Raw genomic sequence first — 230,686 nt, forward strand, 5'->3', positions numbered from 1 at the left:
TTTAGAGCCTCTCTTTGCTCAATCTCTGCCAGTGTGGTCTCGTCATATTGATTTAGCTAATGTGCAACTTACCGATTCTGTTACTCAACTGAGCCAGCAATTTGGTGATCTTGTCACGCAGCTTTCACAAGCACTCTCCTTCTCGCAAGGTTCAACCTTAAAAGATGAGCGTAATTTAATGAGCGAAATTGAGCGTTGTCGAGCGATGCTTTCTAAAGCGGTTGATGAGCTTAGAGAAAGCCAAAAGACAAGAGAGCATATGCTTGATGAAATGCGCAGCCTTGATCAATACACAGTCGATTTAAAAAAAATGGCAACCGATGTGGTGGGCATTGCTGAAAAAACCAACTTATTAGCACTTAATGCTGCCATTGAGTCAGCCAGAGCAGGAGAGGCCGGTCGAGGTTTTGCAGTGGTGGCCGATGAAGTGCGTAACCTTTCACAGCGTTCAAGGGAGATCGCTAGCAGCATGACGGAGAAAGTGAACGTTGTCAGTGATGCGATTAATACTACATTTAAGACGGCTGAAATGGCTATTGCGGCTGAGAGTGAACAAATGGAACAAACCGAGCAGCGTATCGATTATGTCATTAACCACTTCCAAGATATGGCACAAACCTTACAGCAACAGTCTGAGCGGTTAAAAGAAGATGCATTTTCGGTGAAGGAAACAATCAGTAGTGTGATTGTGAAATTGCAATTTCAAGACCGAGTAAGCCAAATATTAGAGCAAATCAGCACCAATCTCAAAGAACTCAGTGACTCATTAGAGCTGCTCAAACAAGACAGCAATCATGCGATCGCAGGCGAATTATCCCCGCAAAAATGGCTGGAAAAAATGACCAAGAACTACACCATGATAGAACAACATGAAAGCCACAAAGGCAAGGTTACTGAGGTGAAAAGCAAGGTGACTAGCACGGACATTACTTTCTTTTGAGAACCGTAAATGAATAAATGAGGAACTCTGTGATGAACAAAACGGTACTTGTTGTAGATGATTCGGCTTCAATTCGGCAGGTTGTGAGTATGACCTTAAAAGGAGCAGGCTATCAGACGATCGAAGCTCATGATGGTAAAGATGCACTATCCAAATTGGCCGGGAATCGTGTTCATTTGGTCATCAGCGACGTAAATATGCCGAATATGGATGGCATTACCTTACTTAAAGAGCTGAAGCAAAGGCCAGACACAAAATTTACGCCGGTGATTATGCTCACAACTGAATCTGAGGCATCGAAGAAAGAACAGGGTCGTGCTGCGGGTGCGAAAGCTTGGGTTGTAAAACCCTTTGCACCTGAACAGATGCTTGCCGCCGTAGCAAAACTGATCCAAGCCTAAGGGGGGATTATGCTGACTCCACACCAAACCGATGAGCAATTAATGTTAAAAATTGACGGTGAACTGACGATTTATGAGGCTCGAAATTTGTTTGAGCAGCTGACCCCTTTTGTGTCTCATAGCGAGAAGATCGCCATTGAACTTTCCCAAGTCACAGCTCTGGACAGCAGTTGCGTACAAGTATTGATGGCATTTAAAAAAGCAAGAATAGAACAGGGATGTGAACTGATTCATCACAGTGAAGTCGTGGTGGATGTGCTGGGTAAACTGGGGCTAGTGGGATGGTTTCATGACCCTATCGTTCTTTCGAGTTCACAATAAGACAGAGTGACAAGCTAATGACGAAGCCCCAGGGAGATACTATGGACGAAATGATGGCTGCGGCGCTCCAAACTTATTTTAATGAGAGTAGGGAGTTGCTTGAAGGGATGGAATCTGACCTTCTTGAACTGGATAGCGGGAATCTTGATGGCTTAAATGAGCGATTAAACGCAATTTTCCGAGCAGCGCATACTGTAAAAGGCTCTGCAGGGATATTTAACTTAAATGAGATCGTTCGCTTTACTCATAAAGTAGAAAGCTTGCTTGATTTATTGCGCTCAGAACAACTTAAGTTGCATGAAAAGCATATTTCCTTGTTGCTTGAGTGCCGCGATCACATGGTGAGCTTGATTGATGATGCTCAAACGGGGCAAGAGTCATCAGAAGATGACGTTACCGGACAGCGCTTAGGGGCCCGATTGTCTGAGTTTTTAGGTCAATCTGAGCCAGAAAGTCATTCACCAGCCACGGAATCTGAACCTGATCACACCGCGCTCGACAATTTCTGCTGGCATATCTCTTTAACTTTTCCGCTTCATGCATTCCAAGATGGTATGGATCCACTCTCTTTTCTTTCTTATTTAACTACGCTGGGAGAGGTTATTTATATCGAGGCTGTCGACCGAAAATTACCTGATTGGCACAACTTTGATCCGGAATGTTGTTATTTGGGTTTTGAACTGCGTTTCTATTCGCCGGCGTCTAAACAACAAATCGAAGACGTGTTTGAATTCATTCGTGAAGAAGGTGACGTTCGCATTTTTCCACCCAGTGCCAAAGTGGGTGACTTCATTGATCACATTCAATCAATGCCCGATGAAAATTATAGAATTGGCGAAATATTAGTTCGTTGTGGCGCGCTCACTGAGACTGAATTGAAGCGTGCATTGCAGCAACAAAGTGAGCGACGAGAAGCGAATTCGGACGCGATACCCATAGGCGAAATTATCACTCAGGCTGATGCTCAATTAGCACCCGTACTCAATGCGGCAGTCGATAAACAAAGTAAAGCCCGAGAGGCGCTAACCAAAGAGCAAAAAAGCTTGCGAGTGGATGCTGAAAAGTTAGATACCTTAATTAATTTAGTCGGGGAATTGGTCACCGCAGGTGCCGGCAGTGCATTACAGGCGGAGCTAATTGGCGAAAATGTAATGATTGAATCTGTTGCACGGCTTAATGGCCTTCTCGAAGAAGTCAGAGACGCGGCACTACAGCTTAGAATGGTGGCTATCGGTGCGACATTTGCCCGTTTTCAACGCGTTGTTCGTGATATGGCGAAGGAGCTAAACAAAAGTATTCATCTCACGATTACCGGTGCGGATACCGAATTAGATAAATCAGTGATTGAAAAAATTGGCGATCCTTTGATGCATTTAGTGCGCAATGCGATTGACCACGGCATTGAAACAGAGGAAGAGCGTGTCGCAAATGGTAAACCTTCTCACGGCACCATCACGCTCAATGCTTACCATGACTCAGGCAATATAGTGATCGATGTGAGCGATGACGGAAAAGGGCTCAACAGCGAAAAATTGCGCGCAAAAGCGATTGAAAAAGGGCTACTTGATGAAAACCAACTCGTGAGCGATGACGAGATTTTTCAGCTCATTTTTGAGCCCGGCTTTTCAACGGCCCAGCAGGTTTCCAATATTTCAGGACGCGGTGTCGGTATGGACGTAGTGAAGCGAAATATTACTGATTTGCGAGGTCGAGTAGAGATTCACAGCCTACTTAATCGAGGAACAACTATCCGCATTGTATTGCCGCTCACACTCGCGATCATTGATGGTTTCCTAATTGAAGTGAGTAGCGAAACCTTCGTTGTGCCATTGGATGCCGTTCAAGAATGCGTCGAACTTGATGACCAGTGGCTCAAAGATGGCCAAGGCAAACCTTATATTAATCTCAGGGGACAAGTGCTGCCTTTAATTGATTTAAGAGTGCAATTTAACCTCACTGCGCGTCGCTCAAAACGCCAAAATGTGGTGGTGGTCAGTAGTGCGGGGCAAAGTGCTGGTTTGATCGTGGATAATTTGTTGGGGGAATTACAAACCGTAATTAAGCCACTTGGGCCGATTTTTTCACGGGTTAAAGGAATCAGCGGTTCGACTATTTTGGGCAGCGGGGATATTGCTCTTATCTTAGATATCGCCAGTTTATCGCAACATATTATGAAGGAAGAGTCGAAGCATCGCTTATTGGCAATGCACTAACTTGGCTCAATTACATCGTCAGAAAGGAATAGGCTATGTTTAAAAATATTTCAGTTAAATTCAAACTAAGTATGCTAGTTGGCATCTTAAGTTTGTTACTCATTGTAGTCGGATCACTAGGGCTTTATGGCATGCAAAAAACACTGCATGGGCTAGAAACGGTCTACTATGACCGAACCGTACCAGCACTGTCTATCGGTGACATTAAATCTCGTCTTCTGAGCAATCGTATAGCGCTGGCTTTCTCACAACTGTACCCAGAAGCGGATATTATTCGTGCCCAAATCGAGACCGTCGAGAATCATCTCAAAGTAATCGATGAAAAATGGAGCAAATACAAATTAACTAACTTAACTAAAGAGGAAGCTGAGTTAGCCAAACAGTTTGAAGAACAGAACAAAGCCTTTGTTGAGCAAGCTCTACAGCCCACCATTGATGCTTTGCGACGTTTAGACATTGATGAAGCGACTCGCCTTGCGGTTGATAAAGTGCGCCCACTCTATGCACCCGTTGAAAAAACAGTAAATGCATTAATTCAGCTGCAATCGAATGAAGCGCAGAATGTTTATAACCATGAGGTTGAGCTTTATGACAACCTACAAATGATAGCCATTGGATCAATTATATTGGGGCTACTGTTTGGTATTGGATTTGCGGTTACCTTGATCCGCGGGATCTGTAATCCTTTAGAGCAAGCAGTGTCGCTGGCTAACCGACTCGCTGTGGGTGATTTAACAGGTAAAATTGAAGCGACGTCAGGCGATGAATTGGGTCGCTTGCTTGAAGCCATGCAAAAAATGGTGGCCAAGTTGTCAGACATCGTAGGTGAAGTGAATAGCTCAAGTAATGCATTGGCTTCGGCATCCGAAGAAGTTTCAGCTACCGCTCAGAACTTAAGTCAAGGTGCGAGCGAACAAGCGGCCAGTGTTGAACAGACTACCTCGTCGGTAGAGCAGATGTCAGCCTCAATCGCGCAAAACACTGAAAATGCGAAAGTGACCGATAGCATGGCAGGCAAAGCGGCTAAAGAAGCGAAAGAAGGTGGAGAAGCGGTAGCTAAAACTGTGTTAGCGATGAAATCGATAGCTGAGAAAATTGGTATTATTGATGATATTGCTTATCAAACTAACTTACTTGCGCTCAACGCCGCAATCGAAGCTGCTAGAGCTGGCGAGCATGGTAAAGGTTTTGCAGTGGTGGCTGCCGAAGTCCGAAAATTGGCAGAGCGCAGTCAGGTTGCTTCTCAAGAAATTGGTGAGGTCGCTAAAAATAGCGTTGGTTTAGCGGAACAAGCCGGAAAACTGCTGGATGAAATGGTGCCTTCTATTCAAAGAACATCCGATTTAGTACAAGAGATCAACGCAGCTTCAATGGAACAAGCAACCGGAGCAACACAAATTAACCAAGCGATGGAACAGCTCAACAGTATCACGCAACAAAGTGCTTCCGCATCAGAAGAGCTTGCGTCGACCTCTGAAGAGATGAGCAGCCAAGCACAGCAGCTCCAGCAACTAATGACCTTCTTCAAAACAGAAAATAATCGCCGTGAAGCAGCAAATAAATCTTCAGTTCACCACGAGCAGCAACGCCCTAAACAGAAGAAAGATGTTGAGTTTGTCTCTATGGACGATGAACCTGAGTATGTGCGCTTTTAGTGGCTGGAGGTGAATGTGGCTAATCTTATCCCGGTTGAGGCTAACTCGATGATATTGGCTAAGTCCAATACAGAATTAGCACAAGATCAACAGTACTTAACATTTCAGCTCAATGGTGAAATGTACGCCTTTGCGATTTTGCATGTTAAGGAAATATTAGAGTATGGCAAAGTAACTCAGGTGCCAATGATGCCTGACTACATTCAAGGCATTATTAACTTACGTGGTGAAGTGGTACCTGTCGTCAACCTAGCTCGGCGTTTTTATCTTAAACCGCAAGAAGTGAATAAAAAGACTTGTGTTGTCATTATCGAAGTGACGAATGAAGAACAGCGTCAAGACCTAGGTGTTATGGTTGACAGTGTTTCTGAAGTCATTGAAATATCAAGTAAGTTTATGAGACCTGCCCCTAACTTTGGTACCAAGATCCGTACCGAATTTATTTGTGGTATGGCTCAATTCGATGAAGAGTTTGTCATTATTTTAGCGGAGGATAAAGTCCTATCTGTTGAAGAGCTGGCCATGATGGAACAGGTCAAAGAGCAGAATGAACTTGCAAGTTAAGCACAAATCTCAGCAACTTGGGAATTCAGCCATGGAGCAAATGTCCATCATCAGTGATGCGGACTTTGAGTTGTATCGTGGCTGGATATATCAATCTGCAGGTATTGCACTAACACCCAGTAAGAAAGCGTTGGTGGTTGGGCGTTTAAGCGGGCGCTTAAGAGAGCTCGGTATAAGTTCATATCGGGAGTATTTTGAGTATTTGACGAAATTTAGCGATCAGCAAGTACGCAAACTTGAACAGCAACGAGCCATCAATTTGCTGACCACCAATGAAACGTACTTTTTCAGAGAAGAGGCCCATTTTGCTTACATCCAGCACCATCTCTTCACTGTATGGGGGAAAAAACAGATCCGTTGCTGGAGCGCAGCAAGCTCGACAGGTGAAGAGGCTTATTCTCTTGCAATGTTATTAGACAGCCGTTACCAAGGAGAATGGCAAATAGTTGGTACCGATATCAATAGTCAAGTGTTGCAAATTGCATCACAAGGTATTTATCCGATGCTACGCCATGAACATATACCGAAAGCCTATCTCAAAACGTATTGCCGAAAAGGCATTGATACCAAGCATGACACATTGAAAATCGTTAATTCATTAAGGAAAAAAGTGAAATTCGGATTAGCGAACTTACAAAATCAGTTGGATGAACTTGGTCACTTTGATCTTATTTTTTTACGTAATGTTATGATTTATTTTGATCAAAATACCAAACAAAGAGTCATCAGTAACGTTACGAACCGATTAAAAAGTGGCGGTATTTTATTAATAGGCCACTCTGAAACATTAAACGGACTCAACTGCGATGACTTGCAATTACTGCAGCCGTCTATCTATCAAAAACGAGGGATTCGTGATTAATGGCGAACGAATTTTTACCTAAAACAGAGGCTCTGAACTTGATGCCTGGCGAGATATTCTTTGGTCATCACAGAGGTTGGATTCATACGCTGCTGGGTTCGTGCGTTGCCATTACGTTATGGCATCCAAAAACGCAGTTAGTGGGTATGTGCCATTATCTGTTGAGCCAGCGATCCGCCCTAGGTGAAGAGGCCAAACAACCTGAAGGCTATTATGCTAGCGATGTTGTGGCGTATTTTTCCCTTCAGTGCCGACGACATCAAATCAATCCTAAGGAATGTGTTGTTAAAGTATTTGGAGGTAGCGCTATGTTTGCAGGTCACTACAGCAAAGTCGCTTCGATAAATGTTGCACAACAAAATGTGCGACTGGGTATGCAGTTACTGAAAGAGCACGGTTTTCAAGTAAGCCGCAATGATGTGGGTGGAAAGCGTTATCGTAAAGTATTTTTTGATGTCCAAAATGGTGATGTTTGGGTTCAATATGGGCGATCTTCTGCAAGAGAGGTAGCTTATTAATCAGCCAATGAGTGTCGACTTATAGAGGCATTACATGAAAAAAATAAAAGTATTAATCGTGGATGACTCCGCGGTTGTTCGGCAAGTGATCAGCGCTTTGTTGAGTAATGAACCTGATATTGAAGTGCTTACTCCTGCTTCTGATCCCATATTCGCTCAAAAAAAAATGGCTGTTCAATGGCCAGATGTGATTATCTTAGATGTAGAAATGCCTCGTATGGATGGAATTACGTTTCTCAAGCAACTGATGGCGGAGCATCCGACGCCAGTCATCATTTGTTCTACACTGACGGAACGTGGCGCGGAAGTGACTATGCAAGCATTGCAAGCGGGTGCGTTGACGATTATCACTAAACCCAAAGCAGGGTTGAAAGATTTTCTACAAGAAAGTCGGCAGGAAATGTTAAGTGCGGTGCGTGCCGCTGCACAAGCAAAGCTAGAAAATATTGTTAAACCCAAACCTCATGTACTCAAGAAAGTACAGCAAACAATGCCGAATCCGAATCACCCGACATTAACATTGAAAACCACACAAAAAGTGGTCGTGATCGGCACATCTACAGGTGGGACACAGGCTTTAGAAGCAATCTTAACAGCATTGCCAGCAGTCTCTCCGGGGATTGTTATCGTGCAACATATGCCCGAAAAATTTACCGCGATGTTTGCTGACCGGCTCAATGGGCTTTGTCAAATAGAGGTCAGGGAAGCAAAGAATGGCGATCGAGTTCTTCCGGGGTTGGCATTGATCGCTCCAGGTGGCCGTCACATGCAACTGAATCGAAGTGGTGCACATTATCAAGTCGAAATCAAAGATGGCCCCGCAGTTAACAGGCATAAACCATCAGTCGATGTACTTTTTCGCTCAGCGGCAAAACATGTAGGCCCTAACGCTGTCGGTTTTATTTTGACGGGAATGGGAGATGATGGCGCACGAGGTTTGCATGAGTTGAAAGAAAGCGGTGCCTATACAGTTGCACAAGATGAAGCAAGTTGCATCGTTTTTGGTATGCCTAAAGAGGCAATCGAACGTGGTGGTGCTTGTTCGGTGCTACCACTCAATCAAATAGCGCAGGAAATATTGCAACGAGCTTCATCTAGGCACTTATAGATTAGATCTTCATTTATTTTTAGTTGAAACCGACTTGTTGAGGTGCTCCCAACAAGTCGTAGTAGTTACTTTTTTAAGCCAATTTGAGATTCGATGGCTTCGGTTTCTATTTCAGGGTGTTCGGCGAGCTTTTCTGAAGCCCATTGATTGATATGCTTCAAAATAGCCGACACGGCATGTTTTTTTGTTGCTTGCTCATTTTCTGCCACATCTAACGCTTGTTTAGGCTTTAAGCCAGTAGCATCTTCTGCGATATGAAGCCAATCAGGATGCCAGTAGTAAGGTTGACCAGAAGGGGTCATCCAGCCATGAACACCGTTTGTTTCACCATTGTACTGCAAATTATCTACATCATTTTCTTTCATATAAGTTCTCGCCATGGATCGATCTAAATACGTGGTTAATGTAACTCGGTTGCATAGCACAATAGAGTGAACATGATCATGAAATTGAACTAAATGTAACAAAGGGAGATGAAATTGAGGTGATTTTGATCTCATGTTTATTTGAAATTCACTCTATTGTTATTGAGAGTGAACACTGATTGTTGGGGAAATAAAAAAACCACCGAGTTTAACGTCGGTGGTTTTCACAAAAATCGTGTTTGATTTTTAGAAGTTTGCAGAGCGTGGTGTACGTGGGAAAGGAATCACATCACGCACGTTGCCCATACCAGTCACGTAGGATACTAAGCGCTCAAAGCCAAGGCCGAAACCCGCGTGTGGTACAGTACCGTAACGACGTAAGTCGCGATACCAACTCATGTGCTCAGGATCAATGCCCATTTCAATCATACGTGCATCAAGTACATCTAGACGCTCTTCACGTTGAGATCCACCGATGATTTCACCAATACCTGGGGCAAGAACATCCATTGCAGCGACAGTTTTACCATCGTCGTTTAGACGCATGTAAAATGCTTTGATGTCTTTAGGGTAGTTCTTGACGATTACAGGTGCTTTGAAGTGCTCTTCAGCCAGGAAGCGCTCGTGTTCAGAAGAAAGATCAATGCCCCATTCAACATCAAATTCAAACTTACGACCTGAATCGATTAGGATCTTCACAGCATCGGTATAGTCTACTTGCGCAAAATCTGAATTAACGAACTGCTCAAGACGAGTAATTGCCTCTTTGTCGATACGCGAAGCAAAAAACTCAAGGTCATCACGACGTTCTTCAAGAACGGCTTTGAAGACATACTTCAGCATATCTTCAGCCAGTTTCGCGACATCGTTTAGATCAGCAAACGCGACTTCTGGCTCGACCATCCAAAATTCTGCAAGGTGGCGGCTCGTGTTTGAATTTTCAGCACGGAACGTTGGGCCAAAAGTGTATACTTTGCTTAATGCACAAGCATACGCTTCGGCATTTAACTGTCCTGAAACTGTAAGAAATGTCTCTTTGCCGAAGAAGTCTTCATTGAAATCGACATTGCCTTGCTCAGTACGAGGAAGGTTAGCGAAATCCAGCGTTGAAACACGGAACATCTCACCCGCACCTTCTGCATCAGAAGCGGTAATCAGCGGCGCTGACATCCAGAAATAACCTTGCTCGTGGTAAAAGCGGTGGATGGCTTGAGAAAGGGAGTTGCGTACACGAGCCACTGCGCCAATCACGTTGGTACGTGGGCGAAGATGCGCCACTTCACGAAGATATTCAATTGAATGGCGAGTTTTTGCCATTGGGTAGGTTTCAGCATCTTCAACCCAGCCAACAACCTTCACCTCAGTTGCTGCAAGTTCAAATGCTTGACCAGAAGCAGGGGACTCAACAATCTTACCTGTTACTTCGACAGAGCAGCCAGTAGTGAGCTTTAGCACTTCGTCATTGTAATTATTCAGATTATTAGGGACCACGGCCTGAATCGGGTCGAAACAAGAGCCGTCATAAATGGCAAGAAAAGAGATTCCAGCTTTGGAATCACGACGAGAACGAATCCAGCCTCGGACAGTCACTTCACTGTCAACGGCTAGCTTACCGCTCAATACGTCTGTTACAGGCGCGTAAGTCATGTTTGATATAGTCTCCATTGAGGTAAAAATTCAACCCAATGTTCAAAGGTATTCTCACTATATAAAGTGGACAAAAAACAAGCGAAACATTGGGTTGCTTATTACTTTTTAATTCAATGGCACATATTACCTGTCAATTCGTTCGCATCAACCTTTATTGTCGATTCGTGGCTGAATTCTTAGCAGAAAGCGTAAATTGATTCATCAATGTTTCTAAGCGCTGCGATAGCTGTTTTAAATTGACGCTGATTTCTCGGGTTTGCGTTGCCGATTGAGACGTATCATCAGCATGTCGAGTAATGACTTCAATCTTCCCTTGAATTTCTTGGCTGACTTGTGTGGTCGTTCGTGTTTGATCTTGAATATTGTTTGCATGATCAAGCACCTGCTGCATCTCTTGTACTGCATTACTCATTGCGGAAGATAAAACTTCGACTTCATTTGAACGTTGATGCGCATGTGAGCAGACCAAATCAACTGAGGCGAGCGATGTTTCACTGTCACGTTGGAATTGAGCGATGATTTTCTCAATGTTTCCAGTCGCTTCTGCCGTTCGTGAGGCGAGTTTTCGCACTTCATCGGCCACGACCGCAAAGCCTCTTCCTTGTTCACCCGCTCGTGCTGCTTCAATCGCCGCGTTTAAAGCCAGCAAATTAGTTTGTTCGGCGATACTTTTAATCGTTTCAAGAATGGAGGAAACCAGCCCTGTCTGATTATTAAGTTCAGAAATTTTATCTTTCACGGACTCGATATCGCTTACCAAACCTTTGATATCTGCGCTAGCTGTATGTGCTTGCTGTGCACTTTGTTGAGCGACGTTAGCGGTATGTTTGATAAGCTTTGATGCATCAACCGTAGCTTGATTAACCGTCTGTTGTTGAGATTGCATCTCTTCAATATTGAGCTGGACGTCAGAGGTTTCACGCTGCTGATTTTTTGCCGCTTGGTTGGTTGTTTGTGCTACGTCTGTTAGCTGGTTTGCTGAATCGGCAAGCGAATGAGAGGTCTCTTGCACTTTTGCCAAACTGTCCGAAACCGTATCCATTAAAGAGTTGATGGAGACCGCGAGTTGTCCGAGTTCATCTTTTTTGGTGCTGATAAGTCGTTTTGATAAATCTTTGCTCTTACTGATTTCACACATGAATCGTGACGTATGCTGGATAGGGCGAACAATCATCTTGCGGATCAAAAAAAGCGTGATCATAAATCCGATAAAGGCAATGGAAGCCATAATAATAACGGCAATGACAGTGTGAGTACTGATCATTTGGTTTACATGGCTCAGGTTATATTCAAGACGAATAGCTCCTAAAACGGTTCCTTCTTCCGCCATATGACAAGATACGCAGTTTGTGCCTCGGTAATCTAGGCTTGATTTCATCGGTAAGGCGACGACCAATCCTTTCCCCCAGGAAGCATTGAATGGTTCAATGACGGTTTCCCCGGCCAGTGCGCGTTTATCTATCTCGTCCATTGGCTGTTGATGTTCTTTTCCAGGACCATAAAGTTTACTGACTGCCTCTGATCGTAATACTCGCACCTGTTCAATACCATCTTGCGCGAGTGCCTTTTGGCGTAAGGTCTCTTTCTGAGCCATGGTACCAGTCAACATCATCATATTGAGGCTATCAAAGTAGTTACTCGCTTTATCGTGTAACTGCTCGCTCAACACCGAATTGAGCAGGTCACGTTGTTGTATATATTGATAGCTCGTTGACACCGTTAATACAAAAGCAAAAACGGTGATGAGCGTAAGTAGCAATTTAGACGTAATTGTTGAGTTCATGATAATTTTATTATTATTGAGAGGGTGACAGTGTAAATATAGCGTTAATATGCACTAGTGCAAAAGTTGTAGTCTTTGGAGTGTGACCCTATACATACTATAGGTTTAACAAATGTGATGTGGCACGTCATGATTCCCTATTAATGCTTAAAATATCACTCAAAGGCGTGGGATTTTCCGTTGTATCACAGTGATAAATTGTACGGTTTCATCTGTCTTGCAATGCAAACAAAGCTGCCTAGAAACTTGTTTCGTGAGTCTATATTCCTTAGTATTGCCTCTCTTTTAAAAGCTTGAGAACCAAGATGAAAACAGAATTATACAAAGAGTTTATGTTTGAAGCCGCGCATCGTTTACCTCATGTACCTGCAGGGCATAAGTGCGGCCGTTTACATGGGCACTCTTTTTTAGTTCGTCTGTATGTAGAAGGTGAGGTCGATCCTCATACTGGTTGGGTGATTGATTTTTCTGAAATTAAAGCGATATTTAAACCTATTTATGATCGTTTAGATCACTATTACTTGAATGACATTGAAGGGTTAGAGAACCCAACCAGTGAAGTGCTTGCGAAATGGATTTGGCAACAATTAAAGCCAAGCTTACCACTGCTCAGCAAAGTTGAAATTAAAGAAACCTGCACGGCGGGTTGTATTTATAAAGGCTAATACCAGTAGACAATTCCGAACAACAAACAATAAATAACAAGTAGATAGGCACTACTATCGCGCCTATCTACTTACCCAATATAAAGAGCCTAATGACCCCAAATTTGGCTTACATATTCAGGATGATCGATATAGGGATTTCGGTTACCTTGAAATTGATAAACGGCGTCATTGCGCTGGCGTTCTTTAGCACTCACAGGATCTTCTTGGTGCCAACGCTTTAGCATCGCCAGAGCCCAAGCTTCAAAAACCACCGTGCTAGTACCATCAAGTATGGCATCAGCGTTGTCAGTATTTCCTTGCCAGCTGCCGATACGGTTCTCGTAGCGGGTTGCCATGTAAAAATAGGCGCGCGCTAGATCACCTTTAAATTCATCAATAGGCTCAAATACGGTGCCATTATAACCTAGCGTATTGCTTGCACTGCCAAGTTTTGAACCATTACTTGAGGTATAAGTGATATGACCAACTTCGCCAAATGGCCAGTTACTGCGTTTTGCATTAACAAAACCATCAGTGGCAAACAAGTGGTGACCGTCGGAATTCATTGGCTCAACGCTGCCCCCAAACCAACTTTTAGGAAATGAGTGTTCCCTATTGTAACAATCGCCTTCTCGTCGATACTGACCACACTGATCGCTGACTTTAGTAAAACTAACACTGTCGTTGTTGTCAGGTTTCTCAGAATAGATATCTAACATTGAACCGTCATTCTCATAGTAGTTATCTATGTCTGCATTTTGTAATAGTGTCCAAATTGCGGAATAACCGCGGCTATTATGATTCTTTATGATGTTGTATAAGGCCGTTTTTAGTTCAAAACCTGTTTTTCCTATCGCGGCTTGATAATAGTCATGGTTAGCGGGAGGTGTTGATTCACCAAGTAATAAGCTGTTTGATTGGTTGTATTGAAATTCTCCACCAGAGGCCAGTATTTCCGAGCCTTTGGCTAAGGAATAAAGACCATTGCCAGAGCCACAGCAAATACCATCACCATAACTGTCATGGATGGTGAATTGATATTCACCATCCGATAAGCATATTTCTTGGCTATAAGATGTGGAGTCTGAGTAATTATTACCCGCATAAATAACCTGTGAGAGGCTGTTTTTTATTTCCCAACTTGTTTCAGAAGCATATTGATCGGTGGTTAAATTCAGAGTCAGGTTGTGAGCGCGACATGTCACATGGCTTGATGGTTGCTCAGCGTTACTATTTTCTGTCTGCGCACTGGTAAGGGGAGAGCAAAGCAGTGCCAGTAGGGTAAGGTATGAAATTTTCGTTGTCATAATTTTCTCATTGGATAGTTAAATCGCAACTAAGATAACCATTTGCTCAGTCAATAAATTAAACCTATACCGCATTTTAATTTGTTATGTATGTGATGTTTCATTATTTATGCAGGAGATCTCACGTTCAGAAGGCTGTGCAAAAAGGTGTTCATAAAAACCTACGCAGTCTGCATATATACAATCTCTTTTCTTACCGCGACTGACACGCTGCCGTTTAGTCAATATCTGTGCGATAAAATTGCCAAAAAAGTTGATCGCTTAATCCTCTCAATGCTCATGAACAATCGTAATCATTCTCTTTCGGTGTGCGTGTTATATTCTTAAGTATCATTGTTTCTGATTGATTTTAATAAAATTATTTATTGTTTGTATGCATTTTTGTTGCACACTTTTTCGCGTGAATTCTCACTTTCAAGACGTCAACCTCATTGGGTTGGAACCCTTATCTCGTTACGGACATAGTGATTCTATCGAAATGAAATTAGGTAACTAATAATGAATCGGTAACCCAGTTGTCTATATCCGGAATCGATTGTTGCTTAACCAGCGCAGATTTCGTGGGTTGCTGCTGCTGAAATTCAGGCACGTCACTATAAACTAAAATGAGCAATCCAATGATGAATAAGAAACCATTAACGCTTCTGGTAGCAGGGCTACTGGGAAGCGCACCCGTTTGGGCGCAAAATGAGCTCACCTTGATCCAGATCGGGGAAAAAATCGTCGAGCGGTTAGAATCGATTAAAGCGACCGCCGAACGTGGAGAAGGGGTGTTTGAACGCAACGGTGAGCGTTGGATCCACTATAAAGGCTTCGATTATCGGCTTAGTTACAAAAATGATCTGCAATTCCCCTTTATACCTTATCAAAGTGGCGATGATACGCCTTATCGCAATGTGATCGATTTTGTCGATCAGAGTTGGGAATTCATGGTGTACGACGGCGGTTTTTATCTGATGAGCCGCGAATTTGGTGTTTACCAACCGGACGATCAAGGCTGTTTTGTCGAATACATTCCTGCGGCACACGGGTCTAAGCGCGCCGATGGTAGCTACATCAGGCAACGTGATGTCATCTATCGTACCGAAACCTCTGATTGTGGTGCGTTAGTGAAGCCAGAGATTAGCTCGTTAACCGTTTCGAGCCTGTCTGATGTCGGTGTGTCATTTGACTGGCTTGGGCAAAACGAAACGGACTCAGTGACACTCACGGTCACCAACCTCAGTGATCACAGTGATGTTCGACGTTATGACCATGTTTCTGCGGGTTTCTTTGTGGGTGGGCTTAAGCCAGAAACCCAGTATGAAATAGCCCTCAGTTCTTGCAATCAAGTCGATTGCGCTGAGCCGAAAGTGGTGCGCTTCACGACTCAGGAAGCTCGAGTTGGCTTTGCTGATGAGATCCCAACCCCGAACCATTTGCAAGGCAGTTTAGAAGGCGGGTTGAGCATCACGCAAACCCATACTTCGGTTGCGCCCAAGGGCAATGAGCTGACTGGGCAAGGCCATTTCGATGCGATCATGAACCGTGAAGCTTTACTGCTGTTTACGCCGCAGCAAGGTGAGGAGATTAACCAAGTCCGCGCCGAAGTGTTTCTCGATGGCGAATTAGTGCAAACCACCTTGATGCTGCCGCCAAGTTCTCTGGCCGCGTCGGATCAGCCAGAGAATGGTCGCATGAAAGTGGTGTTTTCTCATCATGCATGGTCGCTGCCCCTGCAATGGGATTGGATGAAGCCGGGACTATCTCTGCGTCTTACTGACAACTTAGGTCGTGAGGGTGTGCTCAGCCAAGGTGAAATCCAGTTTGGCGGTGCGCCTGAGTTGGTGATCCAGAACATTGATATCGGCATGTTAATGCCACCGCGGGATCGCAACACCATGATCCAAAACTTGCCTACGCTTGCGGCGGATTATTTCCAGAAAATTCCTGCCTCTAAACTGGTGATGGCCGATTATACCCCTGCGCACTTTCCAGTCGTGACCATGCCAAACGGTGTGGTGTATACCGACAAGAGCGCAAGTACGGGCGGTTGGCACAGCGGTGATATGCGTGAAGCGATCGGTAAAGCGTTGGTATCTACAGGTGTCAACAACGCCAACGTCGGCATTGTGAGTAGTGCGGGTTATTCGCAGCAATACAACCGCCGCTACAACCACATTACCGCACACACCAACGTCGGGGTGTATACCAAAGAAGGTACAGATTTAGCTCAAGTTGTGGTTCATGGCGGCAGTGGTGGCGGCGGCATCGTGACACTGGAAGCGACGACCGGTAACGAGTGGTCTCATGAGCTTGGGCATAACTATGGTTTAGGTCACTGGCCGTACATGGCCTCAATTCACGATCTGGAGTCCGGCTGGGGGTGGGATGCGTTCCACCAACGCTTTATTGGTAACCTGCACTGGAAAGGCGATGTCTACACCCAACAGCAAGGTGACGATATTGTACCGCCGTTTAAAGATGCTTTCCGTTTCCTGCGTGATGCGCAAAATGGCGGTGAACAAGAGTACGTGGGCACCATCAGCCGCTTTACCTTGGAGCATCCGGCTCAGTCGCGCAAAGCACAGCGTTGGATGAACAACGGCTTCAACCTAGATAGCCACAGTCCAAGCGGTTATGTGCAGTGGGATCAGAGTACCCAACGTTATAAAGCGGTAGAAACCGATACACCGAAACCGCAGCAAGTGGGTGTGCCAGTAGTGACCTTATTGGGGATTTACGATCCGCAGAATGAGAACCCTAGCCAAATCTATCCTCTGGTTTACTCAAATTATGGCAACCTGTTTGAGCTGCCACAGCCAGAGCAAGGCGAGTATCAGCTAGAAGGTTGGCAAGCGGCCGAGCACTTGACGCAGGCACAGCTCGATAGCGATATTTGGCAAACATTGCGCATGGATGGTGAGCAGCAACGGTTGTGTAAGTTTACTTTCCAAGCAGCCAATGGCGATCGCGCTCAGTTTGTTGGTGGAGTTGAAGCCAGTACTGACCGCTGTTCACCTGGACGCGATATGAAGTGGAATATCAATATGAACATGACTTCTGCGCCAGGCGATTATGAGCTGCTCTCTAAGTATGGTAGTGGCGCGGTGACGTACACGCCGACGGCCGATGTTGGTGAAGTCAACCTATGCACACTCAATAAGTCAGGACAGGATCACGATGGTGCCGGATTTGTTGTCGGTAACCAATGTGAACAGATCGCAGGGGTGATGCATAAAAATGGTCAAACGTGGCGATATGTGCTCCGTGGCAATGAGGTGTTGCGTCCAACCTATCAGGCTCAGGGCCAGTGCCAATTAGATGTTGAGTTTGCTGGCGGCGTGCGTGAGCAAGTGCAATTGAGTGCCTCTCGTCATGCTGGTAATGAAAGTAACAAGTTCCACGTTAACTTATCGATGGAGCGTGGGGTTCCCACGCAAGTGAGCCTGCACTGTTCTAACCTCGAGGGTGAGACGGAGTTGACTCGAATGACGCCAGATCAAAATCCGCCGCTGGATAAGCTCAAAGGTCCAATCATCATCGGTCAGGAATACGGTTACAGCCAAGTGGTCGATATGACGAAAACCTTCGCCCAGAACCAGACCTTGCTGAACACGGATTTTGCGACCATCGCTGAGTTTGATGCCTTTGTGGCCGAACACTATGGACGCGGCGTGCTCAACAATGGTGTGACGAAAGCGGAGCGCCGTGCAGGGGCGTTGTATGTTTACCCGAATCCAGAAACGGGCACGCGCGACTACTTTGTGATGCGCACGCTTGAAGCTGGGGCGTTCCCGACCGACCAAACCAGTGATCAAGGTTGGAAATACCTTGGCTCGGCAGATGACCACATTAACTTTGCTTTCAACCCAATCAAGCTCAACAGAGCCGAGGGTGTGAGCGTTGAAGCACGTGTGCAAAGCTACTTTGGTGTATCTCGCTTGCTGACATGGGATGAGCGTACCTCAACCACTTGGGATAATGAGCAAAATGCGGTGTTTGTTGGGCAAATCGATGGTGAAAACCATTACTTTATCCAAAAGCGTCCGGGCGAAGGGGAGGCATTCCCAACGCGCGGAGCGTCAAACCAAGATTGGATTTGGCTAGGCAGTGACTCTTCTATTCAAGAGTATCTTACTGAGCTCAATCGCGATCTGGCCAGCTTTGAACGGATGCTATTGGAATGGTATCAACAAGATGCGATGGGCGTGTGGGGCAGTGATGGTCAGCGTGGCAACGTGAACGATATTTATCAATATGCGTTTAGAGGTGGCTACCACTACTACCGCTTGAAAGTGACGAAGTATGGTTATTTCCCTTACCCAACCGATCCCAATCCAACTAATGGACACTGGGAATATCTCGGCCAGTTTTAAGTTTCTCACTGGATCGTGAGGTAAAGTCATAAAATGCGCCACTCGCTGTTAAGCGAGTGGCGTTAAGTTTTAATGAACGAGGTTTTTAAATAGATAGGTGTTCGTTAGCAAACGACTTTAATCGCTAAACCACCTTGGGACGTTTCACGATATTTGGCGTTCATATCTTTACCTGTCTCAAGCATAGTTTCGATCACTTTATCAAGCGAAACACGAGGTGCCGATGAGCGGCGTAGCGCCATCCGCGTTGCGTTGATCGCTTTCACGGCAGCAATACCATTGCGCTCGATACAAGGCACTTGTACTTGTCCCGCGACAGGGTCACAGGTTAAGCCCAAGTTATGCTCCATCGCAATTTCAGCGGCCATGCAAACTTGTTCAGGGCTTCCACCCATCAGTTCTGCAAGGCCCGCTGCTGCCATCGAACAGGCAACACCTACTTCACCTTGACAACCCACTTCCGCACCAGAAATAGAAGCGTTACGCTTGTAAAGCCCACCGATAGCTCCAGAGGCGGCAAAGTAACGGATATAGTCTTTTTCAGTAACGGTCTGAATGAATTTATCGTAATAGGCTAACACTGCAGGAATAATACCGCATGCGCCATTAGTCGGTGCTGTCACCACACGCCCACCCGCGGCATTTTCTTCGTTCACTGCAAAAGCGTACATGTTTACCCAGTCAACGACCGCCATTGGATCGTTAGTGGTTTTTTCTGAGGTCATTAACTGTTGACGAAGTGCTGCTGCTCGGCGTGGAACACGAAGAGGCCCTGGTAAGATACCTTCAGTATTCATACCGCGATCCATACATTCGCGCATGGTTTTCCAAATATTGGCAAAGTAAGTACGAACTTCTTCATCAGAATGCAGTGCTTTTTCGTTAGCCATAACCAGCGTACTGATGGAAAGACCACTCTCTTTGCATTGGTTCATCATCTCGTCAGCGCTAGTGAAGACATAAGGAACTTTAATTGGGTTCTCTTTTTCTTTACCAAAGTTCTCTTCGTCAACGATAAAACCACCGCCGATAGAGTAGTAGGTTTTTGAGTAAACGACTTCATCATCGATCCACGCGTGGATCTGCATGCCGTTTTCGTGCAAGGACAAATTCGTTTTGTGGAAATTCATTCCACCTTCTTTAGGAAACGATACGGTATGACAGTGCATACCAACGGGAAGACGCTCGGTTTCTTCAACGCGTGCGATAAAGCCTGGAATAGCATCGATATCCACTTTCTCAGGGGTATTACCAGCAAGACCCATGATGATAGCGATATCTGTGTGGTGACCTTTCCCTGTCAGTGATAATGAACCATAAACGTCCACGGTGATTTTAGTGATGTCGCGCAATTTTCCCATTGAACGTAAATCATCAATAAACTCTTTACCCGCTTTCATTGGTCCCACTGTGTGTGAGCTTGAAGGACCAACACCGATTTTATAGATATCAAATACACTAATCATATCGATTACCTCAAAAGTAAGCCCCCCTAGCTAAGAGGGAGGCTCATTATTATAGTTATGTTCTGTATGCAGTATTCATGACGGTAGATATAACCACCAGATTAAAGAGCGCCGTAGATTACAGAAGTAATAGCAGCAAGACCACAGATAGTTGTGAAAATCTGTACTGGTGCTGAAGTCTTGAACTTCGCCATTGCAGGAACCTTGTGCATTGCAAATACGGGCAGTAGGAACAAGATACCAGCAATCATAGGTGCGCCCATGGTTTCAATCATGCCTAGAATGCTTGGGTTTACAATCGCTACAATCCAAGTAGTCAACACGATGAAGAGCAGTGACATTTTTTCAATCTTGCTTACTGAGCTATTTGAGCGAGATTTAATTAAACCTACCAAACCTTCATGAGCACCTAAGAAGTGACCGAAGTAGCTAGAGGTGATCGCTGCAAAGGCAACAAGAGGACCCATGTAAGAGATGATTGGTGATTCATGGATGTTTGCTAGGTAAGAAAGCACAGAAATGTTTTGCTCTTTTGCTAACGCGAGTTGCTCTGGCGACAGAGATAGCACAACAGAAAACACGAAGAACATCACAAAACCTATTAGCATCATGGCCGCGCCACCAGTGATCATGTCGGTTTTCTTAACCGCGTTGTCACCGTATTGTAGGCGTTGTTCTTTAGAGAACTGGCTGATGATTGGGCTGTGGTTGAAAGAAAACACGATGATAGGAATAGCAAGCCAAACGATGGTTGGCATCGCAGACCAATCAGGTGCGACTTCCATCATTGAAGTGTTCCAATCTGGGATAAGGTAGAAAGAAAGAGCTAATAAAATGAAAACCAGCGGATACACCATGGCAGACGTCGCTTTTAGCATCAGTTCTTTACCAAAGATTACGCCAGCTGTCATGGCAGCAATTAGTGCGCCAGAAAGTAGCCAACGAGGAATCGATTCCATGCCAACTTGGTTAACAAGGAAGGAATCAACGGTGTTTGTGATACCAACGCCGTAGATAAGAACGATAGGATAGATGGCGAAAAAGTATGCGAACGTAATAAGGTTTGCGCCAGTTTTACCAAAATGCTCTTCTACTGTGTCAGTAATATCAGAATCAACATTTTTTGAAGAAAGAACAAAGCGAGCTAAGCCTTTGTGTGCGAACCAAGTCATTGGCGCCGCAATTAGGGCTAACATTACTAATGGCCAAAAACCACCCGCACCAGCTTTAATTGGAAGGAAAAGTACACCGGCACCAACGGCTGTACCAAAAAGTGAAAGACACCAAGTGAAATCTTTATAAGTCCACTTGCTAGACGATTGTACGGCAGATGCCGACGAAGTTGTTGTGTTCATATTGTATTGCTCATTTTTGGGAACAGGAAATAAGTCGAGCGCATTTTGCATAATTTTCTCATTCGAAAACTAGATCTAAATCATGTAACGTTCTGGCTTATTGAATGATATGTCAAAAACCCATTTTTGATCACGAAAATGGCGTGCTACATGTGAGTAATGTTAATGATTTGGATTAGAAAAGGGCTCTTCTCCGCTTAGGTGAGCTTGATATTTGGGTAAAAAGTTGAGTGTGTATCGGGAACCGATGTTTGTCTGATCTTCAATTTGAAATAGTCTGTATCTCTCACCCCTCTTGCCCTTCGTCTGAGTAAGCCAATCGAGACATTACCTGCTTCTACCCGAGCGTTAGTCAGTTTGTATTTTCCGTAGTTACAAATACCCACTTTTCTTTCCAATAAAGCATCGGCAAAATTAATTAAGGAAAGTATTCTGGTCGATTTGGCAAGACGACACCAAGCTTCTAGAGCTGCCACCATTGTTTCGTAATCGGGTTCATCCCATATGGCTTGTAGCTGCTCTTTGAGCATGTAAACAACGCACAAAGTCTTGTTGCTCTCAAGTAAGTCATCAAGTCTGTCAGACTGTCTATCATCCAATTTGTGAGCGTTTTTCAGTAGGAGGAAGAGCGTTCCTTTCAACATTTTTTTTTCGTCGTGAGAGCCATTTCTAAAAGCTTTTGCTCTCTCTTTTTTGATTAAGATGCAGTAGTTCTGCATGACATGAAATCGGTCAAAAACAATATCAGCATTGGGAAGCATTTTCCTGACCGCCGACTGGTAAGACTGGCCCATATCCATTGATACTGCTTTGATTCCTGATTTGGTTTCTTCTGATAGTTGCTCAAAGAAGGAGATCAGAACTTCTGCTTTTCGGCCATGTTCAACCCAAATTAAATGCCCAGAGACGAGGTCATAAACAACCGTCATATAATCGTGTCTCTTGGCTCTGGCAACTTCATCGACGCCAATATGAACCAAGTTATTCAGTTTCTCGGGGTCTAATGCTGGTAAGCTTGAACGCAAGTATTCCCTATCGATATTTTTTACTGTTTCCCAACGGATTCCTAAATGTTGAGAGACGGCATGTATGCTCATATGGCGACATAACCCACTGATGAACTTGCAAAAGCGAGCGGTATAACGACCACCTTTAGCCACATATTCAGTCTCTTCGATCAACCGTCGTCCTTCTTTGTCTCTAGTTTTAGCCAGCTCAACCTCAATCGTACAAGGTCGCCCACTCACAGGTAAATCTTGAAGACGTCTTTTAACGTAGTGATCGACGGTGCAGGAAGTCCCTGATATTGGCTCTTTGACTTTATACCTACGATCTCGACGACAGCGAACGAGTACGCCTTGGGACATTTCTTCTATTGAACAAGATTCAACACACTGGCCTTTAAAGCTAAATAACGAGGAAGACAAAGACGACAAAATAGACTACTGACTTATTTTTAAAATAAGCATTATAAATCATGTGATTATGATGAATGAGCCTGTGCATACAGACTCATGAAAGCGGAGAAGAGCCGTAAAAGTTATCAATATAATGCTTCGGTTAACATTTATTCATGCCAAACGTTTGCTTTTGGGAGGGATAAGGAAAAATAATCATCCGTGTTATTTAAACTTATGGTTGAATAGTTTGAATATTAATGAGGTTGAATAACTTGTTTTTGCAAAACATGAATGATCTGCGCTGTCATCCCCCAAATAAAATGATGTTGATAAGGGATGGCGAAAACGCGATGTCGTTGATTTTTTACTTGAAATAATTCGCTATAGAGTTTGTTCCGATCAAACAGATGGTGGGCGGGAACTTCAAATATTTCGTCCACTTCATTGGTATCAATAATGGCCTTGTAATTGGGGTTGATAAAAGCAAGAAAGGGCGTCACTACAAATTTACTGACGGTAACCAATTCAGGCAGTTGCCCAAAAATAGTGATGTCGTTTGCTAGAATTCCAATTTCTTCTCTTACTTCACGAAGCGCAGTGATCTGCAGCGAGCCATCGACTTCCTCATATTTCCCGCCAGGAAAACTGATTTGTCCCGGATGATGTTTAAGGTGCGCAGCTCTTTTGGTTAATACCACATTTAAACCATTCTGCCGCTCAACAAAACCAATTAACACTGAAGCCTTGCGTAAGGTTTGAGGAGCAAGGTGTGCCACACGACGGATAGATTCTTCATGATAAGGCACAGGTTGTTGCAACTGAAAGCGCTGGATAAGCCGATCTTTTGTCAAGGGGGTCGCAGTCTGTACGCTGTTTCTCTTCATTTTCGTTACCTACTCGAATTTTGCGTCTATCTCTTTTTAGCCTAGTTCAATAAACCTTGGAAAGGTTAACGAGAATGATCAAGCACAGGTAAAATTCGGCTCAGTTTATCCAGTGTCTCCTGATATTCAAGCTCACACTGACTATCGGCAACAATACCGCCACCAGCCCAAACGTGCAGTTGTTGCTTCTCTGCCACCAAAGTTCGGATAGCAATACTGCTGTCCATTGTCCCGTGGCGGCTAATATAGCCGATGCTGCCACAGTAAGCGCTACGGCGGTTAGGCTCTAACTCCTCAATAATTTCCATTGCACGTACTTTTGGTGCGCCAGTAATTGAGCCTCCGGGGAAGCTGGCTCTTAATAGATCGGCCGCGCAATAGGCGGAATCAAGTTCTGCGCGAATGGTACTCACAAGGTGATGCACAGCAGGAAAACTTTCAATATCGAACAGCTTAGGCACATGTACAGACCCCGGTTTTGCCACACGGCCAACATCGTTTCGTAATAGGTCAACAATCATCAAGTTTTCTGCTTGATCTTTTTCTGCGCAAGCAAGGTCTGCCGCGTTAGCGGCGTCAATGCTGGGGTTATCGCTTCTTGGTCGGGTGCCTTTTATCGGCTTAGTTTCGATGATGTTGTGTTTGACCTGCATAAAACGCTCGGGAGAGACGCTCAAAATCGCTGACTTCTCTAAGCGAATAAAAGCCGAAAATGGTGCGCAATTAAACGCTTCCAGTTTTTGATAAGCTTGCCATTCACTGCCTTCGTAGTCGGCTTTAAAGCGCTGTGCGAGATTGATTTGATAACAATCACCACTGAGCAAATAGTGCTGGATTTGCTCAAATTTCCGTTGGTAGCTTTCTTTACTCATGTTGGATAGCCAATCAGAGCGTAATACAAAATCGTCGTTGTTTTTGGGGTTCTGAGTGTTGAGCCATTGCCATGCTTCATCAATATGATTGCCTACTATGTAGGCTGATTGGTGCAAATGATCAATCACTACCGCCCATTGATAGAGGCCAATCGCCATATCAGGTGTGGATAGATCGTGCTCAGCGAGCGTTGGAATTCGTTCTATCTGCCGCCCTAAGTCATAAGCAAAATAACCGAGAGCACCGCCCACGAAAGGAAGGTCCATATCGCTTTGAACATCGGGCAAATACTGCTGCTGCAACTGTTTGAGCAGTTGGAATGGGTCTAACTGAGAATCATAACGAGACTGCGGTTCGCATACCGTCGTTTTATCCCCTTGTGTCACTAAGGTGACCAGTGGTTCAGCGACTAAAATATCAAAACGGCTATCGATATGCGTCTTAGAGGCGGAGCGCAACAGCATAGCCCACGGGCAGTCTTCGATTTTAGAAAACAATTGGTGAGCGAGATCGACATGGTAAGTCAGTGCGTTAACTTGGATATGATTGAATTCGTTGTTGTTCATTTGCGTAATTTGTGACAAAGAGACCGATCACTGCATGGCGTGTTGAGTAAAGCAAGAGTATCATAAAATGCAAATTAAAAGCTGCTACTTGATTGAATCACATCAATAAGTTGATTTTTTGCTGAGAAGCTTACCGCTTATTGAATGAGGAACACGCAACAGTCAAGGGAAGCATAACAATAACGAGGCACGCAATGACGGTAATTCGCAAGCAGGATGTGATCAGCAGTGTCGCTGACGCTCTTCAATATATCTCTTACTACCACCCTCTGGATTTCATTCAAGCGCTAGAAAAGGCTTATCATCGAGAAGAGAGTCAAGCTGCGAAAGATGCGATCGCACAAATTCTCATTAACTCGCGCATGTCAGCAGAAGGGCATCGACCCATTTGCCAAGATACCGGCATCGTAACCTGTTTTGTCAACATTGGTATGAATGTGCAATGGGAGTCTGATCTCACGGTGCAAGAAATGATTGATGAAGGAGTTCGTCAAGCGTACACCAATCCAGATAACCCATTGCGCGCTTCTATATTAATGGATCCTGCTGGTAAGCGTATTAATACTAAAGACAATACGCCTGCTGTCGTTCATATCAATATGGTGCAAGGAAATAAAGTCGACATTCAAATCGCAGCCAAAGGCGGCGGCAGTGAGAACAAAACCAAGATGGTAATGCTCAATCCTTCCGATGACATTGCTGAATGGGTAGAAAAAACCGTACCCTTGATGGGGGCGGGTTGGTGTCCTCCGGGTATGCTCGGCATTGGTATTGGCGGCACCGCGGAAAAGGCGGCTGTGCTTGCTAAAGAATCATTGATGGAGCATATCGATATTCAAGAACTGATTGATCGTGGTCCACAAAATGCGGAAGAAGAACTGCGGTTAGATATTTTTAACCGCGTGAACCGTTTAGGCATTGGTGCGCAAGGGCTTGGTGGCTTAACCACCGTTGTGGATGTAAAAATCAAAACAGCGCCGACTCACGCCGCGTCTAAACCTGTTTGTATGATCCCTAACTGCGCGGCGACCCGCCATGTTCACTTTACGCTAGACGGCACGGGCCCTGCTGAACTTACACCACCAAAGCTAGAAGATTGGCCACAAATTGTGTGGGACGCAGGAGCAAGCGCGCGCCGCGTCAACCTTGATGCGGTCACTAAAGAAGAGGTTCAAGAGTGGAAAACCGGTGAAACACTGCTTCTTTCCGGTAAGATTTTAACGGGCCGCGATGCCGCACATAAACGACTCCAAGCAATGTTGCAAAATGGCGAAGGGCTGCCTAAAGGCGTCGATCTTAAAGGTAAATTTATCTATTACGTTGGCCCCGTTGATGCGGTGGGTGATGAAGTTGTTGGTCCAGCAGGCCCGACCACATCGACACGTATGGACAAATTTACCGACATGATGCTTGATGAAACGGGCATTATGGGGATGATAGGCAAAGCAGAGCGTGGACCTGCGACGGTGGAGTCAATCAAAAACCACAAAGCGGTCTACTTGATGGCGGTGGGTGGCGCGGCTTACTTAGTGGCGAAAGCGATTAAGAAAGCACGCGTGGTGGCATTCGAAGATTTAGGTATGGAAGCCATTTATGAATTCGAAGTTGAAGACATGCCAGTCACGGTTGCGGTGGACTCGCGTGGCGCGAATGCTCACCAAATAGGCCCAGACACATGGAAAGTGAAGATTGCCGAAGCTCAAAAGAAAGCTTAATCTGATCTCATCGCGTTCTCACGATAACTGCAGCTTAGGCTGCAGTTATCGTCTATAAATCAGTAGATAATTGAAATGCTCATTTGCAAAACTAGGAGGGTAGATGCCTCGTTTTATTAAAATATTACAAATTATTATCGCTATTGTGGTTGGGGTTTTCCTCGGCTATGACCTTATTCTACATGGCATCAGCATCTTCGATGATAAGTACGTCACAATCACCTGCGTGTTATGGGTGATGCTTGAGGCTGCATTGTTTGTGATTTATAAATTAATAGAAGATGATTGAGCCGATGTGAGCAGCTCAACACAGAACAGCGATTTTTTTGGCCAAAAAAGCCTAAGCCTCTGATTCTTGTCAGGGGCTTTTTGTTCATCTCTGATTAAGGTGAATACACATAAAGTAGCGTCATCAAATGAAGTGGAGTGAGTGAATGAAGCACATTCGTCGAGAAATGACTGATTTAATTAACCGTGGATTAGATTCGCACGTTCGAATTGCTGTCACGGGGTTATCGCGAGCGGGGAAAACGGCTTTTATTACCTCCTTAGTGAACCAATTACTGCACACCTCTACCCATGATAATTTACCGCTATTTTCCGCAACGCGTGACCGACGCATTGTGGGTGCAAAACGTGTCCCTCAAACTAACTTAATGGTTCCACGCTTTGCTTACGATGAAGCGATGTCACAGTTACACAGCGAACCGCCACATTGGCCTGTGCCCACTCGTGACGTCAGCGAAATTCGCCTAGCGATCAAATACAAACCTAAAAAGCGCAGTAAAAAATTATTTGGTCACACGGCCACACTTTATCTCGATATTATCGACTATCCGGGTGAATGGCTGTTGGATCTGCCTCTGCTCGAAATGACCTATGAACAGTGGTCAGAACAGCAGTTTTCAGCGCTAAGTGGACTGCGTTCCTCATTAGCCGAGCCGTGGCTTGAGGGGTTAGCTAAACTTGATGTAACGCATGATACCAATGAGCAAAAGCTTGCTTCACTGTCGATGCTGTTTACGGAGTATTTGCACGCGTGTAAAAATGCTGGTTTACATTGGGTGCAACCGGGGCGTTTTGTGTTGCCGGGAGAGCTAGAAGGTGCGCCTGTTCTGCAATTTTTCCCATGCCGTAATCCGTACGGTGAAGACAAGCCGGCTCCCAATAGTAATTACAGCATGTTAAAAGCACGCTATGAAGAATACCAAAACAAGGTTGTGAAAGCTTTTTACAAAAATTATTTTGCCACGTTTGATCGGCAGATTGTGTTAGTCGATTGCTTATCTCCACTCAATGATGGCTACGGCTCCTTTTTGGATATGCGTCGTGCGCTTGAGCAGATTATGCATAGCTTTCGTTATGGTCGTAATGGCTTACTCAAGCGTCTGTTTGCACCCAAGATAGACAAAGTGCTGTTTGCCGCAACCAAAGCGGATCATGTCACCCCTGAACAACACCCGCATTTGGTGTCGTTACTGCAGCAGATGGTTCATCCTGCTTGGCAAAGCGCCGCCTATGAGAATATTGAGATGAGTTGCATCAGTATGGCATCGATACAGGCCACACAAGCGGGTTTTATTGATAGCGGTGAGCGCACCATTCCAGCCTTACAAGGTGTGACTCTCGATGGCGAAACCTTGACCATTTTTCCCGGCGATGTGCCGAAAAAGTTACCTAACAAAGAGTATTGGCATCATCAAGGGTTTGAATTCACCAGTTTTAAACCAAGAGCATTTAGCTGTGATGAACCTTGCCCTCATATCCGTTTAGATAAAGCGTTGGAATATTTAATTGGAGATAAGCTGAAATGAGTGATTTAAAAACCAAGCAAATCTTTAATCAAAAATTAGAACCACAACAGAAGAGTACGCCAGAGCTTACGGCTCAACAGCAGTTTCAAAATAATGAAGCCTTCATTCCAATGCCGATCAGCAATGAAGAGAGTGCTGCGGAAAAAGAGTTGGAGCAAATCATTCGTCCACCACAAGGTCGGAAATGGCGAGCTGCGGCATTAGTTATAAGCTTTGCAGGTTTAATCGGTTGGCAAGCTATCGATTCAGTTATCACGGCGATTCAATCAGCGGACTGGTTAGCATTGGGCTGGGCGGGATTTATTGCTGGTTTGGCATCGTTAGGCTTAAGTACCTTAATCAAAGAGCTGTGGAAGTTACGAGCACTTCGCCATCATTTTAGTATTCAAGAGCAAAGCGAACAGCTTATGCAAACCGACAGCGTTGGTCATGGGCTCGCGTTCTGCCAAGCTCTAGCTAAACAAAGTGGCATAAAAACCGAAAGCCCAGCCTATGATCGTTGGTTAAACAGCGTTAATGCTTCACACAGCGATGCTGAAATACTCGATATGTACGATGCTATGGTGGTGAGTGAACAAGATAAACAAGCAACCAAAATCGTCTCACAATATTCAACAGAAGCGGCAGCACTAGTGGCAATTAGCCCTTTAGCCATCGCAGATATGTTGTTAGTGGCATGGCGTAATTTTACTATGATTGATCAACTGGCAAAACTGTATGGAGTGCCATTGGGTTACTGGTCTCGTCTCTCTTTATTTAAGTCAGTATTGGTTAATATGGCAGCGGCAGGTGCCAGCGAACTCGCCATCGACGCCAGTATGGATCTCCTTTCTATGGATTTAGCCGGAAAAGTATCCGCGCGGGCAGGGCAAGGTTTAGGGGTGGGAATATTGACCGCTCGTCTTGGTTTGAAAGCCATGGCACTGCTCAGGCCGATGACATGGCAGCCAGACAGAAAAGTAAAATTAGGGGCGATTCGCAAACAGATCGTCGCAAGAATTGCCGCGCTTACGGTGAAATAAGCAACATTTATCAAATAATATGCCCGAATGTGAACCTCAAAACATGAGATAACTTGACGCCATACAAGGCTTGATAGAAACTACTGTCAACTTTTCCTGACACTTTTTATTAGGATTTTTAAGTGCGTCTTGAAGTCTCTTGTGAAGATAGACTCGGCTTAACCCGAGAACTGCTCGATATTCTTGCATCGAGAAACATTGATTTGCGTGGGATTGAAATCGATGTCATCGGCATTATTTACCTCAACTGCCCTGACATTGATTTTGAAACATTCAGTGAATTGATGGCTGAAATTCGCCGAATTTCTGGCGTAAAAGATGTTCGGAAAATTCAATTCATGCCCATGGAGCGGCATAACACCGAGTTAATTTCATTACTCAACAACGTGCCTGATGCGGTGCTGGCGATTGATCTGAAAGGGTTTGTTGATATGGCAAACTATTCAGCACTATCGCTGTTTAATAAAACAGAGAAAGAGGTGATAGGGCAGCCCATTTCTGCATTATTACCTTTCTTTAACCTATCACGCTGGCTTGAAGGCAACAAAGCACGACAACGTGAGGAGATCGTGCACGATGGTCTCGATTATCTGATGGAGATGATGCCTGTTTATATTACGGGTGAGTCGAAAGAATCCACCTTGGCAAGTACCATGATGATGATTCATTCTAAAAGCCCTAGCGGCGTCGTCGATGATGCTTTGCCTTTACACAATAACCTTGGTTTTGAACATTTTGTCGGAGTGTCTAACCGCCATAAAGCGCTCATTAGCCAAGCTAAGAAGCTGTCAATGCTTGATCAACCTTTGCTTATAGAAGGCGAAACCGGAACGGGTAAAGAGATGTTGGCCAAGGCTTGTCATAATCGCTCTCACCGTGCCTCCTTTCCTTTCTTAGTTCTGAGTTGTGCTTCAATGCCGGATGATGTTGCGGAAACGGAGTTGTTTGGTCATGCGCCAGGGTCATTTAATCATCAACAAGGCCATAAAGGTATTTTTGAACAGGCGAATGGCGGCACCGTTTTTCTTGATGAAATCGGGGAGATGAGCCCTCATTTACAAATTAAACTACTGCGCTTCTTGCAAGATGGTACATTCCGCCGCGTTGGTGAGGAGCATGAAGTTCATGTTAATGTTCGTGTGATTGCCTCGACGCGTCACAAGTTGGCAGATTTAGCCGAATCAGGCGCATTTCGTGAAGATCTTTTTTATCGTCTGAATGTGTTAACTCTCCGTATTCCTACTTTGCGTGAGCGGTCTAACGACATTCAGCCATTGCTTGAACTGTTCGTGGCGAAACACATTAAGAAAATGGGTATGGCCAAACCACTACTAGCGGAAGATTTGGCGGATCAGCTCTCTCATTACCAATGGCCAGGCAACGTACGGCAGTTGGACAACATGGTGCTCAGGGCGCTAACGGAGATGTCTGATAATCAGTTAACAGTGGATCTCTTCCATCTGCCGCAGCTTGAAACCGTTCATACTGGCAATACCCATGTCAATCTTGATGGCTCATTAGATGACATTATGAAAGAGTATGAATCTCAAATTTTGGAACGTTTATATCAGTCTTTCCCTTCAAGCCGTAAGTTGGCTAAGCGTTTAAACGTATCACACACCTCTATCGCCAATAAGCTACGCGACTACGGAATTAGGAAAAATTGATGCAGTCATGCAGCACCTTGTCCCAAGTGTATGAAGTGGACAATGATATTTTAGTGCGAACCGCAAAACTTGAAGATGCGGAGATGATCGCCGCCTATTTTACGAGTAATCGTGAACATTTACGGCCTTGGGAACCTAAGCGAGAAGCGGCGTTTTTTGAGGCTCACGGGTGGGCACAGCGGCTGATTAAACTTGGTGAGCTGCATAAAATGCAATTAGGCTATTATTTGCTCATCATCGATATTAACAGTGGTGACATGCTTGGCACCATTTCGTTTAGTAACCTCTCACGCTTTCCATTTTATGCTTGTAATCTCGGCTATTCGTTAGCGAAGAATGCACAAGGTAAAGGCATCATGGGCCGTGCATTAAAAATGGCGTGCCACTACATGTTTAAGGTACAAAACCTACACCGTATCATGGCTGGTTATATGCCAATCAACAAACGCAGTGAAGCGGTGTTGATGAAAATGGGCTTTCAGGCCGAAGGTTACGCTAAAAATTATTTGCTCATTGATGGCCAATGGGAAGATCACAACCTAACAGCATTGATTAATGCTGATTGGCGCCCAAGCTAATGGGTTATCGTTTTAAAAGTAAAGCGGCTATATTCACAAGTCAGCTAAAACATTAAGGAAATTCAATGTCGTATCTGCCTTTGGATCAATACCAAAGAAAATGGATTTTCACTCACCAATCAATGCCAGTTCCTGAGCAAGATCTGGTGCATATTAAACCCATGTCTCAAGCCAGAGCGGCTCAGTTTTGGCTGGAAAATATCAGTGCTCAAAGCCCAGATTCAGAGAGGTTAAGTTCTCAAGATTGGCCTCGTAAAGCAGGCAGTTGGATCAATGAAATCAGTTGGATGAAAGAATGGGAAAGTGACGATGAATCATTACCCGTTGATATTTTGGCCCATATTGATTGGCAAAATGACGTGACCGTTTATTTTTGTTATGAAAAGTACAATATTATCGAAACCCAATGGTCGGTATTTAAAAAATACTGGAAAAATTTCTTATTTTACGATGATGGGCCAATTTTATTGGGGCGTCGCCGTGCTCAAGCGTTATGGTTTGGTTCAAATGGCAAAGTCAAATTGGGTAATAGAAAGTAACGAATAAACGAATAAACGAATAAACGAATAAAACGCAGCTTAGGCTGCTTTTTATTCGATCTACAGTACTCGAAAGTTATTTAATTGATACAAACTTTGTAACATCGCGCTACCCATTCTTTCCTATACTGATCATAAGAGATGTTCGGGAGGGCGCATGGACGATAAAATTCTCCAATCTGTTGTTGAAATTACGGGGCAGAAAAATGCGGTGTCATTGGGTTATTGTGTCATCAGCGCTCTAGTCGAGATGTTGCCTCTGAAATCGGCCTGCTTAGAACATTACATTGGACCTCATTCCTATGTCATTGCAAAAGCTACTATCTGTAGCCGTATACCTGGAAAATTTGAAATTAACTGGGAATATGAGGGCGAGACGGTTCCAAGCTATGGACATAACCATTCTGATATCGAGCCCAAAATAGAAGATTTAGGTACAAACGGATACCATTGCATTTACCCTATTGCGATCAACGATAGTTTTTCTGCTAGGTTGTCTCTGATTCTAAAAGTTCCGCCCAAACAATATCAAATGCTCATTGAAGGCTTTGTTAAAATTTACCAAAATTACGTTTTATTATTGCATGAAAATGAGCGTGACAAGCTGACAGGGTTGTTGAATCGAAGGACGTTAGAGGATAGGTTGCGCCTTAGCTTTGATGTGCTTCCTGAAACGACGACAGTAGGTTCAGTGATGCCTTGGGTTGCCATCATTGATCTCGACCATTTTAAACGGATCAATGATAATTTTGGCCATCTGATTGGCGATGAAGTTTTGCTCTTGGTGGCTCAGCAAATGCAGAATTTTTTTCTTAATCAAGAACAACTGTTTCGGTTTGGTGGAGAAGAGTTCGTCATTATTTTTCCTGCCAGTGAGTATGAGGTCGTGCTAAACAGAACCGAGAGGTTTAGACAGCACATCGAGCAGTTTCGTTTTCCTCAGGTTCAACATATCACGCTTAGCATTGGTATCTGCTCTATCTCGCCAAGAGAATATCTCTCAACGATTTTAGATAGAGCAGACAAAGCACTCTACTTCGCCAAAAACCACGGCCGCAATCAAGTACAATGTTATGAAGACTTGTTGCGTAGCGGTGTATTCATTGAAAACAAAGAGGGGGGACAGTAGTGCCGAACTATTTTGAACTGTTCACCTTATTTCTTCGCCGATAGCGTGCTACCCATTGAGGCAGTGATGATCATCATAATGGCGATCCATTGCGTTAAGCTTAATTGTTCTTGAAGAATAATTAATCCAGCTAATGCGGCGATGGCGGGCTCTAAGCTCATTAACACACTAAAGTGTTGTGTAGACAAACGCTTTAAAGCCGACATTTCTAGGCAATAAGGTACCGCGCTTGAAAGAATCGCGACAGATAACGCCATAGGCAGTATTGACCACGTAAAAATAGACGCCTCTGATAATACAACGCCGATTGGAAACGCAAACAGGGCCGCAATTGTCATCCCTATCGCAACGGTTGCGCCTCCAGAACCGACACTCCCCGCCCTTTGACCAAACCATATGTAGGCTGCCCAGCATCCGCCAGCCGCTAAAGCCAGTGCAACGCCAATCGGATCAAGTGAATCGACACCCGTTAGATCGGGCAATAAAAAAACAATGCCCAGAATAGCAAGCGCAACCCAAATCAGATCTTTTTTGCGTTTAGATGAGAGAAATGCAATGAGTAATGGCCCAGAAAACTCCAACGCAACCCCAATGCCAAGAGGAATTCGTTCAATAGCAAAATAGAACATCAGTTGCATTCCACCTAGGCTTGCTCCGTAAATGATCATTGAGCGCCATTGTGAAAGAGAAAGTCGTAACTGCCATGGGCGAAAAATCATTAACAGTATTAATGCAGAGAGACCAACGCGCAGTGCAATTGTTCCACCTGGACCAACAATAGGAAATAGCTGCTTGGCTAGTGACGCGCCAGATTGAATGGTGGTCATGGCCAAGAGTAGAGTTAACACAGCCAAGAATATAGGGGATTTAATCGGTCGCATGCGCATCCATATGAAATAAAAGGAACGGGCCGATTATGCCTGAAAAATAAAGGGGTTAATAGGAACAACGAGCGGTGAATTAAAAGGGGATACCGTGAGTGCAAAACACTCACGGACCAAAAGATAAATTAAGTGGGCTTGGCTTAGTGGATGTAGAAACGAGGGTTTGCCGTTCCCCAAATCGTATACAGTTCAGGGAATATGAGCTCTGCATTTTCTTCCAGCTCACTGACAGTGATTCGGCCTTGCTTTTGCGCGCCAAACAAGGTGACTTCCTGATTAGGAAGGACGCCTTTCACATCGGTTACGTCAACCAATGTGGTGTTCATTGAAGTTACTCCAACCACCTTTGCTCGTTGACCGTTAATCAATACGTCACTGCGATTGCCCATTTTTCTTGGGTAACCATCTGAATAGCCAACAGGCAGATTTGCCAAAACACTCTCTTTGGTTACGCGGTATGTACTGTCATAGCCAACAGTGCTTCCTTTAGGAAGATGATGCAATGACGCAATACGTGTTTTGAATGAGACGATTGACGGATATTCCGGGTTAGTTGGTAAGTCGCCATATAGGACGCCGCCAGGACGTACCATATCAAGTTGTGCTTCCGGTACATTGAGAGCAGTGTAGGAGTTGGCAACATGCAAAATCAGTTCATCGCGTTTTAGGTTTGCTTGCTGAATCAACCAAGCTGAATTGGTATTAAAACTGGCCAACTTACTGCGGATTTCGTCTGGATTGTAATTGGGGAAATGCGTCATTATCCCAACAATTTGTATGCCACTTTGAGTAGCAATCGTAATCGATTCTTGTTTTCCTGCATCGGTTGACATATCGATACCATTGCGTCCCATACCGCCATCATTTAATGCCAAATGTACTCTTATCGTTTTACCTTTTTGCTGGCTTAGCTGAGCGAGTTGCTCAGCTTGTATTTTACTACCGATTAGCTCTTCGATATCGAACTCGACACTTTGTGCGATTTCATCAATGCTCGCAGAGCGAACACGCATCAACTGGCCTTTAAACCCGCTCTCACGTACGGCTCTAGCCTCTGCATTACTGGTAATTGCGATACAAGGGATCCCTTGCGCGAGAATAGTTGGCATTAAACCGCGAATACCGTTGCCGTAAGCATCAGCCTTCATCACGGCGCAAATTTTAGTTTGGCTGTTGATGTGGCTCTTAAACTGCTCAATATTTTGTTTGAATTGGCCAAGATCGATCTCAAGCCAAGTATTGGATTGCTGAATTTCTTGTATAGAAGGCTCACTGACGTTAAGGCTTAAAGGTGCAGAAGTCGCTGAAAAAGAGGGTAAAGCCATGGCAATTGACAGTGTAAGAAAAGAGGCTTTGAAATTCATTCTATCTCCTAAGTAAGTAAAAACAAGAAAGCCCCGTTAGGGGCTGACTCTATTTTAGTTAAGTTTGAAACGCCCCATTGCGTCTTGCAATGTGACCGATAATTGACTGAGTTCGTGGCAAGCTTGCGCCGTTTGTTCTGAACCCTGCGCGACTTCTTGTGAAGCCGTATGGATATTTTCAATGTTGCGGCTTAGTTCATCGGCAACGGAATCTTGTTCACTACAAGCACTGGCGATTTGTGTTCCCATATCCGCAATTTGAGCTACTGAGTTTTCAATTGAAACCATCAATTGCTGCGAGTGGGTTCCTTGAACGACGCAAGAGTCAATGCTGACGCGCGAACGTTCGGTTGCTTCTTTTGCTTCGCCTGCCATGGTTTGTAATTTTTCGATAATGGTTGTGATTTCGCCAGTTGAAGCTTGAGTTCTTCCCGCAAGGGTGCGCACTTCATCGGCAACAACAGCAAAGCCTCGGCCAGATTCACCAGCGCGGGCTGCTTCAATCGCAGCGTTCAGTGCCAATAGGTTTGTTTGCTCAGCGATGTTACGAATAACGTCAAGTACCACGTTAATTTGTGTGGATTGTTGTTCTAAATTTGCAACGGTTTCGCCAGCCTGACCAATAATTGTAGCCACTTGTTGAATGGAGCTCACCATCGCGGCATTGTCTGTCGCACCCTCTTTCGCTTTAGTGTTGGCACTACTTGCTTGTGATGCTGAGTCTTCCGTGTTGCGTGCTACATCGGCCACTGCGGCTTTCATTTGCGTCATCGCTGTTGCGACTTGTGTGATCTGATATTGCTGCTCTTTCATACCTTGAGCTGAGATATTGGAGATTTGACTCATCTCTTCCACAGCACTGCTCAGTTGTGTTACAGCGGAGATGATCTCTTCGATCAGTTGACGTAAATTGTTCTGCATCTTTTGTGAGGCATCGGCAAGTTCACCTAATTCGTCATTGCCAATAGCATTACGATCGATCTGTTTTGCTAAGTTACCTTCTGCAATCGCGTTTGCTTGGTCAACAACTAATCGTAAAGGTCCACAAATTATGCGAGTCAAGAAGAGGGTGATAATGACCATGACGACGATAATGGAAACATTACTGATACTTGATGAAGTGTTCAGTGTGTCAACTGCTTTAAGAATATAGCTTTTGTTGCCATCCATTGCTTTTTGCAAGATGCCAATCAGCGTTTTTATGTCGGCTTCAATATGACGAAAATTATCGAGAGATTGGTTTAGCAGTTTATGCGCACTATTTTTGTCATTGTTCGCTAAAGCCTGATTAAACTGAGTCATGATCGTTGTGTAACTATCCCAATTAGCCATCAAACTCTTGAATGTTTGCTCCTCTTCTCCTGGCCAAACACTTTTTCCATACTGTTTTAAACCTGCATCAACCTCTTGTTGTAATTGACGGCTAGTCACTAGGCGTTGTTTCACTTCGTTTATATCATCGGTGAGCAAGGAAGCAAACTGCGTACGACGCCAATAGGAGAGTTTATCTCCCATTGAATCTACGTGTTGTAGTGCAGGCAGTGTATCGTCGGCAAAATTCACCAACTGACTTTTGACTTCTTGGAGTTCGCTATATAAAAACCAAGCGAAGAGGATGTTGATTAAAGCGATGAGGCTAAATGAGCCTGCAATTTTCTGTCTGATGGATAGATTTTTTAAAAACATGAATGAGTTACCTTTGATTGTTTTTGTCAAAAGTCGCTTAAGCGAACAACATCCATTTACCGACAATGTGATCTACATCCTAATTGGTCGCGGATATTATCATGTTATCTATAAATTGACGATACCTATACTATTAAAGTAGCAGATGTTTGATTGTGCAAAGATAAAACGATTGATTAATTTTAATGATGTGAGGGTGGTTGATTATTGGTTTAACACCTAAGAGTGGTGAGAGGATTTGCAAGCGACCCCTCATTCTGAGTATTTGCCTTAGTGGTAATCGTTGTTCATTGATCTAACACCAAACTTTTTGCTGAGTAACTGTAACATAATGGCAACGTTGTTCGAGATTCAAGTACACCTCTAATTATCGTTTCTATGAGTACTCAGGAAGAGTTTATATGGTGCGTCCTTACTTAAAATTTATCATCCCTGTTTTAGTTCCATTACTTATTTTATTGTTGCCTATGACCGCTTTCCCTTTTGAAGGGATGACCGTAATACAGCAGCGAGTGATTGCCATCTTTTTGCTCGCCGCTCTTTGTTGGGTATTTGAACCGATCCCAATCTATGCCACATCGGTAGTCGTGATCGTGTTAGAGCTCCTAATGGTATCGGATAAAGGTATCTGGTTTATGAGGCTTGCTGAGGGAGAAGCTCATTTTGGTGGCTTGCTAAAACATACTGATATCATGGCGACGTTTGCCAGCCCAATTATTATGTTGTTTTTGGGTGGCTTTTTCTTAGCCATGGCCGCCACTAAGTATCGCTTGGATGTCAACCTTGCACGAGTGCTGCTCAAACCATTTGGCCAGAATCCCAAGTATGTCATGTTAGGCTTGATGTTAATTACTGGCATCTTCTCGATGTTTATGTCCAATACCGCAACAACAGCGATGATGCTTTCCATCTTAACGCCAGTCATCGCAGTGTTTGGTCCAAAAGATCCAGGGCGAATTGCTTTTGCTTTGTGTATTCCGGTCGCCGCTAATATTGGCGGTATAGGTACGTCAATAGGTACTCCTCCCAATGCGATCGCATTGAAATATCTGGTTGGTGAAAATTTAATTACCTTTGGTGAATGGATGGCCTTTGGGGTGCCGTTTGTGATCATAATGATGGCACTCGCTTGGGTATTGATTAGCGCCATGTTTAAAGCAGAGCAACAAAAAATTGAATTGACCATTAAAGGTAAATTTTTAAAAACACCAAAAGCCATTATTGTGTATGTTACCTTTGCTCTGACCATTCTTCTTTGGTTGATGGGCTCAACCCATGGTATGAACTCTTATACTGTTGCACTGATACCTGTGGCTGTCTTTTCTCTTACTGGCATCATCAACAAAGAAGATCTAAAGAAAATTTCTTGGGATGTGTTGTGGTTAGTGTCTGGTGGTATTGCGCTAGGACTTGCATTAGACAAAACGGGGTTAGCGCAACTAGTGGTGAACAGCATTCCTTTTGCACAGTATTCACCTTACGTTGCTTAGTATCAAGTTTGAAGTGCGACACTTTCTACAGATGCGCATGAATATACTCCGTTGGTGTTCTATACCCAAGCCTTTTGCGTGGGCGTGTATTTAATTTATATGCAATTTCATTACACAGCTTCTGTGTCACGTGTGACATGGAGGTTCGTTTTGGTAAGTATTGTCGTATCAAACCATTGGTGTTTTCATTAGTGCCTCGTTCCCATGAATGGTATGGATTTGCAAAGTAAAACAGGCAGTTATGATGTTTTTCTAGTTGTGCATAACCATGAAATTCAGTGCCGTTATCTGATGTTATCGTTTTAAAAGGTAAGTCAGAGCGGGTCATGATTTTGCTCATTCTTACGTTGAGTGACTCGCTTGTTCTATCGTCCATTTGACCGATAAAAGTGTAGCCAGTCATTCTGTCGACTAAAGTGACGATACAGTGCTTGGTTCCGCGACCCACGACGGTATCAATTTCCCAGTGGCCAGGCTCTTTTCGATGCTCAGCGTCTGCAGGTCTTTCGGCAATATGACGCTTATTTGCCAGCCGTCCTCGACTGTCTTTTGAGTTGTACCTTTTACGCCTTTTCTTGGTGGATTGGCGTAGGTGTTTCCATAACGTTCCACCGAGAGTTTTATCGTTCCAAACGCGCTGATAAATGAGCTCGTGGCTCATTGTTGGATAGCCTCTCATTCTTAGGTATCCGACGATTTGGTCAGGGCTCCAATCCAGTCGTAGCAATGCTTCAGGTAGTCTGAAGTCAAGTTCGGTATAGCGTTTATTTCGCCGTGAACGACTAAGCCGGTTGCGCGCCATTTGCTGTGCTCGCTCTGGTTGATAAGAGTATCTATCGAAGAACTTGTTGTAACGACAATTACGTTCAATTTCTCGATAGATAGTGGCTTTGTGACGCCCCAGTTGTTTAGCTATTTTTGCGGTACTGATCCCTTGCTTTCTGAGCGCAGAAATCATATACCTTTCAATCTCAGTGAGGTGTGTGTATTTCATGTTTTTTACTTCTTGGCGGGAGCAAACTTCATGATTATCGCACCTTACTGTTTTTATGTTCAGAGGTGTCGCACTTCGTACTTGAATCCAAGTTGTTTTATTTGGTGCGGCATTTTTGTGTCTCATTATGGCCAATTTTATGTCACATACCGCCACCGCGAACTTATTAATGCCGATTATGGCCGCGCTTGGTGCTTCAATGACTTCGCTTACTCCATTAGGTGGAGAAATCACGTTGATTCTCGTGGTTACCTTTGCTGCATCACTTGGTATGTCATTACCTATCAGTACACCACCTAATGCGTTGGCGCATGCTACCGGGCACGTTCAAAGTAACCAAATGGCTAAAGTAGGGGTTGTCCTCGGTGTGATTGGGGTGCTGCTCAGTTTTGTCATGGTTTGGTTACTTCATGCGGTTGGTCATATCGGTTAGGTAGCATTATGTCGGATAAAAGACTTGTTGCACTCATTGATCGTTATTTCCGCCATCCTGAACGGATGGTGAAACTGCCTTCGGGAAGTATTGTCATTGAGCAAGAAGGTTATAATGATCGACTCTATTTCGTATGGTCGGGAGAATTGAATGGCTATTACAACGAAAAAGGCGATAAACCGATAAAAGTTTTTTCAGCCGGTGCAGGTGCTTTTATTGGCGTACACAGTTTTTTTTCTGGTGAATGGATAGCTTCTTCAACAGTGGTGGCTGAATCTACGGTAGAGCTTGCCTGGATCGACCGAACTACGGCCGTCTTAGAAGAAGATCAATATGGACCTTTAACCGCCCAGTTTACCCCCGTTATTGTGAATGAATTATCCCGCCGTCAACGACGTGCAACTCAAGAATCTGTGGCAAAAGAAAAAGCATTAGAAAGGTTATATTCGGCTGAGCAAATGACGACCTTGGGCCAGTTAGCGGCGGGCATTGCCCATGAATTGAACAATGCCATCGGGGTAGTGAGTAGCAAATCTGAGCGATTAGAAGTACTGTTTATGGAGCTGCTCGAAGAGGTTCATCCTGAAGCGAGCCTATTTTTCGATTTTGGCTTGATGTATGGTCAGAAAGTATCGTCAAACGAAGCTAGAAGGCGAGGTGCTCTTTTCGAAAAGCAATACGCCCTGCCTAAAAATGTGGCAAGAGATTTAGCAAAAGCGGTTCCAGAAGACTACTTATCTTCGCACTGGCTGAAAAATCCACATTTAGCTATCCGTTATTGGCAAATGGGCCGTGACTTGCATGATTTACGTTTGGCCTCTAAACATACTGTTGGCATTGTTAAATCAGTAAAACAACTGGGCCGAACTGAAATTACTCAAGATGAAGAGTTCGATATTAACGATACGATCAATCGAGCATTGTCACTATTACAGAGTGATTTACGACGTGTCAGTGTCCGTATTAGGCCTGCTGCATTACCCTTATTTAAAGGATCTCAGACAGAGCTGGTACAAATTTGGGTAAACATCATCAAAAATGCCTGTGATGCGATGGCTAACATAGCAGAGCCAATGATAGAGATACAAACCAAATTAAGTAAACAACGTATATTGGTAACCATTGCTAATAACGGTCCTGAAATTAACGAAGCCACTAGACGGAAAATATTCCAACCAAGCTTCACCACCAAAAAAGGAGGGTTGTCGTTTGGTTTGGGACTAGGGTTATCAATAGTGAAACGCATTGTTTCTGGGTATGGTGGGAATGTCGTACTCAAAAGTGACAATGAAAGAACAATATTTAGAATTAAATTACCCACGGAGAGCGATTATGGAGAAGCTTAATATCATTTGTGTCGATGATCAAAGGGAAGTATTAAGTGCGATACTGCAAGATCTTCAACCACTCACTTCTTGGTTGAATATTGAAGATTGTGAATCGGCTTATGAAGTATTGGATCTAATGGATGAGTTTGACGAACAAGGTGAGCATATTGCGCTACTGATGTCAGATCATGTGATGCCAGGAAAGACAGGAGTCGAATTATTAACCGAGGTCGCAGCAGATTCCAGATTTAAGAAAACAAAGAAAATTCTGTTAACAGGGCAAGCAACACACACAGATACGATCAATGCGATTAACACTGCAGGTGTAAATAGGTATTTTGAGAAACCGTGGAATGCAAAAGAGCTGGTAGATTGTGTTCGCACTTTAGTGACAGAATTCATCTTTGAAGTAGGTCTAGATTATAAAGACTATCACAACGAATTAGATCAGAAAATAGTACTAGCAAAACTGAGATAAGTGAATAATGCCCAAATAACTTTAACGGCGGCTATTAAAGTGTTTGGGTATTAATCGATGATATTAAAATGGCCAATAAGCTTGTCATCAGCATTCAATATTTGTCCTTGAGAAGATTCTTCATCATAAATAAAATTGAGATGAAGAGTGTCTAAATTGCAATTTATCTGACTTAATATATGACGTGTCAATATGTCACTATTAAGTTGATGAATAGTCGCATTCCAAGAGCAATGTTTAATATTAAAATGAATATTCATAGTGAGCGTAATTTTTGTGTTGCTTTAGATTTAGCAAACCAAAAACGCTTTCTACCAGTTGTACGAGACATAGTAGATCTCCTTTGTAAAAATGAAAATATTACATAGATAGAAATAGGATTGTCAAAACGGTTTATGCAAAAATGGCTGAATGTTCGAACGGGATAAGCAGAGGGAACGGAGCAGAAGTTTGAGCGATAACGTTGATAACTATAATTTATAATCTAGGTAAAAATAAGAGCGCTGGCGTGGTGCCAACGCTCACACATTCATGCGAAATTATTCAGCACGTACGTTAGCAGCTTGAGGACCTTTAGCACCTTGTTCTACAACAAAAGATACTTTTTGGCCTTCTGCTAAAGTTTTGAAACCTTCAGAAGCGATAGCGCGGAAGTGTACGAATACATCTGGACCGCCGTTGCTTTGAGAAATGAAACCAAAACCTTTAGTTTCGTTGAACCATTTTACAGTGCCAGTAGTAGTGTTAGACATGTTATGTCCCTTATAAAAATAAAAAATTTTAAAATACAGGTGTTGCTTTGAGACGAATTATTTAAATGAGACCATGAAACTAGAGGACACTTTGAATTGAATCTGAAAGGGAACTTTGGCTTACTTGTTACATTAATAACCCTGTTCAACAGAGCGGACACATAATCGCATGGTCCTCAATCAAAGTAAAGCATTTATTTTAAAATAATTGAGCATTAGGAATCTGAGCAGGTTATTCGTGATTTTTGTTACTTTTCAAACCATTTTTAGTCAACATTATCAGTGATAAGGCTCTGCCTATCTTTGGGGTTTTTGTCTTTTATTTTTAATATCAATCAGTTATGTTTCATGTGTTTTTAATTTCTATAATTTGTGTGGCTATTTATTTTCTATTTTATCAATTTATAGGAAAGGTGACATAGGTCACGCCTGTTCCTTGTCTAAATTGACTACTGTCAAGTTGACATCCCTCTTTGGGGGTATGATTTCCTTATGGAATACGATGCGCATCACATAAATGCAACGTGTTCTGTCAAAACCACATCCGTTGAGATTTGTGAGGAATAATGAATATTAAAAAAAGAATGATAGTGGGAGTTCTTGCTATTGGGGTGCTGCTCGGTTGGTTAAGCCTTGGAGGGACTCATGTCATCTTAGAAAAAACGTCGAGTACGGAATTTTGTCTCTCTTGTCATACTATGCAAGCACCCTTTCAGGAGTATCAAGGCTCGGTACACTTCAGCAATGCCAAAGGCATCCGTGCAGAATGTGCTGATTGCCATATCCCCACTGATACTATGGATTATTTAGTCACTAAAATCAGGGCGTCCAAAGATATCTATCATGAGTTCATTACCAAGAAGATCAGCACACCTGAAAAGTATGAAGCGCATCGAGCCGAGATGGCTGAAACTGTCTGGGCGCAATTAAAAGCGAACGATTCTGCGACCTGTCGTTCATGTCACAGTGAAGATGCGATGGAGATTTACGACCAAACGGCGCAAGCACAAAAAATGCATCAGTACGGTATCGACAATAATCAAACCTGTATTGATTGCCATAAAGGTGTGGCGCACATGCTTCCTGAAGTCAAAATGGACAGCCAAGCATTAGCCCATTTGGTCGAAGAGGCAAAGTTAACCCCTGTGGGCACTTCTATTGTTTATGCGATGCAATCTACGCCCATTTCTGATTTCGGAACGATCAATCCAGCGACGCCGCTGAAAGTATTGAATGAAAGCGATGGCAAGCGCACCGTTGAATTGAGTGGTTATCAGATGCAAGGTGCAGAACAAGTCTTGTATATGGGTGAAGGTAAGCGTGCTGTGATTGCTATGTTAACTGAAGCAGGGCAAAAAGCATTGAGCGTAAAAGAGTATAACGAAGATGCCTACGGAAATCAGTGGCGTCAAGTAACACTTGCCGGGGACATCGACATGCCAGTGTTGAGTAAAATGGATTCGCTTTGGGCATACGCTGAGCAATTGGACAATGTTTACTGTTCAACATGTCATGCCAAAATTCCGAGTAACCATTTTACGGTTAACGCGTGGCCTTCTGTGGCAAAAAGTATGGGGGACCGTACCTCTATTTCCGCAGAGGATCTAGAAATCCTCACGAAATATTTCCAATACAATGCGAAAGATGTTGTTGCCCAATAAAAAATGAAATAAGGATTCAGTGATGACTACTCTCACACGTCGAAGTTTTCTAAAAAGCGCTGGTGCAACTGCAGGTGCGGTCGCTATTTTTTCGGTTAAACCCATGCCAGTTCTCGCTTCCGCACCGCGAGGAGCTGGTGTACTGACTGCTGGGCGTTGGGGCGCTATGCTGGTTGAAGTTAAGGATGGGAAAATTATTTCCTCCAAGAATGCATTGCCGCAAACCGTACCCAATAGTCTACAAACCTCAGCGCCAGATCAAGTGCATACTCAAGCTCGGGTCAAATACCCGATGGTGCGTAAAGGTTTTCTAGCCAATCCCCATATGCCAGATGGTAAACGAGGAGACGATGAGTTCGTCCGCGTTAGTTGGGAAAAAGCGCTGCAATTAATCCATCAACAGCATGCTCGTATTCGCACTGCCTATGGAGCCGAGTCAATTTTTGCGGGCTCTTACGGCTGGCGATCCAGTGGGATTTTACATAAAGCCCAAACCCTACTGCAACGCTATATGAGTATGGCGGGAGGCTATTCGGGTCATTTAGGTGATTATTCTACGGGTGCGGCACAGGTCATCATGCCTTACGTTGTAGGCTCGATAGAAGTGTATGAACAACAAACAACTTACCCTGTTGTGCTTGAAAGTAGTGATGTTGTGGTACTTTGGGGGCTCAACCCTATTAATACACTGAAAATAGCATGGAGCAGTACCGACGGCGCGGGGCTTGAGTTCTTTAATCAACTCAAACATTCTAAAAAAACCATTATCGCTATCGATCCTATGCGTTCGGAAACCATCGAATTTTTTGGTGAAAACGCTCAGTGGATTGCACCGCATCCTGGTACTGACGTTGCGATGATGTTGGGGATCGCCCACTCATTAGTTGAAAAGGGCCAACATAACCTCGAATTTTTGAATAAATACACTGCTGGTTACGACAAATTTGAAGCTTATCTGCTAGGTCATTCTGATGGTACGCCAAAGACAGCACAATGGGCTGAGGCAATTTGTGGCGTTCCTGCCAAACAACTAGAGCTATTGGCTGATATTTTTAGCCAAAATAGAACTATGATCATGGCTGGTTGGGGAATCCAACGTCAGCAATATGGTGAACAAAAACACTGGATGCTTGTCACTCTGGCTGCAATGCTAGGGCAGATCGGTTTACCCGGTGGTGGGTTTGGTTTTTCATATCACTACTCCAATGGCGGTAACCCAACGCGGACTGCGGGTGTTTTACCTGCTATATCAGCGGCTATTGATGGTGGTTCATCTGCGGGTAATGATTGGGCCGTTTCTGGAGCAGTAAATAGTTTTCCTGTGGCTCGTATTGTTGAAGCGTTGGAAAACCCATCCGGTCAATATCAACACAACGGGCATGAGAAAACATTTCCTAACATCAAAATGATCTGGTGGGCGGGCGGTGCAAACTTTACTCATCACCAAGATACCAACCGTTTGATTAAAGCGTGGCAAAAGCCGGAACTCATCGTTATCTCTGAGCCTTATTGGACTGCGGCCGCAAAACACGCTGATATTGTACTGCCCATCACGACGTCATTTGAGCGTAATGATCTCACCATGACAGGGGATTATAGCAATCAACATTTAGTGCCGATGAAACAAGCAATTGAGCCTCAATTTGAAGCGCGAAATGATTTTGATGTATTTGCTGATATGGCGGAGCTGTTAAAACCGGGCGGACGTGCAGTGTATACGGAAAATAAATCCGAAATGGAATGGTTGGCTGGTTTCTATAAAGGAGCTCAAGCTATCGGTCGCCAGAATCGGATTGCAATGCCTAACTTCAGCTATTTTTGGAAACAAAATCAGCTCATTGAGATGAAATGGAACGAAGCGAACGCGAAGTTTGTGCGTTATTCCTCTTTCAGAGAGGATCCTATCCTGAACCCTCTTGGTACACCAAGTGGCAAGATTGAGATCTTCTCCAAAACCATCGAAGGCTCCAAATATAGCGATTGCCCGCCACATCCTATGTGGATGCCGCCAACGGAGTGGGTAGGGAATGCTCAAGCCGATGAACTGCAATTGATGACATCACATGCGGCTCATCGTCTCCATAGCCAGTTAAACTATGCGGCACTACGCGAGCAATATGCGATAGCAAACCGTGAACCGATCTGGATTCATCCAGAAGATGCAAAAGTTCGAGGGATCAAAGATGGCGATCTTGTCCGTGCTTATAATCAACGTGGTCAAGTCTTAGTTGGCGCGCTGATCACGGATGGAATTAAGCAAGGTTCGGTCTGTATTCATGAAGGGGCATGGCCTGATTTTGATAAACCTCATGGTTTATGTAAAAACGGAGGATGCAACGTACTGACCGCTGACATACCTACTTCAAGGTTAGCCAATGGCTGTGCTGGTAACTCTTCAATTGTGAAAATAGAGAAATATGCAGGAGAGCCACTTCCTCTAACCGCATTCACTCCGCCCAAAGGCGCGTAAAAGCAAAAAGGCCACTAGATGAGAGTGGCCTTTACTTTTTAATCAGAGAGTCGTAGTCAGTGAGTAATATCAGCTCGCCGCGATTTTGTTTGTTCTACGAGGTCTATTTTGTCCAGCCGATCCGCTTCTCGTGGGTTGGTTTGCACTTGGTTTGTTGCTGTTTGAACGAGTGGAATTGGCCGCTTTCGGCTTTCTGTCATTAGTTTTGGTATTCGCGCTTATGCTGTGACCTTTTGCTACATCACCAGAGCGCTGTCCGTCATTATGTTCTGGTTTGTTCTTTTTCGGCTTTTTCGCTTTAATCGGTTGTAGCGAAGGAGATGCCGGTAATTTGTTCACTGGCGCAAAGCCTTCAAACTCAATTCGTTCCAGTAAATTTTGGGTAAGGCGCTCAATGGCAAACATGTCTTTTGCTTCATCGGCGCAGACCAAAGAGATCGCATTTCCTTCAGCGCCTGCGCGGCCTGTACGGCCAATTCGGTGAACATAATCTTCAGGGACGTTAGGCAATTCAAAGTTTACCACTTGTGGTAATTGGTCAATATCAATGCCGCGAGCGGCAATATCCGTTGCTACTAAAATGCGGATCTCACCACTTTTAAAATTGGCCAATGCCTTAGTACGTGCGCCTTGACTTTTGTTGCCATGAATAGCGGCGGCGCTGATGCCACTGCCTTCAAGTTGTGCGGTTAAGCGATTCGCGCCGTGTTTAGTTCGTGTAAATACCAACGCTTGTTGCCAATTATTTTCTTTGATTAGTTGAATCAATAGTGCTGGTTTTTTCGCTTTATCTACAGGATGTACCCACTGTTTGACGGTTTTGGCGGTACTATTGCGTGGCGTAACCGAAATCTCGACTGGGTTGTTAACTAACCCTTTCGCAAGTTGGCGAATTTCATCAGAGAAAGTGGCCGAAAAGAGTAGGTTTTGACGTTTTGCTGGCAGCAGTGCAAGGATCTTTTTAATGTCACGAATGAAGCCCATGTCTAACATGCGATCCGCTTCGTCTAAGGCCAAAATTTCTAATTGGTTAAATTTAATCGCATTTTGGTTGTATAAATCCAGCAGTCGACCCGGTGTCGCGACCAAAATATCTACCCCACGACGCATTTTCATCATCTGTGGGTTAACTTTCACACCGCCGAAAATAACTTCAGAGCGTAGTGGAAGGTTTTGCCCGTAAGTTGCCACGTTGTCGGCAACTTGCGCGGCTAATTCACGTGTCGGCGTCAGAATTAATGCACGCACTTGGTTGGGGCCTACTTTTGGGCCTTTAACTAATAGATCCAAAATGGGCAGGGTAAATCCTGCGGTTTTTCCGGTACCTGTCTGGGCCGCTGCCATTACATCTTTGCCTTCAAGAACGGCTGGAATAGCTTGCGCCTGAATTGGCGATGGTGTTTCGTAACCTTGAGAAGCAACGGCTTTCAGGATGGCATGGGATAAACCCAGAGAGGCAAAACTCATTAAAATGTCTCGATATGTAAATAAGGAAGTGATCCGCATCACGTTGCGGAAAGGCGCAAGCATACAGTAGTCACAGCAAAAGTGCTACGGAATGTCTCTGTTTGCCACTTGTCAGTAACAAATAGTGCGTATTTTCTTCCGAGAACATTAGAATTATTAATTTTAATGTAACCGGTTACATTTTTCCGATAATCGTTTATGATGTCACGCAAAGTAGCAAAGCGATGATGTATTTCTATACAACCTGTCCACATGGCATGAAATAGCATATTAGATCGACATAAGGGTACATTGAGTCAGCAAATGAAGACGAGGTAGATGACGATGGCAACGAATGGTTTTCCAAAAGATTTTTTATGGGGTGGGGCTGTAGCAGCACATCAAGTTGAAGGTGGATGGAACCAAGGTGGAAAAGGAGTCAGCATTGTCGATGTGCTCTCAAAAGGAGCGCATGAAGTACCTAGGGTGATGACCTCAGGTGTGGATGCAAATTATTTCTATCCTAATCATGAAGCCGTTGATTTTTATAGTCATTACAAAGGTGACATTGCACTTTTTGCTGAGATGGGTTTTAAATGTTTTAGAACCTCAATTGCTTGGACTCGTATTTTTCCACAAGGTGACGAAGTCTCGCCCAATGAAGCAGGGCTACAATTTTATGATGATCTTTTTGATGAATTGCTGAAATACGGCATTGAGCCAGTTATTACGCTTTCGCATTTTGAGATGCCATTCCACCTTGTACAACAATACGGGGGATGGGCAAATCGCAAGCTTGTGGATTTCTTCGTTAACTTTAGTCAAGTGGTGATGGAGCGTTATAAACAGAAAGTGAAATACTGGATTACCTTCAATGAGATCAATAACCAGCGAAATTGGGAATTCCCACTGTTTGGCTACTGTAACTCAGGGGTGATCTTCACTGAACATGACAACCCAGAGCAGGTGATGTACCAAGTTATGCATCACCAATTTATTGCCAGTGCTTTAGTGGTCGATCTTGGTCATAAGATCAACCCTCAATTTCAAATGGGTAGCATGATTCATATGATGCCGCTTTATCCCGCGTCGTGTCGTCCAGAAGATATGATCCGCTCTCAAGAAATGATGAGAGAGAAGTACTTGTTCAGCGATGTGCAAGTTCGTGGCTATTACCCAAGCTATATTTGGTGTGAATGGGAGCGAAAATCGATAACCGTTGATATGCTCGATGGCGATGAAGCGATACTGCGTAAGGGTTGTGCCGACTACCTTGCGATCAGCTATTACATGACGAATATTGTCTCTGATGATCGCAACGCTGAAGGCGAAACAACCAGTTTATTCAAACAAAGTCGCTTAAACCCTTATCTCACCGCGTCTGATTGGGGATGGCAAATTGACCCGGTAGGGCTTCGCTACGCGCTTTCTGAACTGTATGAACGCTACCAGAAACCGATTTTTATTGTCGAAAATGGTTTTGGGGCGATCGATGAAGTCGATGAGCAAGGCCAAGTGCAAGATGATTATCGGATTGAGTATTTACAAGCACATATACGAGAAGTGAAGAAGGCCATTGCTATAGACGGCGTTGATGTCATGGGCTACACCCCTTGGGGCTGCATCGATTGTGTGTCGTTCACCACTGGTGAATATAAAAAACGTTACGGTTTCATCTATGTAGACAAACACGATGATGGTTCTGGTTCAATGGCTCGCAGTAAAAAGAAAAGCTTTTACTGGTATCAGTCTGTGATCAAAACCAATGGCGAACAATTATAAACGTAGAATAACAATAATAATTGTTGATTGAGAACGTTCATCCAGCTTAGGAAATTAGGTAAACTCCCTCGGCTTCCAAGAGTCGGGGGTTTTTATTAGGAGTCACCATGGCGACAATCAATGACGTTTGTAAAGCTGCGGGCGTGTCTAAAGCCACCGTATCGCGCGTACTCAATCAAACTGGCCAAGTAAAAGCAAGTACGCGAGAAGCCGTTTTACAAGCCATGTCCACCTTGGGTTATCAACCTAATGTGTTGGCGCAAGCATTAGCCACAAACAGTGCAAATGCGATTGGGCTGATACTTCCTCAGTTTCAAGGGAGTTATTTTGGCAGCTTATTGCATCAAGCAGCACAAGGTGCCGAGCAAGCACGTAAGACCTTACTTGTCATGGACAGTCACGATAATGCGACAGGCGAATTAGCAGCAGTGCGCTCATTGCTCACTCAGCGTTGTGACGCCATCATGCTTTACAGCCGCCATTTGTCGAATCATGAGCTGGCATCATTGCAATCTGATGTTTCAGTGCCACTGATTGTACTCAATCGAACCTTGGAAGAAGTCGGTTTGCATAGTTTTGGTTTTGAGCAGCATCAAGCCGCTTCTTTAGCGATTAATCACTTGCTTGAACTTGACCATCGCCGCATTGCTTGCATCACTAGCCCTTTGGACAGTGATACAGGACAACAGCGATTTGCTGCTTATCAGTCAGGCTTGCAGCAGGCTGGTATTGAGCTCAATCACACGCTCGTTGTTGAAGGTGATAATTCTATGCTGGCGGGTTATGCCGCGGTTCAACGGTTATTAGAACAACAGAGTGAGTTCAGCGCTATTTTTGCCTGTAACGATGATATGGCACTAGGAGCAATGCGCGCACTTTACGAACGTGCCATTTTGGTACCCAATCAGGTCTCTGTGATGGGGATTGATGATGAGCCTGCGGCTGCGTATTCGGTGCCCAATCTCTCAACAATATCGCTTCCTATTGAGCAACTGACGAAGGATGCAGTAGCCTTGGCCCTACAATTGGCTGAAGGGAAGGGCTCGGATGATGCCAAGATACATCGCTATCTAGGTAAGCTGGTGCTTCGAGAATCAACGTGCGCACCCGCAGATTAATGACTCATTGAAATAATGAGCATTTATTTTAATTAACTGTATAAATCCACAGTTAATTGCTTGACATTATGTCACTCTTTACTAAGCTGTATGTATGTACAGTGAAGTTGGAGGTGAAATATGTTGTGGGAAACGCTAGAACGAGTTAACCGCCTTCGCCAAGAAGCGTTAGCCAACCCAGACTTTGTCCAATCCGCGCAAGACCATGAAGAGACATTGAAGCAGGTCGAGCAATACTTTGAACCAACGAAACGACGCAAGGCAGCAAAACGTGCAAAAACCCTTGCAGATATTTATCAACAGACTGAATTTGGTGAAAATCCATCTGGTGTTCAACATTAGTCAGTGTTTGACATGAGCCAATGTTGAACATGCATTAGTAAAAATGGTTTAGCTTGCAAAGAGCTGCTTGATGCGCAGCTCTTTTTCGTTTCCTTCCTTAAGGCTGAGCGTTTGTCTTTATTCGGCTCAGTTCATTCAGCCAGTTGATAAATAGTACAGTTTAAGTGAGATTTATCGTCTGATCTAAAGGCGATTGTCCGCATTTGGTTGGGGAGCAAAAAGAAGCTGGAGTCAGAAAATTGTAGTACGTTTTCATGTTCTAGGTGAACGTAAAGTGCAGGTCGGTCAGTGGTCAAACAGAGACTGCCCGCACGATATTCACACAATATGCGGGCCGATTTTAAGGGCAAGCGTTTGGGTACATCCGGCAGCCAAAAATTATCCCGCTGGCCATCTGTACTGACAAAGTAGATCGCTCCTTTTTCTGGTGTGAAATCCTTTATTGTGTGTTGCCACACGATTTGGTTACTCTCTTGGGGCAGTCGTTCATTGATTGACCAATGCTTTCGCAATTCTCCTTCCCATCCAAACCAATATATGTCACCCACAAGGTATTGCTCACCGGGCGCATCATTAATGGCTCTCAGTGATAGGTGTTTCTCATCTTCAGAAAAACAGGCCAAAAGCGGGTTATAAAACCGTTTGGCGTGATAATGTAATTGCTTCCAGCGTCCAGAATACTCAATGCTTGACCAAGACGCGACGGGCCAGTTGTCATTGAGTTGCCAATATAATATGCCACGGCAAATCGGTGAGGTTGCCCGCCACGCTTCGACAGCCGTTTTAATTGCCATGGCTTGCTGAACTTGGCTCAAATAAAGCATCTGCTGGAAGCCATTCGGGAAACGGAAATAGCGAGTAAACATTTCGGTGATGATGCTATTACCACGACCATTCTTTTGGTGATGTTCAAAATGAGGCGCACTGATATTCCAGTCGCTTCCTGGGATAATCTGCTTCACTTCACTAAATGAAGGCCAAGACTGATAACCGAATTCTGAACAAAATCGTGGGGATATTGAATGGTAAGCGTCAAAGGATTTACCTGAATGCCACACATCCCAAAAATGCATGTCACCTTTATTATCATCATGCCAAGCGTCACCAAAATCTAATTCACCATTGCAAGGTGAGCTTGCCCAAAAACGGCGACTTGGATCTTGTTCATTGACGAGGATTTCTAAAAAACGATTGAGTCGGTCGTAATTGACTAGGTATTTTTCACGGTTTTCTCGAGATTCTGGATACCAAGTTAATGAACCAATCACCTCATTATCACCACACCAAATGGCAAGGCAAGCATGGTGCTTCAAACGTTGTATTTGTTGTGTGACTTCTTGCTTTACCTCTTCTAAGAAACTCGGTGTTGAAGGGTATTGTGCGCAGGAAAACATCAGATCTTGCCAGACTAATAATCCGAGTTGGTCGCAAAGTTGATAAAAATGATCGTGTTCATAATCACCTCCTCCCCACACACGAATCATATTCATGTGAGCTTCTTGTGCGGCTCGTAACAGCTGTTGATAACGGGAAAAATTGACTTTGCTTGGCATGGCGTCCATTGGTATCCAATTCGCGCCCTTCACTGATATCGAGACCTCATTCACGATAAAGGTCATTTCACTGCCGATGGAATCTTGCTCAGTGCGCAACGTGAGACGTCTTAAGCCAACTTGGCGATTGATCTGCTGCTGTGCCATGGCAATAGACAGTGTGTATAAATAAGGGTCACCGTAACCGTTTGGCCACCAGAGATGCGGATGGTGGACATCAATATCCACACTGCTTTGGTTGCAAAAAGCCTCACTATCGATCGTAATAGTTTGATCGCCAAAAGTAAGTGTGATGGGTGTGGAGAGCGATTCGCTATGCCGTATTCTTACGTGCAGCGTAACGTGTGTTAAAGCATGCCAAACTTGTTCAATATCCACACCCAGCAGTGAATATTCTTGTACCGTTTTTAATTGCATTGGTGCAAAAATACCACAAACAGCAAGGCATATACCCCAATCCCAACCACTGTGGCATTGAGGTTTTCGCACTGTGTTCATGTGAGGAAGTTGATTATTCCCTTGCGCCCACGGAATGGGAAAGGGCAGCTCATCGGCTCTTTGCTTGGCTACCGAAGCGGCAGGTTCAAATCGCCATTCAAAATGATTTACACCAATTTGCAGATAAGGGCGAATATTAACGGTATAGGTTTGAAAAGCATTATGGCACTGTAAAACCTTCTGTCCGTTGATCCATAGATCAGCAAACGTATCGACCTTATTCAGCTCCAGTAAGTGGTTTGGGCACTGAAGGTCTGCCGCATTTAAAGTGATCGCTTTTGTTAATACCCAATGACATAAACCAGCCCACTGAACCTGAGATTCATTGGATGCATAATAGGGATGAGGGATCAAACCCGCTTGCAGTAATGCATGATACTGGTCGCCGGGCAGTGTCATCGTGATTTGGATATCGGGATACTCGGGTGAGCTCAATCGCCATTCACCGTTTAAATCAAACATAAATCCACCTCAAAAAATACGATTTATAAGGGCTAAATGAGCTGATTTAACCATGCACTATGAAATAAAAATGTGCATGGGTGGCAGGCTCAAAAGTTGTGCGAAGTTTTTAGATTAAGTTGCGAAGCAGTCAATAATTATGATTTTCTTGACTTTAATTTGACGTCACTAAGCTTGACGAGCGGCTTGTTTTAACTTGTTTTGTCTTGGCACATCTTGAAACAATTTGTTGTGAAAGTGTCCGCTTGTGGCGGTTTATATAAAGAATCATTTTGGAAATGGTGCTGAAAGGTGTATAAATGCCGCATTCAAACAGAGAGAGAAAATATGATGAAAATCGACAAGCTAGAAAATAAAAACCGCCGTATCCGTAAGAAACTGTTTTTAGGTGAATTTGCGATCCTCGGTTTTGAAGTTAGCTGTACAACGTCTATCAAAGACTTTGAACAATACGATCTCTTCGTTGATGAGTTTATTGATTACGTTGATAACATCGGTCTTTGTTTCGGTGGTGGTGGATTAGAGATCTTTGACGGCTTTGTGTGCGCAGCCGATCGCTACCGTTCAGCAACAGAAGAAGATAAAGCGTTGGTTGTAAAATGGTTAGAAAATCGTGCTGAAGTGAGCAAAGTTGTTGCTGGTGAATTAGTGGATGCCAATTACGCTTAATTGCTCTTCTATTCTACGTTATTCAGCCAGTGCTTTTCATTTGCGATGTCTGACAAAAAAGCCTGAGTGAAACCACTCAGGCTTTTTTATTACGCTAAATTTTATTACGTTAAAAATCAGCATGTTTAACAAAGTAAGGATTGTTGAATTTATTGGCGTGACCAACAATTGAAACCACTAAACGGTTCCATAGCGCTTTATCAAAAGGTTCTTTAGGAATGGCAGGATAAAGTGTTTCGACCTCTTCTCTGGCAAAGGCCATAAACTCTTTCTTTTTCCTCTTGTTATACTCTTGGGCGACATTATTGTAGTTGTGGATCCACTCTTTCTTAAAGCGAAGCAAGGCGGGCTCGGCTTTTTCTAAAGGTAGTCGAGAGAGATAAACGCGCTTATACGAGATTTTGCGATCAATCATCGTTCGCATACTGGTTTGAATGTAGGTACCGTGCTGCGTAATGGAAATATCGCTCTCATCAAACAGATTCACACACCAGCCCTTAGGCCAAAAGTCAGCCTGTTTATACTGATTATTTCTAGCGGTTAATACTTGATGAAGCACTAAATCAGAAGTGCCTTTAAAGGTTTGCTGCCATGTGGCTATGCGAATTTGCAATGAACCAGGCAAGCGATAGACATTGGTAAACTTATCTTCGTTCATGACTTCTACAGTAATTGGTTGAATAAAATACAATTTTTGAATGCCATTTGAGTGCAGGGAATGCACCTCAAAGACGAAAGCCAAACGACGTGTCGATTATTTTATGACACATAAAATTATGTGCAGAGTACTCAGCTAATGATTTCAATTATAAGTATAAAAAGTGAGCGAGGTGGATTTTACAAGGTTTGCATTAAAATGCGAGCTTAAGTTGGCGTTAAATCTAATAATGAACAGCGATTATTTGCCTTATCTTGCAAAATTTGACTTTCTAGGTAGAGATAACTCGTTGTATTGCCTAGTCTAGCTAATAGAACTTCACAACTCGAGACCAATCATGGAGATCAAGTACCAGCAGTGGCAGCATAAGCTATACATGAAAGTGCTCAAATTGGCCGCAGCGATTCTGCCCATCTCCAAGCCAACCTTGTTTATTGGTAAAGAATCGCTCAAGCAACTCTGTTATTCGGTTTCTTTGATGGGTATTGAACGCGTGCTTGTCGTAACAGACCAAGGCATTGAAAAGCTTGGTTATGTAAAAAAACTGACCTTTGAGTTTGAGCGCGTTGGTGTCAGTTGTGTGGTGTTTAACCATGTATTGCCTGATCCTACTTATGATCAAGTTGAAGCCGGCCTCCATCAGTATCGATTGGAGAAGTGCCAAGGCGTTGTCGCTATTGGTGGCGGCTCTTCAATCGATTGTGCAAAAGTGATCGCCGCTTGTGCTACTAACCGCAAGTCGATCAAACGTTTAGTGGGGTTGTTAAAAGTATGGAAAACACCTGCGCCGCTGTTTGTGATCCCAACCACGGCAGGAACGGGCTCTGAAGTGACCGTCATTGCGGTGGTTTCTGACCCTCAAACTCAGCAAAAAACACCGATTACTGACCCGAAACTTGTGCCACTTATTGCAGCGTTAGATCCGATGCTGATGATGGCCTTGCCTACTCATATTACTGCGCAAACGGGGTTGGATGCACTCACGCATGCAGTGGAAGCCTTTATATCGCGTAATGCTACGCCAGAGACTGATCGCTATGCCATCGCTGCGGTTAAACTGATCCACGATAACTTGGAAAAAGCGGCGTTCTTTGGCCAAAATTTGACGGCGAGACAAAACATGGCACTGGCCTCTTATTACGCTGGACTTGCTTTTACCAAAGCCAGTTTAGGGTATACACATGCCATCGCCCATGCTGTTGGGGCGAAATACCATTTCCCGCATGGCTTAGCGAATGCGGTTGTGTTGCCACATGTATTGGAATACTCCAAAGAGGCGGCGAAAGATAAGCTGGCTAAACTGGCTGACGTACTCAAAATAACCGATCCACATTTGACCGATTCAATGAAAGCGGACGCCTTCATTGGGTATGTGAAAGAGCTCAATCACACACTGCATATACCTACACAGTTACAGGGGCTCATGCCAGAGCATATTCCAGAATTGGCCAAACAAGCTTTTCGTGAAGCGTTTTGGAATTATCCTGCGCCAAAATACATGCAGCAAACGGATTGTGAAGCGATTTTTAGGAAATTGTAATCTACATTCAGCGTTATCTTTGACCGCTCTCGTCATCATAGCAACGAGAGTGGTCAAATTAGGTCGATTCATTTTTTAAGCAGTATCAACCCACTTGGCAGAGTATCACCGAAGACACGTTTGGATTCTGTGTCAGACAGGTCATGCACTTCATTAACTAAAGTAAACCAAGTTTCTGGAACCTTACTCTGCTTTATCTTGGCTAAAACGAGCTGACGAACATCATCGCTAATATCAAAAAGACGATCTCCTGTCTTGCGACACATCATTACCGCGGCAAAGGCAATCATCGGTTCTTTTTGCCAGTTTTGATCAAGCAACTTCGGTAACCATTGTTCCACTTGCGCTCTTGGGATGACTGAATGTTGACTACCATACAGTAGCGTCCGAGAGGCTAACCGCCCAAGGGCCCACCAGTGTGCTTGTTCACATTGAGTTTGATTAATCGCTTTGTTCAAAAACCACGTGGCAAGTAAGACTTTATCTTCCACTTCTAGATGTTCCAGCGAAGCGGCAAGCCGCACCATGGCTTCGTACCCTTTGTCGTGCGCTTCTTGAGCTGATTTTGGATTTTTGATTGCGCTAGGGTGAAGATACTTAGCGATATCCGCTAGAATCGTTTCTTGTTGCTCCTGCCTCAGTCCGCCAGCAATACGCCGCCAAAATACCCACCAATCGCTCCAGCCTTGATGATTTTGGAATTGAATACCTTGTTGATACAGATTCCACATCTGTTCCATACGCCAAGGATCAGTTGGGTCGCCAAATCCTGGTCGCAGGGCAAATCCAGCCAGACGCAACCAGTTTTTCTCGTGTTGCTCTGAGCGACGTCGACGTTTACGACCTTGAGAAAATGCATCAAAGAGCGGTCGTAGCGTGGTGAAATCCCATTCATCACGTGGCCCTAAAAGCTTATCTAAATCTTTGCCAAGCGTTTTTATGGCTTGGTTATCAGAGGCTTTTTTATTGCCACTATAAAGGTGTGTGATGAGCGAAATCGCCTCTGACAAGCGAGGATGACGTTGGATTTCACTGTCTGACTCACTGTGCTTGCGAACTTCAAACTCAAGTTGCCATCGGTTTTTTTCGTCCTCAACACTGACACATTCAATCTTGAGCGTGCCGACTTCAGTTAATTGACAAGCCAGTTGAACTTCCACTCGTTGCTTTTGGTTAGCATGCAATAGAGCAGCATCATTTCCTTTTAACGCCGTTATATAAGGAGGCAGTGGCGTAAAAAGCTCATGTTCAACAGCCAATAACAGACCATTTTGAACGCGGCGATCAGCAAACATATCATGGGTTGAGGTCAGGATGTTGAAGCGTACTGGTTCACCTAACGTCAGTGAAAATCGACGGCTGGTTAAGCGTATCTCTTGTCCTTCTTCGGTGCCTTTAGCCAAGACACACAGAGCATGTCCCGCACTGTTTTTTTCAGGCAGGTGTAAAAAATAAGAGCGTGCCGATCCACCGCCGATTTTAAGCTGTGCACCTTGGCGAGCTTTACCATACGCGACAGCACCGAGTGCGACTGCCCAATCAGGGTGAGGATTATCAAGCAGGGTGATCGGTGAACCGCGCCAATCGGTCAACAATTGAGTGATGCGCTTTGTGATAAGCTCACTATTAAATACGCCGCCATTAAGTAGTAATCCAACTGGAATGGCCGTTGCGTTTGACTCTTGCTTGAGCGCAAGGCGAGAAACGGCTTGGTGTTCAGCTAAAAATTCAGCAATGTGTTTACTCACGGCAGGGTCGGCTGCGTAGGGCAAACCGAATTCCACTACTGCACTGCGGCGTTTATTTGGACGTTCTTGTACCGAGCAAAGTGGGAAAAAGCCTTCCAGTGCAATGTCATGCACCTCTTGTTTCGTCAGGGAAATGCTTTTTGCTGCGCCTAATAGCTTTGAACCACTGCCAAGGAGCGTAATTTTTAGCTGCTCTGGGGCTTGGTTTGATAAGAATTGCTCTTTGACTTGGCGAGTTTGCTGAATTAGTTTGCTCAAACTGGTGGCGGTTAATTTTTTCGAACCGTCAAAGCGTTGCTCAGCTAGATGAGCTAATGCTAAATCAAGGTTGTCACCTCCGAGCATTAAGTGCTCGCCCACGCCAATTCGGTCAAGAGAAAGTTGGCTGTCTGCGCTGTGTTTCGCTTCAATTAAACTGAGGTCTGTCGTACCACCGCCCACATCACAAACCAAGATCAAAGGGAGTGATTGCAGTTGCTGTGAGGCACAATGGCGGTGACGTGCGTACCAGTCATAGCAAACGGCTTGTGGCTCTTCAAGTAGTACAATTGAGCTTAAGCCAGCCAGTGTTGCAGCTTCGATGGTGAGCTTACGAGCCGTTTCATCAAATGACGCCGGTACGGTGATAATGACATTTTGATCTTCAAGTCGATGACTTGGATGACGGTAATTCCATGCTTGCCGGATGTGATTGAGATAACTGGCGCTGGCAATCACAGGGGAAACTTTCGCCACATCGTGAGCGCCTGCCCACGGTAAGATGGCTTGCTTGCGATCAACCCCTTGGTGGGAGAGCCAACTTTTCGCGCTGGATACTTGTCGCCCTTCTACTTTTGCACCTAAATCTCTTGCCCATTGGCCAATAATTACTTCTTTGCTATCGCCCATAACCGGTTCAATTTGCCAAGGGAGCGATAGGGCATCAGGTGCGATCTGTCCGTCGGCAGGGTGATAACGAAATGACGGAAGGAGTGGTTTTCGAACCACTTCACCGGGGCCAATCAATTGGTCGACCTCAAAAAGATGCACGGGTGAGTCTTCTAACGATTCGGTGATTTCACAAAATGCCACCACAGTATTGGTGGTGCCTAAATCGATACCGACGAGAAAGCGAGGAGAAGACATGGAGGCTCCTGAATTTCAAAAACGGCATCCGAAGATGCCGTGTGGGGATTATTGAGTGACTTGAGGATCTTCACGCACATCGAACTCAACGTGCCATGTTTGGCCGTTGTCGGTCGCAATGGCTTCTAAGTGAAGTGTCCCGAGCTCTGTGATCGTTGAGGCTAAGTGAACCGGAACGACTTCGCCTTGTCGACGTCCTTCAGAAACAGGTAAGGTGACGTGGATCTCGGGCAGCTCTACAAGTTCTTCTGGAGCCCAATAATCTAAGTGCATGCCAGCTTCGTCATCGCGGCGTATTGTTGAACCAAAGAATTGAAAATGTACAGGCTCACCAATGACTAATCCAAACTCTTGGCTTGGTACGCGGACACTGCTTCCTTCTTCCATGCCAAATGGAGCGACGCACAAGGCTTCCATCGGCGGTGTGATCCCCGGAATGGCAGGCATAGCACTTTCAATACCGACGTAATAACTCGAGGCAATGCCACCGCGAATACGCACACCTTGTCCACGACGAACTGCGCCGTAATACGCTGCGCCACATGCGACAGCTAAATCAAGGTCTAAGCCTGTTAAGCGCTTCATCTGTGGTGCTCCCACAGTGCTCAACCAAGCATTAATAGTGCTGAGAAGACGGTTTGCTAATAAATCGGATTTTAACACGCCACCGTTTAGTAAGATGGCGGTCGGTTTGATAAAATCCATCTCCGGAGCTTCGCCCATACCGGGCATGCCAGCAAATGGGTTATCATTCAGAGCGGATTTTTCTAGAGCGGATATGTCGCCACCCATTGCATGGGCTTGTTTTGTCAAGAACGCGGCGATATGGCGGGTAATTCCAGCGTCTTGCGCGTAGGGAAGGCCCATTTGCGTTAATGCGCCACGTGCTTTTTGTATGGGATGATCAGTGATATTCACTTGTGGGAAAAAACCATCGACCAAGGTTTGTTGCACTTCTTGTTGAGTCAATTCGGTTTTAAGCGTTGTACCGAGCAGTTTTGAACCGCGACTTGGTACCACAATCGGTACGGAATGTAGGGCACTGTCATTAAGAAGCGCCTCTTTGGCATCTCGGCAAGCGTGCGTCATCGCTTGTACTTGCCAAGGGGCTAATTCTTTACCTTCTTGCGCCAATTTCATTTTTAAACGGTAAGCAAGGGCAAGGTCCATGTTGTCGCCGCCGAGCAAAATGTGCTCACCAACCGCAATCCGATTGAGCGTTAAGTTACCAGCGTCTTCAGTCACTTCCACTAAGGATAAATCAGTGGTTCCCCCACCAATATCAACCACGAGAACAATGTCACCCACCTTGACTTCATCGCGCCACGCATCGTGGCTATTATCTATCCAACTGTATAAAGCCGCTTGTGGCTCTTCAAGCAGCGTTAATTGCTCAAAACCAACGTTGCGTGCTGCTTCAGCGGTTAAATCTCGGGCGGCTGGATCAAATGAAGCGGGTACTGTTAACGTGACATCTTGTGTGGCTAAGGGGAAGTCAGGGTGAGCGTGATCCCAAGCGCTTTTTAAATGCTCTAGATAATACTCAGTGGCTTTTAATGGAGAGATCTTTTCCACTTCATCGCTGCTACCCACGGGTAAAAATGCATCACGTCGATTGACGCCACCATGACATAGCCATGATTTGGCACTGGCGACTAAACGAATCGGTGTCTTACTGCCAAGGTTGCGCGCAATGGCTCCGACTAAGGCTTTTGGCTCGGCCGACCAAGGCAAAACGCGTGCGGCAGGGCTCATCTCATGTTCATGAGGCTGGTATAAAAACGAGCCTAATTGATGACGGCTTTCAACCGTACCGGGCGCGGTAAGTTGAGGGATGCTCATTACTGAAACGCGAGCGTTTTCATCCTGTGTATCAACATAAGAGAGCACGCAATGTGTTGTGCCTAAGTCAATACCAATACTAAATTTTGGCGCTGTCTGTTCCATTACAATTCAACCTCGGCAGGTGCGATGATTGAAGCATCATACTGTTCAGCCAATTTAGGCAAAGTGATAGCTGTTGCTTTCCAGCCTTTATGGACTAAGGTGCCATTAAAGGGTGCTGAACCCGTCACATTACCCGTTAAGCGAACTTCTTGCGGGTTGAAACCGGCTTCAATGGTAATTCGGCTCTCTTCATCTTCGCCGCGAATAGGCGTGAGCTGAATGTAATCTTGTAGGACTTTTTTACCACCGGCGTGGATCACGCGCGCCGCAGCTCCAACTTCCTCATCTGAAAAAGCGGTGACATCTTCATTTAAGAAGTCAATCAGACGAGCTTCTTGCTGCATTAACGACAAAAGTTGTAGGGCGGAATCGGTTGGCGCTGTCGCTAATTTAGATTCGACTTCAACTACGCGCTCAATCACTTTTTCTACTTCTACGATTTTTCGACTTCAACAATCGTTTCAACCAGCTTTTCGACTTCGACAATTTTCTCGACAGGTTTTTCAACAACTTTCTCAACGACTTTTGATTTGCGTGATACCGCAATGAGAAGTAGCAAAAGGCTTGATGCACTGAGCCCAGCATGCAGCATATCAAAGGTGGTAGGGATCATATTTAAATCGAAGTTCATCACAATTCTCTTTACACAATGAAGTAGGCGTGGGAATTCTCGTGAGCCTACGGTGAATAGACTTAAAAATAGGGGCGCAGCTTACCATATTCAAGGCGAATACAGGATAGAAAGTCCGCATCATCACGTTTAAGCTAAAGCGATTGCTTGCGTTTTGAGCAGTATCAATCATTAATTCTCTATTCTGGTTCAACTTTAAGATTAATTGGTTAATAAATTGGTGACTGGCTATTGATTTACCTACTTTTATAAGAGTAATTTGAGTCCTGAGTCCTGAGTCCTGAGTCCTGAGTCCTGAGCCACGGAGAGGCTGTTATGTTAGAGAGCGACAAAAAGGTGATCTACCCTTTATGTATTTCAATTATTACCTTAATGATGACAGCGTCAGTCATCTCATTACTCTACATTAATCAAAAGAATCATATTGTCATGTTGTTTGATAGCCACGCTGAACATCAAGCAAGCATATTAGACACGTTGGTTGGAAATGATGTCAGTTTTATTGGTTCGGCTGCCAATTTTTTGCATGCTACCGAGGGGGGTAATGTGCAAGGATTTGACGTTTTTGCCCATGGGGTTATGTCAACATCCTACAGCCTTATCGGTTTGCAATGGTTAGCGAAAGTAACGAAAGATGATGCTGACGAATTTGTAACATTAATGAGGGATCGTTTGCCTCAATTTGAGTTATTTACAGTACCTAAAGCGGGTCAAAAGGTGATTGGATTTTCTGAAGAGAATGAACAACCCGTTTATGTTCTGAGTGATATTTATCCTCAAACCAAAAGTAACCTTGAATTGCTCGGTTTCTATTCGCTACGCCCTCGCTTTCAAAGAATTGCTGCACATATTGAGAGTACGGGGCTACCTGCTATATCCGATAAGGTCCGCCTATTGCAAGATGGCATAGAAGCACACCACAAAAAGGATGGACTATTGGTATATCATCCCGTTTTCAACTACAACAAACAGGAAATGATTGGTGTGGTAGTGGGTGTTATTCGACTCTCTACTTATTTTGATGGATTGGTGAGCCGCACGGCATCCGATCATCGATTGTATATGAAAGTAACCGATCTCGGATTTGATGCCGAAGATGATCCGATTCTATTCCAAAGCCCAGATTGGGATTCAATCAAAGGCATAGAAATAGAGAAACGCTTATCTCTGCCTAACCGTGATTGGAAAATTGATTTTAAGTTCTCAGAACCAATAGCGAGCAACATACAGTGGATTTTAGTAGCGCTCAGCGTCGGTGGTTTAATTATTTCGATCTTGTTAGGTTATGTTGTCTATTTGTTGATGAGAGAAAAACTTCATCTTAGCGAGATGCTAGAAGAACGTACTGAAGAACTGCGCTTTTTAGCGGACCACGATAGTTTGACTGGGTTGTATAACCGACGTGCATTCGGACGTTTACTGCAAGAGAACGTCTTACAGAAAAAAGCTTTTTCGTTGGTAATGTTCGATGTCGATGATTTTAAACTGATTAATGACAACCATAGCCACATTGCAGGCGATGAGATGCTAATACATATCACAACGGTTATTTCACGTCATATGGGAAATAATGATGTTTTAGCTCGGTTAGGTGGGGACGAATTTTGCATTATTTGTGAATTGTCAGAACTTCAACCTTTGCAGTGTTATTTAGAAACGTTACGAGCGGCTGTTGAATCAACTGGATATGAGTTCATGGATGAGGTGCTGTATTGCACGCTCAGTATTGGGGCGGCGATCAATCATACTTATGATCAAGAGTCTTTATTACATTTGGCAGACAGCAAGTTATACGAAAGCAAAGAAAATGGTCGCAACCGAGTTTCAATCGCCCAATAACTGTCCGAACGAAAGGGCGAGAGTCGAGTTTTTGAGAGGAGTCGAGTAAGATAACGTTCTTTGACTACTTATATCTAAAGGATACGCCTGAACAATGAACTATAACCGAGTTGTCTGCTTCGATTTAGAAATGTGCTGCTGGAATGAAAATGGGGTTGGGACAACGGGTGAAATCATTGAAGTGGGTTTAGCTGAAATTGATGTGCAGTTGGGCACGATTGTGAAGCGTGCTCAATATTATGTCAGGCCAGAGCAAGACGAAATTTCGCTGTTTTGTAGTGAGTTAACCGGGATAACTCCGCGTAAAATTGAAAAACAGGGGCGACCACTCGCGGGTGTCATTCAATCAATGGTCAAGAACTTTGGCGGCCCAAACAAGATTTATGTTTCGTGGGGGCGTGATGACCAAATTTTAGCTAAAGAGTGTGAGCAGAAGGGGATCGTTATGCCTTTTAGCGAGTTCATCAACCTAGCAACGCTCTACCGTATTCAGCAGAGAATGAAAGAAAAACGTATTGGTCACCGCGCCGCACAAGAAGTGCAAGGTATTGAGTGGGAAGGGCGACAGCACTCCGCTTATGTTGATGCCTACAACCTTGCGAAATTGGCGTTAACGATGTTGTAATCCGCTCTATTTTTGAGCGGAAAGTTTAGCGCGGATAAATTCACTGTGGTCGACATACAATAATTCTGCCGCTTTGCGGATCACCGCCTCTTCGAGTGGGTCTATCTCACCGTCCGCGTGCGCCACTTGCCACATCGCCTTGATAAGTTCATATCGCGTATCTTGCGAGAGCTCGCGTAATTGTGAAGTGAAATCATACAATGAAGCTGACTGTTTGACGCTTTGTTCTGCCCGAATGAGCAGTTCCGTGGTTTCTGTATCATCTAACGCTAATAGTCGTTTAACTAATTGAAACTTAGCGTCATTTTCTCGTGTGTCAATTTGATGATCGGCTCCTGCCACTTCTCTGAGCAAACAAGCAATCGCTAGGTTGGGGTTAGTGTTGGAGCGCTGGCCTAAATATTCTCCGTCCAAGAGTTGCTTGAATAGCGATGTAATGGCATTAAACATAAAAAAACCTACTGAAAATTTCGAGTCATTATTGTTTAAATAGTGGCGTATTGAGCAAAACACAAGTCAGAATAAAGTGAGATTCTAAATATCACGAGATTCATCTTCATCGTTTTCGTGATAAAAATCATTCGGATCTTGAGGAACGCTAGGGTCTTCTAGTATTTCAATGACTTCTGAACTTGAGTATTCATGCCCCATCAGGAAAAGCGCTAACATGGCATCGGCTTTGGATTTATTGTCCGCTTTTTCTAGCAAAATTTCTTCAAAGCGTCGTCGTATCATGGCAATCTCATGTTCAACAAAACCGCGACCTTCTTCCTCTCCTTCACCTTCTTCGGGCGCATTATCAAACTCCAGAAACAGAAAATGGCCGTCCAATTGTGTGTCAATAAGACGTTCAGGCAACCAAGCCTCACCCATCACCAATTCTGGATCGGTGTTATCGGGTAGTGAATCGAGTATGTGTTTCAGTTCAGATGCTTTCACAGTTTTATCGTTTCAGTGATCATGTCGCTATTGTAGCGGCGATTTTCTTATAAACATAAGAAATCCTGATCCGATTGCCCAATTTTAAATCGCTTAATCATACGAACGATGGCAAAACATACCGGAATCGAGGAGGAAGCGAATAAATGCTCGCCGTTTGTGAAAGGATAACTGATTGCAGGTGCGTTGATTATGCTACAATCCGCTCAGTTTTATGTAATGAAATGAATAGGAAATGCTTTGACCTCGTCACAGCCCAATCAACACAAGTCAATGAACGCTAGCAGCAACAGTGCGGCATCTCTGCGCAATGCATTGAAAGAATGCATGATGCGTGATCGTTTTCGTCTGAGTAAACGCATCTCTGGTGCGAGCAAAATAAAAAATGAGCAAGCCAAACATGCCGTTTTTGATCAAATTGCGCTCGATATTGCTCAGTCAATGATGGTGGCGCAGCAGCGTTTCAACAACCGCGTTACCATCGACTACCCTGATTTATTGCCCGTAAGCCAAAAACGCGATGATATCGCCAAAGCGATTGCTGAAAACCAAGTGGTAATTGTGGCGGGTGAAACAGGGTCAGGCAAAACGACTCAGTTACCCAAAATTTGCGCAGAACTTGGGCGCGGTAAATATGGCCTGATTGGCCATACGCAACCACGTCGCCTTGCTGCGCGTTCGGTCGCGAGCCGAATAGCGCAAGAGATGGAAACAGAACTGGGTGGCTTTGTTGGCTATAAAGTTCGTTTTAACGATCAAATTTCCGAGCAGACTCAGATCAAATTGATGACTGACGGGATATTGTTGGCCGAAATCCAGCATGATCGTTTTCTCAATCAGTACGACACCATCATTATCGATGAAGCGCATGAGCGCAGCTTAAATATCGATTTTATCTTAGGTTATTTGAAAGAACTGCTGCCGCGTCGTCCGGATCTCAAAGTCATCATTACTTCGGCCACCATCGATCCTGAACGCTTCTCTAACCATTTTAGTGGCGCGCCTATCATTGAAGTGTCGGGTCGTACTTATCCGGTCGATACGCGTTATCGACCACTGCTTGGTGAAGAGGAAGCAGACCGCGATCAACTTGAAGGTATTTTTGAAGCCGTCGATGAACTCTGTGCTGAAGGGCTTGGCGATATTCTGATCTTCATGAATGGTGAACGAGAAATTCGTGATACGGCCGATGCGCTCAGTAAACGTAACTTACGTGATACTGAAATTGTGCCGCTTTATGCACGATTATCCGCCGGAGAGCAGAATAAAATCTTTCAGCCCCATATAGGGCGGCGCATTGTTTTAGCCACCAACGTGGCAGAAACATCCCTTACCGTTCCGGGTATCAAATATGTCATTGACCCAGGTACGGCGCGTATCAGCCGTTATAGCTACCGCACCAAAGTCCAACGTTTGCCGATTGAACCAATTTCTCAAGCGAGTGCAAATCAGCGTAAAGGACGTTGTGGCCGTGTTGAAGAAGGGATCTGCATACGCCTCTATTCCGAAGAGGATTTTCTTTCACGCCCAGAATTTACCGATCCGGAAATACTGCGTACCAACTTAGCCTCGGTTATTTTACAAATGACCGCACTTGGGCTGGGTGATATTGAAGCATTCCCGTTTGTGGAAGCGCCGGATAAACGCAACATTCAAGATGGTGTGCGTTTGCTTGAAGAGCTTGGTGCGATTGTTCCTGATACCAATAAAAATGGTCACGACAGCAAAAAGCAGTTGACGGATATGGGGCGCAAATTAGCACGCTTGCCGATTGATCCCCGTTTGGCGCGTATGGTGCTCGAAGCGCCAAAGCTTGGCTGCGTAAAAGAGCTGATGGTGATTGCCGCTGCACTTTCGATTCAAGACCCACGTGAACGCCCATCAGATAAGCAACAAGCCTCAGATGAGAAACATCGCCGATTTTTTGATGAAGAGTCCGATTTCCTGAGCCTAGTGAATTTGTGGAACCACATTCAAACTGAGCAAAAAGCGTTAAGCAGCAGCCAATTTCGTAAGCAGTGCAAACAAGATTACCTCAATTATTTGCGGGTACGCGAATGGCAGGATGTCTACTTCCAAATTCACCAATCGATGCGTGAAATGGATTACAAATTGAACGACGAACCGGGCAATTACCAAAGTATCCACAGTGCAATTTTGGTGGGTTTACTGTCGCACATCGGTATCAAAGACCAAGAGAAAAATGAATACCAAGGGGCTCGTAACGCCCGCTTTAATATCTTTCCCGCTTCTGGTCTGTTTAAAAAGCAGCCCAAGTGGGTGATGGTCGCCGAATTGGTGGAAACCTCTAAACTGTGGGGGCGTATTGCAGCTAAAATCCAGCCTGAATGGGTGGAACCGCTGGCACAGCATTTGATCAAGCGTAGCTACAGCGAACCGCATTGGTCAAAAAAACAAGCCGCCGTCATGGCCTATGAAAAAGTGATGTTATATGGCATTCCTATTGTGCCTAAACGTTTGATTAACTACAGCACCATTGACGAGCCATTGTGTCGTGAGATTTTCATTCGCAGTGCATTAGTTGAAGGTGATTGGGAAACCAAACACGCATTTTTCAAGCAAAATCGTCGCTTATTACTTGAAGTCGAGGAGCTTGAGCATAAATCTCGCCGCCGCGATATTTTGATTGATGATGAACAGCTTTTCGAGTTCTACGATCAGCGAGTCGCAACGGATGTGGTCTCTGGGCGTCATTTTGATGCGTGGTGGCGAAAAGTCAGCAAAGCCACCCCAGATCTACTCAACTTTGAAAAAGAGATGCTATTTAAAGGTGATGCTAGCCACATCACTGATTTAGATTATCCCAACTTTTGGCATCAAAACGGTATTAAGCTGAAGCTCAGCTATCAATTTGAACCTGGCGTGGATAGTGACGGTGTCACGGTGCATTTACCATTGCCGATCCTAAATCAAATTGAGCCGACAGGGTTTGATTGGCAGATCCCCGGGTTACGTCATGAATTGGTTGTCAGCCTCATCAAGTCTTTGCCTAAAACACTGCGCAAAAACTTTGTACCGGCACCTAACTATGCGGATGCGTTTTTAGCTCGTGTCACACCGATGGAATTGCCTTTATTGGATGCGATGGAAAAAGAGTTAAGACGCATGACGGGCGTCGAGGTGAAGCGTGAAGATTGGAAGTTAGAGCAAGTTCCGGATCATTTAAAAATCACTTTTCGCGCGGTGGATCATAAAAATCGCAAACTCAACGAGCATAAAGATTTATATCAGCTGAAAGAGAGTTTGAAAGAGAAAGTACAAGAAACACTCTCTCAAGTGGCAGACGATGATATTGAACAGCAAGGTCTGCATACGTGGAGCTTTGGTGAATTACCGAAAGTGTACCAACAAAAGCGCGGCGGTTTCGAGGTTAAAGCCTATCCAGCGTTAGTAGATAGTAAAGAGAGTGTTGAAATTAAGCTTTTTGAGACCGAGCAAGAACAACTCAATGCAATGAAAGCAGGGCAAAGGCGTCTGATTTTGCTGAACGTTCCTTCACCGATTAAATATCTGCACACCAATTTACCGAACAAATCAAAATTGGGGCTCTACTTTAACCCGTATGGCAAAGTACTGGACCTGATTGATGACTGTATTGCTTGTGGGATTGATAAGTTAATTGAGCAGCAAGGCGGTTTAGTGTGGGAGCCGGAGCAGTTTGAGGCACTGAAAGAGTTTGTGCGCGCTGAATTGGGCGATACTGTGGTCGATATCGCCCAACAAGTGGAGACGATCCTTACCACGGCATTCAACATTAATAAAAAGCTGAAAGGGAAAATCGATTTTACGATGGCTTTTGCGTTATCGGATATCAAAGCGCAGATCGAAGGTTTGATCTTTAAAGGCTTTGCCACCGAATGCGGCTGGAAGCGTTTGCCGGATATTCTGCGTTACATGCGCGCGATTGAACGTCGGATGGAGAAGTTACCCATTGATCCAAATAAGGATCGTTTGCACATGTTGAAAATTGAAGCGGTAACTAATGATTACAAAGCGCTACTAAACAAGATACCTCGTGGTGCAGAAGTACCTGAAAATGTTAAAGAGATCCGTTGGATGATTGAAGAGCTTCGCGTGAGTTTATTTGCTCAGCAACTTGGCACTCCTTATCCAGTTTCAGATAAACGTATAAAAAATGCGATTGATGCTTGTTAGGTATAAGATTTGCATCTAACCAACAGTTCACTATAATTTGACGCTATGTGGCAATCGGTCGCCGTTTTGAGGCCACTGCCAAATTAAATAAAGAAGGTTCATCATGAAAAAGACTTTAATCGCACTGGCGCTGATCAGTACATCTTCAATGGCGTTTGCTGACTCTTGGATTTATGGCGGCGCATCGGTAGGTCAATCGGATTTGAATGGTAAAAGCGGTACTTCGTACAACATTCATGCCGGTACTGGTATTCTTCCTCTGATTGGCCTCGAAGCGGGTTACACCGACCATGGCAAATTTGAAGTCAGTGCCACGAATGAAATCGCGGCCTCTTCTGTTTATTTTGCGGTAAAGCCAAGCATTGATTTTGGCCCTCTGCATGTGTATGCCAAAGGTGGTTTGCATTCTTGGGATAAAAAATTAAACAGCAATAAAATAGATGATGGTTTTGACATCATGTACGGTGTAGGCGCTGAATACTTCCTGATGGGGCCCATTTCAGTTGGTGCAAGTTACATGAATTACACTCTGGGCGATGACGATATTGGTACGGTTTCATTCAACGCGACCTTCCACTTTCTTTAATCTAGTCACTCAACTGCTTTCAACCACTTCTTGCTCGTTAGTAGCAAGAAGTGGTTTTTTATTTGAGCAGTATGGTGTGGTGTTGTACATTCTCAAGTACGCCAGTAACTGAAAGCAAAGCGCGACCAGTGATTGATGATGTAGTCAATAAATGCCTGAGTTCGCTCAGGAAGAAAACGTCTCTGAGGGTGCAGCAAATAAACATCCGCTCCTTCAATCTGCCAATTAGGCAATAATGGCACTAATCGTTTCTCCTCTAACTCCTTATCAATTAATCCTTTAGGTAACCTTGCAATACCCATATTCATGAATGTGGCTTGTAAAATCGTATCAATTTCCTCAGAGCTAATACGTGCCTGAGGGATAAATTGAAAACGTTCTTTGCTTTGCTGATGTTCAAATATCCACGCTTGTTTGGTATTTAAAGTGAGTAGTGGCAGAGAAAGTAATTGCTCTGGATGTTTTAGCAGCAAAGAGGCCGAGTAGTCAGGACTTGTGCACAACACGGAAGGGTTATTAGCTAGTTTGCGCGCAACCCAATCGGATTGCGGTTGTGGACCAAAACGTAGCGCTATATCAAGGTCGTGCTGGGTATGATAATCCAGCCCTGCACCGACTTGAATACGAATGTTGACTTTAGGATGTTGCTGACAAAATTCCAGTGCTAATGGACTTAGCTGATGCCGAATGGGTAGGATTGGCGCGTTAATGACGATCTCGCCTCTAAACTCTTGTTTGGCTTTTAAAGCTTGTGCTTGTTTATCTTCTATTTGGCTAAATAGGTTGGCATAGGTTTCAAACAAATGCTCGCCTTCTTTCGTTAGTACCACTTCTTTACTGTTTCTGATCAGTAGAATGCTGCCAATATCTTGTTCCAACTACTGAATTCTGCGGCTCAAAGTGCTGGTGGACAAGGCTTTTTGTTTTGCTGCCAGCGTAAAATTGCCACATTTCACTACCGTTAAAAAGAGTGATAAATCATCAAGTTTCATCATTAATCCCATTTATGCAATAAGCCATCCCATTCTATCCTATTTTAGGATGTGCACTATTACGTTATCGTGTCGGTCGCGCATTCTAATCAAGTTCATATGAGGGGCACATGCCTACCGATTCAACTTATTCGGCTAATCCGAAAATTATTTTTGCCAGCGTTGCTTTAGTCATCGCTTTAGGCTCGCTTGAAAAAAGCATCGTTACCACACCATTGGCTCTTATTGGGCAAGATCTCTCGGCAGGACAAGCATTAACATGGGTGATTACTGCTTATCTATTAGCATCGACCGCTGTATTGCCCGTCTACGGTAAACTGAGCGACTTGTTCGGACGAGTTCGGATGCTAAATGTCAGTATCGTGATCTTTATGTTGGGTTCCGCGCTGTGTACCTTTGCTTTTGATCTACCCAGTTTAATTGGTGCCCGTGTGATTCAAGGGATTGGCGGTGGAGGCTTAATAGCTCTGGCATTTACCGTTATCGCCGATTCAATTCCTGCGCGCGAAGTGGGCAAGTACCAAGGTTATATTTCAGCGGTTTATGCGGTGTCCAGTATTGCAGGGCCACTGCTTGGCGGCTATTTTGCTGACTACCTCAGTTGGCGGTGGGTATTCGGTATTAATTTACCGTTAGGGTTGGTGGCACTTTACATGGTTAACCGCTATTTGAAGCATCTCAATAAACGCAGAGATAGTCGCTTTGATTGGGTGGGAGCAGCGTTACTCATGAGTGCGACGACTTTGCTGCTGTTATTACTTTCTTCACATTCATTTATCCCTACTGGCTGGGGTGCGTTTGCATTACTGGCGTGTTTAGTTGCTTTGGTGGTTGTTGAACGCAGAGTGAGTGATCCTATTTTACCGGCGCGTTTAGCACGTCTTCCGAATTATCTGACCGCGATTGTTCTTATTATGGGGTCGCAAATGCTGATGTTTGCGCTTTTGGTTTATTTGCCGCTGCAGTTTCAGTGGCAAAAAGGACTCACTCCGTCAGAAAGCGGTGCGATTATGGTGATCTTCATGGTCTGCATTACCTCTGGCGCTTATGTGGGTGGGAAGCTCATCGCGAAGTTTGGTCGTTATAAGATGTTAGTGATCGTCGGTTTTGCTTTAGCTATGGCTGCATTGTGGCAAGTTCATTACGATATGTGGGTGAAATTTGCATTGGGTTTTGCGGGTATAGGTATTGGTTTAACCTTACCGGCCTTAGGCGTTGTTGTACAAAGTGTCTTACCCGCACGTGATCGCGGCATTGGCATGTCACTGTTTAATTTTGGACGAGAACTCGGCGGAGCACTCGGTGTGGCGTTCTGTTCCGCGCTCTTTTATCTGAGAGTGCCGAGCGAAGTCATGGTTGCGGAACACGGTGCCGAACAGGCCGGCGTTTCCACTCAAGTATTATCACAAGGTTTTAGCTTGGTTTATATTGGCATGAGCGTACTAGCATTACTGGCGATGTTACTGACAGTATGGCGCTTGCGTAAAGATGCATTGATGAAAAGTTCATCATGAATTCCTGCGTGTTATTGAGCGTTAACTAAGTGTAAAAAAAGCAGCGATTTAAGCTGCTTTTTAAGTTTGGCGCTAAAGGTATCTATGCTTTAGGTGGACTTGGAAATATTGAGCGTTAAGCACATCCCCAGTCGCTTGTTTCACCAATTCATCGGTTGTTAATAAGCTACCTTTTTGCCAAATATTATCGGCAAGCCAAGTAAATATTGGTGATAAATCGCCACTGCGAATGGTGGCATCAACATCCACCGTTTTCTTCATCGCTGCCATAAACTGGGCAGCGTACATCGCACCAAGTGTATAACTTGGGAAATATCCGAAAGCGCCATCTGTCCAGTGGATGTCTTGCATACAGCCGTTTTGGTTATTTCCTTGGGTAGAAAGGCCGAGGTAAGCCTGCATTTTGTGATCCCATAGCTCAGGCACATCGGTATGTTTGATATGACCATTGATCAAATCACGTTCAATTTCATAACGTAAAATGACATGCGCTGGATAAGTCAACTCGTCGGCATCGACACGAATAAAACCTTTTTCAGCGCGAGTGTAGATCTTCTGGAAATTCGCTTGTGCAAATACTTTATCTTCACTACCTGAAAAATAGCGGGCGGCTAGGATGGCTAAGTGCTCAATAAAGGGTTCACTGCGCCCCATCTGCATTTCAAAAAAGAGCGATTGAGATTCATGAATACCCATCGAACGCGCTTCTCCTGCTGGTGTACCTGCAAGATGTTTAGGCAAGCCTTGCTCATAACGTGCGTGGCCGGTTTCATGGACAATGCCCATTAGAGACTGAATAAACTCCGACTCATTATAACGAGTGGTGATCCGAACATCGGTTGGAACACCGCCGCAAAAAGGGTGAACGCTTTCATCAAGGCGACCGTGTTTAAAATCAAACTGAAGCAGTTTCATGACTTCTAAGCCTAGCGCCTTTTGCTTTTCAGCAGGGTAATGGCCAGTTGGCATGATGATCTCTTCGGCGCGTTGCTTCTCTATGACTTGATCGATTAACGTTGGCAGCCAAGTTTTAACATCGCTGAAAACAGCGTCCAATGATTGAGTGGTTGTACCCGGTTCGTAAAGATCGAGCATCGCATCATAAGGCGTTAAACCTGTAGCATCAGCGCGGATCTGCGCTTCTTGCTGTGAGAGTGTGACCACCTCAGCCCAGTTTTTCTCAAAACCGACCCAATCATTGTTTTTGCGTTGGGTACGCCAAGCATGTTCACACTTTGAACCAGCAAGAGATTTCGCTTGCACCAAAGCTTCAGGCAGTACGTTTGCCTGCTGCCAGTGGCGTTTGAGTTCACGCAGAGTTGCTTTTTGCTCATCGTCCAATGGCTCATTTTGTGCTTTATCAAACCATTCAGCCAATTGAGGTTGAGTATGTAAACTATGAATATGAACGGACAATTGCGCCATCGCTTCTGATCGCGCTTGAGCGCCGCCAGCGGGCATTACTGCGGCTTGATCCCAGCCACAAATAGCCGCTAAATGATTGAAATGTGAAATTTTCTTAGAATGTTGAACTAATTGATTGAATGCATCCATGGAATTAGCCTTCCGTGACGTAAAAGAGGAGTTAGTGTAGCAACCATTAAGTGTCTAACCAAGGCCATCCAAATCAATCAAGGTGAAAGAGCGTGACCCAAACCGACAAAGCTGAGGGGATTTCATTATTTTATTATCCAGTGAAAACTGTTAAAGACTTTATAAAAGAGCTCAGGTATAAAAAGGCAAACGATGACATTTATTTTATACAAGGACGGGTATGTATATCCAAAACGTTGAAGCCTTTCTGATCGCAATTACTATATTAACGCTAACTCCAGGGCTAGATACGGCGCTGGTGATTCGTAACACATCACGAGCAGGGTTCACTGACGGCAGCATAACAAGTTTGGGTATTTGCATGGGGCTGTTTGTGCATGCGACCTTTTCCGCCGTCGGTATTTCGGCGATTTTGGCACAATCGGCCGAGCTGTTTCATGTGGTTAAAATGATCGGTGCGGCGTATTTAATTTGGCTGGGACTATCCAGCTTAAAAGCGTTGCTGAAAAATAGCCAAGGTATGCAGGTTACGGCCATTTCACACAGTGAATTTACACTGAAGCGCTCATTGCGTGAAGGCTTTCTTTCCAATGTATTAAACCCTAAAACGGCGGTATTTTATCTCGCATTTTTGCCGCAATTTATTAACCCAGAATATTCTCCGTTGTTGCAATCGCTTTTGATGGCCGCCATTCATTTTGTTATCGCTATGTGTTGGCAGTGCGGTTTAGCGGGTGCATTGAGCTTTGCAAAAAACTTACTCAAGAATGCGTCGTTTATGAAATGGATGGAAGGGACAACAGGTGTTGTGCTCGTTGCGCTTGGGGTGAAATTGCTACTAAAAGATGAAGCGGCTTAAGAAGTTGCTCTTTAGTCACCTAAAGTTGCCGATAAGCACTGCCACATGCTTATCGGCTGGCAAACGATTAATGTTGGGTTTGAGCATCACGCGTAAAAGGTGCTGACTGTTTTTCAAAAAACAGCTTGGTCTCTTCAAGCACAATATGACGTAATGCGATTAATCCGATCAGATTAGGGATAGCCATTAAACCGTTAACGATATCAGCAATAATCCAAATCATATCAAGGTGCAAGAATGCACCTGATGCTACCAAACCGATAAAAATCAGCTTATAAGGCATTACTGCTTTGGTGCCAAACAAAAACACCACGCAGCGCTCACCGTAATAGTTCCAGCCTAAAATCGTCGTAAAAGCAAAAAACATCAAACCAATGGAGACCATCATCGGGCCCAAGGTTTGCGCATTTAAGCCTACGGCAAATGCATAGGTTGTCATAGCGGCACCAGAAAAATCACTTTGCCATGCGCCAGTTAAGATCAGCGCAAGCCCGGTCATGGTGCAAATAATGATGGTGTCAAAGAAAGTACCAGTCATTGAAATCAACCCTTGTTTTACGCAAGAGTCAGTTTTCGCTGCCGCCGCGGCCATTGGCGCGCTGCCAAGACCAGATTCATTAGAAAATACACCGCGCGCAATCCCTGATTGAATCGCTAGCATGATGCTCGCTCCTAAGAAACCACCAGTAGCGGCTGTGGAAGTGAAGGCAGAAGTAATAACTAAACTGATGGCCGTGAGTAATTGATCGCTGTTGCTGATGATCACACTCAAACACGCAAGGATGTAAAAAAGGGCCATGGCAGGTACCACTTTCCCAGCCACTTTAGCAATTGATTGAATACCACCGACCGTGACAAATGCGACTAACAGCGTTAGAACCACTGCTGATATTTCGCGTGACACACCAAAAGAGATTTCAGTAGCATCTAAAATCGCGTTGACTTGTGGGAATGTACCAATGCCGAAACAAGCGACGCCGATGGCAAATAGGGCGAATAAAACCGCCAAAGTTCGCGAGCCCACGCCATATTGCAGGTAATACATCGGGCCACCAACCATTTGGCCTTTGTCATCCACTTGACGATACTTTACTGCCAGTAAACATTCAGCGTATTTGGTCGCCATACCAAACAGCGCGGCTAACCACATCCAAAATAGCGCGCCCGGCCCACCGAGCTTAATCGCTGTCGCTACGCCAACGATATTACCGGTTCCAATCGTCGCGGAAAGTGCGGTACATAAGGCGGCAAAGCTTGATACATCGCCTTGTTTACCGGCGTCTTTGTCTTTACTAAACACCATCTTAAGTGCGGTAGGTAAATGTCGAAATTGGATAAGACCGAGACGAAACGTAAAATAGATGCCTGTACCGACCAATAAAATTAAAAGTGGTGGTCCCCAGACAAAGTTGTCTATAGATTCAAGAATAGATTGCAGGTTGTTCATTAGTTCCCCTTAATAAAACGACAGTTAAGGAGAAGAGGGAAAGGGCAGTAATCTGAAAAGATCCCACAAAAAGATCACAGCAGGCCAGTGGTGAAGAAACCACACCTATTTATGATTGTAACTTTCCACTCCTCTGTCCTTTTGCCTGAGAGTTTCACCCCAAATAGGGTTTGCTCCTTCGGCGACCGATTAAACGGTTCTCTCCAGAGGTTCCTCCAACTACAGTCCTCGCCAGCTCTCATAAGAGAGAGCATTAGCACCTGAAAGATTTACTTCTTCGGCGAGCCTGTTTACTCATACTTTGAATAAACTAAGGCTACTCTCCTGCAGTCTTCATCGGAACTGATGATAAGTGCGCTTACCATCAAGGCGAGATATGTTACATAAAGCGTTTTTCAAGACAAGAAAAATTGTGCTTTTGATCTCAATTTGCTGCCGTTTGGTGGTTTGTTAACCATTTATAGACGTAAACGTAGGATGAGGGGTGAAAACTTTACGCTTGTTGTCGATTGTTCTACTTTTTTCTGACTTATCGCGTGTTATAAATGATATACACTACGTGAGAGGATAGGCTAATGACACGACTCATCACCATTATTTTATTGATCGCCATTGCTTTTATTTTTATTCGTTATCGTACCAACGAAAAGTTGCAAAAAGGTGTGGTGGTTTCTTTACTCACTGCTTTTGTCATTTATGCTGCCTCAATTGTGATTACTGAATTAACTCGCTGAGATAGATAGGAGCGAAAGAGTGAACAAACAGACGGACATTGATGCACAAGACGATGTCGTAGTGATTGAAGAACGAGACAAACGCACCTACGTCTACATCGCGTTAGCAGGGGTGTTGGGGTTAGCATTAGGTGGCTTAATCGGTTCAAGTATCACCACGAATAACTGGCAAAAAACATACCATCAGCTAGAAGAAAAATATGAACAGCTCACCCAAGATAAAAGCCAATTAGCTGAAAAAGTGCAATTAAAAGTCGCCAGTGTCGACGCTGAAGTAGCAAATAAACTTCAACAAGCATTAGAAGAGCAACAAAAGCAGTATCAGCAAGAGCTGGATCAAGCGCAAAGCCAATACCAAGCATTAATGGCAGAAAATAAAGCGCTGCAAGCGAAACTCAATACACAGGAAAATGCACTAGCGCAAGTTGAGAACAAAAATTCTAAATTAAATCGGCAAGCCGATATGCAGGCAACGATTTTTGAACGTTCACGCGAACTGTTCCAACGTGAATTGAAAATTAAGCAAGAGTTAGAAGCGCTGCAAAAAGAGAAAGAAACTTTAGTACCGAAGCTCAAAACGCTCAAAACCGATTGTGATGTCTACCTAGAAGGTAAGTCGTGGGATGCAAAATCAGACGCATGTGATAAGCAAGATGAAGCGAATTCAAGAATTAGCCAAATCGATCAGATGATCCAAGTTCACCGCATGGATTTAGAACAAATCAAAGCGTTAACGGAAAATATAGGCTTATAATTTATATAAATCCCACCAATGTGTCTTTAGCAGGCCTCGCGAAAATGAGGCCTGCTCTATCATCAGACTTACTAAGCTCAACACGCTATTTAAGCTCAACACGCTATTTTTAACTTCATGATTCAACTGTTTTGACCTAATACTTTGTTCATGTCTGTGGGCGTATAGAAATAGTATGTGCCTAATATCTTACTGGTTATTGTTTTGTCATTGAAGGTAACCTTCTCTCTTCAGGGCTAATGTAGATAAATTGTTACGCCGTGATATTTATCTTACTGATCGAGTGTTGGTGGTGAATTTATGATTAACGGATTACCCTGATTAAAAACTATTAATATTCAATGATATAATTTCAATCATCCCACGTAAAAACCACGTATTTTTTATCCTGCTGCTCATTAATAACTCTATGTAACAATTTCATTACATCTGCATCGTTTATTCATTGCCAAACCATTTTTAGTCATAGAGTTCATTTTTGCTGAAAATTACGCCATGTTCGCAATACTCAACACAAGCGTTAACAAAAAAGGAGCGCGAGATGACCTCAACATTTAACCCATTGGGAACAGACGGTTTTGAATTTGTGGAGTACACCGCGGCTGATCCCGCTGGAATCGCGCAGTTAAAAGAGCTGTTTACTTCTCTTGGCTTTGCTGAGATAGCCAAGCACCGCTCAAAAGAGGCGTGGTTATATCGTCAAGGGGATATTAATTTTATCGTTAACTCTCAACCCCATAGCCAAGCTGCAGCGTTTGCCAAAGTGCATGGACCTTCAGTGTGTGGGATGGCGTTTCGCGTTCATGATGCATCTGTCGCCATGCAGCATGTGCAGGCAAATGGCGGGCGAGAATACAAAACACAAATTGGCCCAATGGAACTGAGTATTCCTGCGATTTATGGAATTGGTGATAGCTTGCTCTATTTTGTCGATCGTTATGGTAGCCAGAGCATTTATGATGTGGATTTCAAGTTCTATGCCGATGCTAATCAACGAATGACCGACGCCAATGTTGGCTTGTTCGAAATTGACCACTTAACGCATAACGTTAAACAAGGTCATATGAACGTTTGGTCTGGCTTTTATGAGCGGATTGGTAACTTCCGTGAAATTCGCTATTTTGATATTGAAGGGAAGCTAACTGGGTTAGTTAGCCGTGCAATGACAGCGCCTTGCGGCAAAATTCGCATCCCAATCAATGAATCGTCTGACGATAAATCACAAATAGAAGAGTTTATTCGTGAATACAATGGTGAGGGGATCCAACACATCGCTTTATCAACTGATGATATCTACCAGACGGTACGTACTCTGCGCGAGCGAGGGATGGATTTCATGCCGACACCGGATACTTACTACGAAAAAGTCAGTGATCGAGTTGAAGGGCATCAAGAAGATGTTGATCAGTTAAAAGCGCTGCGGATCCTGATTGATGGCGCACCGATGAAAGATGGAATTTTGCTGCAAATATTTACTCAAACCGTCATTGGCCCAGTCTTTTTTGAGATCATTCAACGCAAAGGCAATGAAGGGTTCGGGGAAGGTAATTTCAAAGCGTTATTTGAGTCGATTGAAGAAGATCAAATTCGACGAGGAGTACTCAGCGATGCATAAATGGATCACATTTCCTCATCGAGAAGGGGTATGTTCAAACCAAGCTCATGCCGACTTCCCGCAAGAGGCCATCTATGAAAGAGAAGCAGGACGCAGTGGCTTTTTTGGCCCTGCGGCCCATTTCCATCACCAACATGCACCGACTGGGTGGAGTGAATGGCAAGGTGAGTTAAGGCCGAGAGCCTTTAATTTTAATTTGATCGAGCAAGCCAAACAAAGTTCACCGTGGAGCGTGCCGCATCTATTGCATAATGCACAATGTAAAGTCCGAGTATGGAAGCTGGCTCAAGCGATGGATCATTTAGTGCGTAACGCCGATGGGGATGAGCTGCTTTTCATTCATCAAGGAAGCGCTGATTTTTATTGCGATTACGGACACTTGAGCGTTTCACAAGGGGATTATGTGTTGATCCCGCGCTCAACCAATTGGCGGCTTGAGCCAAGTGAGCCGATGTTCATTCTAATGATAGAGAATACGGATGCGGCGTATGCTTTGCCAGAAAAAGGGCTAGTAGGGAACCACGCCATATTCGATCCTGCGGTTTTGCAAGTCCCGTCGATTAATCCAGAGTTTAAAGCGCAGTATTCAGAAAAGACCACCCAAGTTCATTTAAAACGCCATGAGAAAATCAGCGTCATTACTTATCCATTTAACCCATTGGATGCAGTAGGTTGGCACGGTGATCTTTCCGTGGTGAAACTCAACTGGCGAGACATTCGGCCGTTGATGTCGCACCGTTATCATTTGCCGCCCTCCGCTCACACAACCTTTGTTGGTCAAGGTTTTGTGGTCTGCACCTTTGTGCCTCGGCCGATAGAGAGTGACCCCGGCGCTTTAAAGGTTCCGTTTTATCATAACAATGATGATTACGATGAAGTGCTCTTCTACCATGCGGGTGATTTCTTTAGCCGCGATAATATTGAAGCTGGCATGGTCACTTTTCATCCTGCCGGGTTTACCCATGGCCCACATCCGAAAGCGTTCCAAACTGGGCAAGAGTATAAGAAAAAATTTACCGATGAAGTGGCAGTGATGATTGATACGCGGCATGCATTACACTTTAGTGAGGCGGCGCAGCAGGTTGAAAATCAACAGTACGTCTACAGTTGGAAGAGCGAATAAACGAATAAGAATAAGGAAGTGACATGAAGTTAGCTACGCTAAAAAACGGCACAAGAGATGGTTTATTGGTCGTGGTCAGCCATGACTTATCAAAATGCGTTGCTGTGCCTGAGATTGCCGAGCATTTACAGCAAGCCTTAGACCGTTGGCAGGAAACCGCACCGATGCTCAGCGAAATTTACACGGCTCTGAATGAAGGCGAATTGCTGCAAGAGATGCAGTTTGATCAAACCTTGTGTCATTCGCCGCTGCCTAGAGCGTATCAATGGGCCGACGGTTCTGCTTACGTCAACCATGTCGAGTTAGTACGAAAAGCACGAGGTGCGGAGATCCCTGAAAGCTTCTGGAGTGATCCGTTAATGTATCAAGGTGGTTCGGATGCTTTTCTTGGACCGCGTGATGATATTCAAATGCAAGATGAAGCATGGGGAATTGATTTTGAAGCCGAAGTGGCCGTGATCACTGATGATGTCAGAATGGGTGCAACCCCAAGTGAAGCGGCGCAAGCGATTCGATTGGTGATGTTGGTTAACGATGTATCGCTGCGTGGTTTGATCCCTCAAGAGCTTGCTAAAGGATTTGGTTTTTTTCAATCCAAACCGTCTTCAGCATTCTCTCCTGTCGCTGTGACACCCGATGAACTAGGCTGCCATTGGGACGGCGGAAAACTCAACCTTCCATTGCTATCAACCTATAACAATAAACCATTTGGTTGCCCCAATGCTGGCGTGGACATGACGTTTGAATTCCCACAGTTAATTGCTCACGCAGCAAAAACGCGCCCCTTGTGCGCGGGCACTATTATTGGCTCTGGCACGGTTTCTAATAAACAGGGAACCGATTTTGGCAGTGCGATTGCTGAAGGAGGTATCGGTTATTCATGCATTGCAGAAGTGCGGATGATTGAAACCATTCGGGACGGTAAACCAAGCACCGAATTTATGAAGTTTGGTGACAGGATAACGTTAGAAATGCGTGATGATAAAGGGAACAGCCTGTTTGGTCTAATCGATCAACGCGTGGTGAAAGGGTCATGAGTGGCCTCAAGTTATATGGGTATTGGCGCTCTTCAGCCGCTTACCGAGTACGAATCGCACTTCACCTCAAGGCGCTCGATTACCAGTCGATTGCTATCCATTTAGTTAAGGAGGGCGGAGTGCAACATTCCGCCGAGTTTAGCGCTCTCAACCCGAGTGAGTTAATTCCGGTACTGGAAGATAACGGGCATTGCATTACTCAGTCGTTAACCATCATCGAATATTTGGATGACCAGTATCCCCAAGTCCGTTTGGTTCCGCTATCAGGTAAAGAGAAATATCAGGTTAAAGCACTGGCGCAAGACATTGCTATTGATATTCATCCACTGAACAATCTACGAGTTTTACAATATTTAACGCGTGAACTGGACGTGGATGAAAGTCAAAAAGGAGACTGGTATCGGCATTGGATAGCTATCGGTTTTCATGCTTTGGAAAAGAAATTGGCGACAGTATCAGGGGAGTACTGTGTTGGTGATCAATTGAGCTTAGTGGATGTTTGTTTAGTACCACAAGTGTATAACGCAGAGCGCTTTAATCTTGATATGGCGCAGTTTCCGATCATCAAACGAATCACTGCTGAGCTTCGTGCTCATCCGGCGTTTATTGCCGCTGCACCTGAAAACCAGCCCGATGCTGAGAGTTAATCGATTAGCCAGCCTTGCGGCTGGCTTTTCTTTACGCTGTTTATTGAGCATTCGCCACTAAACTTGCATTGCTGTAATTGTTGTATCCATGCAGCAAAATAGAATAGCGGCCCGGTTGAGCATTGGAGAACTGACACGTTTCATTATTGCCACTGCGATAAGGACGGCAGTCGTATTGCTGTAGATCGGCATCAGTTTGATACTTAACGTATAAATCGGCATCGCCGCTTCCCCCTGACAATACAATACTCAAGTTGCCCGCTTCCTGCAGTTCGAATTGATACCAGGTTTTGCTATTTCTGCTGGCCGATAAACCGTCCACAGGTACGCCATTTTTCAGTTGATTGCTCGGTGTAGGCGGTGTTGAGGCGTTACCCATTTCAACCACATAAGCCAATCCAAGTTTAGTAAATTTCACCGCATGAAATCCTGTTGGGTCGGAATTTTGCAGAGTGTCTTGCGGGCTATGAATATTAGGGTTGTAATCATTAAATTTGGATTCAAAAGGCATCGCAGCTGGGTAACCAACCGCATGCCAAGAGGCATGATCAGAGCAGGCATAGCCACAGGTATCAAATCCATAGGTTAATGACGGTAAATATTCATCCAATAGTTGTGTCAAATACTGGGTAAAATTACTGTCGGTGTAATCGCTCATAAACACAATATCTTCGCGTGAACCTTGGTAGTTAGTCATGTCTAACTGCATCACAGACATTACTTTTTTACCTTCGGCTTTAAAACGATTGGCTAAGTCTTGTGAACCTCTAAGGCCCACTTCTTCAGCAGCGTAAGCCATGAAAGCGATGCTGCGTTTAGGACGAAAATTTTGCTCAGACAACAAACGGATGATTTCTGTCACGCCCGCGATACCTGATGCATCGTCGTCCGCACCCGGCGCAATACTGCTTTCGTTGGTTCGAGAACCAAGTGTCGAGTCTAAATGCCCGCCAATCACCACCCATTCGTCAGGTTTTTCAGAGCCTGTAATTGTGAGCATTACCGATTTCTGGTTGTAGCCTGAATGTGTGATTTGTTCTACTTTGCTTGCGGGCAGTGATGCAGAGAGTGAGCGCCAATGATCTGCAATCCAATTCGATGCTTGAGCACCAGTCGAGGTGGAATAAAAGCGATTTTTAAACTGGGTTAAGGTGGTGATGGTACTGGTGATTTGTTGCGCTGATACTGATGGCAACCAAGCGTTAACGGTGGTTTGCTGAGTGATCTCCGGTGCACTGAAAGCGTTTAGATTCAGAGGCATTGCGCTGACACTCATCGCACTTTGTGCAGAAGGGTGCACCATATAACCACCACATCGCTGATGATTTTCGTGCATTTCATGTGAAAGCGTCGCCAACTCGCTTACTGGTACTTGCCCAACCCATACTGATGTTTGATTAACAATGTTTTCCGGTAATAGGCTTTGGGCTCCAGAGCGAAGAGCCGTTTGCGTCGCGTCACCACCAATGGAAATCCACACCTTTTCTTCTGCATAAGCGGTACTGAAACAGCCTGCTAGCGCAATCGCCAATAACGTTTGTTTCTGATTCATTCTCTCCTCCCTTGAGTATTATTATCAACATGACGTTGACCATAAACCCTAGGCCAAAAATAGGAATAATGAGAACAATTCGTTTTATATTCAGTTGTTCATAACGGTTGTCACTAAACTATCAATAAGGTATTTCATCGACTGAAAAAAAGAAAAAAGCCAGCGAAAACTTCAGCTGGCTTAAAGGTTTTAACGCTGTACCCATACTGGATAAGTGAAGAAAATAAGGTGGGAAAAATTAAAGAGAAAGTGGAAGAGTACGGCCGTCCATAAGCGCCCGCTTAGATGATAGATCGCGCCGTAGCCAATACCAGCTAATGTGGCAAATAGCGCCAAAGTCACGCCGCCAGAAAAATGCGCAAGACCAAATAGGGTGCTAGCGAGCGCAATACCGAGCCATAGACCGAATTTTTCACTAACGGCTTTTTGTAAATAGCCCCGGAAAAATGCTTCTTCCACCACACAGGTTAAAAGCAAATTATTGAGAGCAAAGAGCCACCACCAAGTCGGTAAAGATAACTCGGGCTTAATCGCGCCAAGCGCCCATGCGACAAAAAGCAAAGCAAAAAGAGGAATCGACACTTTACCGATCGCGGCCCAACGAATGGTTTGATGGTTGCCAAGGAGTGGCGGCCAAGCGAGTAGCAAAGCAAAAAATATCATAGGTTTATCTAGGTTTAAGTAGAGACGAAAGGGGGCACTATTTGCACCAGCCACCACATTATCCAGCACTTTAGGGTTATTAAAACCAGGAATAGCATGCAGCAGCAGTGCAATTGCCCATAATAGCAACGCACCATGAGCAAACCATTTCCAGCGGCCTTTCAGTTGTGGAATGTAATAAGCACCACATAATCCAATGGCGACATACAGTAGGGCCATTAACGATAATCGGTCTGTGAACCATCCGCCCACTAACGACAGTGCTAGCAAGGCGAATGCTGGACGTAACTGCTTTTGAAAACTGAAGATAACGGCAAAAAGCAGCGGGATCCAAATCCATAACGATGAGTCAAGTATCATAGAGAGTACCTTAGGAAATCATCCATATTATGAGTGATGACAGAGTGGAAGAGTGGCGCATTATGAAGAATCATTCTCAATAAAGAGATTCTACCAGTCAGCTAAACGCTTGCAGGCTTACAAAAAGCACTGTGGATCGTCACTAAAAATGGCGTCAACCGAGTTGAGATGTTTGAACTTTTTCGGATTATTCACCGTGTAGCACCAAATTTGGTAACCCGCTTGATGTAACTCGGCAATGTGTTTTGCACTGATCCATTGATAGTTAAGGTTACAGCCAAAGGCGTCAATTTCGGCTAACACTTGCTTATCTTTACGCGTTAATCGCTCGCTCAACACCGCCAATTTATAACCCGGACAATGCTGATAAAGCTCGCGCATGATAGCGTGGTTAAAACTGGAGAGAACAATCTGTTCATTCGGTAATCCACATTGATCCAGTTGCGCTTTAAGCTGAGCAGCGACTTGAGCAACATCGTGTTTATCCACTTTGACTTCAATGTTTAAACCAAGGCTGTGCTGCTTTGCGAGTGTCAGCAACGTCTCTAATGTCATGATGGGTTCGCCTGCAAATTGAGGATCAAACCAACCGCCAAAGTCGAACTGTTGTAATTGCTCAAGCGTGTAAGAATCAATGCGCCCTTTGCCATTACTGCAACGATCAATGGTGTGATCGTGGCAAACAACCAATATATGATCTTGAGTCGGTTGCACATCCACTTCAACCCACTTTAGGCCTAAATCAATAGCGGCTTGCACACTCACTTGCGTATTTTCAGGGTAATGGCCGGCCACTCCGCGGTGGCCAATAATCATAGGCTTCATAGCGTTATCTCTACACAATTAAAACCGGCTCAGCATAGCGCGTGCCTTCTATTTTGTCTTCAAATTGATGGAATTGATGGAATTGATGGAATTGATGGAAATGAGAGACGACGCGCTTTGGACATCACTTTCGCTAATGCTATGCTTATCCAACATCAGGCAGGAGGTCTGATCTGTCAAGTAGGGATAACGGTGAAGCTACATACGATCAAAGGCTATATTCAGAATATGTATCTGGCTGAATATCCAGAACGATTATTATTGCTAGACGGTGCAAGTCGAGCAGACATACCTACGTTGCAGCACTTCATTGAGAATGAACTGAACCGTCCTTTTTCCCATCTGCATACCGTTGTGGTAACTCACATGCATCCAGATCACGCTGGGGCAGCTCATCAATTGCGTGCATTAACGGGTTGTAAAATCATCTCTGCCAATAAAGATCATGATTGGTATCGTGGTTTGGACGGATTTTGTATGCATCTAGCCGATCTTGCGCTTGCGCGTTTGATGGCGAATCGCCTAGGCCGCCCGCGGCAGAATTTATGGTATCCACGTGTCTTAAAGCCTGACATTAAGCTCAACGATGGCGACACTATTCCTCATTTTAACGAATGGCAAATCTTAGAAACTCCAGGGCATACCGACCGAGATTTGTCTGTCTACCATGCACAGCAAGGCATTGTGTATGTTGCCGATTTAATGGTTGAAGTGAAAAAGCAGTTGATTGCCCCTTTTCCTATTTTCCATCCCAATCAATATCGCCAGTCACTTGAACGGATCTTCAAGCTCAACCCAGAAACACTGCTTCTTGCACACGGCAAAGAGGGGCGTTTGAGCGAAAAAACCTACCAACACCTGCTAAATACCGCACCTATACGGCCCATCACACATTGGCGAGTGGTCAAAATAAAAGTCAAAAGTTTAATGAAGTCTGTTTGGCAATTTGGGGTCAGTAAAGGTAAATAAAGGGTAGGTGGCTTTAAAACTCATCAACAAAGAGTGTTCGCCGCATACTGTGGTTGTTTGCACCGGAAAAAATCGTTACAATGCGATCCTTGATGATAATGAGAGCTTTTATCAACAAGGTGATAACACTTCGTTGAAGGTAATGAATAACGTCTATGAATCTTTTAAAAATCAGCTTGTCCTTGGTGGCGACTACCAGTTTGTTCGCAGTAAATGCTTCTACACTCAGTGACGCGAATGCCATCCAAAATAAAACCAATTCGGCTTCAGTCGCCAGCCAACAGAACATCAATCACAGTTCTCAATCAGCGTTGCTGATGCAAGCTGATATCGATCAGTTAAAAGAAGAAGTGAAAAATCTCACTATTTATCGTAATCACTTGGCATCGCTGGTGGAAAACCAGAATCAGGAAGCGCAAAGTTTATCGTCACAAATTGATGAGATAAAACTGACTCGCCAAGGCATCGTTCCTTTGATGTATCAGATGATCGACGGGCTACGTACCCTAATCGAAAACGACAAACCATTAAAGCGCGAAACGCGTTTAGAGCGTTTAGAAAAGCTGGAATCGATGATGGTGCGATCGGATGTCAGCGATGCTGAAAAATACCGCCGTATTCTTGAAGCGTACCAAATCGAAATTGATTACGGGACTAAACTGGGTGTTTATCAAGGCGCAGTGGTGCTCAATGAAAACAAAACCATTGAAGCTGATATTTTATACGTTGGCCGTTTATCGCTGGTGGCTCGTAGCTTAAATGGCAAACAGTATTGGAGCTGGAGCCAAAACTCGCACCAGTGGACCGATGTCGATAGTGGGCTATATGCCGATTTAGATACCGCTTTCAAAATGGCCAACAATTTAATTACACCAAACTTAATGACGATTCCTGTTTCACTTGAGTTAGTAGAGGAGCAAAGCAAATGAAGATGGTTTTCTCTCTCTCATCACTCTGTTTAACACTATTGGCTTTCAACAGCTTTGCTTCTACGGAATTAGTCAGCAACGCCAAAGTGGAAAACAAACAGCAGCAGCAGCACAATATCGAACGCGAAGCGGGTTTTAAACAAACCGAACAGCAGCTACGCCGCGCCAAAGCAGAGCTAGAAGCTCAGCGCCAAGATTTACAAGCGCAAGCGGATAAGCTAAGCACGCAATTCAGTAATAATGAAAACCGACTAGCACGTTTAGAAGAGCAGCTTCGCTTAGAAACAGGAAGCCTTGGAGAGCTGTTTGGTGTGGTACGCCAAAATGCCAAAGCATTAAGCAGTGAATTGGAATCTTCCATCACTGCGGTTGATCGCCATCAGTATACATCGCGGGTACAAGAAATTGTCGCCGCAAAATCTTTACCCTCGATGCCGCAGCTGACGGGGTTATGGCACAGCTATGTTGAACAGATCATCGCCAGTGGTGAGCTAAGCCGCGTTCAGATCGCATTTATCAATGGTGACGGTGTCACGCAAAGTGTGGCCGCTTATCGTATTGGAACCTTTGGTTTGGTGACAGAGCAAGGTTATGTCAAATGGAACGGGGATAAACAAGCCTCCACCGCTTATTTGAAACAACCGGACAATGGACCGATTTTCTCTGGCCTAAATACGGGAGAAATCGAAAGCTTGGTGGTCGATCCTTCGCGTGGCATCATGCTTGAACAGCTAGCCCTTACGCCAACGTTAGCCGAACGGCTACAAATGGGTGGTGCGGTCGGGAACATCATTTTGGTACTGCTTGGTATTGGTTTAATCATTGCTTTCTATCGCGGCTTCGCATTGGTGATGACTCACCACAAGATCAAAGCGCAGCTTAGAGATGTACAGAAAATTGGTAATAACCCATTGGGGCGTGTACTCAGCGTCTATAACAAAGAGCAAAATCGCAGCGTAGAAGCGTTGGAGCTGCGCTTGCTGGAAGCGGTGGTCGATGAACAAGCGCATTTGGAAAAAGGTTTATCGATGCTGAAGTTATTAGCCGCGATTGCACCGATGCTTGGGTTGTTAGGTACGGTGACCGGCATGATTGAAACCTTCCAAGTGATCACACAATTTGGTAATGGTGATCCGAAAGTGATGGCAGGTGGTATTTCAATGGCCTTGGTGACTACCGTGCTGGGTTTAGTCTCTGCGATTCCACTGTTACTGGCTCACAATATCTTAAGCTCTCAAGCCGAAAATATTCGCTCTATTTTAGAAAAACAGGGGATTGGCCTCGTTGCTGCGCAAGCAGAACAAGAATGCCAAGCTTCAATGAGGAATGCGGCGTAATGAACAGCGTATTGCCAAGCGCACTGCTCAGCAATGACTGGCTAACAACCTTGCAGCAGTTTATGCAGCAAGGGGGTATCGTCTTATGGTGGCTAGCTGGGGTGGTGGCGCTTTATTGGTTGTTGATCATCGAACGCGTACTGTTTGTGGTGTTGAGCTTTCCTAAATATCGAAAAGGGTGGTTAGAACAATGGCATCAACGCACGGAACATCATTCATGGTATGCCCATGCGATTCGCGAAGGTTGGCTTGGTGAAGCACAGCAGATGCTGCGCCACAACCTTAACATGATCAAACTGCTCGTCACACTTTGCCCAATGTTAGGGCTGCTCGGCACAGTCACCGGAATGATCTCTGTGTTTGATGTGATGGCAAATCAAGGCAGTAGCGATCCTAAATTGATGGCATCTGGCATTTCATTGGCCACATTACCGACAATGGCCGGAATGGTCGCGGCCCTTGCGGGCATGTTTGTGCATGCTCGTCTTGCAAAAAAGTGTCATCTACTTGAATTAAAATTAGAAAAATCGTTAAGGAGTTTGCGATGAGATTAGGCAGACGCCAACCAAGAAATGATGAAGCGCAGATAGACTTAACATCGATGCTCGACATCGTCTTTATCATGCTGATTTTTTTCATTGTCACCAGCTCATTTGTTCGTGAATCAGGTGTTGAGGTTAACCGTCCTCAAGCTTCTCACGCGGTGAGCCAGAAAGATGCGGGTATTTTTGTCGCTATCAATGCATCCAATGATATTTACATCGACAAACGCTTGATTGATGTTGAACGTGTAGAGGCCACCCTAGAACATCTGCTACTCGAACAACCAGATGCGGCGTTAGTGATTCAAGCGGATGAACATGCTTATAACGGTACGGTTGTTAAAGTGATGGATGCGGCCAAAGGGGCCGGAGTGAAAAATATCGCATTGGCGGCGGAGAAGCGTTAATGGGACGTTTACTGCTTGCTTTGCCAATTGCAGGAGCGATTTCGCTGGCGCTGTTCAGTTTTATGGCGTGGATGGTGGATAACGGTAACCAACACGCTGTAAAACCAACTCAAGCACTGCGATTTAACATGGTGATGATGGAACAAGAACACGATTTACAGCGTCGCCAACGTAGCGTTCCGGAACCTTTAAAGTTGCCTGAGCCGCCACCGCAAGCACAAGTGACACAGTCACAAACTACCGCTACGGCCGCTACATCACTCACTAGTTTACCAGCTTTGGGTTTGGATACAGCGCTTAATGGGGTGGCGATTAGCGCACCAACCTTTGGTAATTTTGGCTCAAACCAGCAGGCAATGCCGTTATATCGTGTCGAGCCGCTTTATCCAAGCCGAGCTCTAAAGCGAGGCGTAGAAGGTTTCGTTACATTAAGCTTTACCATTGATACAACAGGAAAAGCCGTCGACATCAATGTCGTCGATGCCAATCCTAAACGTATGTTTGAGCGTGAAGCGATGCAAGCGCTGAAAAAATGGAAGTATCAACCTCAGATTGTTGACGGCAAAGCCATTGAGCAGCCGGGACAAACCGTGACTGTGGAGTTTAAAATCGCCAAATGATGAAACGTATGTTGATTGGCTTATCACTTGTTATCGGCTCGCTCTCTTTAAATGCGAGCGAATTAAGTGCGACAACAGTCCTGAAAGTGCAAAAAGCACAGCAATTTGCATTAGAAGAGAACCTCACTCAAGCCATTGAGGTACTGAGCAGTGTTGAAACGTCACGTCTTTACGATAAAGCATTTGTTGCCCGGATGCTTGGTGTGTTTTATTGGCAAAGTGGTCAGCCCAAAGCGGCAGTCAAACAGATCAAGTACGCTGTAGAGAGTGGAGAGCTGCAAGATGAGCAGGCATGGACCACCGAACGTATGTTGGCTGATCTGTATGTCAATGAACAACAATTTGAAAAGGCGTTACCGCACTACTACCAATTATTGAAATCCGTTCCTCCTTCACAGAAAGTAGACGATCTGTGGTTGCGTATCGCACAAACCCACTACCAAATTGCACAATGGAAAAAAGTGCTGCATGCGTTGGATAAATACCAAACCGTGACACCACTCAATACTAAAAACCCACTGTCACTTAAATTAGGTGCGCAGCTTCAGCTAGAACAATGGAGGGCGGCCATTCCAACTTTAGAAAAACTGATCATGCTGGAGCCTGACCAAGCCAGTTGGTGGCGACAGTTGGTCGGTTTACATCTGCGTTTAGATCAGCGTCGTCAAGCATTAAACAGTCTAGCGTTAGCCAAATTACAAGGTGTGGAATTAACCGATAAGGATAAACACTTGCTCGCGCAGTTGTATGCGCAAAATGGCATTCCAGAACGTGCGGCGCAAGTTCTGCAAACATTATCTGATGCTGATCAAGACTTAACTTTACTGAAAGAGCAAGCCACTTACTGGCAGCAAGCCAAAGAATGGCAATCCGCGATCAGAACATGGACAAAAGCAGCTGAACAGGATGAGCAATACTATTGGCAAGTGGCGCTGCTGTACAACCAGCAAGGGCAATTTAAAGAAGCGTTACAGGCGTTGGATAAAGTCACCACGCGCGAGAAAAAAGCCGATGTCGCGTTAGCGCGAGTTCATGCGCTGTACAAACTCAATCAACTCGATAATGCTCTATACCAAGCCAAGCAAGCTGAAAACCTAAACCCATCAAGCCATGCCAAAGGATGGATCAAATTCCTTTCTCGTTTACAAAAAGTTCAGCAAGCGCAAACTGCTAATATCTGATCATAGCGCCTCATCTGCCCGATGATGAGGCGTCTGACCTTTTACGATTTTTGAATCGTCATTATCAAGACTGACATTTGTTCGGTTTTGCCTATCTTAGTGATAAAGAGAACCTATTATTGTCTTTCTGATTTTTTCCGTACCATAACGTTTAACGATGAAGTACAGAGAGAGAATCATGATGAAAGCGTTAGTGGTTGAAGGTGGTGCGATGCGCGGCATTTTTGCCAGTGGAGTCTTGGATAGTTTTTTACAACATCAGCATAACCCATTTGATTTTGTATTAGGTGTTTCAGCTGGAGCTTCAAACTTAATCAGCTACCTTGCGAAGCAACCGAGACGCAGTTATCACGTTGTAACTCAGCTTGCCACCGACCGTCTTTTTTTTAACCCAATTCGCTTTATTAAGGGGGGAAATCTCGTCGATGTGCGTTGGCTAATCGATGAGTCCAACCGACGTTATCCGATTGATGAAGACAAACTGTTTAACTCAGTCCCTTTCTTTGCCGTTGCAACCAATATCGAAACGGGTAAAGCCGATTATTATCGAGTGACTCAAGAAAACTTGAGTACGGCCATTGAGGCCACATCCGCGCTACCGATAGTTTATAAGCATACGCCTTGTTTCCATGGTGGTTGCTACACTGATGGAGGGGTTGCTGACTCGATCCCTGTTAAAGAAGCGTATCGCCGTGGAGCACGAGATATTACGGTTGTTTTATCACATCCACTTAGCTATATCATGTCGCCCCCTAAAAGTAAGTGGATGATGAAAAAACTCTTTTCACGCCATCCAAATATGGCTAAATCAATGCTATTTCGTGCGAAACATTACAACCAATCACTTGAATTTATTCGCAATCCACCTTCTGATGCCATCATCCGAGTAATCGCGCCACCTGAAGGGTTTCCCGTTAAGAGATTGACGATGAAGTTACCGTTGCTCAACATAGGCTATGACATGGGCTTAAAAGCCGGGCAAAATCATTTGGAGTGGCTTGAATACACACGTGCAGCCTAAAAACGCTTAGGTTTAAAATGCTGATAAAACACTATCTACATGTCGTAACTGTCTATGTAATAAGCTGTTTTTTAGAGATGATTGAGTATGAATTTCATCGCAATTTATCTTGTTTATGGTTTTCATATGAGTGGCACGTGCTAAGTATGTACCACATTTTGATTGATCGAGCCTGATGGCATGCAACTGAAACTATCGCTACTCTCCATCGCTTTATTGAACACAATTCCTGTCACTGCAACGGAAAACTTTCAGATGTTTATTCCGGTCACAGCAGCCAATAGTTACCAACATGGCATTGATGTTGCTGAGTACTGGAAAAGTGAAAAACTGGATGGAATTCGCGCCGTCTGGAATGGACAATATCTTCATACGCGTAATGGTAATAAGATAAATGCGCCTGCTTGGTTTACTGCATCATTACCTAATAAAGCATTAGAAGGAGAGCTTTGGGCTGGACGAGGTCAATTTCATCACGTTCAACAAACGGTATTGGATACCATACCAACCGATGAAGCGTGGCAAAGCATCCGCTTTATGCTGTTTGATATGCCCGAAGCGATCGGTGACTACCAAAAGCGATACCGCAATCTCATCCACTTATACTCACTCATGAATGCTCCGCACATTACCTATATTGAACATTCACCAATTCACTCAGAAAAAGAGCTGCTTGGGTATTTAGACAACGTAAGTGATGGGCAGGGTGAAGGGGTGATGCTGCGAAAAATTAATGCCCATTACCAAGCCGGCCGCAGTAACGATTTACTTAAGCTTAAAAAACACCAAGATGCTGAAGCTACGGTCATTGGTTATAAACTGGGTTCTGGCAAATATCAAGGTATGATGGGATCAGTGCTAGTGCGCTTAGAAAACGGTGTTGAGTTCTATATCGGCAGCGGTTTTTCTGATGAGATCAGAAATAATCCGCCAAAGATCGGATCCATTATTACTTTTCGTTTTAATGATCTCACTGCAGAAGGGAAACCAAGATTTGCACGTTTTATGAGAGAAAGGCCAGCAATATAAATAAGGCCAGACAATGTCTGACCTTATTATTTCATCGCAACGCCTTTTCGCCACGTTGAAATTCAGAGAATCAAGCTGTTATTTCGATGCAAAATCGAGTTGCACGCTATCGGCTTGTTGATGCATCCAGTGTAAGCGGATACCCAGCATTAAAGCAGCAGAAGATAAGCCAACGATAAATCCTATCCAGAACCCACTGGCACCCATAGGTTCGACAATGAAATCTGTCATTGCTAATACATAGCCCGTTGGCAAGCCAATCATCCAATAAGCGATAAAGGTACGATTAAAAATAGCCGTCATGTCTTTATAACCACGTAGCGCTCCTGCTGCAACGACTTGAATCGCATCCATACATTGATAAATAGCCGCAAAAATAAGCAACTGCATCGCCATGGCTACAACGGCTTGGTTTTCCGTATAAAGCAAAGCCACATATTCACGAAATAGGACCGTTAACGTCGCCGTGATAATTGCAGTAGATAAACCGACTAACAAGCCAACCTGTGAAGCGATGGTTGCCCCTTCAATATTTTTTTCGCCCAGCTTATGGCCAACACGGATGCTCACTGCCGCGCCGATACTCATCGGTAACATAAAAATTAATGATGAGAAATTCAAAGCGACTTGGTGAGCCGCCACCACCAATGAACCGAGTGGAGCGACCAACAATGCGACCACAGCAAATAGAGTAACTTCAAAAAATATCGCTGCCGCCACAGGAAAACCAAGCTTGAATAAGCGAATTTGCGCTTTCAATTGTGGTTTATGGAATTCACCAAAGATATTAATGTGCGCCATGCGTTTAGAAGTGACGACATAAAACAGCAGCATAAAAAACATCAACCAATAGACAATTGCCGTCGCCACACCACAACCTACACCGCCTAGCTCTGGTGCGCCAAATTTTCCGTATACGAAAATCCAGTTAAGTGGAATGTTAACTAATAAGCCCGCGAAACCAATCACCATAGCGGGTTTAGTCAGTGAGATACCATCCGTGAAACTGCGCAATGCTTGAAATAGTAAATAAGAAGGTACGGCAAACATCACGGCGTACATGTACCCGTTAGTTTTTTCAGCCATCAACGGCTCAATATCCATCCACCCCAAAATCCATTGAGTTTGAAAAAGAACACCAATAATGGGAATAGAGACAAACAACGCTAGCGCTGCGCCTTGCTGTATTTCAAAAGGAATTTTCTTTTGCCGCCCTGATCCGTTGAGTTGCGCTACCACAGGAACCAACGCCATTAACAACCCAACACCAAACAGAATCGAAGGTAGCCAAATACTCGCCGCGATCGATACCGCAGCCATATCAATCGCACTCACACCACCAGCCATGACAGTATCTACAAAGCCCATTCCAGTTTGAGCAATAGAGGCAATCAACACAGGTGTTGCCAATTTGATTAAATTTGAAGCTTCTTGTTTATAACGATGCACAAATATCTCCAGAGGAAGGACAAGCAAAAATCGCGACCAATAATCAACTTATCGCGTAGGCATGGATGATAAAGAAATGTCACACTAAGCTCCATGAAAAACTGATGAAATTACCTAATGTTTATTGGGAAGGTTGCTCGTCGCGCTGTATGTGGTGAAATCTATTTTAGATAAAGCTTGATTAGGCTAGATAGGAGGGCTTGGCGTGTTGCACGTAACCATTAAGAAGAGCGCTTGCCAAGCGCTCACTTTTTAAAAGATTTGTTCATCATCGGCATCAACAAACAACTCTATTTTGTCTAAACGTTCATCGACCATCATATTGAGATGAATCGCATGGCAACAGGCGGGGCAATCGTCATAAAACTCTTGGCTACCATTTGATGCATCTAGGGTGATCCTAATGGAATGACCGCAGTGAGGGCAGTTGACCATTCTTTCCGTATAATTTTTCATATCTCTTTCCTTACATCCTTGGAGATACCTTAATACTAAGTCGCTAAGTTCCTTTAAGCGGCAAATTAAGTTCAAATTTTGAATTGGCCCATAAAACAACAAAAGAGCCATTTATTAAGGCTCATTTGTTGTCTATACAGCTCGGTTGTTTACACCGTTAAAAGGAGAGGATTTTCTTGATCAAACTTTCCGCTTCGACCAAATAGTGGCCACCAAATTGATTGTAGTGATTGAGGACATGATAGAGGTTATAAATATTCTTACGTTCCACATAGTCCAAACTCAAAGGTAAGATACTCTCATAGCCTTGGTAAAACTCAGGTTGAAAACCTTCAAATAATTCTGTCATTGCGATATCGCATTCACGATCACCCCAATAACAGGCAGGATCGTAGCAAATTGGACCAAATACCGAGTTTGCCACATTCCCATGCCACAAATCTCCATGCAGCAGAGATGGGCGAGGGCTATGGTTAGCTAAGCGAGATTGGACAACGTCGACCAACTCGCTGATATTGAACAACTCAATTCCTTTTTCACGCAACAATTGCAATTGCCAGCCGATACGTTGTTCCGCAAAAAAACGACCCCATTTTTTGTCCCACGGATTTGGCTGCAAAGTGGAACCAATATAATTTTCTGCATCAAACCCATACTCTTTTTGTTCTCCCCATTGATGCAGTTTGGCCAGTTGTACACCGAACTCATAGCTGTTCGTCGCGTTATCTAGGGGTTTGGTTGGTAGATAGTTTAAAACAATGAACGCATGATTTTTACTGGTTCCAATCATCACTAGCTCGGGAACCTGTACTGTTGACGTTTCACGAAGCGAACGTAGGTTTTCACCCTCAATCTCAAACTTAGCTAAGAAGTCTCGTGTGTTTACTTTAACAAAATAGCGTTGCTCACCATCGCTGATCATGTAGCAATCACTAATGTCACCACCGCTGACTTTTTCTTTTTCAACAGGGTTAAATTCAAACATGAGCGTATCGGATAACTGCTGAATGAGAGTTTGCCACATAACGACCTCTGCCTTGATTTACTTAATAATTCGTAGTTTAGGTCATGGTTACGAATATTTCAGAAGTGCGTGACACATAATTTGGCCACTTTCCTTTTGAGGGAGCACCAATGCTCATAAATGTGATTAAGTGCAAGAATTTGCAGATGCGAATACAGAAATAGTATTAAAAATAACGCTATATTTTTCATAAGTTGATCTTGCTTAGGTGCTAGTAACCCAATTTATAGGATGCCGTATCCTACTTTGGGGAAAATAAATGCTCGTGAAATAGATGCTTATCAAGAAATCGCGGGAAATTTGAACGTCTAAACTATCAAATCTGTGAAAATGGGCTGACATGGCTTAGTATTATTGAAGGTACAGTGATTACTAGCAATTTAGCGGTAAAGCGGAGAATTAAAGTGGTTGTAGAAACCGATGGTTATTTGGCTCTGATAGAGCATCTCTCTTTTAATATGGATGTGTTCACATCAGGCGGAGATATTGGCGCTGAAAGTGTAGAAGATGTTGTGACCGACATGGTTTCAAGCAACATCATGGCTATTTTTGAACAAAACCCTGAGCTACATTCCAGTGTTCGATTCCAGTTGCTCAAAGAAGCCGATTCTGTAGTGGAAGATCTTGGTGAAGTATTGGCGGGTGTTTGGAGTAAACCTGCGACCAACGAACAGATCCTTTTTCTTGATGAATACATCGCCTTAGTGAAGAATCTGTTCGATACTGCCGTTGCGAAGTACGACTAATTGAAGTATGACTAATCAGAGTTAGGCGGGCTTATAATCCGCCTAAATTGCCAGAATTTAGAAGCCCAATAGGGGTTATCGATTCTTGAGATCATCACACCTTTAGACGTAGAGGCATGCATGAATTTTTTGTCTCCTAGATAGACTCCAACATGATTGCTCGTCCTTGATGTTTTAAAAAAGACCAAATCCCCGCGCTGCGCATTTTGATAATTTACCTCAAACCCCGTTTGACTCTGTGAGCGTGTGGTTCGTGGTAGAGGGATCTGCCATACATCTTTAAACGCTATTTGCACAAATGCTGAGCAGTCGACTCCGTTCAACGTTTCACCACCTAATCGGTACGGCACTCCTTGCCAGCGCTGAAAAACCGTGCCTAATCCATCGTCTTTATCTTGAACAATTGACAGAATCTCTTCTTGAGTAACATAAGTAGGGCCAAAATTGGACGAAATAGGCGATCCTACGCAACCCGTTAGCACACTAGTTATTGATAATGCGAAGAGTATTGGACTTTTAATCATTTATCATCCCAATGAAATGTAACTGAAACATTTTTGAAATATTGCATTCCTACTATGGTTGAGCCTTAACACATTCTCTAATCACTTAGTTGCATTTATCATGAATTCCTCAATAAATAATCGACATTCACTGTCGTTGATTCAAACCATCAGTGCCATTTTCATCACGATGACGTTACTGGTGGTCCTTTTATCCATCACCAGTTTAAAAAGCATCGATAAGGTAGGGCTACAGTTTTCTGGATTGTCTGAACAAACACTACCTTTGGCATTAAATAATGCAAGGTTGACGCAAAATATATTAGAACAAGTACAATCTCTCGGAGATGGCATTCGCACAACGGAATCGGCAGAATTAGAAGCGGTAAACCAGCAATTAAGCCACTTAAACCAGCAAACGGACCAACTTACTGACCAGCTTTTCTCCATCGCTACTCGTATCGGTAACGCGATTACTCAAGATCATCAAGTGTCGTTACGCAGCAAAAGTGCGGCTTTTCAGCAGCTCACCTATTCTATTTTATCAACGCAGGCCTCTTTGCTTGAACAGCAGAATGCTATCGATAACGCCGCCACCGCGTTTCGTTACGGATTAAGCTCCATTGGACCGGAGATGAACCGGATCAGTTCATTTCTCGCATTAGATAACCCGGAATCGATGGATGCGGCTAACCGCTTTATTGCCAGTGCAAGTTCGATGGAAAGTACCTTCTTACTGTTAATGATGCAAAGCGATCCTGAACAGGCCAAAGTGCAATTTAAGGAAATCCGTAATCGCATGGCAGGAATTGAGCTAGCCTTTGATGATTTCAAAGAGTGGCATCCTGATGTTATGGAGTTTGCAAGCCTGACGGCACCTTATGAAATGGTTAAAGCGGGTTTTGTTGAGCATGGCATTTTAGCACTGATCTTAAATAAAATTGAGCAAGCACAGCAGCAGCGACAAGAAATGGCACAAGCTGCGCAGCTAGCCAAAGACACGGTAGCACTGCTAAATACGATTTCTGCCACCGCAAGTGAGTTGATCAAACATAGTGAGAACGTGGTTCATGACGCAATGCTAATGGTTAAGCAAGTACAATATACTGGCGGCATTATTCTGGTCGCTTTGGTTTTACTTGCATGGCTAGGGTTACGCCACTGGCTAAAGCTGGGGCTGAATAACTTATTGGCCAAGCTTGCATTATTAACTCAACACGATTTTTCTCAACCCGCTCGCTTGATTGGCCCGAGTGAATTTAAAGAAGTTGCTCTACAACTAAACCAAGTTATTGAATCAACAAAATATTCAATTTCTACCGTAACGCGCAATTGTGAAGTGCTCTACCAAAATGCCGAAACCAGTCACGATGCAGCCGATAAATCCAACCGCAGTTTAGCCGCACAAAATGATTCGTTGGTTAACATGGTTTCCACAGTGAGTGAGTTGGAATCGGCGATTCGGAATATCGCGCTTGTGACCAGTGAATCTTATGAAGAATCAGTGGCTGCCAGCCAGTTTTCTACGCAAGGGGTGAAAGTTGTGGAACAAAACCGTGTTCGCTTGGAATCTCTTGAAAATACACTGCATTTAAACGATGAAGCAATGCACGAGCTTGACCAGCGCGTGAAGAAAATTCGCGAGATGGTGGATATGATCAGCGGTATTGCTGACAGCACCAACTTACTGGCGTTGAACGCCGCGATTGAAGCAGCAAGAGCTGGCGAACAAGGGCGTGGTTTTGCGGTTGTAGCCGATGAAGTACGCAAATTAGCCAGCGATACATCACAGCAAACCACCAATATCCGGGACATGATGAATGAACTCACCAATGCAACGCAGCGCTCTCGTCAAGCGGTATCGGATTCGCGGCAAGAGATGAGTAATGCGCTGCAATCGAGTCAAGAAGTCAAAACAACATTTGAGCAGATAGAAAAAGCAGTGGAACAGATTCGTGCTCGAGTTGAGCAGATAAGCGTTGCAACAGAAGAACAAGAACGAGCGACGGCCGATGTAAGTCAATCTATCAGCCAAGTTTCATCGCAAGGCGAGCAAACCAAATTACAGCTTGAAGCCATGGTCGAAAGTTCAGAGCAGGTGGCTGAAGTTGCGGGTGAACAGCAGGCTATGTTGCATAAATATACGCTCAACTAGCTTATCCAGTGCGAATTTCTGTATTTTCATGACGTTGTCACTTTTTTCTAAATGGTTGGGTAAGCATTTTATCCAACCACTGCTCACGCTTCTCTCGAAAGAGTGGTAGGCCGATAATGACCTGCTTATGGCCCAATTCTGGCTGCGCACGATAAGTACGAAATAGCCGATCCCAACATGACAAGAAAAAACCAAAATTGGAGTGAGTTTCTCGCACAATGACTGAATGATGTACCCGATGCATGTCAGGTGTCACCACCAACCAGCGAAGCCAACGGTCCATTTTCAACGGTAATTTTGCGTTACTGTGGTTAAACATCGCGCTCGCATTGAGCACAACCTCAAATATCAATACCGCGAATGGGCTGACACCCAAAATGATCACGCAAGTGATTTTGATCCACAAAGAGAGGATCATCTCAAGTGGGTGAAAGCGCGAGCCAGTGGTCACATCAATATCTTGGTCAGCGTGGTGCATGCGATGTAAACGCCATAACCAAGGAGAGAAGTGAAAAAGCACATGCTGGGCGTAAATCACGCCATCAAGAATAATAACTGACAGTGTAATTTCAGCCACTTGTGGTAAATCCACCCAATTAAAAAGGCCAACCGAGTCTTGCTGCGCCCAATAAGCCGCTTCAATGGCTAACACTGGCATCAATAGCGATAAGCACACACTATTTAAACCAACCAAACCTAAATTATTCAGCCAGCGAGTGGCTTTACTTTGGGTGAGTGTTTTACGTGGGCAAGACCATTCCCACAGCGCACAAAGCATAAATACAGCGAAAAATACGCTCAAACGGATCAATTCAGGGTTCAGGTTCATGCTTAATGGCTCATATTCAATGGTCTTGTACTAGGAATCTGCTTGTACTGTAAGTACAATCGGCAGCACTTTCCAGCTTGCCGCCCTGATTTATGAGAATCCACGCATTTAACCATTTGTTCCAACATCGCTTAGCGTTATCGACCAAACCTTTTCAAGCTCGTGGTGCGAAAGTTGAACGTTGCGCCTATTGTCAGGTCGCCACGCAATACTGCTTATGCAGCCATCAACCGGATATGGATACGGATATCGCAGTATTACTGCTGGTTTCTGCAAATGAAGTATTTAAACCCAGTAATACTGGTCGACTAATTGCCGATGTGATTAAAGAAACTTACGTTTATCAGTGGAATCGCACCGAACCTCACGCGGAAATGCTAGCACTATTGAATAATCCCGCTTATCAACCAGTCGTCACTTTTCCCGAAGAGCATGTGGATGAAAAGCCTCGAGTAATGCAAAGCCCTCCCAGCGTGCACGATAAACGCAAACCACTGTTGATATTGCTTGATGGAAGCTGGCGCGAGGCAAGACGAATGTTTCGCAAATCACCTTATTTGGATGCGCTTCCGGTGATGTCTATCGCACCTAAAAGCGTATCGCAATATATGATGCGTAAATCTGATAATGAGCAGCATTTATCAACGGCTGAAGTGGCGTCATTGGTATTGGCTGAAGTGGGTGAGCATCAAGCCTCTCTGCTATTAAGCCAATGGTTTGAAGTGTTTCGGGAAAGTTACTTACTGAGTAAAACCCGCCTAAAACATGATTTGAGCAGGCCAGTCTTGAAACGTTTCATCGACCAGCAGCAAAGCGAGACGTGACTCTAAAGTTGATCGATTTGGTGATGAGTAATTGTTCAATCGAACCTATAGACCAGATAAATTGGTACTTGGTCACGGATTGTAGGCTGAGCTCTGTGGATAATGCCCAAAGTTTTATTTTTAGCTCATTGATGAGCAAATTTTAGGAGAGATTGCATGTACTACGGCTTTGATGTCGGTGGCACTAAAATTGAGTTTGGTGCGTTTAATGAGAAGTTAGAACGCGTAGCAACGGAGCGCGTTCCTACCCCAACAAACGACTACAATCTGCTAGTTGAAACCATTGCGCAGTTGGTGAGTAAATATGACGCGCAATTGGGTGTGGAAGGTAAAATAGGCCTTGGCCTACCAGGTATGGAAGATGCTGATGATGCTACGGTATTAACCGTCAACGTTCCTGCTGCAAAAGGCAAACCATTGCGTGCTGATTTAGAAGCAAAAATTGGCCGCAGCGTGAAGATTGAAAACGATGCAAACTGCTTTGCGCTTTCTGAAGCATGGGACGATGAGCTGAAAAATGAGCCTTCGGTTATGGGCCTAATTCTCGGCACAGGTTTTGGTGGCGGCCTTATCTATGAAGGGAAAGTATTCTCTGGTCGTAACCACGTAGCAGGGGAGTTTGGTCATATGCGTCTGCCTCTTGATGCATGGTTACATCTTGGCGATAACGCGCCGATGCTCGGCTGTGGTTGTGGCAAGAAAGGATGCTTAGACAGTTATCTCTCTGGCCGCGGTTTTGAGCTATTGTACGAGCACTATTATAGCGAGCACAAAAAAGCGATTGATATCATTCACGCCAATGAAGCAGGTGAAGCGAAAGCCGTTGAGCATGTTGAGCGCTTTATGGAACTACTTGCCATCTGTTTTGCCAACATTTTCACAGCCAATGACCCACACGTTGTTGCACTCGGTGGCGGTTTATCAAACTTTGAATTGATCTACCAAGAGATGCCTAAACGCGTACCGAAATACCTGCTTTCTGTCGCGAAATGTCCGAAGATCATCAAAGCAAAACATGGTGATTCAGGCGGCGTACGTGGTGCGGCTTTCCTTAATATCAAATCATAAAATCAAACAAAAAGGGCCTATAATCAAACGGGCCCTTTTTTATATCAGTCAAAAGTTAACTTTTTAACCTGATTAACCTAAGTTCTGGTTATTGAGTGTTAGCGCCTTTTTTACCCACACCTACGTTTTCTTTTTGTTGCAGTGTTAACTTGCTAAAGCCTAACTTTTTAAAGTGGTTATCGCGGTAATTGCGTACCGCTTTTGCGTCAGAAATCATTTCCAGCTGCTGTTCCATTTTTAAAAAATCAGTAATATCAATACCTTCCGCTTCGGCTACTGCTTCTTGAATGTTGTGATGCTTTTCGTAAGAAAAAGTCAGCGTTTTATCTTCATTTTTGTAAGTGTACAAAATGGTGCGAGCCATGATCATCTCTCTAAAATCGTCATTCCCAATCTCGGGAAAATAAAAAAAGGTTGATCGCTTACTATCAACCAATTGAAAATGGGGGCGTTGGCAGCGCTGAAACATGACTAACCAACATGTAATGAGCTAGATTTTGCCTTTAAGTGGGATAATTGTCACGCTTTCACCACCGAAATAGCGCAGGATATTTCATTTACAACGCTGTACATATTCAATCACAAACGCCGCGATTGCATCGAGATTATTGATGTCCATTTGTGGTAAAGCACTTTTCACAACTTCATCCGCGGCGATAGCGATGATATTTTCATCATTTGGATATAGCCAAGGTTTACCCACTTCAGCACGGTGCAATTCAATTTTTGGAAAGGCGAGGTTTTTACACCCTTCAACTAAAATTACGTCGAGTTTATCGCAATCAAAGCGAGACAAAAGATATTCGAAATCGGGTTCGGCTTCTGGCGTCTCAGTCATCATGGCATGACGATAGCGCGATGCAACTAACATCTGGCTTGCCCCCGCTTTACGCAGCCGATGGCTATCTTTACCTGGTTTATCAATATCAAAATCGTGGTGCGCGTGCTTAAGTACGCCTAATGTTAGGCCTGCTGCCCTTAACTTGGGCAATAAGGCTTCAAGCAGGGTCGTTTTTCCTGTGCCAGAGTAGGCCGCAAAACCAAGTAAAGGGCATGAAGGCGCTTGATATTTCATGATGTCAAAGTTCCAAATTGTGCCAGATCTTGAGGCGTGTTGAGGTTCAAAAAGCAGTTTGGCGAGTCGCTAAAGTCAACGTAATCTGTGTGGCATTCTTGATAAAAACGGGTGATTTTTCTCTCGCCACGTTCTAAAAATGCAGTCAGTGTTGGCTGCACACGTTGGTGAATAAGGGTGAATACGGGTTGAGCGAAGTGACCATCATGGGCGACTAAAATATCATGCGAGTCTTGAACAGCATGGCAAAAACGCGCAACAAGATCGTCATTGATCAACGGGCAATCGCAAGGGACAAATCCAACCCAATCGGTTTGTGCATGGGTTAACCCTGCCTGAATTCCAGCGAGTGGCCCGGGATAATCAGCCATGGTATCGGAAATGACAGGCGCAAACTGACGATACTGTGCATGGTTACGATTAGCGTTAATCGTCAGGTTAGTAGATTGCGGCTTAAGCTTATTCATGACATGTTGAATCAAAGGTTGGCCATTGAGTTCAATCAGCCCTTTGTCTTGTCCACCCATACGGCTGGCTTGCCCACCCGCTAAAATAACCCAACTTGTTTGTGTGGGAAGTAACATGAAATGTCTCTTAATTGTGCGATGAGAAGAGCGCCGTACAGACAAGTTAAACTCATTGATTGAGCATCACTCGCCCATTTTTAGTGGCGACAAACCAAGGTAAGGATGATAACGCAACTCATGCCTTGGTGCTAACTGGCTGATGATTATAACCAATCTCACTTGTGCGGGTGGATCTTTTTCATTGCTCTCGTTAAGTTGTTCATTGCTCTCACTAAGACACAAACGCCTCCATTCGTTTGGAGGCGTTTGGTCAAGCTAGGCAGTATTAAGCATCTTCAGGTAGTAGGAATAACCCAACGGGGTTGATCGTCAGGTAAGGGTGATCAGCGTAACTGGGGTCAAATTGTGACGAGTTGAGTTGCAGTAACAGCTCTTTGTTGTGCCATTTAACCAACACTTCATACATCGACCCCATGTAAGCAATACTGGTAATTTGACACTGTTGGCAGGCATCACCGTCCGCGCAGAGCAAAATAGCTTCTGGTCGAACACCAATTTGATAATTTCCCGCAGGCAAAGCCGTGACACTGTCATCATTAGCGGGGATCTTATAGCCATTGATGATCAAATATTCACCATCATATTGACCCTCAAAAATATTGGCTTCGCCCATGAAGTTGGCCATGAACATCGAGGTTGGGTGCTTATACAGTTGAGTTGGTGACCCCTGCTGCATGATGTCGCCATCTTTCATCACAATCACAGTATCAGAAACGGCAAAGGCCTCAGCCTGATCGTGCGTCACATACAAAGAGGTGATATTAAAACGCTGTTGCAACTCTCGAATAGTTTCACGCATGCTGCGTCTTAAATTGGCGTCCAAGTTACTGAGCGGTTCATCGAATAGCAATACCTTAGGCTTAAGCACCAACGCGCGAGCGAGCGCTACTCGCTGTTGCTGACCTCCTGAAATTTGGTCAACGTAACGTTCCCCAAAGCCTTCTAAATCAACCAATTTCAAGGCTTCATCCACTCGCTGTTTCACTTCATCTTTACTCAAGCCAATCATTCTTAGGCCATAACCTACGTTGTCATGTAAGGAAAGGTGAGGAAACAGAGCGTAAGATTGAAACACCATGCAGATGTCACGTTGCTGGATGGAGGTACTCGTGACATCTTCACCATCAATAAAAATTTGGCCGCTGGTTGGTTTTTCGAGCCCTGCGACCAAACGCAGCACGGTCGTTTTTCCACATCCTGAAGGGCCGAGCAGTGTTACAAGGCTGCCTTTTTTGATTTCTAAATCCAAATTACCAATGACGGTTTTATCGCCAAAACGCTTGCAGACATTCTTTAAAACAACAAAGTTTTCATTTTCCATGGTGATATCTCCAATGGTTATTCTTGGTTATTGGCTTTAGAACGAGAAACACGTGCCTCGCCAACGATAAAATCAAAAATTAAAATAATAGCCAACATCACAACAATCAAAATCGAGCCATATGCGATCGCAACGCCATACTCACCATCTTCTACACGATTCAGGATGTAAGACGTTGCCACCCGTGTTTCTGGTGTCACCAAGAAAATAATGGCGCTGACGGTCGTCATTGCTCGAACAAAGCTGTAAATCAGTGTTGAGAGAATTGCTGGTCGTAATAACGGCAACAGAATATGAGTAATGGTTTTAAAGGAGTTAGCCCGCAAACTAAGTGACGCTTCATCGAGCGATTTATCAAGTTGGCCTAGCCCTGCAATACCTGCGCGAATACCTACTGGCACGTTACGCATCACCATGGAAATCACAACAATGGCCGCGGTACCGGTGAGGTAAATAGGCGCATCATTAAATGCAAGAATGTAAGATACCCCCGCAACCGTGCCCGGAACGGCGAAACAAAGCATGGTTGCAAACTCAATCACTTTCTTACCGTAAAATTGCTGACGAACAACGATATACGCAATCAACAGACCAAAGAAGGCGGTCAATGGCGCTGCAACGCCAGCATAAATCATCGTCGTGATGAGTGATGGCCAAGCACCTTCACTCATTCCCATGCCAAACAGATGAATATAGTTTTTAAGCGTTAAACTGTAATCTACACCCCAGTTCACGGTGAAGCTGCCGAAGATGATGCTGCCATAAAGCAAGATGTTAAATGCCATCCAAAAATAGAGCAGTGCCGAAACCGTATGTTTAAGTAAGGTAGGCAGCGCTTGCACATCGCCACGATATGATTTGCCGGAAATGGTGACGTATGAACGCTTTCCTATCCACAGATATTGGACAACAAAGATCGCCAACGAAAATAGCAACAAGACGGCCCCAAGTGTGCTGGCGGAAGCGTAATCTAATTGAGCTCCTGCGATGTAGAAGTAAATCTGAGTGGCTAACACATCGAAACTGCCCCCAAGTACAAGCGGGTTACTGAAGTCGGCCAGTGATTGGACAAAGATGATTAAGAAACTGTTGGCCAAAGCAGGCTTGAGCAATGGCATGACAATTTTAAAAAAAGTTTGATAACGATTAGCACGCAGCGTGTAGGACGCCTCTTCCAATGATGGATGTAGGGATTTCATCGCGCCATCTAAAATCATGAATGACATAGGAGCAAAGGCGAGCACTTGTGCCATCCAAATGCCTGTAAAACCATACAGCCAGTTTGTCTGTTGTAACCCAAACCAATCCACCATGAGTTCGGTGATATAACCGGAGCGCCCAAGCATTAAAGTCACCCCAAGCCCAACGACAAAAGGGGGAGTCACAATGGGAAGAATAGAAAAAATTCGCGCAATGAAAGCGGAGCGAGTGGCAATGCGTGTGGTATAGATAGCAAAGATCAAACCAAAGAAAGTGGCACCTATACCCACAGATACGCCAAGCAGTACGGAGTTCCAAACAATTTGTATGATCTGCGCTCGGCTCAAAATTTCAATGAATTGCCACGCAACAAAGTTCCCCATTTCATCTTGGAACATCGGTACAAAGATGGCGATACTCGGAAAGATAATAAAAATCGTGATCAAGAGAACAATCGAGATCAGAGCACCAATCACGAAGCTGTCACCGCCCAAAAACTCAAGACGAGCCAATGCCAATGTCATGACAGCACTTAAGGCAATAAATAGTGCAATGGTTGAATAACCTAAACCTTGCTGGGTATACCAAGAGCTGACCAACACGAAAAACATGCATGCCGCTGAATAACCGATATCAAAATAGTGACGGTGTTTGGCGTACTTATTACCTGCATAGCAAGGGCGAATGAGAAGTACACCCGGAAGCGCAAACCATAACCAAGAAATATTGGCACGGCTCCAACCCATAGCGGCATAAAACTCTTGCGATGTTGAATCAAACACTCCGTAATCAAGTGCAAAAGAGGGCAACAGCACAAACGCACACAATAACGTCAGGATCCAATAAAAAATCGGGTCCCTATGCGAGGTTTTTAGCGGCCGATGTGGTGCAGTGCCTGCTGTAAATTCATTCATTTTTCTGTACCAAAGTTATTTGTAGCCACACGGTGATAAGCCTGGTATTGGCTTTATAAAAAGGGCAGTAGGCACTGCCCATCGAGGCTAAGACAAGGGAATGCGTTGGCTATTCGCCCATTTTTACAACATTAACCCACTTATTAATCAATCGCTTACGTTCATCAGAGGATCCATAGGTATCCATGTCATAATCGATCAAGGTTAACTTTTTAGGGTCGAGGGCGTTGGGGGATTGTTCCGCTTGAGTGTTAGTTAAAATTTGGAAAGATTGACCTTCTTTCCATGCCAGCTCTTGTCCTTCTTTTGACATGACCCAGTCAACAAACCGTTTCGCGTTATCAAGGTTACGCGACCCTTTGATAATGCTCACACCACCAATTTCATAACCTGTACCTTCACAAGGCGAAATCAGCTCCAGCGGTGCTCCTTTCGATTGTTCGAGTGAGTAGTCATGCAAAAAACCAATACCAATCGCAATTTCACCACGCGCTGAGTTACGTGAAGGGGTAACACCTGATTTGGTGTATTGAGAGACGTTTTTGTCGAGTGCTTTGAAATAATCAAAGGCTTTATCTTCATCCCAAAGTTGAATGAAGGTGGCTAATGCGGTATAGGCAGTCCCCGAACTTTGTGGGTCAGAGATTTGAATCTCTCCTTTGTATTCAGGTTTGGTTAAATCATTCCAGCAGCGCGGGATCGGTAATCCTTTTTCAGCCAAACGTTGAGTATTCACCCCAAAACCTAAAATACCCATATAAACGGCCGAAGAGTAGTTCCCTTTGCGTTTCGCTGGATCTTTAAATCCATCCATAATGAATTCAAGCTGCGGGGATTGGTAAGCGTGTAAGAGATCCATTTCACCCGCCTGTGATTGAGGATCCAACGTGCCGCCATACCAAACATCCGCGCGTGGGTTCTTCTTCTCTGCTTCGATTTTGGCCAGCGTGCTGCCAGAGCCATTGCGAACAAAAGAGGTTTTTACGTCATATTTATCAGAAAATGCTTTAGTCGCTGTCTCGCACATGGCGTTAGTGGCACTGCAATAAACCACGAGTCGGCCTTCAGCAAATGCTTGAGGCGCGGCAAGCGAAGCACCGAGAATGCAGGTAGCAAGTACACTGCGAGGTAATCTATCTTTCATGTCTGTTTCCTCTTGTTATTTTCATTACTTAACGTAGACGTAGGGCAGCGTTAAGTTTCATCACATTCCTGTGATTTCGTTTTTGCTGCATGACACAGCGAAATCAGAAAACAACGTGAGGAAAGGTTATGACATAGTGACGGCATTCCCTGCACGCTGCTGCGCTTTTAAAAAGGGCAAAATCAGTAATCCAATCAGTGCGGCTGAGAGGGTAATGACACTGAAAAATCCTTCCCAACTAAATTGTTCAATAATGACAGCCAATGGGTAACTGGCTAACGCTGCACCAAGATAGCCAAATAAGCCGACAAAACCGGTCGCGGTTCCAGCCGCATCCTTGTGCGAACATTCAGCGGCGGCCATTCCTATCATCATTTGCGGACCAAAAATAAAAAATCCGATGGAAAAGAAGCAGCCCGACAACACCACAAAGTTGTCAATCGGTGTTAGCCATAACGCGGCCACTGAAATGAAAATGCCTAGCGCAAAAATCAAGTTCATCGGCGCTCGATTGCCTTTAAAAAATTTGTCCGAGCCCCAACCACCAAATAGCGATCCTAAGAATCCTCCGACTTCAAACATTGATACGGCAGCGTTGGCCGAAAAAAGCTCATAACCATGCCGTTCAGTGAGGTATAAATTACCCCAATCATTTAGCGCGATACGCACCACATACACCAGTAGATAGGAGCTACATAACAGCCAAATGTACTTATTCCCTAGCACGTAACGACTTAAAATTTGGCGAAATGGCAGCCCTTTACCTTCAGACTCATGGCGCTTTTCTAATTCATCGTTACGCCACTCACCCACTGGGGGTAACCCTAACGTTGTGGGCTTATCTTGCATGCGAAAGCAGAGCACTAAACCAACGATGATCGCCAAGCAACCCGGTGCAATAAATCCGTACCGCCAACCAAAAGTCACAGCGATAAAACCAATGCTGATCGGAATGAGCGCGCCACTTAAATTGTGGCAAGTGTTCCAGATAGACCACCAAAACCCACGTTCAGATCGGGAATACCAAGTGGTGAGCAATTTAGCGCACGGCGGCCATCCCCAACCTTGGAAAAAAGCGTTCAATGTCCAAAGCACGGTAAATGCGGCTAGGGAAGAGCTCAAACCAAACAGCACATTAACTACGCCCGTTGCAACCAGCCCCAAACCCATGAAGTAACTCGGTTTTGATTGGTCGCTGACCATGCCAGAAACAAACTTTGACAAACCGTAGGTCATGTAAAAGAGCGTACCAAGCAGACCAACATCGGAATGTTCAAGCCCGAGATCAGTGAGCATCGCAGGCATGGCAAAATTGAGACTTTTGCGTGTGAAATAAAACACCCCATAGCCGACGTACATCGATAACATTAAATGCAAGCGCCAGTAACGATAGGTTGCATCAATGTCCTGTGGTTCTATAGGTGCTGATGTCGGTTTTGAAATCAGAAAACCCAGCATGCTTTGTTTCTCCCTAGTGCTAAGAGATGGTATCGGAGTGATTCACCAAATGAATGAGACAAAGTTATAAGTGACTAGGAAATTTTCCTAGTTTGTTGATATTGTGAGCGGTTTTGTGGGCAAGTTAACAGTTATGCGCGTCCCAAGTGGTATTTGGCTACGCTGCGATTCAATTAAAAATGTGCCACCCAGTGCGCTGACGCGTTCTTCGATGCCGAGTAAGCCTTGGCCTTTGCTGCGCCAATTGGAAGCTAAACTAATGCCATTATCACGCAGCTCGACACTGAACATGTCACCGGGAACAAGGCTTAATTGCACGGCTGATGCTTGTGCATGTTTGCACACGTTATTAAGCAGCTCTTGAATAATTCGATACAGTGTAACGGCCGTAATGTCATCTAAACGCTCTGCAAAAATTCCGAAATTCAGACGAAAATCGACGTGTCGTTCCGCAAATTTCATTTCACTTGCAAGCTGCCGAATTGCACTCTCAAGCCCCAATTCATCAAGCGCATGAGGGCGAAGCTCGGTTAATAATTGACGTGTCGATGAGTGAATTCGTAGCGCGAGCGTGTTGATCGTCTCAGCGATGTTGGTTTGTTTTTCATTTTGTGCCAAGCGACTAGCGAGCATGGATTGGATCTGTATCGCGGTGATATTTTGGCCAATTTCATCATGCAGTTCGCGTGCAACTGATTTTCGGATTTGCTCTTCAACCTTGACTAATTGCCGAGCCAGTTGCTGTTTGTTCGCGAGTTCAATTGCCAGCTTTTGGTTAATTTTAGCTAAGCGTTGCGCCAAGAAATATTGACGGCTAATCGCGATACCAAGCCCTAAACCAACAAAAGCCTGCGTCGCTATAAAACTTTGTAGTTCAATATCGGATTCAAATGAACCTGTCATTTGCCGTGCCGTAGCAAGCAAAATACTGTTCATTAGACTAGCCAATACGCCGCCTTGCCAACCGTATTTATAAGCCATAAAAATATTGGGAAGCAGGAAAATGAGCAGGGCGATCGGTTTGAGCTGCTCTAGCAAGGTTAACTCCGCGATCAATCCGCCACTAAAAAAAAGCAAACACCACAGCAACGCAGAGGGGCGAAGTGTTACGTCTTGATGAATAAGATCGGGTGACAGTGGTCTCCAGATCTGCTGATGTAGATAATCGTACAGGAGAAATAAGAACGGAGTGAGCAGTATACCGCCGGTCAGAGCTGAAACGGTCGCTTGTGCCACGTAATGCAGTTCGAGGTTGAGCGGTTTGACCAACAGCAAAACCGAGCTTCCACATAAGATGCCGTAAACGACCGTCAACCCGGTAAGCGCCAACAGTTTTTTCCAATAAACGTGTAGTGATGTCCAGAGAGATTGAAAGGCAATCGCCAGCCAATAAGCGATCAATGCAAACAGCAGTAATAGATATTCATGAGCTGCGATAGCCAACACATGCCCGAGCAACACCACTATAGCCATTTCGCATAAAGTGATCCCAAGCCAAAAACGACGTGGTGCAAGAGCGAGTGTGGCCAGCTTTAAGCCTGTGGGCAAAAACAGACCAGCCAGCAATAAATCAGGAGTTAAGTAGCGGCTGATGTTCCATAAACAAAACCAACCAATTGAATACAAAACGCATGCAAATGCATAGCTAAAGCCAGAGGAGAGAGACAACCGAGGTAAAGCTTCAGAAAATCGATGATGAAAATGCATAGTCGCTTCTATAACGTCTCGTTAACCAACAGTTGGTGAGTAATAGCAAAGCGGATGAGATCCACATTGTTGGTAAGCCCTAGTTTGCTTAAAATATTTGCCCGATGCACGTGAATCGTTTTGTGGCTAATTGATAAATCGTAACCAATCTCTTTAACGTCTTTGCCTAAAATCAGGTGATCAAACACCTCTCTTTCGCGTTTAGTTAACCCTTCAAGGACAGATGGCGTACCTGAAGCATTGCTTAGGTTAATTAAGGCATCGGCACACAAATAGCGATCACCATTAGCCACGGTACGAATGGCACTCACTAACTCTCCAGGCCCACAACGTTTTGATAAATAACCACAAGCGCCAGCTTCTAGCGCTTTACTGACAAAGGACGCTGAATCATAAATAGAGAGAATGATGGCTTTAAAGTCCGGCTAAGCGCGGCGCAGTTTCTCTAACAACACAAGCCCACTTTCGTCGGGCATTGAAATGTCGATAACTGCCACATCGATAGAAGCGTTCACCAGCGCACGAAATGCTTCGCGCGCGCTACCATACTCACTGTGGACATGAATGTCTGGTTCAACCGATAACAGTTGTGCAAAACCAGAGCGAACCATGAGGTGGTCATCCACCAAAGCAACTGAAATCATACGGGTATCCTATAGGTTTGCAGTGATAGTCGCAGATGTATCAATAAGTATCAAAAACCAGCGCAGGGGATGTGATTGCTCTCTCGAAACTTATGATCAGTGGCAGGTAGGCATTAAATGAGCGAGTTACTCGCACTACGAGGGCAGTGAAACAAAAACATCGCTTGCAGTTCGAGCCTTGAACAAGTAACGTTGCGCAGTTTTTTATACAATTCACATTTATTAAGGTACTGGTTTTGATCTCCACCGCGAATATCACTCAACAATTTGGCGCAAAGCCTCTGTTTGAAAACATTTCCGTTAAGTTTGGCGAAGGTAATCGCTATGGCCTGATTGGCGCTAACGGTTGTGGTAAGTCAACATTTATGAAGATTCTAAGCGGAGAGCTTGAACCTTCGAGTGGTAACGTTAGCTATGATCCTAACGAACGCATGGCGAAACTGAATCAGGATCAATTCGCTTACGAAGAGTTCACGGTTATTGACACGGTAATCATGGGCCACAAAGAGTTGTGGAAAGTTAAACAAGAACGTGACCGTATCTATTCTCTGCCTGAAATGACCGAAGAAGATGGCATGAAGGTTGCGGATCTCGAAACTGAATTCGCGGAAATGGACGGCTACATGGCCGAGTCTAAAGCCGGTGAATTGTTGCTTGCGGTGGGCATTCCTCTTGAACAGCACTTTGGTTTGATGAGCGAAGTGGCACCAGGTTGGAAACTGCGTGTGCTACTGGCGCAAGTTTTGTTTGCTGAACCACACATCATGCTGCTTGACGAACCAACCAACAACTTGGATATGGATACCATTCGCTGGCTAGAAGATACACTAAACCAACGTAACTGCACCATGATCATCATCTCGCACGACCGTCACTTCTTAAACAGCGTATGTACACATATGGCTGACTTGGATTATGGTGAACTACGTCTTTACGCGGGTAACTATGACGAGTACATGACAGCGGCATCGCAAGCGCGTGCTCGTCTGCTCTCTGATAATGCCAAGAAGAAAGCACAGATTGCTGAACTGCAAACTTTCGTTGCACGCTTTTCTGCGAACGCATCTAAAGCGAAGCAAGCGACGTCACGAGCTAAGCAGATTGACAAGATCCAATTGGACGAAGTTAAAGCGTCTAGCCGCCAAAACCCTTTCATTCGTTTTGAACAATCGAAAGAGTTGTTCCGCAACGCGTTAGAAGTTGAAAACCTTAGCCAAGGTTTTGAAAACGATCTATTCAGTAACTTCAACGCCATTTTTGAAGTAGGCGAACGCGTAGCGATCATTGGTGAAAACGGCGTCGGTAAAACAACACTGCTTAACACCTTAGCAGGTGTACTTGAGCCTCGTAGCGGCAGCTATAAATGGTCTGAAAACGCAAATATTGGTTACTACGCTCAAGATCACGCGCACGATTTTGCCGAAGATATGAACCTGTTTGACTGGATGAGCCAATGGCGTCAAGAAGGGGATGACGAGCAAGTGATCCGCAGCTTCTTAGGGCGCATGTTGTTTGGCCAAGATGACATCAAGAAATCCGTTAAGGTCATCTCTGGTGGTGAACAAGGTCGTATGTTGCTTGGTAAACTAATGATGCATAAGCCAAACATGCTGTTGATGGATGAGCCAACCAACCACATGGACATGGAATCGATCGAATCACTCAACACGGCTTTGGAGAACTACAAAGGGACTCTGTTCTTCGTATCTCACGACCGCGTATTTGTGGACTCACTGGCAACGCGCATCATTGAAATCCGTGATAACAAACTGACCGATTTCAAAGGCACTTATTCTGAATTCTTGAAATCTCGTGGCGTAAACTAATCCACAGTTTACTCTTAAGAAAAGGCTTCCTGCGGGAGGCCTTTTTAATGCCTGCAATCTGGAACGAGCCAAAAAATAGAGTGCATTAAAATGGAGCGCACGTTCCAATTTGGTGCGCTTTTTATGAATACGTTTATTCTTCTATCATGCAACAACTCCCTTGATATTTATATAATTCACTCTATTTCAATAAGTTATTTGATATTGAAAAGTTATTGATTCATTTGTTTATTTTGGAATGTATTTTGCTTTAAGGCTGTTCAATACCAATAACTCACTATATTGGTGAGAAAATAATCAAGTAGCACAGGATTGGTGCACAACATTTCAATGGAGAATCACTAAGATGGCTCAAACCGTAAGTCAGGTTCAAGGTGCCGTACAAGCCCTGACTCAAAGTTCTGATACGCTATTTTTGCTGCTCGGAGCAATCATGGTGTTTTTAATGCACGCCGGATTTGCCTTTCTTGAGGTGGGGACTGTGCGTAAAAAGAACCAAGTGAACGCGCTGGTAAAAATTCTCGCCGATTTCGGTATTTCTACGATCGCCTATTTTTTTATCGGTTACTGGATAGCCTACGGCGCTCATTTCTTTGCTGATGCACAAACCCTTGCCCAAGGGAACGGCTATCATCTAGTTAAGTTCTTTTTTCTATTGACGTTTGCCGCCGCTATTCCTGCTATCGTTTCTGGAGGCATTGCCGAGCGCGCTCGGTTTTACCCCATTCTCATTGCTACTTTTTTCACCGTTGGGTTTGTTTATCCGCTGTTTGAGGGAATGATTTGGAATGGCAATTATGGCGTGCAAAGCTGGTTTGAAGCTCAATTCGGTGCTGCTTTTCACGATTTCGCTGGTTCGGTGGTCGTGCATGCGGTCGGCGGATGGATTGCACTCATCGCTGTCATGTTTCTAGGAATGCGTAAGGGAAGAGTACGTGCAGGAAAGCACACCAACTTTGCTCCATCCAACATTCCGTTCCTAGCACTGGGCGCGTGGATCCTTTGTGTGGGCTGGTTTGGTTTTAACGTCATGTCAGCGCAAACATTAAATGGAATTAGTGGATTAGTCGCGATGAACTCTTTAATGGCCATGACTGGTGGTATTTTAGCAGCGTTAATTGTCGGAAAAAATGACCCTGGCTTTATCCACAATGGTCCTCTAGCGGGATTAGTCGCGGTGTGTGCAGGATCGGACTTGATGCACCCACTGGGTGCCTTAGTGACGGGAGTGGTAGCGGGTGCTTTATTTGTTTGGTTGTTCACTCAACTACAAAACCGAACGAGAATAGACGATGTATTAGGTGTATGGCCATTACATGGTGTTTGTGGTGCATGGGGCGGGATTGCCGCTGGTATTTTTGGCCAATCATCACTCGGCGGCCTAGGTGGTGTCAGCCTCGCCGTTCAACTACTAGGAACCTTATTGGGTATTTCAGTGGCAGTATTAGGTGCCGCAATCGTTTATGGCTCTCTCAATGTATTGACTGGATTGCGTTTATCTGAAGAAGACGAATTTAACGGCGCGGATTTGGCTATTCATAAAATCTCCGCCATTAACGAAGATTGATTACATATAGACCGAAGTCGCGGGGTACTTCGGTCTATTTCATAGCTCGGTTTATGTCACAGAAAATAAGCAATCAATGGCCATTTTATACTATGGTCTAACCCTCAAAACTACTGTTGTTATTGCATCGGTGCTAAGCTAGCAAAAAAGCGTGCAATAAGGACATAGTATGAATTTCCCTTACAAGAATATCGTGATCCTCACGGGGGCAGGCATTTCAGCGGAATCAGGCATCAAAACATTTCGTGCTCAAGATGGGTTATGGGAAAACCATAAAATAGAGGATGTCGCGACCCCTGAAGGTTTCGCACGTGATCCCGATCTCGTACAGGATTTCTATAATCAGCGTCGTCGAAAACTCCAATCTGAATCAATACAACCTAATGCCGCCCACATCGCGCTTGGTAAATTAGAGCAAGAGCTAGAGGGAAACGTAACGATTATTACGCAGAATATCGATAACCTTCATGAGCGGGGGGGTAGCAAACAGGTGATTCATATGCACGGTGAGCTGCTTAAAGCACGCTGCAGCGTTTCTAACCAAGTAATAGAGCATAAAGACGACATTCTGAGCGGAGAGCTTTGTCATTGCTGTCAAATTCCAGCTCAAATGCGACCTCATATTGTTTGGTTTGGCGAAATGCCACTGCGCATGGGCGATATTTATTCAGCACTCGAGACGGCTGATCTTTTTATCTCTATCGGTACATCGGGCGTTGTTTATCCTGCTGCAGGCTTTGTTCATGATGCCAGAATGCATGGTGCGCACACCATTGAGATCAACTTAGAACCGAGTGCCGTTGAAAGTGAGTTTGAGGAAAAACGCTACGGTAAAGCCAGTATTGAAGTTCCGCGGTTAGTGGAAGAGATATTAGGGTTAGAAATGCCAAAAAAGAAACACGCCTAGAGTAGGCGTGTTATCTAAATATTGAATATGATCAATTATTTACTTTGAGCTTCTGGAAGTATTCGTCGTACAACACATTCGCTTCTCCCACCTCATCTTGCCAAAACCCGCTGTCCATAACAGATTGTGGAGGGAAGATATTAGGATCATTGGCGAAAGATTTGGGTAACAGTGAATAGGCTGTTTTAACGGGAGTTGGGTAACCAATTTCTAATGCGATTTTTGCTGCATTCTCAGGGCGCAATAAGAAATCAATCATCTTATGAGCCGCATCAACGTTTTTGGCCCCGGCCGGAATGGATATGCTATCCATCCAGAAAATCGCGCCTTTTTCTGGCCAAATAATGTCAATTGAAGCGCCTTCTTGGCGGGCCATATACGCCGAGCCATTCCATAACATACCTAAAGAAACTTCACCCGCTAAAAAAGGGTTTGCGGGAAAGTCGGAGTTGAACACTAACACGTTTGGAATCAGTTTTTTAAGCTCTTCATAGGCCGCTTTAATTTCGTCAGGATCCATCGTATTAGGTGAGTAACCAAGCTTACTCAGTGCAATATGGAACACCTCACGAGCATCGTCCATCATCATCAACTGACCTTCCCATTTGGCATCCCATAAGTCGCCCCAGTTTTTGATCAGTGATTTATCAAGCATATCGGTATTAATACCAATCCCCGTGGCGCCCCAGATATAAGGGATAGAAAATTTGTTGTTTGGGTCGAACGATTTATTGAGATAGTTAGAATCAAGATCAGCAAAATGAGAAAGCTTAGCGTGGTCAATCTCCTGCAACATGCCTTCTTTACGCATTTTAGAAACAAAGTAGGTGGATGGCACGACAAGATCGTAGCCGGAACCTTGAGTTTTTAACTTGGCATACATGCTTTCATTAGACTCATAGGTTGAGTAAATGACTTTAATTCCTGTCTCTTTGGTGAAATCTTCGAGAACGTCGTGGGGGATATATTCAGACCAGTTGTAAAAATAAAGCTCTTGATCTGCAGCCATTGCAGGCGTAGTGAATAGAGTTGCTGCGCAAATAGCGCCAGCATACAGTGTGCTTTTCATTACGTTTCCATTTTAGTCGGTGCCAAAGCTTAACTAGGCAAGGGTGCGTGATACGAAAGTGCAAAGTATACCAGTTTTAACGAAAATAGGCAGCTAGTGCTGCCTATTTCATACTTTTTGCGGAATTATTGACCCGCTTTTAACTTCATAAAGTAATCTTCATACTGCACAGTTTTTTCACCAACGGCAGATTGCCATTCAACACGATCTAAATCATCTTGAGATGGGAAAAGAGCAGGGCTGTCTTTAAATTTCTCATTAGACGCTTTCACGCCGGTTAAATAACCCGTGTCGCGAGAAATTTGTTCTGCAATTTCTGGACGTAGCAAGAAGTCGATCATCTTATGTGCGGCTTCTACGTTTTTGGCACCAGAACTGATAGCAAAGTTGTCAACCCAACCGATACCGCCTTCTTTAGGGAAAACAAGCTTAATTGGCAAGCCTTCTTTTTGCGCCGCTGCAGCAGAGCCATTCCACAGCATACCTAAGCCAACTTCACCAGAGAGGTAAGGAGCGGCAGGGTTATCTGAGTTAAATACCAATACATTAGGCATTAGTTTTTGCAGCTCAGCGTAGGCCTCATCAATTTGCTTTTCATCCGTAGTGTTACCTGAGTAACCTAACTTACGAAGGGCAATGTGGAATACCTCACGAGTATCATCCATCAACATTAGCTGGCCTTTCAACTCTGGGTTCCATAGGTCACCCCAGCTTTGGAAATCATTGGGATCATACATATCGGTATTAACCGCAAGCCCAGTGATAGCAACCACGTGTGGAATTGAATAATCATTATTTGGATCGTAAGGTTTATTCAAATAGTTGTTATCAAGGTTTTTAAAGTTGCTTAATTTAGACTTATCAATCTTTTGTAACATACCTTCATCGCGCATTTTAGAAACGAAGTAGGTGGATGGAACAACAAGATCATAACCTTGGTTGTGAGTTTTTAGCTTTGCATACAGGGTTTCATTCGATTCATAAGTTGAATAAATGACCTTGATGCCGGTCTCTTTCGTAAACTGCTCTAGAAGACCACTGTTAATGTATGGCCCCCAGTTCATGAATACTAGTTCCTTGTTTTCATCCGCTGTTACTGCTCCAGAGAACAAAGAAAGCGCACATGCACTACCAGCTAATAGAGTAGCCCATTTTTTCATTGACGTTAGCTCCAAACCAAACGTTGCCTATTTTTAGGCGTTAGATAGAAAAACAGAATGACGATTTGTCATTCTGTTTCGCGTAATGTATTACAAGATGTCGATTCTACTTCACTTTTTCCCTTGCTAACAACTGTGATGTGATTACTAGAGCCAATGAGACAACTAACATCACGGTCGCCAGAGCGTTAACTTCTGGGGAAATGCCAACTTTAACCATAGAATAAATCTTCAATGGTAAAATCTCGTAAGTAGGGCCGGTTACAAAAGAGCTAATGATCACATCATCTAATGACAGTGTGAAACTCAGCAACCAACCAGCCGCAACTGCCGGTTTCGCTAATGGCAAAATGATTTTGGTCAAAATCACCCATTCGCCAGCACCGAGATCTTTGGCAGCTTCGAGCATCTTTACATCAAATCCGTTGAGGCGACTGTAAACAGTCACAACAACGAAAGGTAAGCAGAATGTAATGTGTGCAATCAACAAAGTAAGAAAACCTAGCTGAGCACCTAACACTAAGAATAGCGCAAGTAGCGAAATTGCCATGACAATATCTGGGGACATCATTACAACAAACAACATACCATTAACTGCACGTTTACCTTTAAATTGATAACGAAAAAGAGCTACAGCAGTTAAACTGCCAATCAGCGTCGCTGCTGTTGCTGAAAAAACCGCTACATTCAGCGAGTGCCATGCGGCCTGAACTAAGCTGTCGTTTGCAACTAAAGCGTGGTACCACTTGGTAGTGAAACCGCCCCATTTAATACCAAATTTGTTGTCATTAAATGAGTTTACAATCAGCACTATGATCGGTAGGTATAGAAATACATACACTAAACTCATAAAGCTAAATCTAACTGTTTTGCCCATTAGTCTAGCTCCACTTTCTTATTCAATAACTTACCAGCACGATAGTATGCATAAAGCATTACAGCCATCGCCAGAGTCAAGGCAATGCTGGTCGCGGCGCCAAATGGCCAATCACGAGCATTCAATACTTGGCTCTTAATCACGTTACCAATCAGCAGGTTTTTCGCGCCACCGAGTAAGTCAGCAATATAGAACATACCTAATGCTGGCAGTAACACCAACAAGCAGCCCCCGATGATACCCGGCATGGTCAATGGCAATACTACCTTCAGCAAAGTTTGAAGCTTATTTGCCCCTAGATCTCGCGCGGCTTCAATGTAGGTATCGTCCAATTTTTCAATAGCAGAATAGAGCGGAAGAATCATAAAAGGCAGCAAGATGTAAACCAAGCCAATCATTACCGCTGTCTCGGTGTACATAATACGCAGTGGTTTGTCTATGATGTCTAAAGCCATTAAAGCTTGGTTTAGGATGCCTTGCGTACCCAGCACTATTTTTAATCCGTAGGTACGGATAAGAGAGTTCGTCCAAAAAGGAACAATCACCAAAAACAGCATAATTGGACGCCATTTTTGTGGCATTTTTGCGACAATGTAAGCAAATGGATAACCAATAACCAAGCAGAGAAGGGTAGCCACAATTGCCATATAGAAAGAGTGCATGAGCACTTTGGCGTAAAGTGGATCCAATAAGCGTGTATAGTTATCAAGCGTGAAGGTCATTTCAATTAAGTTGGCTTCATCGCGAGTCAAAAAGCTAGTACCAATGATCATAACGTTAGGGATTAGCACAAACAGCACTAACCACCCAACAATCAATGTGATAATAGCATTTTGAAGATTAAGCTTCTTGCTCATCATCGAGTACTACCTCCCAGCTTTCAACCCAAGTGATAGCGACTTTCTGGCCGAGAGAATGGTCCACATCAGGATCATCTTCGTTAAAGAATTCGCTAACCGTCACGCGCATGCCTGATTCTTCCAATTCGACTACAGATTCTAGAGTCATGCCTTTGTAGGTACGTTCTGTCACGTGTCCAACAATGCCTTTTTCTTCTGACTCTTTAATCTCTTCGATGCGAAGATCTTCAGGACGCAGCAAAACTTGTAGTTTGTGTCCGGGTTGTACATTTTGATCGTGATAAACCACCGCTTCAACACCTTCGATATGTGCACGAATACGCTTATCGTCAATTCGTTCGATCGTTTCAGCATTAAATACGTTGATCTCACCGATGAAGCGAGCAACAAATAGGTTTTTAGGGTCTTCGTAAATTTCACGTGGAGAGCCATCTTGCTCAATTTTCCCTTCACGCATAACAATAATGCGATCCGACATTGATAAGGCTTCTTCTTGATCGTGCGTAACGAAGATAAAGGTGATCCCAAGCTGACGTTGAAGCTGCTTAAGCTCCATTTGCATCTGCTTACGCAGTTTATAGTCAAGCGCGGATAAAGATTCGTCTAGCAACAGAACCTTAGGTTTATTAACAACGGCACGCGCGATAGCGATACGTTGTTGTTGACCACCAGAAAGTTGACTTGGTTTACGCTGGGCCATCGCGTCGAGGCGTACCATCCGCAGTGCTTCCATCACACGGGGTTCAATGTCCGCCGTTGGCACTTTTTGCATACGCAAACCAAACGCGACATTTTCAAATACTGTCATATGTGGGAAAAGTGCATAGCTTTGAAAGACGGTGTTAACGTGTCTCTGTTCAGCAGGAACTTTTGTAACATCTTGATTATCAAGAGTAATTGAACCTTGATCTGCGGTTTCAAAACCTGCAATCATTCTTAGTACTGTTGTTTTACCACAGCCAGAAGGACCAAGTATCGTTAAGAATTCGCCATGATTAACATCAAGGTTTAGGTTGCCAATGATTTCCTTACCATCGAAACTTTTACTGATACCAGAAAGACGAACTACTGGTTTTCCTACTGATTTTTTTACGTTCAACGTCTGTTTTTCTCCCACCTTGGTCTATAGGGATGCCTATCTTACGACCTGTCGCTATACACAATTGAGGCGCGCATCATAATCACCAAAAGAGTGAATTCAAAGCGTTTTCTTATATTGATACAGAAAAAGTTTTGTAGGTAGCAGTAAAGATTGATTACCATACAGAACTAACTAACTGTTCAATGCTTTCAAGTGGTTAATTATCAACCAAACACATAATAATGCAAGATCAGTTTAGGCTTCTGATTTTGGACTAGAGTGTATTGCAGTATAATGACAATAACTTTGTGACCCAAATACAGGCAACTTGCTTTTCCGTTGCCTAGGACATTTTATGAATAATGATATTGAAAAAGATTTCAATTTAGGCGGTAGTGTAGAGCATGCGCTCAAGGGAGATTACGAGCTAAAAGTCAACGCCGTGCTCAAAGAGGCATGGGATTGCACGATCAAGCAATTTATCTCCTTTTCTCCTTCCATCGTGATTCTTTTATTTGTGCAGCTTGCGATCTTCTATATTGCTTTAAAATTGCAACTGGGTGATCCATCACTAATCTTGGATGCGTTAGAAACACCAGAAGCTTTCACAGGCAATATTGTACAAGCTATTTTTGTGGCTAATTTTAGCTATGAGGTCGTTAGTGCACCTATTTATGCTGGCGTGAGCTTAATGGCGATGAGTCATGTCGCTGGGTTAAGAACACAGCCAAGACATATAGGTAAGGGATTACAGTTCACCATCCCAGTGATTTTAGCAACGCTATTCAGCTTATTACTGCAAGGTGTAGCAGGAATGATTTTCCCATTGCTATCAATGTATTTGAGTATTGCGTTTAGCCAATCCATCTTATTGATCTGCGAAAAACGGGTTCCACCTATGCAATCACTGCTATTATCATTACGCGCAGTAAATAAAAAAATCGTTCCTATTGCCGTGATTTATTCCGTGATCATGCTAATGTTCGTTGCCGCCGCGCTCTTTTATGGGATAGGTTTCATTTTTGTATTACCTTTCTTCTTCCATGCTAAAGGGATTATTTATCGTAATATGTTCGGCATCAAACTAAAGATCATAGCGACTAATCAATCCGACAATAATCCAAATTCTCAGGTGTTCAATGCGTAAAATAATCTTACTTACCGCCATCTTGCTCGTGGTTGTGAGTTGCAGCGTTTATTACGTCAAGCAAACCTCAACCGAGACGACTTATAAAAGCGACATTCCATCTTTACAAGGTGCTAGAGCTGTTGGAAAAGCGCCTGACTTCTCAGCCATCAATGATGTGAATGAGAAAAAGCATGCTTTTTTTTCTTTCTTAAAACCAGGTATCGCGTGGGAAAATAGACGTGTTTTGCAAGAGCGTGAGATATTAGAGAGGATTGCACAGCATCATTTAAGCAATCAGATAGCCAAAAGTGACTATAGTGAGGCGCAAAAACTCTCTAAGCGATATGAAGTACCGATTCCTGCAGAAGGCATCACTAGCGCATGGCTAGAAAACATGCTGCATCGAGTTGACGTTTTACCCGAAGCGTTAGTCTTGACCCAGGCAGCGAATGAATCGGCTTGGGGAACCTCTCGCTTTGCAACTGAAGGAAACAACTATTTCGGTCAATGGTGTTACAGTGTAGGGTGTGGGTTGGTACCTTTGCAACGAGTGGAAGGTATGACTCACGAAGTGGCGAGTTTTGGTTCTGTTCAAGAGTCAATCCACGGTTACTTCATGAATGTTAACCGCAACTCCGCTTATCATGATTTACGAGAGATTCGTTTTCGATTAAGAAAAAATAATGCCGATTTATTGAGTGCCGACAGTGCCATGGAGATGACCAATGGCTTACTGAAATACTCAGAGCGCGGAGAAGCTTATGTGCAAGATCTTCAATCTATGATGCGTCACAATCAGCCTTTCTGGACAGAATAATAATGAAAAAAAGAACACTTACCTTATTACTGACAACGCTATGCCTTGCTAACGCATTTCCCGTTAACGCTCAAGAGTATATGTTTACATACTCCAAGTTGTTTTCAGCAATGAAAAATAACGTGAAAGAAGAGTACCCCAATGTCAAAGTCGCTTATTATTTCCTTAATGCCAATACCAAGCAGCTCTGCCCAATAGAGAAGGCTTGGATGGAAAAAGAGAAGCACTATGAAGCGTTGAAAGTCAGTAGCAACCACGAGCTACTACTTCCTTTAGACGATCATTTACGGCAAGCGAATCCGTTAGTGTTTGTCGATACTCCTGAAGATATGCGTTGTGACTTTTCGACTGTTGTTATGGCAAAAGAGCAGTTCAAAGGGGAAATATCTTACCAACAGGTCGCCATCTTATTACCCCAGATGCAAAAATTACTGGAAGAGCTCGGCGGGATGTTTGCGAGTTGGTTCACACCCGATGTTTCTGGTGTCACACTCGAATTTGCCAATAATTTGAATTCGCTCATTCAGTTGAGTAACGGCGAAACCATTAACATAGAAGATGGCAAAGCCCAAGTGGAGCTCAGTCAGCTGGGTGAAGGTGGATCGATGCAGTTGCCACAAGAAACGGTTCGCGTGTTACCTTATCTTCCCAAAGCGAAACATTAGACATGTTGGGCTAATATCAATAGGGCTGCATTCGCAGCCCGTACTCGTTTTATCTTTGTAGGAATATCAAAGATTGGTGACATCCAACTTCAAACTAGGATCAAACTCCATCACGCTATCCTCATCTTCGAGCGCTAGGATTGGCATCTCTTCTTTATCAAAACCAATGTCGCCGCCATTAATAACGCCTGAATCACGGTTAATCGACTTAAAGTCAAACAACTTGAAATCAGCCAAATGGCTAGGCACTACATTTTGCATTGCACTAAACATGGTCTCGATGCGCCCAGGGAACTGTTTATCCCAGCCATTTAGCATTTGCTTAATGTTTTGACGTTGCATGTTTGGCTGAGAGCCACATAGATTACATGGAATAATCGGATACTCTCGCATGTTCGCATATTTGATAATGTCTTTTTCACGACAGTAGGCTAGAGGGCGAATTACCACATGTTCACCGTTATCAGACACAAGTTTAGGTGGCATTCCTTTGATCTTTCCACCATAAAACATGTTCAAAAATAGCGTTTCTAGAATGTCGTCACGGTGATGGCCTAACGCAATTTTCGTCGCACCGAGTTCTTTGGCTGTACGGTACAAAATACCGCGGCGTAAGCGTGAACAAAGTGAGCAGGTGGTTTTCCCTTCAGGGATCTTATCTTGAACAATAGAATACGTGTCTTCTTCGACAATTTTATATTCAACGCCTAGTTGCTCTAAGTACTGCGGCAGAATGTGTTCAGGAAATCCGGGCTGTTTTTGATCAAGATTCACGGCAATAAGCTCAAAGCTAACAGGGGCACTTTTCTGAAGGCTCATTAGAATATCCAGCATGGTAAAGCTATCTTTACCGCCAGAAAGACATACCATAATACGGTCGCCATCTTCAATCATATTAAAGTCAGCAATGGCTTGACCCGTATTACGACGGATACGCTTCTGAAGTTTATTGAAATTATATTGTTGAGCTTTGGTGCGCTCTTGAATTTGCTCAGTCATCAGTGTCTGGTCTTTAATCTTTAAAACAAAATAGAGTGTAAGCGCGTCATAAACCCCGCATTCTAATCACCTAGCCCGAATAATAAGATCAAACCTCCAACCCAAAGGAGATTTGAAATGGCCAAACGACGCACTAACCAAGAATGGCGAACCCTGTTCGAACACTATGAATCCAGCCAACTATCACAACGATTATTCTGTGAACGTAACGGACTGAGCCTCTCCACTTTTTACGCTAAGCGCCAACAGTTAAAGCACATCGAAAAACCGAACACGGTTGGCTTTGTTAAAGCAGAAGTCGTTGAAAAGACCACAAAGTATCAAGCCACTCACGTTGTCGTTGCCAATATGACGCTGCTCGTCAATGATGTTGAACTGAGCATCCCACAAGGCACGCCAGCGACCTATCTCGCAGAGCTTATCGGTGCGCTGTCATGAAACGTATGCTCAGTGCTCCCGAAATCTATCTCTATCGCGAAAGCGTCGATTTTAGAAAGTCCATCAACGGCCTCGCTGCGATTATCGAAAATGACACCGACTTGCCCTTGGGCAGCGGCGCACTGTTCCTGTTCACCAACAAACAGCGCGACAAAATCAAAGTGCTGTACTGGGATAAAACAGGCTTTGCTCTTTGGTACAAGCGCCTTGAAAAAGCCAAGTACAAGTGGCCATCAAAAGAGCAAAATGAGGTGTTTACCCTAACTCAATTCGAGCTTGACAGACTGCTTTCTGGCTTCACGATTATCGGCCATAAACCCGTTAGAATAAACGATTTTACAATGACTTAAGCGATAATATAGCCATATCCACCAAGCATTAACGGCATGATTTTAGTATAATCAATGCCATGAAAAAGACGCCAAATATCAACTCAGAAAGCCAAGATGTTGCCGAGCTACAAGCGATGGTGAAAGCGCTGTTGGCGTCAGAAACCCAATTGAAACAAGAGCGTCAATCGCTGCTTGAACAGCTCAAACTTGCCTTCGACCGTCAGTTCGCTAAACGCTCGGAGGCGTTAAAGCCTTACGATGAATCTCAAGGTGATCTCTTCAACGAAGCGGAGTGTGAGGCCGCTAAGGAAGAAGAGGTTGAAGTTGTCACAACGACCATCACAAAGAAGAAACGTGGTAAACGCAAACCACTGCCAAAGACCTTGCCTCGTGAAGTTATCGAACTCGATTTAAACGACGATGAAAAGCAGTGCACTTGCTGTCAACATAACCTGCATAAAATCGGTGAAGACCGTAGCGAGAAACTTGAGTTCACGCCAGCGGTACTAAAAGTGTTGGAATATGTTCGTCCTAAATATGCTTGCCGCCAATGCGAGCAAACAGAAGACAAAAACCACGTCGTTCAAAAGCCAGCGCCGCAAAGCATTATCCCGAAGAGCTTCGCCACAGAAAGCTTGTTGGCCAATATCATCCTCGGCAAATATCAATACGCGATGCCACTTTACCGCCAAGAATCCCTGTTTACCCAGTCGGGTATCGAACTCTCACGAACCACCATGGCAAGGTGGATTATCCAAGTCAGTGAGAAGTTCGCTCCACTTTACGCGGCCTTAAAAACGCACCTACTTGAGCAAGTGGTGATTCAGGCGGATGAAACGCCGCTCAATGTCCTCAAAGAAGATAAACAGTGTTATATGTGGCTTTACTGCTCGGGCGCAGACTCGCCTGAAGCCGCCCTCCCTAATGTGAGAAATATCGTCTTGTACGACTATCAAAACAGTCGAGCTAGGGCGTGCCCTGTTGCCTTCTTGGGGGATTACAGTGGTTATCTACAAACCGATGGCTATGGTGTTTATGATGGGCTTCATCTCGTCACCAATGTCGGTTGCTTGGCGCATGCTCGGCGCAAGTTCATGGAGGCGAAAAAGCTGCAAGGCAAAGGCAAGTCAGGCAAAGCGGATAGTGCATTGGCTAAAATCCAGAAACTCTATGGAATAGAATCACGCTTAAAAGGTGCCTGTGCCGAAAAACGGAAAGCAGAGCGCCAAGAGCATGCTAAGCCGATACTGGATGAGCTTTATGAATGGATGACAACTCAGAAAGTGCTTGAGTCTAGCCCGCTGGGTAAAGCGATAAAATACACGCTCGGTCAGTGGCCGAAGCTGAGCCGCTATATCGATGACGGTCACTTATCGATAGACAATAATCGTGCTGAACGCGCAATAAAACCGCTGGTTATAGGCAGAAAGAACTGGCTCTTCTCGACCAATCCCAATGGAGCTGAAGCGAGCGCGATGCTTTACAGTATCGTCGAGACAGCGAAAGCCAACGGCCTTATCCTTTACGACTACATGGTTAAGTGCATGAAAGAGCTAGCGAAATCTGAGCCTGATATCGATGCACTCCTGCCTTGGAACTTCCAACACTAACAATATCGCCCCGTGGGATCATGGGGCGGATACAGTGCAAGCAAGTTATCCAGTGTTTGAAAAACGTATCCAACAATCAAATGAGAAAAAGCGTAAGGAACGAGCACGAAACAACGTGTTATTTCACGCAAGGTTCTAGACATTGTGATCGTAAAGTCTATTTGAAATATCCCGAATTCAATTCTCAACTTTCTAACTTGCGCGCATCTCAAGCTAGGGGAACAACTCAATATGACCGAGTTATTGATGTTATGTCAGACCCGCGTTTGATTAATTTCGCTCGCAATCTTGCACGTTTTGAAGCTGGTGCTCATCGTCGTTATCTTGATGCAATGGGTATCCCTAAAAATTTATATCAAGCAATTAAATATCAGCACGATTACGAAAAAGACGGTAAATCACTAATTAAAGACATATGGCTAAAAGCATTTTCACCATTACTTCACGCTCTTGAGGGTCAAAGAATGAATATATTTAACGATGATGAAGTTCATAATAAACTCAAACAAATTTATTTTACAACGACTCCAAAGGGTAATATTACTTATTCTAGAGCTGATAGAGTATTTCGTTTTTATCGTTCTTTGATTTCTGATGGTTATGAATCCGTTAAACAATCCTATTCTGCAACTCGCAGTTTTTATAATCATCTTAATGAACTCTTAGCGGCTGGTTTTAGTAAAACACAAATTCAAAACTTACAAGGGCAGGGCAAAGATAATGTAATTCCTCTCTTGCAAGTAATTAACGTTGATTTTGATAATCAGCGTCCTGATTGGTATGTCGAGCCTCAAGTCGGCGAATTAAGTAGAAAGTATGGTTTTGATACTGCGAATGTAATTAGACTAATAGCGTAAGGATAAATAGACATGATTAAGAATGATTTAATTATTGAGATATTCAAAGAAAATGAATCTTTAGATATTCGTGAGGGTGAAAAAAATGGCAAGCCTTGGAAGCAAATTTCACAAATCGGTTATGCTCATTTGGGCGGTAAATTCCCACTTGAATGCAAGGTAAAAATTCAAGATGGTCAACCTGCTTATGTTGCAGGTAAATATCGTTTGTCTGTTAATTCTTTTACGGTCGGTCGCTATGGTGATATTGAAATTGGCCGTGAAATGATTCTTTTACCTTTGGATTAGTCATGTCTAACTGCGTAATACAATACAACGGCTATTTAATGCTTGCCCCAAGTGGGTTTGATTGTACTTACGTCATATTAACGCCTAGTGAGTTGGAACAATTACAAAGCAATTCACTGGGTTCGTTAACTATCGACTCTCAATTATATACGGACGTAACAGGTTATTTATTATTGTCCTTTGTGTCCGGTCATATTTTGGGTCGTATTTTAAAAGGCCTCGGTCGAGGTTAATCATTAACTTAGTAAAGAGAGTAAATACTATGAAATTTATCAACGTCATGAAAAAACACGCTGCAACTATCACAACTGGTGTTACTGCTGCGGTAGCTTCTGCAAGTTCATTCGCTGTTACTGTTCCAGAGTCTATCGAAGCGGCTGTTACTTCTGGCCAGTCAAACTACAGCCTTGTTGTTGTTGGCTTAATTACAATGGCTGCCGTTGGCTTTGGTCTGCGCATGATTGTAGGTGCAATGAAATAACATGTTAGAACTCGTTTCGGACGTCATCACTGTTCTTATTGCTTTGTCTACTGGTGGGGCGTTCGTTTACGGGGTCTACACTGGTATCAACGCCTCCTGATTGGGGGCGTTTTTTCTTACTTCTGGGGGGTTACATGCGTAGCGCAATCAATACCGCTCTTTTCATTCTCTTCTTACTGCTCGCGTTCCTGACCTCCTTTGCGTCTCATGCTGCCGTTTGCCCAATTGGAAATACTCCGTCTTTAAAATGGCCGCTTGGCACTGCTCGTATTGCTTCCGCTTGTGTTGATGGTTGTAGAGCTGAGGAGGGTATCGAGGGGCAAAATACTTGGACCTGTTCTGATGAACTTCAATATTGTACGGGCTATTTTGTGACAACTGGTGATACCTGTACTGGCTCTGATGATACTAATGGCACTTGTGACGCTAACGGTACTTGTACTGACAACGGCGGCTCTAATCCTGACCCTACAGACCCTCATTATAATGACGTTATACAGGCTCAACTTGAAGTCATGCCCGGTGTTATCTCCGGTCTTGATTCATCATCCGCACAATTAGCAAAGGCTTTACGAATTGGTGCTTATATGAATGCCGAGGTGGCTAAATCCACTCATATAATTTCACCTTTACTTGCTGACTTAATTGAAGTTAATCGTGGTCAATCAAATATACTTTCCAATATGGCTAATAATCCAACTCCTAATTATTCTGAATCTTTGGATTCTATTTTAACCACGCTTCATAGTATTAATAATTCTAGCAACTCTGGCTCTGGTGGTCTCCCCGAACAACAATTCAATAGTTTTATGGGTTCGATTAGTGGCTTGAATCGTTCTATTTATTCTGCTGCGGATGGCACTAACACCACTTTAAATGGAATAAAGGATGTTGTTCGCCCTCTGGATTGGAAATTAGACGAAACCAACAGGCAGTTATATGATGTTAATAACAATATAGGTTCGGGTGTTGGAGTTCTTCTTGAACATGGTTTAACTAATACGGCTAGCATTGTTGACGCTATTAAATCCAGTAGCGGTACTGGCGGCGGTGATAGCTCCTCCGTTGTCGAAGCTCTCAATGCTCAAACTGGTGAGATTAAAGGCAGTCTAGACGCTCTATCTGATGCACTTTCTACTGGCTCTTATGTTAGTCGTGAGTTCAAAGGAAAGGTCGATTTTGATACTGTTGGCCTTTATAAGCCTGATTTGCTTGATTCCGTTCTTGCTGATACTGAAGAGTTAAAACGGCAATATGAGCAACAAATTGATGAGTTTAAAAAGATATTTAGCTTTGATGTGTCGCAATTAAACGGCGGTCAATATAAAGAGCATTCACTAGATTTTGTATTACCCAATGGCAAACAATTAAATTTAAAGTCCGGCGTATTACCTGCTTTTATTGACCAAGCTAATTTAATTGCTGCTGTAATCTTGTTTATTGCATCAGTTATTGCAGTCAAAGCAATTTTAGGGAGTCGAAAATAATGGAGTCATTATTATTAATCGTTCAGTCAATCGGTGATTTCTTTCAGACTATCATTGATTTCTTTTTGAATATTCCAGATTATTTTGACCAATTGACCGTTTATATCAATGCTTCTTATGTTTATTTAAAGTTGAAATTTATGGTTTATTCTTTGTCCGTTTCATATAAAACAGCTTCATATCTATTAAATGAGATTGGATTCACTCAAATCATCATATTAACGTTTAATGCTTTGCCTGATGAATTACGCTTTTATGCGTTCTTATTTAAAATACCGCAAGCGATAAATATCATATTTACAGGCTTTACCACTGCGTTTGTTATTTCGGTATCGAGGTTTTAACGATGGCTATCACGATTAGAACGGGTGCTAATGGCTCTTATAAGTCCGCTTATGCTGCTTACTTTGTTATTTTTGAAGCACTAAAGGCGGGGCGCGTTGTTGTCACGAACATTGAAGGGATGCAACCACTTGATGCTATTCAGAAGCGTCTTGATATAGAGTTTCCGTCTACTACTCGCCTTATTCGTATCTTCTCAAGGGATGCGGAAGGGATTGAACTCTGGCAACACTTTTTCTGCTGGTGTCCGCTTGGGGCACTGATTGTTATTGATGAGTGTCAGGACATTTTCTCTAAAAACATTGGATTTAGGAGGCGTTGTTGCCTAAATCAGTTGAACCTTTTCCAAATCCTGTGATCTGATCCTTTGAGAGGATTGGAACGGTGGTGACATGGGTAAAGCGAAAAAGAAGATAACTAACTGGGCGGAGTACAATAAGGCTTTGTGCAAACGTGGTTTGGTTACATTCTGGATAGATGACTCAGCCATTGATGCATGGCAATGCAAAACCCACCATGGTAAGCGTGGTAGAGGATTCCAGTACTCTGATACAGCGATTGAAACTGCTTTGATGATTAAGGGCATCTTCTCTCTGCCATTGCGTGCACTTCAAGGCTTTATCGACTCGATTTTCGAGCTATTGGATGTTCCGCTGACATCTCCTGACTACACCTGTATCAGTAAACGTTCAAAGACAGTTCAAGTCAAATATCGCAATAAATCTAGAGGGGCTATTCGCCATATTGCCATTGACTCGACTGGCCTCAAAGTCTTTGGTGAGGGTGAATGGAAAGTGAAAAAGCATGGTGCAGAAAAGCGCAGAACATGGCGTAAGCTGCACTTAGCTGTTGATGTAGACACTCACGAAGCGATAAGTGCGGAAGTCAGCCTTGTCAATGTGGGCGATAGTGAAGTACTACCTACGTTGCTCAACCCGCTACGCAGAAAGGTCACAGCCGTATCTGCCGATGGAGCATATGACACCAAAAATTGCCATGATACTCTGAAAAAGAAGGGTTGTATCCCGCTGATACCGCCTCGAAAGAATGCAGCACTTTGGGAAGATGGCCATCCCAGAAACGGAGCAGTAACAGCTCTGAAAAATGGGTCAATACCGAAATGGAAAGCCGAGTCTGGTTATCACTATCGCTCAATATCTGAGACGGCAATGTCCCGATATAAAGGACTGACTAGCGGTACATTGAGTATGAGATGTTATAACGCTCAAGTGGGCGAAATCATGGCGAATGTCAAAGCCATAAACAAAGTCATAGGACTAGGAATGCCTGTCAGAAACTGACAGCTAGTCATATATGGCGTCGTTGATTTTCAAGCTGATTTGATCAACAACGCCGATTTAGGATGGATAAAGTATTTTATCGTCCTTTGTCTGAATTCTTGCCAAAACTTCCCAAGGATTACGAATCGTTTTTTTACTCTCGCTATACGCCTGCTGATATGACTAATTTAGACCCGTCTGAGACTGACGACCGAGGTCGAGCAGAATATGACGACCAAGGCCGCATAATCTACCCATTTTCTTTTAATGAGGGTTTCCAGCGTCATAGAAAATATAACTGGGATATTGAGTTGTTATCGCCTGATTGGGGTCAAATTGATTCAGCAATCCGCGCACCGGCTGAGCAATGTTTTTTCCATAAAGGCCGTGACCAATTCTTTTGGGCAAAGCGCAAGCCTTACATCTATAAGCACGCTAAAAACACATCAACGCCAGTGATACCAAAGGGCAAAGACCCTGATCTTACCAAGAAAAAAATTCCGCTTGATGCGTTCTTGCTTTACAAGTCAACAGCGACGGGTATTGCTCGTGCTTCTGGCGCTCTCAATGTGTTAGCGAAAAATCCAGCACTCATTGCGGTTTTTCTAATTATAATTTTAGGCATAGGATACTTAACGTATGGTTTATCCCGTCTGGTTTTTGGTTCTTCTTCGGAGATTCAGGACACGCAAGCGAACTCGACTCAATCTAGCGTTTCTCAATCGCCCAGTGTCAGCAATAAAGCGGATTCTTCGTCTAATTCTTCTGTATCTGATGGTGGGAATAGCAATACGGCTGCTGGTCGTACCGATAGTCCATCTGGTTCTGGGCGTTTAGATGGTCTTCGCTCGATGCTCGGCCTATATGATATTCAAAACTTGTACTACACGGGCCATACCACAAAAAAAGGGCCAAATGGTTTCAAGTTCTTTATTACGCTCGAGGCCAAAACACCCGAGGGAACGTATTATTTTGATGATACGTTTCTCGCGGCCAACGATATCAAATATGCTCACTATGATGATTGCTTGCTCAAGCTGACAAAAGACAACATGAATCTAAACGTATTTTGCAAACCGCGCGCACTGGATGCGCCAGTTCCTGAGCGAGCAGAGGTCAAGCTCAATTCTATTTTTTAAAGTGCGTATTATGGTTGTGAATTATGTTGAGGGTTTGCCTTTGGCCTGAGAGCCGTCAAGGGTGGGCGAAAGACTTGGCAATATCCGGTCAGTGCAACGCTGGCCGTGATGACTAGGATAGAGAATCGCTTTACCATCGAAGCCCGTAATATAATTTGCATAATGCGCACTCATTTGCGCTCATAAGCGCCCTCACAGCACTTAACGCGAGATATGAACAAGCCCCGCAGGGATAAGCAAAGCACGCAGTGCAAGCGCAGCACCAAGCCGCACGACTTGGTTTTTTATTTCCTCGCATCCCATCGGCGCGGTTAGCATTCCCCAGCACTTGACCATAAAAAACATCCTCATCCTACCAAGCCGCTTTTGAGCTTTGCGAGTGTCGAGCATAGCTCTCTAAACGGTCGATAATTCGCCCAATGCCGACGGACGCACGACGACGAAGACTGAGGAGGAGGAGGAAGGAGAAAGCAGGGCGAGTACACTATCTTTAATAGAATAGTGTACTCTTGTGCCAATATGGTATTTCTCTTTTAAATTTCCTTTTTTATCAATCTCTTAATGATTCGCAAAATCTTCAAAATTTATATTTGTGATAACAGTTGCGTTAACAATATCCGCGTGATAAATTGCTTGTGTTAACAAATGGTATCACAAAGGGGGCTTTATGCCGAAAAAAAACGAGGATAGCACTGATAATCCATGGGCTTTTTCATCTCGAGTTTCTAAAATATCTGAGCTTAAGAGTAAGAACTATCCAAGTACGTTGGATGATAGATTGGTTGTAAGGTCTAATAGTGAGTTAAAGGAGGCTTTTGAAGAACTTTGTAAGGTTTCTGGTCATAAGCCATCAAGCGCTATTCGCTTAATGATGCTTAAGAGCATCAGAGATTGGAATTTGACCGTTTAACTTTTAGTTGTCTAGGTGTGCTGTAACACACCTAGACATATGAAAAACCCAAGTCTTTAATTAATTAGGAATATTCATATGGAAAGTATCGTAAATACAGAAACACATGGCAACTCATTGTATGCGCCCCATGATCCCACGGGGCGTTTTAATTTGAATGTGAGAAGTTCCAGGGAAGCAGTGAGTTGATATCAGGCTCAGACTTTGCCAGCTCTTTCATACATTTGACCATGTAATCGTAGAGTATCAGTCCGTTCGCTTTCGCCGTCTCGATGATGCTATACAGCAAAGCACTCGCATCAGCACCAAGCGGATTCGTCGAGAATAACCAATTTTTTCTGCCAATGACCAGCGATTTGATTGCGCGTTCCGCTCGGTTGTTGTCGATAGATAAATGCCCATCTTCAACATAGCGTATCAGCTTAGGCCACTGACCCAAGGTGTACTTGATGGCTTTACCAAGAGGACTCGATTCGATGACTTTCTGCGTGGTTAACCAGTCATAGAAGTCATCCAACATCGGTTTAGCCTGCGCTTGTCTTTCTGCCCAACGCTCTTCGACCGAAGCCAGTTTTAATCGAGATTCAAGTGCGTACAACTTTTGGATTTTGGCTAACGCCACATCCGCTTTACCTGTTTTACCTTTGCCCTGAAGCTTCTTCGCTTCCATGAACTTACGACGTGCATGAGCGAAGCAACCGACATTGGTGACGTTGGTTAATCCATCATAAGCCGCGTAACCATCACTTTGCAGATAGCCTGAGTAATCACCCAAGAAGTTCACGGGGCACACTCTCGCGCGACTGTTTTGATAGTCGAACAAGACGATATTTTTCATGTCAGGGAGTTTAGCTTCAGGGGAGTCGGCTCCCGAGCAGTACAACCACATATAACATTGCTTGTCTTCCTTGAGCACATTGAGCGGCGTTTCATCGGCCTGAACCACCACTTGTTCGAGTAAGTGAGTCTTCAGTGCCTGATAAAGCGGTTTGAACTTTTCACTAACCTGGATTACCCACCTGGCCATGGTCGTTCTCGATAACTCGATACCTGATTGGGTGAACAAGGTTTCCTGACGATACAGCGGAAGCGCATACTGATATTTGCCTAAAATAATGTTGGCAAGCAGACTTTCGGTAGCGAAGCTTTTGGGGATGATACTTATCGGTGCGGGTTGTTGGTGAATGTGGCTTTTTTCAGCCTCTTGTTCACACTGACGACAGGCGTATTTCGGGCGAACATATTCCAACACTTTTAGGACGGCGGGCGTGAACTCAAGCTTTTCACTGCGGTCTTCGCCGATTTTATGCAAAATGTGTTGGCAGCATGAGCACTGTTTGTCGTGCTCATCTAGGTCAAGCTCGATAATTTCACGTGGCAAGTCTTTAGGAAGCGGTTGACGTTTACCACGACGTTTGATTGTCGTCGTGGTGATAACCTCATCTTCCGATTTCGCCGCTTCACATTCCGCCTCATTAAAGAGGTCACCCTGTGCTTCGTTATACGGCTTTAACGCTTCCGAGCGTTTGGCGAATTGACGGTCAAGGGCCAGTTTAAACTGCTCAATTAAGGATTGGCGCTCTTGTTGCCACTCTTTTTTCTCCGACATCAACGCTTTCACCATAGCTTGAAGCTCGGCGATGTCTTGGCTTTCTGGGTTAATATCGGGCGTCTTTTTCATGGCATTGATTATACTAAAAACACCACGTCAAGGCTTGGTATAACTCACTTTTATCGGGTTCAACTCATTGTAAAGTTGTCTATTTTTATCGGTTTATGGCCGATTATCGTGAAGCCAGATAACAGTCTGTCTAGGTCAAATTGAGTCAGGGTGTAGACCTGCTTTTTCTCTTGAGTGGGCCATTTGAATTTGGCTTTTTCGAGCCGTTTGTACCACAGAGCGAAGCCCGTTTTATCCCAGTACAAGACTTTGACTTTATCGCGTTGTTTATTGGTAAACAGGAACAGCGCACCGCTTCCGAGCGGTAAATCGGTTTCAGATTCAATAATCGCCGCCAGACCATTAATGGACTTTCTAAAATCCACGAACTCCCGATACAGGTAAACATTAGGGGCACTCAGCATTCTCTTCATGACAGTGCTCCGATTAACTCTGCCAGATACGAGGCAGGTGTTCCCTGGGGGATGCTGAGTTCAACGTCATTAATCAATAGTGTCATGTTGGCAATCGGTGTTTGAGTCATCTGGTAGCGTGTCGTTTTTTCAACGACTTCAGCTTTAACGAATCCACTGCTCTTAGGTTGCTCTATGAACTTTAGTTGCTGTCGCTTGGCATGGAAGGTTGAAAGGCTCAGCCCATTTTGTTCACAGAACACGCGTTGAGACAGATGACTGGATTCGTATTGATCGAATAGGGTATGCCATTCTTGATGAGAGAGTCTTTTTGCCATTTCAAATCTCCTTGAGGTTGGAGATTTGATCTTATGGCGTGCCGAGATTGATTAGAATGTGGGGTTTATGACGCGCTTACAACTCATTTACTTCACTAGCTGAGTCTAATCATGAGAAAATATCATGCGAAATTTTGCTTCATCAAGCCTCGATACAATATCTGCACAAGCTAAGTAGGGATCTCATGGAACTTAATTCTTTTCTTGATGCTGGCGTTAATCTTTCTGATTCTGTTATAACTCAACTTAAGGACCATAGAATGGGTTTAATTGAAAAGCTGGAGTTCTCCTTGTCGTCATTGCCTTATGTTGCTCAGACGCTCTCTGTGGAGCTTTAAACCATGCTTAAGTGCGCATTATGTATATTATGTTAAATTATAAATGATCATATTTTAATGTACGAATATTTCCTTCCTCTTTTTCTATCTATCCTCATGACATTAAACATAATCAGCATTTACCATAAAATACCTAATAACTAGTCTGATAATCGAAGATTTCATTCTAGTTATTATTTATGCTGATCAATCCAAGAACCAGATTGGGTTCATGTTTTATTTTTGTAAGAGTTTATATCGAGGATCTTTTTCCAATTATCTTGAAAGTTATAGGTTTATTGGGTGAATTTGGTTGGATTATCCAGTGGTCGGAATGTTGAATAAGTGTTCCATTTGTATGTATTTCTAGTTCAGGAATTCGTGGCCCAATTATGTATTGATTTGGGTTTTTATCATCTTTAATCACTATAATTTCCTGTTCATTTACAAATACAGAACAATTTGGCGTTGGAGTGCAGCTCGTCATGTCGACGTTTTGATAAGAAAAAGTCCTCCAGAAAAAAGCGACCAAAAGAATGAGTAATGCGATTAGTATTTGAGCAAACCTGTGTTTTGTAAGCTTTTCTGAAGCCATGATGCTTCCTTCCTCGTGTAACAAACTTCAAAGTTTTGAAATAAAAGGCCAAATCCTGAACAACTGTAAGGTTACTACTCTGTCATTGAATTGTTAATTGCAGTATAGTTGACGGTTGAAAATGCCACTTTTTTTTAAAGTCAGCAATAGATAGTAACGTTATGATAAAGCAGTATTTCTATTGTGGATTTGGGGGGCATTACGACATGTGTCGTGTTGGAAGTAAAGTGTAGTTAATTAGAAATTGGAAGCATGCAAATGAGCCAAGAAAAGCAGCTTGAACAAAACTACAACTATACAGTTGTTCGGCAATTTACCTTAGTGACTATTCTCTGGGGTATTGTTGGTATGGCTGTAGGTGTTTTGATTGCCGCTCAATTAGTTTGGCCACAGCTAAACTTTGATACGCCGTGGTTGACGTACAGTCGCTTACGTCCTCTGCATACTAATGCGGTTATTTTTGCGTTTGGTACAAGTGCCCTCTTTGCAACATCTTATTATGTTGTTCAGCGTACTTGTCAAACTCGTCTATTTGGTGGTCCTCTTGTGCCCTTCACTTTTTGGGGATGGCAAGCCATTATTTTATCTGCAGCAATAACTTTACCTTTGGGTTATACCTCCGGTAAAGAATACGCGGAATTAGAATGGCCAATTGATATCGCCATTGCTCTTGTATGGGTATCTTATGCGATAGTGTTTTTTGGAACACTCGTCAAACGTAAGACGGCACATATCTATGTGGCAAACTGGTTCTTCGGAGCTTTTATCCTTACTGTTGCTGTATTACATATTGTAAATAGCATGGCAATCCCTGTTTCTATGGGTAAATCGTATTCAGTTTACGCTGGGGCGGTGGATGCTATGGTTCAGTGGTGGTACGGTCATAATGCGGTGGGTTTCCTGCTTACTGCCGGCTTCCTTGGTATGATGTATTACTTTGTACCAAAACAAGCTGAACGCCCTGTTTATTCATACCGTTTATCGATTGTTCACTTTTGGGCTTTGATCTCTCTTTACATTTGGGCAGGTCCGCACCATTTACACTACACTGCTCTGCCTGACTGGACTCAGTCACTTGGCATGGTGATGTCGTTAGTGTTGTTTGCTCCTTCATGGGGCGGGATGATCAACGGGATCATGACGTTATCTGGTGCTTGGCATAAACTGCGCTATGACCCAATCTTACGATTCCTCATCGTTTCATTGTCATTCTACGGAATGTCTACGTTTGAAGGACCAATGATGTCGATTAAGACAGTTAACGCACTGTCACACTACACCGACTGGACCATTGGTCACGTGCATTCTGGAGCTCTAGGCTGGGTGGCAATGGTGTCGATTGGTTCGGTATACCATTTAATTCCTCGCCTATTTAACCAAGAGCGTATGTACTCTGTTGGTCTGATCAATGCTCACTTCTGGTTAGCGACTATTGGTACGGTGCTCTACATCGTTGCGATGTGGATTTCAGGTGTTATGCAGGGCTTGATGTGGCGTGCTGTTAACTCTGACGGTACGTTAACGTACAGTTTTGTTGAGTCTGTCCAAGCCTCTTACCCATTCTATACCGTTCGATTCATTGGTGGATTTATCTTCTTAGCAGGTATGTTCCTGATGGCTTACAACACGTATAAAACGGTTTTTGCACCAGATAATAGCTTAAAAGCTATTCCTCAACCGGCATAAGGAGATGAAAGAATGAGTTCTAATAATCGCCATGAAATCATCGAACGTAATGTCGGTTTACTGGCTATTTTCATTATTTTTGCCATCAGTTGGGGAGCCTTGGTTGAAATCACGCCATTGATTTTCCAAAAGCAAACTACTGAGCCTGTTGAAAATCTTAAGCCCTACACTGCGCTGCAACTTGAAGGCCGTGATATCTATATTCGCGAAGGTTGTAACGTTTGCCATAGCCAAATGATTCGCCCATTCCGTTCCGAAACGGAGCGTTATGGTCATTATTCGGTGGCTGGTGAAAGTGTTTGGGAGCATCCATTTGTGTGGGGTTCGAAGCGGACTGGGCCTGATTTGGCTCGTGTTGGTGGTCGTTATTCTGATGAATGGCATCGAGTTCACTTGACTAATCCTCGCGAACTGGTTCCTGAATCAAACATGCCCGGTTTTCCTTGGCTAGCAAAAAATGTGTTGGACGGCAAGCTTACGCAAAGCAAACTTGAATTATTCCGTAATCAGTTTGGTGTGCCGTATACCGATGAACAAATCGCGAATGCAGCAAAAGATGTCGAAGGGAAATCAGAAATGGATGCAATCATTTCTTATCTTCAATCTCTTGGTCACGCAATGAAGTAAGGGGTAGTTATGGATATCGGTACTATTCACAGTATTTGGACCATAGTGCTGTTCGTCTGTTTTATAGGCGTAGTGTGGTGGGCCTATGGCAAAAACCGTAAAGCTCGTTTCGATGAAGCGGCTAACCTCATTTTTGCCGATGAACAGCCCAAATCCTCTAAGGAACAAGGAGTGACTAAACAATGACGACATTTTGGAGTCTATGGGTCATCATCATTACGGTGGGAACTTTGCTGGGCTGTGCGATTCTGCTCGTTTGGTGTTTAAAAGACAAAATGGGAGTGGAAGAAGGCTCGGATATGGGCCATGAATACGATGGTATTCGTGAGCTCAACAACCCTCTGCCTAAATGGTGGACCTATCTTTTTATTAGTACGTTTATTTTTGCCGCTATCTATCTGACCCTCTATCCTGGGTTAGGTAGTTTTAAAGGTGTACTTGGTTGGCAAAGTTCAGATCAAACCATTCGCTCTCTTGATGAGTCCAAAGCCTCGATTGCAAATGCGCAAAACAATAAAGTGTTAGTACAGTATGCAAAAGAGTTAGATGACGCAAACACCTACTTTGGTGAAGCATTTAAACGCTTAGCTTATACTGGCGGCGGTTCGGATTTACGCCCTATTCCTGAAATTGCAGCAGATTCTGATGCATTGAAGGTTGGTCAGCGTTTATTCTTACAAAACTGCTCTCAGTGTCATGGTTCTGACGCTCGTGGTCAAAAAGGCTTTCCGAATCTAACCGATAATGCTTGGTTATATGGTGGTGAACCAGAAGCGATTGTGACCACTATCCGACATGGTCGTATTGGACAAATGCCAGCTTGGAAAGATGTCCTCGGTGAGCAAGGTGTGAAGGAAGTGGTGAGTTATACCCTAAGCCTTTCTGGGCGTTCTGTGAACGTTCGAGAAGCGGAAGCAGGTAAAGCTCGCTTCGTCGTTTGCGCCGCTTGTCATGGTACGGATGGTAAAGGTAACCCTGCGTTTGGAGCACCTGATCTTACTGATAACGATTGGTTATTTGGTGACTCAAGAGCCGATGTTACTCAAACGGTCATGCATGGCCGATCAGGTGTTATGCCTGCTTGGAATGACATTCTCGGTGAAGATAAAGTTCAACTGGTTGCTGCTTACGTGTGGAGTTTAAGCAATACAGAGAACTAATTGCACAACAAAGGCAGCTCTTTATTAGGGCTGTCTTTCTTCTCTTTTTAATAAGCCTTCTTTATTTTGTTGTTGAGAACTTTTTTATGGTAACTCCTTGGTATAAACAATTCTGGCCGTGGTTTCTGATCATCTTACCGTTAACTGTGGTGATATGGACGATTGCAACGGTTATCGTCTTTTCTCAGAATTCAGTGTCATTGGTGACAGAGGATTACTACAAAAAAGGCAAAGGCATTAATATTGACCTATCAAAAATTAACGAAGCGAAAGCATTAAAGCTCAGCTCGGAAGTCTACTCTGAGGGTAATGATATTATCTTCAAATTTAATAAAGGTGAGCTTGAACACTACCCCGCGATTAAAATGATGTTTGCTCATCGGACACTGCCAGACCGTGATTTCACACAACTTGTCGCATCGGATGCACAAGGTATATATCGCATTACCCTGCCTGCCCCGTTACAAGGCCCTTGGTTCATCGAACTCACTCCTCACAATGAGGAGTGGTTAATCCAAGGTCGAGTAACGTTTCCAATGCCAACTTCTACTCAATTAATGAATTAAACTATGTGCAAAGCGTGTTACCACTGTGGTGAAGATGTACCAGCCAACACGGATTATAAAGTTGATATTCTAGGTGAAAGCAGAGATATGTGTTGTCCCGGTTGTGAAACCGTGGCTAAAACCATTGTAGAGAGTGGCCTAGTATCTTATTACCAATACCGAACGACCACTGCAGATAAAGTGGAGCTTGTGCCAGAGCAGCTCAAAGCACTCATTCATTATGATAATGACGATGTACAAGCAGAGTTCGTTCGTAACGACAACGAAACGTCCGAAGTAACGTTATCGTTAGAAGGTGTTTCCTGTGCGGCTTGTGCTTGGTTAATTGAAAAACAACTCTCTCATAAAAATGGGGTAATTTCGATAAGGGTCAATACCACTACCAACCGTGCTTTACTCAGTTGGGATAAGACACAAACACGACTCAGTGAATTACTCTCCACTATTCATAAATTAGGTTATAAGGCTGCCCCTTTTGAAGCAGACGCACATGAGGCAGCCTACCATCAATCAATGAAGCAATATCTTTATCGCTTGGGTATTGCAGGTCTAGCCACCATGCAAGTGATGATGCTTGCTGTGGCGCTCTATCTTGAGGTCTTCGGTGATCTTGATTCTGAGTTTCGCAATTATTTTCGTTGGGTTAGCTTGATCTTTGCAACCCCCGTACTTTTATACTCTGCCCTTCCCTTTTACCTCAATGCTTGGCGAAGCATTAGAGGCAGAACATTAGGTATGGATGTCCCTGTTTCTATTGCTCTTATTTTTGCGTACGTTGCTAGTCTGATAGCGACAGTGACTGAACAAGGCGAAGTCTTTTTTGAATCCATTTCAATGTTTACCTTTTTCTTACTGGTTGGACGATTTTTAGAGATGCGAGCGCGTAGAAAAGCCGCGGCGGCTAGCGGAAATTTACTGAAATTGATCCCTGCGGTTGCAACCACGTTGGATGGCCGTCAAGTGCCTGTAAAAACGCTGGCTCTTGGTGATAGAATTCGCGTGTTGCCTGGAGAACACGTCCCTGCTGATGGTCGAGTGTTGAATGGGCGTATTCATATTAATGAATCAATGTTGACCGGTGAATCAGTACCAGTTGTCAAAACAGTCGGTGATGCTGTTTTTGCTGGTACATTAAATGGCGATGAGTCTTTCGAGTTGGAAGTCACTGCATCTAAAGCGGATTCCGTTATTTCCAATATTGTTAGACTGCAAGATGAAGCTCAAATGTCTAAGCCTAAGATTGCAGAAATTGCTGATATTGTCGCGAGATATTTTGTGGCTGTAATTTTGATTATTGCAGCAGCCACTTGGTTTTATTGGCACCAGACAAAACCTGAAGATGCATTTTGGATCATGTTAGCGGTCTTGGTGGCAACCTGCCCGTGCGCGCTTTCTCTTGCCACCCCCACAGCCATCACTTGCGCTACATCACGAATGGGTGACTTTGGTATTTTATTGAGAAAAAACCATGTCTTTGAAACACTTTGCAAAGTTAACCATTTGATTATTGATAAAACGGGAACGTTGACCCGTGGTGATATCGAAATTAGTGACGTTGAGTTGCATGGTGATATAGACGAAAACCATTGTTTGGCGCTAGCCGCTGCTTTGGAGCATCATGCCAATCACCCCATTGCCAGAGCGTTTGCGCAATATCGTAATGACGAGTTTCGTGTTGAGCATGTGCAGAATATGATTGGGTCTGGTATTCAAGGTAAATATTTAGGCGGCGATGTTCGTATCGGCAGCGCCGAATTTGTTTTGAACGACATCAGTGACGATCGAGCAAATCGTATTTATCTGTCGCTCAACGGGCAACACATTGCGACCTTCACGTACCGCGATCCTATCCGTAGTGAAGCGAAACAATTTATCGATCGTTTTCATCAGGAAGGAATTAAGATCACGCTATTAACGGGGGATTCTCAAGTTAATGCCCAAAGTGTGGCCGCTGAAATGGATATCGATATTGTCGTATCGAATGCCAAACCAGAAGATAAACTGAGTTACTTAAAGTCGTTACCAGATGATGATATCACCATGATGATTGGCGATGGCATTAATGATGCGCCAACGCTTGCTGGTGCGCACTTATCAGTCGCTATGGGTGGTGGAACCGATGTCGCAAAAGCATCCGCTGATATGGTTTTACTTGGTGATAAACTCGACAGATTATTGGAAGCCAGAAGCTTAGCGTTAAAAGCTCGCAAAATCATTCGGGAAAATTTAGCGTGGTCACTTGGATACAATATTATTGTTTTGCCACTCGCCGTTGCGGGGCTGGTTGCTCCTTACATTGCCGTTGTGGGCATGTCGGCGAGTTCGATTATTGTGGTATCTAATTCTCTTCGACTACTCAAAAAGAGGGATAAGTAGATGGAAAGTCTTTATATATTGATCCCCATAGCGATCGTTTTGGTTACGATCGCCGTCATCATCTTTTTATGGGCAGTAAAGAGCGAACAGTTTGAAGATTTAGAACGCCAAGGACACAATATTTTGTTTGATGAAGATGAACTTACCTCATCAAAAGAAGAGAAAAAATGACCGCAGATTGGATTGGTACTTTCTTTATCGGTTTACTTGGAGCTGGCCACTGTATGGGAATGTGTGGCGGAATTGCTTCTCTTTTGACCTTAGGTGAAAAACGCAGTGATCGACTCCCAATACTGCTTGTTTTTTACAACCTTGGGCGTATTGCCAGCTATATGCTGTTTGGCGGTTTATTAGGAGGCCTCGCCGCCTCGCTATCCGAATTCTCTACACTTAATCATGCGTTGATTTGGTTGAGGCTCATTGCGGCAGGCCTAATGATTGTACTTGGATTATATGTTGGGCGTTGGTGGTTTGGTCTGTTGAAGCTGGAGAAGGTTGGGCAAAAAATCTGGAGTTTTATTTCGCCTTTTGGGCAATCATTGCTCCCGCTTAGGAAAACGTGGTTCGCTCTCCCTTTTGGGTTTATCTGGGGATGGTTACCTTGTGGGCTAGTTTACTCGGTACTGACTTGGTCTGTGGTGTCCGGTAGTGCACTGTCTGGCGCTCTGGTTATGGCCTCTTTTGGTTTGGGAACCTTACCTGCGATGCTTCTTGTTGGTTACGGAGCGACCCGTTTGAAGAACATTCAACAATCATTCATATTTCGTCATTTTGCTGCGATTTTTATCATACTCTATGGTCTATACACGGGTTATGGAGCAGTGAGTATTTTATCATCTACGTGGTAGCTGTCTGATTTATGGCATCTTTTTTCGCTATCCTTTAGGGGTAATGGGTGCTAAAATATTGATGTACATCAAAAAGTGAAAGGTTGTTATGATTTCTGATAAGCCAGCGGCAAAGCGCATTCAATCTGGTGGTTGTGCAATTCACTGTCAAGATTGCAGCATTAGCCAGCTTTGTATTCCTTTTACACTCAATGAATCTGAACTTGATCAACTTGATCAAATTATTGAGCGTAAAAAACCTATCCAAAAGGGCCAAGAGCTATTTAAAGCTGGTGACGACCTTAAGTCTCTCTACGCTATTCGCTCAGGTACAATTAAAAGTTATACCATTACTGAGCAAGGTGATGAACAAATCACTGCGTTTCATTTAGCGGGTGATTTAGTTGGTTTTGACGCGATCACTGATGATTCTCATCCTAGCTTTGCTCAGGCTCTAGAAACATCAATGGTATGTGAAATACCCTACGAAATTCTTGATGATCTTTCGGGTAAAATGCCTAAGTTACGTCAGCAAATTATGCGCTTGATGAGTAATGAAATTAAGGGCGACCAAGAGATGATTCTTCTGCTATCTAAAAAGAATGCAGAAGAAAGATTAGCGGCTTTTCTTTATAACTTGTCGACTCGTTTCTCTCAGCGCGGCTTTAGCCCTAGAGAGTTTCGTCTGACAATGACTCGTGGTGATATCGGTAACTACCTTGGTCTCACTGTTGAAACGATCAGTCGTCTACTCGGCCGTTTTCAGAAATCTGAAATCCTTAGCGTTAAAGGCAAATACATCACAATCCTTGACCATGACCAACTGATGGAACTGGCAGGCGTATCTAAAGAAACTAAGTAACTTCAATGAGGTAGCTCTTAAATGAGCTACGTCATACTTCTGTTAAAAACTCTCTTTTTTTCTAAAATTCTCGCTGGTTATGAGCTAAAGTAACTCTAACGCCCTCCTCCATAATTAAGGAGTCGATATGAGTATTTATAGCAAGATTCTGGTGGTTGCTGACATCAACCACGATGAACAACCCGCCCTTGCCAGAGCCATACAGTTAGCGCAGCAAAGCACGTCTTCTAGCCACATTACATTTTTTCTATCTATTTATGATTTCTCTTATGACATGACGTCGATGCTCTCTGTTGATGAACGTGATGCTATGCGACGTGGTGTTATCCATCAGCGCGAGCAATGGATGAGGAAAGTAGCTGAACCGTATATTGATAGTTCGATCCAATTTGAAGTAAAAGTGGTGTGGCATAACCGCCCTTATGAAGCGATTATTGCTGAGATATTTTACGGAGAACATGACATTCTGATCAAAGGGACGCGCAAGCATGATGTCCTGGAATCCGTTATTTTTACACCGACAGATTGGCACTTATTGCGTAAATGCCCAACTCCAGTGCTATTGGTTAAAAATTCAGATTGGCCACAGAATGCGAATATAATCGCTTCGGTACATGTGGGATCAGAAAATCCGGCTCATGTTGATTTAAATGATTGCATGGTTGAACAACTAAAAAGCCTCACCACTCGTTTAGGTGCGACGCCTTATCTGGTGAATTCATACCCTATTACGCCAGCGAATATTACCATTGAGCTGCCCGAGTTTGATCCAATGACCTACACTGATGCTGTTCGTGGTCACCATTTGATGGCAATGAAAGCATTGCGACAAAAGCATGGTATAGATGAATCTCAAACACTTGTAGAACAAGGCTTGCCTGAAGACGTCATTCCTCAAGCAGCTGAAAAGCTCAATGCGGCGATGGTTATTCTTGGTACGACGGGGCGTACAGGGTTATCGGCAGTATTTATTGGCAATACGGCAGAACAAGTCATTGATAAAATTAACTGTGATGTTTTAGCATTAAAGCCGCATGGCTACGTGAGCCCTTTAGATCCTAAAACCTCTATTTAAAATGGCCCGATCTATCATCGATCCCCCTTGTCATAGACGAGGGGGATTTTTTATCTTCCTTACTTGTTAGATCTGGCATCTGCGCTATTTATCCGTATCATACGCACTCTATTGTATCCGCCCCATGATCCCACGGGGCGATATTGTTAGTGTTGGAAGTTCCAAGGCAGGAGTGCATCGATATCAGGCTCAGATTTCGCTAGCTCTTTCATGCACTTAACCATGTAGTCGTAAAGGATAAGGCCGTTGGCTTTCGCTGTCTCGACGATACTGTAAAGCATCGCGCTCGCTTCAGCTCCATTGGGATTGGTCGAGAAGAGCCAGTTCTTTCTGCCTATAACCAGCGGTTTTATTGCGCGTTCAGCACGATTATTGTCTATCGATAAGTGACCGTCATCGATATAGCGGCTCAGCTTCGGCCACTGACCGAGCGTGTATTTTATCGCTTTACCCAGCGGGCTAGACTCAAGCACTTTCTGAGTTGTCATCCATTCATAAAGCTCATCCAGTATCGGCTTAGCATGCTCTTGGCGCTCTGCTTTCCGTTTTTCGGCACAGGCACCTTTTAAGCGTGATTCTATTCCATAGAGTTTCTGGATTTTAGCCAATGCACTATCCGCTTTGCCTGACTTGCCTTTGCCTTGCAGCTTTTTCGCCTCCATGAACTTGCGCCGAGCATGCGCCAAGCAACCGACATTGGTGACGAGATGAAGCCCATCATAAACACCATAGCCATCGGTTTGTAGATAACCACTGTAATCCCCCAAGAAGGCAACAGGGCACGCCCTAGCTCGACTGTTTTGATAGTCGTACAAGACGATATTTCTCACATTAGGGAGGGCGGCTTCAGGCGAGTCTGCGCCCGAGCAGTAAAGCCACATATAACACTGTTTATCTTCTTTGAGGACATTGAGCGGCGTTTCATCCGCCTGAATCACCACTTGCTCAAGTAGGTGCGTTTTTAAGGCCGCGTAAAGTGGAGCGAACTTCTCACTGACTTGGATAATCCACCTTGCCATGGTGGTTCGTGAGAGTTCGATACCCGACTGGGTAAACAGGGATTCTTGGCGGTAAAGTGGCATCGCGTATTGATATTTGCCGAGGATGATATTGGCCAACAAGCTTTCTGTGGCGAAGCTCTTCGGGATAATGCTTTGCGGCGCTGGCTTTTGAACGACGTGGTTTTTGTCTTCTGTTTGCTCGCATTGGCGGCAAGCATATTTAGGACGAACATATTCCAACACTTTTAGTACCGCTGGCGTGAACTCAAGTTTCTCGCTACGGTCTTCACCGATTTTATGCAGGTTATGTTGACAGCAAGTGCACTGCTTTTCATCGTCGTTTAAATCGAGTTCGATAACTTCACGAGGCAAGGTCTTTGGCAGTGGTTTGCGTTTACCACGTTTCTTCTTTGTGATGGTCGTTGTGACAACTTCAACCTCTTCTTCCTTAGCGGCCTCACACTCCGCTTCGTTGAAGAGATCACCTTGAGATTCATCGTAAGGCTTTAACGCCTCCGAGCGTTTAGCGAACTGACGGTCGAAGGCAAGTTTGAGCTGTTCAAGCAGCGATTGACGCTCTTGTTTCAATTGGGTTTCTGACGCCAACAGCGCTTTCACCATCGCTTGTAGCTCGGCAACATCTTGGCTTTCTGAGTTGATATTTGGCGTCTTTTTCATGGCATTGATTATACTAAAATCATGCCGTTAATGCTTGGTGGATATGGCTATATTATCGCTTAAGTCATTGTAAAATCGTTTATTCTAACGGGTTTATGGCCGATAATCGTGAAGCCAGAAAGCAGTCTGTCAAGCTCGAATTGAGTTAGGGTAAACACCTCATTTTGCTCTTTTGATGGCCACTTGTACTTGGCTTTTTCAAGGCGCTTGTACCAAAGAGCAAAGCCTGTTTTATCCCAGTACAGCACTTTGATTTTGTCGCGCTGTTTGTTGGTGAACAGGAACAGTGCGCCGCTGCCCAAGGGCAAGTCGGTGTCATTTTCGATAATCGCAGCGAGGCCGTTGATGGACTTTCTAAAATCGACGCTTTCGCGATAGAGATAGATTTCGGGAGCACTGAGCATACGTTTCATGACAGCGCACCGATAAGCTCTGCGAGATAGGTCGCTGGCGTGCCTTGTGGGATGCTCAGTTCAACATCATTGACGAGCAGCGTCATATTGGCAACGACAACGTGAGTGGCTTGATACTTTGTGGTCTTTTCAACGACTTCTGCTTTAACAAAGCCAACCGTGTTCGGTTTTTCGATGTGCTTTAACTGTTGGCGCTTAGCGTAAAAAGTGGAGAGGCTCAGTCCGTTACGTTCACAGAATAATCGTTGTGATAGTTGGCTGGATTCATAGTGTTCGAACAGGGTTCGCCATTCTTGGTTAGTGCGTCGTTTGGCCATTTCAAATCTCCTTTGGGTTGGAGGTTTGATCTTATTATTCGGGCTAGGTGATTAGAATGCGGGGTTTATGACGCGCTTACCTTGCACTGAAGTTCGTTATTAAGTCGAGCTGAATAAGTTGCATCAATCGTATCAAGCGTTGCATTGGCAGTATCGAGCATATCGAAAACGTCAGGATAAACATTGACGAGAGCAGCAAGCATTTCATCAGCACCCAAGGCGATAGAAGTAGAGCCGAAAACGTTATGGCCTTGAATGATTTTGGCAGGTGAGCATTTCAACTCAATACAAGGTGAGCGAAAAACAGTGCCTTGAAAAATTTTAAGAGCCATACCAGTAAAGCTGGTCTCCAAAGATTCGTAAGGATGACGTAAGTCTGCTACTTCATATTTGTTATCAAGTGCACCACCCTTATAGTGAACTTGCTTTGCTTCAAGAGTAATTCCACGCCTAGAACATTCCATGATGTCAACAAACTCCACACATTCACCAGTTTTTGACATGCGAGTGTTAGTGACAAATTCACGCTTAAAAGGAACAGAGATTTTAAGTCTATCTATCATGGTAACAATGTCACAAGTGATTTTAATGACGCACTTATACTATGTCACATGTGACATATTAAGAAAGGATACAAATAACATTGTGACTTAACTACAATGTTGCAATATCAATCACAAAATGAGTAATGAAATGCCGACAGTAAGAATTGACGACAAAAGATGGAGAGAGCTGGAAAAAAAAAGCAGTGGACATAACGATAAAAAAGACAAAACCAGTATCTGTCCCTGAAGTGCTAAAAGCGCTTATTGATAAAAGCCTCAAAGAGCTTAAAGAAGAAGATGTTAAGTAAAAATAGGAGGTGAAGTAATGCCATATTGGCACAAGAGTACACTATTAAAGATAGTGTACTCGCCCTGCTTTCTCCTTCCTCCTCCTCCTCAGTCTTCGTCGTCGTGCGTCCGTCGGCATTGGGCGAAATCCGACACTGTCTGATATGAATAAAGGTACACCTTATAGAGTATAAGAAGGCAGCTGACGCGCTTCGCTTGTCGACTCATTCCTCAGTCTTCGTCGTGCGTCCGTCGGCATTGGGAGAAATCCGACACTGTCTGATATGAAGCATGATAACCACCACCTTACAGTATAAGAAGGCAGCTGACGCGCTTCGCTTGTCGACTCATTTTCTCTCTACACGCCAGCGTATAGCAGAGAAAATCGAGCTCAGACTTTATCTATTGAGGGTCTGGTATAACGTAATTTTAAACCCCACTCACAAACATTTTCTTGTTATGGGAACTTGGCTATCCGAAGCATAAGATATTGATATAACAACAGCAATTGACGTTAGTTCACATCACTATTAAAAAATGCTTATGATTATTTTGAAAAAAAGAAACCCTCGTACAAAAGCACTAGGGTTTGCATATAGAACCAACTAAGGAGGTAAACATGACTGGCTTGTTAACGGCGCTATTCCAGTTGCTCACAACAATCATTAAAGCATTCTTCATGTAATGCAATTAAAGCCCAGTCTGGAACACTGGGCTTTTTAACAAATCCACCTATAGGTGTTTATCATGATATTAGAATTAAGGCTTAAAAGTAAATTGCGTATTATGCGAATTATATTACGGGCTTCGATGGTAAAGCGATTCTCTATCCTAGTCACCACGGCCAGTACCTACTGGCCGGATATGGCCAAGTCTTTCGCCCACCCTTGACGGCTCTCAGTCCTGCGGCAGACCCTCAACATAATTCATAACCATAATGCGCACTCTGATTTGTTAACCATAATAGCAATTGAAACCATACATCCAAATTTTCATTTCACAGTGAAATCACACCTTACTCATAACTCTGCTGCATTGATTTGTATCCGTATGTATTTCGTAAGCGCGTCATAAACCCCACATTCTAATCAATCTCGGCACGCCATAAGATCAAATCTCCAACCTCAAGGAGATTTGAAATGGCAAAAAGACTCTCTCATCAAGAATGGCATACCCTATTCGATCAATACGAATCCAGTCATCTGTCTCAACGCGTGTTCTGTGAACAAAATGGGCTGAGCCTTTCAACCTTCCATGCCAAGCGACAGCAACTAAAGTTCATAGAGCAACCTAAGAGCAGTGGATTCGTTAAAGCTGAAGTCGTTGAAAAAACGACACGCTACCAGATGACTCAAACACCGATTGCCAACATGACACTATTGATTAATGACGTTGAACTCAGCATCCCCCAGGGAACACCTGCCTCGTATCTGGCAGAGTTAATCGGAGCACTGTCATGAAGAGAATGCTGAGTGCCCCTAATGTTTACCTGTATCGGGAGTTCGTGGATTTTAGAAAGTCCATTAATGGTCTGGCGGCGATTATTGAATCTGAAACCGATTTACCGCTCGGAAGCGGTGCGCTGTTCCTGTTTACCAATAAACAACGCGATAAAGTCAAAGTCTTGTACTGGGATAAAACGGGCTTCGCTCTGTGGTATAAACGGTTGGAAAAAGCCAAATTCAAATGGCCCACTCAAGAGAAAAAGCAGGTATACACCCTGACTCAATTTGACCTAGACAGACTGTTATCTGGCTTCACGATAATCGGCCATAAACCGATAAAAATAGACAACTTTACAATGAGTTGAACCCGATAAAAGTGAGTTATACCAAGCCTTGACGTGGTGTTTTTAATATAATCAATGCCATGAAAAAGACGCCCGATATTAACCCAGAAAGCCAAGACATCGCCGAGCTTCAAGCTATGGTGAAAGCGTTGATGTCGGAGAAAAAAGAGTGGCAACAAGAGCGCCAATCCTTAATTGAGCAGTTTAAACTGGCCCTTGACCGTCAATTCGCCAAACGCTCGGAAGCGTTAAAGCCGTATAACGAAGCACAGGGTGACCTCTTTAATGAGGCGGAATGTGAAGCGGCGAAATCGGAAGATGAGGTTATCACCACGACGACAATCAAACGTCGTGGTAAACGTCAACCGCTTCCTAAAGACTTGCCACGTGAAATTATCGAGCTTGACCTAGATGAGCACGACAAACAGTGCTCATGCTGCCAACACATTTTGCATAAAATCGGCGAAGACCGCAGTGAAAAGCTTGAGTTCACGCCCGCCGTCCTAAAAGTGTTGGAATATGTTCGCCCGAAATACGCCTGTCGTCAGTGTGAACAAGAGGCTGAAAAAAGCCACATTCACCAACAACCCGCACCGATAAGTATCATCCCCAAAAGCTTCGCTACCGAAAGTCTGCTTGCCAACATTATTTTAGGCAAATATCAGTATGCGCTTCCGCTGTATCGTCAGGAAACCTTGTTCACCCAATCAGGTATCGAGTTATCGAGAACGACCATGGCCAGGTGGGTAATCCAGGTTAGTGAAAAGTTCAAACCGCTTTATCAGGCACTGAAGACTCACTTACTCGAACAAGTGGTGGTTCAGGCCGATGAAACGCCGCTCAATGTGCTCAAGGAAGACAAGCAATGTTATATGTGGTTGTACTGCTCGGGAGCCGACTCCCCTGAAGCTAAACTCCCTGACATGAAAAATATCGTCTTGTTCGACTATCAAAACAGTCGCGCGAGAGTGTGCCCCGTGAACTTCTTGGGTGATTACTCAGGCTATCTGCAAAGTGATGGTTACGCGGCTTATGATGGATTAACCAACGTCACCAATGTCGGTTGCTTCGCTCATGCACGTCGTAAGTTCATGGAAGCGAAGAAGCTTCAGGGCAAAGGTAAAACAGGTAAAGCGGATGTGGCGTTAGCCAAAATCCAAAAGTTGTACGCACTTGAATCTCGATTAAAACTGGCTTCGGTCGAAGAGCGTTGGGCAGAAAGACAAGCGCAGGCTAAACCGATGTTGGATGACATCTATGACTGGTTAACCACGCAGAAAGTCATCGAATCGAGTCCTCTTGGTAAAGCCATCAAGTACACCTTGGGTCAGTGGCCTAAGCTGATACGCTATGTTGAAGATGGGCATTTATCTATCGACAACAACCGAGCGGAACGCGCAATCAAATCGCTGGTCATTGGCAGAAAAAATTGGTTATTCTCGACGAATCCGCTTGGTGCTGATGCGAGTGCTTTGCTGTATAGCATCATCGAGACGGCGAAAGCGAACGGACTGATACTCTACGATTACATGGTCAAATGTATGAAAGAGCTGGCAAAGTCTGAGCCTGATATCAACTCACTGCTTCCCTGGAACTTCTCACATTCAAATTAAAACGCCCCGTGGGATCATGGGGCGCATACTGTATTTCTCTGGAACTTTATATTTAAATTTTTTGCCTATCTTGATTTTAGATTTTGCTTTCGCGCAGATTTGGTAATCACCGTTTGTCCCAACGCCTACAATTTCTGCATAACTTTGAACATGCTTCATTTCGATCATCACGTCACAATATCCATCAAGCTTAGATCTATATTTTTTAAGAGCTTTAAGCGTTTGCTGTTTTATTGATTGCGCGACAGGATTATTTTCTGAATCGTCGGCATAACCCTTTGAACAGAAAACTACTATCACTAACGAAATGATAACTACACAGATTTTTTTCATCGTCGAGAACCTTTACAGAGACTTCCATCATGATATCAGCGAGTTATAAATGGACGATGTGTAAAGTTAATCGTTTCGACGATGTTCTTTTTTTAATGAAAACAATCTGTAACTTAAGAATGGCAGACTCAATGTGACTTCTTGGTTCGTTGCTCTTTTGTATGAAATCCCTGATGAGGAAAAACATTGCGAATACGCTGTTGAATTTTTTTAGGTACGTCTTTAGAAAAAACCAACTTAACACCCGTTCTCTGCTGGTAAACTTTTAGTTCGCCGCTCAAGTCTGTCTTTTCAGCAATCTCAGTCACATTATGTTTAAAACTTGGAGGGAAATGACCTTTAACTTGTGCTACGACACCATCTTTGAATTTAACTCTCAATATAGGCCGATCAACAGCGACTAACCAAAAGATAACTGCAGCAGCAGCCAGAATGACATACAACATTTTTATCTCCTTTCTTATTCAGACAGTAATTTACTTAAATCTTCTTTTAAACTTGAGACGGTTCTACTCGCTTTTTCGCTACGAGATGCTTCACTTAACAGGTATTCAATCGCGTCAGACAAAGTGCAACCAAGCTCATTGGCTCGATATGATAGTTTTTCCCACACTCGATAATCGAGATCGATAGATTTCTTTCTGGTGTGTAGTTGCTCGGCATTAAAGTGGCGTTTGCGTTTGGCTCTAATTGCTTGCTTGAGTTTATTACTCAGTTCAAGTGACATGTGCTGATCAATCCACCCAAGAACCAGATTGGGTTCATGCTCTATTTTTTTTAACTGTTCAATTGCAGCTAGAGCTTCACTTTTGTCTACATAACGAGTGATTGTTTCGCCATCCTTCCACTTATTAATTAAGTATTGCCACTTCCAACCCGATTCCAAATTTTCAAGCTGTTGATATTTCATAACGTAAAATCCATGCCAAGTTAGGGTGACAGCGTAACCCACCATCGTTCAGAGTTCAATTTTTGGATTCAAAAAAGCGAACAAGATCAAGCATAATAATGGAGCTGTTAGACATTGCTATTTTTCTATATAATCTGGCTTCTTTTAATAAACACTAGATTTCAATGACTCAAAATATTTGGCGTTCAGTCACACCTCAGTATGATCAATTCCACTCGCAACTAGCTCAGTACCCTAGTCTATCTCCGGTAACATTACTCGACACACAGCCCAGACTAGCAACCGCTATTCAGCAGTTTGTTCAATTGAAAGGTTTTACACGAGTGATGTTGATCAACGCGCCAGATAACTCAATCTATCGTCAATTAGTCAGTCAAAAACTTCAAGTAATAAAGCCAAACTCGCACGTTATTTGTACAGAGTCCCTCGATATGGGGACTATCTTTGGCCAATACCGCGCTGAAAATGGGCTTATCACCAGCGAAATTCCTGGTTTATTGGATAAAGCCAATGGTGGTTATCTTCTGATCTCCGCTAATATGCTGTTGGCTAATCCTAAAATGTGGCCATTATTAAAAGCGGCAGTATTAGGCGAATATGTAAGCCCCATTAATTGTGATGCTAAATCACCACACCCCTCACCAATCTCTAAAAGATATGAGGTCAAACTGATCATTTTAGGTGATAGAAACCAGTTAGCCGATGTCGACTATTTGGATGCAGACGTCCGCTCAAGCTTTTGTTTCTACACCGAATTAGAGTTGGACCTGAAAATTGATGAACAATCGATATTGACCTACCTCGCTTATTTACGTTGGATATCTGAAGAATACCAACTCCCTACACTGACTGAAGATGCCATTCCTGCTCTTATGACCGCAGGTGCCCGTTTCACGGAAGATCAACATTACACACCGTTATGTGTAATATGGCACAGAACACTTATAGAAGAAGCGGCCTTAGAGTCAAATCAGTATCCGATTACTAAATCTCATATCGAAAGTGCCTTAGACAAACGCTATTATCGAGAGTCTTATCTGCAGCAACGAGCACTCGACGATATACTTGATGGACAAGTCATTATCGAAACTCAAGGCGAACAAGTCGGCCAAGTCAATGGATTAACGGTGATCGATGTTGCTGGCCATCCTCTTTCCTATGGTGAACCAGCTCGTATCTCATGCGTTGTGCACTTTGGTGACGGTGATATTACCGATGTCGAACGCAAAGCCGAGCTCGGTGGTAATTTGCATGCAAAAGGCATGATGATAATGCAAGCCTTTGTAAGCAGCTCAATGAATCTTGACGCACCGCTTCCCTATTCGGCCTCGGTTGTCTTCGAACAATCATACAGCGAAGTGGATGGCGACAGTGCATCACTAGCCGAGTTATGTTCTTTAGTAAGCGCTTTATCTGAACATCCCATTAACCAACAAATCGCTGTGACAGGTGCGGTTGATCAATTCGGGCGAGTTCAAGCTGTTGGCGGGCTAAACGAAAAAATTGAAGGCTTTTACCATGTGTGTAAGCATCAGGGATTCACGGGTGGACAAGGCGTCATTCTACCAAGAACAAATCTAAAACATCTTGCGCTTCATAAAGATGTAGTCAATAGCATTAAAAATGATGAATTTCATATTTGGCCAGTCGCTACAGTTGATGAAGCCGTACCGATCCTTATGGGTGCGTCATTCAGAGGCGATGACGAAGAAAGCATCATTAATAAAATTGCTCAACGTATTGAAAACTTTGAAAGGCATGACCAATCACACAGTATTGCAGAGCGCATTAAAAACTGGTTTGTGTAGCACTGATCGGAGTTGTTTAGCGTACACGTGTTCCCTAATATGCACCCTATCAAAAATTGGAGTAACTGATAATGCAGAATAAACGAGATTCATATAATCGTGAAGACTTACTAGCCTCTAGCCAAGGCGAGCTTTTTGGGCCTGGCTACCCTCAATTGCCAGCGCCAAATATGTTGATGATGGACCGCATCAACAAAATGTCAGAAACCGAGGGCGAGTATGGTAAAGGCCTTATTCTTGCTGAGTTAGATATTACTCCTGATCTATGGTTCTTCGATTGCCATTTCCCTGGCGATCCTGTAATGCCTGGCTGTTTAGGTTTAGATGCGATGTGGCAATTGGTTGGTTTCTTCCTTGGCTGGGTTGGTGGCAAAGGAAAAGGCCGGGCATTAGGTGTTGGTGAAGTTAAGTTCACAGGTCAGATCCTACCAACAGCAAAAAAAGTAACTTACGAAATCACGATGAAACGGGTTGTTAACCGTAAACTTGTAATGGGCCTAGCTGATGGTCGCGTTCTTGTCGATGGCAAAGAGATTTACGTTGCAAAGGACTTAAAAGTAGGTCTTTTCCAAGATACTTCTGCTTTTTAATGACGTTAAACTATTCATAAGCGACTCATAGAGTCGCTTTTTCTCATCAAAACACTTAGTTATAGTGCTTTAGTGTGACTTGAATACTAAAAAGCCCCTTCCGGGGCTTAAATCCTTTTGCATGTATGTGGGAGTTTATTTGTAGAGACCAGCTTGTTTGTCATCTCTGGCATCGCGCCAACCACCTAGCCAATATGAACGAGCGTCCGTTTGTTGATAAGGGCAAGCCTCTACGGAACGTCCGTTTAAGCCAGCTTTATACCCATGAGACTGTGCTCTTTCAAGGCGATCACGCTTTTGTCTCTTCATCATAGTGTAGTCCTCATACAGTAACTTGTGTCTTACATACAACTATTAAATCTACATGGCATATCTGTTACACCACAATTAAGAATTGCTCAAAAATTCGACTTTCTCAAGTTACAAAAAAGGCGCAGATTCTAAATTGTGAACTTGCGCCATTCTTTACACTATTTAATTATTTTCTGCGGAACCTAAAGAGAGCAAGTAGTGTCAGAGTAATCCACCCCATACTACCGCCTTTACGTTCAACGGGTGGAAGTGCCGTGCTACGGATTTCAATATCGCTAGCCGCCGCGGCAGCAATCGGGATCAGTTTAATCGCGACAACGCTTTCACCTCCAGAAGTACAGTATGAGTTATGGGAGAAATCGTCATAGCCACCAGTACATTTAAATGCACTTGCTGCAATCACACCATCATCGTTGATATCTGAGGCTTCAAAAATACGGAACTGGTTATTATGTTGTGAGTAAGCCCCACCGTTGGTTAGATCATCTAGCCACCAACCTTGGTTCTGGAATAATGCCATTCTTGCTGCATTACTCCCTGTACCGTTGAAAGGATAGATAAAGCCACGATGACGACGTTGTTTGCCTCCATCTTCACGACCTTTTTCTGCATCGATTTGACCGACAATTTCATTGAAATTGTTGATCGCTTTCGCTTCACCGCCAGCACCAGTAAAGAAAATTCCACCTGATAGATAGTTAGCTACAGGTGTTCCGCTATTAGCATCTGCCACGAAAATACGGTTTGCTGCTGCGCCGCTTTCAGGTTTATCGCCTTTGCGTTTTGTTTCACCGATCACGATTAAATGGTTATTAATATCTGTCGCTAATGAGTTGGAGTAAATCACATCTCCATCCACTTTCAGTTCTGTACCAGTAATAACCTTACTACTCCACATATCATGCTTAGGGGTTGTTACGTCGTAACTTGCATTAGGATAGAATACTGTTGCTTGCATTCTAAACACATTATCATCGCGATAGGTATTAAAACCAGCCATAACCGGCTTGTTAGCGTAACTGCCAGATGTAGGAATAGCAGCGCCTCTTACACTTGCTTGTGCAGAGTATCCGCTACGGTTTGCTTCAACATCACCGACCCACCCTGTTACGCGGTAACCCGTCGATGTAGATGCTGTATCCCACATATAAGCTTGCGTTGCAAATGCAAAATTTTGACACTGACGAGTTAACTGTGGATCGAGACCATCACTCACACAAGTGTTAACATCGCCATTGTAGTCTTTGTTATCATCATCACCGTTACCTGTTAAATAAGGGCTAACTGATGCACTACCAACCACGAAATTATGGGTACCATCATTGAATACATCATAAGCGAACGTCCGACCCATTTTTTCAACAATTTTATTATTTGTGTCTTTGACAATTGTGGTGTCTGTTGGTGGATTTAAAATATTGCCATTATAAAAACCACGTTGACGGTAGCCTAGAGCGTAATTACTCCCAGACTGTGTGTAACCGCTGCTCGTAATACCAAAAGCATAAGTACCGTCTAACCCAGTTAAAACGGTATTCTGAGTATTTGCAATAGAGCCAAAAGTCAAAACAACTTGCGATGAATTAACAAAGGCCGCTGCATTTTGTAGATAACTACCATTATCCCAAGCATCACGCTCACGTTTCAAACCGCCAGTTTCAACATTGTTGTACTCAAAACCATGCCATTGCTTATCAGCCCATGCCTCACAAGTAGAATAACCGAGTTCGTTAGAGCAATAGTTTTTGAGATCATCAATATCCTGATAAACAAAACGATTATCCATTTTGAATGGCACTTCATCATGATAGGAAATGCCATCAGAGCCATTGAGCGTATCGCCACCAAACGCAAAAGTATTACAGCTATTTCCGGCCGTAAAACATCCAAGAGGATTTGCTGAAAGGTTATCTTTTTGTATTGCTCTTCCATAATATTCATTAGCGACTAAGTTACCGGGTGTCACTTCTACAATTTGGTAAAGTGCAGCATGAGCTTGAGTGGCAGCCAAAATACTGGCTGCTATTACGGTGATTTTAAATGTTTTACTACTCATTAATAATCTCTAACTTTCCTGTTGCATTGCTTCGAGCTCTTCCCAGCGCTCGAAAGCAATTTCAAGCTCCTGCTCTTTCGCAATTAACTTATCTAAAACGGGCTGTGTTTTGTCTGCTGATTGCATGAAAAACTCAGGATCGTTCACTTGCTGTTGAAGCATTTCAATATCATTCTCAAGTTGCTCTAACATTGCGGGCAACTCATCCATTTCTCGCTGCAGTTTATAAGATAACTTTTTAGGTTTTGTCTTAATTGGCGCTGTTTTGAGAGTTTCCTCAACCACTTTTTCTTTATTGCTGACATTTTCAGCAACTCGTGACTGCAAAACTTGAGCTCTTTGTTGCTGAGCATCGTGATAGCCTCCAACAAATTCTTCAATTTTGCCATCACCTTCAAAAATCCAACTCGTTGTTACAGTATTATCAACAAATTGACGATCGTGGCTGACAAGCAGCAACGTGCCTTGGTAGTTGGCAAGCAAATCTTCTAAAAGTTCCAAAGTTTCGATATCTAAATCGTTGGTTGGTTCATCTAAAATCAATAAATTATTCGGTTTGAGGAAAATACGAGCAAGCAACAGTCTGTTTTTCTCACCACCAGATAGCGCTTTTACTGGCGTTCTCGCACGTTTAGGGGCAAACAAAAAATCTTGTAAGTAGCTTAATGCGTGCCGTGGGCGCCCAGCCACCATCACTTCTTGTTTTCCGTCAGCTAAGTTGTCAATTACCGACTTCTCAGGATCGAGGATCTCACGGTACTGATCAAAATAAGCAACTTCAAGTTTGGTACCGCAATGTAATTTGCCACTCTGAGGTTGTAAATCACCCAACAGCAGTTTCAGCAGCGTACTTTTACCGCATCCGTTAGGGCCAATAAGTGCAATGCGATCACCACGCATGATATTGAAACTGAAGTTCGAGACAATGTTTTTGCCATCAATGCTATAGCTAATATCCTTCGCTTCGAAGACAATTTTTCCTGAACGCGCAGCGTCATCGATTTGCAAGTTTGCTTTGCCCTGTACCTCACGGCGATCATTACGCTCTTCTCTTAGCTTCTTGAGTGCTCTTACACGCCCTTCGTTACGAGTACGACGCGCTTTGATGCCTTGGCGAATCCAAACTTCTTCTTGGGCCAATTTCTTATCAAACTCGGCATTTTGCATCTCTTCTACGCGCAAGGCTTCTTCCTTGGCGACAAGGTACTGATCATAATCACCAGGAAACGAGCTGAGTTTACCACGGTCAAGATCAACAATGCGCGTCGCCATTGAGTGGATGAACGTCCGGTCATGCGATACAAAGATGATCGAGCCTCTAAAATCTTTCAAAAAGCCTTCGAGCCATTCGATGGTGGTTACATCAAGGTGGTTAGTCGGTTCATCAAGCAGAAGGACATCAGGATCACACACTAGTGCTCTTGCAAGAGCCGCTTTACGCTGCCATCCACCGGATAAATCCGTTAGTTTGGTGTGGCCATCCAGTTTCAACGCCGCCAGAACATTTTGGATACGTTCTTCAAAACGCCATGCCCCTGTATGCTCTAGCTGCTCTTGAATACGAGATAACTTATTGATATTACTTTCACTTGGATCGATAACGATGAGATCTAAAAGATCTTGATAGATCTTTAGATACTCACCAACTTCCGCTAATCCACCAGCAACATAATCAAAAACGGTGCCAGCTTCATCTCTAGGCGGATCTTGTTCTAATCGAGAAACAACAACATCTTGTTCTATCTGCATTTTTCCGTCGTCCATGATGATTTCTCTCGCAAGAACTTTCATCATAGTCGACTTGCCTGCACCGTTTCGGCCGACGAGACAAACTCGTTCATTTTCTTGTAATGCGAAATCTGCATGATCGAGTAATGGGTGGTCACCAAATGCTAATTGACCGTTATGGATGGTAATTAATGCCATTATTTTCTAACCAATGAAGTAATGTTTGTTGGTCAAAGGGCCAGCTCAGTTCGGATTCTTGGTATTTAAGAACCGGAATAGTGACCCCGTAACGAGAGAAGAGCGCATCATCAAATGCAATATCAACAAGTTGTACTTGTTCAGCAATGTTTGCCTGCTGAACAAGCTGAAATGCCATCTCACAGAGATGGCATCCTTCAGTACTGTAAAGCGTGAACAACTTCATTCCCTATTCACTGCATGCATGGGAAATCGTCCAGCAGTTATGGATCTGCTTATTGCGTTCAAAATCCAGTGGTAATGTTTGTGCTGAAATGTTTTGAGCAGCTAAACCAAGCTCAGCTAGCGCTTCTAAATCCATTTTAAAATGTCGTTTATTGTTTGAAAACACAATCGTACCTTCTGGACGTAGGATACGTTTTAAATTTTCCATCAACTTAATATGATCGCGTTGCACATCAAATGTGTGTTCCATACGTTTGGAATTTGAGAATGTCGGCGGATCGATAAATATCAAATCAAATTGTTCTTTTGCAGTCTCTAGCCATTGCACACAGTCGGCTTGTTCAAAGCGATGCTGGTGTCCAACTTGACCGTTGAGCTTTAAGTTGTCTTTAGCCCATTCTAAATAGGTTTTAGACATATCAACCGTCATGGTTGATTTTGCTCCACCGCAAGCGGCATGAACGGTTGCAGAGCCGGTGTAAGCAAATAGATTGAGGAAATCTTTACCCTTTGCCATTTGCCCTAAGCGACGACGCGTCAATTTATGATCAAGGAATAAACCCGTATCGAGATAATCATGTAAATTGACAATCAGTTTAACGCCATACTCGTTCACTTCCATTGTCTCAGAAATTTGCCCTAATTTTTGATATTGAGAGCGCCCTTTCTGTTTTTCACGAACTTTGAGTACTACTTTATTTGCTTCTGTTCCGGTGACTTGAATCGCGGCACGAATGATATCTGTTAAACGGCGTTTAGCCTTTTCTTCTGGAATATCTTTAGGTGCGGCGTATTCTTGGATCACGAGGTGGTCGAGATAAACATCGATCGCAACATTGTATTCAGGCAAATCAGCGTCATAAATACGATAGCAATCGAGTGATTCACGTTTCGCCCACTTACCAATTTTCGCAATATTTTTCTTTAAACGATTCGAAAAATCAGGAGCAATCACCGATTCTTGAGAAATAGACGCTCCCAGCTCTACCGTGCGCAATGAAATTGAGTAGTTCTTTTGGTGACAAGGTAACGCACCGTTATTTAACTTAAACTGCTTTTCAGCGCGCATACGCAAACAACTGAGTAATTCGTCAGAGCTTGAGAAAATCGACGCTTGGCAACCGCCAAATTCAGCCTTTAATTGCCCACCAAATGCCGTGTATAAAGCAATCAAACCAGGATGTGTACCTAAACGTTCACCATAGGGTGGATTACAGATAACTACACCATCCTCAAACCCTTCAGGACGTTTGATCAGTGCCGCATCACCTAGCTGGAAGGTAATCAGTTCTTCAACCCCTGCGCGGCGAGCGTTATCTTTCGCGGTTTGCAGCACTCGTGCATCGTTATCAAAACCAAAGAACTTACAGTCAACTTTCTTGACACCACGTCTTGCTTGAACATTGGCCTCTGATTTTATTTGCGCCCATAGTTCTGCATCAAAATCCTCTAAAGCTTCGAAACTCCACTTTGGACGCTTGAGACTAGGGGCCATACCAGCAGCCATCATGGCCGCCTCAATGAGCAAAGTGCCAGAACCACACATTGGGTCGAGCAGTGGCTTCGTTTCACTCCATCCACTACGCAAAATAATAGCCGCTGCTAATGTTTCACGAAGTGGTGCTCGCCCCGCTTCGGTACGGTAACCGCGCTGATGTAAACCACCGCCCACCATATCAATCCCTAAAATGGCTTTATCTTTATGCAAGCGTACATGGACACGAAGATCTGCATGATCTTTATCGATCGAAGGGCGCGGTAAGTTCTTTTTGGTGAAACAGTCGACAACCGCATCCTTTACTTTCATCGCGCCGTACTGACTGTTGCGGATTTCGTTATTTGTGCCGTTGAAGTCGACAACAAACTTTTTCGAACTATGAAAATGATTAACCCAGTTCACTGAACTTGCTGACAAGTAAAGATCCATATCATTTTGGCAGGTAAATTCAGAGAGGACGCGAACAAATCTTGATGCTAGACGGCTCCACAAACAACAGCGATAAATCTGCTCTTTCGACGCTTTAAATTTTACCCCGGCCTGCACGGGTTTTGCGTCCGTAATCCCTAATTGGGTTAGTTCTTCAACTAATAGGTTCTCAAGACCGTTTGAGGTAACCGCTAGATATTGATTCATACTGCTCTTTTACTGATAAAAATGACCACGCATTATACCTGACAATACCACGCTTGAGTAAAACAAAGTGCCTCTTTCACCTTCTCAACCATTCAATTGCTTAACTACTCGCCAATTTTACAAATAGACAAGCTTCGAGCATTGCAAAAACATCTCACTAGATATAGCAAGGCCTACGGGATAAGTGAGTATTTATTCACTGCATAATTGGACTATACCAGATTGATTTTTGTAGTGTAAATTAATTACAAATGAGCTAAAAATGGGAATATGTCGGCCATTTCTAGCAATGTAGACACTGTTTATAACGTCACTTTTGAAGAAAAAAACATCAGAATCCTGAACAAATCTCACATTTAAGATCGAATTCAGACGGATAGGATTGAGTTGGGGAAAAGCTCTAGGCAAAAAAAATCGGCTATTAAGCCGATGGGAAATGAAACAAAGGAACGAAACGTTGTGCTATTAGGGAAAAGTTAACTCACAAGAGCAACGTGCTCTTCGAGCAAAATATGATTGGCGCAAGCCATACGGTCATGCATAACCTTAATGACCTGTCCGAATTCCAGCTGTTTGGAACCATTCAGTATGAACGCATCCAAATCGACTAAGGCGCAAAGACTAGCGCAGTCCCCTACCTCAAGTACGATGAAATAACCTTGGCTGTAGCCGTTGACCAACCGAACAATGTCACCTTCACTCGGTTCAAAACCGTAGCCTTGATGATCAAAAAACCAACTTTTAGGCTGGACAGGTTTATGAAAACGCTTAGCGGCAACACAATAGAGTGCTAATTCGGCTTGTCTTGGCTCACTTAAACCTAAATAGGCAATTTGCTCTTTGTAGGTTTGGAAAGCACTCGCATCATCGACTGAAAAATGATTCTCAGCAAAAGCACAATCGACGAGCAGATTACGGTAAAGATTGGTCTTAAAAACCATCTCATCACCAAGGTACAACATCAGGCAGCTTTCGCTATCTGAATAATACCAACTCCATTTGTCACTTGGTTTAAGCATCGTTCCACTCTCTAATTTTAATGAATTATCAAACTATTAGGTAAAACGCTTAATTACCTTTGCCAGCTAGTGAATGTAATTTTAAGAACAGAAATATAAAAAAAAAGAGGAAATGAATAACTCATTCCCTCTTACTTTGACCCAGTCACTTTTTATTTTTCTGAGTAAATACCTTTAAATCGCAATTATTTACAGGTTCTTGACAATATCTCTCACTAAGCCTGGGCCGTGGTAAATGAATCCTGAATAGACTTGTACTAGTTTCGCGCCCGCCAACATTTTTTCTTTTGCAGCGATACAAGAATCAATACCACCCACTCCAATAATGGGCAGCTTATCACCCAACTCTTGGTACAAGCACTTAATCACTTCAGTACTTCTTGATTGAACAGGACGGCCACTTAACCCACCCGCTTCATTCGCGAATTTCATACCTTCCACCAGCGACCGATCCAATGTGGTATTAGTCGCGATAACGCCATCAATATTATGCTTGAGTAACGATTGGCAAATTTGTTTAAGTTCGTCATCAGAAAGATCGGGAGCGATCTTTAATGTTAGCGGAACGTATTTATTATGCAGCTTAGCCAATTCAGATTGCTTCGCTTTCAGTACGGCAAGCAAATCATCCAATGCCTCACCATATTGTAACGTTCGTAACCCAGGAGTGTTGGGGGATGAAATGTTCACCGCTATGTAACCAGCATATGGGTAAACTTTCTCCATACAAATAAGATAGTCATCTGCCCCATTTTCAATCGGTGTATCTTTATTCTTTCCAATGTTGATACCGATAATGCCGTCATATTTAGCTTTCTTAACGTTCTCAACCAGGTTGTCGACACCTAAGTTGTTAAAGCCCATTCGATTGATAATACCTTCCGCTTGGATCAAACGGAATAAACGCGGTTTATCGTTACCAGATTGAGGACGTGGAGTCACGGTACCAACTTCGACAAAACCAAACCCCATTGCACCAAAAGCTTCTATGCATTCCCCATTTTTATCTAGGCCAGCGGCCAAACCTACAGGGTTTTTAAAAGTTAAACCCATGCATTCGACTGGGCGATTGGGTAAGTGTTGACGATAGAAGAGATCAAGAGGAGTGCCTGTGAAACGTTTAAAGTTTTCAATGGCGAGATCATGTGCCTTTTCGGCATCAAGTTGAAAAAAGCCAGTCCTGGCTAAGCGGTAGAGCATTGTGCCTCCGAAATAAAAAGCCCCGTATAAACGGGGCGTTATTATTTACTCATTTGCCGCACAATTCAAATTTAAAAGTACTAATTCTCTTAATGCTACTGAGAATTTTGCAAATTCATGTACTGCACCAACTTTAAATTCGTTGAGGATACTCTCCCAGCGCATTAAGGATACTTCATTACTAGCAATCCATTCATCCAGTGCTTTTATTACATCGAATTCTTCTGGCGCACAAGTACAATTCAATACTTGCGCAGTAAGTTGACGCTGCTGCCAGTCTAAATCTTCACGGAATGCAGCGCGAGCTAGTGCTTGCCAGTTGTTATCCACCGCTTGACCGTTAATCTGTTTCAAGAACCAGTGCAGTGATAAACGATCACCCAAGTTAAAGTAAAGCTTAGCTGTCTGAGCAACGGTCTTACCTTTATCACGAGCCACTGTGGATATATCCAGTGCTGAGTACAGGCTTGATAAACGAGCAACGTAATTCGCCAGTTCGGAGTTAATGCCTTTATCAATCCAGACTTGAGCCATGGCATTATGCTCTGCAACCTCTTCAGCAACGAGCATATTGTCTAGTTCAGCGGAAACGGCATTGACGTCAGTTTGATAAAGCGCAATCAAATCTTTGACCGATTGTTTGCCTGAACGATTACGCAGCAACCAACGAGATAAGCGGCGTAAGGTTCGGCGTACTAAGAAAATCACATCGTACTGTGCATCGGCTTCTGCTTTATTGTCGAGTAAACGAACCTGCTCAAGAACACGGCCTAAGCCATAGATTTCTCTTGCCGCAGTGTAAGCATTGGCAATATCGACAACATTCGCACCAGTCTCTTCTTGAAGACGGGTCACGAAATTACATCCCATTTCGTTCACCATCTGATTGGCCAGAGCCGTAGCAATGATCTCTGCACGAAGTGGATGCTGTTGCATGTGCTGAGAATAGTTACGACGTAACTCCGTAGGGAAATAGTTGATCAACTGCTGCGAATGGAATTCATCGTGTGAAATCTCTTCACAAGCCAATTCCTCTTTCAACACCATTTTGCCGTATGCCACTAATACCGATAGCTCCGGACGGGTTAATGCAAATCCCTGCTTCTCACGCTCAAGCAAAGTTTCATCATCTGGAATGTATTCCAATGCTCGGTCAAGGTGCCCTGCTTTTTCCATAGCATGGATGAAACGAATCTGCTCTTTAACTAACGATACACCCTGTTGCTCAGTGACAGAAATAGCTTCAGATTGAGCGTAAGCATCTTCAATAACGATGCCTCCTACTTCGTCTTCCATCGACTCTAAGATCTGATTACGTTGTTTGACGGTAAGATCACCATTCGCCACCAAGCCATTCAAGAAGATCTTAATATTAACTTCATTATCCGAGCAATCGACGCCGCCAACGTTATCAACAAAGTCGGTATTAACACGACCACCAGTTAATGCATACTCAACACGTCCAAGTTGAGTCATACCTAAGTTACCACCTTCACCGATCACTTTTGTACGAAGATCGCGTCCATCAATTCTTAGAGCATCGTTAGCACGGTCACCTACATCAGAATGGCTCTCTTTCGATGATTTAACATAGGTGCCGATGCCGCCGTTCCACAAAAGATCCACTTCCATTTTCAAGATCATTTTAATCAGCTCATTAGGCGCAACAGAAGCCTTCTTAGTGCCGATCATTTTTTGAATTTCAGGCGTTAAGGTGATCGATTTCGCTTTGCGAGAGAAGATGCCACCACCTTTTGAGATCAACTTTGCGTTGTAATCTTCCCAGCTAGATCGTGGCGTGTTGAATAAGCGATTGCGCTCTTCCCAACTTTTTGCTGAATTTGGTGTTGGATCGATGAAAATATGCAAATGGTTAAACGCTGCTTGCAAACAGATGTGTTTAGACAGCAGCATACCATTACCGAACACATCTCCAGCCATATCGCCGATGCCAATCGCTGTGAAATCTGTGGTTTGGCAGTTAATGCCCATCTCACGGAAGTGGCGCTTGACTGACTCCCATCCCCCTTTTGCTGTAATCCCCATGGCTTTATGGTCGTAACCATTTGAACCACCAGAAGCAAAAGCGTCACCTAGCCAGAAATTGTATTCTGCTGACACTGAGTTAGCCAAATCGGAAAATGTTGCTGTCCCTTTATCCGCGGCTACAACTAAGTAAGGGTCATCTTCATCATGACGAACGACATTCTTAGGTGGAACGACTTCACCTTCAATAATATTGTCGGAAACATCGAGTAATGCACGAATAAAACGTTTATAGCAGCGTTGTCCCTCGGCAAAGATCTCATCACGCGTGGTAAACATGTGCTGTTTCTTACACACAAAACCACCTTTTGCTCCCACAGGAACAATAACGGTATTTTTTACCTGTTGCGCTTTCACTAACCCTAGAATCTCGGTACGGAAATCTTCTTGGCGATCAGACCAACGTAATCCGCCACGTGCTACTTTACCACCACGTAAATGAACACCTTCAATATCAGGCGCATAAACGAAGATTTCGAAAGCCGGCACAGGAGCTGGAATTTCAGAAATCTCTTTCGGTTTCATTTTTAAAGAAAGCCAAGGTTTGATCTGATTGTTTTCATCCAGCTGGAAGTAGTTAGTACGGATCGTTGCACTGATCATCTCCATATAACGACGAATAATACGATCATCATCCAAGCTATCAACACGATCTAACTCTTCAGTAATAGCGTTAATAAGATCCGTTTGCCCTTTTTGAGCCCCTTTGTGTTTAGGATCAAACCGCTTTAAGAATAGTTCCACCAGCCCTTTTGCTACATCTGGATAATGGCTGAGTGTATCTTCAATATATTGTTGACTGAATGGGAAACCCACTTGGCGCATGTAACGCGCATAAGCACGAAGAATCGATACTTCGCGCCCAGTTAATGACGCGCCGAGCACTAATCGGTTGAAGCCATCACTCTCTAATTCGCCAGCCCAAACAGCCGCAAATGCTTGTTGGAAACGATCTCTTGCTTCTCGAAGATCGACACTTTTATCGCTCTTATGCAGCATTGAGAAATCTAGGATCCAATACGTTTGTCCATTTAACTTGCGTACTTCATAAGGTGACTCTCCGATCACCCTCAGCCCTAAGTTTTCCAACATCGGCATCACATCAGAAAGATGGATTGGCTCGTCACGGTGATAGAGTTTTAACCGCACCGCTTTTGAATCGGCCGCTTCTTCTTGTGGGCGATAGAACAACATGCCGAGTTTGTGCTCTTCATCTAAGGCTTCCAATCGCTGGATATCATCCACCGCAGAACCCGGCATCATGTCTTCTTTGTAAGAACGAGGGAATGCGCGCATGTATTCTTTCGATAATGGCAGTCCTTTACTCTCTCCAAAGTTTGCTACGATCGCATCTGATAAACGATCATCCCAAGTTGATGATGCTTCCATTAAATTCTGCTCTACCGTTTTTACATCGACATCCATATTGTTATTATCAACACGTACGATGTAGTGTGTTCTTGCCAATGGGCTTTCTGAAAAATAAGTGGTGAACTCAACATCTTGCTCACAACCAAAGTACTGTTTGAAAATTCGTTGCGTTTGGCGGCGAAGCTCGGTGTTATAGCGCTCTTTGGTCACATAGACCATGCAGCTGAAGAAACGACCAAACGGGTCTTTACGAACAAACAGACGCAGCAAATCCCTATCTTGCATTTGCACTACGCCCATCCCCACTTCTAACATCTCTTCTTCACGTGCTTGCAGTAACTCATCACGAGGATAGTTTTCTAGAATATTGTGCAGCGCTTTATAGGAATACGAGCCTGCACGATAACCGCTGGCTTTTAGGATACGTTCTACTTTTTCGCGGATCAGCGGAATAGTTTCGACACTTTGGTTATACACCGCCGAGGTATATAGACCAGTGAAGCGATGTTCACCGATCACTTTACCTGCCTTGTCGAACTTTTTAACGCCGATATAATCGGTATAAGCTGGGCGGTGGATACGTGATTGGGTATTGCCTTTAGTGACAATCAATAAAAAAGGCTTTTTGGCTTCAAGGCGCGCAGAATCAGGAAAGTCAGATAATTTTACGCTGCGCACACGTTTTGAATCAGAAAATAAACCCAACCCTTTTTCTGCTGTTGGTCTCAGTTCAGTATCGCCTTCGACCGTCACGAGGTCGTATTCTTTGTATCCCATGAAAGTGAAATTATGGTTTCCCATCCACTTTAAGAATTTGATGGTTTCTTCGTAACGATCACTTTCTACAGGAATGAACTCTTTTTGTGTCTCCAATTGCGCAATCACTTGCACCAGTTTTTCTGACATTGGTTGCCAGTCTTGCACCACTAAAGCCGTATCGCTCAGAATACTAAGCAACTCATTTTTCAACTGTGTCATCGCTTCTTTGCTGCTAAGGCGGTCGACTTCAATATGAAAAAGAGATTGCAGAACACCCTCACCTTGGTTTACCGAAGTAATAACACCGTTATCGGTGCGCGAGATTTGCGTTGGCCCATTGAGCATAAGGTGTGACGATAAATCCAAACGGCTGAGCGCCATTTTAATGGAGTCCACAAGAAACGGGCTATCAGGGATTACTATTTCAACAATCGTGTGCGTTGACTGCCAACCTTGGCGGCTTACTGTCGGGTTAAATACCCGTACTGAACGCTCCTCTGGGTTTTTCTCGTTAATATGATGCCATAGGCTAACTATCGCACCATATAAGTCAGATTCATTACGTTCAGTCAGATCATCTTTCGAAATGTTACTAAATAGATGTTGAGCAAGTTGGGTCACGAGCGGTTGATGAGCAAGATCGAGTTTGTCTTGAATCAGTTTGTACACTTTTTCAAGCAGAACTGGCACTAAAGTTTCACGCGCAGTCATAGTAGACTCCAAGATTATTATTTTTGTAGGGTATGCGGTAAGCATAGCGCTTACCATTGGTAATGCTTGCTTTATTGTAAAAGCTTTATTGACAAATAGTTAACAGTTTTAGGGCAGGTCTGAGGTGAAATGTTTGAGAATGTGATTAAGATTCCTATTTAAATATCTAGAAAATCAGCGGCTCACAGAGTTTCTAACTTTACAAACTTGTTATTTTGGTCAGTTGTCAGCCGAAATCGGCCTTTTACTCCAATTTGGCTAAGAAATGGACGAAATCGAGATGCGGGTAGCTGAAGGCGTAAACCTTGATCTGTGTAGACTTGTACAGAGCTTGCTACACCAGAATAGTGCGCTAAGTAAGTTTGATAAGAAATATTGAGAGTAAAATAGTATTGCTTCATAGCCGTTAACCAAAATAGAGCGAGGAGACCTATCTGTCACCTCGCTCTTAGTAGAGTTAAGATCCTTAAGATTCGAGCGCTTTTGTTACTTTTTCAAAGAGATCTCGAGCTAAATTATCCATTGACTTCAAAGTCTCCAACTCCGATTTCATCATTGCTTGACGAGTTTCATCGTAGAGCCTGAATTTAAGTAAAGGATCAATTAAACGCGACGCAACTTGGGGGTTACTATCATTGAGTTCACGCAGTATCTGCCCTGCAAAACGGTATCCCTCACCCGATTTTGCATGGAAATTAACTGGGTTTGCGCTGAGGAATGAACCAATTAAACTGCGAGTACGATTTGGATTTTTTAAGCTAAATGCTTCATGTTTCATGGTTTGTTGAATGGTATCCAAAACACTTGGCGCGGGGTTAGTCCCTTGCAGTGCAAACCATTTATCCATCACCAATCCATCGTGTTTCCATTTATTGCTGTAATCATCCATCAGTGCTTGACGGCACATAAGCTGTGCACTATTCGCAGCGCTCATAGCGGCGATAGTGTCAGTCATGTTGTTGGCGCTGTGATACTGAGCCAGCACCAAATCATTGCCTTGGTCGGTATAAGCTAAATAAGCAAGGCAAGTATTGCGCAATGCTCGTTCACCAATTGCACTGTGTTCAATGCTATATGCTGTCTGTTTTAAACTGTGGTAAACCGCATTGAGCTCGTCTTGCAATGCGTTAGCAAGCTGTACTTTCATCGCTTTCAGTACGGTCGCTATGGCATCAACATCCACACGTTTATACCAACCTGAAACCTCATTATGGCTAGGCAATGAGAGCATTTCCGCAATAAAAGCAGGCTCTAGAGCCTCACTCAGTAACACACCACGGAATGCATCAACTACCGATTCAGGCAAATCCGCCGCCTTACCCGACTGCACTCCAAACACATTGCTACGGATATATTTGGCTAACAACATTTGGCCTGCGTCCCAGCGAGCAAATTCGTTGCGAGCATTGACCATCAAGAAGATCAGCTCATCATCACTGTAGTCATACTCCAGTTTCACTGGTGCTGAAAATTCGCGCAACAAGGAAGGGATCGGTTTCTCTGGCACATTTTCAAACACGAAGGTCTGCTTGGCCTGTGTTACGTTCAGTACATTAGAGATTTGCTTTCCGTTACATTGTAACTCAATTACATCACCATGAGCGGTGTATAACTCAACATCAAAAGGAATATGCAGCGCTGCTTTCTCTTTTTGCTCGTGCGTTGGTTCGGTTGTTTGCTCTACGGTTAAGGCATAGGTTTTCTGTTGTGTGTCATATTCAGTGCTCACTGAAACAATCGGTGTACCAGATTGGCTATACCATAAACGGAATTGGGTAAGATCGACGCCTGAAGCATCTTCCATCGCTGCTACGAAATCTTCGCAGGTAGCGGCAGTGCCATCATGACGCTCAAAATAGAGCTTCATTCCTTTTTGGAAATTCGTTTCACCCAATAACGTATGCATCATACGAATCACTTCACTGCCCTTTTCATAGACAGTTAATGTATAGAAGTTATTCATTTCTATCACTTTATCGGGACGAATTGGGTGTGACATTGGACTGGCATCTTCAGCAAATTGTGGCCCACGAATAATGCGCACATTATTAATGCGATTCACGGCTCTCGACCCTAAATCAGATGAAAACTCTTGGTCACGGAATACCGTTAGGCCTTCTTTTAAGCTTAATTGGAACCAATCACGACAAGTGACGCGGTTACCAGTCCAGTTATGGAAATATTCGTGGCCAATCACCGCTTCAATACCTAAATAATCAGTATCGGTAGCGGTTTTTTCATTGGCTAACACAAACTTAGAGTTAAAAATGTTGAGCCCTTTATTCTCCATTGCACCCATGTTGAAAAAGTCAACGGCAACGATCATGTAAATGTCGAGATCATACTCTAAGCCGAAGCGTTCTTCGTCCCACTTCATTGCGTTGATAAGTGATGTCATCGCATGAGAAGCGCGGTCGAGGTTACCTTTATCAACAAAAATCTCGAGGGCAACATCGCGACCAGACTTGGTTTTATATTGATCACGTAATACGTCAAAATCACCCGCAACGAGAGCAAATAAGTAAGCAGGTTTCGGATGTGGATCTTGCCACTTCACCCAATGACGCCCTTCTGCGAGATCGCCATGTTCGATACGGTTACCGTTACTTAATAAAAATGGATAATCTTTTTTGTCAGCAATTACGGTCGTTGTGTATTTTGCAAGAACGTCTGGACGATCGAGGAAGTAAGTAATGCGACGGAAACCTTCCGCTTCACACTGAGTACAGAACGCACCACCCGATTTGTATAACCCTTCTAGTGCGGTATTCGCTTCAGGGTTAATCAGTGTCACGATCTCCAATTCAAACTCTTGAGGTAATGATGAGATCGAGAGCCCGGTTTCAAGCAGCTGAAAATCTTGCCATTCGGTGCCATTCACTTTGAGCGATTTCAGCTCAAGGTTTTCACCATCCAACACCAATTGGTTACTCTCTTTTTGCTGCTTAACGTGAGAAACGGCAGTCACTGTGGTGTTGGTATCAAAGAGATCGAATATTAATTCGAGATCCGTAATGGTATGTGATGGAGATTGATAATCTTTGCGATACTTGGCTTGGGGTGTATGAGCCATGTCGTAATCCTTGTTGACGGAGTGAAATGTGACGTTTTTGATAAACATTCAGTAAGATGGCTATAGATCTAAGGCTTGTTATCATTAATAACAACCCCTCAAACCGAAAAACGAGGCATTTAAGACAAATACCCCGTTATTTCGCTGACAATTTACCCATATATCAACAGATTTCACTCATTGCCTTTCTTATGATAGAAGATTGCAAGACTACGGATTTACTCGCGCTAAAACAGCCGACATGGAACCATTCTCCACTTCTAAAGTTAACATATCGCTAACAAGCGTATAGCGGGTATCATGTTCTCCGTCTTCATAAAGGAGCACCAAATGATCACCTTCTGTGTAGTACACCCCTTTATGGATCGATTCGTTACCATTAACACCACTTACTCTGAACATAAATACAAAATCCGGCTGTAAAACGAGATCAAGTTGGTTAATGTCGGTTGCTATCGCATCTTCACCAAATATCCGTTTGCTAGACCACACCCCTGCCAACGCATTTGGTAAAGCTTTAGTGAAGATAATGCCGTTTAAGTTGAGCATGTTGTGGTTCATTTGGTATTGATAAACTTGAGGTTGCGATGAATTAAGCCCCAAAATCAAGCTGTTATCGCTGGCGTCAAATTCACCTTCCCAGTGCTCCACATTATAATTTTTCTTTTGAATATCGATCTTGAAACGATAATTCGATTCCAAGGTCAGTTTAATAGAACGAAAATCATCGGAAGAAGTGTCAGGATTGGGGTTAAGTAGGTACCAATCACCAAGTAAAAAAGGGAGATCAAACTGAGTTAAGTCTTGATGAGTCTGCGTACCACTACTTTGACTTTGTGCCGCACTGGTGCTGATAAGAACAATGCAGGTAAAAATGATGCTTATCCATTTCATAACACGCTCCTCGCTTTTTTCTTAAGCTTAGAACCGGTTGTACGATAAAGCGAAATGTTTGATCTGTATCACGTTATTTATTTGGTTTAAATAAGATCAAAAAAGCGAGCACTAAGGCTCGCTTTTCATTGATACTGGTTGCTAATTTAGCATATCAACAGTGATCGCCACTGCTTCTTCTAAATAAACATCTGGAGTTTCATAATCTTTAGGCACATCTTGCAAGGTTTTATAGGGCTTCAAACCATTGGCGGCTTGTCGCATGTTAATCCGCGCCAAACGCAATTCATCTGCCTTGTCACTTTCTTGCTTACGCACAGATTCATTGAGAGAAATGGTGTTGTCATCTTTCTCCGCTTTATACTTTGCAATATCCTCGTTAATGAAACCGAACTCCATATCGTTGGCAATACGAGCTTGATGCTGTGCAGATAACTTAGCAATCAGTTTTTCATTAGCTTGTAACTTGTCGTATTTAGCTCGCTCAATTTGATCCCAAGGGAGTGCATTAGGTTCCACGCTCTCACCGGTATCTTTTGCTTCAATCGCAGTGGGTAACGCAATATCAGGCACCACACCTTTATTCTGCGTACTACCACCATCAATACGATAAAATTTCTGAATCGTATATTGAACGTAGCCTAATTCTTTATCAAACAAGTCGTAGATATGATTCAACGAGCGATGCTGTTGAACCGTTCCCTTACCGAATGAGTTTTCGCCAACAATGATCGCTCGTCCATAATCTTGCATTGCCGCTGCAAAAATTTCTGAGGCTGATGCGCTGTAGCGATTCACCAATACCGTCATAGGCCCCTGATAACTGATTTTTCCATCCGTGTCACTATTGACGTTTACTCGTCCATAGCTATCGCGAACTTGCACAACCGGACCGCTTTCAATAAATAAGCCGGATAATGCCGTCGCTTCCGTTAATGCACCCCCACCGTTATTACGCAAATCGACGATCACGCCATCCACTTTTTTCTGCTTCAGTTCAGTCAGCAATTTGTCCGTGTCTTGCGCTAAACCGACATAGAAGCTAGGGACTTCAAGCACGCCGATTTTCTTGCCATTTTTCTCGATGATTTTTGATTTAACCGCTCGATCTTCTAAACGAATTTTGTCTCGAACAATAGTGACAACGTGACTTTTAGCGTCTTTACCTTCCGGCAAAACTTGCAACTTCACCTTAGTGCCTTTCGGGCCTTTGATCAGTTGTACGACATCATCTAAACGCCAGCCGATAACATCAACCATCTCTTTGCCATCTTGGCCCACACCAATAATACGATCGCCTTCACCCAACTGCTTGCTATTTGAGGCAGGACCACCCGCAACTAACGAACGAATGATGGTGTAGTCGTCGGTCATTTGCAGTACAGCACCAATCCCTTCCAATGAAAGATTCATTTCTGATTGGAACTGCTCGGCATTACGTGGAGAGAGATAACTAGTATGCGGATCAACTTCACGCGCGAAAGCATTCATATAAAGCTGAAATACATCTTCACTGTGGGTCTGAGACAGACGTTTGATCGCGTTATTATAACGCTTGCCTAGCGTTTCTTTAATTTCCGGCCACTCTTTACCCGTAAGCTTTAAGTTCAGTGCATCATATTTGACACGTTGCTGCCATAACTTATCGAGCTCGGTTTTATCTTTCGGCCAAGCTGCTTTTGAGCGATCAAGTTCCATCGATTCATCGGCTTCAAATGTAATTTCTTTGTCGAGCAGAGAAAGCGCATATTGAAAACGCTCAAAGCGCTTTTGCATTGATAAGTTATAAACATCAAATGCAATTTGGTTATTGCCAGCCTTGAGTTGATCATCAAGTTGTGTCGACCACGTATGAAAGGAATCAATATCGCTCTGAGTAAAGATATTGCGGTTGTAGTCGAGCAGTTCGAGATAACGATTGAAGATAGCTTGCGAGAAATCGTCATTCAAGTTGAAGTGTTTGTAATGAGAACGAGTAAAACGGGAAGTCACACGCTTACTCGCCGTTTCATGCTGCATTTCTGGGGCAAGAAGAGGTAAATCTTCTTTGCTAAGAGTGGCTTCTAAGGCCTGAACGGATGACGCTGCTAGCCATAGGCCAGCAGCGATCAACGTTAATTTTGAACGGCATTTCATGCGTAGGAATTTCTCCTTTATGCGCGCAAGTGCTCCGCTTTCACAACCATTTGTAGGCCGTTGACAAGTTGAACGCGCACATCTTCCTTATTAACTTCAACAATGGTCGCAGCCATGTTTCCTTTACCCATGTTTACGTTCACTTGTTTGCCAGTGATCATTTCATCAGCATTTAAAGCGCGCGTCTCGACAGGTTTTTCAGCTTTTGGCGCTTTCGCTTGAGGACGACGAGCTTGTGCTTGAGGCTTTTTCGCTTTTGGCTGCTTCGCTTTTGCCTCTTCGCGTGCTTTTTGTCCTTGCTCTTTACGACGAGCCTGTACTCGAGCTTTACTTTCTGCCAATGCGGCTTGTGCGTGCTCTACATGTTCTTCTTCTAACTCTCCACATGGGTTGCCATCAAGGTCAACACGAGTTGCACCTAGTTTAACACCATGTAGATAACGCCATGACGACGTGTATTGTCTTAACGCAGCACGCAGCTGTGTTTTACTTACTTTTGAGTCTTCGTTTAGGCGTTCAGCAAGATCTTGAAAAATACCAATTTTCAAAGGCTTTGCTTCACCTTCTAAAGTAAAGCACTTAGGGAAACATTCAGCAATGTACGCAATAACTTCTTTGCTGTTTTTTAACTTTTCAGTGTTTTCCATGAGGATTCCTGGTTTATGCGGTCTTTCCGCGAGGCATTAAGATAAATATGTTCAGTATTATAGTGACCTAAATGCGAAAAACCACAGGCAATGACCAATTTATGCCTTGTTAGCGTGTGAATTGAGCAGCTTTTCTATCTCAATCATTAATTCTGCCATCCCTTTCTCATCAATTTCAGAAAAACGGCCAATTGTTGGGCTATCAATATCCAATACTCCCACCACTTGGCCATTGATAGAAAATGGCACCACCAACTCAGAATTGCTCGCAGCATCGCAAGCAATGTGACCAGCAAACTCATGGACATCATAAACACGTTGTATACGGTTAGTCGCCGCCGCAGTACCACACACACCTTTTCCTAAGGGGATGCGTACACAAGCTGGTTTTCCTTGAAAGGGACCGAGAACCAGTTGCTCTTCTTTTATTAGGTAAAAACCCACCCAGTTAAGATCTTCAAGCTCCATGTTAAATAAGGCGCTCAAATTGGCAAGATTAGCGATTAAATCCGTTTCAGATTCAACCAGTGCCACCGCCTGCTTGGTAAGACGGCGGTATTCTTCTATGTTCATATAAACTCAACGACCTTTTGAAAACGGAAGACATCTATTTTTGAACAGCGTACAATTTCTCACACGATAAATAGGATGCATTCTCATCATAATGACTAATTCCAATGACACTATTAGCCGCTCTTGGGTAATAAAACAAGTAAAAAAACATCGACCTACACTTCTATTTGCCAATGCGATCGCGGTTATTGCAACGCTGGTTAGTGTCCCTATTCCACTATTAATGCCATTAATGGTCGACGAAGTTCTGCTGAATAAACCCGCTTCTGGTTTGGCGATGATGAATACTATTCTACCGACGTCGATGCAAAATCCAACAGGCTATATTGCGCTCACGTTATTACTAGTGGTCTTGATGCGTAGCGTCAGCCAAGCGCTCAACATACTTCAAAGCCGTCAATTTACTTTGGTGTCCAAAACCATCACTTACCAAATGCGCTGCAAAATGATTGATAAATTAGGACGGATCAGTATCAGGCAGTACGAAACCAAAGGCAGTGGTGGTATTAATGCTCACTTAATCACCGACATCGAAACCATTGATCAATTCATAGGCAGCACACTCAGTAAATTTATCATCAGCCTACTGACCGTGTTAGGCACAGCAGGTGTTCTACTCTGGCTTGAGTGGCGTTTAGGGCTGTTTATTTTATTGGTCAACCCGATTGTGATTTACTTTTCACGTAAACTCGGAAGCAAAGTTAAGCATCTGAAAAAGCGAGAAAACCAAGCGTATGGACGCTTTCAAAATCGGCTAGTCGAAACATTAGATGGCATTTATCAATTGCGTGCCGCTAATAAAGAGCGAGAGTTTCTCAATGAACTTAAGCAGCAAGCCAACCAAGTCCGAGAGAATGCAGACAAATATGCATGGCAATCAGAGGCTGCAGGGCGCGTCTCATTTCTCCTATTTTTACTTGGTTTTGAGCTATTTAGAGCGGTCGCGATGCTGATGGTGGTCTTTAGCGACTTGACCATAGGGCAAATTTTTGCCGTTTTCGGTTATTTGTGGTTTATGTTAGGCCCAGTGCAAGAGCTGCTGAGTATTCAATTTTCTTGGTACAGTGCAAAGGCGGCCTTTCATCGCATTAATGATCTGCTTGCACTGGAGGAAGAGCCTCGCCCTATTTGCAAAATTAACCCATTCACAGATAACCGCCAGGTCGATGTTGAGGTTTCTCACGTTAATTTTGCCTACGATAGTGAAAAAAGTGTGCTCAACGATCTCTCGCTCACGATTCCGGCGGGTAAAAAAGTTGCGTTGGTTGGCGCAAGTGGTGGTGGGAAATCCACGTTGATCCAACTGTTAATTGGTGTGTATCAACCCAATTCCGGGCAGATCCGTTTTAATGGTGCGACCACTGAAGAGATAAGTTTTGATATTATTCGCGATAACATTGCCGTGGTATTACAACAACCTATACTATTCAACGACACCTTAAGGCATAATTTGACCCTCGGCGGTCAATATGCAGAAGAGGAATTATGGCAAGCGCTGCATATTGCACAACTGGATGATGTGACTGCGAATCTCAGTGACGGTTTAGAAACGCTAGTTGGCCGAAATGGTATTCGCTTGTCGGGCGGACAACGTCAACGTTTAGCCATCGCTCGGATGGTACTGAGCAATCCTAAATTTGTTATTTTGGATGAAGCAACATCCGCGTTAGATACGGTAACTGAAGCGGCATTGCACAATGCTCTGACTGGATTTTTGAAAGGTCGAACTACTTTAATTGTTGCGCACCGCCTTTCGGCAGTGAAACAAGCCGATATAATTTACGTGCTGGAAGATGGTCAAGTTAGCCAAATGGGTACGCATCGAGAATTAGTCGAGCAAGATGGGTTATATCAGACCCTTTATGGAAATCTCCAATCGTACGTTTAGTGATTGGGTAACAATAAATTAGGATGATTGTTTGTCTCAACATTCAGCGCTTATTCAACATCCACAATCACCTAACGGCGTGAGGTTGTGTCACGGCTGTGAATTGGCCGTTGATCTCGTCGAGGTTGAGCATGGAAAAAGTGCCTATTGTCCACGCTGCGGTACCCAACTGTACCGCGGTGGGTCTCCCTCTTTATCTGGGGATTTAGCCGTCGCCATCACTTGCTTGTTACTGTTTATCCCCTCTCATTTTTTTGAATTCATCAGTATTCGCTTGGTTGGGGTGATGATCCCCGCCACCTTGCAATCCGGTGTGTTTGCGCTGGCTGAAGAGGGCTTTGGAGCGCTCGCTTTATTGGTACTATTTTGCAGCTCTATTGCGCCACTTTTAGTGTGTGGTTCCGTAGTGACCGCTCATATCGCCTTGCGTTATCGATGGTTTCATCTACTGCGTGGCTCACTGATCATTATTCAGCGATTAAAAGCGTGGGTAATGCTCGATGTTTTTTTAGTCAGCGTGGCGGTATCTTGTTTTAAACTTCAAGATTATTCCGACATTTTTATCGGTGTGGGGTTGTATGGTTTAGTTTTGCTGCAACTGGCAACCGTATTGCTAGCGACTCGAGTTAGCGTAAGGCGCTATTGGCAAGCGTGGCAGCCAGAGAATCAATATGCCTTCGAGCGTAAAGAGGTGCATTGCCACCATTGCCATCTTTCACAACCCGAAAATACGCACTGCGTGCGTTGCGCGCAAAAATTATATCACCGGAAACCCAACTCGATACAACGAACTTGGGCCTATTTAATTGCAGCAAGTGTCGCTATTTTCCCCGCGAACCTGATTCCAATATCGATTTTAATTACCAACGGACAGCGATTAGAAGACACCATTTTCTCTGGTGTTGCGTCACTGATTAATAGTGGTATGGTCGGAATTGCAATCATCATTTTTGTGGCCAGTATAATCGTGCCTATTGTAAAAATATTCGGCCTGACCTATCTATTACTGGCGATTAAATTTAAGCGAACGGTTTACCACCGTCAGAGAATGAACATTTATTTCGCGATTAAATGGATCGGCAAATGGTCGGTAATGGATCTGTTTGTCATCTCAATTATGTTGACACTGGTTGATCGCGGTCAAATTCTCGACTTCACTCCCGGTTATGGAGCCGTTGCCTTTGGCTTGGTGGTTGTACTCACCATGCTCGCCACGGAAAGTATGGACCCAAGACTCATCTGGGATAATTACCCAGAAATCGCAGACCAAAACGAGCCTTCACATGAGTAAACAAATTTCAAGCCAGCCCTCATACACTCCCGATGTTAAGCGAAACAGGGGCATCTCACCTTTGTGGATACTGCCCATACTCACCATGGCGCTCGCAGGTTGGTTAGTCGTTAAAGCCATTCACGATGCTGGCGAACGAATCCAGATCTATTTTTCGGACGCACAAGGCTTAGTCGCAGGGCGAACAACAATTCGCTACCAAGGGCTCGAAGTCGGCATGGTAAGAGATATTAAACTGTCCGAAGGATTAGAAAACATCTATGTGGAAGCCGATATTTATCCAGAAGCTACTCAGTTACTCAATGACAATACCCGATTTTGGTTAGTGAAGCCAACGGCCAGTTTATCTGGCGTTTCAGGTTTAGATGCATTGGTTTCAGGAAACTATATTGCGATTCAACCGGGTAACGAAAATAGTTCAGCTGAACACGATAAAGTGTTTAGTGCTTTAGATGGTGCACCTTCTGATCTACTGTCTAATCAAGGGCTTATCATTTCGCTAAAGGCTCGCGATCTCGGAGGTATTTCTGTTGGCTCACAAATCGTCTATAAAAAAATTCCGATTGGTGAAGTGTTTAACTACAAACTCGATGACGATGCAAAGTCGGTACTCATTCAAGCCTCGATAAAAGACGAGTATCGCCACATTATTACCAATGAAAGCCGTTTTTGGAATGTCAGCGGTGTTGGTGCAAGCATTGGCTTTGAAGGTGTTGACGTCCGCTTAGAAAGTTTAAGTGCATTAATCGGTGGTTCAATTGCCGTCGATTCACCGGACGGTGGGGAGCCTGTTGAACAAAATACCCAATTTAGTCTCTATCGCGATTTAAAAACCGCAGGGCGTGGTATCCCTGTGAAAATCACCCTACCCGATCAGCATAATATTAACCAAACCGGTGCCCCCATCATTTACCGAGGAATAGAAGTCGGTCAAATCACGGAATTGCAGCTCAGTAAAAGTCACCAACAGATCATCGCCTCTGCCGCTATCCAACCGGCTTTTAGCGATATGCTCAATTCGGGAAGCCGTTTTGTGTTGGAAGAGGCCAAAGTCTCACTCTCTGGAGTTGAGAACATCGGTAATTTGATCAAAGGGAATTACTTGACACTCATTCCTGGTAAGGGCGAAAAGGCCAGAAGTTTCACTGCAATTCGCCAATTTGAATTTAATCAGTCACAAGCAAAATCGATTGCTATCAAACTTACAGCTGAAAGCTCATATGGCTTAGATGTGGGCAGCCAGATTTTGTATCGAGGTATCGCGGTAGGTTCAGTAATTGACGTAAAGTTGCAGCAAGACAGTGTTGTGCTCAATACGCTGATTGATGAAGAGTACTCATCACTCATACGCTCACAGAATCGTTTTTACATTACAGGCTCGGCCACCGCGGAGCTCACCGAATCAGGCCTTAATGTTTCGATCCCTCCAGCCAAACAACTGCTCGCCGGCTCAATCAGTTTCATCAGCGAAGGCGCTGAAAATGCGAGTAATGAGTACCCGCTATATCAAAGTAAATCCTTAGCTGAGCTTGCAAAATATAATCAAAGCGGCTCACAGACACTGACTCTTTTTGCCGACGAGCTTCCTCCCATCAATCCGGGCAGCCCGCTCCTATACCGTAATCTTCAAGTAGGCAGTGTTTTTGGCTTTAAGCTCACGAAAGAAGGTGTGAAAATCGAGGTCAAAATAGAGAATCAATATCGCCATCTGATTACGAATCAAACTGTTTTTTGGAACCGTTCTGGCGTCGAAATTAATGCAACACTTGCAGGCGTAAAAGTCAAAGCCGCTCCTTTAAAAACATTAATTCAAGGAGGCATTGCATTTGATTCGTTGCAAGGCATTGATAACAAAGATCAGAATTTGTGGAAGCTCTATGACAGCTACGATCAAGCACGTAAGGCGGGCCAAGAAATCATCTTAACGGCCGATTCATCCTTTGGCGTTACGCTAGGAACATCCATCAAATATAGCAATATCACTGTGGGAGAGGTTGTTTCTGTAACACCTAATTTCAAGACAAACCAAGTTACACTCCAAGCGAGAATTGAGCCTAGCTACGCATTAGGGATTGCCAGAAATGGCTCTCACTTTTGGGTAGCGAAAACTAAGATTAGCTTCAATGGTGTTGAAAATCTGCAAAACTTACTCAGTTCCAGCATTGAGGTCCAACCCGGGTTTGGCGATGTGCAGTATCAATTTGAACTAGAGAAACAGCCACAACAAGCACTCGGTATTGAATTCACCTTACAAAGTGAAACACGAGGATCAGTGACTGAAGACAGCCCGGTTCTCTACCGTGAAATGGAAGTAGGCAAAGTAACCCATGTTGCTCTAGGAGACTTTGCAGACCGCGTCATGTTTACCATTGAAATCCAAAAAGAGTTCGCTTATCTGGTTCGCAGCAATAGCGTATTTTGGAACACTTCTGGCGTCGATGTATCCATCGGTTTATCTGGTGCAAATATAAAAGCAGGCACGTTAGATAGCATCATGAAAGGCGGAATTACATTTGCCACTCCAGAGCAAAAACAGCTACAGCCTATCGCTAAACAAGGCCAAGCATTTTACTTATATCCTGAAGCCAAACCAGAATGGCACCAATGGCGAACAGCCATACCAAAACCTTAAAGGGTTAACCTTGATTCTTATAAAATGCAGCTGATCGGCTGCATTTTTTATTATTTTGATCTCATCACGATTCTTATATAATCCGGCCTCAACTCCCAGACGAGATACTGCTTTGCACGCCAATATAACCCTACCTGAACCTTTTCTTGCGACAATTGAAGCGATACTGCCCACACATCTAACGATGAGTGATTTTATTGCAGCTTGCCAGCGTCCTTTGCGTAAAAGTATCCGAGTCAACACGCTAAAAATCTCTGTCGATAGCTTTTGTCAACGCGCCGTAGAAAAGGGATGGGCTTTATCACCAGTGCCTTGGTGTAATACGGGTTTTTGGATTGAAGCCGATGAGTCTGTCGTACCTTTGGGCAACACAGCCGAACATATGGCAGGGCTTTTTTACATTCAAGAAGCCAGTTCTATGATGCCAGTGTCCGCTCTTTTCACTGGCGATGAATCGTTCAATTCAGTACTCGACATGGCGGCGGCTCCGGGTTCAAAAACAACGCAAATTGCGGCGTGTATGGAAAATGAAGGCGTATTAGTCGCCAACGAATTTTCAGCCAGCCGTGTTAAAGTGCTGCATGCTAATATCGAACGCTGCGGTGTACGTAACAGTGCACTGAGCAATTTTGATGGTCGAGTCTTTGGCGGTTGGTTACCGGAACAATTTGATGCGGTGTTAATAGATGCGCCATGCTCAGGAGAAGGTACCATCCGTAAAGATCCTGATGCGATGAAAAACTGGAGCAAAGAATCTGTATTGTCGATTTCCACAACACAAAAAGATTTGATTGAAAGTGCGTTTCAAGCTTTAAAGCCCGGCGGTGTGATGGTCTACTCAACCTGTACATTGAGCATAGAAGAGAACCAACAAGTGTGCTTGCATCTAAAAGAAAAATATCCACAATCAGTTGAATTTGTTTCCCTTAGCTCATTGTTTGAAGATACAAAAGCAGCTATTACAGACGAAGGGTTCTTGCATATATTCCCTCAAACTTATGATTGTGAAGGTTTTTTTGTTGCAAAAATCCGTAAACTTAACTCTGTACCCCACCCTGAAGTCAACAAACGCTTAGGTCAATTTCCTTTTGCGAAAGCCAACCTTAAACTCACACAAGAGATCACGGATCAACTCATGAAAACGTTTGAAGTTGCGATCCCCGATGATACCAGTGTCTGGCTACGTGATAATGATGTATGGTTATTTCCAAACGCACTGGAACCTATGCTCGGCAAATTCCGCTTCTCTCGCATGGGGATAAAAATCGCTGAAACACATAAAAAAGGTTATCGCTGGCAGCATCAAGTCGCTACATCATTAGCGACTGGTAACGAATCAAACTGCATCACACTATCGATTGAAGAAGCGCGAGATTGGTACATGGGCAGAGATGTCAGACCAGCACTACAAACTGGCACTGGCGAAGTACTGGTTAAGCTCGGTAACGATGTGATTGGCCTAGGGAAATGGGTAGGAAACCGCATAAAAAATGGTTTACCAAGAGAACTCGTTAAAGATAAAAATTTGTTTTAACATGCCCCAAAATAGGACAAAAATCTAGAAAACACGCACACTTCTAGCGATAACAACTATACTTACAGGGAAGCATAAGTACGACTATTTTAATGATTAGCGTAGGCTCAAATGAGCCATTCCCCTAGGCCCAAAAACGGAAAAGTTTTGGGCCTTTTTTTATCGTCAAGGAAAATAAATTGCAACAGGAGGTGGACGCCTCAGCTATACAAGATGAATTCCATCTTCCCCAATGGTAATTTTTCCCTGCTTGTACAAACCACCAATGCTCTTCTTAAAGGTTCCCTTACTGGTACGGAACATCGAAAAAATAGCTTCTGGTGTCGATTTATCACTTAATGGAAGAAAACCACCCTTTTTCTCAAGTAACTCTATGATCTTAGTGCTTAGCTCATCCATTTTTGCTACGCCAATTTTTTGCAGAGCTAGGTCAATTTTTCCATCTTCACGGATATTTTTGATGTAGCCTTTTAAGGTCTTACCAATAAACAACTTACCAAACACATCTGATGGGAAAATCATCCCCCAATGCTCGCCATTGATGATGGCCTTGTATCCGAGTTCTGAGTGTTCTGCAATTAATAGATCAACTTGCTGATTCTGCGTATAGTTTGCAGGGGTTTTGTCCAGCCACTTGTTGAATTTAGTTGTGCCTACGATGCGGCCGGAAGCCTTATCAGTGTAGACATACACTAAAATCATTTGTCCTTCTTTAAAACGAGCACGCTGTTCGCTGTAAGGCACCAATAAATCTTTACCCTTCAGACCCCAATCAACAAAAACACCAGTGCTATTCACACCTTGAACTTTCATCAATCCCCACTCGCCTACTTTTGCAATCGGTTTTTCAGTCGTCGCGGCAAGTTGATTGTCTGAATCGAAATACAAAAATACGTCTATTTTCTGCCCCAATTCAACCCCATCTGGGGTAAATCGTTTAGGCAGTAAAGTGGTTCCAAAATCTTCAGCATCCAAAAATACGCCGAAATCAGCAATCTTTACGACTTCTAAACTGTTTATTTGACCAACGTTAATCATTTACTATGTCTCACCTCAATTTTGCAGAGATTATACGTGATCTCTGTTATCCTTTCCTGCATTCAAGGGAAAAATAAGCATTTTTTCAGGAGCTTTCTTTGGTTAATGTCGATAAGCAAGATACCATCACGCTTAAAATTTCACATGCCATGTCTCAGAGCAAAGAACTTGATCTAGACATTTACCTATTCATTCCCGGTGATTTAGGTCTAACACCCGAAATACTTCCTGAATCTGACTTTTACTATAGCTTCATCCACCAAGAGCGTGCGTATTATAGTGATAAAACATTACTGCCCTTAGTGCACAGCCGACTTGCACAACGAGGCCATCTCTCTTCTACTCAGTATCGAGTCAGTTTGAGTTTATTTGCTTATCAGTATGTTATCGCTCTAGATAAAGCTGTAGTACAACTCAATACGACGAGTGACACCGTCACATCAGATGAAGTTGATAGTGTCATTGAACTCTCTTTAGATATTTTGAAAAGATTGCGCCGCAGCATTCCTTATGAAGAGAGCTTAAAACGCTATTACGCCAATATTGATAACTATTTATCTTGGTATACTGAGCAAAAATTTCTTTCCCTAGTCGCACACATGAACCGCGATGGTGAATATAAAACCATCAAAGAGCGTCTAATTACACTGGTTGAGAAAGAACAGGCACATCGTAAACTTAACAATTATAACTCGGCAAAGGCAGGGGAAGACATCACTCGGCTGAGTAACAAGATGCGCCTACTACGCCGTTTAATCGAGCATCCCATTGTGCTTAATGAACACGTCACCTCTTTAGGTAATAACATGAAGCGTGCCGTAAAAGGCATCGCGACTGGGCTTGTAATGCTGTTTGTCACCGTCATCGCCATTACAGCTCGCGACTATTGGGGGGAAATCACCGCCTCTTTTATCATCGCTATGTCGTTTGTTTATGCATTACGCGAGATCTTTAAAGATGACTTACGCGATATGCTGTGGCGCTGGATCCGTAAAGAAAAACCTAAATGGAAGCGTCGTTACATAGACCCAACGACCGGAAAATCTGTGGGTTACAAAATTGAATGGCTTGATTATACCAACCTGAGTAAATTACCAGACCGAATCAAAACAATTCGAAAGAAACGCATTGTTCAAAGGGAGGAACAGGTACTTCACTATCGCTCAGAAACGGCCATGTCAACTTCACGCTTCATGAGTGGCTATGAGGAAACACGCGAAACTTTACACATTGATCTACGCCCTATTACCCGTTTGATGGACAAAGGCTCTAATCGCATTTATCAGTTAAGTGGTGGTCAAGTGAGTCGAGAAACCGTAGAAAAACGGCACTTGCTCAACTTGATTATCAAAGAAGATAACCATAAAGAAGAGCCCCGCTACTACCGTTGGAAAATTGTTTTAAATAGAAATAAGATTGTCGACATTGAACCGATAGAATTAAGCGAGTAGTCTCTAATTCAGCCTTATTTACCAATACGCTTTAACGATAAAGTAAGATGAAACTCCGCCATAGGCTCGTCACCATGCAATGAAGGACAGGTTGCAATGATCTTTACTGTCTGATTGACTCGCTCTCCGGTCGCGATAGTTTCATCAAGCATACTGTCTATTAGCTGGCCATCATGGCAATGAAAATGGACATCCGCCTCCGGCCTTTTTAAAAACTCCGCACTAACCGCTTTAAACGCCAACGATACTTTGGAGCCACGCTGTTGTGCTTTATGCATTGCCATAAAACCGCCCGCTACGTCTGCACCAACGGCTAACACACCAAAATACATACTATTTAAATGATTTTTATTGCGACGTTTAAGTGGAATTCGAATTTCTACAGAGCGTTCGTTTAGCACTAAAATCTTTGGCCTGCAGGACCAAATCAATGGCACTTTTAAAAAACCAAACAGATTTAAGTAAAGATTCGCTTTTGTTAATGGGGAGAGCATGAGGCTTGACCTTTTCAATATGGTTGTCAGACCAGTTCAAGGTATACGCCGCGAAATGTCAATGAGTTGTTACAAAAAGTTAGGGTTGAGCGCAGCTATTCTGCGCCCAAATCAGATCATTACATTTTTACCACAACATCAGCCTGAACACTTTCAGCTAAGTGCTCCTGCAGCTTTGGATAACTTGCGAGTGCTTGGGTGACGACCAAAATCGGCTTATTCGCATGACGTGCCGCTTTTGATGCTAAATCGAGCAGCGTGATGACCGCCTCACTCTCTGGATTAAACAAATGGGAAAGTTCGGGATTCTCTTTATCAATGCCTAAGGTGTATTGTGTTAAGTTATCGATGTTGATGACCACACCATCAAAATAGTGCATCAAACGCTCTGCCAACAATGCCGCTGATGGAACATCGCAAGAATAAAGCACTTTCAAACCATCTAAACTCCGAGGTAAAGACTGCTCTGCCAGTCGGTCAATGATCGTAGCCGCATCACTTAATGTTCGAACAAATGGCACCACAATTTCGATGTTCAATCCTTGGTTGCGCAATGCCTTGATCACAGCGCATTCATAACTAAACGCTTTTGCATACTGGTTGGAAGAAAAACGCGATACGCCACGCACTCCCATCGCTGGGTTAATTTCATCCGTTTCAACACTTCCACCGATCAACGCCTTATAAGTGTAACTATCTGCATCACTCAAACAGACACGAATCGTAGTGTGATTTTTTTGAACCGCTGCCACGACTCTATCAACAATGGTTGACGTAAAATGCTCCGCCACCGCTTTGTCATCAAGAATGGATTGCAAAGAGCCTTGCTCAAGTTCAGTTAGATTCGCAAAATGTTGCTCAATCGAAGGATGATAAAACAACGAATCTAAAATAATGTCGGACAGCGATACATACAAATGCTGGGCATTTCCACTTGATTCAATTGCCGCTGGAAGGGCATCACCTAAGATCAACTGAGGGTGGATCGTATCATGTTGTGCCAAACTCATTCATTACTCCCTACATTTTTAATTATCTTGCTCAGGAAAATACCCATAGCCGAGTATTAATTCAAGTAAAAGTAAATATTTATGATAAATTTATGAATAAAATTTCACCTTATAGATGATAAGCAATAAGTTTTCCGTTTTGGAGTTTATTCCTATTGCCAATTCCGCTATCTTTACCGCTTCGCAATAAGAGTACAGGCTTTACCATGCCATTAAAAACAGATGAATTAAGAACTCAAGCCTTGGGCCCAATGCCGACTCCGGCAGAGCTTGGAAATGCGCATCCGATCACAGACGACGTAGCAGAGCGCATCGCAAACTCACGCCGTCAAATTGAAAATATTCTGACTGGTCAAGATGATCGCCTGTTAGTCATTGTCGGTCCGTGTTCAGTACACGACACTGAAGCAGCAATGGATTACGCTCAACGTTTGAGTGCGATCCAAGACCAATATAAAAATGAACTGTTTATCGTCATGCGTACCTATTTCGAGAAACCACGTACCGTTGTGGGCTGGAAAGGTTTAATTACGGATCCCAATCTGGATGGTTCATATGCACTGGAAACAGGGCTCAATAAAGCACGAAAATTATTATTAGATATCAACAAGCTAGGCCTTGCTACCGCGACTGAATTTTTAGACATGATTACCGGGCAATACATCGCAGATCTCATCACGTGGGGAGCTATCGGTGCGCGCACTACGGAATCTCAGATACACCGAGAAATGGCGTCTGCACTGTCATGCCCTGTCGGTTTTAAGAATGGCACTAATGGCAATATCAAAATTGCTATCGATGCCATTCGAGCAGCCCAAGCATCGCATTACTTTTACTCTCCGGATAAAAATGGCCGTATGACCGTTTATCGTACCAGCGGTAACCCCTTTGGCCATGTTATTTTACGCGGTGGTGATACAGGGACAAACTATGACGCTGACTCCGTATCGGCAGCCTGCGAGCAACTGATCGAATTCGGCTTAGCCCCGCGCCTCATCGTAGATTTTAGCCACGCGAATTGCCAAAAGCAGCATAGAAAACAGATAGATGTAACGGCCGACATCTGCACACAAATACGTGCAGGTAAGGATTTCGTCGCTGGTATTATGGCAGAAAGCTTCATTATCGAAGGTAATCAGCCAATGCATGACTTAAATAACCTCACCTATGGTCAATCGATTACCGATCCATGCTTAGGATGGGATGACACAGCAACCATGCTGGATATGCTGGCACAAGCGATCACTGACCGCCGTAACTTAAAGTAAATAATAAGCAATAGATAAGGAAACACCATGCCTTCTTTTGATATCGTTTCAGAAGTCGATACTGTTGAACTTCGTAATGCTGTCGATAACGCAAACCGAGAACTTTCTACTCGTTTTGATTTTCGTAATGTTGAAGCTGGATTTGAACTCAAAGATGAAGTTGTAAAACTGTCTGCAGAAGATGATTTTCAACTGGGTCAAATGATGGATATTTTGCGTGCCAACCTCGCAAAACGAGGTGTTGATGCCAAAGCGATGGAAGCAAAAGATTCCGTACATTCCGGCAAACGCTGGTTTAAAGATGTCCAATTTAAACAAGGGCTGGACCCGTTAACCTCCAAGAAAGTGGTGAAAGCCATCAAGGATGCCAAACTTAAAGTCCAAGCATCCATTCAAGGTGAAAAAGTAAGAGTAACGGGTAAAAAAAGAGATGATTTACAGTCAGTGATCGCTCTCATGCGTGAATCGGACATGGGCCAGCCATTCCAGTATGACAATTTTCGAGACTAACAACACCACGAATAAAATATCAAAGCCACCTCATTAGGTGGCTTTTCAATCACTGATAGTCATCATTTACAATGAATCTATTTCTTCCCTCTGACTTGGGTGAATAAATACCCAACGTCTTACAACATTAAGTCTTTCCCCACAAGCAAAGCGTACTCTGTTGTGTTTATAGGCAATAAAACACATATTCTTTTGCAATCAGACTTTGCTTGCTCAAGCTTTTCTGCAAGTTGCGCGGCATTCTTAAAACTTTCCCTTTCAGCATCACGGCGAACAAGATCAATCAATTCAAAAGGAGAATGTTGTTCATAAAAAACCACCTCTGCCCTTTGCATGTAACGTAGGGCTTTGATCGGCAGCATTTCAACATCATCGCCACAGCTTATCCATGTACATTGTGCTGATTCTTCTATAGGCACTAAGAGAGCTTGTTGGTATAAACGCTCTAATTCTTCACGGCTTACTGCATTTTCTGTTTTGGAATCACTTAAAAAGGCTTCCCAAAACTTTCTTCTAGCACTGACAGAATTGAGTGATTGTTTAATTGAATTTCTCTTGGAGGCAGCGAAATCAGCAAGCAACGAGAGATTTTGCGGAAGAACCGCTTCCAATGTTTCTCGGATATTTCTCACCAACACTGGTGATGCACCACCACTGGATATTGCGATCTGAATTCGCCCACGGTTGACCATCGATGGCGTGATAAAATCACAGTATGGTTGATCATCGACAACATTGACCAAAACACCTGTCTTTCTTGCATCTTTATGCACTTGGTGGTTAAGCGACGGATTATCCGTTGTGGCCCATACCTGCCAGTATTCTTTCGTTAATAGTTCTGATGAATAAAAGTTTTGAACCCATTGGCAACGATTCTGCTCTACCAGTTCCAAAAGATAACGTTCAATCTTAGGTGATACGACGGTGACTTGAGCCCCAGCTCGAATCAATGCTTCTACTTTTCGACAGGCGACTTCGCCCCCACCCACAACCAGCACTGGTTTGCCCAATAAATTCAAAAACAGAGGAAAATACTGCATTTCATTCCATGAATAATCTAGATAACTATTCGCTTGATGCTACCAAAAATAGGGCATCTGCGACACTAATTAAATGCAGCCAAATAATTATCAACCAAATTTTCGCCATTAGATAGTTGAAAATCCTGACAACACACTAATGATACAATTGTTAATTTTACGTTAAAAGAAAAATATACTGCTTCTATTCTGTTGCCCCACTATTGAACACGGTTGCACTATTTACAATCTTGCAACATTTGTTCATTCTAGCTGCAGCTTAGGTTTGTGAATCTAATCAAAAATCTTTCAAATTACTAATTTGAGAAAATACAAATCATTACCTACGCTTATAAACGGTTGATTTGTAAATGTGCGATTGCATGCAAATACAACTTGGAAAGCTACATAACAACATTTTTAGTACGTTGTATCAGGTGTCACCTGGTTTAACATGGATCATACAGGAAGGATACAAATGGCGAATAAACTCACTGTTCTTGCTTCTGTTGTAGCAGCTTCTACTGCCATGATGGCGACGACAGCTTCAGCAGCAGATAGCACTTTAGATAAAGTACTTTCGCAAGGTTTTATTACTTGTGGTGTGAGCACTGGTCTACCAGGCTTTTCCAACCCGAACTCAAAAGGGGAATGGGAAGGCATTGATGTTGAATATTGCCAGGCACTTGCCGCAGCAGTTCTTGGTGACAAATCGAAAGTAAAATATGTTCCACTCACAGCAAAAGAACGGTTTACCGCCCTACAATCAGGTGAAATCGATGTTCTTTCGCGCAATACAACCTGGACGCTCCAACGCGACGCAGCACTCGGCCTTAATTTTGTCGGCGTAAACTATTATGACGGTCAAGGGTTCATGGTGAAAAAAGACCTAGGAGTGAAAAGTGCAAAAGAGCTTGATGGGGCATCGGTTTGTGTCCAATCCGGTACAACTACTGAGTTGAACTTGGCGGACTACTTCCGCAACACAGGCATGAAATACAAACCTGTGGTATTCGATACAGCAGCGCAAACCTCAAAAGGTTTTGACGCGGGCCGTTGCGATGCTCTAACAACCGACCAATCTGGTTTGTATGCGCTACGTTTGAACTTAACTGATCCTAACGTCGCGGTTGTATTACCTGAAATCATTTCTAAAGAACCACTTGGGCCCGTTGTTCGTCAAGATGATGACAAGTGGTTTAACGTGGCGAAATGGACTCTCAATGCGATGGTTAACGCAGAAGAGTACGGTATTACCTCAAAAAATGCAGATGAAATGCTTAAATCTAGCGATCCTAATATCAAACGCATACTTGGCCTGGACGGCCCTAAAGGTAAAGGTTTGGGCATTCGCGATGATTGGGGATACCAAATTGTAAAACAAGTCGGTAACTATGGTGAAAGTTTTGAACGCACTGTAGGTAAAGGTTCTCCACTACAAATCGCACGAGGTGCAAATGCGTTGTGGAATGCTGGCGGCTTTATGTACGCTCCACCACTTCGTTAATAGTCACACAATCCCAAATAGGCGGTTTTAACCGCCTTTTTGGAAAAATGGATTTGAGGTTATAGTTGTATGAAACCTACTAAAACTATTGCGGCTAGCTCAGGAGCTCCCTCGGCTAAAAGCGCAAATTTGTTCTACAATCCTACTTTTCGTTCAGTCGCCTTTCAAATTATTGCTGTTCTCGTTCTGGTTTTTTTCTTTTACACCATTGTGACCAATGCACTTTCTAACTTAAGTTCTCGAGGCATTGCCACGGGGTTTGACTTCCTAGATCAAGAAGCTGGCTTTGGGATTGGCCTTACTTTGATCGAATACAATGAAACCTTTAGTTATGGGCGAACTTTTATCATAGGTTTACTCAATACCGCGCTAGTTTCTTTTTTAGGCGTTGTATTTGCCACCCTTTTAGGTTTCTTTATCGGTATTGCTCGTCTCTCTTCCAACTGGTTAGTCAGTCGACTTGCTGCTGTGTATATAGAAATCTTCCGTAATATTCCTTTATTACTGCAAATTTTCTTTTGGTATTTTGCCGTGTTACAGGCTCTACCATCGCCTAGGCAAAGCATGCAGTTAGGGGATTCTATTTTTCTCAATGTACGTGGTCTGTTCTTCCCTGCTCCCATTTTCGAAAGTGGCAGCACATTTATCTTTATTGCCTTTCTTGCTGGCTTACTAACCACCTTAATTATTGGCATTTGGGCTCGAAACAAACAGCGTTTAACAGGTCAGCAGACGCCTATGGGTAGAATTGCGGCTATCTTGTGCATTCTACTTCCTGTCATTGTGTACTTTGCTATGGGCCGTCCAGTGTCAGCAGAGTATCCACAACTGCAAGGGTTCAACTTCCAAGGTGGCATCAGTATTATCCCTGAGTTAGCCGCACTGCTGATTACACTGAGTATTTATACGGCCGCATTTATTGCCGAAATTGTCCGTTCTGGCATTAATGCGGTGAGCCATGGTCAATCCGAAGCAGCAATGTCATTAGGATTATCTCGTTCAAAAACATTAAAACTCGTGGTCATTCCTCAAGCGCTGCGCATCATCATTCCGCCACTCACCAGCCAATATCTGAACTTAACCAAAAACTCATCATTAGCGATGGCGATTGGCTACCCTGATTTGGTTTCTGTTTTTGCCGGCACAACGCTCAATCAAACGGGTCAAGCGATTGAAATTATTGCGATGACCATGGGTGTTTACCTCACTCTCAGTTTGACGACATCGGCATTAATGAATATCTATAACCGTAAAGTTGCTTTGGTGGAGAGATAAGATGAAAGTACATCAGTTTCAACCTAACTTGCCACCGCCAGCCAATACCGTTGGCTTCATTGGGTGGCTGCGCAAAAATCTTTTTAATAACGCACTCAATTCCATCGTTACACTGATCTTAGGGTATTTCGCCTTCTGGCTTGTTTGGCATACGGTCGATTGGGCGATTATTAATGCCGATTGGGTAGGCACACAACGTAGTGATTGCACTCGTGAGGGGGCATGTTGGGTGTTTATTAGCGTACGCTGGGATCAGTTTATGTATGGATTTTATCCAGAAGCTGAGCTATGGCGACCTCGCCTCTTCTATTTCACTCTTGCTATTTTTAGTGCGTTGCTCGCCTATGAAAATACACCGAAAAAAACGTGGATTTGGTTGTTTTTTGTCAACATCTACCCATTTCTTATCGCGGCGTTACTCTATGGAGGCTTTTTCGGCCTAGAAGTGGTTGAAACGCATAAGTGGGGAGGCTTATTAGTTACGCTGATTATTGCCTTAGTTGGGATTGTTGTTTCGTTACCGATTGGCGTTGTACTGGCGTTGGGCCGACGTTCCGAGATGCCCATTATTCGCAGCCTATGTACCGTTTACATCGAGGTTTGGAGAGGTGTGCCACTGATTACAGTTTTGTTTATGGCATCCGTTATGCTGCCTCTGTTCCTCTCACAAGGCTCGGAAACGGATAAATTGGTTAGAGCATTGATTGGGGTGGTCATGTTCAGTTCGGCTTATATGGCAGAAGTGGTTCGTGGTGGTTTACAAGCGATACCTAAAGGTCAATACGAAGCCGCCGATGCGTTAGGTTTAAGTTACTGGAAAAAAGTCGGTTTGATTATTTTGCCGCAAGCACTGAAGATCACGATCCCATCTATCGTTAATACCTTCATTGGCCTATTTAAAGATACCAGCTTAGTACTCATTATCGGGATGTTTGACGTGCTCGGTATTGGACAAGCTGCCAATACCGATCCGGATTGGTTAGGCTTTTCTACTGAAAGTTATATATTTGTCGCGTTAGTGTTCTGGGTGTTCTGCTTTTCTATGTCTAGATATTCGATATGGCTTGAAAACAAACTCCATACTGGTCACAAACGATAACTACAAATCAAGGACGTATTATGACGCAGCAACGCAACCTCGCACCTTCTGAAGAAATCATGATTCAGATTAATGATATGAATAAATGGTACGGTGAATTTCATGTACTAAAGAACATCAATCTTACCGTTAAAAAAGGCGAAAAAATCGTTATTTGTGGCCCTTCAGGCTCAGGGAAATCGACCATGATTCGCTGTATTAACCGCTTGGAAGAGCACCAAAAAGGACAAATCGTCGTCGCGGGCAACGAACTGACGGAAGATCTTAAAAATATCGAAGCTGTGCGACGCGAGGTCGGTATGTGCTTTCAACATTTCAATCTTTTTCCACATTTAACCGTGTTAGAAAACTGTACACTCGCTCCAATTTGGGTAAAAAAGATGCCTAAAGGAGAAGCTGAAGCGGTTGCGATGAAGTACTTGGAACGCGTAAAGATTCCTGATCAAGCAGACAAATATCCCGGTCAACTTTCTGGCGGTCAGCAGCAACGAGTTGCGATTGCACGCTCATTGTGCATGAACCCACAGATTATGTTATTTGATGAGCCAACATCTGCACTTGACCCGGAAATGGTACGAGAAGTATTAGATGTTATGGTTGAACTTGCAGGAGAAGGCATGACGATGCTTTGTGTTACCCATGAGATGGGCTTTGCTAAAGAAGTGGCCGATCGCGTTATTTTCATGGATGCTGGTGAGATCATTGAAGAAAATAACCCTGTTGAATTTTTTGAAAATCCTCAATCCGATAGAACGCGCAATTTTCTCTCTCAAATTCTCCATCATTAATGGATTAACGACCAACAAAGAGAGAGGTGAACATCACCTCTCTCTTTGTGTATGAGCATAGACACATGGTGTTACACATTATTTAACATCTAAGTGACTATTTTTATTAAAATTTACACAAAACAAATACGATACAGGGCTTGCTTTTTAGCTCATTCAGCCCCATAAATGTACAAACAAACATAAACCCTTACGAGGAAGATTATGAACAGCCCTATGTTTACTCGCTCAGCTAGCTTAGAGAGCACACTACAAACTAATAAAGTGTTGAAGAATACTTACTTCTTGCTTTCAATGACTCTTATCACCAGTGCTATTGCTGCGATGGCAACAATGGCAATGCAGATTTCACCATTCATGGCACTCGCTATGCAGTTGGGAGCAATCGGTATTCTGTTCTTCGTGATGCCTAAAGCCATTAATTCTTCTTCTGGTATAGTGTGGACATTTGTGTTCACCACATTAATGGGCGGTGCTCTGGGCCCAATGCTTAATCACTATGCGGCAATCCCGAATGGCTCTAGCATTATTGCTCAGGCACTCGGTCTTACTGGCCTTGTTTTTATGGGCTTATCCGCTTATACCATTACGACTAAAAAAGACTTTTCGTTCATGAGAAGTTTTTTAATGGCAGGCCTAATTATTGTCATCGTTGCGGCGATTATTAATATTTTTGTTGGTTCTACCGTTGGCCAACTTGCGATCAGCAGCATCGCGGCGCTCGTGTTTTCTGGTTTTATCCTATTTGACACAAGCCGCATCGTACGAGGTGAAGAGACAAACTACATTAGTGCTACCATCTCAATGTATCTAAATATTCTGAACTTGTTCACAAGCTTATTGGCTATTCTAGGCATTATGAACGACGACTAATTCACGTCGATATTTTGTCCAAACGAGCCCGCAAGCCACAGCTTGCGGGCTTTTTGCTTTCTAAACAGTTGAGATCACACATTCACTACGCTACCCTAAACGCGGATTTTTAATCGAGTAATAAAGATGTTTGAATACAATGGTAAAACCGTCGAAACTGATTCTCAGGGTTACCTCCTAGACCATACCCAATGGGAAGAAGGGATGATCCAGACGCTGGCCAGTCAGGAAGATATCGAGTTAACAGACGCTCATCTAGAAGTCATTTTGTTCGTGCGCCACTTTTATGAAGAGTTTAATACTTCACCCGCAGTGCGTATGTTAGTCAAAGCGATGGAAAAAGCGCATGGTCCGGAAAAAGGCAATAGCAAATATCTATTCAAACTCTTTAAAAAAGGCCCGGCCAAACAAGCAACTAAACTTGCTGGGTTACCAAAACCTGCCAAATGCTTGTAGTGCGAAACTAAGCCCCAAGCAAGAGGGCGTTCAGAATTCTGTGTCAGCTAATTTTGGCTAAATATCTAAGACGTCATCCAAGCGACCTTCAAAATGAATCGCCAGTTGAGACAATGTCATATTCCAATTCTGTATTGGCATTGTCCATTTCTTAGAAGCATTCAATATCCCAGCATACAGTAGCTTAAGCAAGCTATTTTCATTTGGGAACCCACCCTTAGTTTTGGTCAGTTTACGGAATTGGCGATGTACGGCTTCAATAGCATTTGTCGTGTAAATAGCCTTTCGGACGTATTCTGGATATTTAAAGTAAACCGATAAATTTGCCCATTTGTTCCGCCAGGAACGAATCACTATTGGGTATTGCTGTCCCCATTTGGCTTCCAAACGATCCAACTCCATCTCGGCCGCTTCTTTGCTGACAGCCCGATAGACTGGCTTCAAGTCGGCCATAAACGCCTTCTGATGCTTAGAGGCAACATATTTCATAGAGTTACGGATTTGGTGAATGATGCATTGCTGAACTTCTGTATCAGGATAGATGGTTGCTATCGCTTCTGGGAAGCCTGTTAGCCCATCTACGCAGGCGATCAAGATATCTTCAACGCCGCGGTTATACAGATCTGTTAGCACGGAGAGCCAGTAATTAGCGCCTTCCGACTCTGACAGATAAAGACCGAGTAGCTCCTTTTTCCCCTCAACATCTAAGCCCAATATTGTGTATATCGCTTTGCTAACGTAGCGTCCGTCTTCTTTGATTTTATAGTGGATGGCATCAAGCCAGACAAAGGGATAAAGTGCATCGAGCGGACGTTGCTGCCACTCCTTCAGCTCAGGTATCAAACGGTCGGTAACACCTGTGATGGTGGCCTCAGAGACATCAATGCCATACATATCTTCTACGTGACCACGGATATCACGGTAGCTCATACCGAGCGAGAACATGGATAGGATCTTACGGTCGATCTCATCGGTCAATTTAGTCTGGTTCTTCTTAACTAACTGGGGTTCAAATGTTCCAGAGCGGTCGCGTGGGGTATCCAGTTCAAACGTGCCGACAGAAGACTTAATCGTTTTCTTGCTTGAGCCGTTCTTACGGTTAGGTTGCTCATCACCTTCAAGGTGCTGTTCGAGTTCTGCTTTCAAAGCAGCTTCTGTGATTTTTTTAATGAGCGGAGTTAAGAAGCCATCTTTACCTGTCAGGTCTTGGCCTGACTGAAGGGCTTTAATAGCTTGTTCTAGATCGAAGTCTTTGTTCATGTGTCATTCCTGTTTTGTATATCATACTGAAATGACACAGATTTCTAAACACTACCCCAAGCAACTTAACCATACAAAGTACAAAGCGTTGCTACTTTTAAAGTATTTCGAATCCGCTATATTTTTCAGTATAAGAAAGAAGTGATTCACGCGACACAGACATTACTTTCGCCGTTTTGGGGCCTTGTTGAAGCCACTGATAAAACTGCTCCAAATTTTCACTATTCCCAATGGCGATGACTTCAACCTCGCCGTTATGTAAATTTTTAGCATAGCCTGTTAAGCCTAGCTTTAGTCCTTGATGAGCGGTGTGATAACGAAAACCAACCCCTTGGACCCTACCTGTCACGATAAACTTGTCGCACTGTTGAGCCATTTGGATCCCTCTCTATGTTTAAATACTCAATCATTTATCTACTAAAATGCGTCTTCACCATAATGAAAGAAATGGCAATGGGTTAATTTGATGTACATCCCATAGACACTCTCCCCAAACAATTTCCTTTATTTACGTATGACGCTCGCTCTTTGTTTGCTTTCCATTACCTTTTCTATGAAAATACGCCCCCATTTTGAATATTCATCGAGTAATGTATGACAGCTGCAATCTATCTAGTTAAAGGCCGTGAAAAATCTTTGCGCCGTAAACATCCATGGGTCTTTTCCCGAGGGATCAGCAAGGTAGAAGGTGAGCCTAGCCTTGGAGAGACCGTCGACGTTTATACTCATGATAATCAGTGGTTAGCAAAAGCAGCCTATTCCCCTACTTCTCAAATTCGAGCTCGCGTCTGGAGCTTTGAGAAGCAGGAGATCAATGTCGATTTTTTTGTGAAACGGCTCGAAGATGCACTGTTAGTTCGCCAGGAGATTATTGAACGAGATGGTCTTACAGGCTTTAGGCTGATTGCAGCAGAATCAGATGGGTTGCCAGGTATTACTATCGATAAGTATCAAGATTATCTAGTATGCCAACTGCTTAGCGCAGGGGCTGAATACCATAAAACGAATATTGTTAAAGCGCTGACAATCGTTTTCCCAGAGTGCCATGTTTACGAACGTTCAGATGTTGCCGTTCGTAAAAAAGAAGGTTTGGAAGAGCGCATGGGCGTGCTGCATGGCGATGAGCCGCCAAAATCAGTCATTATCGAAGAAAATGGCGTAAAAATTAGCGTCGATATTGTTGGTGGACACAAAACAGGCTTTTACCTAGACCAACGTGACAGCCGCCAGAAATCAATAAAATATGTGAAGGATAAAGATGTCCTTAACTGCTTTTGTTATACCGGAGGCTTCGGTTTGTACGCTCTTAAAGGCGGTGCCAAACGCGTAATTAACGCCGACGTCTCACAACCTGCATTAGATACCGCCAAATACAATGCAGAGATCAATCAATTCGATATCTCCAAAAAACGCGCTGTATTTTTAAATGCCGATGTTTTTAAATTATTGCGAGAATACCGTGATCAAGGAACGCTGTTTGATGTGGTGATCATGGATCCACCTAAGTTTGTCTCGAGTAAAAATAACCTGACCTCCGGTGCAAACGGTTATAAAGACATCAATATGTTGGCAATGCAAATTTTAAAACCGGGTGGCACTTTACTCACCTATTCATGCTCTGGCCTTATGGGCACCGATCTCTTCCAAAAAATCATTGCAGATGCGGCACTTGATGCAGGTCGTAGCGTTAAATTTGTTGAAAGGTTCGAGCAAGCCGCTGACCACTTAACAGATTCAGCCTACCCTGAAGGGTTTTATCTAAAAGGGTTCGCCTGTAAGGTGTTGTAAGCCGTATTTTATAGGCAGCAAGAAAAACCGGAGCTCTAATCAAGCTCCGGTTGTCGTTATTTTAATCCTTTAAATGGTTTAGATTATCCATCAAACTACTAGTGATATCCGCAGCTGACGCACCATCAAAGTCCACGGTCAATGTTTGACCCGACTTGACAATCGTTAGGTGCGATTCATGTTCATTTCCTGTAACACGAATAGATACATCGTCCAAAACACCTTGATGATCTGCACTACTCAGCCCATCAAGTAATACTGTGATCTCGTCTTTGGACATGTCTTCAAACAAATCAGAGAAATCTAACGAATCCCCTTCCGAACGATGGAAGTCCGTGACGCGGTCAGTCGCGGTTTCCATCTCAACCCATTTAAAGATATCTGCACCATCACCACCAGTAAGAATATCATTGCCTAAGCCGCCAATTAGAACATCATTCCCAGCACCACCATCTAGAATATCATTACCAGTACCACCGCGAAGGCCATCGTTCCCTTCGCCACCGTAGATATGGTCATTACCCGAGCCTCCAAAGAGGAGATCTGTACCTCCTTGGCCGAATATACGATCATCGCCACCACCGCCATGAGCTATATCGACGTAAGCATTACTAGCTCCCGGGATATTGAGTGCGCTGTCTTCGTTATTGGCATCTTGTAGCCAAGAGCCATCAAGCCCAGTCCCAAAACGATCCAAAAGATCGGAAGCCGCCATCTCTTTTAGATGAGCCTGTGTATGATTATCCAATCCGTCAACATGACTATCACCAAGATAAATAATGTCATCTCCTTTTCCGAGATAGACATAATCACCACCATCGCCTACATCCACGACTAAACCTTTTTCAGCATGATCGTGATAAGTCACCGACGATGAACCGACACCCGATGTTGACCACTGCACTTTTTGATTTGACGTAGTGGTATCGTATAGCTGTATCGAATCAATGCTATTTCCTTCAGCTTTAATGTCGTGCCCAACAACAAATGTTAGTGAACTTGAGCTTGTATCCCCATCGTTATCTTTTAATGTATAGTCGAAAACCAATTGGGTATCTGATGAAATAGTTGCCCCAAAGAACTGGTAACTGCCATCATCTAAATCAATAATTAATGAGTGTTTATCATTAATATAAATTGACAAAGTATTGGTTGTAGGATCAAAACTATGGGTCAGAGATGAAGATGTCCCCATAACTGACATCGATTGGCCATCGAATAAATAGGTAACATCGCTGATAGTAATACTCGCTATCACTCCCCCATCAGCTCCCATCCCATAACCATCAACAGGTACAAGAATATTCCCGCCGATAGGTTGAATGACAGATTGTAATAAAATAGGGGGAAGCTGAGTCACATCAGACACTACTATAGAGCCTGTATCTACATTTAAGTGGCCATCATAAGCAACCTTATCTAATTCTCCTTGCGGAACATTATTCCCCATACCATAAGCAAGAGAGGTGATTTTGTTTTCTTGTAAATGACTAACCCAACTATCAAGCTCATCTTTCTCTATGGTGTTAAAGTTTTTCACACCATTTTTCCAATCGTATCCTTCGGGTACACCATCAGATAAGAAATAACTCACATTGCTAGCGCCACTTAATGGCTCACCATAACCGAGACCAGACCATTGATTCTGTGCCAATTCAATAGCGTGATCATAATCTGTCCCTCCATGAGCCGTTAGGCCCATTATGTAGTTTTTGGCTTGTTCAACCGTCATCCAGTAAGAGGAACCATTATGGTAAGGAGAAGCTGTTGCATTAAATAACAGCAATTGGACCTGAGTCTGACCAATAGCTTGATATTGATCTAATAACTGGACCGCTGATTCTTTCATCACTTGAAGACGAGTTTTACCGTTGCCAGCCTCCCAAGCCATAGAACCCGACACGTCTAAAATCAACTGAACATTGGCGCCTTGTTTAGTCTCTGATTCTAAGACATGCAAAATGTCTCTTGCTAACGGCGCATCATCTTCAATGACGAGAGTAACAACGCCAGTCCCGATTGCTCCTGCCGCATTTTTCGCTTCAAGTGGGATCTCGATAGCTAAATGATCTTCACCTGCCTTATCTGGATGATCGATAGGTGCATGTAACACACTATTTACTTTACCTTGATCATCTAACGCAAACTCGACAACCTTAATACCATTTGCAGAACCAGTGAGCATCTGTTTATCTGACGATAATGACCAAGTGATTGCAACACCATTAGATGTGTATTGATCACTCGGTAGACCAATGGACAATTGAGTAACGTTGGAAAGACTTAACTGACCATCAACTGAAGCTTGGTTAGTCGTATCTTGTGAACCAGTGACGGATGCGTCATCTGCTATACCGCCTTGTAAGCCTTCTTCAGAAACATTGAGCGTCAATTCACCAATAACAGGCGGAGACACAGGCTTGACCGCAAAACCAAGCACAGCACTGTCACCATCGGCATCAGTAACTTTCACTTGGAAATCAATATCTCCATCACCTAGCGGCGATTGTATATTTTGATACTGGTAAAACTCCCATTTTCCCGTTGTCGGTGTAAACTCGAGTTTGAAGACTAAATGCCCTTCTGCATCTTTACCAGTAAGAGTATTTGCCCCTACTAATTCAACAGCAATGTCAGAGCCAGTAACCGTTTTGAGTGTCGCAGACTCATCTAGGCCAACTAATTGCAGTGCCCCTCGACCATCGGCCCCCCATTGCGGTTCAACGACACCAGAACCATAAGCAATTGGCTGCGGCGCATCCGCACCAAGAAACTCGATATTTTTAACGGTAAAGTCACTATTATCTTTATGATTAAACGAGCTACCATTATCAGTAGCTTTGATAACCATCGTATCAAAGCCACCCTGCTGCACAGAAAAGTCTTTAGCGTAATCTCCACGGTTTTCATCAGAGGTAAAACTTTGAGTTGCAATCAGCTTTCCATCTCGCCAAAACTCAACAATCCCGCTTTCGCCCTCACCGCCAAACATTTTGCTGAACTCAATTTTCGCACCATAAGCTACCGTGTTAGGATCGAGTTTAATAACCAACTCTTCGGATGCAGAACTGCCATCTGAAAACTTACGAAAATCAACTTCATTAGCAAGGTTATGGTACGGAGAATCCTTACTACTAACGCCGATACCTTCGCTGTCACCATTAATATTTGCACTAACTAACGTGGATGATAAAGCTGAAGAGAATCCTTTTGCAGTAATAGTAAATTGACCACCGTCAATCGTAGTCCTATTACCACGGTAACTCGTTAAATCAAACTGGCCAGTTAACACATCAGGGATGTCAGTTGCTGTGGCAGCAACTGGATCCATCGCATGGTCGCTAGGTGCATCGTCTTCAATGATGATAGATAATTTGCTTTCCGTTGTGGTTTGCCCATCTGAAACAAATACGCCGAGATCTAAACTCAGTGTATCTTCTTGGGAGCCATCTGGATGGTCGACAGGGCTGAGTAAAGTGACCGTATAGTTCCACTCGCCCTTGCCACTTTCATTAGGAGCAGTAAGCTCGATTTCAATAACGGATTTAGAATCACTCCCAAATGTAGAGCCTATCAGCTTGTGATTTTGAGCATCCCATTCCCAAACGACTTCCATACCTCCCGACGTGATGCCCACCGGGCCCGAAAGAGTGATCTCTACGGAATCGCTATCTACATCATCAATTGTGATGGTGCCAGATGCCTTAACTGCGTCGCTTGTATCTGAGGATCCAATATCATCTTGAAGTCCACCAGATAAGCCTTCCTCGGAGAGAGGAGCAATGCTTGAGATTGCGATCGTCGCCGCATCGTTCGTGCCATTGATGGTCACTTTCACGACTTGCTCTGTGCCGTCTACCGACGTCACCGTGAAGCTTTCTACTTTGCTGTCGCCAACATTCATCTCATTGAACGCACTGTTCGCCACGAACGTCCACGCGCCATTGGCGTCGATGCTGAACGTGCCGTTGGTGCCTTCGATGGTCTTCGCTGTGAAGCGGTTGTCGGTGTTGTCCACATCTTCTGAGCTCAAGGTGCCGCTCAAGGTCAACGCCGCATCGGTTTCATCCGCCACGACCGCTGTGTCGCCTGCGATCGTCGCCGCATCGTTCGTGCCATTGATGGTCACTTTCACGACTTGCTCTGTGCCGTCTACCGACGTCACCGTGAAGCTTTCTACTTTGCTGTCGCCAACATTCATCTCATTGAACGCACTGTTCGCCACGAACGTCCACGCGCCATTGGCGTCGATGCTGAACGTGCCGTTGGTGCCTTCGATGGTCTTCGCTGTGAAGCGGTTGTCGGTGTTGTCCACATCTTCTGAGCTCAAGGTGCCGCTCAAGGTCAACGCCGCATCGGTTTCATCCGCCACGACCGCTGTGTCGCCTGCGATCGTCGCCGCATCGTTCGTGCCATTGATGGTCACTTTCACGACTTGCTCTGTGCCGTCTACCGACGTCACCGTGAAGCTTTCTACTTTGCTGTCGCCAACATTCATCTCATTGAACGCACTGTTCGCCACGAACGTCCACGCGCCATTGGCGTCGATGCTGAACGTGCCGTTGGTGCCTTCGATGGTCTTCGCTGTGAAGCGGTTGTCGGTGTTGTCCACATCTTCTGAGCTCAAGGTGCCGCTCAAGGTCAACGCCGCATCGGTTTCATCCGCCACGACCGCTGTGTCGCCTGCGATCGTCGCCGCATCGTTCGTGCCCGTCACAATTGACCCTAAAGCACTTTGAGAATAGCTTTCTAATAGCGTTAAACTTTGTGTTTCAGAGAGGCCTAGCGCGGTGAGTGCTGACGTGGAGAATTCTGTTGCGGCTATGGTTTCCAAAGCGTCGCGAGCGATGCTGACTGAACCCGTCGGGCTTGAACCGTTCGATTCACCCGCTGCAGTTGCAAGATCTTCGCCTAGCTGTGTTGGGTCTTGGCCTTGCTCTAATGCTGCGAAAATTTCATTGATGTCATTAGTTATGTCTACGTTGCGACCATCGGCGTTAACTTTTGATATTTGTACATCATTATTATTGCCTACATCGTTTTGGGAGGCGTTACTGGCACTAATGATTATTTCACCAGGCAAGGTTTTTTCTCCTGGCTGAAGCACCCGTACATTGCCATTTGCATCCACAACGATCATCTGACCGAAAGTTAATGTTGTACCTAAAGAAAAAGAACCAAGTTCCATATAATGCCTCTAATAACTTCCGAATTCACAACGATGCGACTGTTTACATTCCTACATCTTTGCTACGTAATTTGTCATTTCTAATGGTAATAAATTAGCATTTAACACCTGTAATACAAAGGAAAAACCATTTTTACACTTTCTTATGTGACGTAGGTGGAGACTTAAGTCACACATTTATAGTTTGAATCAATATCACACTAAAGATGTACTTTATTATAAAAACAATCAACAATGTTTAATAAATGTTAATTGATGATTTGGTGTATGATTCTTTGCTAAAATCACGAATGTAATGAATATGTTGCTGTTTACTGATGAGAATTTAATGTTATTTTGTTGCGTTTTTCCATCAAGCGTCTCGATAATGCAACAGCTAATGCCGTACTATTGCGGCTTAAAAGAAGTAGAAGTCCCTAGAGGAGTGCCCAAGTGAATTGGATGAACATGAAAACGTTGAGCTACGCCATCGCACTCAGCTTCCCGATCTCTGTATATAGCCAGACTCTTGAGCAAGCGGTGTCAATAACGCTTGCAACCAATCCAAATATTAAAAGTGCATATAACGAATATGTGAGTAAGCGCTATAATAGCGAAGCCTCTTCTGGTGCTTACCTTCCAAGGATCGATCTCGATGCTGGTATTGGCTACGAAGCGGTTGATTTAGCCTCTGGTACTGAAAATGAACTTACTCGTAAAGAAGCCACCATTACCTTAACCCAACTAATTTGGGATGGTTCTTCGACTTTAAACGATATTGATCGTACTTCGGCTGATGCCGAATCGGTTCGTTTTCAACTCTTAGCTGACGCTCAAGATATCGCATTAGAGGTCACTAAGGTGTATCTCGATGCAACGAAAGCGTTTGAAATACTGACACTTTCTGAAAGCAACCTCTCAGTACATAAGAAAATATATCGTGATATACAAAAGCGTGTGGAATCAGGCATTGGTTCAACCGCTGATCTTTCTCAGGTTGAAGCTCGTTTAGCTAAAGCCCATGGCAATCTTTTAGCTGCACAGAATAATCTGTTTGATATACATACCCAGTTTAAACGGTTGGTAGGTCAACCTCCTCAAGATTTAATTTTCCCTAGAGCAGACCATTCTGCTTTGCCTTTTACCGTTGATGACGCTTTAGAAAAGGCCTACCAAGATCACCCGGTCATCAAAGTAGCGCAAGCCGATGTTGATTCTGCAAAGTTTCAATATAAACAAACTCAGGGAACAAATTACCCAACATTATCTTTCGAAGCTGCACAAACATGGCGTGATGATGCCGGTGGGATAGAAGGTAGCAGCGATGAATTCTCGGCCATGATTAGGATGCGTTACAACCTGTACAATGGTGGTTCAGATTCTGCGCGCACCGACAGTGCTGCCTACCAAATGAACAAAGCGAAAGATTTAAGAGATCGGACTTATCGTAGTGTTGAAGAGGGGTTGCGTTTATCTTGGAGCGCTCTCGATTTGACATTACAACAGAAAGAATTTTTAGCCGATCATGTTGATTCTGCTTCAGATACGGTTATTGCTTATGAAAAACAATATAAGCTCGGCAAGCGAACACTATTGGATGTGTTGAATACTGAAAATGAGCTTTTCGAAGCAAGAAAAGGTTATCTCGATGCCAAATACGATGAACAGTATGCAAAATACCGTGTTATGAATGCAACTGGGTCATTGTTGAGTTCGTTGAGAGTGGATACACCCAAAGAGTGGCATGATGCGGTGGAGTACTAACATGTTGAAATACTTATGGCCAATGATAGCGAGCTTACTCTTTATCACCTCGACGGCTTCATCTGCTAGAGATGATTATCCATATATTGATATGCCACTCGCTGATCAAATAGACGATTTACGTGACGATGATTTTGACGGCGTGATTAATGCCAGAGATTTGTGCCCCGAAACACCATTGAAGTCAGAGATCGATAATGATGGTTGTGGCACTTTCATTAAAACCGAAGAGCAACTCCAGCTTAGAATTCTGTTTGCGAATGATTCAGCAATAGTCAACCCTGTGTTTCTAAGTCAAATACGGTCAATGGCCAATTTTCTCAAGCAATACCCTTCAGCTTCGATTGAATTACAAGGTTATGCCAGTAAGGTTGGGAATCCAGGTTATAACTTAGAGTTATCGAAAAACCGAGCTTATAACGTCGAGAAGGCGCTTGTTAGTTACGGCATTAGCCATACTCGTGTCCGTATTGTTGGTTTTGGTGATACTGAACTGACAGAAAATGGTGATGATGATATTAGCCATGCGATGAATAGAAAAGTTGTCGCCACTGTCGTCGGCCACAAAGGTTCGGTGAAAGAAGAGTGGACCATTTTCACCAAACGCGAGCGTTGAAATCGATATTTATCGAGGATTAGGGCGTTTTCGCCCCTTTTTTCTGTCTAAAATTGTAATGAGTTTACTAGCACAAAATGCTATCCTTGCGCCTCATCACCTTATGAGATAAAGATAATGAGCAAATTAACTGCTGACCTTCAAGCAAACTTAGAATTGTTTATTGAACAAACAAAAGAGACCCAACTAGTATGGGGCTTAAAAAATGAAGATGGTTGGCTGGCATGCGACTCGACAGAATTTGAAAGTAGTGAAGTTATGCCCTTTTGGTCAACCAAAGAAGATGCACAAACTCACAACGTTGAAGAGTGGTCTGACTTCGAAGTGTTAGAAATCCCTCTCGATATTTTCGTAGAAGATTGGTTGATTACCCTTGATGAAGATGGTGTATTAATTGGCACCAACTGGAATGCAAGCTTAGAAGGTAAAGAAGTAGAACCTGCAGATTTGGCCAAAATGTACCTTTAGTACCTTGAACTAAATAATGGGTGTTCTATTTGCACGCTATTCCATTCGCAAACACTAGAACACCCGTTTAAATTTCACTTGATCTATACGTTGATTATTAGATACATCATAAAGTTACAGATTGCTTTTGGTGAAGCGCATTCATCACCAACGCTTTGTTTACTAAATAATCGTTTAAACCCGCTTTACGTAGCTCACATGATGGGCAATCGCCACAACCATCACCAATAATACCGTTATAACAAGTCAGTGTTTCGTGTCTTATGAGTTCGAGAGCATCATGTTGATCCGCCAATGCCCAAGTTTCTGCTTTGTTTAGCCACATTAAAGGAGTGCGAATGTTGAATGGGCGATCCATCCCTTGCACCAAAGCACTGTTCATCGCTTTAACAAAATCATTTCGGCAATCCGGATAGCCAGAAAAGTCTGTTTCACAAACACCAGTAATCACCTCATCTGCGCCTATTTGATACGCATAAATACCCGCAAGGGTCAAAAACAGAATGTTACGCCCCGGCACAAACGAGTTCGGTAACCCATTCTCTTGTAACTCGTGTGATACTGGAATATCGTCACGAGTGAGTGAACTGATCGCCAACTCATTGAGTAAGCTAACATTCATGACTTTATGTGCAGCTACACCTAACTTTTTCGCTAAGGTGCTGGCAACCTCAATCTCGAGTTTATGGCGTTGGCCATAATCAAAGGTGATGGCGTGCACTTCATCAAACTCTTTTAATGCCTGAACCAAACAGGTTGTTGAATCTTGGCCACCACTAAATACCACAACGGCTTTTTTCATTTTCCTCTCCTCAGGCAATACTTAAATATTTATGCGTTTGAATCGATAAACGCCAGTTCCTCGCAATGCATGTTTCAATGCACAATTGGGTTGCCCGCTCTTTCTGACTAATAGGCTGTAAAGCAATCACTGTTGAATCAGGAACTTGCGCTCGCAGCAATAACGCATCTAGCTGTTCAATATCTTTAGCCGTTGCGACGGGGTGCTTGATCTCATTTGCTCTTAACAGAGCTAAATCGAGTACAGGCAGTTTGCCCTTCATTGCAATTTTTGGTGACACTGTCACCCATGTATTTGCCGAGGTTTGAACCGGGAATGTGCCGCTGGTTTCAATTTGAATGTGACATCCGATTGCCTCAAATGCTTGCGCAAGTGGACGCAGATCATAAATACACGGTTCACCGCCCGTAATTACAATATGTTTAGCATGATAACCCTGTGTTTTATAGAGCGACACCATCTCTTCTGCACTGACTGAGCACCAAGTTGGGCTATCTTGGGTTTTGGCTAGCACGTCATTGATTGGGCGTTCATCTTGCGGCGTTGCATCCCACGTCTGCTTTGTATCACACCAAGCGCATCCCACTGGGCATTCTTGCAAACGAATAAAAACCGCAGGAACGCCGGTATGCACGCCTTCACCTTGAATGGTCTCAAACATTTCATTAATTTTGTACAACGTAAACTCAGCCTAACTCAATATCAAAAAATGCAGGTCGCTGACCTTAATAGATGCCTTGCCTTAGGTCAAACTAAACCCATCACGTGCGTAAAAATTTGACTAAATCAGTGGCGATCATATCTCAACTTGCATAAGCTGCTGGCTTTCTTCTTCACTTAATTTAGGTAAGTCATGTATAAACTCATCGCTTTAGATATGGACGGTACTCTTCTCAATAGCCAAAAACAGATCACAGCCAGAACAAAACAGGCTATAGCCAAAGCTCGTGAAAAAGGCGTAAAAGTGGTGCTGGCGTCTGGACGTCCCATTGATGGCATGCGCGATAAGTTGCAAGAACTGCATTTAAACTCAAATGAGGATTTTGTCCTTTACTACAACGGCTCAATGGTTCAAAACATTGGCAGTGGTGAAATTATTCATCACAAAATTATCGATGGCCGCTCTGCAAAATTAGTCGCTAACCTTGCTAACCAACTTAACGTGAATACGCACGCCTTTAGCCAAGTTCATGGTCTGATCACGCCTAAAATCAGTGAATATACCGAGCTTGAAGCAAGAATCAACGGACTGCCGATCACGGAAATGGATTTTGAACAGCTTGAAGATGATCATCCCATCATCAAAGCAATGATTGTGGCAGAGCCGAGCTTGCTACAGAAAGCCATTGAACAACTTCCTCCGGAACTTTATCAGCAGTTTACTATTGTACAAAGTGCACCATTCTTTCTTGAATTCTTAAACACACAGAGTAATAAAGGCGTCGGTGTCAAAGCGATTGCCGAGCACTTGGGAATCGAGGCTAAACACATTATTTGTATGGGAGATGCTGAAAATGATCATCACATGCTGCAATACGCAGGACTTGGAATTGCAATGGCAAATGCGATGGAACAAACGAAGCAGCTAGCCGACTATATTACACTCAGTAACGACGACGATGGTGTGGCAGTTGCTATAGAAAAATTTGTACTCGGTGAGTCTCACGAATAGGCATTAAAGACGCCTCAGTCGAGGCGTCTTTAATCGGGATGTTGACTAAACAACCAAGTTAAGCACGACATGTTCGCATGAACCATGCAAAGATGAGCATGAGTATTGGCAAGCGGAGCGTCTCAACCATTAAAGAGAAAATACTGCTGTATGAAACGAGCGTGGCACCAAATAACACCACTTGATTGAGTGCTAATAACAAAATGATCAGCAGCCACATTCGTTGAAGAGTGATGTGTAGTGGTTCAGTGCTCTTTGTCATAACTAAAGCCGATGCCGTCAGCAAAATGGCTAACCAAGCGGTGAAACTAGGCAAGGGCCAGATCATAGCCAGCAGTGCAACCGTGATCGTTAAACCCCACCATACCCCACGCGAACCCAGCAGTGTCCTGACGTCGGTATAAGATTGTTCATCTAAACGAACAATATGCCACGCGACCAGAGCGCCCAACAATCCACCTATCACCATATCGCTGATGAAGGCTTCCCCAATATAGAATTTGGCCAACATTAATAGCCCCATCAACACGATAAAACCCACAAACATTCGGTTGAAATCGAGATGATCAAAAGCTCGCAATAGTGATATCCCTACACCAAACCAAACTGCAATCGGTAAACTTGGAAAACCGTACCCGTAACTTTGGCAAAGTTCCAACAATGGTATATAGGCATGAGGTCTTGGTAATGCAAATCCTTGCTGAGCCACCAATGACAATAATGAACTCACGGTAACCACAAAAAATATCTTATAAACAGACTCTTTACCCAGATAACAGGCAATCACTGGAAATAAAACTATCAGCAATAAAGGATCCGTCAATTTGGTGATCCATACTGCGATTTGATAAATCGACGAACTCAGCGTATACGGCCATTCCGCAACCGTATTCTGCAATTTCATCATCCAGCCTAATTCGATTTGGTGAAACCGAGGCGCAGCAGAAACCAGATTCTCTACATAAATCACGGGTTGGCTATCCGCTTCTTGATACATGGTTTTGATCCGATCCCATTGCTCAGGGTAACGATACTGACTTGCATCAATACGATACGGATCGATCAGCATTGCGCTAGCAACCTCGACACCATAATGAGGAGCAAACCAAATAGGCAACTCATGTCCATTACGGCTATTTTTTGACTCAAAAGCAATCACATCGGAATCACTGCGACAGCTGTAAACGACAGCCGTATCCGTATACCCCAACGTGCGCCCTACCGTTACAACAAGGCCCGTTTCTTCCCATGTTTCTCTTTGCGCGGCCAATTCTGGAGATTCACCGGGAGATATCGTCCCTCCTGGCAATGAAATCTGCTTGGTGATCACCTCGTTAACGAGCACGATCTTATGATCGGCTTTAACTAGGCATAGAGCACCACGAATATTATCTGGTAGCGTTACGGGTTGTTGAGCGACACCAACACTTGACCAGAACAACGACAGCAAACAGACACTCAACAATGAAAACTGTTTTAACACATTAAAAATCCATGATTATTATTATCGAATTACTTGCTATCGATTGACTTTCTTAACCAATGTATATGCGATGAGAAACCAGAACATTGATAAAAAGATTGCGCTCCTTGGTTAAAATCCCACACTTCGACAAATACTTGGGTAATACCGTACTCTTTTAATGTCTGTTCCATTTTTTGAAACAGCTGCTGTGCGATATGCTGCTGACGATATTGTGGCTCAACGTAAAGCTCATCAATACTGCCCATTGGTACCGCTTTGCTCACGCTTGAAATTAACTCGCAAAAGTGACCCGATATAAATCCCACAATTTGACTGTCTATTTTGGCAACGTAAACCAAACATTCCGGATCATCTAAATAACGAGCAATACTTTTTTCTTGTTCAATCTCTTCTGCTGTTTTGAAATGCTCAGGGCAAGCAAGGTGATGTTCATGATGAAGGTCATACATCAACTGATTCAGTTGCGGTAAATCACGATCACAAGCAGGAGTTATGATAACTAACGACATATTTCGCGCTCTGAATGAATAAAGCTTGGGCCGTGATTCTATAAGATAGTGATTAAAAAATATATCTTCATGCGTAGCGTTTTTGTTCAATTGAGCGCTAATTTCGTCTTAGAAATAAGACCGATGAACTAAGAGAAACAAATAAAATGCGGATGACAAATTGGTAATGAAAACGCCTCATTCATCTGAGGCGCCTCGATTAATCGTCAACTATAAGGTAGCCGCTAGTGATGGAGCGCTTTTTCTAACTCACTCAAGCTCATTGGGTCATCAATTGTTGAAGGGACAGCATACTCTTCGCCATCGGCAATTTGTCGAATGACGCGACGCAGAATTTTACCAGAGCGCGTTTTGGGTAAACGATCAACAATTAACGCATGCTTAAAGCACGCTACCGCACCAATTTCACTGCGCACTTTGTTAACAAGTTCTTGTTCCAACTCGCGCTCATCCACCTTAACGCCATCTTTAAGCACCACCAACCCTAACGGCAACTGCCCTTTCAGCTCGTCATACACTCCAACTACAGCACATTCGGCAACCGCAGGATGAGCACCGACGATTTCTTCCATCTCCCCCGTAGATAAACGATGGCCTGCAACGTTTATCACATCATCAATTCGCCCCATGATGAAGAGATAACCCTCTTCATCCAAATAGCCACCATCACCAGAAACATAGTAACCGTCAAATTGAGCAAGGTAACCGGACTCAAATCGTTCGTGATCTCGCCATACCGTCGCTAAACAACTTGGTGGTAAGGGGCGTTTCAACGCCACAAACCCTTGTTGATTGGCGGGCATCACTTCACCTAGCTCATTGAGAATCTCAACCTGATAGCCAGGTATCGGTTTCGTTGCTGACCCCGCTTTAATTGGCATCGACTCAAGTCCTATCGGATTTCCAGCAATCGCCCAACCGGTTTCGGTTTGCCACCAATGGTCAACTACTGGCTTTTGAGTGTGCTGCTCTACCCATTCAAGTGTCGGCGGGTCAAGACGCTCTCCGGCCATAAAAATAGTGGTTAAAGTGGATAAATCATAATGTTTGAGTAGATCGCCATTGGGATCTTCTTTTTTGATGGCGCGAAAGGCGGTAGGCGCAGAAAAAAGTACGTCCACCTTATACTCTTGGCACACTCGCCAAAATGCAGCCGGATCGGGTGTGCGTACCGGTTTACCTTCATACAAAATAGTGGTGCAACCGTGAATCAAGGGCGCATAAACAATGTAAGAGTGACCGACTACCCACCCCACGTCCGACGCAGCCCAAAAAACACCTTGTTGAGGCATATTGTAGATGGTTGACATGGAGTACTTCATCGCGACTGCATGACCACCGTTGTCGCGCACCACCCCTTTGGGTTTGCCTGTCGTACCTGATGTGTAAAGAATATAAAGCGGATCGGTCGCCAAAACCGGCACACAATCATGCGACGGTGCTTCTTTAACGGCTCGATTCCACTCTAGATCTCGCTCATTATTTAAGTCAGCCACATGCTCCGAGCGTTGTAACACCACCACTTTTTCCGGCTTCCATTTGCTGTCTAAAATGGCACGGTCAATTAAGGGTTTGTAGGGTAAAATCTTATTAATTTCGATACCGCAAGATGCCGTCATAATCACTTTCGGTTCAGCATCTTCAATACGTACCGCTAATTCATTGGGTGCAAAACCGCCAAAAACGACAGAGTGAATCGCGCCAAGCCGTGCACAAGCGAGCATCGCCATCACTGCTTCCGGGATCATTGGCATATAAATGATCACCCGATCGCCTTTAGCAACACCTTGCATTGCCAGCATTCCCGCCACTTTCGCTACCTGATCTCGTAATTGTGTATAGCTGTATTGACGCTTTCTTCCGGTCACTGGGGAATCATAAATCAGCGCGGTTTGCTCACCTCGCCCCTGTTCACAATGGAAATCTAGCGCCAACCAACAGGTATTGAGTACACCATCGGTAAACCAGCGTTCAATGCCATGCTCATCTTTTTGTAAGATAGTTTGGGGAAACTCAAACCACTCAATCTGCCGAGCTTGAGCCTGCCAAAATGATTCAGGTTCAGATTGAGCCCATTGATATTCCTTTAAATATGCCGACATAACATTTCCCTTAACATGATTTGAGGCTTAACGATGGACTCGCACCCAACCTTCCATTAACACCCGCGCGCTGCGGCTCATACTGGCTTTCTCTATTCCCCAATGACCCTCTCGTAAAACGGCTTTAGCGCCCACTTTCAGCGTACCGGATGGATGACCAAAAGTGACCGATTCTTTTGCTCCACCGCCCGCCAACATATTCACTAACGTCCCAGGGACACTGGCCGCTGAAGCGATAGCCACGGCGGCCGTTCCCATCATCGCATGATGCAGTTTTCCCATAGACAGAGCGCGCACCACAATATCGACATCGTTCGCCGATACCGCTTTACCACTGGATGACAAATAGGATTGCGCTTTTGCTACAAACGCTACTTTAGGCGTATGTTGGCGCAGTTGGGCTTGTTCAATATGCTCAATCAAACCCATTTTCACAGCGCCATAAGCGCGAATCGATTCAAACATCGCCAAGGCATGATCATCATTGTTGATCGCCTCTTGCAGCTCAGTACCTTGATAACCGATGTCGTGTGCATCGATAAAAATCGTCGGAATGCCCGCATTAATGAGCGTTGCATTCAAGGTTCCCATGCCGGGGATTTGCAGTTGGTCGAGCACATTTCCGGTTGGGAACATCACACCGCTATCATCGGCAGGATCGAGAAAATCAACCGCAATTTCGGCGGCGGGAAAAGTCACCCCATCAAGTTCGAAATCACCACACTCTTGCACTTCACCCTGTTCAATTGGCACATGAATAAGAATGGTTTTGCCAATGTTGGCTTGCCAAACGCGAACCGTCACTACACCGTTATTAGGGATCCGTTCTGGGTCGATAAAACCGCTGTGAATCGCAAATGGCCCTACTGCCGCAGAAAGGTTACCGCAGTTGCCGCTCCAATCTACGAACGCTTTGTCTATCGAAACTTGGCCGAATAGATAATCGACATCGTGATCGGCTTGCTCACTTTTGGAGAGAATCACGGCTTTGCTGGTGCTAGAACTTGCGCCGCCCATGCCATCAATTTGTTTGCCATAAGGATCGGGGCTACCAATGACACGCAACAGCAGTTGATCTCGCGCCTCTCCCGCTTGCTGAGCCTCTTTGGGTAAATCTTCAAGCCGAAAAAACACGCCCTTACTGGTGCCGCCGCGCATATACATCGCCGGAATTTTTAATGAGTTACTCACGTGATACTCCTTTATCCTTAGCGTCATTGAGCCAGAAAATCTTGCGCAAAACGCTGCAATACGCCACCAGCCTGATACACACTGACTTCATCAGCCGTGTCTAAACGACAAGTCACCGTAACCTTCTGCTGTTCGCCCTTATTTACGCCTTGCGTACGCGTGATCACCAAGGTTAAGTCGACGCTCGGCTTAATATCTCCCACCACATCATAAAGCTCAGTACCATCGAGTTGCAGTGTGTGGCGGTCTGTTCCCGTTTTAAATTGCAGTGGCAGAACACCCATCCCGACTAAATTCGTGCGATGGATCCGTTCAAACCCCTCGGCAACAATGGCTTCAACTCCCGCCAAACGTACACCTTTCGCCGCCCAATCACGTGACGAACCTTGCCCATAATCAGCCCCAGCAATAATGATCAATGGCTGCTTACGATCCATATAAGTCTCTATCACTTCCCACATGCGGGTAACCAAGCCTTCAGGTTCAATACGCGCTAACGAACCTTGCTTTACTTTACCCTCCTCTTGCACCATCTCATTAAACAGTTTGGGGTTAGCAAAAGTGGCACGTTGCGCGGTCAGATGGTCACCACGATGCGTGGCATAGGAGTTAAAATCTTGCTCCGGAACGCCCATTTTGAGCAAATATTCCCCAGCGGCACTGGTCGCTAAAATTGCGTTCGATGGCGATAAATGATCCGTAGTGATGTTGTCACCTAAAATAGCCAAAGGTCGCATGGCTGACAACCGACGTTCACCCGCTAACGCACCTTCCCAATAAGGCGGACGACGGATATAAGTGCTCATGGGGCGCCAAGCATAAAGTGGCTTTTGTTTGGCCATGTGCTCATCTAATTTAAACATCTGAATGTAAATTTGTTTGAACTGTTCGGGCTTAACATGGCGCACCACCACATCATCGATTTCTTCATCGGTTGGCCATAAGTCATTGAGGTAAATAGGCTTGCCTTGCGCATCTATTCCCAACGCGTCTTTTTCAATATCAAAACGAATCGTACCCGCAAGTGCATACGCCACCACCAATGGCGGAGAGGCAAGAAAAGCCTGTTTCGCATAGGGATGAATGCGGCCATCAAAGTTTCGGTTACCTGATAGCACAGCCGTCGTATAGAGATCGCGTTCAATGATTTGCTGCTCAATCATAGGATCAAGCGCGCCACTCATACCATTACAGGTAGTGCATGCATAAGCGACAATGCCAAAACCGAGCTGTTCTAGTTCAGGCAGCAGGCCAGCTTCCTCTAAATAAAGTTTGGCTACTTTTGAGCCCGGTGCAAAGGAGGTTTTGACCCAAGGTTTGCGAACCAAACCCAATTGATTAGCCTTTTTCGCCAGCAACGCGGCGGCCACGACATTGCGCGGATTACTGGTATTGGTGCACGAAGTAATGGCGGCGATGATCACTGCGCCATCAGGTAATTCGCCTTCTTTGGTTTGCCACGCCCCCGCAATACCGCGCTCGGTCAGTTCGCTTGTCGGCAGACGGCGATGAGGATTCGAAGGCCCGGCTAAATTGCGCTGTACACTTGAGAGATCAAACTCCAGCACCCGTTCGTATTGCGCTTCAATCAAATCATCGGCCCATAAGCCGGCTTGCTTAGCGTATTGTTCAACCAAGGCTACTTGCTGTGCGTCTCGACCCGTGAGTTTGAGGTAGTTGATGGTTTGCTCATCAATATAGAACATACCTGCGGTTGCACCATATTCAGGTGTCATATTGGAAAGCGTTGCACGATCGCCAATCGTCAATGCGCGAGCGCCTTCTCCGAAAAACTCCAGATAACAAGACACCACGCGCTGATTTCGCAAGAACTCCGTAATGGCAAGCACAATGTCGGTCGCGGTGATCCCCGCTTGGCGTTGGCCGGTTAGTTTAACGCCGACAATATCGGGCAGACGCATCATCGAAGGCCGACCTAACATCACTGTTTCGGCTTCTAACCCACCGACGCCAATCGCCAGCACGCCTAATGAATCGACATGAGGAGTATGGCTGTCAGTACCGACACAAGTATCTGGAAATGCTAAACCGCTTTTCACTTGGATGACGGGCGACATTTTTTCTAAGTTAATCTGGTGCATGATGCCATTACCCGCCGGAATAACGCTGACATTTTCAAAGGCGGTTTTGCACCATTCGATGAAGTGAAAGCGATCTTCATTGCGGCGATCTTCAATCGCACGGTTTTTTTCAAACGCGTCCGCTTCAAAGCCAGCATGTTCAACCGCGAGTGAGTGATCGACAATCAGTTGCGTTTCCACCACAGGGTTTACTTTGGATGGATCACCGCCTTGCTGAGCGATCGCGTCTCTTAACCCCGCCAAGTCCACTAAAGCGGTTTGTCCTAAAATGTCGTGGCACACCACACGCGCCGGATACCACGGGAAGTCGAGATCGCGCTTACGCTCAATCAGCTGTTTCAGCGAATCAACCAATGTGTGCGGCTCACAGCGGCGGACTAAGTTTTCCGCCAGTATCCGTGAGGTATAAGGCAGCCGATCATACGCTCCGGCTTGGATATCATTGACCGCTTGTCGTGCATCAAAATACTCCAGCGCGGTCGCTGGTAATACTTTTTTGTATTGGCTGTTGATCGTTTGATGACTCATCAATTCCACCCATAAAACTGTCTATTCGAAACATTGTCTATTCAAAACATCGTCTAGCGAGCTAGGTTTTACCTGCCATCAAACCATACACCAAAGGAGCATGGCTTGATTTCATCCCATTAACGCTGCTCTATTGGTATCCACTCTTGATGTTCAGGACCGTCATAATCGGCACTTGGGCGAATAATTCGGTTATTAGCGCGCTGCTCAAACACATGAGCGGCCCAGCCGGTTAATCGACTCATCACAAAAATAGGGGTAAATAATGGCGTAGGAATACCCATAAAATGGTAGGCCGAAGCGTGGAAGAAATCCGCATTACAAAATAGGCCTTTCTCACGTTTCATCACCGCTTCAACACGTTCTGATACCGCGTACAAATGCGTGTCGCCCACCGCTTCAGATAACGCTTTTGACCAACGTTTGATCAATGCGTTACGCGGGTCACTTTCACGATAAATAGCATGACCAAAGCCCATAATTTTGTCTTTATTAGCCAACATTTGCAGAATATTGGCCTCAGCTTCGTCCGGTGTTTGCCAGCGTTCGATCATCGCCATCGCCGCTTCATTGGCTCCACCATGCAACGGGCCACGCAGTGTGCCAATCGCCCCGGTTACGCAAGAGTGAATATCTGACAGCGTAGAAGCACAGACGCGCGCGGCAAACGTTGATGCATTAAACTCGTGCTCTGCGTACAGAATCAATGAGCAATGCATCACCTGCTTATGCAGCTCGCTCGGTGCTTTTCCTGTCAGCATTTTTAAGAAGTAGCCACCAATGCATGCTTCGCTTTGATCTTCAGTGTCAATCCGGATGCCTTGGTGGCTGAAACGATACCAATAACAGATAATAGCGGGGAAAAGTGCCAACATCCGTTCGGTCGCACTCAACTGCTCAGCAAAACTGTGCTCGGTTTCAAGGTTGCCTAAAACTGAACAGCCGGTGCGCATTACGTCCATTGGATGTGTACTGGCTGGCAGCAGCTCTAGCGCGGCTTTTAACGGCTGCGGTAAACCTCGTAATCCCATTAAGCGGGTTTTGTACTGGTCAAGTTCACTTTGATTAGGTAAATGGCCAATCAATAACAGATGAGCGACCTCTTCAAACTGTGCATGGTTGGCAAGATCGGTGATGTCATAACCTCGATAAGTTAAACCCGTCCCAGTTTTTCCGACAGTACATAAAGCGGTGACTCCCGCGCTTTGACCGCGCAGACCTGCGCCGCCCAGTGGTGCGTTTGACATGTTGAACTCCTTTTCCTTTGTTTTTATTATTCCTTTGATGAAAAAAGCTCGTCGAGCTTATCTTCGTAATCGTGGTAATTGAGATAGTCATACAGCTCGCTACGGGTTTGCATGCTATCGAGCAAAGCTTGTTGGTTGCCCTGCTCTAATAAATGGCGATAGACATTCTCAGCCGCTTTATTCATCGCACGAAACGCACTCAATGGATAAAGCACCATATCCACTTTCGATTGAGCGAGCTCGGTACATTGGTAGAGCGGCGTCTGACCAAACTCAGTAATGTTGGCTAAAATCGGCACTGACTTACCACAAGCTGCGCTTAGCGCGGTGGAGAAACGATCGTACTGCTCAAGAGTGGTCATCGCTTCGGGGAAAATCATATCGGCTCCGGCCTGCACGCAAGCAATGGCACGTTCAATGGCGCTATCAATGCCTTCCACCGCTAACGCATCGGTGCGCGCCATGATCACAAACTCTGGGTTCACTCGTGCATCTACCGCGGCTTTTACGCGATCAACCATCTCTTGCTGGCTGACGATCGCTTTATTAGGGCGGTGCCCGCAGCGTTTCTGCGCAACTTGATCTTCCATATGCACGGCAGCAGCGCCCGCTTTCTCCATCGCTTTGATAGTGCGAGCAATGCTAAATGCGCCGCCAAAACCGGTATCAATATCCACCAACAAAGGCAAATCACACGCATTGGTGATGCGCTCAACATCCACCAGCACGTCATTTAATGTGGTGATACCTAAATCGGGCAAACCATACGAAGCGTTAGCGATGCCACCACCCGACAGATAAATGGCTTGGTGGCCTAAACGTTTGGCCATCATTGCGCAATAAGGGTTGATCGTGCCGACAATCTGCAGCGGATCATTTTGTTGAACTGCGAGTCTAAATTTCGCCCCCTGACTTAAGCTCATGAGATTCTCCTAATCAGTCGCTTGGTTATCGCCCTTATTCAAGGCCGCTCTATGCGTGGTTCTTGGTTTGCTTCATTGCAGGCATGATTATTTTCTACCCGCCGCCCTGTGGCTTACTCTTTTACTATCTGCTGTTCAATCAAGATTCGACTGCCCGAAATATGGCGTCGCATCAACATCTCAGCCAGTTCTTCATCGCCGTTTTTGATCGCTTGTAGAATGTATTTGTGCTCATCCAACGCCTCCTTCGGACGTGAATGTGAGCGTGGTGATTGATAACGATACATGCGCAGTAAGTGATAGAGCTCATCACACAATAAAGTCACTAATTTATGATTACGGCTGGCTTTGATGATGCGGTAATGAAAGTCAAAATCACCGTGTTGATGAAAATAGGAAGCCCCTTCGACTTGCTCAATATGATTCGAATGTGTCGACAATAACGCCTCTAGCCCTTGTAATTCAGAGGGTGAAATGTTGCGCGCCGCTAACCTTGCCGCCATACCCTCTAACGCTTCCCGTACTGCATAAAGCTCCACCAACTTACCGGGTGACAACTCAATGACTCGCGCACCCACATGTGAAACACGTTCGATCAACCCCAAGCCTTCCACACGCATTATCGCTTCACGCAGTGGCCCACGGCTGACTTGAAAACGTTTGGCGAGTTCGGGTTCTGAAATCTTGCTGCCCGGTGCTATACGCCCTTCAACAATCGCCTCAATCAAATACTCCGTAAGGTTTTCCGATTTGGTGTTCTCTTTTTCTCGTTCAACAGCGTGTGGTTTTGTATCAGTACTGTTTAGTGTTAGTGCACTATTCATCTTGTTATCGCTCACAGGTTAGATTCATGCTGAAACGCAAAGCACTCACACACTTACATGTGTTAACAATTATTAAAACTTATTGTTAAAATAGACCATAAAACCATCGGTAATCAACAAAATTGTCGACACACTAGACTAATGTATAAGAAACTTAATGATTAAATTTGAACCAGAAGAAGATAAAACTCTGTGAGCTTGAAAAGAGAAAAGTGTCGATTTCGCAGATAGAATAAGCAGTGCAACCCATTACCGATGACCGGCCGTCACTTATGAATCTTTACAAGAGAATCACGCACTCTCCTTTTGGTTACGCTCTCGCCTGCTCGTTGCTCTTATCTGGATGCATTGCCTACAACAGTAAACCGAAAAATCCGCGCAGCTACCCACTACTGAGTGAGGCGATCTATTCTGAAGATGATCTTTCATTGGCAGACAGCCCAAATATTATTCGCACGGCAATAGAGCAGAATCAATCGGTTACGATCAATGACCTCAACGCGCTAACAAGCCAGTTACCTATTGTTTTTCCTGAATTAAATTTACACCTTGAGCAAGAACACTCATTTGATGCTCGCTTATTTCAAAGCGCAGCACAGCAACTTGTTGCTCAATTTGCTTGTGAATTGTACAGCAGCCAGCAAATGTCCGATTCGGTTCAAATGTGTGCAAACGATGGCCGTGTAACACCGAACAACTTAGGTTATTTGCCTTTCCAGCAAGGCAAGTATTCGGGTGAGCGTTTAACGGTTCATCGACATTCTCAACCGCAAGGTTCTCAATCGCAAAGTGTAGCCGTTGATCTCTATCTTAAAAGCACATCGGAGCGACCACTGAGTTCAATATGGGGCTCGACGCATACTTTAGGGCGGTTCCATGGTTCGCACTTTTCATCGGACAGTGTGGTACTCACCGTCTACTTCGAAGGGCATGTGTTAGATGAGCGCCATCAATGGCAAGCCCAATATCCCGAACCTTTGATCTTTTTCTTACTGCTGCCCAGTATCACGACCTTACTTCAACAAGGTAATGACGCCTCAGTTGCGCAATTTGCAATGAATAACACCCGTTTACTGCTCGTAGATAGTGAGACAAGACGCTAGCGAAGACTCGTCACACAACGCAGCAAAATAACGCCGTGAACTTTATGAACAAAAACGTTTTTATGCCCTATATTGTTTTTATCTACGCATTAGAGACAAACCTGTAACAGGTTATTAACTTAACGTATCTGCATTAGATCATTGATGCAGTCATGATAACAACGATAAGCACCCTATCTCCGCCTGTAGCATTCAGTCACAAACGCTCCAAGGTAAAGATGAAGATGCGCCCTACATAAGGAACGTGAATATGTTTAAGCAGTTCAAACCAACCCTCACTGCATCCATTCTGGCTGCAACCTTTTCTATTAGCAGCTTCGCCGCTGATATTGAGAAACTTCACATTTTAGTACCCGGTGGCGCGGGTGGTGGTTGGGACATGACGGCTCGTGGTACAGGTGATGTACTGATGAAAACCGACATTGTCGGCAATGTGTCTTACCAAAACTTATCCGGTGGCGGTGGTGGTAAAGCGATTGCACACCTAATTGAAACCGCAGACCGCCAAGAAGATACCTTGATGGTCAACTCTACACCGATTGTTGTTCGTTCTTTATCCGGTGTTTTTCCACAATCCTTCCGCGATTTAACACCGATTGCCGCCACTGTTTCTGATTATGGCGCTATCGTTGCTGCGGGCGATTCAAAATACAAAACGTGGGAAGATGCGGTTGCCGATTTCAAAGACAACCCGCGTAAAGTCAAAGTCGCTGGCGGTTCTGCTCGTGGCAGTATGGATCACTTAGTCGCCGCAGCCGCTTTCAAAGGGCAAGGGTTGGATCCAAAAGAAGTTCGCTACATCGCCTATGACGCGGGTGGCAAAGCCATGGCGGCACTACTTTCTGGTGAAACACAACTGCTTTCAACAGGCTTAGGTGAAGTGCTTGAAATGTCCAAGTCTGGCCAAGTGAAAATTTTGGCGATCACCGCCCCTAAACGTTTGGAATCTGCCCCGAATATTCCAACATTAACTGACTATGGCAACCCAACAGTCTTTGCTAACTGGCGCGGCTTCTTCGCAGCCCCTGGGATCAGCCAAGAGAAGATTGATCAGTGGAACGCAGCATTAGCGAAAATGTACACCACCGATGAATGGAAAATCGTCCGCGACCGTAATGGTTGGATCGATAACTATCAAGCGGATAAAGAGTTTTACGCCTTCTTAGAAGCCCAAGAGAAAGAGATGGGTGATCTGATGCGTGAGCTCGGTTTCCTGAAGTAAGGTCGCTAAGGGGACAGTTCCTTGCCTTGTCCCCGCTAGCAACACTTTTGCCGTGTGCAGTTATGCTCAATACTCCTTTGTTTATCAGGCAAATATGGATAGGAAAACCTTCATATACCTATCCCTTTGCCCTTAGTTAATCAATTCATTAACTCGCGGCTACACGGCTCTTTTCTCCCCTATTTCTACCATGGAGTTGGATATGTCGGATCTGCCAACCAAATTTTTCAGCAAAGAATATTTACTGTGCCGCGATCGCGTTGGCGCGTTGATCTTCCTTGTTCTTAGCCTTTGCTACGGCTATCAAACGACTCAAATACCGATGTTTCCCGGTGATGAATATGAACCGTTTAACGCCCAAACCTTGCCGACTCTGCTGACTTACGCTGGAATTGGCCTCTCTTTGTTGATGCTGGTGTTAGGGCAGCCCGATAAACAAAGCGGCGCGGTATTGCACTTCAACTGGAAATTGTTGATTGGTTTTTTAGTGTTGATGGCGCTGTACGGACTTGGCCTAACCTATTTAGGCTTCGTACTGGCCACCAGTTTCTTTCTACTCGCTGGCTTTTATATTTTGGGTGAAAGACGCAAATCAGTGTTATTTGGTGCTTCTTTTCCCTTTGTCATCGCGTTTTATCTGCTGCTTACTCAAGGTTTGGACATTTACCTTGAGCCCGGCGTTATTTTCACACTCTGGTAGGAACTGATTATGTTAGATGGAATTTTACAAGGGCTTTCTACCGCCATGATGCCAATGAACATCTTCATGGTGATTGTGGGCTGTTTCGTCGGTACTTTTATCGGCATGTTACCCGGGCTTGGCCCGATTTCGGCCATCGCGTTGATGATCCCGATCACCTATGGCCTTGAGCCATCTTCAGGTTTGATTTTAATGGCCGGCGTTTATTACGGCGCTATTTTTGGCGGCTCCACTTCCTCCATTTTGATTAATGCTCCCGGATGCTCGGCAACCGTGGTCACCGCGTTTGATGGCTACCCCATGGCGCAAAAAGGCCAAGCTGGTAAAGCGTTAGCCATCGCCGCTTACGCCTCTTTTACAGGCGGAACCTTGTCAGCGATTATGCTCTTGGTCGCAGCGCCTGCACTGGCCAGCGTGTCACTGAGTTTTCAATCCTCTGACTATTTTGCGTTGATGCTACTCGGTCTATCGGCGGTCGCCGCCTTTGCTGGAAAAGGACAAGTCCTTAAAGCATGGATGATGGTTGTTCTTGGCTTGATGCTCTCTACCGTTGGTATTGATAAAGGCGTAGGTGTGGAACGTTTTACCTTTGGCTTAACTGATTTAATGGACGGTTTTAGCTTCCTCTTGCTGGCGATGGCGACATTCGCTTTAGGCGAGACATTAATGGGTATTTTAAAACCAGAAAACGACACGCGCACAGATGAACAGAATAAAATCAGCAACTTGGGCAGTATGAAAATCACCAAAGCAGAATTTAAAGAAGCGGCTCCCGTTTCAATTCGTGCTTCCATTTTAGGTTTTTTCACTGGCGTGTTGCCCGGCGCTGGCGCAACCATCGCCGCATTTTTGAGTTATGGTATGGAGCGCAGCTTAGCGCCCAAAGATAAAAAAGAAGAGTTCGGTAAAGGGTCTTTGCGTGGGCTTGTTGCACCAGAGTCAGCCAATAACGCCGCCTCTAGCGGATCTTTTGTTCCGCTATTGACACTCGGCATTCCCGGCTCTGGCACCACAGCGATCATGCTTGGAGCCCTGCTCTCTTACGGCATTCAACCTGGCCCTCGTTTATTTGTTGATCACCCTGATGTCTTTTGGTCTGTCATCATCTCAATGTATCTCGGTAATATTGTACTTATCATCCTTAACTTACCGCTTATTCCATATATTTCAAGGCTATTGGCGGTGCCAAGAACCGTATTGCTGCCGATGATTTTGTTCTTCTCAATTACCGGTGTTTATTTGGTTTCGTTTAACACTATGGATGTTTACGTAATGTTGATCGTCGCGATGGGGGCGATTGCTCTACGGTTAGCCAACTTCCCACTGGCACCACTGCTGCTTGGCTTTATTTTGGGTGGATTAATGGAAGAGAACCTTCGCCGCGCGTTGATGATCAGCGATGGGGAGTTAAGCTTCTTGTGGGAACGTCCGATCACTTTCGTGTTTACCGTGCTTGCAGTCGTGATGTTGACTAGCCCACTTGTGGTGATGCTGGCGAACAAACTTCGCTCTTCACCGACCAAAGCAGTTGAATAACAAGAGATTGTATCAATAGAAACTCATCCAACCATACAAAGACCTAGCGAAAATGCTGGGTCTTTGCTTTACTATGCACTTCAAATTTTTCCAATGTCAGCGATTGTCATGTCGTTCATCGTACCTAATCTAGGAGTCTCCATGACGGATAGACACTCTTTAATCATCGTTGAAGATGATCTAAAACTCAGAGAAATGTTAACAGAATACTTTGAAAGTCAAGATATTAGCGTCATTGCCCTTGCTGAAGGTGCCAAAGCGAGCGCGGTCATTTTAGAGCAACAACCAGATATCGTGTTACTGGATTTAATGCTACCCGGTGAAGATGGGCTGACAATTTGTAGACAGATCCGTCCTATGTACAACGGTAAGATATTGATGCTGACCGCCAGTGATGACGATTTTGATCACGTTGCAGCACTGGAAATTGGTGCCGATGATTTTGTGACAAAGCCGATTAAACCACGCGTCTTGCTTGCAAGAATGCGTATGCTATTGCGCAGAGTCGACAGCGAGCCAATTCAAACCGCGAAAACCGTGCTTGAATTTGGGGCCTTGTCTCTCAATCAATCTCGACATCTGTGTGAAATGAATGGTGAGGCCGTAGCGATGACCGACAGCGAATTCGACTTGCTGTGGCTACTGGCATCAACACCAGATCAAGTCCTATCACGGGATGTATTAACCAAAGCGTTACGCGGGATTGAATACGATGGGCTGGATAGAACCGTCGATAACAAGATTGTCATTTTGCGTAAAAAACTCGGTGATGATTCTTCCACACCGAAACGCATTATTACGGTCCGAGGGAAAGGATACCTTTTTGTACCAGACACGTGGTAATGACCACGTATTTTAGAAGAAACCTGTATGCGTCGTATCTACGTTGAATCTTTTGTTGGTTTATTGCTCTTTTTTTTAGCGACACTCATTACCATTGAACTGGTTGTTTACCAGCTTGGTACTGACTACGATTATGTACTTGAAGATTATCAAGCTGAAGCATTTCATGACTTGGTCACTCGTATTTATCAGCATGAAGGTGAAGCCAGCACCTTAAATGTACTAAAAGAATATGCCGATAAAACACGACAACTGATAGAGACGCATACTGAAAAGACCTTACCCTCAGATGTGCGAGCGTTTTTCTTTACCACCCCCAATGCCTACACCTACTACGATAATGACCGTTTTTTATGGTTGCGCCTTACGTCCACCTCACCAATTTACAGCTTTAAACCCGATGAAGAATCACCACTGAGGCAAGCCATTTTCTTCGCAGATAATCTCTCACTTTTGCTGCTTGTCGTAGGCTTTGCACTGTACTGTGTGTTGCTGATCTGGTTCATCAGTCGGCGAGTGCGTGAATTGGAAAAAGTGACCTTAGCCTTTGCCGCTGGTGATCTGACCGCTCGCGCCTCCATCAAAAGCGGCGATAAAGTCGGCTCTTTAAACAAAAGCTTTAACTACATGGCAAGCAAAATTTCCGCTTTGGTGCTCAGCAATAAAGCGCTGAGTAATGCCGTAGCTCATGAGTTACGCACCCCTATCTTTCGGATCCAATGGCAAGCAGAAATGTTGGCCGATGAATCTCTGACACCAAAACAAGCGGCGAAAGTCGCCAGTATCATCGAAGATACCGAAGAGATGGAAACGATGGTCGATGAGCTTCTTTACTACGCGAAAGTTGAAAGGCCAGAAAACGAACTCAATATGCAGACAATTCAGCTCAATTACTGGCTCGAACCGATACTAGATAAATGGCGCAGCAACAGCGTAGTCGAGATCCAGTTGCTGCCATTAGCACAAGTCGC

Annotated in this window: 196 protein-coding genes, 10 pseudogenes and 1 riboswitch (2 of these 207 only partly in view); of the genes and pseudogenes, 114 read left to right on the forward strand and 92 right to left on the reverse strand. The window is 44.0% G+C overall.

The window, feature by feature from the left end; genetic code table 11:
- The 9 genes in view from N5E84_RS05185 to N5E84_RS05225 are tightly spaced (at most 35 nt apart) and all read left to right on the forward strand, a layout consistent with a single transcriptional unit that may run on beyond the window.
- A protein-coding gene (locus tag N5E84_RS05185) for a methyl-accepting chemotaxis protein (protein WP_013856758.1) crosses the window boundary here: on the forward strand, positions 1 to 940 show its 3' portion. It extends 233 nt beyond the left edge of the window; the window shows 940 of its 1,173 coding nt (coding positions 234-1,173); its start codon lies off the left edge, out of view; the stop codon is at positions 938 to 940.
- A 17-nt stretch (positions 941 to 957) separates the two neighbouring features.
- Entirely contained in the window at positions 958 to 1,341 is a 384-nt protein-coding gene (locus N5E84_RS05190; protein WP_013856759.1) for a response regulator, read from the forward strand.
- A gap of 9 nt (positions 1,342 to 1,350) precedes the next feature.
- The gene (locus tag N5E84_RS05195) at positions 1,351 to 1,662 is read left to right on the forward strand and encodes a lipid asymmetry maintenance protein MlaB (RefSeq protein ID WP_019282376.1); all 312 of its coding nucleotides are present in this window, start codon (positions 1,351 to 1,353) and stop codon (positions 1,660 to 1,662) included.
- A gap of 17 nt (positions 1,663 to 1,679) precedes the next feature.
- On the forward strand, positions 1,680 to 3,875 hold the full coding sequence (locus N5E84_RS05200) for a chemotaxis protein CheA (protein ID WP_019282375.1): 2,196 nt from the start codon (positions 1,680 to 1,682) through the stop codon (positions 3,873 to 3,875).
- Between the two features lie 35 nt (positions 3,876 to 3,910).
- Positions 3,911 to 5,530 (forward strand): methyl-accepting chemotaxis protein, encoded by a 1,620-nt coding sequence (locus N5E84_RS05205; RefSeq protein ID WP_019282374.1) that lies wholly within the window; start codon positions 3,911 to 3,913, stop codon positions 5,528 to 5,530.
- 15 nt (positions 5,531 to 5,545) lie between these two features.
- Complete coding sequence (locus tag N5E84_RS05210; RefSeq protein WP_228209078.1) at positions 5,546 to 6,094, forward strand: chemotaxis protein CheW; 549 nt, start codon at positions 5,546 to 5,548, stop codon at positions 6,092 to 6,094.
- Positions 6,078 to 6,956 (forward strand): CheR family methyltransferase, encoded by an 879-nt coding sequence (locus tag N5E84_RS05215; RefSeq protein ID WP_019282373.1) that lies wholly within the window; start codon positions 6,078 to 6,080, stop codon positions 6,954 to 6,956. The genes N5E84_RS05210 and N5E84_RS05215 overlap by 17 nt, the downstream gene beginning before the upstream one ends.
- Entirely contained in the window at positions 6,956 to 7,474 is a 519-nt protein-coding gene (locus N5E84_RS05220; protein ID WP_019282372.1) for a chemotaxis protein CheD, read from the forward strand. The genes N5E84_RS05215 and N5E84_RS05220 overlap by 1 nt, the downstream gene beginning before the upstream one ends.
- Positions 7,475 to 7,508: 34 nt before the next feature.
- A complete protein-coding gene (locus tag N5E84_RS05225) occupies positions 7,509 to 8,582 on the forward strand; it encodes a chemotaxis response regulator protein-glutamate methylesterase (RefSeq protein ID WP_017044770.1) in 1,074 nt (357 codons plus the stop codon).
- 65 nt (positions 8,583 to 8,647) lie between these two features.
- Here N5E84_RS05225 and N5E84_RS05230 read toward each other — a convergent pair whose 3' ends face one another.
- The 3 genes from N5E84_RS05230 to N5E84_RS05240 all read right to left on the reverse strand — a co-directional run bounded on the left by N5E84_RS05230 (position 8,648) and on the right by N5E84_RS05240 (position 12,380).
- Positions 8,648 to 8,947 (reverse strand): hypothetical protein, encoded by a 300-nt coding sequence (locus N5E84_RS05230; protein ID WP_019282370.1) that lies wholly within the window; start codon positions 8,945 to 8,947, stop codon positions 8,648 to 8,650.
- A gap of 246 nt (positions 8,948 to 9,193) precedes the next feature.
- A complete protein-coding gene (gene asnS, locus N5E84_RS05235; protein WP_026028293.1) occupies positions 9,194 to 10,594 on the reverse strand; it encodes an asparagine--tRNA ligase in 1,401 nt (466 codons plus the stop codon).
- A gap of 154 nt (positions 10,595 to 10,748) precedes the next feature.
- A complete protein-coding gene (locus tag N5E84_RS05240) occupies positions 10,749 to 12,380 on the reverse strand; it encodes a methyl-accepting chemotaxis protein (RefSeq protein ID WP_013856769.1) in 1,632 nt (543 codons plus the stop codon).
- Positions 12,381 to 12,685: 305 nt separating this feature from the next.
- Here N5E84_RS05240 and queD point away from each other — a divergent pair, with 305 nt between their 5' ends.
- Entirely contained in the window at positions 12,686 to 13,045 is a 360-nt protein-coding gene (gene queD / locus N5E84_RS05245; protein WP_010320709.1) for a 6-carboxytetrahydropterin synthase QueD, read from the forward strand.
- An 89-nt stretch (positions 13,046 to 13,134) separates the two neighbouring features.
- Here the strand turns inward: queD and N5E84_RS05250 are convergent, their stop codons facing one another.
- On the reverse strand, positions 13,135 to 14,334 hold the full coding sequence (locus N5E84_RS05250) for an endonuclease (RefSeq protein ID WP_017044767.1): 1,200 nt from the start codon (positions 14,332 to 14,334) through the stop codon (positions 13,135 to 13,137).
- 620 nt (positions 14,335 to 14,954) lie between these two features.
- Between N5E84_RS05250 and N5E84_RS05255 the strand changes: the two genes are divergently transcribed.
- On the forward strand, positions 14,955 to 18,692 hold the full coding sequence (locus N5E84_RS05255) for a M66 family metalloprotease (RefSeq protein ID WP_029388253.1): 3,738 nt from the start codon (positions 14,955 to 14,957) through the stop codon (positions 18,690 to 18,692).
- A gap of 104 nt (positions 18,693 to 18,796) precedes the next feature.
- On the opposite strand, the gene N5E84_RS05260 is transcribed toward N5E84_RS05255, so the two are convergent.
- From N5E84_RS05260 to pabB, 5 genes are all read right to left on the reverse strand, one after another.
- Positions 18,797 to 20,158: an L-serine ammonia-lyase gene (locus tag N5E84_RS05260; protein WP_013856773.1), complete on the reverse strand. Its 1,362-nt coding sequence runs from the start codon at positions 20,156 to 20,158 to the stop codon at positions 18,797 to 18,799.
- Positions 20,159 to 20,259: 101 nt separating this feature from the next.
- Entirely contained in the window at positions 20,260 to 21,513 is a 1,254-nt protein-coding gene (locus N5E84_RS05265) for an aromatic amino acid transport family protein (RefSeq protein WP_116285037.1), read from the reverse strand.
- A 197-nt stretch (positions 21,514 to 21,710) separates the two neighbouring features.
- Positions 21,711 to 22,880, reverse strand: a complete 1,170-nt coding sequence (locus N5E84_RS05270; RefSeq protein ID WP_076611988.1) for an ISL3-like element ISVa10 family transposase — start codon at positions 22,878 to 22,880, stop codon at positions 21,711 to 21,713.
- Positions 22,881 to 23,167: 287 nt separating this feature from the next.
- Positions 23,168 to 23,797 (reverse strand): CoA pyrophosphatase, encoded by a 630-nt coding sequence (locus tag N5E84_RS05275; protein ID WP_013856776.1) that lies wholly within the window; start codon positions 23,795 to 23,797, stop codon positions 23,168 to 23,170.
- A 65-nt stretch (positions 23,798 to 23,862) separates the two neighbouring features.
- The gene (gene pabB, locus N5E84_RS05280; RefSeq protein WP_019282924.1) at positions 23,863 to 25,254 is read right to left on the reverse strand and encodes an aminodeoxychorismate synthase component I; all 1,392 of its coding nucleotides are present in this window, start codon (positions 25,252 to 25,254) and stop codon (positions 23,863 to 23,865) included.
- A 176-nt stretch (positions 25,255 to 25,430) separates the two neighbouring features.
- Between pabB and N5E84_RS05285 the strand changes: the two genes are divergently transcribed.
- The 8 genes from N5E84_RS05285 to N5E84_RS05320 all read left to right on the forward strand — a co-directional run bounded on the left by N5E84_RS05285 (position 25,431) and on the right by N5E84_RS05320 (position 33,700).
- On the forward strand, positions 25,431 to 26,951 hold the full coding sequence (locus N5E84_RS05285) for a fumarate hydratase (protein WP_029388383.1): 1,521 nt from the start codon (positions 25,431 to 25,433) through the stop codon (positions 26,949 to 26,951).
- A 103-nt stretch (positions 26,952 to 27,054) separates the two neighbouring features.
- Positions 27,055 to 27,240, forward strand: a complete 186-nt coding sequence (locus N5E84_RS05290) for a hypothetical protein (RefSeq protein WP_010320694.1) — start codon at positions 27,055 to 27,057, stop codon at positions 27,238 to 27,240.
- A gap of 145 nt (positions 27,241 to 27,385) precedes the next feature.
- Positions 27,386 to 28,765, forward strand: a complete 1,380-nt coding sequence (locus N5E84_RS05295) for a YcjX family protein (RefSeq protein WP_019282922.1) — start codon at positions 27,386 to 27,388, stop codon at positions 28,763 to 28,765.
- Positions 28,762 to 29,787: a YcjF family protein gene (locus N5E84_RS05300; protein WP_019282921.1), complete on the forward strand. Its 1,026-nt coding sequence runs from the start codon at positions 28,762 to 28,764 to the stop codon at positions 29,785 to 29,787. Before N5E84_RS05295 ends, N5E84_RS05300 begins: the two co-directional genes overlap by 4 nt.
- Positions 29,788 to 29,909: 122 nt before the next feature.
- Positions 29,910 to 31,454, forward strand: coding sequence for a transcriptional regulator TyrR (gene tyrR / locus N5E84_RS05305; protein WP_019282920.1), 1,545 nt, complete (start codon positions 29,910 to 29,912; stop codon positions 31,452 to 31,454).
- Positions 31,451 to 32,032: a ribosomal protein S5-alanine N-acetyltransferase gene (gene rimJ, locus N5E84_RS05310; protein ID WP_013856783.1), complete on the forward strand. Its 582-nt coding sequence runs from the start codon at positions 31,451 to 31,453 to the stop codon at positions 32,030 to 32,032. The genes tyrR and rimJ overlap by 4 nt, the downstream gene beginning before the upstream one ends.
- 65 nt (positions 32,033 to 32,097) lie before the next feature.
- A complete protein-coding gene (locus tag N5E84_RS05315) occupies positions 32,098 to 32,571 on the forward strand; it encodes a DUF2947 domain-containing protein (protein WP_010320690.1) in 474 nt (157 codons plus the stop codon).
- Positions 32,572 to 32,728: 157 nt separating this feature from the next.
- A complete protein-coding gene (locus N5E84_RS05320; protein ID WP_069212118.1) occupies positions 32,729 to 33,700 on the forward strand; it encodes a GGDEF domain-containing protein in 972 nt (323 codons plus the stop codon).
- A gap of 26 nt (positions 33,701 to 33,726) precedes the next feature.
- Here N5E84_RS05320 and N5E84_RS05325 read toward each other — a convergent pair whose 3' ends face one another.
- The 3 genes from N5E84_RS05325 to N5E84_RS05335 form a co-directional block, all read right to left on the reverse strand.
- Complete coding sequence (locus N5E84_RS05325) at positions 33,727 to 34,581, reverse strand: EamA family transporter (RefSeq protein ID WP_029388382.1); 855 nt, start codon at positions 34,579 to 34,581, stop codon at positions 33,727 to 33,729.
- A gap of 143 nt (positions 34,582 to 34,724) precedes the next feature.
- Entirely contained in the window at positions 34,725 to 35,948 is a 1,224-nt protein-coding gene (gene alr / locus N5E84_RS05330; protein ID WP_019282918.1) for an alanine racemase, read from the reverse strand.
- A 54-nt stretch (positions 35,949 to 36,002) separates the two neighbouring features.
- On the reverse strand, positions 36,003 to 37,634 hold the full coding sequence (locus tag N5E84_RS05335; protein ID WP_026028720.1) for a methyl-accepting chemotaxis protein: 1,632 nt from the start codon (positions 37,632 to 37,634) through the stop codon (positions 36,003 to 36,005).
- Between the two features lie 404 nt (positions 37,635 to 38,038).
- On the opposite strand from N5E84_RS05335, the pseudogene N5E84_RS05340 reads away from it, so the two are divergent.
- Positions 38,039 to 39,118: pseudogene (locus N5E84_RS05340) on the forward strand (SLC13 family permease); the annotation flags it as partial.
- Positions 39,119 to 39,149: 31 nt separating this feature from the next.
- On the opposite strand, the gene N5E84_RS05345 reads toward N5E84_RS05340, so the two are convergent.
- Positions 39,150 to 40,118: an IS30 family transposase gene (locus tag N5E84_RS05345; protein WP_081245536.1), complete on the reverse strand. Its 969-nt coding sequence runs from the start codon at positions 40,116 to 40,118 to the stop codon at positions 39,150 to 39,152.
- Between the two features lie 91 nt (positions 40,119 to 40,209).
- On the opposite strand from N5E84_RS05345, the pseudogene N5E84_RS05350 reads away from it, so the two are divergent.
- The 3 genes and pseudogenes from N5E84_RS05350 to N5E84_RS05360 form a co-directional block, all read left to right on the forward strand.
- Positions 40,210 to 40,551 (forward strand): annotated as a pseudogene (locus tag N5E84_RS05350) (anion permease); the annotation flags it as partial.
- An 8-nt stretch (positions 40,552 to 40,559) separates the two neighbouring features.
- The gene (locus N5E84_RS05355; protein WP_069212169.1) at positions 40,560 to 41,897 is read left to right on the forward strand and encodes an ATP-binding protein; all 1,338 of its coding nucleotides are present in this window, start codon (positions 40,560 to 40,562) and stop codon (positions 41,895 to 41,897) included.
- The gene (locus tag N5E84_RS05360; protein WP_010317964.1) at positions 41,884 to 42,357 is read left to right on the forward strand and encodes a response regulator; all 474 of its coding nucleotides are present in this window, start codon (positions 41,884 to 41,886) and stop codon (positions 42,355 to 42,357) included. The genes N5E84_RS05355 and N5E84_RS05360 overlap by 14 nt, the downstream gene beginning before the upstream one ends.
- A 50-nt stretch (positions 42,358 to 42,407) precedes the next feature.
- On the opposite strand, the gene N5E84_RS05365 is transcribed toward N5E84_RS05360, so the two are convergent.
- Both N5E84_RS05365 and N5E84_RS05370 read right to left on the reverse strand, forming a co-directional pair.
- Positions 42,408 to 42,617, reverse strand: coding sequence for a hypothetical protein (locus N5E84_RS05365; protein ID WP_013856790.1), 210 nt, complete (start codon positions 42,615 to 42,617; stop codon positions 42,408 to 42,410).
- Between the two features lie 279 nt (positions 42,618 to 42,896).
- Positions 42,897 to 43,109, reverse strand: coding sequence for a cold-shock protein (locus N5E84_RS05370; protein ID WP_010317961.1), 213 nt, complete (start codon positions 43,107 to 43,109; stop codon positions 42,897 to 42,899).
- Between the two features lie 566 nt (positions 43,110 to 43,675).
- Here N5E84_RS05370 and N5E84_RS05375 point away from each other — a divergent pair.
- Positions 43,676 to 44,770, forward strand: coding sequence for a NapC/NirT family cytochrome c (locus tag N5E84_RS05375; RefSeq protein WP_019282134.1), 1,095 nt, complete (start codon positions 43,676 to 43,678; stop codon positions 44,768 to 44,770).
- A 22-nt stretch (positions 44,771 to 44,792) separates the two neighbouring features.
- Positions 44,793 to 47,240, forward strand: a complete 2,448-nt coding sequence (locus tag N5E84_RS05380) for a molybdopterin guanine dinucleotide-containing S/N-oxide reductase (RefSeq protein ID WP_069212170.1) — start codon at positions 44,793 to 44,795, stop codon at positions 47,238 to 47,240.
- A 69-nt stretch (positions 47,241 to 47,309) separates the two neighbouring features.
- Here N5E84_RS05380 and N5E84_RS05385 read toward each other — a convergent pair whose 3' ends face one another.
- Entirely contained in the window at positions 47,310 to 48,770 is a 1,461-nt protein-coding gene (locus N5E84_RS05385) for a DEAD/DEAH box helicase (RefSeq protein ID WP_019282135.1), read from the reverse strand.
- A 261-nt stretch (positions 48,771 to 49,031) separates the two neighbouring features.
- Between N5E84_RS05385 and N5E84_RS05390 the strand changes: the two genes are divergently transcribed.
- The 3 genes from N5E84_RS05390 (at position 49,032) to N5E84_RS05400 (ending at position 51,928) form a co-directional block, all read left to right on the forward strand.
- Positions 49,032 to 50,468, forward strand: a complete 1,437-nt coding sequence (locus N5E84_RS05390; RefSeq protein ID WP_069212177.1) for a 6-phospho-beta-glucosidase — start codon at positions 49,032 to 49,034, stop codon at positions 50,466 to 50,468.
- 107 nt (positions 50,469 to 50,575) lie between these two features.
- On the forward strand, positions 50,576 to 51,586 hold the full coding sequence (locus N5E84_RS05395) for a LacI family DNA-binding transcriptional regulator (RefSeq protein ID WP_019282136.1): 1,011 nt from the start codon (positions 50,576 to 50,578) through the stop codon (positions 51,584 to 51,586).
- A gap of 120 nt (positions 51,587 to 51,706) precedes the next feature.
- Complete coding sequence (locus N5E84_RS05400) at positions 51,707 to 51,928, forward strand: hypothetical protein (RefSeq protein WP_010319365.1); 222 nt, start codon at positions 51,707 to 51,709, stop codon at positions 51,926 to 51,928.
- A 131-nt stretch (positions 51,929 to 52,059) separates the two neighbouring features.
- On the opposite strand, the gene N5E84_RS05405 is transcribed toward N5E84_RS05400, so the two are convergent.
- Positions 52,060 to 54,441 (reverse strand): glycoside hydrolase family 2 protein, encoded by a 2,382-nt coding sequence (locus N5E84_RS05405; protein ID WP_019282137.1) that lies wholly within the window; start codon positions 54,439 to 54,441, stop codon positions 52,060 to 52,062.
- A gap of 330 nt (positions 54,442 to 54,771) precedes the next feature.
- On the opposite strand from N5E84_RS05405, the gene N5E84_RS05410 reads away from it, so the two are divergent.
- Positions 54,772 to 55,110, forward strand: a complete 339-nt coding sequence (locus N5E84_RS05410) for a YggL family protein (RefSeq protein ID WP_026028717.1) — start codon at positions 54,772 to 54,774, stop codon at positions 55,108 to 55,110.
- Positions 55,111 to 55,219: 109 nt separating this feature from the next.
- Here N5E84_RS05410 and N5E84_RS05415 read toward each other — a convergent pair whose 3' ends face one another.
- Entirely contained in the window at positions 55,220 to 55,852 is a 633-nt protein-coding gene (locus tag N5E84_RS05415; RefSeq protein ID WP_019282138.1) for a hypothetical protein, read from the reverse strand.
- A gap of 253 nt (positions 55,853 to 56,105) precedes the next feature.
- Between N5E84_RS05415 and N5E84_RS05420 the strand changes: the two genes are divergently transcribed.
- Positions 56,106 to 57,308 (forward strand): iron-containing alcohol dehydrogenase, encoded by a 1,203-nt coding sequence (locus N5E84_RS05420; RefSeq protein WP_013856800.1) that lies wholly within the window; start codon positions 56,106 to 56,108, stop codon positions 57,306 to 57,308.
- Positions 57,309 to 57,376: 68 nt separating this feature from the next.
- Here the strand turns inward: N5E84_RS05420 and N5E84_RS05425 are convergent, their stop codons facing one another.
- The 3 genes and pseudogenes from N5E84_RS05425 to N5E84_RS05435 all read right to left on the reverse strand — a co-directional run bounded on the left by N5E84_RS05425 (position 57,377) and on the right by N5E84_RS05435 (position 62,759).
- Entirely contained in the window at positions 57,377 to 60,181 is a 2,805-nt protein-coding gene (locus N5E84_RS05425) for an Hsp70 family protein (RefSeq protein WP_019282139.1), read from the reverse strand.
- A 48-nt stretch (positions 60,182 to 60,229) separates the two neighbouring features.
- Positions 60,230 to 62,128 carry an Hsp70 family protein gene (locus tag N5E84_RS05430; protein WP_019282140.1) on the reverse strand — a complete coding sequence of 633 codons (1,899 nt, stop codon included), beginning with the start codon at positions 62,126 to 62,128 and terminating at the stop codon, positions 60,230 to 60,232.
- Positions 62,128 to 62,759 (reverse strand): annotated as a pseudogene (locus N5E84_RS05435) (DUF2760 domain-containing protein). The gene N5E84_RS05430 and the pseudogene N5E84_RS05435 overlap by 1 nt, the downstream one beginning before the upstream one ends.
- 315 nt (positions 62,760 to 63,074) lie before the next feature.
- Between N5E84_RS05435 and N5E84_RS05440 the strand changes: the two are divergent.
- Both N5E84_RS05440 and N5E84_RS05445 read left to right on the forward strand, forming a co-directional pair.
- Positions 63,075 to 64,598, forward strand: a complete 1,524-nt coding sequence (locus tag N5E84_RS05440; RefSeq protein ID WP_019282141.1) for a sensor domain-containing diguanylate cyclase — start codon at positions 63,075 to 63,077, stop codon at positions 64,596 to 64,598.
- Between the two features lie 94 nt (positions 64,599 to 64,692).
- Entirely contained in the window at positions 64,693 to 65,223 is a 531-nt protein-coding gene (locus N5E84_RS05445; protein WP_017042481.1) for a 3'-5' exonuclease, read from the forward strand.
- Positions 65,224 to 65,229: 6 nt separating this feature from the next.
- On the opposite strand, the gene N5E84_RS05450 is transcribed toward N5E84_RS05445, so the two are convergent.
- Together N5E84_RS05450 and N5E84_RS05455 are read right to left on the reverse strand one after the other, a co-directional pair.
- Entirely contained in the window at positions 65,230 to 65,673 is a 444-nt protein-coding gene (locus N5E84_RS05450) for a TerB family tellurite resistance protein (protein ID WP_029388216.1), read from the reverse strand.
- Between the two features lie 84 nt (positions 65,674 to 65,757).
- Complete coding sequence (locus N5E84_RS05455; protein WP_017042483.1) at positions 65,758 to 66,162, reverse strand: hypothetical protein; 405 nt, start codon at positions 66,160 to 66,162, stop codon at positions 65,758 to 65,760.
- A gap of 240 nt (positions 66,163 to 66,402) precedes the next feature.
- On the opposite strand from N5E84_RS05455, the gene hrpA reads away from it, so the two are divergent.
- Positions 66,403 to 70,338: an ATP-dependent RNA helicase HrpA gene (hrpA, locus tag N5E84_RS05460; protein ID WP_069212171.1), complete on the forward strand. Its 3,936-nt coding sequence runs from the start codon at positions 66,403 to 66,405 to the stop codon at positions 70,336 to 70,338.
- Between the two features lie 103 nt (positions 70,339 to 70,441).
- Positions 70,442 to 70,924 (forward strand): porin family protein, encoded by a 483-nt coding sequence (locus tag N5E84_RS05465; RefSeq protein ID WP_013856810.1) that lies wholly within the window; start codon positions 70,442 to 70,444, stop codon positions 70,922 to 70,924.
- A 92-nt stretch (positions 70,925 to 71,016) separates the two neighbouring features.
- Here the strand turns inward: N5E84_RS05465 and N5E84_RS05470 are convergent.
- Positions 71,017 to 71,928: pseudogene (locus N5E84_RS05470) on the reverse strand (LysR family transcriptional regulator).
- Positions 71,929 to 72,026: 98 nt separating this feature from the next.
- Between N5E84_RS05470 and N5E84_RS05475 the strand changes: the two are divergent.
- Entirely contained in the window at positions 72,027 to 73,430 is a 1,404-nt protein-coding gene (locus N5E84_RS05475; protein ID WP_013856812.1) for an MDR family MFS transporter, read from the forward strand.
- 72 nt (positions 73,431 to 73,502) lie between these two features.
- On the opposite strand, the gene N5E84_RS05480 is transcribed toward N5E84_RS05475, so the two are convergent.
- A complete protein-coding gene (locus N5E84_RS05480) occupies positions 73,503 to 74,984 on the reverse strand; it encodes a carboxypeptidase M32 (RefSeq protein WP_019282143.1) in 1,482 nt (493 codons plus the stop codon).
- Positions 74,985 to 75,204: 220 nt separating this feature from the next.
- On the opposite strand from N5E84_RS05480, the gene N5E84_RS05485 reads away from it, so the two are divergent.
- Positions 75,205 to 75,843 carry a LysE family translocator gene (locus N5E84_RS05485; protein ID WP_019282144.1) on the forward strand — a complete coding sequence of 213 codons (639 nt, stop codon included), beginning with the start codon at positions 75,205 to 75,207 and terminating at the stop codon, positions 75,841 to 75,843.
- A gap of 67 nt (positions 75,844 to 75,910) precedes the next feature.
- On the opposite strand, the gene N5E84_RS05490 is transcribed toward N5E84_RS05485, so the two are convergent.
- The gene (locus tag N5E84_RS05490) at positions 75,911 to 77,290 is read right to left on the reverse strand and encodes an alanine/glycine:cation symporter family protein (protein WP_017042489.1); all 1,380 of its coding nucleotides are present in this window, start codon (positions 77,288 to 77,290) and stop codon (positions 75,911 to 75,913) included.
- 123 nt (positions 77,291 to 77,413) lie between these two features.
- Positions 77,414 to 77,507, reverse strand: a riboswitch (glycine riboswitch).
- A gap of 358 nt (positions 77,508 to 77,865) precedes the next feature.
- On the opposite strand from N5E84_RS05490, the gene N5E84_RS05495 reads away from it, so the two are divergent.
- The 6 genes from N5E84_RS05495 (at position 77,866) to maiA (ending at position 83,200) form a co-directional block, all read left to right on the forward strand.
- Complete coding sequence (locus N5E84_RS05495) at positions 77,866 to 78,024, forward strand: hypothetical protein (RefSeq protein ID WP_010319274.1); 159 nt, start codon at positions 77,866 to 77,868, stop codon at positions 78,022 to 78,024.
- A gap of 19 nt (positions 78,025 to 78,043) precedes the next feature.
- Entirely contained in the window at positions 78,044 to 78,778 is a 735-nt protein-coding gene (locus tag N5E84_RS05500; protein WP_013856842.1) for a hypothetical protein, read from the forward strand.
- Between the two features lie 541 nt (positions 78,779 to 79,319).
- Positions 79,320 to 80,393: a 4-hydroxyphenylpyruvate dioxygenase gene (gene hppD, locus N5E84_RS05505; RefSeq protein ID WP_019282145.1), complete on the forward strand. Its 1,074-nt coding sequence runs from the start codon at positions 79,320 to 79,322 to the stop codon at positions 80,391 to 80,393.
- Positions 80,386 to 81,516 (forward strand): homogentisate 1,2-dioxygenase, encoded by a 1,131-nt coding sequence (locus tag N5E84_RS05510; RefSeq protein ID WP_019282146.1) that lies wholly within the window; start codon positions 80,386 to 80,388, stop codon positions 81,514 to 81,516. The genes hppD and N5E84_RS05510 overlap by 8 nt, the downstream gene beginning before the upstream one ends.
- Before the next feature lie 23 nt (positions 81,517 to 81,539).
- Entirely contained in the window at positions 81,540 to 82,553 is a 1,014-nt protein-coding gene (locus tag N5E84_RS05515) for a fumarylacetoacetate hydrolase family protein (RefSeq protein WP_019282147.1), read from the forward strand.
- Complete coding sequence (maiA, locus tag N5E84_RS05520; RefSeq protein ID WP_019282148.1) at positions 82,550 to 83,200, forward strand: maleylacetoacetate isomerase; 651 nt, start codon at positions 82,550 to 82,552, stop codon at positions 83,198 to 83,200. The genes N5E84_RS05515 and maiA overlap by 4 nt, the downstream gene beginning before the upstream one ends.
- 40 nt (positions 83,201 to 83,240) lie before the next feature.
- On the opposite strand, the gene N5E84_RS05525 is transcribed toward maiA, so the two are convergent.
- The 3 genes from N5E84_RS05525 to N5E84_RS05535 all read right to left on the reverse strand — a co-directional run bounded on the left by N5E84_RS05525 (position 83,241) and on the right by N5E84_RS05535 (position 86,600).
- The gene (locus N5E84_RS05525) at positions 83,241 to 84,752 is read right to left on the reverse strand and encodes a M28 family metallopeptidase (RefSeq protein WP_019282149.1); all 1,512 of its coding nucleotides are present in this window, start codon (positions 84,750 to 84,752) and stop codon (positions 83,241 to 83,243) included.
- Positions 84,753 to 84,941: 189 nt separating this feature from the next.
- Positions 84,942 to 85,775 (reverse strand): CPBP family intramembrane glutamic endopeptidase, encoded by an 834-nt coding sequence (locus N5E84_RS05530; protein ID WP_019282150.1) that lies wholly within the window; start codon positions 85,773 to 85,775, stop codon positions 84,942 to 84,944.
- 117 nt (positions 85,776 to 85,892) lie between these two features.
- Entirely contained in the window at positions 85,893 to 86,600 is a 708-nt protein-coding gene (locus N5E84_RS05535) for a glycerophosphoryl diester phosphodiesterase (RefSeq protein WP_019282151.1), read from the reverse strand.
- 192 nt (positions 86,601 to 86,792) lie between these two features.
- Here N5E84_RS05535 and N5E84_RS05540 point away from each other — a divergent pair, with 192 nt between their 5' ends.
- From N5E84_RS05540 to N5E84_RS05580, 9 genes are all read left to right on the forward strand, one after another.
- Positions 86,793 to 87,569 carry an MBL fold metallo-hydrolase gene (locus N5E84_RS05540; protein WP_019282152.1) on the forward strand — a complete coding sequence of 259 codons (777 nt, stop codon included), beginning with the start codon at positions 86,793 to 86,795 and terminating at the stop codon, positions 87,567 to 87,569.
- A gap of 155 nt (positions 87,570 to 87,724) precedes the next feature.
- Complete coding sequence (locus N5E84_RS05545; RefSeq protein ID WP_019282153.1) at positions 87,725 to 88,498, forward strand: DUF3450 domain-containing protein; 774 nt, start codon at positions 87,725 to 87,727, stop codon at positions 88,496 to 88,498.
- On the forward strand, positions 88,495 to 89,835 hold the full coding sequence (locus N5E84_RS05550; protein ID WP_019282154.1) for a MotA/TolQ/ExbB proton channel family protein: 1,341 nt from the start codon (positions 88,495 to 88,497) through the stop codon (positions 89,833 to 89,835). The genes N5E84_RS05545 and N5E84_RS05550 overlap by 4 nt, the downstream gene beginning before the upstream one ends.
- Positions 89,835 to 90,383 (forward strand): MotA/TolQ/ExbB proton channel family protein, encoded by a 549-nt coding sequence (locus tag N5E84_RS05555; RefSeq protein WP_017047623.1) that lies wholly within the window; start codon positions 89,835 to 89,837, stop codon positions 90,381 to 90,383. The genes N5E84_RS05550 and N5E84_RS05555 overlap by 1 nt, the downstream gene beginning before the upstream one ends.
- Complete coding sequence (locus N5E84_RS05560; RefSeq protein ID WP_013856855.1) at positions 90,380 to 90,784, forward strand: ExbD/TolR family protein; 405 nt, start codon at positions 90,380 to 90,382, stop codon at positions 90,782 to 90,784. The genes N5E84_RS05555 and N5E84_RS05560 overlap by 4 nt, the downstream gene beginning before the upstream one ends.
- The gene (locus N5E84_RS05565; protein ID WP_019282155.1) at positions 90,784 to 91,404 is read left to right on the forward strand and encodes an energy transducer TonB; all 621 of its coding nucleotides are present in this window, start codon (positions 90,784 to 90,786) and stop codon (positions 91,402 to 91,404) included. The genes N5E84_RS05560 and N5E84_RS05565 overlap by 1 nt, the downstream gene beginning before the upstream one ends.
- The gene (locus N5E84_RS05570) at positions 91,401 to 92,585 is read left to right on the forward strand and encodes a tetratricopeptide repeat protein (RefSeq protein ID WP_019282156.1); all 1,185 of its coding nucleotides are present in this window, start codon (positions 91,401 to 91,403) and stop codon (positions 92,583 to 92,585) included. The genes N5E84_RS05565 and N5E84_RS05570 overlap by 4 nt, the downstream gene beginning before the upstream one ends.
- 157 nt (positions 92,586 to 92,742) lie before the next feature.
- Positions 92,743 to 93,606, forward strand: coding sequence for a patatin family protein (locus N5E84_RS05575; protein WP_019282157.1), 864 nt, complete (start codon positions 92,743 to 92,745; stop codon positions 93,604 to 93,606).
- A gap of 180 nt (positions 93,607 to 93,786) precedes the next feature.
- Positions 93,787 to 94,635, forward strand: a complete 849-nt coding sequence (locus N5E84_RS05580; RefSeq protein ID WP_029388217.1) for a DNA ligase — start codon at positions 93,787 to 93,789, stop codon at positions 94,633 to 94,635.
- A gap of 78 nt (positions 94,636 to 94,713) precedes the next feature.
- On the opposite strand, the gene N5E84_RS05585 is transcribed toward N5E84_RS05580, so the two are convergent.
- From N5E84_RS05585 to N5E84_RS05595, 3 genes are all read right to left on the reverse strand, one after another.
- Positions 94,714 to 96,084: an MATE family efflux transporter gene (locus tag N5E84_RS05585; protein ID WP_026027236.1), complete on the reverse strand. Its 1,371-nt coding sequence runs from the start codon at positions 96,082 to 96,084 to the stop codon at positions 94,714 to 94,716.
- 252 nt (positions 96,085 to 96,336) lie between these two features.
- The gene (locus tag N5E84_RS05590) at positions 96,337 to 96,540 is read right to left on the reverse strand and encodes a CPXCG motif-containing cysteine-rich protein (RefSeq protein ID WP_010320526.1); all 204 of its coding nucleotides are present in this window, start codon (positions 96,538 to 96,540) and stop codon (positions 96,337 to 96,339) included.
- Positions 96,541 to 96,697: 157 nt separating this feature from the next.
- Complete coding sequence (locus N5E84_RS05595; protein ID WP_019282159.1) at positions 96,698 to 97,564, reverse strand: fructosamine kinase family protein; 867 nt, start codon at positions 97,562 to 97,564, stop codon at positions 96,698 to 96,700.
- 404 nt (positions 97,565 to 97,968) lie between these two features.
- Between N5E84_RS05595 and N5E84_RS05600 the strand changes: the two genes are divergently transcribed.
- The gene (locus N5E84_RS05600) at positions 97,969 to 98,310 is read left to right on the forward strand and encodes a DUF3802 family protein (RefSeq protein ID WP_026027237.1); all 342 of its coding nucleotides are present in this window, start codon (positions 97,969 to 97,971) and stop codon (positions 98,308 to 98,310) included.
- Positions 98,311 to 98,321: 11 nt separating this feature from the next.
- Here N5E84_RS05600 and N5E84_RS05605 read toward each other — a convergent pair whose 3' ends face one another.
- On the reverse strand, positions 98,322 to 98,834 hold the full coding sequence (locus tag N5E84_RS05605; RefSeq protein ID WP_019282160.1) for a C40 family peptidase: 513 nt from the start codon (positions 98,832 to 98,834) through the stop codon (positions 98,322 to 98,324).
- Between the two features lie 58 nt (positions 98,835 to 98,892).
- Here N5E84_RS05605 and N5E84_RS05610 point away from each other — a divergent pair, with 58 nt between their 5' ends.
- Positions 98,893 to 100,968 (forward strand): methyl-accepting chemotaxis protein, encoded by a 2,076-nt coding sequence (locus N5E84_RS05610; protein WP_019282161.1) that lies wholly within the window; start codon positions 98,893 to 98,895, stop codon positions 100,966 to 100,968.
- Between the two features lie 37 nt (positions 100,969 to 101,005).
- On the opposite strand, the gene N5E84_RS05615 is transcribed toward N5E84_RS05610, so the two are convergent.
- Positions 101,006 to 101,797, reverse strand: coding sequence for a sterol desaturase family protein (locus tag N5E84_RS05615; RefSeq protein WP_019282162.1), 792 nt, complete (start codon positions 101,795 to 101,797; stop codon positions 101,006 to 101,008).
- Between the two features lie 92 nt (positions 101,798 to 101,889).
- Here N5E84_RS05615 and N5E84_RS05620 point away from each other — a divergent pair, with 92 nt between their 5' ends.
- A complete protein-coding gene (locus N5E84_RS05620; RefSeq protein ID WP_019282163.1) occupies positions 101,890 to 102,621 on the forward strand; it encodes a tRNA-uridine aminocarboxypropyltransferase in 732 nt (243 codons plus the stop codon).
- Positions 102,622 to 102,777: 156 nt separating this feature from the next.
- Positions 102,778 to 103,689, forward strand: coding sequence for an N-acetylglucosamine kinase (gene nagK / locus N5E84_RS05625; RefSeq protein WP_017050511.1), 912 nt, complete (start codon positions 102,778 to 102,780; stop codon positions 103,687 to 103,689).
- 88 nt (positions 103,690 to 103,777) lie between these two features.
- Here the strand turns inward: nagK and N5E84_RS05630 are convergent, their stop codons facing one another.
- The 9 genes and pseudogenes from N5E84_RS05630 to N5E84_RS05670 all read right to left on the reverse strand — a co-directional run bounded on the left by N5E84_RS05630 (position 103,778) and on the right by N5E84_RS05670 (position 113,739).
- Positions 103,778 to 104,053: a DUF2960 domain-containing protein gene (locus N5E84_RS05630; protein ID WP_029388218.1), complete on the reverse strand. Its 276-nt coding sequence runs from the start codon at positions 104,051 to 104,053 to the stop codon at positions 103,778 to 103,780.
- 198 nt (positions 104,054 to 104,251) lie between these two features.
- Positions 104,252 to 104,764: pseudogene (gene mobB, locus N5E84_RS05635) on the reverse strand (molybdopterin-guanine dinucleotide biosynthesis protein B); the annotation flags it as partial.
- Positions 104,761 to 105,348, reverse strand: a complete 588-nt coding sequence (gene mobA, locus N5E84_RS05640; RefSeq protein ID WP_029388219.1) for a molybdenum cofactor guanylyltransferase MobA — start codon at positions 105,346 to 105,348, stop codon at positions 104,761 to 104,763. The gene mobA and the pseudogene mobB, both read right to left, overlap by 4 nt.
- Positions 105,349 to 105,616: 268 nt before the next feature.
- On the reverse strand, positions 105,617 to 106,672 hold the full coding sequence (gene fbpC / locus N5E84_RS05645; RefSeq protein WP_017044718.1) for a ferric ABC transporter ATP-binding protein: 1,056 nt from the start codon (positions 106,670 to 106,672) through the stop codon (positions 105,617 to 105,619).
- 17 nt (positions 106,673 to 106,689) lie between these two features.
- A complete protein-coding gene (locus tag N5E84_RS05650) occupies positions 106,690 to 108,786 on the reverse strand; it encodes an ABC transporter permease (protein ID WP_029388220.1) in 2,097 nt (698 codons plus the stop codon).
- Positions 108,787 to 108,895: 109 nt separating this feature from the next.
- Positions 108,896 to 109,930, reverse strand: a complete 1,035-nt coding sequence (locus N5E84_RS05655) for an ABC transporter substrate-binding protein (RefSeq protein ID WP_013856874.1) — start codon at positions 109,928 to 109,930, stop codon at positions 108,896 to 108,898.
- 126 nt (positions 109,931 to 110,056) lie between these two features.
- Positions 110,057 to 111,388 carry an MFS transporter family glucose-6-phosphate receptor UhpC gene (uhpC, locus tag N5E84_RS05660; protein WP_069212172.1) on the reverse strand — a complete coding sequence of 444 codons (1,332 nt, stop codon included), beginning with the start codon at positions 111,386 to 111,388 and terminating at the stop codon, positions 110,057 to 110,059.
- 87 nt (positions 111,389 to 111,475) lie between these two features.
- The gene (locus N5E84_RS05665) at positions 111,476 to 113,095 is read right to left on the reverse strand and encodes an MASE1 domain-containing protein (RefSeq protein ID WP_069212173.1); all 1,620 of its coding nucleotides are present in this window, start codon (positions 113,093 to 113,095) and stop codon (positions 111,476 to 111,478) included.
- 8 nt (positions 113,096 to 113,103) lie between these two features.
- A pseudogene (locus N5E84_RS05670) lies at positions 113,104 to 113,739 on the reverse strand (response regulator).
- A gap of 236 nt (positions 113,740 to 113,975) precedes the next feature.
- Here N5E84_RS05670 and N5E84_RS05675 point away from each other — a divergent pair.
- From N5E84_RS05675 to cobB, 3 genes are all read left to right on the forward strand, one after another.
- Complete coding sequence (locus N5E84_RS05675; protein ID WP_019282167.1) at positions 113,976 to 115,565, forward strand: ABC-F family ATPase; 1,590 nt, start codon at positions 113,976 to 113,978, stop codon at positions 115,563 to 115,565.
- A 346-nt stretch (positions 115,566 to 115,911) separates the two neighbouring features.
- Positions 115,912 to 117,132, forward strand: a complete 1,221-nt coding sequence (locus N5E84_RS05680; RefSeq protein ID WP_069212174.1) for an ammonium transporter — start codon at positions 115,912 to 115,914, stop codon at positions 117,130 to 117,132.
- Between the two features lie 169 nt (positions 117,133 to 117,301).
- Positions 117,302 to 118,039, forward strand: a complete 738-nt coding sequence (gene cobB, locus N5E84_RS05685) for a Sir2 family NAD+-dependent deacetylase (protein ID WP_013856880.1) — start codon at positions 117,302 to 117,304, stop codon at positions 118,037 to 118,039.
- Between the two features lie 31 nt (positions 118,040 to 118,070).
- Here the strand turns inward: cobB and N5E84_RS05690 are convergent, their stop codons facing one another.
- From N5E84_RS05690 to potA, 5 genes are all read right to left on the reverse strand, one after another.
- Positions 118,071 to 119,108 carry an extracellular solute-binding protein gene (locus N5E84_RS05690; protein WP_069212175.1) on the reverse strand — a complete coding sequence of 346 codons (1,038 nt, stop codon included), beginning with the start codon at positions 119,106 to 119,108 and terminating at the stop codon, positions 118,071 to 118,073.
- 125 nt (positions 119,109 to 119,233) lie between these two features.
- On the reverse strand, positions 119,234 to 120,268 hold the full coding sequence (locus N5E84_RS05695) for an extracellular solute-binding protein (RefSeq protein ID WP_029388221.1): 1,035 nt from the start codon (positions 120,266 to 120,268) through the stop codon (positions 119,234 to 119,236).
- Positions 120,269 to 120,374: 106 nt separating this feature from the next.
- Positions 120,375 to 121,145 (reverse strand): spermidine/putrescine ABC transporter permease PotC, encoded by a 771-nt coding sequence (gene potC, locus N5E84_RS05700; RefSeq protein ID WP_013856883.1) that lies wholly within the window; start codon positions 121,143 to 121,145, stop codon positions 120,375 to 120,377.
- Complete coding sequence (potB, locus tag N5E84_RS05705; protein WP_026027331.1) at positions 121,145 to 122,002, reverse strand: spermidine/putrescine ABC transporter permease PotB; 858 nt, start codon at positions 122,000 to 122,002, stop codon at positions 121,145 to 121,147. The genes potC and potB overlap by 1 nt, the downstream gene beginning before the upstream one ends.
- The gene (potA, locus tag N5E84_RS05710) at positions 121,986 to 123,122 is read right to left on the reverse strand and encodes a spermidine/putrescine ABC transporter ATP-binding protein PotA (protein ID WP_010320264.1); all 1,137 of its coding nucleotides are present in this window, start codon (positions 123,120 to 123,122) and stop codon (positions 121,986 to 121,988) included. The genes potB and potA overlap by 17 nt, the downstream gene beginning before the upstream one ends.
- 319 nt (positions 123,123 to 123,441) lie before the next feature.
- Between potA and N5E84_RS05715 the strand changes: the two genes are divergently transcribed.
- The 3 genes from N5E84_RS05715 to N5E84_RS05725 are packed head-to-tail and all read left to right on the forward strand — an operon-like array spanning position 123,442 to position 125,697.
- Positions 123,442 to 124,233, forward strand: a complete 792-nt coding sequence (locus tag N5E84_RS05715) for a membrane protein (protein WP_026028002.1) — start codon at positions 123,442 to 123,444, stop codon at positions 124,231 to 124,233.
- Positions 124,226 to 125,032, forward strand: coding sequence for a glucosaminidase domain-containing protein (locus N5E84_RS05720; RefSeq protein WP_069212176.1), 807 nt, complete (start codon positions 124,226 to 124,228; stop codon positions 125,030 to 125,032). Before N5E84_RS05715 ends, N5E84_RS05720 begins: the two co-directional genes overlap by 8 nt.
- A gap of 2 nt (positions 125,033 to 125,034) precedes the next feature.
- A complete protein-coding gene (locus N5E84_RS05725; RefSeq protein ID WP_019282169.1) occupies positions 125,035 to 125,697 on the forward strand; it encodes a DUF2987 domain-containing protein in 663 nt (220 codons plus the stop codon).
- Positions 125,698 to 125,763: 66 nt separating this feature from the next.
- On the opposite strand, the gene ttcA is transcribed toward N5E84_RS05725, so the two are convergent.
- Positions 125,764 to 126,696 carry a tRNA 2-thiocytidine(32) synthetase TtcA gene (gene ttcA, locus N5E84_RS05730; RefSeq protein ID WP_013856889.1) on the reverse strand — a complete coding sequence of 311 codons (933 nt, stop codon included), beginning with the start codon at positions 126,694 to 126,696 and terminating at the stop codon, positions 125,764 to 125,766.
- Positions 126,697 to 126,813: 117 nt separating this feature from the next.
- Between ttcA and tnpA (N5E84_RS05735) the strand changes: the two genes are divergently transcribed.
- The 12 genes and pseudogenes from tnpA (N5E84_RS05735) to N5E84_RS05790 form a co-directional block, all read left to right on the forward strand.
- On the forward strand, positions 126,814 to 127,134 hold the full coding sequence (gene tnpA, locus N5E84_RS05735; RefSeq protein WP_019283194.1) for an IS66 family insertion sequence element accessory protein TnpA: 321 nt from the start codon (positions 126,814 to 126,816) through the stop codon (positions 127,132 to 127,134).
- Positions 127,131 to 127,484 carry an IS66 family insertion sequence element accessory protein TnpB gene (gene tnpB, locus N5E84_RS05740; RefSeq protein ID WP_019283195.1) on the forward strand — a complete coding sequence of 118 codons (354 nt, stop codon included), beginning with the start codon at positions 127,131 to 127,133 and terminating at the stop codon, positions 127,482 to 127,484. Before tnpA (N5E84_RS05735) ends, tnpB (N5E84_RS05740) begins: the two co-directional genes overlap by 4 nt.
- Before the next feature lie 59 nt (positions 127,485 to 127,543).
- A complete protein-coding gene (locus tag N5E84_RS05745) occupies positions 127,544 to 129,076 on the forward strand; it encodes an IS66-like element ISVa11 family transposase (protein ID WP_069211897.1) in 1,533 nt (510 codons plus the stop codon).
- Between the two features lie 35 nt (positions 129,077 to 129,111).
- Positions 129,112 to 129,933, forward strand: a pseudogene (locus N5E84_RS05750) (phage/plasmid replication protein, II/X family); the annotation flags it as partial.
- 12 nt (positions 129,934 to 129,945) lie between these two features.
- Positions 129,946 to 130,221: a single-stranded DNA-binding protein gene (locus tag N5E84_RS05755; protein WP_019281835.1), complete on the forward strand. Its 276-nt coding sequence runs from the start codon at positions 129,946 to 129,948 to the stop codon at positions 130,219 to 130,221.
- A 2-nt stretch (positions 130,222 to 130,223) separates the two neighbouring features.
- The gene (locus N5E84_RS05760) at positions 130,224 to 130,454 is read left to right on the forward strand and encodes a hypothetical protein (RefSeq protein WP_175418706.1); all 231 of its coding nucleotides are present in this window, start codon (positions 130,224 to 130,226) and stop codon (positions 130,452 to 130,454) included.
- Between the two features lie 29 nt (positions 130,455 to 130,483).
- Positions 130,484 to 130,702, forward strand: coding sequence for a hypothetical protein (locus N5E84_RS05765; RefSeq protein ID WP_017041960.1), 219 nt, complete (start codon positions 130,484 to 130,486; stop codon positions 130,700 to 130,702).
- 134 nt (positions 130,703 to 130,836) lie between these two features.
- Positions 130,837 to 132,189 carry a hypothetical protein gene (locus N5E84_RS05770; protein WP_069212260.1) on the forward strand — a complete coding sequence of 451 codons (1,353 nt, stop codon included), beginning with the start codon at positions 130,837 to 130,839 and terminating at the stop codon, positions 132,187 to 132,189.
- Positions 132,189 to 132,533, forward strand: coding sequence for a DUF2523 family protein (locus tag N5E84_RS05775; RefSeq protein ID WP_019281837.1), 345 nt, complete (start codon positions 132,189 to 132,191; stop codon positions 132,531 to 132,533). The genes N5E84_RS05770 and N5E84_RS05775 overlap by 1 nt, the downstream gene beginning before the upstream one ends.
- Positions 132,534 to 132,535: 2 nt before the next feature.
- Positions 132,536 to 132,844 (forward strand): annotated as a pseudogene (locus tag N5E84_RS05780) (zonular occludens toxin domain-containing protein); the annotation flags it as partial.
- 79 nt (positions 132,845 to 132,923) lie between these two features.
- Entirely contained in the window at positions 132,924 to 133,832 is a 909-nt protein-coding gene (locus tag N5E84_RS05785) for an IS5 family transposase (protein WP_019281855.1), read from the forward strand.
- Between the two features lie 38 nt (positions 133,833 to 133,870).
- Positions 133,871 to 134,950, forward strand: a pseudogene (locus tag N5E84_RS05790) (zonular occludens toxin domain-containing protein); the annotation flags it as partial.
- 201 nt (positions 134,951 to 135,151) lie between these two features.
- On the opposite strand, the gene N5E84_RS05795 reads toward N5E84_RS05790, so the two are convergent.
- Positions 135,152 to 135,286, reverse strand: a complete 135-nt coding sequence (locus N5E84_RS05795; RefSeq protein ID WP_261676527.1) for a hypothetical protein — start codon at positions 135,284 to 135,286, stop codon at positions 135,152 to 135,154.
- 331 nt (positions 135,287 to 135,617) lie between these two features.
- Here N5E84_RS05795 and N5E84_RS05800 point away from each other — a divergent pair, with 331 nt between their 5' ends.
- Positions 135,618 to 135,860, forward strand: a complete 243-nt coding sequence (locus N5E84_RS05800; RefSeq protein ID WP_019282269.1) for a hypothetical protein — start codon at positions 135,618 to 135,620, stop codon at positions 135,858 to 135,860.
- Positions 135,861 to 136,008: 148 nt separating this feature from the next.
- On the opposite strand, the gene N5E84_RS05805 is transcribed toward N5E84_RS05800, so the two are convergent.
- From N5E84_RS05805 to tnpA (N5E84_RS05815), 3 genes are read right to left on the reverse strand one after another with little or no spacing between them, the layout of a single operon-like run.
- On the reverse strand, positions 136,009 to 137,541 hold the full coding sequence (locus N5E84_RS05805) for an IS66-like element ISVa9 family transposase (protein WP_095661379.1): 1,533 nt from the start codon (positions 137,539 to 137,541) through the stop codon (positions 136,009 to 136,011).
- A 59-nt stretch (positions 137,542 to 137,600) separates the two neighbouring features.
- Positions 137,601 to 137,954, reverse strand: a complete 354-nt coding sequence (tnpB, locus tag N5E84_RS05810; RefSeq protein ID WP_069212062.1) for an IS66 family insertion sequence element accessory protein TnpB — start codon at positions 137,952 to 137,954, stop codon at positions 137,601 to 137,603.
- Positions 137,951 to 138,271 carry an IS66 family insertion sequence element accessory protein TnpA gene (gene tnpA, locus N5E84_RS05815; protein WP_081245520.1) on the reverse strand — a complete coding sequence of 107 codons (321 nt, stop codon included), beginning with the start codon at positions 138,269 to 138,271 and terminating at the stop codon, positions 137,951 to 137,953. The genes tnpB (N5E84_RS05810) and tnpA (N5E84_RS05815) overlap by 4 nt, the downstream gene beginning before the upstream one ends.
- 185 nt (positions 138,272 to 138,456) lie before the next feature.
- Here tnpA (N5E84_RS05815) and N5E84_RS05820 point away from each other — a divergent pair, with 185 nt between their 5' ends.
- Positions 138,457 to 138,609 carry a hypothetical protein gene (locus N5E84_RS05820; protein ID WP_261676528.1) on the forward strand — a complete coding sequence of 51 codons (153 nt, stop codon included), beginning with the start codon at positions 138,457 to 138,459 and terminating at the stop codon, positions 138,607 to 138,609.
- 232 nt (positions 138,610 to 138,841) lie between these two features.
- Here N5E84_RS05820 and N5E84_RS05825 read toward each other — a convergent pair whose 3' ends face one another.
- Positions 138,842 to 139,183 (reverse strand): hypothetical protein, encoded by a 342-nt coding sequence (locus tag N5E84_RS05825; protein WP_019282271.1) that lies wholly within the window; start codon positions 139,181 to 139,183, stop codon positions 138,842 to 138,844.
- Positions 139,184 to 139,441: 258 nt separating this feature from the next.
- On the opposite strand from N5E84_RS05825, the gene ccoN reads away from it, so the two are divergent.
- The 10 genes from ccoN to uspE all read left to right on the forward strand — a co-directional run bounded on the left by ccoN (position 139,442) and on the right by uspE (position 148,362).
- Complete coding sequence (ccoN, locus tag N5E84_RS05830) at positions 139,442 to 140,869, forward strand: cytochrome-c oxidase, cbb3-type subunit I (RefSeq protein WP_026027333.1); 1,428 nt, start codon at positions 139,442 to 139,444, stop codon at positions 140,867 to 140,869.
- 12 nt (positions 140,870 to 140,881) lie between these two features.
- Entirely contained in the window at positions 140,882 to 141,496 is a 615-nt protein-coding gene (ccoO, locus tag N5E84_RS05835) for a cytochrome-c oxidase, cbb3-type subunit II (protein WP_013856896.1), read from the forward strand.
- A gap of 9 nt (positions 141,497 to 141,505) precedes the next feature.
- Positions 141,506 to 141,682 (forward strand): CcoQ/FixQ family Cbb3-type cytochrome c oxidase assembly chaperone, encoded by a 177-nt coding sequence (locus N5E84_RS05840; RefSeq protein ID WP_010320252.1) that lies wholly within the window; start codon positions 141,506 to 141,508, stop codon positions 141,680 to 141,682.
- Complete coding sequence (gene ccoP, locus N5E84_RS05845; protein WP_013856895.1) at positions 141,679 to 142,656, forward strand: cytochrome-c oxidase, cbb3-type subunit III; 978 nt, start codon at positions 141,679 to 141,681, stop codon at positions 142,654 to 142,656. The genes N5E84_RS05840 and ccoP overlap by 4 nt, the downstream gene beginning before the upstream one ends.
- An 86-nt stretch (positions 142,657 to 142,742) precedes the next feature.
- Complete coding sequence (locus N5E84_RS05850) at positions 142,743 to 143,222, forward strand: FixH family protein (RefSeq protein ID WP_017042885.1); 480 nt, start codon at positions 142,743 to 142,745, stop codon at positions 143,220 to 143,222.
- Between the two features lie 3 nt (positions 143,223 to 143,225).
- Positions 143,226 to 145,598 (forward strand): heavy metal translocating P-type ATPase, encoded by a 2,373-nt coding sequence (locus tag N5E84_RS05855; RefSeq protein WP_019282272.1) that lies wholly within the window; start codon positions 143,226 to 143,228, stop codon positions 145,596 to 145,598.
- Complete coding sequence (gene ccoS, locus N5E84_RS05860; RefSeq protein WP_013856892.1) at positions 145,599 to 145,769, forward strand: cbb3-type cytochrome oxidase assembly protein CcoS; 171 nt, start codon at positions 145,599 to 145,601, stop codon at positions 145,767 to 145,769.
- Complete coding sequence (locus N5E84_RS05865; RefSeq protein ID WP_019282273.1) at positions 145,766 to 146,446, forward strand: sulfite exporter TauE/SafE family protein; 681 nt, start codon at positions 145,766 to 145,768, stop codon at positions 146,444 to 146,446. The genes ccoS and N5E84_RS05865 overlap by 4 nt, the downstream gene beginning before the upstream one ends.
- An 88-nt stretch (positions 146,447 to 146,534) precedes the next feature.
- Positions 146,535 to 147,287 (forward strand): FNR family transcription factor, encoded by a 753-nt coding sequence (locus tag N5E84_RS05870; protein WP_010320258.1) that lies wholly within the window; start codon positions 146,535 to 146,537, stop codon positions 147,285 to 147,287.
- Between the two features lie 127 nt (positions 147,288 to 147,414).
- Positions 147,415 to 148,362 (forward strand): universal stress protein UspE, encoded by a 948-nt coding sequence (uspE, locus tag N5E84_RS05875; RefSeq protein ID WP_019282274.1) that lies wholly within the window; start codon positions 147,415 to 147,417, stop codon positions 148,360 to 148,362.
- Between the two features lie 146 nt (positions 148,363 to 148,508).
- Here uspE and N5E84_RS05880 read toward each other — a convergent pair whose 3' ends face one another.
- The 4 genes and pseudogenes from N5E84_RS05880 to N5E84_RS05895 form a co-directional block, all read right to left on the reverse strand.
- A complete protein-coding gene (locus N5E84_RS05880) occupies positions 148,509 to 150,041 on the reverse strand; it encodes an IS66-like element ISVa11 family transposase (protein ID WP_069211897.1) in 1,533 nt (510 codons plus the stop codon).
- A 59-nt stretch (positions 150,042 to 150,100) separates the two neighbouring features.
- Positions 150,101 to 150,454, reverse strand: coding sequence for an IS66 family insertion sequence element accessory protein TnpB (gene tnpB, locus N5E84_RS05885; RefSeq protein ID WP_019283195.1), 354 nt, complete (start codon positions 150,452 to 150,454; stop codon positions 150,101 to 150,103).
- A complete protein-coding gene (gene tnpA / locus N5E84_RS05890; protein ID WP_019283194.1) occupies positions 150,451 to 150,771 on the reverse strand; it encodes an IS66 family insertion sequence element accessory protein TnpA in 321 nt (106 codons plus the stop codon). Before tnpA (N5E84_RS05890) ends, tnpB (N5E84_RS05885) begins: the two co-directional genes overlap by 4 nt.
- 80 nt (positions 150,772 to 150,851) lie before the next feature.
- Positions 150,852 to 151,334: pseudogene (locus N5E84_RS05895) on the reverse strand (phage/plasmid replication protein, II/X family); the annotation flags it as partial.
- Positions 151,335 to 152,743: 1,409 nt separating this feature from the next.
- Here N5E84_RS05895 and tnpA (N5E84_RS05900) point away from each other — a divergent pair.
- From tnpA (N5E84_RS05900) to N5E84_RS05910, 3 genes are read left to right on the forward strand one after another with little or no spacing between them, the layout of a single operon-like run.
- The gene (tnpA, locus tag N5E84_RS05900; protein ID WP_081245520.1) at positions 152,744 to 153,064 is read left to right on the forward strand and encodes an IS66 family insertion sequence element accessory protein TnpA; all 321 of its coding nucleotides are present in this window, start codon (positions 152,744 to 152,746) and stop codon (positions 153,062 to 153,064) included.
- Positions 153,061 to 153,414: an IS66 family insertion sequence element accessory protein TnpB gene (tnpB, locus tag N5E84_RS05905; RefSeq protein WP_069212062.1), complete on the forward strand. Its 354-nt coding sequence runs from the start codon at positions 153,061 to 153,063 to the stop codon at positions 153,412 to 153,414. The genes tnpA (N5E84_RS05900) and tnpB (N5E84_RS05905) overlap by 4 nt, the downstream gene beginning before the upstream one ends.
- A 59-nt stretch (positions 153,415 to 153,473) precedes the next feature.
- Complete coding sequence (locus tag N5E84_RS05910; protein ID WP_069212063.1) at positions 153,474 to 155,006, forward strand: IS66-like element ISVa9 family transposase; 1,533 nt, start codon at positions 153,474 to 153,476, stop codon at positions 155,004 to 155,006.
- On the opposite strand, the gene N5E84_RS05915 is transcribed toward N5E84_RS05910, so the two are convergent.
- The 3 genes from N5E84_RS05915 to matP all read right to left on the reverse strand — a co-directional run bounded on the left by N5E84_RS05915 (position 154,998) and on the right by matP (position 156,249).
- Positions 154,998 to 155,339 carry a hypothetical protein gene (locus N5E84_RS05915; protein WP_116285035.1) on the reverse strand — a complete coding sequence of 114 codons (342 nt, stop codon included), beginning with the start codon at positions 155,337 to 155,339 and terminating at the stop codon, positions 154,998 to 155,000. The two genes, N5E84_RS05910 and N5E84_RS05915, sit on opposite strands and share 9 nt — an antisense overlap.
- 128 nt (positions 155,340 to 155,467) lie before the next feature.
- Entirely contained in the window at positions 155,468 to 155,785 is a 318-nt protein-coding gene (locus tag N5E84_RS05920) for a DUF3634 family protein (RefSeq protein ID WP_013856901.1), read from the reverse strand.
- A gap of 14 nt (positions 155,786 to 155,799) precedes the next feature.
- Positions 155,800 to 156,249: a macrodomain Ter protein MatP gene (gene matP / locus N5E84_RS05925; protein ID WP_026027109.1), complete on the reverse strand. Its 450-nt coding sequence runs from the start codon at positions 156,247 to 156,249 to the stop codon at positions 155,800 to 155,802.
- 164 nt (positions 156,250 to 156,413) lie between these two features.
- On the opposite strand from matP, the gene N5E84_RS05930 reads away from it, so the two are divergent.
- Both N5E84_RS05930 and fabA read left to right on the forward strand, forming a co-directional pair.
- Positions 156,414 to 158,057: a Lon protease family protein gene (locus tag N5E84_RS05930; RefSeq protein ID WP_019282698.1), complete on the forward strand. Its 1,644-nt coding sequence runs from the start codon at positions 156,414 to 156,416 to the stop codon at positions 158,055 to 158,057.
- 71 nt (positions 158,058 to 158,128) lie between these two features.
- Positions 158,129 to 158,647 (forward strand): bifunctional 3-hydroxydecanoyl-ACP dehydratase/trans-2-decenoyl-ACP isomerase, encoded by a 519-nt coding sequence (fabA, locus tag N5E84_RS05935; RefSeq protein ID WP_019282699.1) that lies wholly within the window; start codon positions 158,129 to 158,131, stop codon positions 158,645 to 158,647.
- Positions 158,648 to 158,782: 135 nt separating this feature from the next.
- Here the strand turns inward: fabA and rmf are convergent, their stop codons facing one another.
- The 14 genes from rmf to N5E84_RS06005 form a co-directional block, all read right to left on the reverse strand.
- Positions 158,783 to 158,956, reverse strand: coding sequence for a ribosome modulation factor (gene rmf, locus N5E84_RS05940; RefSeq protein ID WP_010320553.1), 174 nt, complete (start codon positions 158,954 to 158,956; stop codon positions 158,783 to 158,785).
- Between the two features lie 169 nt (positions 158,957 to 159,125).
- On the reverse strand, positions 159,126 to 161,015 hold the full coding sequence (locus N5E84_RS05945; RefSeq protein ID WP_019282700.1) for a DUF3466 family protein: 1,890 nt from the start codon (positions 161,013 to 161,015) through the stop codon (positions 159,126 to 159,128).
- A 9-nt stretch (positions 161,016 to 161,024) separates the two neighbouring features.
- On the reverse strand, positions 161,025 to 162,941 hold the full coding sequence (locus tag N5E84_RS05950) for an ABC transporter ATP-binding protein (protein ID WP_019282701.1): 1,917 nt from the start codon (positions 162,939 to 162,941) through the stop codon (positions 161,025 to 161,027).
- Positions 162,919 to 163,167, reverse strand: coding sequence for a glutaredoxin family protein (locus tag N5E84_RS05955; RefSeq protein WP_013856908.1), 249 nt, complete (start codon positions 163,165 to 163,167; stop codon positions 162,919 to 162,921). The genes N5E84_RS05950 and N5E84_RS05955 overlap by 23 nt, the downstream gene beginning before the upstream one ends.
- 3 nt (positions 163,168 to 163,170) lie before the next feature.
- On the reverse strand, positions 163,171 to 165,300 hold the full coding sequence (rlmKL, locus tag N5E84_RS05960) for a bifunctional 23S rRNA (guanine(2069)-N(7))-methyltransferase RlmK/23S rRNA (guanine(2445)-N(2))-methyltransferase RlmL (protein WP_019282702.1): 2,130 nt from the start codon (positions 165,298 to 165,300) through the stop codon (positions 163,171 to 163,173).
- Between the two features lie 476 nt (positions 165,301 to 165,776).
- The gene (locus tag N5E84_RS05965; protein WP_010320557.1) at positions 165,777 to 166,319 is read right to left on the reverse strand and encodes a cell division protein ZapC; all 543 of its coding nucleotides are present in this window, start codon (positions 166,317 to 166,319) and stop codon (positions 165,777 to 165,779) included.
- Between the two features lie 189 nt (positions 166,320 to 166,508).
- Positions 166,509 to 167,519: a quinone-dependent dihydroorotate dehydrogenase gene (pyrD, locus tag N5E84_RS05970; RefSeq protein ID WP_013856910.1), complete on the reverse strand. Its 1,011-nt coding sequence runs from the start codon at positions 167,517 to 167,519 to the stop codon at positions 166,509 to 166,511.
- A gap of 45 nt (positions 167,520 to 167,564) precedes the next feature.
- Positions 167,565 to 172,406 carry an NAD-glutamate dehydrogenase gene (locus N5E84_RS05975; RefSeq protein ID WP_019282703.1) on the reverse strand — a complete coding sequence of 1,614 codons (4,842 nt, stop codon included), beginning with the start codon at positions 172,404 to 172,406 and terminating at the stop codon, positions 167,565 to 167,567.
- Between the two features lie 182 nt (positions 172,407 to 172,588).
- Entirely contained in the window at positions 172,589 to 172,807 is a 219-nt protein-coding gene (locus tag N5E84_RS05980; protein ID WP_013856912.1) for a DUF2835 domain-containing protein, read from the reverse strand.
- Positions 172,808 to 172,872: 65 nt separating this feature from the next.
- Entirely contained in the window at positions 172,873 to 175,479 is a 2,607-nt protein-coding gene (gene pepN / locus N5E84_RS05985) for an aminopeptidase N (protein ID WP_069212043.1), read from the reverse strand.
- Positions 175,480 to 175,689: 210 nt separating this feature from the next.
- Positions 175,690 to 176,373 carry a hypothetical protein gene (locus N5E84_RS05990; RefSeq protein ID WP_019282704.1) on the reverse strand — a complete coding sequence of 228 codons (684 nt, stop codon included), beginning with the start codon at positions 176,371 to 176,373 and terminating at the stop codon, positions 175,690 to 175,692.
- Between the two features lie 141 nt (positions 176,374 to 176,514).
- A complete protein-coding gene (prc, locus tag N5E84_RS05995; RefSeq protein WP_017041969.1) occupies positions 176,515 to 178,509 on the reverse strand; it encodes a carboxy terminal-processing peptidase in 1,995 nt (664 codons plus the stop codon).
- A 17-nt stretch (positions 178,510 to 178,526) separates the two neighbouring features.
- Positions 178,527 to 179,156: an RNA chaperone ProQ gene (gene proQ, locus N5E84_RS06000; protein WP_017044692.1), complete on the reverse strand. Its 630-nt coding sequence runs from the start codon at positions 179,154 to 179,156 to the stop codon at positions 178,527 to 178,529.
- Between the two features lie 99 nt (positions 179,157 to 179,255).
- Positions 179,256 to 179,729, reverse strand: a complete 474-nt coding sequence (locus N5E84_RS06005) for a GAF domain-containing protein (protein ID WP_017041971.1) — start codon at positions 179,727 to 179,729, stop codon at positions 179,256 to 179,258.
- Positions 179,730 to 179,820: 91 nt separating this feature from the next.
- Here N5E84_RS06005 and N5E84_RS06010 point away from each other — a divergent pair, with 91 nt between their 5' ends.
- The 4 genes from N5E84_RS06010 to rsmF all read left to right on the forward strand — a co-directional run bounded on the left by N5E84_RS06010 (position 179,821) and on the right by rsmF (position 187,074).
- Positions 179,821 to 181,617 (forward strand): ABC transporter ATP-binding protein, encoded by a 1,797-nt coding sequence (locus tag N5E84_RS06010; protein WP_069212044.1) that lies wholly within the window; start codon positions 179,821 to 179,823, stop codon positions 181,615 to 181,617.
- A gap of 31 nt (positions 181,618 to 181,648) precedes the next feature.
- Entirely contained in the window at positions 181,649 to 182,908 is a 1,260-nt protein-coding gene (locus N5E84_RS06015) for a paraquat-inducible protein A (RefSeq protein WP_019282705.1), read from the forward strand.
- Positions 182,901 to 185,540 (forward strand): MlaD family protein, encoded by a 2,640-nt coding sequence (locus N5E84_RS06020; protein WP_019282706.1) that lies wholly within the window; start codon positions 182,901 to 182,903, stop codon positions 185,538 to 185,540. Before N5E84_RS06015 ends, N5E84_RS06020 begins: the two co-directional genes overlap by 8 nt.
- A 112-nt stretch (positions 185,541 to 185,652) precedes the next feature.
- A complete protein-coding gene (gene rsmF / locus N5E84_RS06025) occupies positions 185,653 to 187,074 on the forward strand; it encodes a 16S rRNA (cytosine(1407)-C(5))-methyltransferase RsmF (RefSeq protein ID WP_198303356.1) in 1,422 nt (473 codons plus the stop codon).
- 204 nt (positions 187,075 to 187,278) lie between these two features.
- Here rsmF and N5E84_RS06030 read toward each other — a convergent pair whose 3' ends face one another.
- Positions 187,279 to 188,112, reverse strand: coding sequence for a S1 RNA-binding domain-containing protein (locus tag N5E84_RS06030; RefSeq protein ID WP_013856923.1), 834 nt, complete (start codon positions 188,110 to 188,112; stop codon positions 187,279 to 187,281).
- A gap of 98 nt (positions 188,113 to 188,210) precedes the next feature.
- Between N5E84_RS06030 and N5E84_RS06035 the strand changes: the two genes are divergently transcribed.
- Positions 188,211 to 189,563, forward strand: coding sequence for a hypothetical protein (locus tag N5E84_RS06035; protein ID WP_069212045.1), 1,353 nt, complete (start codon positions 188,211 to 188,213; stop codon positions 189,561 to 189,563).
- A 14-nt stretch (positions 189,564 to 189,577) separates the two neighbouring features.
- Here N5E84_RS06035 and N5E84_RS06040 read toward each other — a convergent pair whose 3' ends face one another.
- Together N5E84_RS06040 and N5E84_RS06045 are read right to left on the reverse strand one after the other, a co-directional pair.
- Positions 189,578 to 190,057, reverse strand: coding sequence for a PaaI family thioesterase (locus N5E84_RS06040; protein ID WP_017047658.1), 480 nt, complete (start codon positions 190,055 to 190,057; stop codon positions 189,578 to 189,580).
- Between the two features lie 119 nt (positions 190,058 to 190,176).
- Positions 190,177 to 191,067 (reverse strand): putative PEP-binding protein, encoded by an 891-nt coding sequence (locus tag N5E84_RS06045; protein ID WP_019282708.1) that lies wholly within the window; start codon positions 191,065 to 191,067, stop codon positions 190,177 to 190,179.
- 206 nt (positions 191,068 to 191,273) lie between these two features.
- Between N5E84_RS06045 and N5E84_RS06050 the strand changes: the two genes are divergently transcribed.
- Together N5E84_RS06050 and N5E84_RS06055 are read left to right on the forward strand one after the other, a co-directional pair.
- Positions 191,274 to 192,335 (forward strand): 3-deoxy-7-phosphoheptulonate synthase, encoded by a 1,062-nt coding sequence (locus tag N5E84_RS06050; protein WP_043004617.1) that lies wholly within the window; start codon positions 191,274 to 191,276, stop codon positions 192,333 to 192,335.
- Between the two features lie 27 nt (positions 192,336 to 192,362).
- Positions 192,363 to 192,845, forward strand: a complete 483-nt coding sequence (locus tag N5E84_RS06055) for a YajQ family cyclic di-GMP-binding protein (protein ID WP_019282710.1) — start codon at positions 192,363 to 192,365, stop codon at positions 192,843 to 192,845.
- 119 nt (positions 192,846 to 192,964) lie between these two features.
- Here N5E84_RS06055 and N5E84_RS06060 read toward each other — a convergent pair whose 3' ends face one another.
- Positions 192,965 to 193,885, reverse strand: a complete 921-nt coding sequence (locus N5E84_RS06060; protein ID WP_019282711.1) for a bifunctional precorrin-2 dehydrogenase/sirohydrochlorin ferrochelatase — start codon at positions 193,883 to 193,885, stop codon at positions 192,965 to 192,967.
- Between the two features lie 457 nt (positions 193,886 to 194,342).
- On the opposite strand from N5E84_RS06060, the gene N5E84_RS06065 reads away from it, so the two are divergent.
- The 6 genes from N5E84_RS06065 to N5E84_RS06090 all read left to right on the forward strand — a co-directional run bounded on the left by N5E84_RS06065 (position 194,343) and on the right by N5E84_RS06090 (position 199,862).
- Complete coding sequence (locus tag N5E84_RS06065) at positions 194,343 to 195,371, forward strand: amino acid ABC transporter substrate-binding protein (protein ID WP_026027113.1); 1,029 nt, start codon at positions 194,343 to 194,345, stop codon at positions 195,369 to 195,371.
- A 69-nt stretch (positions 195,372 to 195,440) separates the two neighbouring features.
- Complete coding sequence (locus N5E84_RS06070; protein ID WP_019282712.1) at positions 195,441 to 196,646, forward strand: amino acid ABC transporter permease; 1,206 nt, start codon at positions 195,441 to 195,443, stop codon at positions 196,644 to 196,646.
- A gap of 1 nt (position 196,647) precedes the next feature.
- Complete coding sequence (locus N5E84_RS06075; protein WP_026028006.1) at positions 196,648 to 197,745, forward strand: amino acid ABC transporter permease; 1,098 nt, start codon at positions 196,648 to 196,650, stop codon at positions 197,743 to 197,745.
- Between the two features lie 20 nt (positions 197,746 to 197,765).
- Positions 197,766 to 198,533, forward strand: coding sequence for an amino acid ABC transporter ATP-binding protein (locus tag N5E84_RS06080; RefSeq protein WP_013856933.1), 768 nt, complete (start codon positions 197,766 to 197,768; stop codon positions 198,531 to 198,533).
- Between the two features lie 204 nt (positions 198,534 to 198,737).
- On the forward strand, positions 198,738 to 199,406 hold the full coding sequence (locus tag N5E84_RS06085) for a Bax inhibitor-1 family protein (protein ID WP_010318447.1): 669 nt from the start codon (positions 198,738 to 198,740) through the stop codon (positions 199,404 to 199,406).
- 126 nt (positions 199,407 to 199,532) lie between these two features.
- Entirely contained in the window at positions 199,533 to 199,862 is a 330-nt protein-coding gene (locus tag N5E84_RS06090) for a TusE/DsrC/DsvC family sulfur relay protein (protein WP_017041982.1), read from the forward strand.
- A gap of 57 nt (positions 199,863 to 199,919) precedes the next feature.
- On the opposite strand, the gene N5E84_RS06095 is transcribed toward N5E84_RS06090, so the two are convergent.
- Both N5E84_RS06095 and yccX read right to left on the reverse strand, forming a co-directional pair.
- Positions 199,920 to 201,122 (reverse strand): IS256 family transposase, encoded by a 1,203-nt coding sequence (locus N5E84_RS06095; protein WP_095661281.1) that lies wholly within the window; start codon positions 201,120 to 201,122, stop codon positions 199,920 to 199,922.
- Positions 201,123 to 201,219: 97 nt separating this feature from the next.
- Positions 201,220 to 201,498, reverse strand: a complete 279-nt coding sequence (gene yccX / locus N5E84_RS06100) for an acylphosphatase (protein WP_029388310.1) — start codon at positions 201,496 to 201,498, stop codon at positions 201,220 to 201,222.
- 218 nt (positions 201,499 to 201,716) lie between these two features.
- Between yccX and N5E84_RS06105 the strand changes: the two genes are divergently transcribed.
- On the forward strand, positions 201,717 to 202,910 hold the full coding sequence (locus tag N5E84_RS06105) for a class I SAM-dependent methyltransferase (protein WP_019282622.1): 1,194 nt from the start codon (positions 201,717 to 201,719) through the stop codon (positions 202,908 to 202,910).
- A 61-nt stretch (positions 202,911 to 202,971) separates the two neighbouring features.
- Here N5E84_RS06105 and N5E84_RS06110 read toward each other — a convergent pair whose 3' ends face one another.
- Positions 202,972 to 208,098 (reverse strand): retention module-containing protein, encoded by a 5,127-nt coding sequence (locus tag N5E84_RS06110; protein ID WP_095661280.1) that lies wholly within the window; start codon positions 208,096 to 208,098, stop codon positions 202,972 to 202,974.
- 432 nt (positions 208,099 to 208,530) lie between these two features.
- Here N5E84_RS06110 and N5E84_RS06115 point away from each other — a divergent pair, with 432 nt between their 5' ends.
- The 3 genes from N5E84_RS06115 (at position 208,531) to N5E84_RS06125 (ending at position 210,925) form a co-directional block, all read left to right on the forward strand.
- Positions 208,531 to 209,841, forward strand: a complete 1,311-nt coding sequence (locus N5E84_RS06115; RefSeq protein ID WP_013856940.1) for a TolC family outer membrane protein — start codon at positions 208,531 to 208,533, stop codon at positions 209,839 to 209,841.
- Positions 209,822 to 210,457, forward strand: a complete 636-nt coding sequence (locus N5E84_RS06120; protein WP_017042438.1) for an OmpA family protein — start codon at positions 209,822 to 209,824, stop codon at positions 210,455 to 210,457. Before N5E84_RS06115 ends, N5E84_RS06120 begins: the two co-directional genes overlap by 20 nt.
- Before the next feature lie 117 nt (positions 210,458 to 210,574).
- A complete protein-coding gene (locus tag N5E84_RS06125) occupies positions 210,575 to 210,925 on the forward strand; it encodes a DUF2750 domain-containing protein (protein WP_013856942.1) in 351 nt (116 codons plus the stop codon).
- Between the two features lie 106 nt (positions 210,926 to 211,031).
- On the opposite strand, the gene queC is transcribed toward N5E84_RS06125, so the two are convergent.
- Entirely contained in the window at positions 211,032 to 211,727 is a 696-nt protein-coding gene (gene queC / locus N5E84_RS06130) for a 7-cyano-7-deazaguanine synthase QueC (protein ID WP_175418680.1), read from the reverse strand.
- Positions 211,728 to 211,737: 10 nt separating this feature from the next.
- A complete protein-coding gene (gene queE / locus N5E84_RS06135) occupies positions 211,738 to 212,406 on the reverse strand; it encodes a 7-carboxy-7-deazaguanine synthase QueE (protein ID WP_019282817.1) in 669 nt (222 codons plus the stop codon).
- Positions 212,407 to 212,580: 174 nt separating this feature from the next.
- On the opposite strand from queE, the gene yidA reads away from it, so the two are divergent.
- Positions 212,581 to 213,399: a sugar-phosphatase gene (yidA, locus tag N5E84_RS06140; RefSeq protein ID WP_017046142.1), complete on the forward strand. Its 819-nt coding sequence runs from the start codon at positions 212,581 to 212,583 to the stop codon at positions 213,397 to 213,399.
- Between the two features lie 58 nt (positions 213,400 to 213,457).
- Here yidA and N5E84_RS06145 read toward each other — a convergent pair whose 3' ends face one another.
- The 8 genes from N5E84_RS06145 to N5E84_RS06180 form a co-directional block, all read right to left on the reverse strand.
- On the reverse strand, positions 213,458 to 214,882 hold the full coding sequence (locus tag N5E84_RS06145) for a bifunctional NUDIX hydrolase/phosphatase PAP2 family protein (protein ID WP_019282818.1): 1,425 nt from the start codon (positions 214,880 to 214,882) through the stop codon (positions 213,458 to 213,460).
- 29 nt (positions 214,883 to 214,911) lie between these two features.
- Positions 214,912 to 215,394 (reverse strand): GNAT family N-acetyltransferase, encoded by a 483-nt coding sequence (locus tag N5E84_RS06150; RefSeq protein WP_019282819.1) that lies wholly within the window; start codon positions 215,392 to 215,394, stop codon positions 214,912 to 214,914.
- A 224-nt stretch (positions 215,395 to 215,618) separates the two neighbouring features.
- A complete protein-coding gene (locus N5E84_RS06155; RefSeq protein WP_116285034.1) occupies positions 215,619 to 217,496 on the reverse strand; it encodes a propionyl-CoA synthetase in 1,878 nt (625 codons plus the stop codon).
- Between the two features lie 27 nt (positions 217,497 to 217,523).
- The gene (gene prpF, locus N5E84_RS06160) at positions 217,524 to 218,714 is read right to left on the reverse strand and encodes a 2-methylaconitate cis-trans isomerase PrpF (RefSeq protein WP_019282820.1); all 1,191 of its coding nucleotides are present in this window, start codon (positions 218,712 to 218,714) and stop codon (positions 217,524 to 217,526) included.
- Complete coding sequence (acnD, locus tag N5E84_RS06165) at positions 218,711 to 221,317, reverse strand: Fe/S-dependent 2-methylisocitrate dehydratase AcnD (RefSeq protein WP_029388356.1); 2,607 nt, start codon at positions 221,315 to 221,317, stop codon at positions 218,711 to 218,713. Before acnD ends, prpF begins: the two co-directional genes overlap by 4 nt.
- Before the next feature lie 119 nt (positions 221,318 to 221,436).
- Positions 221,437 to 222,564, reverse strand: coding sequence for a 2-methylcitrate synthase (gene prpC, locus N5E84_RS06170; protein WP_013856951.1), 1,128 nt, complete (start codon positions 222,562 to 222,564; stop codon positions 221,437 to 221,439).
- Positions 222,565 to 222,590: 26 nt separating this feature from the next.
- Complete coding sequence (gene prpB / locus N5E84_RS06175; RefSeq protein ID WP_010320281.1) at positions 222,591 to 223,487, reverse strand: methylisocitrate lyase; 897 nt, start codon at positions 223,485 to 223,487, stop codon at positions 222,591 to 222,593.
- A 113-nt stretch (positions 223,488 to 223,600) separates the two neighbouring features.
- Positions 223,601 to 224,311 carry a GntR family transcriptional regulator gene (locus tag N5E84_RS06180; protein WP_029388357.1) on the reverse strand — a complete coding sequence of 237 codons (711 nt, stop codon included), beginning with the start codon at positions 224,309 to 224,311 and terminating at the stop codon, positions 223,601 to 223,603.
- 272 nt (positions 224,312 to 224,583) lie between these two features.
- On the opposite strand from N5E84_RS06180, the gene N5E84_RS06185 reads away from it, so the two are divergent.
- The 6 genes from N5E84_RS06185 to N5E84_RS06210 form a co-directional block, all read left to right on the forward strand.
- Positions 224,584 to 225,414 carry a hypothetical protein gene (locus tag N5E84_RS06185; protein ID WP_029388358.1) on the forward strand — a complete coding sequence of 277 codons (831 nt, stop codon included), beginning with the start codon at positions 224,584 to 224,586 and terminating at the stop codon, positions 225,412 to 225,414.
- A 250-nt stretch (positions 225,415 to 225,664) separates the two neighbouring features.
- Complete coding sequence (locus N5E84_RS06190; protein WP_017047673.1) at positions 225,665 to 226,636, forward strand: tripartite tricarboxylate transporter substrate binding protein; 972 nt, start codon at positions 225,665 to 225,667, stop codon at positions 226,634 to 226,636.
- A 202-nt stretch (positions 226,637 to 226,838) separates the two neighbouring features.
- Positions 226,839 to 227,336, forward strand: a complete 498-nt coding sequence (locus tag N5E84_RS06195) for a tripartite tricarboxylate transporter TctB family protein (RefSeq protein ID WP_010318351.1) — start codon at positions 226,839 to 226,841, stop codon at positions 227,334 to 227,336.
- A 9-nt stretch (positions 227,337 to 227,345) separates the two neighbouring features.
- The gene (locus tag N5E84_RS06200) at positions 227,346 to 228,872 is read left to right on the forward strand and encodes a tripartite tricarboxylate transporter permease (RefSeq protein ID WP_017046152.1); all 1,527 of its coding nucleotides are present in this window, start codon (positions 227,346 to 227,348) and stop codon (positions 228,870 to 228,872) included.
- A 141-nt stretch (positions 228,873 to 229,013) separates the two neighbouring features.
- Positions 229,014 to 229,715: a response regulator gene (locus N5E84_RS06205; RefSeq protein WP_019282824.1), complete on the forward strand. Its 702-nt coding sequence runs from the start codon at positions 229,014 to 229,016 to the stop codon at positions 229,713 to 229,715.
- A gap of 27 nt (positions 229,716 to 229,742) precedes the next feature.
- Positions 229,743 to 230,686: the 5' portion of an ATP-binding protein gene (locus N5E84_RS06210; protein ID WP_017046153.1), read on the forward strand. The gene runs 355 nt beyond the window's last position; only the first 944 of its 1,299 coding nucleotides appear in the window; the start codon lies at positions 229,743 to 229,745; its stop codon lies off the right edge, out of view.

This window comes from Vibrio sp. J502 (genome assembly GCF_025397955.1).
GTDB classification, from domain to species: domain Bacteria; phylum Pseudomonadota; class Gammaproteobacteria; order Enterobacterales; family Vibrionaceae; genus Vibrio; species Vibrio anguillarum.

Bases quoted from the DNA above. Each gene is read 5' to 3' on its own strand.
- tnpA (WP_081245520.1), bottom strand. From the start codon at position 138,271: ATGGCAAAAAGACTCTCTCATCAAGAATGGCATACCCTATTCGATCAA.
- N5E84_RS06005 (WP_017041971.1), bottom strand. From the start codon at position 179,729: ATGAACATAGAAGAATACCGCCGTCTTACCAAGCAGGCGGTGGCACTG.
- N5E84_RS05980 (WP_013856912.1), bottom strand. From the start codon at position 172,807: ATGAAGCAATACTATTTTACTCTCAATATTTCTTATCAAACTTACTTA.
- N5E84_RS06190 (WP_017047673.1), top strand. From the start codon at position 225,665: ATGTTTAAGCAGTTCAAACCAACCCTCACTGCATCCATTCTGGCTGCA.
- N5E84_RS05355 (WP_069212169.1), top strand. From the start codon at position 40,560: ATGTCGGATAAAAGACTTGTTGCACTCATTGATCGTTATTTCCGCCAT.
- ttcA (WP_013856889.1), bottom strand. From the start codon at position 126,696: ATGACTGAGCAAATTCAAGAGCGCACCAAAGCTCAACAATATAATTTC.
- pepN (WP_069212043.1), bottom strand. From the start codon at position 175,479: ATGGCTCATACACCCCAAGCCAAGTATCGCAAAGATTATCAATCTCCA.
- tnpA (WP_081245520.1), top strand. From the start codon at position 152,744: ATGGCAAAAAGACTCTCTCATCAAGAATGGCATACCCTATTCGATCAA.
- N5E84_RS05225 (WP_017044770.1), top strand. From the start codon at position 7,509: ATGAAAAAAATAAAAGTATTAATCGTGGATGACTCCGCGGTTGTTCGG.
- N5E84_RS05725 (WP_019282169.1), top strand. From the start codon at position 125,035: ATGAAAAAAAGAACACTTACCTTATTACTGACAACGCTATGCCTTGCT.
- N5E84_RS06120 (WP_017042438.1), top strand. From the start codon at position 209,822: ATGATGCGGTGGAGTACTAACATGTTGAAATACTTATGGCCAATGATA.
- N5E84_RS05575 (WP_019282157.1), top strand. From the start codon at position 92,743: ATGAAGTACAGAGAGAGAATCATGATGAAAGCGTTAGTGGTTGAAGGT.
- N5E84_RS05430 (WP_019282140.1), bottom strand. From the start codon at position 62,128: ATGGAACAGACAGCGCCAAAATTTAGTATTGGTATTGACTTAGGCACA.
- N5E84_RS05410 (WP_026028717.1), top strand. From the start codon at position 54,772: ATGAAAATCGACAAGCTAGAAAATAAAAACCGCCGTATCCGTAAGAAA.
- N5E84_RS05665 (WP_069212173.1), bottom strand. From the start codon at position 113,095: ATGCATTTTCATCATCGATTTTCTGAAGCTTTACCTCGGTTGTCTCTC.
- N5E84_RS05360 (WP_010317964.1), top strand. From the start codon at position 41,884: ATGGAGAAGCTTAATATCATTTGTGTCGATGATCAAAGGGAAGTATTA.
- N5E84_RS06180 (WP_029388357.1), bottom strand. From the start codon at position 224,311: ATGAATAGTGCACTAACACTAAACAGTACTGATACAAAACCACACGCT.
- hppD (WP_019282145.1), top strand. From the start codon at position 79,320: ATGACCTCAACATTTAACCCATTGGGAACAGACGGTTTTGAATTTGTG.
- pyrD (WP_013856910.1), bottom strand. From the start codon at position 167,519: ATGCTCTACCGCTTAGCCAGGACTGGCTTTTTTCAACTTGATGCCGAA.
- N5E84_RS05930 (WP_019282698.1), top strand. From the start codon at position 156,414: ATGACTCAAAATATTTGGCGTTCAGTCACACCTCAGTATGATCAATTC.
- maiA (WP_019282148.1), top strand. From the start codon at position 82,550: ATGAGTGGCCTCAAGTTATATGGGTATTGGCGCTCTTCAGCCGCTTAC.
- N5E84_RS05325 (WP_029388382.1), bottom strand. From the start codon at position 34,581: ATGCGACCGATTAAATCCCCTATATTCTTGGCTGTGTTAACTCTACTC.
- N5E84_RS06055 (WP_019282710.1), top strand. From the start codon at position 192,363: ATGCCTTCTTTTGATATCGTTTCAGAAGTCGATACTGTTGAACTTCGT.
- N5E84_RS05800 (WP_019282269.1), top strand. From the start codon at position 135,618: ATGCCGAAAAAAAACGAGGATAGCACTGATAATCCATGGGCTTTTTCA.
- N5E84_RS05855 (WP_019282272.1), top strand. From the start codon at position 143,226: ATGTGCAAAGCGTGTTACCACTGTGGTGAAGATGTACCAGCCAACACG.
- N5E84_RS05255 (WP_029388253.1), top strand. From the start codon at position 14,955: ATGAATAAGAAACCATTAACGCTTCTGGTAGCAGGGCTACTGGGAAGC.
- N5E84_RS06050 (WP_043004617.1), top strand. From the start codon at position 191,274: ATGCCATTAAAAACAGATGAATTAAGAACTCAAGCCTTGGGCCCAATG.
- N5E84_RS05880 (WP_069211897.1), bottom strand. From the start codon at position 150,041: ATGAAAAAGACGCCAAATATCAACTCAGAAAGCCAAGATGTTGCCGAG.
- N5E84_RS05555 (WP_017047623.1), top strand. From the start codon at position 89,835: ATGAACAGCGTATTGCCAAGCGCACTGCTCAGCAATGACTGGCTAACA.
- N5E84_RS05220 (WP_019282372.1), top strand. From the start codon at position 6,956: ATGGCGAACGAATTTTTACCTAAAACAGAGGCTCTGAACTTGATGCCT.
- N5E84_RS06085 (WP_010318447.1), top strand. From the start codon at position 198,738: ATGAACAGCCCTATGTTTACTCGCTCAGCTAGCTTAGAGAGCACACTA.
- tnpB (WP_019283195.1), bottom strand. From the start codon at position 150,454: ATGAAACGTATGCTCAGTGCTCCCGAAATCTATCTCTATCGCGAAAGC.
- N5E84_RS05690 (WP_069212175.1), bottom strand. From the start codon at position 119,108: ATGAAAAGCACACTGTATGCTGGCGCTATTTGCGCAGCAACTCTATTC.
- N5E84_RS05290 (WP_010320694.1), top strand. From the start codon at position 27,055: ATGCCTCGTTTTATTAAAATATTACAAATTATTATCGCTATTGTGGTT.
- N5E84_RS05265 (WP_116285037.1), bottom strand. From the start codon at position 21,513: ATGAACACAACAACTTCGTCGGCATCTGCCGTACAATCGTCTAGCAAG.
- N5E84_RS05805 (WP_095661379.1), bottom strand. From the start codon at position 137,541: ATGAAAAAGACGCCCGATATTAACCCAGAAAGCCAAGACATCGCCGAG.
- N5E84_RS05630 (WP_029388218.1), bottom strand. From the start codon at position 104,053: ATGGCTCGCACCATTTTGTACACTTACAAAAATGAAGATAAAACGCTG.
- ccoO (WP_013856896.1), top strand. From the start codon at position 140,882: ATGAGTTCTAATAATCGCCATGAAATCATCGAACGTAATGTCGGTTTA.
- N5E84_RS05715 (WP_026028002.1), top strand. From the start codon at position 123,442: ATGAATAATGATATTGAAAAAGATTTCAATTTAGGCGGTAGTGTAGAG.
- N5E84_RS05650 (WP_029388220.1), bottom strand. From the start codon at position 108,786: ATGAATGAATTTACAGCAGGCACTGCACCACATCGGCCGCTAAAAACC.
- N5E84_RS05380 (WP_069212170.1), top strand. From the start codon at position 44,793: ATGACTACTCTCACACGTCGAAGTTTTCTAAAAAGCGCTGGTGCAACT.
- N5E84_RS05550 (WP_019282154.1), top strand. From the start codon at position 88,495: ATGAAGATGGTTTTCTCTCTCTCATCACTCTGTTTAACACTATTGGCT.
- rmf (WP_010320553.1), bottom strand. From the start codon at position 158,956: ATGAAGAGACAAAAGCGTGATCGCCTTGAAAGAGCACAGTCTCATGGG.
- N5E84_RS05425 (WP_019282139.1), bottom strand. From the start codon at position 60,181: ATGTCTTCTCCTCGCTTTCTCGTCGGTATCGATTTAGGCACCACCAAT.
- N5E84_RS05545 (WP_019282153.1), top strand. From the start codon at position 87,725: ATGAATCTTTTAAAAATCAGCTTGTCCTTGGTGGCGACTACCAGTTTG.
- N5E84_RS05200 (WP_019282375.1), top strand. From the start codon at position 1,680: ATGACGAAGCCCCAGGGAGATACTATGGACGAAATGATGGCTGCGGCG.
- N5E84_RS05295 (WP_019282922.1), top strand. From the start codon at position 27,386: ATGAAGCACATTCGTCGAGAAATGACTGATTTAATTAACCGTGGATTA.
- N5E84_RS06155 (WP_116285034.1), bottom strand. From the start codon at position 217,496: ATGTCGGCATATTTAAAGGAATATCAATGGGCTCAATCTGAACCTGAA.
- N5E84_RS05820 (WP_261676528.1), top strand. From the start codon at position 138,457: ATGGAACTTAATTCTTTTCTTGATGCTGGCGTTAATCTTTCTGATTCT.
- N5E84_RS06060 (WP_019282711.1), bottom strand. From the start codon at position 193,885: ATGCAGTATTTTCCTCTGTTTTTGAATTTATTGGGCAAACCAGTGCTG.
- N5E84_RS05490 (WP_017042489.1), bottom strand. From the start codon at position 77,290: ATGAACAACCTGCAATCTATTCTTGAATCTATAGACAACTTTGTCTGG.
- N5E84_RS06020 (WP_019282706.1), top strand. From the start codon at position 182,901: ATGAGTAAACAAATTTCAAGCCAGCCCTCATACACTCCCGATGTTAAG.
- N5E84_RS05230 (WP_019282370.1), bottom strand. From the start codon at position 8,947: ATGAAAGAAAATGATGTAGATAATTTGCAGTACAATGGTGAAACAAAC.
- N5E84_RS05525 (WP_019282149.1), bottom strand. From the start codon at position 84,752: ATGAATCAGAAACAAACGTTATTGGCGATTGCGCTAGCAGGCTGTTTC.
- rlmKL (WP_019282702.1), bottom strand. From the start codon at position 165,300: ATGAATCAATATCTAGCGGTTACCTCAAACGGTCTTGAGAACCTATTA.
- N5E84_RS05250 (WP_017044767.1), bottom strand. From the start codon at position 14,334: ATGACAACGAAAATTTCATACCTTACCCTACTGGCACTGCTTTGCTCT.
- N5E84_RS05580 (WP_029388217.1), top strand. From the start codon at position 93,787: ATGCAACTGAAACTATCGCTACTCTCCATCGCTTTATTGAACACAATT.
- N5E84_RS06105 (WP_019282622.1), top strand. From the start codon at position 201,717: ATGACAGCTGCAATCTATCTAGTTAAAGGCCGTGAAAAATCTTTGCGC.
- N5E84_RS06185 (WP_029388358.1), top strand. From the start codon at position 224,584: ATGAATCTTTACAAGAGAATCACGCACTCTCCTTTTGGTTACGCTCTC.
- N5E84_RS05215 (WP_019282373.1), top strand. From the start codon at position 6,078: ATGAACTTGCAAGTTAAGCACAAATCTCAGCAACTTGGGAATTCAGCC.
- N5E84_RS06010 (WP_069212044.1), top strand. From the start codon at position 179,821: ATGACTAATTCCAATGACACTATTAGCCGCTCTTGGGTAATAAAACAA.
- yccX (WP_029388310.1), bottom strand. From the start codon at position 201,498: ATGGCTCAACAGTGCGACAAGTTTATCGTGACAGGTAGGGTCCAAGGG.
- N5E84_RS05870 (WP_010320258.1), top strand. From the start codon at position 146,535: ATGATTTCTGATAAGCCAGCGGCAAAGCGCATTCAATCTGGTGGTTGT.
- N5E84_RS05495 (WP_010319274.1), top strand. From the start codon at position 77,866: ATGACACGACTCATCACCATTATTTTATTGATCGCCATTGCTTTTATT.
- N5E84_RS05375 (WP_019282134.1), top strand. From the start codon at position 43,676: ATGAATATTAAAAAAAGAATGATAGTGGGAGTTCTTGCTATTGGGGTG.
- prpC (WP_013856951.1), bottom strand. From the start codon at position 222,564: ATGTCAAACGCACCACTGGGCGGCGCAGGTCTGCGCGGTCAAAGCGCG.
- N5E84_RS06040 (WP_017047658.1), bottom strand. From the start codon at position 190,057: ATGCTCTCCCCATTAACAAAAGCGAATCTTTACTTAAATCTGTTTGGT.
- N5E84_RS06205 (WP_019282824.1), top strand. From the start codon at position 229,014: ATGACGGATAGACACTCTTTAATCATCGTTGAAGATGATCTAAAACTC.
- N5E84_RS05270 (WP_076611988.1), bottom strand. From the start codon at position 22,880: ATGTCCCAAGGCGTACTCGTTCGCTGTCGTCGAGATCGTAGGTATAAA.
- N5E84_RS05260 (WP_013856773.1), bottom strand. From the start codon at position 20,158: ATGATTAGTGTATTTGATATCTATAAAATCGGTGTTGGTCCTTCAAGC.
- potC (WP_013856883.1), bottom strand. From the start codon at position 121,145: ATGGGCAAAACAGTTAGATTTAGCTTTATGAGTTTAGTGTATGTATTT.
- tnpB (WP_019283195.1), top strand. From the start codon at position 127,131: ATGAAACGTATGCTCAGTGCTCCCGAAATCTATCTCTATCGCGAAAGC.
- N5E84_RS05745 (WP_069211897.1), top strand. From the start codon at position 127,544: ATGAAAAAGACGCCAAATATCAACTCAGAAAGCCAAGATGTTGCCGAG.
- N5E84_RS05530 (WP_019282150.1), bottom strand. From the start codon at position 85,775: ATGATACTTGACTCATCGTTATGGATTTGGATCCCGCTGCTTTTTGCC.
- N5E84_RS05285 (WP_029388383.1), top strand. From the start codon at position 25,431: ATGACGGTAATTCGCAAGCAGGATGTGATCAGCAGTGTCGCTGACGCT.
- N5E84_RS05465 (WP_013856810.1), top strand. From the start codon at position 70,442: ATGAAAAAGACTTTAATCGCACTGGCGCTGATCAGTACATCTTCAATG.
- N5E84_RS05275 (WP_013856776.1), bottom strand. From the start codon at position 23,797: ATGAAGAGAAACAGCGTACAGACTGCGACCCCCTTGACAAAAGATCGG.
- N5E84_RS06095 (WP_095661281.1), bottom strand. From the start codon at position 201,122: ATGAACAAAGACTTCGATCTAGAACAAGCTATTAAAGCCCTTCAGTCA.
- queD (WP_010320709.1), top strand. From the start codon at position 12,686: ATGAAAACAGAATTATACAAAGAGTTTATGTTTGAAGCCGCGCATCGT.
- N5E84_RS06065 (WP_026027113.1), top strand. From the start codon at position 194,343: ATGGCGAATAAACTCACTGTTCTTGCTTCTGTTGTAGCAGCTTCTACT.
- N5E84_RS05205 (WP_019282374.1), top strand. From the start codon at position 3,911: ATGTTTAAAAATATTTCAGTTAAATTCAAACTAAGTATGCTAGTTGGC.
- tnpA (WP_019283194.1), bottom strand. From the start codon at position 150,771: ATGGCCAAACGACGCACTAACCAAGAATGGCGAACCCTGTTCGAACAC.
- N5E84_RS05755 (WP_019281835.1), top strand. From the start codon at position 129,946: ATGATTAAGAATGATTTAATTATTGAGATATTCAAAGAAAATGAATCT.
- cobB (WP_013856880.1), top strand. From the start codon at position 117,302: ATGAATTTCCCTTACAAGAATATCGTGATCCTCACGGGGGCAGGCATT.
- N5E84_RS05565 (WP_019282155.1), top strand. From the start codon at position 90,784: ATGGGACGTTTACTGCTTGCTTTGCCAATTGCAGGAGCGATTTCGCTG.
- N5E84_RS05570 (WP_019282156.1), top strand. From the start codon at position 91,401: ATGATGAAACGTATGTTGATTGGCTTATCACTTGTTATCGGCTCGCTC.
- ccoP (WP_013856895.1), top strand. From the start codon at position 141,679: ATGACGACATTTTGGAGTCTATGGGTCATCATCATTACGGTGGGAACT.
- N5E84_RS05190 (WP_013856759.1), top strand. From the start codon at position 958: ATGAGGAACTCTGTGATGAACAAAACGGTACTTGTTGTAGATGATTCG.
- N5E84_RS05760 (WP_175418706.1), top strand. From the start codon at position 130,224: ATGTCTAACTGCGTAATACAATACAACGGCTATTTAATGCTTGCCCCA.
- N5E84_RS05945 (WP_019282700.1), bottom strand. From the start codon at position 161,015: ATGAGTAGTAAAACATTTAAAATCACCGTAATAGCAGCCAGTATTTTG.
- N5E84_RS05395 (WP_019282136.1), top strand. From the start codon at position 50,576: ATGGCGACAATCAATGACGTTTGTAAAGCTGCGGGCGTGTCTAAAGCC.
- prpB (WP_010320281.1), bottom strand. From the start codon at position 223,487: ATGAGCTTAAGTCAGGGGGCGAAATTTAGACTCGCAGTTCAACAAAAT.
- N5E84_RS05485 (WP_019282144.1), top strand. From the start codon at position 75,205: ATGTATATCCAAAACGTTGAAGCCTTTCTGATCGCAATTACTATATTA.
- uhpC (WP_069212172.1), bottom strand. From the start codon at position 111,388: ATGCTGGGTTTTCTGATTTCAAAACCGACATCAGCACCTATAGAACCA.
- N5E84_RS05240 (WP_013856769.1), bottom strand. From the start codon at position 12,380: ATGAACTCAACAATTACGTCTAAATTGCTACTTACGCTCATCACCGTT.
- N5E84_RS05775 (WP_019281837.1), top strand. From the start codon at position 132,189: ATGGAGTCATTATTATTAATCGTTCAGTCAATCGGTGATTTCTTTCAG.
- N5E84_RS05365 (WP_013856790.1), bottom strand. From the start codon at position 42,617: ATGAATATTCATTTTAATATTAAACATTGCTCTTGGAATGCGACTATT.
- uspE (WP_019282274.1), top strand. From the start codon at position 147,415: ATGAGTATTTATAGCAAGATTCTGGTGGTTGCTGACATCAACCACGAT.
- N5E84_RS05990 (WP_019282704.1), bottom strand. From the start codon at position 176,373: ATGAAATGGATAAGCATCATTTTTACCTGCATTGTTCTTATCAGCACC.
- N5E84_RS05955 (WP_013856908.1), bottom strand. From the start codon at position 163,167: ATGAAGTTGTTCACGCTTTACAGTACTGAAGGATGCCATCTCTGTGAG.
- N5E84_RS05475 (WP_013856812.1), top strand. From the start codon at position 72,027: ATGCCTACCGATTCAACTTATTCGGCTAATCCGAAAATTATTTTTGCC.
- N5E84_RS06090 (WP_017041982.1), top strand. From the start codon at position 199,533: ATGTTTGAATACAATGGTAAAACCGTCGAAACTGATTCTCAGGGTTAC.
- prpF (WP_019282820.1), bottom strand. From the start codon at position 218,714: ATGACGCTAAGGATAAAGGAGTATCACGTGAGTAACTCATTAAAAATT.
- N5E84_RS05840 (WP_010320252.1), top strand. From the start codon at position 141,506: ATGGATATCGGTACTATTCACAGTATTTGGACCATAGTGCTGTTCGTC.
- N5E84_RS05315 (WP_010320690.1), top strand. From the start codon at position 32,098: ATGTCGTATCTGCCTTTGGATCAATACCAAAGAAAATGGATTTTCACT.
- N5E84_RS05785 (WP_019281855.1), top strand. From the start codon at position 132,924: ATGGGTAAAGCGAAAAAGAAGATAACTAACTGGGCGGAGTACAATAAG.
- N5E84_RS05400 (WP_010319365.1), top strand. From the start codon at position 51,707: ATGTTGTGGGAAACGCTAGAACGAGTTAACCGCCTTCGCCAAGAAGCG.
- N5E84_RS06150 (WP_019282819.1), bottom strand. From the start codon at position 215,394: ATGTCGTTAGTTATCATAACTCCTGCTTGTGATCGTGATTTACCGCAA.
- N5E84_RS05300 (WP_019282921.1), top strand. From the start codon at position 28,762: ATGAGTGATTTAAAAACCAAGCAAATCTTTAATCAAAAATTAGAACCA.
- tnpB (WP_069212062.1), top strand. From the start codon at position 153,061: ATGAAGAGAATGCTGAGTGCCCCTAATGTTTACCTGTATCGGGAGTTC.
- N5E84_RS05615 (WP_019282162.1), bottom strand. From the start codon at position 101,797: ATGAACCTGAACCCTGAATTGATCCGTTTGAGCGTATTTTTCGCTGTA.
- N5E84_RS05370 (WP_010317961.1), bottom strand. From the start codon at position 43,109: ATGTCTAACACTACTACTGGCACTGTAAAATGGTTCAACGAAACTAAA.
- N5E84_RS05620 (WP_019282163.1), top strand. From the start codon at position 101,890: ATGAGAATCCACGCATTTAACCATTTGTTCCAACATCGCTTAGCGTTA.
- prc (WP_017041969.1), bottom strand. From the start codon at position 178,509: ATGAAATGCCGTTCAAAATTAACGTTGATCGCTGCTGGCCTATGGCTA.
- N5E84_RS06045 (WP_019282708.1), bottom strand. From the start codon at position 191,067: ATGAGTTTGGCACAACATGATACGATCCACCCTCAGTTGATCTTAGGT.
- N5E84_RS05440 (WP_019282141.1), top strand. From the start codon at position 63,075: ATGTTAGAGAGCGACAAAAAGGTGATCTACCCTTTATGTATTTCAATT.
- N5E84_RS05965 (WP_010320557.1), bottom strand. From the start codon at position 166,319: ATGCTTAAACCAAGTGACAAATGGAGTTGGTATTATTCAGATAGCGAA.
- N5E84_RS05590 (WP_010320526.1), bottom strand. From the start codon at position 96,540: ATGAAAAATTATACGGAAAGAATGGTCAACTGCCCTCACTGCGGTCAT.
- tnpA (WP_019283194.1), top strand. From the start codon at position 126,814: ATGGCCAAACGACGCACTAACCAAGAATGGCGAACCCTGTTCGAACAC.
- N5E84_RS05950 (WP_019282701.1), bottom strand. From the start codon at position 162,941: ATGGCATTAATTACCATCCATAACGGTCAATTAGCATTTGGTGACCAC.
- N5E84_RS05420 (WP_013856800.1), top strand. From the start codon at position 56,106: ATGGAGATCAAGTACCAGCAGTGGCAGCATAAGCTATACATGAAAGTG.
- N5E84_RS05795 (WP_261676527.1), bottom strand. From the start codon at position 135,286: ATGGTCAAGTGCTGGGGAATGCTAACCGCGCCGATGGGATGCGAGGAA.
- yidA (WP_017046142.1), top strand. From the start codon at position 212,581: ATGTATAAACTCATCGCTTTAGATATGGACGGTACTCTTCTCAATAGC.
- N5E84_RS05695 (WP_029388221.1), bottom strand. From the start codon at position 120,268: ATGAAAAAATGGGCTACTCTATTAGCTGGTAGTGCATGTGCGCTTTCT.
- N5E84_RS05765 (WP_017041960.1), top strand. From the start codon at position 130,484: ATGAAATTTATCAACGTCATGAAAAAACACGCTGCAACTATCACAACT.
- N5E84_RS05445 (WP_017042481.1), top strand. From the start codon at position 64,693: ATGAACTATAACCGAGTTGTCTGCTTCGATTTAGAAATGTGCTGCTGG.
- N5E84_RS05560 (WP_013856855.1), top strand. From the start codon at position 90,380: ATGAGATTAGGCAGACGCCAACCAAGAAATGATGAAGCGCAGATAGAC.
- N5E84_RS05655 (WP_013856874.1), bottom strand. From the start codon at position 109,930: ATGAAAGATAGATTACCTCGCAGTGTACTTGCTACCTGCATTCTCGGT.
- N5E84_RS06110 (WP_095661280.1), bottom strand. From the start codon at position 208,098: ATGGAACTTGGTTCTTTTTCTTTAGGTACAACATTAACTTTCGGTCAG.
- potB (WP_026027331.1), bottom strand. From the start codon at position 122,002: ATGAGCAAGAAGCTTAATCTTCAAAATGCTATTATCACATTGATTGTT.
- N5E84_RS05915 (WP_116285035.1), bottom strand. From the start codon at position 155,339: ATGAAAAAAATCTGTGTAGTTATCATTTCGTTAGTGATAGTAGTTTTC.
- N5E84_RS06080 (WP_013856933.1), top strand. From the start codon at position 197,766: ATGACGCAGCAACGCAACCTCGCACCTTCTGAAGAAATCATGATTCAG.
- N5E84_RS05535 (WP_019282151.1), bottom strand. From the start codon at position 86,600: ATGAAGCCTATGATTATTGGCCACCGCGGAGTGGCCGGCCATTACCCT.
- ccoN (WP_026027333.1), top strand. From the start codon at position 139,442: ATGAGCCAAGAAAAGCAGCTTGAACAAAACTACAACTATACAGTTGTT.
- N5E84_RS05390 (WP_069212177.1), top strand. From the start codon at position 49,032: ATGGCAACGAATGGTTTTCCAAAAGATTTTTTATGGGGTGGGGCTGTA.
- N5E84_RS05865 (WP_019282273.1), top strand. From the start codon at position 145,766: ATGACCGCAGATTGGATTGGTACTTTCTTTATCGGTTTACTTGGAGCT.
- asnS (WP_026028293.1), bottom strand. From the start codon at position 10,594: ATGACTTACGCGCCTGTAACAGACGTATTGAGCGGTAAGCTAGCCGTT.
- N5E84_RS06030 (WP_013856923.1), bottom strand. From the start codon at position 188,112: ATGATTAACGTTGGTCAAATAAACAGTTTAGAAGTCGTAAAGATTGCT.
- tnpB (WP_069212062.1), bottom strand. From the start codon at position 137,954: ATGAAGAGAATGCTGAGTGCCCCTAATGTTTACCTGTATCGGGAGTTC.
- matP (WP_026027109.1), bottom strand. From the start codon at position 156,249: ATGAAATATCAACAGCTTGAAAATTTGGAATCGGGTTGGAAGTGGCAA.
- N5E84_RS05405 (WP_019282137.1), bottom strand. From the start codon at position 54,441: ATGTTTGATTTAAACGGTGAATGGCGATTGAGCTCACCCGAGTATCCC.
- N5E84_RS05515 (WP_019282147.1), top strand. From the start codon at position 81,540: ATGAAGTTAGCTACGCTAAAAAACGGCACAAGAGATGGTTTATTGGTC.
- mobA (WP_029388219.1), bottom strand. From the start codon at position 105,348: ATGTTACTTCCCACACAAACAAGTTGGGTTATTTTAGCGGGTGGGCAA.
- N5E84_RS05920 (WP_013856901.1), bottom strand. From the start codon at position 155,785: ATGTTGTATGTCATTCTGGCTGCTGCTGCAGTTATCTTTTGGTTAGTC.
- N5E84_RS05320 (WP_069212118.1), top strand. From the start codon at position 32,729: ATGGACGATAAAATTCTCCAATCTGTTGTTGAAATTACGGGGCAGAAA.
- alr (WP_019282918.1), bottom strand. From the start codon at position 35,948: ATGAATTTCAAAGCCTCTTTTCTTACACTGTCAATTGCCATGGCTTTA.
- ccoS (WP_013856892.1), top strand. From the start codon at position 145,599: ATGGAAAGTCTTTATATATTGATCCCCATAGCGATCGTTTTGGTTACG.
- queC (WP_175418680.1), bottom strand. From the start codon at position 211,727: ATGAAAAAAGCCGTTGTGGTATTTAGTGGTGGCCAAGATTCAACAACC.
- N5E84_RS05680 (WP_069212174.1), top strand. From the start codon at position 115,912: ATGGCTCAAACCGTAAGTCAGGTTCAAGGTGCCGTACAAGCCCTGACT.
- N5E84_RS06125 (WP_013856942.1), top strand. From the start codon at position 210,575: ATGAGCAAATTAACTGCTGACCTTCAAGCAAACTTAGAATTGTTTATT.
- N5E84_RS05345 (WP_081245536.1), bottom strand. From the start codon at position 40,118: ATGAAATACACACACCTCACTGAGATTGAAAGGTATATGATTTCTGCG.
- N5E84_RS05480 (WP_019282143.1), bottom strand. From the start codon at position 74,984: ATGGATGCATTCAATCAATTAGTTCAACATTCTAAGAAAATTTCACAT.
- N5E84_RS05720 (WP_069212176.1), top strand. From the start codon at position 124,226: ATGCGTAAAATAATCTTACTTACCGCCATCTTGCTCGTGGTTGTGAGT.
- N5E84_RS05385 (WP_019282135.1), bottom strand. From the start codon at position 48,770: ATGCTTGCGCCTTTCCGCAACGTGATGCGGATCACTTCCTTATTTACA.
- N5E84_RS05450 (WP_029388216.1), bottom strand. From the start codon at position 65,673: ATGTTTAATGCCATTACATCGCTATTCAAGCAACTCTTGGACGGAGAA.
- N5E84_RS06200 (WP_017046152.1), top strand. From the start codon at position 227,346: ATGTTAGATGGAATTTTACAAGGGCTTTCTACCGCCATGATGCCAATG.
- N5E84_RS05770 (WP_069212260.1), top strand. From the start codon at position 130,837: ATGCGTAGCGCAATCAATACCGCTCTTTTCATTCTCTTCTTACTGCTC.
- N5E84_RS05595 (WP_019282159.1), bottom strand. From the start codon at position 97,564: ATGTGGCAAACTCTCATTCAGCAGTTATCCGATACGCTCATGTTTGAA.
- fabA (WP_019282699.1), top strand. From the start codon at position 158,129: ATGCAGAATAAACGAGATTCATATAATCGTGAAGACTTACTAGCCTCT.
- N5E84_RS06075 (WP_026028006.1), top strand. From the start codon at position 196,648: ATGAAAGTACATCAGTTTCAACCTAACTTGCCACCGCCAGCCAATACC.
- N5E84_RS05335 (WP_026028720.1), bottom strand. From the start codon at position 37,634: ATGTTTTTAAAAAATCTATCCATCAGACAGAAAATTGCAGGCTCATTT.
- acnD (WP_029388356.1), bottom strand. From the start codon at position 221,317: ATGAGTCATCAAACGATCAACAGCCAATACAAAAAAGTATTACCAGCG.
- nagK (WP_017050511.1), top strand. From the start codon at position 102,778: ATGTACTACGGCTTTGATGTCGGTGGCACTAAAATTGAGTTTGGTGCG.
- N5E84_RS06070 (WP_019282712.1), top strand. From the start codon at position 195,441: ATGAAACCTACTAAAACTATTGCGGCTAGCTCAGGAGCTCCCTCGGCT.
- proQ (WP_017044692.1), bottom strand. From the start codon at position 179,156: ATGGAAAACACTGAAAAGTTAAAAAACAGCAAAGAAGTTATTGCGTAC.
- N5E84_RS05850 (WP_017042885.1), top strand. From the start codon at position 142,743: ATGGTAACTCCTTGGTATAAACAATTCTGGCCGTGGTTTCTGATCATC.
- N5E84_RS05825 (WP_019282271.1), bottom strand. From the start codon at position 139,183: ATGGCTTCAGAAAAGCTTACAAAACACAGGTTTGCTCAAATACTAATC.
- N5E84_RS05195 (WP_019282376.1), top strand. From the start codon at position 1,351: ATGCTGACTCCACACCAAACCGATGAGCAATTAATGTTAAAAATTGAC.
- N5E84_RS05910 (WP_069212063.1), top strand. From the start codon at position 153,474: ATGAAAAAGACGCCCGATATTAACCCAGAAAGCCAAGACATCGCCGAG.
- N5E84_RS05510 (WP_019282146.1), top strand. From the start codon at position 80,386: ATGCATAAATGGATCACATTTCCTCATCGAGAAGGGGTATGTTCAAAC.
- N5E84_RS06195 (WP_010318351.1), top strand. From the start codon at position 226,839: ATGTCGGATCTGCCAACCAAATTTTTCAGCAAAGAATATTTACTGTGC.
- N5E84_RS05975 (WP_019282703.1), bottom strand. From the start codon at position 172,406: ATGACTGCGCGTGAAACTTTAGTGCCAGTTCTGCTTGAAAAAGTGTAC.
- N5E84_RS05605 (WP_019282160.1), bottom strand. From the start codon at position 98,834: ATGATTAAAAGTCCAATACTCTTCGCATTATCAATAACTAGTGTGCTA.
- fbpC (WP_017044718.1), bottom strand. From the start codon at position 106,672: ATGGAAAATGAAAACTTTGTTGTTTTAAAGAATGTCTGCAAGCGTTTT.